The organism is Pseudomonas putida S13.1.2 (assembly GCF_000498395.2).
Classification (GTDB): Bacteria; Pseudomonadota; Gammaproteobacteria; order Pseudomonadales; family Pseudomonadaceae; genus Aquipseudomonas; species Aquipseudomonas putida_Q.
The window spans coordinates 6032120-6261458 of record NZ_CP010979.1; the positions used below are offsets into that span (position 1 = coordinate 6032120).

General features: G+C 62.1%; 207 protein-coding genes, 1 tRNA gene, 1 other RNA gene and 3 pseudogenes (2 of these 212 cut by a window edge). 110 read left to right on the top strand and 102 right to left on the bottom strand.

What is annotated here, in order from left to right; translation table 11 throughout:
* Positions 1-1116, top strand: the 3' portion of a protein-coding gene (locus tag N805_RS26665) for an efflux transporter outer membrane subunit (protein WP_019473272.1). 336 nt of this gene lie to the left of the window's left edge; 1116 of the gene's 1452 nt are visible here — the last part of the coding sequence; its start codon lies off the left edge, out of view; the stop codon is at positions 1114-1116.
* Between the two features lie 130 nt (positions 1117-1246).
* Here the strand turns inward: N805_RS26665 and N805_RS26670 are convergent, their stop codons facing one another.
* The 15 genes from N805_RS26670 to yaaA form a co-directional block, all read right to left on the bottom strand.
* On the bottom strand, positions 1247-2059 hold the full coding sequence (locus N805_RS26670) for an SDR family oxidoreductase (protein WP_019470589.1): 813 nt from the start codon (positions 2057-2059) through the stop codon (positions 1247-1249).
* A 149-nt stretch (positions 2060-2208) separates the two neighbouring features.
* Positions 2209-2673 carry a hypothetical protein gene (locus N805_RS26675; RefSeq protein ID WP_019470590.1) on the bottom strand — a complete coding sequence of 155 codons (465 nt, stop codon included), beginning with the start codon at positions 2671-2673 and terminating at the stop codon, positions 2209-2211.
* Positions 2674-2815: 142 nt separating this feature from the next.
* The gene (locus tag N805_RS26680) at positions 2816-4270 is read right to left on the bottom strand and encodes a mannose-1-phosphate guanylyltransferase/mannose-6-phosphate isomerase (protein WP_026034365.1); all 1455 of its coding nucleotides are present in this window, start codon (positions 4268-4270) and stop codon (positions 2816-2818) included.
* Positions 4271-4303: 33 nt separating this feature from the next.
* The gene (locus N805_RS26685) at positions 4304-4951 is read right to left on the bottom strand and encodes an alginate O-acetyltransferase AlgF (protein WP_016489019.1); all 648 of its coding nucleotides are present in this window, start codon (positions 4949-4951) and stop codon (positions 4304-4306) included.
* 20 nt (positions 4952-4971) lie between these two features.
* On the bottom strand, positions 4972-6129 hold the full coding sequence (locus N805_RS26690; protein ID WP_019470592.1) for an alginate O-acetyltransferase: 1158 nt from the start codon (positions 6127-6129) through the stop codon (positions 4972-4974).
* Between the two features lie 10 nt (positions 6130-6139).
* Positions 6140-7597, bottom strand: a complete 1458-nt coding sequence (locus tag N805_RS26695; RefSeq protein WP_019470593.1) for an MBOAT family O-acyltransferase — start codon at positions 7595-7597, stop codon at positions 6140-6142.
* Positions 7598-7778: 181 nt separating this feature from the next.
* Positions 7779-8882: a mannuronate-specific alginate lyase gene (locus N805_RS26700; RefSeq protein WP_019470594.1), complete on the bottom strand. Its 1104-nt coding sequence runs from the start codon at positions 8880-8882 to the stop codon at positions 7779-7781.
* A gap of 8 nt (positions 8883-8890) precedes the next feature.
* On the bottom strand, positions 8891-10330 hold the full coding sequence (locus N805_RS26705; protein WP_019470595.1) for an alginate O-acetyltransferase: 1440 nt from the start codon (positions 10328-10330) through the stop codon (positions 8891-8893).
* A gap of 13 nt (positions 10331-10343) precedes the next feature.
* Positions 10344-11903 carry a mannuronan 5-epimerase AlgG gene (gene algG / locus N805_RS26710; RefSeq protein ID WP_019470596.1) on the bottom strand — a complete coding sequence of 520 codons (1560 nt, stop codon included), beginning with the start codon at positions 11901-11903 and terminating at the stop codon, positions 10344-10346.
* Positions 11904-11925: 22 nt separating this feature from the next.
* Entirely contained in the window at positions 11926-13404 is a 1479-nt protein-coding gene (locus N805_RS26715) for an alginate export family protein (RefSeq protein ID WP_019470597.1), read from the bottom strand.
* On the bottom strand, positions 13401-14828 hold the full coding sequence (gene algK / locus N805_RS26720; protein WP_026034366.1) for an alginate biosynthesis TPR repeat lipoprotein AlgK: 1428 nt from the start codon (positions 14826-14828) through the stop codon (positions 13401-13403). Before algK ends, N805_RS26715 begins: the two co-directional genes overlap by 4 nt.
* A 12-nt stretch (positions 14829-14840) precedes the next feature.
* On the bottom strand, positions 14841-16007 hold the full coding sequence (locus N805_RS26725; RefSeq protein WP_019470598.1) for an alginate biosynthesis protein Alg44: 1167 nt from the start codon (positions 16005-16007) through the stop codon (positions 14841-14843).
* Between the two features lie 37 nt (positions 16008-16044).
* Positions 16045-17526, bottom strand: a complete 1482-nt coding sequence (locus N805_RS26730) for a glycosyltransferase family 2 protein (RefSeq protein ID WP_033691995.1) — start codon at positions 17524-17526, stop codon at positions 16045-16047.
* Between the two features lie 70 nt (positions 17527-17596).
* Entirely contained in the window at positions 17597-18913 is a 1317-nt protein-coding gene (locus N805_RS26735) for a nucleotide sugar dehydrogenase (RefSeq protein WP_019470600.1), read from the bottom strand.
* Between the two features lie 863 nt (positions 18914-19776).
* The gene (gene yaaA, locus N805_RS26740; RefSeq protein WP_019470601.1) at positions 19777-20556 is read right to left on the bottom strand and encodes a peroxide stress protein YaaA; all 780 of its coding nucleotides are present in this window, start codon (positions 20554-20556) and stop codon (positions 19777-19779) included.
* A 137-nt stretch (positions 20557-20693) separates the two neighbouring features.
* Here yaaA and N805_RS26745 point away from each other — a divergent pair, with 137 nt between their 5' ends.
* Complete coding sequence (locus N805_RS26745; RefSeq protein WP_019470602.1) at positions 20694-21830, top strand: polysaccharide deacetylase family protein; 1137 nt, start codon at positions 20694-20696, stop codon at positions 21828-21830.
* Positions 21831-22102: 272 nt separating this feature from the next.
* A complete protein-coding gene (locus N805_RS26750) occupies positions 22103-23497 on the top strand; it encodes a PhoH family protein (RefSeq protein WP_019470603.1) in 1395 nt (464 codons plus the stop codon).
* A 45-nt stretch (positions 23498-23542) separates the two neighbouring features.
* On the opposite strand, the gene N805_RS30320 is transcribed toward N805_RS26750, so the two are convergent.
* Genes N805_RS30320 through N805_RS26765 form a run of 4 tightly spaced genes read right to left on the bottom strand, consistent with a single transcriptional unit; the run spans position 23543 to position 29109 of the window.
* Positions 23543-24748 (bottom strand): MFS transporter, encoded by a 1206-nt coding sequence (locus N805_RS30320; protein WP_080956840.1) that lies wholly within the window; start codon positions 24746-24748, stop codon positions 23543-23545.
* A 5-nt stretch (positions 24749-24753) separates the two neighbouring features.
* On the bottom strand, positions 24754-26301 hold the full coding sequence (locus tag N805_RS26755) for a carbamoyltransferase C-terminal domain-containing protein (RefSeq protein ID WP_033691997.1): 1548 nt from the start codon (positions 26299-26301) through the stop codon (positions 24754-24756).
* Complete coding sequence (locus N805_RS30325; protein ID WP_080956841.1) at positions 26282-28009, bottom strand: methyltransferase domain-containing protein; 1728 nt, start codon at positions 28007-28009, stop codon at positions 26282-26284. Before N805_RS30325 ends, N805_RS26755 begins: the two co-directional genes overlap by 20 nt.
* A 14-nt stretch (positions 28010-28023) precedes the next feature.
* The gene (locus tag N805_RS26765) at positions 28024-29109 is read right to left on the bottom strand and encodes a SagB/ThcOx family dehydrogenase (RefSeq protein ID WP_019470606.1); all 1086 of its coding nucleotides are present in this window, start codon (positions 29107-29109) and stop codon (positions 28024-28026) included.
* Positions 29110-29566: 457 nt separating this feature from the next.
* On the opposite strand from N805_RS26765, the gene moaC reads away from it, so the two are divergent.
* From moaC to moaE, 3 genes are read left to right on the top strand one after another with little or no spacing between them, the layout of a single operon-like run.
* Positions 29567-30037 carry a cyclic pyranopterin monophosphate synthase MoaC gene (gene moaC, locus N805_RS26770; protein WP_019470608.1) on the top strand — a complete coding sequence of 157 codons (471 nt, stop codon included), beginning with the start codon at positions 29567-29569 and terminating at the stop codon, positions 30035-30037.
* Positions 30037-30282, top strand: coding sequence for a MoaD/ThiS family protein (locus N805_RS26775; protein WP_019470609.1), 246 nt, complete (start codon positions 30037-30039; stop codon positions 30280-30282). The genes moaC and N805_RS26775 overlap by 1 nt, the downstream gene beginning before the upstream one ends.
* Before the next feature lie 2 nt (positions 30283-30284).
* Positions 30285-30731, top strand: coding sequence for a molybdopterin synthase catalytic subunit MoaE (gene moaE / locus N805_RS26780; RefSeq protein WP_019470610.1), 447 nt, complete (start codon positions 30285-30287; stop codon positions 30729-30731).
* A 137-nt stretch (positions 30732-30868) separates the two neighbouring features.
* Here the strand turns inward: moaE and rhlB are convergent, their stop codons facing one another.
* On the bottom strand, positions 30869-32332 hold the full coding sequence (gene rhlB / locus N805_RS26785) for an ATP-dependent RNA helicase RhlB (RefSeq protein ID WP_019470611.1): 1464 nt from the start codon (positions 32330-32332) through the stop codon (positions 30869-30871).
* Positions 32333-32432: 100 nt separating this feature from the next.
* Positions 32433-33089, bottom strand: a complete 657-nt coding sequence (locus N805_RS26790; RefSeq protein WP_019470612.1) for an alpha/beta hydrolase — start codon at positions 33087-33089, stop codon at positions 32433-32435.
* Between the two features lie 332 nt (positions 33090-33421).
* Between N805_RS26790 and N805_RS26795 the strand changes: the two genes are divergently transcribed.
* From N805_RS26795 to N805_RS26810, 4 genes are all read left to right on the top strand, one after another.
* Positions 33422-34450 (top strand): amino acid ABC transporter substrate-binding protein, encoded by a 1029-nt coding sequence (locus N805_RS26795; protein WP_019470613.1) that lies wholly within the window; start codon positions 33422-33424, stop codon positions 34448-34450.
* A gap of 67 nt (positions 34451-34517) precedes the next feature.
* The gene (locus tag N805_RS26800) at positions 34518-35696 is read left to right on the top strand and encodes an amino acid ABC transporter permease (RefSeq protein ID WP_019470614.1); all 1179 of its coding nucleotides are present in this window, start codon (positions 34518-34520) and stop codon (positions 35694-35696) included.
* A 10-nt stretch (positions 35697-35706) separates the two neighbouring features.
* Positions 35707-36804: an amino acid ABC transporter permease gene (locus tag N805_RS26805; RefSeq protein WP_019470615.1), complete on the top strand. Its 1098-nt coding sequence runs from the start codon at positions 35707-35709 to the stop codon at positions 36802-36804.
* A 10-nt stretch (positions 36805-36814) separates the two neighbouring features.
* Positions 36815-37579 (top strand): amino acid ABC transporter ATP-binding protein, encoded by a 765-nt coding sequence (locus N805_RS26810; protein ID WP_016498022.1) that lies wholly within the window; start codon positions 36815-36817, stop codon positions 37577-37579.
* A gap of 176 nt (positions 37580-37755) precedes the next feature.
* Here N805_RS26810 and algW read toward each other — a convergent pair whose 3' ends face one another.
* Positions 37756-38916, bottom strand: a complete 1161-nt coding sequence (gene algW, locus N805_RS26815) for a Do family serine endopeptidase AlgW (protein ID WP_019470616.1) — start codon at positions 38914-38916, stop codon at positions 37756-37758.
* Between the two features lie 168 nt (positions 38917-39084).
* Here algW and N805_RS26820 point away from each other — a divergent pair, with 168 nt between their 5' ends.
* The 3 genes from N805_RS26820 to cysN all read left to right on the top strand — a co-directional run bounded on the left by N805_RS26820 (position 39085) and on the right by cysN (position 42922).
* The gene (locus tag N805_RS26820; protein WP_016488994.1) at positions 39085-39843 is read left to right on the top strand and encodes a Nif3-like dinuclear metal center hexameric protein; all 759 of its coding nucleotides are present in this window, start codon (positions 39085-39087) and stop codon (positions 39841-39843) included.
* Positions 39844-40087: 244 nt separating this feature from the next.
* A complete protein-coding gene (cysD, locus tag N805_RS26825; RefSeq protein ID WP_003251799.1) occupies positions 40088-41005 on the top strand; it encodes a sulfate adenylyltransferase subunit CysD in 918 nt (305 codons plus the stop codon).
* Between the two features lie 15 nt (positions 41006-41020).
* Positions 41021-42922, top strand: a complete 1902-nt coding sequence (gene cysN, locus N805_RS26830; protein WP_019470617.1) for a sulfate adenylyltransferase subunit CysN — start codon at positions 41021-41023, stop codon at positions 42920-42922.
* 182 nt (positions 42923-43104) lie between these two features.
* Here the strand turns inward: cysN and N805_RS26835 are convergent, their stop codons facing one another.
* From N805_RS26835 to N805_RS26855, 5 genes are all read right to left on the bottom strand, one after another.
* Positions 43105-43374, bottom strand: coding sequence for a bacteriocin immunity protein (locus N805_RS26835; RefSeq protein ID WP_019470618.1), 270 nt, complete (start codon positions 43372-43374; stop codon positions 43105-43107).
* Positions 43368-43688 carry a hypothetical protein gene (locus tag N805_RS26840; RefSeq protein ID WP_019470619.1) on the bottom strand — a complete coding sequence of 107 codons (321 nt, stop codon included), beginning with the start codon at positions 43686-43688 and terminating at the stop codon, positions 43368-43370. Before N805_RS26840 ends, N805_RS26835 begins: the two co-directional genes overlap by 7 nt.
* 267 nt (positions 43689-43955) lie before the next feature.
* A complete protein-coding gene (locus tag N805_RS26845; RefSeq protein WP_080956842.1) occupies positions 43956-44213 on the bottom strand; it encodes a bacteriocin immunity protein in 258 nt (85 codons plus the stop codon).
* Complete coding sequence (locus N805_RS26850; RefSeq protein ID WP_019470621.1) at positions 44197-46518, bottom strand: S-type pyocin domain-containing protein; 2322 nt, start codon at positions 46516-46518, stop codon at positions 44197-44199. The genes N805_RS26845 and N805_RS26850 overlap by 17 nt, the downstream gene beginning before the upstream one ends.
* Positions 46519-46630: 112 nt before the next feature.
* A complete protein-coding gene (locus tag N805_RS26855) occupies positions 46631-47110 on the bottom strand; it encodes an Lrp/AsnC family transcriptional regulator (protein ID WP_012274083.1) in 480 nt (159 codons plus the stop codon).
* 127 nt (positions 47111-47237) lie between these two features.
* Between N805_RS26855 and N805_RS26860 the strand changes: the two genes are divergently transcribed.
* The gene (locus tag N805_RS26860) at positions 47238-48434 is read left to right on the top strand and encodes a methionine gamma-lyase (protein WP_019470622.1); all 1197 of its coding nucleotides are present in this window, start codon (positions 47238-47240) and stop codon (positions 48432-48434) included.
* Between the two features lie 162 nt (positions 48435-48596).
* On the opposite strand, the gene N805_RS26865 is transcribed toward N805_RS26860, so the two are convergent.
* The gene (locus N805_RS26865) at positions 48597-49034 is read right to left on the bottom strand and encodes a YhcB family protein (protein WP_012274081.1); all 438 of its coding nucleotides are present in this window, start codon (positions 49032-49034) and stop codon (positions 48597-48599) included.
* 135 nt (positions 49035-49169) lie between these two features.
* Between N805_RS26865 and N805_RS26870 the strand changes: the two genes are divergently transcribed.
* The 3 genes from N805_RS26870 (at position 49170) to zapE (ending at position 52383) form a co-directional block, all read left to right on the top strand.
* Positions 49170-49805, top strand: a complete 636-nt coding sequence (locus tag N805_RS26870; protein ID WP_019473789.1) for an alpha/beta hydrolase — start codon at positions 49170-49172, stop codon at positions 49803-49805.
* Between the two features lie 25 nt (positions 49806-49830).
* Positions 49831-51180: a tryptophan--tRNA ligase gene (locus N805_RS26875; protein ID WP_019473788.1), complete on the top strand. Its 1350-nt coding sequence runs from the start codon at positions 49831-49833 to the stop codon at positions 51178-51180.
* A gap of 108 nt (positions 51181-51288) precedes the next feature.
* The gene (gene zapE / locus N805_RS26880; RefSeq protein WP_019474019.1) at positions 51289-52383 is read left to right on the top strand and encodes a cell division protein ZapE; all 1095 of its coding nucleotides are present in this window, start codon (positions 51289-51291) and stop codon (positions 52381-52383) included.
* Positions 52384-52517: 134 nt separating this feature from the next.
* Here the strand turns inward: zapE and N805_RS26885 are convergent, their stop codons facing one another.
* Entirely contained in the window at positions 52518-53438 is a 921-nt protein-coding gene (locus N805_RS26885; RefSeq protein WP_177313756.1) for a GlxA family transcriptional regulator, read from the bottom strand.
* 189 nt (positions 53439-53627) lie between these two features.
* Positions 53628-54668 (bottom strand): NADP(H)-dependent aldo-keto reductase, encoded by a 1041-nt coding sequence (locus N805_RS26890; protein ID WP_019471502.1) that lies wholly within the window; start codon positions 54666-54668, stop codon positions 53628-53630.
* A gap of 258 nt (positions 54669-54926) precedes the next feature.
* Between N805_RS26890 and rplM the strand changes: the two genes are divergently transcribed.
* From rplM to N805_RS26925, 7 genes are all read left to right on the top strand, one after another.
* A complete protein-coding gene (gene rplM / locus N805_RS26895) occupies positions 54927-55355 on the top strand; it encodes a 50S ribosomal protein L13 (RefSeq protein ID WP_003260798.1) in 429 nt (142 codons plus the stop codon).
* Positions 55356-55369: 14 nt separating this feature from the next.
* Positions 55370-55762 (top strand): 30S ribosomal protein S9, encoded by a 393-nt coding sequence (gene rpsI / locus N805_RS26900; RefSeq protein ID WP_003260797.1) that lies wholly within the window; start codon positions 55370-55372, stop codon positions 55760-55762.
* 262 nt (positions 55763-56024) lie between these two features.
* A complete protein-coding gene (gene petA / locus N805_RS26905) occupies positions 56025-56618 on the top strand; it encodes a ubiquinol-cytochrome c reductase iron-sulfur subunit (RefSeq protein ID WP_026034460.1) in 594 nt (197 codons plus the stop codon).
* Entirely contained in the window at positions 56618-57829 is a 1212-nt protein-coding gene (locus N805_RS26910) for a cytochrome b (protein WP_010952438.1), read from the top strand. Before petA ends, N805_RS26910 begins: the two co-directional genes overlap by 1 nt.
* A complete protein-coding gene (locus N805_RS26915) occupies positions 57829-58608 on the top strand; it encodes a cytochrome c1 (protein ID WP_012274075.1) in 780 nt (259 codons plus the stop codon). The genes N805_RS26910 and N805_RS26915 overlap by 1 nt, the downstream gene beginning before the upstream one ends.
* A 117-nt stretch (positions 58609-58725) precedes the next feature.
* Positions 58726-59349 carry a glutathione S-transferase N-terminal domain-containing protein gene (locus tag N805_RS26920; protein ID WP_016498035.1) on the top strand — a complete coding sequence of 208 codons (624 nt, stop codon included), beginning with the start codon at positions 58726-58728 and terminating at the stop codon, positions 59347-59349.
* 10 nt (positions 59350-59359) lie between these two features.
* On the top strand, positions 59360-59788 hold the full coding sequence (locus N805_RS26925; RefSeq protein WP_019471504.1) for a ClpXP protease specificity-enhancing factor: 429 nt from the start codon (positions 59360-59362) through the stop codon (positions 59786-59788).
* Between the two features lie 51 nt (positions 59789-59839).
* On the opposite strand, the gene N805_RS26930 is transcribed toward N805_RS26925, so the two are convergent.
* The 5 genes from N805_RS26930 to N805_RS26950 all read right to left on the bottom strand — a co-directional run bounded on the left by N805_RS26930 (position 59840) and on the right by N805_RS26950 (position 63663).
* Positions 59840-60058: a YgdI/YgdR family lipoprotein gene (locus tag N805_RS26930; RefSeq protein ID WP_019471505.1), complete on the bottom strand. Its 219-nt coding sequence runs from the start codon at positions 60056-60058 to the stop codon at positions 59840-59842.
* A gap of 161 nt (positions 60059-60219) precedes the next feature.
* Positions 60220-60798 (bottom strand): BON domain-containing protein, encoded by a 579-nt coding sequence (locus N805_RS26935; RefSeq protein WP_016488975.1) that lies wholly within the window; start codon positions 60796-60798, stop codon positions 60220-60222.
* Positions 60795-61388, bottom strand: a complete 594-nt coding sequence (locus N805_RS26940) for a phosphoheptose isomerase (protein ID WP_012274070.1) — start codon at positions 61386-61388, stop codon at positions 60795-60797. Before N805_RS26940 ends, N805_RS26935 begins: the two co-directional genes overlap by 4 nt.
* An 86-nt stretch (positions 61389-61474) precedes the next feature.
* Positions 61475-61846, bottom strand: coding sequence for a YraN family protein (locus N805_RS30335; protein ID WP_019471506.1), 372 nt, complete (start codon positions 61844-61846; stop codon positions 61475-61477).
* On the bottom strand, positions 61846-63663 hold the full coding sequence (locus N805_RS26950) for a penicillin-binding protein activator (RefSeq protein ID WP_019471507.1): 1818 nt from the start codon (positions 63661-63663) through the stop codon (positions 61846-61848). Before N805_RS26950 ends, N805_RS30335 begins: the two co-directional genes overlap by 1 nt.
* Before the next feature lie 267 nt (positions 63664-63930).
* Here N805_RS26950 and rsmI point away from each other — a divergent pair, with 267 nt between their 5' ends.
* From rsmI to lpxC, 18 genes are all read left to right on the top strand, one after another.
* Positions 63931-64725 carry a 16S rRNA (cytidine(1402)-2'-O)-methyltransferase gene (rsmI, locus tag N805_RS26955; RefSeq protein ID WP_229608674.1) on the top strand — a complete coding sequence of 265 codons (795 nt, stop codon included), beginning with the start codon at positions 63931-63933 and terminating at the stop codon, positions 64723-64725.
* Between the two features lie 67 nt (positions 64726-64792).
* Positions 64793-65168, top strand: an RNA gene (rnpB, locus tag N805_RS29445) — RNase P RNA component class A.
* 309 nt (positions 65169-65477) lie between these two features.
* Entirely contained in the window at positions 65478-65933 is a 456-nt protein-coding gene (mraZ, locus tag N805_RS26960) for a division/cell wall cluster transcriptional repressor MraZ (RefSeq protein WP_019439042.1), read from the top strand.
* Positions 65930-66877: a 16S rRNA (cytosine(1402)-N(4))-methyltransferase RsmH gene (gene rsmH, locus N805_RS26965; protein WP_019471508.1), complete on the top strand. Its 948-nt coding sequence runs from the start codon at positions 65930-65932 to the stop codon at positions 66875-66877. Before mraZ ends, rsmH begins: the two co-directional genes overlap by 4 nt.
* On the top strand, positions 66874-67167 hold the full coding sequence (gene ftsL / locus N805_RS26970; protein WP_019471509.1) for a cell division protein FtsL: 294 nt from the start codon (positions 66874-66876) through the stop codon (positions 67165-67167). The genes rsmH and ftsL overlap by 4 nt, the downstream gene beginning before the upstream one ends.
* Entirely contained in the window at positions 67167-68906 is a 1740-nt protein-coding gene (locus tag N805_RS26975; RefSeq protein ID WP_177313758.1) for a peptidoglycan D,D-transpeptidase FtsI family protein, read from the top strand. Before ftsL ends, N805_RS26975 begins: the two co-directional genes overlap by 1 nt.
* On the top strand, positions 68903-70393 hold the full coding sequence (locus tag N805_RS26980) for a UDP-N-acetylmuramoyl-L-alanyl-D-glutamate--2,6-diaminopimelate ligase (RefSeq protein ID WP_019471511.1): 1491 nt from the start codon (positions 68903-68905) through the stop codon (positions 70391-70393). Before N805_RS26975 ends, N805_RS26980 begins: the two co-directional genes overlap by 4 nt.
* On the top strand, positions 70386-71753 hold the full coding sequence (locus tag N805_RS26985; protein WP_019471512.1) for a UDP-N-acetylmuramoyl-tripeptide--D-alanyl-D-alanine ligase: 1368 nt from the start codon (positions 70386-70388) through the stop codon (positions 71751-71753). The genes N805_RS26980 and N805_RS26985 overlap by 8 nt, the downstream gene beginning before the upstream one ends.
* A complete protein-coding gene (gene mraY / locus N805_RS26990) occupies positions 71753-72835 on the top strand; it encodes a phospho-N-acetylmuramoyl-pentapeptide-transferase (RefSeq protein WP_019471513.1) in 1083 nt (360 codons plus the stop codon). The genes N805_RS26985 and mraY overlap by 1 nt, the downstream gene beginning before the upstream one ends.
* 6 nt (positions 72836-72841) lie before the next feature.
* Complete coding sequence (murD, locus tag N805_RS26995; RefSeq protein ID WP_033692225.1) at positions 72842-74188, top strand: UDP-N-acetylmuramoyl-L-alanine--D-glutamate ligase; 1347 nt, start codon at positions 72842-72844, stop codon at positions 74186-74188.
* The gene (gene ftsW, locus N805_RS27000) at positions 74185-75399 is read left to right on the top strand and encodes a putative lipid II flippase FtsW (RefSeq protein WP_016488963.1); all 1215 of its coding nucleotides are present in this window, start codon (positions 74185-74187) and stop codon (positions 75397-75399) included. The genes murD and ftsW overlap by 4 nt, the downstream gene beginning before the upstream one ends.
* The gene (murG, locus tag N805_RS27005) at positions 75389-76468 is read left to right on the top strand and encodes an undecaprenyldiphospho-muramoylpentapeptide beta-N-acetylglucosaminyltransferase (RefSeq protein ID WP_019471515.1); all 1080 of its coding nucleotides are present in this window, start codon (positions 75389-75391) and stop codon (positions 76466-76468) included. Before ftsW ends, murG begins: the two co-directional genes overlap by 11 nt.
* The gene (gene murC / locus N805_RS27010) at positions 76461-77909 is read left to right on the top strand and encodes a UDP-N-acetylmuramate--L-alanine ligase (RefSeq protein ID WP_019471516.1); all 1449 of its coding nucleotides are present in this window, start codon (positions 76461-76463) and stop codon (positions 77907-77909) included. The genes murG and murC overlap by 8 nt, the downstream gene beginning before the upstream one ends.
* Positions 77906-78862 (top strand): D-alanine--D-alanine ligase, encoded by a 957-nt coding sequence (locus N805_RS27015; RefSeq protein ID WP_019471517.1) that lies wholly within the window; start codon positions 77906-77908, stop codon positions 78860-78862. The genes murC and N805_RS27015 overlap by 4 nt, the downstream gene beginning before the upstream one ends.
* 5 nt (positions 78863-78867) lie before the next feature.
* Entirely contained in the window at positions 78868-79737 is an 870-nt protein-coding gene (locus N805_RS27020; protein WP_003251865.1) for a cell division protein FtsQ/DivIB, read from the top strand.
* A gap of 14 nt (positions 79738-79751) precedes the next feature.
* Entirely contained in the window at positions 79752-81014 is a 1263-nt protein-coding gene (gene ftsA, locus N805_RS27025) for a cell division protein FtsA (protein WP_016488959.1), read from the top strand.
* A 55-nt stretch (positions 81015-81069) separates the two neighbouring features.
* Positions 81070-82266, top strand: a complete 1197-nt coding sequence (ftsZ, locus tag N805_RS27030) for a cell division protein FtsZ (RefSeq protein ID WP_016488958.1) — start codon at positions 81070-81072, stop codon at positions 82264-82266.
* Between the two features lie 112 nt (positions 82267-82378).
* Positions 82379-83290: a UDP-3-O-acyl-N-acetylglucosamine deacetylase gene (gene lpxC, locus N805_RS27035; protein ID WP_016498054.1), complete on the top strand. Its 912-nt coding sequence runs from the start codon at positions 82379-82381 to the stop codon at positions 83288-83290.
* A gap of 151 nt (positions 83291-83441) precedes the next feature.
* Here the strand turns inward: lpxC and N805_RS27040 are convergent, their stop codons facing one another.
* Positions 83442-84344: a hypothetical protein gene (locus N805_RS27040; protein ID WP_019471518.1), complete on the bottom strand. Its 903-nt coding sequence runs from the start codon at positions 84342-84344 to the stop codon at positions 83442-83444.
* A 110-nt stretch (positions 84345-84454) separates the two neighbouring features.
* Positions 84455-84907: a DUF721 domain-containing protein gene (locus N805_RS27045; protein WP_019471519.1), complete on the bottom strand. Its 453-nt coding sequence runs from the start codon at positions 84905-84907 to the stop codon at positions 84455-84457.
* A gap of 305 nt (positions 84908-85212) precedes the next feature.
* On the opposite strand from N805_RS27045, the gene secA reads away from it, so the two are divergent.
* The 4 genes from secA to N805_RS27065 all read left to right on the top strand — a co-directional run bounded on the left by secA (position 85213) and on the right by N805_RS27065 (position 91077).
* The gene (gene secA / locus N805_RS27050) at positions 85213-87948 is read left to right on the top strand and encodes a preprotein translocase subunit SecA (RefSeq protein WP_019471520.1); all 2736 of its coding nucleotides are present in this window, start codon (positions 85213-85215) and stop codon (positions 87946-87948) included.
* 182 nt (positions 87949-88130) lie between these two features.
* The gene (gene argJ / locus N805_RS27055; RefSeq protein ID WP_019471521.1) at positions 88131-89348 is read left to right on the top strand and encodes a bifunctional glutamate N-acetyltransferase/amino-acid acetyltransferase ArgJ; all 1218 of its coding nucleotides are present in this window, start codon (positions 88131-88133) and stop codon (positions 89346-89348) included.
* 155 nt (positions 89349-89503) lie between these two features.
* A complete protein-coding gene (locus N805_RS27060) occupies positions 89504-90136 on the top strand; it encodes a glutathione S-transferase family protein (RefSeq protein ID WP_019471522.1) in 633 nt (210 codons plus the stop codon).
* Positions 90133-91077 carry a Nudix family hydrolase gene (locus N805_RS27065; RefSeq protein ID WP_019471523.1) on the top strand — a complete coding sequence of 315 codons (945 nt, stop codon included), beginning with the start codon at positions 90133-90135 and terminating at the stop codon, positions 91075-91077. The genes N805_RS27060 and N805_RS27065 overlap by 4 nt, the downstream gene beginning before the upstream one ends.
* Positions 91078-91206: 129 nt before the next feature.
* Here the strand turns inward: N805_RS27065 and N805_RS27070 are convergent, their stop codons facing one another.
* The 3 genes from N805_RS27070 to N805_RS27080 are packed head-to-tail and all read right to left on the bottom strand — an operon-like array spanning position 91207 to position 94755.
* Positions 91207-91773: a cob(I)yrinic acid a,c-diamide adenosyltransferase gene (locus N805_RS27070; RefSeq protein ID WP_019471524.1), complete on the bottom strand. Its 567-nt coding sequence runs from the start codon at positions 91771-91773 to the stop codon at positions 91207-91209.
* A 1-nt stretch (position 91774) separates the two neighbouring features.
* Positions 91775-93799 (bottom strand): sensor histidine kinase, encoded by a 2025-nt coding sequence (locus N805_RS27075; protein WP_019471525.1) that lies wholly within the window; start codon positions 93797-93799, stop codon positions 91775-91777.
* Positions 93800-93837: 38 nt separating this feature from the next.
* A complete protein-coding gene (locus tag N805_RS27080) occupies positions 93838-94755 on the bottom strand; it encodes a putative 2-dehydropantoate 2-reductase (protein WP_019471526.1) in 918 nt (305 codons plus the stop codon).
* 100 nt (positions 94756-94855) lie between these two features.
* Between N805_RS27080 and N805_RS27085 the strand changes: the two genes are divergently transcribed.
* The 3 genes from N805_RS27085 (at position 94856) to N805_RS27095 (ending at position 97742) form a co-directional block, all read left to right on the top strand.
* Complete coding sequence (locus tag N805_RS27085) at positions 94856-95341, top strand: YajQ family cyclic di-GMP-binding protein (protein ID WP_019471527.1); 486 nt, start codon at positions 94856-94858, stop codon at positions 95339-95341.
* 114 nt (positions 95342-95455) lie between these two features.
* Positions 95456-96298, top strand: a complete 843-nt coding sequence (locus N805_RS27090) for a mechanosensitive ion channel family protein (protein ID WP_019471528.1) — start codon at positions 95456-95458, stop codon at positions 96296-96298.
* Positions 96299-96497: 199 nt separating this feature from the next.
* Positions 96498-97742 (top strand): MFS transporter, encoded by a 1245-nt coding sequence (locus tag N805_RS27095; protein WP_028614122.1) that lies wholly within the window; start codon positions 96498-96500, stop codon positions 97740-97742.
* A gap of 132 nt (positions 97743-97874) precedes the next feature.
* Here the strand turns inward: N805_RS27095 and N805_RS27100 are convergent, their stop codons facing one another.
* Both N805_RS27100 and N805_RS27105 read right to left on the bottom strand, forming a co-directional pair.
* Positions 97875-99422 (bottom strand): AmpG family muropeptide MFS transporter, encoded by a 1548-nt coding sequence (locus tag N805_RS27100; RefSeq protein ID WP_028614123.1) that lies wholly within the window; start codon positions 99420-99422, stop codon positions 97875-97877.
* A gap of 43 nt (positions 99423-99465) precedes the next feature.
* Complete coding sequence (locus N805_RS27105) at positions 99466-99819, bottom strand: MGMT family protein (protein ID WP_019472985.1); 354 nt, start codon at positions 99817-99819, stop codon at positions 99466-99468.
* A gap of 151 nt (positions 99820-99970) precedes the next feature.
* Here N805_RS27105 and N805_RS27110 point away from each other — a divergent pair, with 151 nt between their 5' ends.
* The 5 genes from N805_RS27110 (at position 99971) to groL (ending at position 104659) form a co-directional block, all read left to right on the top strand.
* Positions 99971-100981, top strand: a complete 1011-nt coding sequence (locus N805_RS27110) for a DUF481 domain-containing protein (protein ID WP_019472984.1) — start codon at positions 99971-99973, stop codon at positions 100979-100981.
* A gap of 189 nt (positions 100982-101170) precedes the next feature.
* Positions 101171-101902 (top strand): HugZ family protein, encoded by a 732-nt coding sequence (locus tag N805_RS27115; protein ID WP_019473888.1) that lies wholly within the window; start codon positions 101171-101173, stop codon positions 101900-101902.
* A 65-nt stretch (positions 101903-101967) separates the two neighbouring features.
* Positions 101968-102429, top strand: coding sequence for an FxsA family protein (locus tag N805_RS27120; protein ID WP_019473889.1), 462 nt, complete (start codon positions 101968-101970; stop codon positions 102427-102429).
* Positions 102430-102673: 244 nt separating this feature from the next.
* Positions 102674-102967, top strand: coding sequence for a co-chaperone GroES (locus N805_RS27125; RefSeq protein ID WP_016488938.1), 294 nt, complete (start codon positions 102674-102676; stop codon positions 102965-102967).
* A gap of 48 nt (positions 102968-103015) precedes the next feature.
* Positions 103016-104659 carry a chaperonin GroEL gene (gene groL, locus N805_RS27130; RefSeq protein WP_019473890.1) on the top strand — a complete coding sequence of 548 codons (1644 nt, stop codon included), beginning with the start codon at positions 103016-103018 and terminating at the stop codon, positions 104657-104659.
* A 204-nt stretch (positions 104660-104863) separates the two neighbouring features.
* Here groL and N805_RS27135 read toward each other — a convergent pair whose 3' ends face one another.
* On the bottom strand, positions 104864-105592 hold the full coding sequence (locus tag N805_RS27135) for a phosphatase PAP2 family protein (RefSeq protein WP_019473781.1): 729 nt from the start codon (positions 105590-105592) through the stop codon (positions 104864-104866).
* A 183-nt stretch (positions 105593-105775) separates the two neighbouring features.
* Here N805_RS27135 and colR point away from each other — a divergent pair, with 183 nt between their 5' ends.
* The 5 genes from colR to N805_RS27160 all read left to right on the top strand — a co-directional run bounded on the left by colR (position 105776) and on the right by N805_RS27160 (position 109486).
* A complete protein-coding gene (colR, locus tag N805_RS27140; RefSeq protein ID WP_003255215.1) occupies positions 105776-106459 on the top strand; it encodes a two-component system response regulator ColR in 684 nt (227 codons plus the stop codon).
* Complete coding sequence (locus N805_RS27145; protein ID WP_019473782.1) at positions 106449-107759, top strand: sensor histidine kinase; 1311 nt, start codon at positions 106449-106451, stop codon at positions 107757-107759. The genes colR and N805_RS27145 overlap by 11 nt, the downstream gene beginning before the upstream one ends.
* A gap of 108 nt (positions 107760-107867) precedes the next feature.
* Positions 107868-108548 (top strand): class I SAM-dependent methyltransferase, encoded by a 681-nt coding sequence (locus N805_RS27150; protein ID WP_019473783.1) that lies wholly within the window; start codon positions 107868-107870, stop codon positions 108546-108548.
* A gap of 6 nt (positions 108549-108554) precedes the next feature.
* A complete protein-coding gene (locus tag N805_RS27155) occupies positions 108555-109253 on the top strand; it encodes a lipopolysaccharide kinase InaA family protein (RefSeq protein ID WP_019473784.1) in 699 nt (232 codons plus the stop codon).
* Positions 109253-109486: a hypothetical protein gene (locus tag N805_RS27160; protein ID WP_019473785.1), complete on the top strand. Its 234-nt coding sequence runs from the start codon at positions 109253-109255 to the stop codon at positions 109484-109486. The genes N805_RS27155 and N805_RS27160 overlap by 1 nt, the downstream gene beginning before the upstream one ends.
* 169 nt (positions 109487-109655) lie before the next feature.
* Here N805_RS27160 and N805_RS27165 read toward each other — a convergent pair whose 3' ends face one another.
* From N805_RS27165 to N805_RS27205, 9 genes are all read right to left on the bottom strand, one after another.
* Positions 109656-112700, bottom strand: a complete 3045-nt coding sequence (locus tag N805_RS27165; protein WP_028614124.1) for a multidrug efflux RND transporter permease subunit — start codon at positions 112698-112700, stop codon at positions 109656-109658.
* A gap of 12 nt (positions 112701-112712) precedes the next feature.
* Positions 112713-113861: an efflux RND transporter periplasmic adaptor subunit gene (locus N805_RS27170; RefSeq protein WP_028614125.1), complete on the bottom strand. Its 1149-nt coding sequence runs from the start codon at positions 113859-113861 to the stop codon at positions 112713-112715.
* A 218-nt stretch (positions 113862-114079) separates the two neighbouring features.
* Entirely contained in the window at positions 114080-115177 is a 1098-nt protein-coding gene (locus tag N805_RS27175) for a DUF1513 domain-containing protein (RefSeq protein WP_019473876.1), read from the bottom strand.
* 2 nt (positions 115178-115179) lie between these two features.
* On the bottom strand, positions 115180-116244 hold the full coding sequence (locus N805_RS27180; RefSeq protein WP_019473877.1) for an imelysin family protein: 1065 nt from the start codon (positions 116242-116244) through the stop codon (positions 115180-115182).
* Between the two features lie 20 nt (positions 116245-116264).
* A complete protein-coding gene (locus N805_RS27185) occupies positions 116265-117692 on the bottom strand; it encodes a di-heme oxidoredictase family protein (protein ID WP_019473878.1) in 1428 nt (475 codons plus the stop codon).
* A 276-nt stretch (positions 117693-117968) separates the two neighbouring features.
* Positions 117969-119306 (bottom strand): imelysin family protein, encoded by a 1338-nt coding sequence (locus tag N805_RS27190; protein WP_019473879.1) that lies wholly within the window; start codon positions 119304-119306, stop codon positions 117969-117971.
* A gap of 158 nt (positions 119307-119464) precedes the next feature.
* Positions 119465-121519 (bottom strand): putative bifunctional diguanylate cyclase/phosphodiesterase, encoded by a 2055-nt coding sequence (locus N805_RS27195; protein WP_019473880.1) that lies wholly within the window; start codon positions 121517-121519, stop codon positions 119465-119467.
* Positions 121520-121847: 328 nt separating this feature from the next.
* Complete coding sequence (locus N805_RS27200; RefSeq protein WP_019473881.1) at positions 121848-122444, bottom strand: superoxide dismutase; 597 nt, start codon at positions 122442-122444, stop codon at positions 121848-121850.
* A 238-nt stretch (positions 122445-122682) separates the two neighbouring features.
* Positions 122683-123282 carry a LysE/ArgO family amino acid transporter gene (locus N805_RS27205; RefSeq protein WP_019473882.1) on the bottom strand — a complete coding sequence of 200 codons (600 nt, stop codon included), beginning with the start codon at positions 123280-123282 and terminating at the stop codon, positions 122683-122685.
* A 100-nt stretch (positions 123283-123382) separates the two neighbouring features.
* On the opposite strand from N805_RS27205, the gene N805_RS27210 reads away from it, so the two are divergent.
* From N805_RS27210 to N805_RS27220, 3 genes are all read left to right on the top strand, one after another.
* Positions 123383-124273, top strand: coding sequence for a LysR family transcriptional regulator ArgP (locus N805_RS27210; RefSeq protein ID WP_019473883.1), 891 nt, complete (start codon positions 123383-123385; stop codon positions 124271-124273).
* Positions 124274-124322: 49 nt separating this feature from the next.
* Positions 124323-125318: an NAD-dependent epimerase/dehydratase family protein gene (locus N805_RS27215; protein WP_019473884.1), complete on the top strand. Its 996-nt coding sequence runs from the start codon at positions 124323-124325 to the stop codon at positions 125316-125318.
* Positions 125319-125405: 87 nt separating this feature from the next.
* Positions 125406-126275, top strand: coding sequence for a hypothetical protein (locus N805_RS27220; protein WP_019473885.1), 870 nt, complete (start codon positions 125406-125408; stop codon positions 126273-126275).
* Positions 126276-126405: 130 nt separating this feature from the next.
* Here N805_RS27220 and N805_RS27225 read toward each other — a convergent pair whose 3' ends face one another.
* On the bottom strand, positions 126406-127455 hold the full coding sequence (locus N805_RS27225) for an alkene reductase (RefSeq protein ID WP_019473886.1): 1050 nt from the start codon (positions 127453-127455) through the stop codon (positions 126406-126408).
* Between the two features lie 17 nt (positions 127456-127472).
* Positions 127473-127775: an ArsR/SmtB family transcription factor gene (locus N805_RS27230; RefSeq protein ID WP_016488913.1), complete on the bottom strand. Its 303-nt coding sequence runs from the start codon at positions 127773-127775 to the stop codon at positions 127473-127475.
* A 150-nt stretch (positions 127776-127925) separates the two neighbouring features.
* Between N805_RS27230 and N805_RS27235 the strand changes: the two genes are divergently transcribed.
* Positions 127926-128510: an ACP phosphodiesterase gene (locus N805_RS27235; protein WP_019473887.1), complete on the top strand. Its 585-nt coding sequence runs from the start codon at positions 127926-127928 to the stop codon at positions 128508-128510.
* Between the two features lie 122 nt (positions 128511-128632).
* Here N805_RS27235 and N805_RS27240 read toward each other — a convergent pair whose 3' ends face one another.
* Together N805_RS27240 and olsB are read right to left on the bottom strand one after the other, a co-directional pair.
* A complete protein-coding gene (locus N805_RS27240) occupies positions 128633-129421 on the bottom strand; it encodes a 1-acyl-sn-glycerol-3-phosphate acyltransferase (RefSeq protein ID WP_028614126.1) in 789 nt (262 codons plus the stop codon).
* Complete coding sequence (gene olsB, locus N805_RS27245) at positions 129421-130176, bottom strand: L-ornithine N(alpha)-acyltransferase (protein ID WP_028614127.1); 756 nt, start codon at positions 130174-130176, stop codon at positions 129421-129423. Before olsB ends, N805_RS27240 begins: the two co-directional genes overlap by 1 nt.
* Positions 130177-130336: 160 nt before the next feature.
* On the opposite strand from olsB, the gene N805_RS27250 reads away from it, so the two are divergent.
* From N805_RS27250 to N805_RS27275, 6 genes are all read left to right on the top strand, one after another.
* Positions 130337-131224: an acyl-CoA dehydrogenase gene (locus N805_RS27250; protein WP_028614128.1), complete on the top strand. Its 888-nt coding sequence runs from the start codon at positions 130337-130339 to the stop codon at positions 131222-131224.
* 173 nt (positions 131225-131397) lie between these two features.
* Positions 131398-132480, top strand: a complete 1083-nt coding sequence (locus N805_RS27255) for a serine hydrolase domain-containing protein (RefSeq protein ID WP_019471186.1) — start codon at positions 131398-131400, stop codon at positions 132478-132480.
* Complete coding sequence (locus tag N805_RS27260) at positions 132477-132773, top strand: hypothetical protein (protein ID WP_019471185.1); 297 nt, start codon at positions 132477-132479, stop codon at positions 132771-132773. Before N805_RS27255 ends, N805_RS27260 begins: the two co-directional genes overlap by 4 nt.
* A 44-nt stretch (positions 132774-132817) precedes the next feature.
* The gene (locus N805_RS27265; protein ID WP_019471184.1) at positions 132818-133399 is read left to right on the top strand and encodes a YceI family protein; all 582 of its coding nucleotides are present in this window, start codon (positions 132818-132820) and stop codon (positions 133397-133399) included.
* Between the two features lies 1 nt (position 133400).
* The gene (locus tag N805_RS27270) at positions 133401-134558 is read left to right on the top strand and encodes a phospholipase D-like domain-containing protein (protein WP_019471183.1); all 1158 of its coding nucleotides are present in this window, start codon (positions 133401-133403) and stop codon (positions 134556-134558) included.
* A 44-nt stretch (positions 134559-134602) separates the two neighbouring features.
* Positions 134603-135181: a DJ-1/PfpI family protein gene (locus N805_RS27275; RefSeq protein ID WP_019471182.1), complete on the top strand. Its 579-nt coding sequence runs from the start codon at positions 134603-134605 to the stop codon at positions 135179-135181.
* A gap of 124 nt (positions 135182-135305) precedes the next feature.
* Here the strand turns inward: N805_RS27275 and N805_RS27280 are convergent, their stop codons facing one another.
* On the bottom strand, positions 135306-135704 hold the full coding sequence (locus tag N805_RS27280; protein WP_019471181.1) for a nuclear transport factor 2 family protein: 399 nt from the start codon (positions 135702-135704) through the stop codon (positions 135306-135308).
* A gap of 115 nt (positions 135705-135819) precedes the next feature.
* Between N805_RS27280 and N805_RS27285 the strand changes: the two genes are divergently transcribed.
* Both N805_RS27285 and N805_RS27290 read left to right on the top strand, forming a co-directional pair.
* The gene (locus N805_RS27285) at positions 135820-136410 is read left to right on the top strand and encodes a GNAT family N-acetyltransferase (protein WP_019471180.1); all 591 of its coding nucleotides are present in this window, start codon (positions 135820-135822) and stop codon (positions 136408-136410) included.
* Entirely contained in the window at positions 136407-137279 is an 873-nt protein-coding gene (locus N805_RS27290) for a carbon-nitrogen hydrolase family protein (protein WP_019471179.1), read from the top strand. Before N805_RS27285 ends, N805_RS27290 begins: the two co-directional genes overlap by 4 nt.
* A gap of 43 nt (positions 137280-137322) precedes the next feature.
* Here N805_RS27290 and N805_RS27295 read toward each other — a convergent pair whose 3' ends face one another.
* Positions 137323-138846, bottom strand: coding sequence for a fumarate hydratase (locus N805_RS27295; RefSeq protein WP_016498103.1), 1524 nt, complete (start codon positions 138844-138846; stop codon positions 137323-137325).
* 275 nt (positions 138847-139121) lie between these two features.
* Between N805_RS27295 and N805_RS27300 the strand changes: the two genes are divergently transcribed.
* The gene (locus N805_RS27300; protein WP_019471178.1) at positions 139122-140042 is read left to right on the top strand and encodes an iron-sulfur-binding ferredoxin reductase; all 921 of its coding nucleotides are present in this window, start codon (positions 139122-139124) and stop codon (positions 140040-140042) included.
* A gap of 35 nt (positions 140043-140077) precedes the next feature.
* Here N805_RS27300 and pyk read toward each other — a convergent pair whose 3' ends face one another.
* Positions 140078-141532, bottom strand: coding sequence for a pyruvate kinase (gene pyk, locus N805_RS27305; RefSeq protein WP_019471177.1), 1455 nt, complete (start codon positions 141530-141532; stop codon positions 140078-140080).
* Positions 141533-141711: 179 nt separating this feature from the next.
* Between pyk and N805_RS27310 the strand changes: the two genes are divergently transcribed.
* From N805_RS27310 to sbcB, 3 genes are all read left to right on the top strand, one after another.
* A complete protein-coding gene (locus N805_RS27310) occupies positions 141712-142098 on the top strand; it encodes a tetratricopeptide repeat protein (protein ID WP_019471176.1) in 387 nt (128 codons plus the stop codon).
* A gap of 123 nt (positions 142099-142221) precedes the next feature.
* A complete protein-coding gene (locus N805_RS27315) occupies positions 142222-142581 on the top strand; it encodes a PilZ domain-containing protein (protein ID WP_016498107.1) in 360 nt (119 codons plus the stop codon).
* 42 nt (positions 142582-142623) lie between these two features.
* Positions 142624-144057: an exodeoxyribonuclease I gene (sbcB, locus tag N805_RS27320; RefSeq protein ID WP_019471175.1), complete on the top strand. Its 1434-nt coding sequence runs from the start codon at positions 142624-142626 to the stop codon at positions 144055-144057.
* A gap of 73 nt (positions 144058-144130) precedes the next feature.
* Here sbcB and mvaT read toward each other — a convergent pair whose 3' ends face one another.
* On the bottom strand, positions 144131-144508 hold the full coding sequence (gene mvaT / locus N805_RS27325) for a histone-like nucleoid-structuring protein MvaT (RefSeq protein ID WP_012273998.1): 378 nt from the start codon (positions 144506-144508) through the stop codon (positions 144131-144133).
* Positions 144509-144792: 284 nt separating this feature from the next.
* Between mvaT and purU the strand changes: the two genes are divergently transcribed.
* Positions 144793-145644, top strand: a complete 852-nt coding sequence (gene purU / locus N805_RS27330) for a formyltetrahydrofolate deformylase (RefSeq protein ID WP_016488894.1) — start codon at positions 144793-144795, stop codon at positions 145642-145644.
* A 287-nt stretch (positions 145645-145931) separates the two neighbouring features.
* On the opposite strand, the gene N805_RS27335 is transcribed toward purU, so the two are convergent.
* The 5 genes and pseudogenes from N805_RS27335 to N805_RS31380 form a co-directional block, all read right to left on the bottom strand.
* Positions 145932-146924, bottom strand: a complete 993-nt coding sequence (locus N805_RS27335; RefSeq protein WP_019471173.1) for a lysylphosphatidylglycerol synthase transmembrane domain-containing protein — start codon at positions 146922-146924, stop codon at positions 145932-145934.
* The gene (locus N805_RS27340) at positions 146921-147685 is read right to left on the bottom strand and encodes a DUF2334 domain-containing protein (protein WP_019471172.1); all 765 of its coding nucleotides are present in this window, start codon (positions 147683-147685) and stop codon (positions 146921-146923) included. The genes N805_RS27335 and N805_RS27340 overlap by 4 nt, the downstream gene beginning before the upstream one ends.
* Complete coding sequence (locus tag N805_RS27345; RefSeq protein ID WP_019471171.1) at positions 147678-148799, bottom strand: glycosyltransferase family 4 protein; 1122 nt, start codon at positions 148797-148799, stop codon at positions 147678-147680. The genes N805_RS27340 and N805_RS27345 overlap by 8 nt, the downstream gene beginning before the upstream one ends.
* Before the next feature lie 225 nt (positions 148800-149024).
* The gene (locus N805_RS31375) at positions 149025-149789 is read right to left on the bottom strand and encodes a methyl-accepting chemotaxis protein (protein WP_371262295.1); all 765 of its coding nucleotides are present in this window, start codon (positions 149787-149789) and stop codon (positions 149025-149027) included.
* A gap of 141 nt (positions 149790-149930) precedes the next feature.
* Positions 149931-150899: pseudogene (locus N805_RS31380) on the bottom strand (cache domain-containing protein); the annotation flags it as partial.
* 170 nt (positions 150900-151069) lie between these two features.
* On the opposite strand from N805_RS31380, the gene N805_RS27355 reads away from it, so the two are divergent.
* Positions 151070-152545, top strand: coding sequence for a helicase HerA-like domain-containing protein (locus tag N805_RS27355; protein ID WP_019471169.1), 1476 nt, complete (start codon positions 151070-151072; stop codon positions 152543-152545).
* 168 nt (positions 152546-152713) lie between these two features.
* Here N805_RS27355 and N805_RS27360 read toward each other — a convergent pair whose 3' ends face one another.
* Complete coding sequence (locus N805_RS27360) at positions 152714-154186, bottom strand: inorganic phosphate transporter (RefSeq protein WP_026034661.1); 1473 nt, start codon at positions 154184-154186, stop codon at positions 152714-152716.
* Positions 154187-154497: 311 nt separating this feature from the next.
* Positions 154498-154698, bottom strand: a complete 201-nt coding sequence (locus N805_RS27365) for a hypothetical protein (protein ID WP_016488886.1) — start codon at positions 154696-154698, stop codon at positions 154498-154500.
* A 542-nt stretch (positions 154699-155240) separates the two neighbouring features.
* On the opposite strand from N805_RS27365, the gene pcaR reads away from it, so the two are divergent.
* The 7 genes from pcaR to pcaC all read left to right on the top strand — a co-directional run bounded on the left by pcaR (position 155241) and on the right by pcaC (position 163334).
* Positions 155241-156050, top strand: a complete 810-nt coding sequence (gene pcaR / locus N805_RS27370) for a pca regulon transcriptional regulator PcaR (protein WP_033732052.1) — start codon at positions 155241-155243, stop codon at positions 156048-156050.
* A gap of 424 nt (positions 156051-156474) precedes the next feature.
* The gene (locus N805_RS27375; protein ID WP_016498119.1) at positions 156475-157821 is read left to right on the top strand and encodes an MFS transporter; all 1347 of its coding nucleotides are present in this window, start codon (positions 156475-156477) and stop codon (positions 157819-157821) included.
* A gap of 264 nt (positions 157822-158085) precedes the next feature.
* Entirely contained in the window at positions 158086-159288 is a 1203-nt protein-coding gene (pcaF, locus tag N805_RS27380; protein WP_019473392.1) for a 3-oxoadipyl-CoA thiolase, read from the top strand.
* 185 nt (positions 159289-159473) lie between these two features.
* Complete coding sequence (locus N805_RS27385; RefSeq protein WP_016488882.1) at positions 159474-160763, top strand: MFS family transporter; 1290 nt, start codon at positions 159474-159476, stop codon at positions 160761-160763.
* A gap of 9 nt (positions 160764-160772) precedes the next feature.
* A complete protein-coding gene (locus N805_RS27390; RefSeq protein ID WP_019473384.1) occupies positions 160773-162125 on the top strand; it encodes a 3-carboxy-cis,cis-muconate cycloisomerase in 1353 nt (450 codons plus the stop codon).
* A gap of 11 nt (positions 162126-162136) precedes the next feature.
* Positions 162137-162928, top strand: a complete 792-nt coding sequence (pcaD, locus tag N805_RS27395; RefSeq protein ID WP_019473385.1) for a 3-oxoadipate enol-lactonase — start codon at positions 162137-162139, stop codon at positions 162926-162928.
* Between the two features lie 10 nt (positions 162929-162938).
* A complete protein-coding gene (pcaC, locus tag N805_RS27400) occupies positions 162939-163334 on the top strand; it encodes a 4-carboxymuconolactone decarboxylase (RefSeq protein WP_019473386.1) in 396 nt (131 codons plus the stop codon).
* Positions 163335-163447: 113 nt separating this feature from the next.
* On the opposite strand, the gene N805_RS27405 is transcribed toward pcaC, so the two are convergent.
* From N805_RS27405 to ttgA, 6 genes are all read right to left on the bottom strand, one after another.
* Positions 163448-163972 carry a DUF962 domain-containing protein gene (locus tag N805_RS27405; protein ID WP_019473387.1) on the bottom strand — a complete coding sequence of 175 codons (525 nt, stop codon included), beginning with the start codon at positions 163970-163972 and terminating at the stop codon, positions 163448-163450.
* A gap of 176 nt (positions 163973-164148) precedes the next feature.
* On the bottom strand, positions 164149-165072 hold the full coding sequence (locus N805_RS27410) for a LysR family transcriptional regulator (protein ID WP_019472693.1): 924 nt from the start codon (positions 165070-165072) through the stop codon (positions 164149-164151).
* Positions 165073-165274: 202 nt separating this feature from the next.
* Positions 165275-166531 (bottom strand): OprD family porin, encoded by a 1257-nt coding sequence (locus tag N805_RS27415; RefSeq protein WP_019472694.1) that lies wholly within the window; start codon positions 166529-166531, stop codon positions 165275-165277.
* Between the two features lie 318 nt (positions 166532-166849).
* Positions 166850-168304 carry an AdeC/AdeK/OprM family multidrug efflux complex outer membrane factor gene (locus N805_RS27420; RefSeq protein ID WP_016498128.1) on the bottom strand — a complete coding sequence of 485 codons (1455 nt, stop codon included), beginning with the start codon at positions 168302-168304 and terminating at the stop codon, positions 166850-166852.
* Complete coding sequence (gene ttgB / locus N805_RS27425; protein ID WP_016498129.1) at positions 168301-171453, bottom strand: multidrug efflux RND transporter permease subunit TtgB; 3153 nt, start codon at positions 171451-171453, stop codon at positions 168301-168303. The genes N805_RS27420 and ttgB overlap by 4 nt, the downstream gene beginning before the upstream one ends.
* Before the next feature lie 3 nt (positions 171454-171456).
* Positions 171457-172611 carry a toluene efflux RND transporter periplasmic adaptor subunit TtgA gene (ttgA, locus tag N805_RS27430; RefSeq protein ID WP_019472695.1) on the bottom strand — a complete coding sequence of 385 codons (1155 nt, stop codon included), beginning with the start codon at positions 172609-172611 and terminating at the stop codon, positions 171457-171459.
* A 258-nt stretch (positions 172612-172869) separates the two neighbouring features.
* Here ttgA and ttgR point away from each other — a divergent pair, with 258 nt between their 5' ends.
* Complete coding sequence (ttgR, locus tag N805_RS27435; protein WP_016488872.1) at positions 172870-173502, top strand: efflux transport transcriptional regulator TtgR; 633 nt, start codon at positions 172870-172872, stop codon at positions 173500-173502.
* A 346-nt stretch (positions 173503-173848) separates the two neighbouring features.
* On the opposite strand, the pseudogene N805_RS27440 reads toward ttgR, so the two are convergent.
* Positions 173849-174984, bottom strand: a pseudogene (locus tag N805_RS27440) (MDR family MFS transporter); the annotation flags it as partial.
* A gap of 489 nt (positions 174985-175473) precedes the next feature.
* Between N805_RS27440 and N805_RS27445 the strand changes: the two are divergent.
* Positions 175474-176343 carry an isocitrate lyase/PEP mutase family protein gene (locus N805_RS27445; protein WP_019472697.1) on the top strand — a complete coding sequence of 290 codons (870 nt, stop codon included), beginning with the start codon at positions 175474-175476 and terminating at the stop codon, positions 176341-176343.
* 252 nt (positions 176344-176595) lie between these two features.
* Here N805_RS27445 and N805_RS27450 read toward each other — a convergent pair whose 3' ends face one another.
* On the bottom strand, positions 176596-177501 hold the full coding sequence (locus N805_RS27450; protein WP_019472698.1) for a LysR family transcriptional regulator: 906 nt from the start codon (positions 177499-177501) through the stop codon (positions 176596-176598).
* 102 nt (positions 177502-177603) lie between these two features.
* Here N805_RS27450 and N805_RS27455 point away from each other — a divergent pair, with 102 nt between their 5' ends.
* Both N805_RS27455 and N805_RS27460 read left to right on the top strand, forming a co-directional pair.
* Positions 177604-178479, top strand: a complete 876-nt coding sequence (locus N805_RS27455) for an MBL fold metallo-hydrolase (RefSeq protein WP_026034603.1) — start codon at positions 177604-177606, stop codon at positions 178477-178479.
* Between the two features lie 28 nt (positions 178480-178507).
* Positions 178508-179122, top strand: a complete 615-nt coding sequence (locus N805_RS27460; protein WP_019472700.1) for an NAD(P)-dependent oxidoreductase — start codon at positions 178508-178510, stop codon at positions 179120-179122.
* 98 nt (positions 179123-179220) lie between these two features.
* Here the strand turns inward: N805_RS27460 and N805_RS27465 are convergent, their stop codons facing one another.
* Positions 179221-180096: a LysR substrate-binding domain-containing protein gene (locus tag N805_RS27465; RefSeq protein WP_019472701.1), complete on the bottom strand. Its 876-nt coding sequence runs from the start codon at positions 180094-180096 to the stop codon at positions 179221-179223.
* A gap of 114 nt (positions 180097-180210) precedes the next feature.
* Between N805_RS27465 and N805_RS27470 the strand changes: the two genes are divergently transcribed.
* Positions 180211-181848, top strand: a complete 1638-nt coding sequence (locus N805_RS27470) for a 5-guanidino-2-oxopentanoate decarboxylase (RefSeq protein ID WP_019472702.1) — start codon at positions 180211-180213, stop codon at positions 181846-181848.
* A 134-nt stretch (positions 181849-181982) separates the two neighbouring features.
* Here N805_RS27470 and N805_RS27475 read toward each other — a convergent pair whose 3' ends face one another.
* A complete protein-coding gene (locus N805_RS27475; RefSeq protein WP_019472703.1) occupies positions 181983-182903 on the bottom strand; it encodes an AraC family transcriptional regulator in 921 nt (306 codons plus the stop codon).
* Between the two features lie 202 nt (positions 182904-183105).
* Between N805_RS27475 and N805_RS27480 the strand changes: the two genes are divergently transcribed.
* Positions 183106-183399, top strand: coding sequence for a putative quinol monooxygenase (locus tag N805_RS27480; RefSeq protein WP_003251976.1), 294 nt, complete (start codon positions 183106-183108; stop codon positions 183397-183399).
* A 16-nt stretch (positions 183400-183415) separates the two neighbouring features.
* Complete coding sequence (locus N805_RS27485; RefSeq protein ID WP_019472704.1) at positions 183416-183679, top strand: hypothetical protein; 264 nt, start codon at positions 183416-183418, stop codon at positions 183677-183679.
* On the opposite strand, the gene N805_RS27490 is transcribed toward N805_RS27485, so the two are convergent.
* The gene (locus N805_RS27490; protein WP_019472705.1) at positions 183680-184285 is read right to left on the bottom strand and encodes a flavin reductase family protein; all 606 of its coding nucleotides are present in this window, start codon (positions 184283-184285) and stop codon (positions 183680-183682) included.
* 118 nt (positions 184286-184403) lie between these two features.
* Complete coding sequence (locus N805_RS27495; protein ID WP_019472706.1) at positions 184404-184691, bottom strand: hypothetical protein; 288 nt, start codon at positions 184689-184691, stop codon at positions 184404-184406.
* A 252-nt stretch (positions 184692-184943) separates the two neighbouring features.
* Between N805_RS27495 and N805_RS30640 the strand changes: the two are divergent.
* A pseudogene (locus N805_RS30640) lies at positions 184944-185093 on the top strand (hypothetical protein); the annotation flags it as partial.
* A 162-nt stretch (positions 185094-185255) separates the two neighbouring features.
* Here N805_RS30640 and N805_RS27500 read toward each other — a convergent pair.
* The 4 genes from N805_RS27500 to bglX form a co-directional block, all read right to left on the bottom strand.
* The gene (locus N805_RS27500; protein ID WP_024717451.1) at positions 185256-186575 is read right to left on the bottom strand and encodes an MFS transporter; all 1320 of its coding nucleotides are present in this window, start codon (positions 186573-186575) and stop codon (positions 185256-185258) included.
* A 229-nt stretch (positions 186576-186804) separates the two neighbouring features.
* Complete coding sequence (locus tag N805_RS27505) at positions 186805-188139, bottom strand: sigma-54-dependent transcriptional regulator (protein WP_019471784.1); 1335 nt, start codon at positions 188137-188139, stop codon at positions 186805-186807.
* Complete coding sequence (locus N805_RS27510; protein ID WP_019471783.1) at positions 188133-189890, bottom strand: sensor histidine kinase; 1758 nt, start codon at positions 189888-189890, stop codon at positions 188133-188135. Before N805_RS27510 ends, N805_RS27505 begins: the two co-directional genes overlap by 7 nt.
* 147 nt (positions 189891-190037) lie before the next feature.
* Positions 190038-192329 carry a beta-glucosidase BglX gene (gene bglX, locus N805_RS27515; protein ID WP_019471782.1) on the bottom strand — a complete coding sequence of 764 codons (2292 nt, stop codon included), beginning with the start codon at positions 192327-192329 and terminating at the stop codon, positions 190038-190040.
* 186 nt (positions 192330-192515) lie between these two features.
* Between bglX and N805_RS27520 the strand changes: the two genes are divergently transcribed.
* Positions 192516-193133, top strand: a complete 618-nt coding sequence (locus N805_RS27520; protein WP_019471781.1) for a TPM domain-containing protein — start codon at positions 192516-192518, stop codon at positions 193131-193133.
* 144 nt (positions 193134-193277) lie between these two features.
* The gene (locus tag N805_RS27525; protein ID WP_019471780.1) at positions 193278-194492 is read left to right on the top strand and encodes a class I SAM-dependent methyltransferase; all 1215 of its coding nucleotides are present in this window, start codon (positions 193278-193280) and stop codon (positions 194490-194492) included.
* A gap of 46 nt (positions 194493-194538) precedes the next feature.
* Here N805_RS27525 and N805_RS27530 read toward each other — a convergent pair whose 3' ends face one another.
* The 8 genes from N805_RS27530 to N805_RS27565 all read right to left on the bottom strand — a co-directional run bounded on the left by N805_RS27530 (position 194539) and on the right by N805_RS27565 (position 202150).
* Entirely contained in the window at positions 194539-195549 is a 1011-nt protein-coding gene (locus tag N805_RS27530) for a DUF4917 family protein (RefSeq protein ID WP_019471779.1), read from the bottom strand.
* A 151-nt stretch (positions 195550-195700) separates the two neighbouring features.
* On the bottom strand, positions 195701-195988 hold the full coding sequence (gene nadS / locus N805_RS27535; protein ID WP_019471778.1) for a NadS family protein: 288 nt from the start codon (positions 195986-195988) through the stop codon (positions 195701-195703).
* A 335-nt stretch (positions 195989-196323) separates the two neighbouring features.
* Complete coding sequence (locus N805_RS27540; protein ID WP_019471777.1) at positions 196324-198030, bottom strand: SulP family inorganic anion transporter; 1707 nt, start codon at positions 198028-198030, stop codon at positions 196324-196326.
* A 211-nt stretch (positions 198031-198241) separates the two neighbouring features.
* A tRNA-Gly gene (locus N805_RS27545) sits at positions 198242-198315 on the bottom strand.
* Between the two features lie 111 nt (positions 198316-198426).
* Positions 198427-199314, bottom strand: a complete 888-nt coding sequence (phaG, locus tag N805_RS27550) for a (R)-3-hydroxydecanoyl-ACP:CoA transacylase (protein WP_019471776.1) — start codon at positions 199312-199314, stop codon at positions 198427-198429.
* A gap of 447 nt (positions 199315-199761) precedes the next feature.
* A complete protein-coding gene (locus N805_RS27555) occupies positions 199762-200454 on the bottom strand; it encodes a pseudouridine synthase (RefSeq protein ID WP_019473059.1) in 693 nt (230 codons plus the stop codon).
* Between the two features lie 9 nt (positions 200455-200463).
* A complete protein-coding gene (locus N805_RS27560; RefSeq protein WP_019473058.1) occupies positions 200464-200676 on the bottom strand; it encodes a cysteine-rich CWC family protein in 213 nt (70 codons plus the stop codon).
* Positions 200669-202150, bottom strand: a complete 1482-nt coding sequence (locus N805_RS27565; protein WP_019473057.1) for a sensor domain-containing diguanylate cyclase — start codon at positions 202148-202150, stop codon at positions 200669-200671. Before N805_RS27565 ends, N805_RS27560 begins: the two co-directional genes overlap by 8 nt.
* 212 nt (positions 202151-202362) lie before the next feature.
* Here N805_RS27565 and N805_RS27570 point away from each other — a divergent pair, with 212 nt between their 5' ends.
* On the top strand, positions 202363-202812 hold the full coding sequence (locus N805_RS27570; RefSeq protein ID WP_019473056.1) for a hypothetical protein: 450 nt from the start codon (positions 202363-202365) through the stop codon (positions 202810-202812).
* 107 nt (positions 202813-202919) lie between these two features.
* Here N805_RS27570 and N805_RS27575 read toward each other — a convergent pair whose 3' ends face one another.
* A complete protein-coding gene (locus N805_RS27575) occupies positions 202920-204026 on the bottom strand; it encodes an enoyl-CoA hydratase/isomerase family protein (RefSeq protein ID WP_019473055.1) in 1107 nt (368 codons plus the stop codon).
* Positions 204027-204151: 125 nt separating this feature from the next.
* Between N805_RS27575 and ung the strand changes: the two genes are divergently transcribed.
* On the top strand, positions 204152-204844 hold the full coding sequence (ung, locus tag N805_RS27580; RefSeq protein ID WP_019473054.1) for a uracil-DNA glycosylase: 693 nt from the start codon (positions 204152-204154) through the stop codon (positions 204842-204844).
* Between the two features lie 32 nt (positions 204845-204876).
* On the opposite strand, the gene N805_RS27585 is transcribed toward ung, so the two are convergent.
* The 5 genes from N805_RS27585 to N805_RS27605 all read right to left on the bottom strand — a co-directional run bounded on the left by N805_RS27585 (position 204877) and on the right by N805_RS27605 (position 210382).
* A complete protein-coding gene (locus N805_RS27585) occupies positions 204877-205908 on the bottom strand; it encodes an AbrB family transcriptional regulator (protein WP_019473053.1) in 1032 nt (343 codons plus the stop codon).
* Positions 205901-207415 (bottom strand): tripartite tricarboxylate transporter permease, encoded by a 1515-nt coding sequence (locus N805_RS27590; protein WP_019473052.1) that lies wholly within the window; start codon positions 207413-207415, stop codon positions 205901-205903. The genes N805_RS27585 and N805_RS27590 overlap by 8 nt, the downstream gene beginning before the upstream one ends.
* 3 nt (positions 207416-207418) lie before the next feature.
* On the bottom strand, positions 207419-207877 hold the full coding sequence (locus N805_RS27595) for a tripartite tricarboxylate transporter TctB family protein (protein WP_019473051.1): 459 nt from the start codon (positions 207875-207877) through the stop codon (positions 207419-207421).
* A 188-nt stretch (positions 207878-208065) separates the two neighbouring features.
* Complete coding sequence (locus N805_RS27600; protein WP_019473050.1) at positions 208066-209046, bottom strand: Bug family tripartite tricarboxylate transporter substrate binding protein; 981 nt, start codon at positions 209044-209046, stop codon at positions 208066-208068.
* A 46-nt stretch (positions 209047-209092) separates the two neighbouring features.
* Positions 209093-210382 (bottom strand): OprD family porin, encoded by a 1290-nt coding sequence (locus N805_RS27605; protein ID WP_019473049.1) that lies wholly within the window; start codon positions 210380-210382, stop codon positions 209093-209095.
* A gap of 200 nt (positions 210383-210582) precedes the next feature.
* Here N805_RS27605 and N805_RS27610 point away from each other — a divergent pair, with 200 nt between their 5' ends.
* Both N805_RS27610 and N805_RS27615 read left to right on the top strand, forming a co-directional pair.
* On the top strand, positions 210583-211254 hold the full coding sequence (locus N805_RS27610) for a response regulator (RefSeq protein ID WP_019473048.1): 672 nt from the start codon (positions 210583-210585) through the stop codon (positions 211252-211254).
* Positions 211247-212626: a sensor histidine kinase gene (locus N805_RS27615; RefSeq protein WP_019473047.1), complete on the top strand. Its 1380-nt coding sequence runs from the start codon at positions 211247-211249 to the stop codon at positions 212624-212626. Before N805_RS27610 ends, N805_RS27615 begins: the two co-directional genes overlap by 8 nt.
* A gap of 109 nt (positions 212627-212735) precedes the next feature.
* Here the strand turns inward: N805_RS27615 and N805_RS27620 are convergent, their stop codons facing one another.
* Both N805_RS27620 and N805_RS27625 read right to left on the bottom strand, forming a co-directional pair.
* Positions 212736-213542 (bottom strand): HDOD domain-containing protein, encoded by an 807-nt coding sequence (locus N805_RS27620; RefSeq protein WP_019473046.1) that lies wholly within the window; start codon positions 213540-213542, stop codon positions 212736-212738.
* Between the two features lie 55 nt (positions 213543-213597).
* Positions 213598-214539: a YgfZ/GcvT domain-containing protein gene (locus N805_RS27625; protein ID WP_019473045.1), complete on the bottom strand. Its 942-nt coding sequence runs from the start codon at positions 214537-214539 to the stop codon at positions 213598-213600.
* Between the two features lie 133 nt (positions 214540-214672).
* Between N805_RS27625 and N805_RS27630 the strand changes: the two genes are divergently transcribed.
* Together N805_RS27630 and N805_RS27635 are read left to right on the top strand one after the other, a co-directional pair.
* Entirely contained in the window at positions 214673-214927 is a 255-nt protein-coding gene (locus N805_RS27630; RefSeq protein ID WP_019473044.1) for a succinate dehydrogenase assembly factor 2, read from the top strand.
* Entirely contained in the window at positions 214911-215369 is a 459-nt protein-coding gene (locus N805_RS27635; RefSeq protein ID WP_026034627.1) for a protein YgfX, read from the top strand. Before N805_RS27630 ends, N805_RS27635 begins: the two co-directional genes overlap by 17 nt.
* A 118-nt stretch (positions 215370-215487) precedes the next feature.
* Here the strand turns inward: N805_RS27635 and nadB are convergent, their stop codons facing one another.
* Complete coding sequence (gene nadB, locus N805_RS27640; RefSeq protein ID WP_019471432.1) at positions 215488-217092, bottom strand: L-aspartate oxidase; 1605 nt, start codon at positions 217090-217092, stop codon at positions 215488-215490.
* A gap of 445 nt (positions 217093-217537) precedes the next feature.
* Here nadB and rpoE point away from each other — a divergent pair, with 445 nt between their 5' ends.
* The 10 genes from rpoE (at position 217538) to pdxJ (ending at position 227553) form a co-directional block, all read left to right on the top strand.
* Positions 217538-218119 carry an RNA polymerase sigma factor RpoE gene (rpoE, locus tag N805_RS27645; protein ID WP_003252049.1) on the top strand — a complete coding sequence of 194 codons (582 nt, stop codon included), beginning with the start codon at positions 217538-217540 and terminating at the stop codon, positions 218117-218119.
* 31 nt (positions 218120-218150) lie between these two features.
* A complete protein-coding gene (locus N805_RS27650) occupies positions 218151-218747 on the top strand; it encodes a sigma-E factor negative regulatory protein (RefSeq protein ID WP_019471433.1) in 597 nt (198 codons plus the stop codon).
* Positions 218748-218755: 8 nt separating this feature from the next.
* Entirely contained in the window at positions 218756-219721 is a 966-nt protein-coding gene (locus N805_RS27655) for a MucB/RseB C-terminal domain-containing protein (RefSeq protein WP_019471434.1), read from the top strand.
* Between the two features lie 209 nt (positions 219722-219930).
* Complete coding sequence (locus N805_RS27660; protein WP_371113219.1) at positions 219931-221331, top strand: DegQ family serine endoprotease; 1401 nt, start codon at positions 219931-219933, stop codon at positions 221329-221331.
* 182 nt (positions 221332-221513) lie between these two features.
* Complete coding sequence (lepA, locus tag N805_RS27665; RefSeq protein ID WP_016498174.1) at positions 221514-223313, top strand: translation elongation factor 4; 1800 nt, start codon at positions 221514-221516, stop codon at positions 223311-223313.
* 5 nt (positions 223314-223318) lie between these two features.
* Complete coding sequence (gene lepB / locus N805_RS27670) at positions 223319-224173, top strand: signal peptidase I (RefSeq protein ID WP_019471437.1); 855 nt, start codon at positions 223319-223321, stop codon at positions 224171-224173.
* 161 nt (positions 224174-224334) lie between these two features.
* Complete coding sequence (gene rnc, locus N805_RS27675; RefSeq protein ID WP_016488825.1) at positions 224335-225024, top strand: ribonuclease III; 690 nt, start codon at positions 224335-224337, stop codon at positions 225022-225024.
* Positions 225017-225919, top strand: coding sequence for a GTPase Era (gene era, locus N805_RS27680; RefSeq protein ID WP_016498176.1), 903 nt, complete (start codon positions 225017-225019; stop codon positions 225917-225919). The genes rnc and era overlap by 8 nt, the downstream gene beginning before the upstream one ends.
* Positions 225920-226085: 166 nt before the next feature.
* Positions 226086-226769: a DNA repair protein RecO gene (gene recO / locus N805_RS27685; RefSeq protein WP_019471438.1), complete on the top strand. Its 684-nt coding sequence runs from the start codon at positions 226086-226088 to the stop codon at positions 226767-226769.
* Positions 226770-226830: 61 nt separating this feature from the next.
* Positions 226831-227553: a pyridoxine 5'-phosphate synthase gene (gene pdxJ, locus N805_RS27690; RefSeq protein ID WP_371113220.1), complete on the top strand. Its 723-nt coding sequence runs from the start codon at positions 226831-226833 to the stop codon at positions 227551-227553.
* A 129-nt stretch (positions 227554-227682) separates the two neighbouring features.
* Here pdxJ and N805_RS27695 read toward each other — a convergent pair whose 3' ends face one another.
* Positions 227683-229065 carry a heavy metal sensor histidine kinase gene (locus N805_RS27695; RefSeq protein ID WP_019471440.1) on the bottom strand — a complete coding sequence of 461 codons (1383 nt, stop codon included), beginning with the start codon at positions 229063-229065 and terminating at the stop codon, positions 227683-227685.
* On the bottom strand, positions 229062-229339 hold the final stretch of the coding sequence (locus N805_RS27700) for a heavy metal response regulator transcription factor (protein WP_019471441.1). It continues 397 nt past the right edge of the window; the window shows 278 of its 675 coding nt (coding positions 398-675); its start codon lies beyond the right edge, outside the window; it ends in the stop codon at positions 229062-229064. The genes N805_RS27695 and N805_RS27700 overlap by 4 nt, the downstream gene beginning before the upstream one ends.

The window sequence follows — 229339 nt, forward strand, 5'->3', positions numbered from 1 at the left end:
CGTGCCCGCAACAGCGCCGAAGGCCTGAGCGATCCGTCTGGCAAGGCGGGCAAAGAGGCGTACAACCTTTGGCAAGGCGACCTGGTGGCCGGTTGGGAACTGGACTTGTGGGGCCGCGTGCGGCGCCAGGTCGAGGCTGCCGATGCCACCGTCGAAGTGGCGGAGAACGACCGCCGCGGGGTGCTGCTGGCCTTGCTCTCGGAAACCGCCGGCAATTACATCCAGCTGCGCGCGGTGCAGCACACGATTGATGTGACGCAGGACAACCTGAAGGTCGCCCGGCACAGCCTGAAGCTGTCTGAAAATCGCCAGGCCGAAGGCGTCGCCACACGCCTGGACGTGGCCCAGGCCAGCGCCCAGGTCGCGTCGATCGAGGCCCGCTTGCCAAGCCTGGAAGCCCGGCGCGACGACCTGATCAACGCCCTCAGCTTACTCGCCGCCGAGCCGCCGCGCAGCCTGCAGGCCCAATTGCTGCAGGGCGGCGAGCTGCCTGCGCCGCAGCAGCAGTTTGCCATCGGCTTGCCGTCCGAGCTGGCCGAGCGCCGCCCTGACATCCGCCAGGCCGAAGCCCGCCTGCATGCCGCCACCGCCAGCATTGGCGTGGCCAAGGCGGATTTCTACCCCAGCATCCGGCTGTCGGGCAGCGTCGGCTTCCAGGCCATGCAGCTGTCTGATTTCGGTGGCTGGGATTCGCGCCGTTTTGCCTTCGGGCCGCAGTTGTCGTTGCCGATTTTCGAGGGCGGCCGGCTCAAGGGCACCCTGGAGTTGCGCGAGGCGCAGCAGCAGGAAGCGGCGCTGAACTACCGCAAGGTGGTGCTGGGGGCCTGGCATGAGATTGACGATGTGCTGCGCCTGTACAACGCCAGCCAATTGCGCCGTGACCACCTGGCCGAAGCGGTGCGACAGAACCGCATCGCCCTGGAAACTGCCCAGCGCCAGTATGTGGAAGGGGCGGTGGACTTTCTCAATGTGCTGACGGTGCAGGGTGCATTGCTGGCCAGCGAGGAGCAGTGGATCGACAGCTCGGCGGCGGTGTCGCAGGCGTTGGTGGGGCTGTACAAAGCCTTGGGGGGCGGCTGGCAGGCGTTTGATGAGCAGCCTGCGAAGAACGCCTAAAGGCAGGGGCCGCTTTGCGGCCCATCGCCGGCAAGCCAGCTCCCACAGGTGCAGTGCAGACCTCAGGCACAGCGCTATACCTGTGGGAGCTGGCTTGCCGGCGATAGGGCCGGTACAGGTTGCCGAGATCTCAGAGCGGGCGCAGCAGGCCAAAGCGCTTGCGCAGTGCCCAATCCAGCAACCGCCGAGGCAGTAGCCGCGCCATCAGCGGCAACGCCGTACTGCCATTCCCCAACCGCACCACCCCCGGTACCGGCGACTTGCCGACTGCCGCCAACACACCCTGGGCAAACACCGCCGCCGAAGTCGGCCTGTCCTGCGAAGCCCGCGCCCGCGCCTGGACATGCTCACGCAACGGCCACCATGGCGAGTCCGCCGCCAGTACCTGCTCGGCCTGGCGCTGGGCATTATTGGCGAACTGCGTGTCAATCGCCCCCGGCTGCACTTCCATCACCCGCACACCGAACGGCGCCAGTTCCAGACGCAAGGCATCGCTCAGCGCATGCACGGCCGCTTTCGAGGCGCAGTAGGCGCCGGCGAATGGCGTGACCAGCACGCCGGAGACGCTGCCGATGTTCACCACTGTTCCCCGTGAGCGGCGCAGCAGCGGGAACAGCGCGCGGGTCACGCCGACCACGGCGAACACGTTGGTTTCGAACTGCTGGCGCAGGGCATCCACACCACCGTCCAGCAACGGCCCCATGGCGCCGTAGCCGGCGTTGTTGATCAGGATATCCAGGGTTTCGAGTTCTTCGGCCAGGCGGGCGAGGGCCTCGCTGTCGTTCACATCCAGTTGCCGGGCGGTGTAGCCGGCGGCGTTCAGCACTTCAACATCCTCTGCCTTGCGAGCAGTGGCCCAGACGTGGTGGCCGGCATCGCGAAAGGCGTCGGCGAGTGCGCGGCCGATGCCGCTGGAACAACCGGTGATCAGGACGGTGGGCATGGTTGGGGCCTGTTGTGAGGAAGATTGGTTTTCCTGTGCCGGCCTCTTCGCGGGTGAACCCGCTCCCAGAGATTCTGCACAGCTATCGAATGCTGTGGCGTACCTGTGGGAGCGGGCATGCCCGCGAAGAGGCCGGTAAAGGCAAAACATCAATTGGCAAATGTACCTTGCAGGTGCTCGGCACGAAATTCCAGGGTCTGCGGCCGGTACCCGGACCGCAGCGGTGGCAACGGCAGGCAATCCTTCCATTCGGCTCCCGGCTGCAAGTCACCCGGCCCCCGGTAGCGCGGGGCGTTGTAGGTGCTTTCGGCCAAATTCACAGTGTCACCCGGCGCATACGCCGCCACCCGCCAGCGCAGTTCGGTCAGCGGGGCCTTGTTGCCGTTTTTCATGTGTACCTGCAACGCACGGTCGGGCGGGCATTGTTCGGGGGCATAGGCAAGGCGCAGGTCCAGGCGGGCCAGTTGCGAGGTTTCGCGGTTGTCTTGCCAGGCGACGAACAGGGCTACAAGGCCCAGGCCACATGCGGCGGCCAAGGAGATCGGCAGGGCCTTGGCCGGGTAGCGCAACAGCAGTACCAGCCAGGTAAGGATGAGGAAGGCGCCGATGATCATGGGGCTTGCAGACCTTGAATGCGCGGGGTCTGACCATCGTAGCCTGAAATGGGGGAGGGCTCAAAAGCGCGAAGCCCGCTCCCAGCCCTTGTGGGAGCGGGCTTGTCCCGCGAAAGGGCCGCAAAGCGGCCCCAAGGTTCACTTATTGCGCGATGGTCTTGACCGATACCCCACGCTCGACCGGCGTGGAGGTGCGCCCGTACACATCTTCGAAGCGCTCGATGTCATCCTCGCCCAGGTAGCTGCCGGACTGCACTTCGATGATCTCCAGCGGGATCTTGCCCGGGTTGCGCAGGCGGTGCACCGAAGCGATCGGGATGTAGGTCGACTGGTTCTCGGTCAGCAGGAACACGTTCTCGTCACAGGTGACCTCGGCAGTGCCGGACACCACGATCCAGTGTTCAGCGCGGTGGTGGTGCATCTGCAGCGACAGGCTGGCACCCGGCTTGACGGTGATGTGCTTGACCTGAAAGCGGCCGCCCATGTCCACCGAGTCGTACGAGCCCCACGGGCGATACACTTCCAGGTGGTTCTGGGTTTCAGAACGGCCCTGCTCGTCGAGGGTCTTGACCATCTGCTTGACGCCCTGGACCTTGTCCTTGTGGGCAATCATCATGGCGTCCTTGGTCTCGACCACTACGATGTTTTCAAGGCCGATCACCGACACCAGCTTGCCATTGCCGTGGATCATGCAGTTGCGGCTGTCCTGCACCACCACGTCGCCCTTGGTGACGTTGCCGTTGTCGTCCTTCTCGTGCACATCCCACAGCGACGACCAGCAGCCCACATCGCTCCAGCCGGCTGACATCGGCACCACGCAGGCGCGCTGGGTCTTTTCCATCACCGCGTAATCGATGGAGTTGTCCGGGCAGCAGGCGAAGGTGGCTTCATCGATGCTCAGCACATCGCCCTCTTCCTCGCTGCGCTCCAGGGCCAGCACGCAGGTGTCGTAGATATCGCCGTCGTGCTTTTTCAGCTCTTCGAGGAAGCGGCTGGCGCGGAACAGGAACATGCCGCTGTTCCAGAAGTAGCCACCGGCCTGGACGAATTCGGCGGCGCGCTTCTCATCGGGTTTTTCAACAAACTGCGCCACGCGTGCCACGCCCTCGGGCAGCAGGGCGTCCTGGCTGGAGCGGATGTAGCCGTAGCCGGTTTCCGGCTTGGTCGCCGGCACGCCGAACAGCACCATTTCGCCACGCTCGGCGGCGATGGTGGCCAGGGCCAGGGCGCGCTGCAGGGCCTTCTGGTCGTCGATCACGTGGTCGGCGGGCAGCACCAGCATCAGCTCGTCGCGGCCTTCGTTGATCAGTTTCATGGCGGCCATGGCCACGGCCGGCGCGGTGTTACGGCCGAACGGCTCCATCAGGATGCCTTGGGTTTCCAGCTTCAGCGCAGCCAGCTGTTCCTGGACGATGAACTTGTGGTCCTTGTTGCAAACCACGATCGGTGTGTCCATGCCTTCGAACGCCAGGCGCTCGATGGTTTGCTGGAACAGGGTGTGTTCGCCGGTCAGGGCCAGGAACTGCTTGGGGAACTGCTTGCGCGACAGAGGCCACAGACGCGAACCGCTACCACCAGAAAGAATTACCGGGATCATCATGTTTCTCCAATAGTCGTTAAAGGCAGGGGATCAGTTGCTAGCCACGGGGCGAGTTACCCACACCGGCGACAAGGCGTTGCCGGAACCGGTTACGTACAGCACGGCGGCTTCGCCGCGCTCCAGGGCGACGGGTTTCACGTCGCCCACTTTCTTGTCACCTTGGTACAGCGCCAGGTTGACCTTGACCGGGTTGATTTCGCGTTCGCCACGGCCGTTGGCGGCCACCGGCTTGACCACTTCGGTCTTGCCGTCGGCGGTTTTCAGGGTCAGCTGCTGGTCGCTCAGGTTCTGCACGCGCACCAGGGCTTTCTGCTTGTTCTTGAACGGTGGTTCTTCGATCAGCTGCGGGTTGCCGGTGCCGCTGTTGACCAGGGTGTAGTACTTGTCCGAGGCCAGCTTCACCGGCACGCTCTTGCCGCCGACCTGGGCGGTGTAGTCACCGCCTGGCAGGAAGCTGAAGTCGCTGCTGGCCTGGGCGCCAACCTGCTTGATCTGGGTGTTGCCGACCGACGCGGCAGCCGGTGCGCTGGCTGCGTTGTACAGGCGCACGAAGGTCGAGCCTTTCGGTGCGCTAGGGCCGTACAGGGCGGCGTCGGCACCGGCGAAGGCCTGCATCGAAGCAAGGGAAAGGCCGGCCGCGAGGGTGAGGGCTTTGGCAATGGAAGTCTTGGTAGTCATGTGCATTTCCTCTCTATCGTTCAGTGGTTCGTCCGGGTGGACGACAAGGCCAGGTTTTCTTCGGATTTACGGGCGTTTTTCAGCTGGGCGATCCACTGCGGATCGAAGCTGCTGAGGTCGTTTTTCATGGGCAGATAACGTTCGGGGAATTCCCACACCACCACTTGCGGTGCGGCGTTCTTGAAGGCATCGCTTTGCAGGTACTTGAGCATCGGCAGCAATGGGCCGTGGCCGTCTTCGGCGTAGTTGGCGACGTCGCTGCGCAGGGCCTGCTGCAGCGCGCCAAGGAAGTTCCAGTGCGGGTTGGCGCTGTAGCTGGTGCCCACCAGTGCGACCGGGATCTCGTTGTTGGCGAACAGTGCATCGTCGCCTTCACCCTCGGCTTGCGCCGGTCGGGTACTGCGTTGTTGCAGGTTGTCCGGGGGCGGCAGCAGGTTGCTGAACAGCGGGTCCAGTGGCAGGAAGTTGGTCAGGTCGCCTTTGTAGGGCGCGGTGCTGCCGGCTTCGGTGACGAAGGATTGCGGGTCACCGTTGAGCAGGTTCTGCCGGCTTACCGCCTCGGCCAGGGCCTGGGCGGCGACTTCGGCGCCCATCGGTGTCCAGTGGGTGTCGGTGCGCAGGAATACCTGGCCACGCGCCTTGGCTTGTTCCATGGCCGCTTGCAGGTCCGGGGCGAACACGTTGGCCTGGCGCACTTGGGCATGGAACTGGTTGTACAGGTCATCGTGCAGGCTGGCCGGCTGCTCCTTGCCCAGGTATTCCGAATAGAGGCGCGCCTTGGCCGGGATGATCGCCAGCACCAGCTGGCTACCGTGCTGCTGCAAGGTGTCGCGCACGCCACGAATCAGTGCCAGGTTTTCCTGCATCAGTTGTTCGGCGCCAGCCGTGGGCTTGAACTCTTCGTCGCTGAACAGCCATTGGTCGCGGCCCAGCACCACACCGGGGCGGCCCTCGTTGAACAACTTGAAGTCCATGGCCGCCCAAAGGTTGGTGCCCAGGCGCTTGATCGGGAATTCGGCGTCGTAGTGGGTCTCGGCGGCCTTGGCCAGCTTGCCGTTGAGCAGGGTCATCTGCTCGGTGCGCTGAAAGCTTTGCAGGCCACCGGTGGACCACACGCCCATGCCCACCAGCAAGCCGAGGAACGACAGGGAGTAAGTGATGCGTAATGTACGGTTCATGTCATCGGCCTCAGAACTGGAAGTACAGGAACGGCGAGTAGCTCTGCGCCGAAAGCTTGAGGATCGAGGCCACGAACAGCAGCAGCACCAGGGCGCGGGTCATCACCCGGGTCCAGTCCAGGCCAATCGAACCGTCGTTGTTGACCTGCACCGGGGTGGCCTGGGGCGTTGGCTTGGCATTGCGGTAGAAATCACGCAGGCCGAAGAACGCCAGGGAGAGGTAGGCGACGATCAGGGTGGCCACTTGCAGGCCGGTAAGCTGGGCGCTGTTGAGTTCCGACAGCTGCCAGTCGCCAAAGCTGAACATGGCGCCGTACATGCGGCCGGCCACATGCAGGTTCTCGGCGCGGAAGATCACCCAGCCAACCACCACCAGCAGGAAGGTGAAGGCCCATTTGACCGGGTTGAAGCGCTGCGGGTTGGTGTCGAGGCCCAGCGCACGCTCGATGGCCAGCCACATGCCGTGCCAGGCGCCCCAGATGATGTAGGTGAAGTTTGCGCCGTGCCACAGGCCGCCCAGCAGCATGGTCAGGAACAGGTTGCGGTAGGTGTTGAAGGTGCCTTTGCGGTTACCGCCCAAGGTGATGTACAGGTAGTCGCGCAGCCAGGTCGACAGGCTGATGTGCCAGCGCCGCCAGAACTCGGTGATCGACTGGCTGATATACGGCTGCTTGAAGTTCTCCATGAAGCGGAAGCCCATCATCAGGCCCAGGCCGATGGCCATGTCGCTGTAGCCGCTGAAGTCGAAGTACAGCTGCGCGGTGTAGGCCAGCGCCCCTAGCCAGGCATCACCGGTGGTCGGGTTTTGCAGGGCGAAGCAGTGGTCGGCGACCACGGCCAGGGTATCGGCGATGAACACTTTCTTGATGAAGCCCTGCATGAAGCGGGTGCAGCCTTCGGAGAACTTGTCCAGGGTGTGGGTGCGGTTGTTGAACTGGTCGACCAGGTCCTTGAAGCGCAACACGGGGCCGGCGATCAGGTGCGGGAAGATCGCCACGAATGCTGCGAAGTCGATCAGGTTGCGGGTAGCCGGGGTGTCGCCGCGGTACACGTCGATGATGTAGCTGATCGACTCGAAGATATAGAACGAGATACCGATCGGCAGCAGCACGTGGGTGAGGATGAACGGCTCCAGGCCGAACGAGGTCATGATCGCGTTCAGGCTGTCGACGCCAAAGTTGGCGTACTTGAAGTAGCCGAGAATGGCCAGGTCGACGCCCACGCCGAGCAGCAGCCAGCGCTGGGCCGGTTTGGTACGTACGCCGGCGGCACCCACTTTGAGGCCTATCCAGTAGTTCCACAGGGTGACCCCGGCAAACAGGGCCAGGAAGTCCACCCGCCACCAGGCATAGAAGATGTAGCTGGCGACCAGCAGCAGCAGGTTGCGATAGCGTTGCCCGCTCAAGTAGTACAGGCCGAGGAAGATCGGCAAGAACAGGAACAGGAACACGTTGGACGAGAAGACCATCCCGGTTCTCCTAATTTGTTCACAGCATCCAGGGCAAAGCGCCCCCCAAACCCCCCACGAAATGGTGGGAGATACCTAGTCCCCTGTAGGAGCGGGTTCACCCGCGAAGAGGCCGGCACAGGGCACCGCAGATGGCAGGCCTGGCCCTTTCGCGGGTAAACCCGCTCCTACAGGGATGGTGTTACTTTTTACGTTCTGCACTCGGGTCGTAGACCCGGGTCACATCGCCCCCCAGCCGGAAGCTGTTGAACGGCTGCATGTGCTGCTTGCGGTCAAGCGTGTCGCCGACACAGTGATAAAGCGCACACCAGGGCTCGAGCCAGGCGTACTTGCCGTCGACCTTGAGGTCGGTCATGTCCTGTTTCTCACCCGCGCGCGCCTTGAAGTGGCTGGGGTCGCGTGCACCGGCCAGTACACCTTCGCCGAGGCGCTGCAGGGCAAAGTTGTTCTCGCTGCGCAGGTCGACGTTGTTGGCCTGGGCGAAGCTGGCAATCATCGCCAGCGGCGGCAGGGCGTAGTTGTGGTAGGCCAGCGCACGCTGCTTGCGCTTGATTTCGTTGGGCAGGAAGCCCTGGTCATCGATCTGGTTGGCGCCCACCTTGTATTCCTTCACGGCCCAGTCGAACAGGTCGCGACGGTCGGTGGCCACGGCGGTTGCCATGACCGACCAGGCCGCCCAGTAGCTGTGGTTGTTGATCTTCTCCAGCGGCAGGTCGCTCCAGTCGCGCACGGTCTGCTCGGCCAGGCGGGCGAACCATTTTTCGATCAGCTCGGCCTCGGCGCGGTGCGCGGCCAGCGGCTGCGAGTTGGAAAACTTCAGGCGCAGCCAAGAACCGCTCATGCTGCCCAGCGCCCATTTGCGCATCGACTTGCCGGTGTGGTTGTAGTCGGTGGACAGCAACGCATCGGCGCGCGCCCAGGTGCCCAGCCACGCCAGGGTGCAGTCCAGCTGCGCCGGGCGGCCGTCGCGCATGTACTGGCCAACCATCTTGCTCACGCCTTTCTCAAGGGTGGTGATGTCTTCGGTCGACTTGCGAAAGGCCTTTTCCGAGGCCGCGTTGAGCGTCGCCCGTGCCTTGTCCGACCCTTCGTACTTGCTGCGAAACTGCAGCGCACCGGTGTAGGGCTTGGGCGCTGCTTCACAGCGGAAGTTGCCATCGCTGGTCTTGAGTTTTTCGATCCCCTCGTAGTAACCCTGGGGTGGTACCAGCGCGGCGTGCGCGGCACCGCCAAACAGGGCCAAGGCGAGCAGGGCGGGGCTTGAGATTCGCTTGAACATGGTCATGGGTCGCCTCACTGGCCGGCCTGCGCGGTCTGCGCAGGCACGGCGAAGTTGTTGCGTTTGCAGAGCTTGGCCTCGACCTTCTGGGTGCCGCTTTCCGGCCCCTGTACCTCGAACGCCAGCAGGCTCTGGCTGGCCCAGTCCTCGTCTTCGCGCATCTGGAAGACAAAGCGGCCATCAGTGTCGGAGGTTTCCGGTTTTTCCAGCTTGATGTCCTCGTGGCGGCCGTTGAGGTACCAGAGCGTGGCCTGCAGCACCTTCACCGACGGGTCTTCGAACTTGACGTCCATCTGCAGGTTGCGGTTGATCAGGTCTTTGATCACGCCGCCCTTGCCGTTGACCATCAGCTCGTTCTTGCCGGGCTTGAGGGTGGTGCTGGCGCTCATCAGGGCCGGGCGGTCGTCGCAGCCGTCATCGAGCAGGCCAAGGATTTGCCGCCAGATGGTTTCCTGGTCCAGGCGGTACAGCGGGGAGAATTCCCACACCAGGATCTTCGGCGGGTTCTTCTGGAATTCCTCGCTGCCCAGGTACTGGATCATCGAGCCTTCCAGGCCACCGCCAGGGAAGGCGACGTTGAGCACGTCGGCGCCGATGTATTGCTCGAGGAAGCCCGAGAAGTTGTAGTTCTTGCCACTGTGGCTGGTGCCGACCAGGGTGATCTGCGCATTGCCGCCGTCACCGAACAGGTCATCGCCGCCGCTCGAGCCTTTCGGTTCGGTGGCGAACTGGTCCATGTACTGCACGGCGTAGCTGGTGCCGCACAGTTGGCCGGCAACGTTGTGCAGGGTGCCGGTCTTGCCCATGCGCCCGGACTTCTTCGTCTCGAATTCCTTGCGCGGGATGCCTTCGAAGGCCGGCATCTTGTGCACGGTGTCGGCCACGATCTTTGCTGCGCGCTCGGCGCCATACGGCGTCCAGTGCTGGTCGCCACGGAAGTAGAAGTCCTTGCCCTGGTCGGCGGCGGCCAGTTGCTCGTTGGTCAGCGGCGACAGGTCGGGCACGTTGTAGCCCATGCTGGCGAAGCGCTTGAGCATGGCCTGGTAGTTGCCCAGGGCCTTCTGGTAGTCGAAGGCGGCTTTCTCGGCCGGGTTGAGCATGTTGCGGTTCACCAGGCCACGGGTCGGCTGGTACACCACCACCAGCTCCACGCCGCGCTTCTTGAACGCGTCGTGCACTTGCTGCAGGCGCTTGTAGCCCGCGGGGGTGGTGTTGAACTCGGTGCGCAGGTCTTCGCGGGTACGGAACAGCCAGTCGCCCTTGGCCTGCACCAGCGTGGTGAAGTTCTGCTGGTAGCGAGTGGTGTAGCGGCTGGCGTCGTGCGCTTCGGGGCACAGCTGGCAGCAAGGTTCGGCGCTGAAGGTGGGGGCCTTCACTTCGTCGGCGCGCACGCCTTGGCTGATCGCCAGAAGGGCGGCGGACAGGCCCAGCAGTTTCATCAGGTGTGGGGTCATGGTCTGGGCTTCCTTAATCGATCATTTCGGTCTGGCGTTCGACCGGGTCGATCAGCACAGCTTTTTGCTGGCGCACCAGCAGGTCGAGGATTTCGTCCTGGCGCTCGCCCAGCACACCATTGAGGCTGATGCCGCTGGCCTTGCGTGGGGCGAGCATGGACACCTTGTACAGCTCGACCGACAGCGGCGAGTCGATCGACAGCGGGCCGGAGCCGTTGGCCGCCAGCTCGCCACCCACTACGATCAGCGACACCTTGGTGTCGAACGGGTCGAGGGCGATGTCGCGGTCGGTGTCGGACAGGTCCTTGATGTGGCCGTATACGCCGACCAGGCCGTTGGCCATGGCGACGTTTTCGTACAGGCGAATGTTCACGCTGTTACGCACGCGGATGCCGTGGCGGCGGTTGTTGATCAGCTTGTTGCCCCAGATCAGGTTGTCGCCGCTTTCGTACAGGGTGATGCCGTCGGTGTGGTTGCGGTAGATCTCGTTGTAGGCCACCAGGTTGTTGACGCTGTTACGGTCGATCACCACGCCCGAGAGCTTGTTGTCGTAGCTCTTGTTGTTGATGATCCAGCTGTCGTTCACCTCACGCGAAACGATGATGCCGTGCTTCTTCTTGGTGCCGTATACCGTGTTGCCGGCGATGATGAGGCGGTGCGAACGGTCGTGCGGGTCGATGCCGTAGACGATGTTGTCGCGGTAGGTACTGTCCTTGACCACGAAGTCCTGGGTCTCGTAGCAGTAGAAGCCGTACCACATGTCGCTGAACTCCGAGCCGATGATCCAGCCGGTGGGTTCCGGGCGGCCCATGCGCTTGGCCATGTTGGGCGTGTACTGCGAAATGCTCACGCCATACGACTTGGACTTGGCATAGCCGAAGCTGGCCATCTTGGTATTGACGATGTAAGTCTCGGTACCGCCCCACGACAGCAGGAACGGGCGGAATTCCTTGGGCGAGCGGAAGGTGGCCGGGCCGTTGTCCTTTTCGCGCCAGCCGGTCACCTGGGTATCGGTGACGAACAGCTTGCCGTCATTGACCAGGAACGAACCGCCTTCCTGGGACAGGCGCAGCTGTTTGACCTTGCCGTCGATCTCGAGGATGCCCTTTTGCCCGACCACGATTGGCAGGCGTGCCAGGTAAACCCCTGGCTCGACCTCGCTGAGGTATTGCCTGGGTACCTTCTTGCTCAGCTCGACCAGGTCGATATGGCCGTCATCGACGAAGATTGCCTGCGGGATGCCGTGCTGGCGCTGCACCCACTCGGCTGCCTTGTTGTCGCCGCCGACGAACTCCTTGAGGGTGTCTTCCTGGAACATGCGGCGCAGGCTGACCTTGCCTTTGTGGCGGCGGTCGATCTTCTTCTGCACCGCTTCGGCGGTGAAGCCAGTCAGGTCGGGCAGCTTTGGCGGGTCCATCTGCAGCGGCTCGATCGGTGCGCTGGCCACGGTGTAGGTCTTGGCCTGCTGCAGCTCCTTGGCGATCACCTGGGGCTCTGCGGCAGCGACCAGGCCGCTGGCCAGCAGCAAGGCGCTGGCCAAGAGGCTGTGTCGTAAGTGCGGGTGAAGGTTCATAACGGTCAGTCCCCTACCGGCCTCAGAAGCGCCAGATCACATCGACGAAGGCGCGGTGCATGTACGAGTCCGCTTCCTTGCCGTAGGCATCGCCCGGCTTGAACACACCGGCACGCAAGCGCACCAGGGCGGACGGTTCGTCGATGGCCTGGCTCATCGAAGCCGGCAGCAGGCCCTGCTTGAAGTACTTGGTCACGACCACGTCCATTTCCTGGCCAAGGTCTTTTTCGCCGTCGACCAGCTGGCGGCTGATGCCGTTGTCGTTGACGGCTGCGTTGATGCCGCTGGAGCCGATGTTCTGGTTACCGTCGACGCGCCAGAACTTGTGGTAGATCAGGCTGGCGTCGTAGTCGTCGCGCAGTTGCCAGGAGGCGAAGAGCGTGGCGGCCTGCAGGTTGCCCAGCTCGCCGCGGAAGGCTTCGCCAAAGCGGTGCACGCGCGAACGGGTGCCGGTGAAGTTGGAGCGGTTGCTCTCAAGGCCGGTCTGCTCGAAGTTGTTCGAGCCGTCGTCGCCACCACCGCCGCTGCCACGGGCGTAAGCCGCACCGACCTGCCATTGCGGGTCCAGGCGCAGGCGGATGCCGAGGTCAGTGGCCCAGGCATTGACGTCGCCGCTCTGTTTGCCGGTGGCAACCTGGTCGTCGCCTACGGCCTGGCTGCTGAGCTTGTCGCGGTCACCGGTCAGCCAGGTGACGCTGCCCCAGTAGTTGACGGTGTGGTCGTTGCGCCAGTTGTAGGCGTCGCTGTTGGCTTCAAGGCCCAGCCAGGTCAGGTCGCCGGTGCGGGTCTTGTCCAGCGCATCGACGGTTTCGCCCGGGTTCTTCAGGCTGCCGCTGTCATGGGTGTGGTGGGCCCGTACGCCCACCCAGTGGCCAGGGGTCCACTGCGTGGCGACGTTGCCGTAGATGTGCGTGCGGTCCTTGTCTTCCGGGGCCAGCTCGGTGAGGTCGGTGCGGTACTCGCTGAAGCGCTGGGCAACGCCCAGGTCGGCCTTGAGCAGGGTGGTGTCGAAGGTCCAGTTCAGCGCTTCGATGTTGGTGTCGCGCCACATGCCATCGTCGCTGCGCAGGCGCTGGCGACCGAAGCGCAGTTGCTCGCCCGGGTAGGCGGTGAGGCCGCTGTAGCCAACCCAGAACTCACGCATGGCCAGGTAGCTTTTGTCTGGCTGGCGGCTGTCTTCGCCGGTGTCGGTGGTGCTGCCGTCGTCGTTCTGGCGCAAGGTGTCGGTTTCGATCGTGTCGGTGGCTGCGACCGCCTGGCCCATGGCATAGGCGCTCCAGTTGCCGCGCTCGCCGTACACCCATGGGCGCAGGTCCAGGCCCAGGCCATTGACGTCGCCGCCAGGGCGGGTGCCCAGGTCACGGTCGTCTTCCGACTGGCCGGTGATTTTCACGTCCAGGCCGAAGTTTTTATCGGCGGTCATTTCCGCCAGGGTCGGGCAGGACCACAGCAGGGCGAAGCTCAGGCCGATGCCGGCTTTCACGAAGGGATTGAGCGTCATAGCGAGTCCTCACCGTCTACTTCTTCTTCGTCGTCCTGCAGGGCTTCGAGGGCCAGGGTGCTATTTGCGCCCTGCGCCATGCTGCCGCGTGCACGCTTCTCCTGGTCCAGCAGTTGCTGGGCCTGGCTGCGCTGGTCAGGGGTCAGTTGCTGGTCGAGCTGCTGGAGCATTTCTGTCGATTGCGGCGTCGGGTTGGCCTGGGACAACTGCGCGAACACCCAGGCATTGCCCGGTTGCGGGCGGATGCCGTGGCCTTCGCTGAACAGCTGGGCCAGCGCATAGTCGGCGCTGTTCTGCCCGCCACGGGCGGCGGCCAGCAGGTTGTCTACGGCCTTCTGCGGCTCGACATTGCCCAGGTAGCCGCGGCGGTACAGCTGGCCCAGGTAGTAATGGGCGCTGATTTCACCGGCGTCGGCGGCGGCTTGCAGGTGTTGCTCGGCTTTTTTGGCGTCGGCTGGCAGGGTTTTGCCTTCGTAGTACAGGCGGCCCAGCAACAGTTCGGCGCGTGGCTGTTCGGCTTCGCGGCCCTTGTCGATGTAGGCCAGCAACTGGTCGGTGCCGCCCAGCTCGGGGAAGTCGTACACCAGTTGCGCCAGGCTGACCCAGGATGCCGGGTTGCTTGGGGCCACCTGCTCAAGCAGGTCCTTGGCGGTTTTTTCATCGGTCTGGCCGAGGCTGCGATCGGCCAGTACCCGGGCAACGCTGTCGACCCGGGTGGCCGGCACTGCGCCACGGGCGTAGGCAGATTTCAGCTGGGTGAGCAGGGCGGCTTGCTGGTCGGCCTGCGCACGCTTCTGGTACACGGTGGCCAGTTCGACGTAGCAGATGTCGGTGGTGTTCAGTGCGGCCTTGCAGATTTTCTCCACGTCGCCCAGGTGCTGGTCGTAGGTGCCCTGGGTGCGGTACAGCAGCACCTGGGCCAGGCCCGCTTCCGGGTTGCCGGCGGCGCGCCACTGGTCGATCTGCTGCTGCGCGTTGACCTTGGGGAAGCTCTGCGGGTAGCTGAGGTAAAGCATGGCCAGCGGGATCAGGGTATTGCTTTCGCCCTGTTTCGCGGCCTGCTTGAGCAGGGTTTCGGCTTCCTCGCGTTCGGCCTGGGTGCTGTCGGGCTTGGCCACCAGCAGGCGGCCAAGGCGCGCCTGGGCACGGGGCGAGGTAGCGGCCGCGGCGCGGTAGGTGGCCTCGGCTTCCTTGATTTGCGACGGGTCGCGGGTGGCTACCTTGATGTCCGCCAGGCCCACTTGCGCTTCGCTGTAGCCCAGGTCGGCCAGGGCCTTGTAGTTGCGCTCGGCCAATGCCGTGTCGCCGCGCTTCATGGCTTCGTTGGCCAGGCGCTGGTCGGGCAGGCCTGCACAGCCGGCCAGGGTGATGGCAGCAGCCAGGGCACACAGGCCCAGGCTTGCGCGCTTGTTGTAGGGAATCATGCGGTGATCCTCTTACAGGCCACGGGCCACGGCTTTGTCGATCAGCCAGTTCATTGACGGGCCACGGTCGCTGTTGACCGCTGCCGGGCGGCCGGCGAGTTCGGCGGGCATGCCGCTGTCGGGCTTGATCTGCACGCGGATGTCGGAGGACAGGTCTTCGCTGTTGAGGCTGGTGCTGCTGACGATCTGGCCGGTGCGCACTTCGTCTTCGCCGGCGACCTGGAAGTTGACCCGGGTACCTGGCTTGACCTCGTCGAACTGGCGGTAGCTGAAGCGCGCCTCGACCATTGGCGTGGTGGTGCGCGGGATCAGCTGGAAGATCGCCTGGCCCTTGGCTGCGTACTGGCCATCGTCCACCAGCTGGCGGGCGACCACGCAATCGCAGGGGCTGGTGAGGGTGCCAGACAGCTGCTTGCCGAACAGTTCCTCGATCTTCGCCGGTTCCAGCTGCGCGTCGTCCAGGTTGCCCTTGAGCATGTCCAGCATGCTGGTGGTGAAGCTGGCCAGTGGTGCGCCCTTGGCGATCTGCCCACCGCTTTCGATGAGGCTGCTCACGGTGCCGTCGCGCGGCATGGTGACAGTGGTGGTCGGTACCGCGACGACACCGGCTTCGGCATGGCTGACGAAGTACATGCCGTACAGCGACTTGGCGACGAAGCCGAAAGCAGCGACGCCGACCACGAATACGCCGAGGGTAACGGTGACCGCCTTGAGTCGGCCGAAGGCGCTCAGGCCCGAACCACCGTCCTTCTGCTTGCGTGCCTTGGTGAAGTTGTCGCGCTGCAGGGTGCTGAGCACATCACCGATGCTGATCAGCTCACCCGACAGGTGGCTGGTGATGATGTGCCGCAGCGTGGCGATGTCGCGTGGTTCAAGGTTCTGGAACTGCGCACCGGTACGGCCGTTGCTCGGGTTGTACGAGCGCACCTGGAACTCGATGTCGATCGACAGGCCCAGGTTGTCGACCACGAACTGCAGCCGACCGCGCAGTACGTCACCCACCGACAGTTGCTGCTTGGTGTGAAAGCTCAGGCCACCTGCGGAAAGGTCGTCGACCTTCACTTCGTGGGTTTGGCGCTGGGCGTCCAGGAAACGCAGCTTGGCGGGAATGCGCACCCGGGCATGTTGGCGCTGGGCTTCGGACTCATGCACGACATTGACGTTCACGGCGGTATTCATGGTGGTTTGTTCCTGTTAGATCCGATCCGGGTTGGGCTCACACGACCATGAACAGCACAGCAACGAAGATGCTGGCAGCCGAGAAGGTCATGGTCCGCGAGGACCAGGTGTTGAACCATTGTTGAAAGCTGGCGAGGTCACGCTTGAGGGCAGTGGGCTGACGCGTCCACGACTGCTTGTCGAGGCGGAAGAACACGTAGATCTTCATCAGCGCGCCGATGATCTGGTTGTAATAGAGAATCAGCGGGTAGGCCGGGCCCACGTTGTGGCCGGAGCACAGCAGCATGATGGTGAGGATCAGGCGGGTGATGCCGATCCACAGCAGGTACACCAGCAGGAAGGCCATGCCGAACTTGAGGCTGGCGATCACCGCCACAGTCAACCCCAGCAGGCTGGTCCACATCGACACGCGCTGGTCGAACAGCACGATGCTGGTGAACAGCCCCAGACGGCCCAGGCCCAGGCCCAGCGCACGGGAGTTCTGCCGCAGGTTGTTGCCGTACCAGCGGTACATCAGCTTGCGGCTGGCCTTGAAGAAGCTCTTTTCGGGCGGGTGCTCGACCGTGTTGATGGCGGCGTCCGGCACGTAGAAGGTGTCGTAGCCCAGGCGCATCAGGCTGAACCAGCTGGACTTGTCGTCACCGGTAAGGAACTTGAAGCGGCCCAGGCGCCAGTGCATCAGCGAGTCGCTTTCGACGTCGGCGATGAACTCGGGGTTGGTCACCACGCTTGCGCGGAACATCGACATGCGCCCGGTCATGGTCAGCACGCGCTTGGACAGGGCCATCGAGCACATGTTGATGTGGCGCTGGGCGAAGCGCAGCTTGTGCCACTCGCTCATGATGTAGCCGCCACGTACTTCGCAGAACTCGTTGGTGGTCAGGCCGCCGACGTTGGGGAACAGCTTGAACCACGGCACGGTCTTGCGTACCACGCCATCGGCCAGCACGGTGTCGCCGTCGATCACGGCCACCACGGCGTTTTCGTCCGGCAGCATGCGCGAGATGGCGCGGAAACCATAGGCCAGGCCATCGCGTTTGCCGGTACCGGCAATGCGCACGATGTCCAGCTTCACATGGGCCGGCGGGTTGTACTTGGCCCACAGGCTCTTCACCAGCAGTTCATCGGACATCTCCACCAGCGAGCAGACCACGGTGGTGGGGAAGCCGCAGTTGATCGCTTCGCGGATCACCGAGCTGTACACCTGGGCAGTGGTCAGCGCCTCGATACGGAAGCTGGTCACCATCAGGTAGACATGCGACGGGTCGGTGGCATCGCCCATTTTCTGCACCTTGCGGCGCAGGTACGGGTACACGCCGTAGAGGAAGATCATGCCGCGGATGAAATGGGTGGCGCCCATGGAATAGCGCCAGATGCCGACTGCGCCGACCAGGAAGATGAAGTGCTTCGATTGCGAGTCGAAGATATCGGCTGGCAGGGCCAGGGCGATCAGCATGAGCAGGCTCATGTAGAGCAGCCACCCGGCGCACTGCAACAGCACGGTCTGGAGCCTTTGCATGTTCAGCATCCGTCGAGAATTCGGGAAAGGGTGGGCGGCGCAGGCTCGCCTGCGTCGCCCGGCCGAGGGCTTACCAGCAGATGCCTTCGGTACGGCTGGTGGTGCAGGACGGGTTGCTCATGAAGCCAACCAGGTCGATCACCTGCTTGCCGGCCGGCGCTTGCTGGGCCAGCGCGCGGAACTGCTCGTCACGGTTGCCGAGGACGATGATGTCGGCGTTGTCGATCACCTGCTGGAAGTCGGCATTGAGCAGCGACGACACGTGCGGGATTTTCGACTCGATGTAGTCCTTGTTGGCGCCGTGTACACGGGCGTACTGAACGTTCTCGTCGTAGATGTCCAGTTGGTAGCCCTTGCCGATCAGGCGCTCGGCCAGTTCCACCAGCGGGCTTTCGCGCAGGTCGTCAGTACCGGCCTTGAAGCTCAGGCCAAGCAGGGCGACCTTGCGTTTGTCGTGGGCTTCGATCAGCTCGAAGGCGTTCTGCACCTGCGATTCGTTGCTGCGCATCAGCGAGTCCAGCAGCGGTGCGCGCACGTCGAGGCTGGCGGCACGGTAGGTGAGGGCGCGCACGTCCTTGGGCAGGCAAGAACCGCCGAAGGCGAAGCCGGGGCGCATGTAGTACTGGGACAGGTTCAGCACCGTGTCCTGGCAGACCACGTCCATCACCTCACGGCCATCGACGCCTACCGCCTTGGCGATGTTGCCGATTTCGTTGGCGAAGGTGACCTTGGTGGCGTGCCACACGTTGCAGGTGTACTTGATCATCTCGGCCACTTCGATCGGCTTGCGAATGACCGGGGCGTCGAGTTCTTCGTACAGGGCTTGCAGGATGTCGCCGCTGGCGGTGTCCAGTTCGCCGATGACGGTCATCGGTGGCTGGTCGTAGTCCTTGATCGCGGTGCTTTCACGCAGGAATTCCGGGTTGACCGCGACACCGAAGTCGACGCCGGCTTTTTTGCCCGAGCAGTCTTCGAGGATCGGGATGACCACGTTCTTGACGGTACCCGGCAGTACGGTGCTGCGCACCACGATGGTGTGGCGGCGGGTGGTGTCGCGCAGTACGTAGCCGATTTCACGGCACACCGACTCGATGTATTCCAGGCCCAGGTCGCCGTTTTTCTTGCTGGGGGTACCCACGCAGATCATCGACACGTCACTGGCGCGGATGGCTTCGGCGAAGTCGGTAGTGCCGCGCAGGCGGCCATTGGCGATGCCCTGTTGCAGCAGTGCTTCCAGGCCAGGTTCGACGATGGGCGACTTGCCCTGGTTGATCAGGTCGATCTTGGTGCTGGACACGTCCACACCGATCACTTCATGGCCACGCGCCGTCAGGCAGCCTGCACAGACTGCACCTACATAACCCAAACCAAAGATGCTGATACGCATCACTATCACCTCATGTGTTTATCACGCCGACGCCTCCGCAGAGAGCCGGGCTGGGTTGATTAACAACAGTTTTCGGGCGCACGGATCCATGGCGAATGCACACTTCGCCGCGCGCAGGCAAAATAAATCCGGAGCGCAAAAAGTTATGCACTCAAAGTTGGCAGTAAAAAGCCATTCATTAAAAAACGTGCCCTGAAATGCAGCCGTCTTTATTGCAATGCGCTACTTGGCGCGTTGCTGTGCTTGTTTTTTCAAGTGGATAAATCCTTTGAAATCAACCACTAGGACGATGTGTAAGGGACGCTTCTCTCCTGCGTGGACACGGTTTTCGGGGGTTCCCGTTATACCTGTCGAATTTATCAGGGCGGGCAGTGGATACCTGCCGCTGTCATCTGTAAGTCATCTCTCACAGCCCGTAGGCAGGAAATTCGTTACGGCACTATGAGCGATTGGCCGTAGGAGAAGTTCCTGAGTGAGTTTCGCCCGGATGAAAGATTTCTAAATATTTATTCAGTTGTGGACAGTTTCAATTTGATAGCACGCGGGTGTTTCACCCCCGTGTATCAAGGGTGTAACTGTTACGAGATATTTTTATGCCAGCATCTGAAAATTTTTTTCAGAATTCGTCAAAAAAGGTATGAACGGTCTTATGGCGTTTGGCGATAAAGGTATGGGTGGTGGTTTTTTGGCGCCGAAATCGTGACATGGTGGCGATTTGCAGCGAGCCCCATTGCAGGGCGGAGGGGTGTTTCAGGGCAGCAGGCACTTCGCGCCTAAAGCCGCTTCCACTGATGGAGCGCTGGCCGGGAGCTCAGCGCGTGTCATGTGGGAGCGGCTTTAGCCGCGAAGAGGGCGCCACAGGATCACTCCGAGGGATGATCCCGCAAAAACACCAGATGGTCCGGCTTTGACTGCTCGGCACTGTAGTAGTACCCCTGCACGTCGAACTGCTTGAGCTGTTCCGGGTCGCTGATGCGTTGCTGGATGACGAAGCGGCTCATCATGCCGCGGGCTTTCTTGGCGTAGAAGCTGATGATCTTGTACTGGCCGTTCTTCAGGTCCTTGAAGTCGACATTGATCACCCGGGCCTTCAGCGCGCTGCGTTTCACTGCACTGAAGTACTCGTTGCTGGCCAGGTTCAGCAGCACGTCATCCCCCTGTTCGGCCAGGGCCTGGTTCAGCCATTCGCTGATGCGTGTGCCCCAGAAGGCATACAGGTCCTTGCCGCGGGCGTTGGCCAGTTTGGTGCCCATTTCGAGGCGATAGGGTTGCATCAGGTCCAGCGGACGCAGCAGGCCGTACAGGCCCGAGAGCATGCGCAGGTGGTCTTGCGCGTAGCTGAAGTCTTCCTCACCCAGGCTCTCGGCGTCGAGGCCGGTGTACACATCACCCTTGAACGCCAGCAGGGCCTGCTTGGCATTGGCCGGGGTGAAGTCCGGGGTCCAGCTGCCGAAGCGGGCGGCGTTAAGGCCGGCGAGCTTGTCGGACAGGTGCATCAGCTCGCTGATCTGCGCCGGCGACAGTTCGCGCAGCTGCTGGATCAGTGCCTGGGAGTCGTCCAGGTACTGGGGCAGGGTGAAACGCTCGGTCACAGGCGGGGTGTCGTAGTCGAGGGTCTTGGCGGGGGAAATCACCGTCAGCATCGGGTCGGCTCCTGGCATCATTGGCCGAGGATTCTACGGGCTGGGCGGTGCAAGTCCAAACTATGCCGACGATAGTCACAGACCATGGCGGGTGCAGGCGCTATAGTTCGCGTTTTGCCGTTGCGGAGCCTTCCACCGTGCGCATTGCCTTTGCCTTGCTGGCTGCTCTGCTGAGCCTGGCCGTGCAAGCCGCCCCATTACCCCAGGTAAGCCTGGACCGCAGCCTGTGGCCCGAGCAACTGAACAGCCCGGCGTTGTTCGATGTGGCCTCGCGGGCCGAGATTCTCTCGTTTGCTCAGGTGCTGCATGAAAGCGAATTGCTGGACGACGCGGCGTTGGCCGCGCGGCTGGGGTTGCGGCAGGTCAACCTGCAGAAGGTGCGACTGGTGCGCGCGCGCATGTGGCAGAGGCTGTGGCAGGGGTATGAGCAGGCGCAGCGCAGCTGCGAGCAGGATGCCTCATTCTGCTACCCAATAACATCAATGGCGGATTTGCGCACGCAAGCGGCAACTTTCGCTGCCGATGTCGGCACGTTCTATACAAACTGGATCGAGCCAAGCCACCAGTTCCATGTGCGTTACCTGGACGAGCAACTGCGCAAGGCGGCGTTGCTGCCGCAGACCAGCAGCGAGGTGGAGCGGCTGTCTGCCCGGGAGCGCAATGGCGATGAACTGAACGACCGTATGTTCCTGCTGACCTTCGTCGGCGGCCCGGGGCCAGAGGGTGGCAACACCGATCTGCTTGCCGACTACCTGCGCCGGCAGAAGCTTGAAGGCACATTCTTCGTGTTGGGGAACCGCTTGCAGCAGCGCCGTGACGCCGGGGCGGCAAATGCCTTGCGCCAGCTCTACCGCGGCCAGTGTGTGGGCATTCAGGGTTGGGAATACCGTTCCCATGCCCAGTGGACGGAGTGGCAGGACTCGTTGCGGCGCAGCCAGGCACGGGTGCAGGCCGACTTGCCGGCAGCGTATGTGCCGTTGTTCCGGCCACCCTACGGGCAGCGTCGGGCCGATGGCGAGGCGTTCATGGCCAGCCAGCAGCTGCGGGTGTCGTTGTGGGATATCGATGCACTAGACGATGGCGCATTGAGCGCAGAGGCATCGGCACAGCGGGTGCTGACCCTGATGCTGCTGTGGCGCAAGGGCGTGATCCAGCTCCATGACAGCCTGCCCAAGGCCCAGCCAGCGGTGGAATGGTTGCTGCGCAACACTGCCCAGAGCGGCATTGGCTGGGCGGATTGCCGGGAATATGCTTATCGCGAAGAGGGGGTATGACTTCTGAGCGTAGCCCCGTCTGGCTTCGCCGCCAAGGCTTGTTCATCAATCAGAAAAATAAACTTCAAAACACATAAAAATACTTTTTTCGTTCATCGTTTTTGCGGTATGAAGAAACCAGACAGCCGATTCCTGCAGCACAGGTGGCGTCATCCAGGCCCACCTAGCCAGGTTCGCTTCCCGGCCGTAACAACGCGGATTCGGGGAGAACGGTAGTCACTCTGCGGCGCAACAGACCGCGCCGTGTGGCTTCGACATAAGGTGACCCGAGTATGGATGACCAAGGACGCAACCCTTCCTCCAGCAAGCCAATCCTGTATGTGCTCGATACCAACGTCCTGATTCACGACCCCAATGCGTTACTGAACTTCGAGGAGCACCATGTCGCCATCCCGATGACGGTGCTGGAGGAACTCGACAAGCTCAAGACCGGCAAACAGACCATCGCCGCCGAATGCCGCCAGGCCATCCGCCTGATCGACCAGACCCTGGGCGACGCTTCGCCCAGCGATGTTGAGCAGGGCGTGCCGATCCAGCGCAACAAGAGCGGGCCCAAGGGCTTCCTGTCCATCCTGATGACCCCGCGCAACGAGCCTAACAAGCTGCTGCCGGAAAACCTCAACGACAACATCATCATCAACCAGCTGCTCGAAGTACGGGCGCGGCGCAGCGACCTGGACGTGGTGCTGGTCACCAAAGACATCAACATGCGCCTGAAGGCGCGCGCCTGTGGCATAGCGGCCGAGGACTACAGCACTGACCAGCTGGTGGATGACGTGTCCTTGCTGTCCAAGGGCTACCATTCGGTCACCGGCTCGTTCTGGGACCGCGTCAGCAAGGTCGATACCCGTCAGGAGCGCGGCCGCACCTGGCATCGGGTGCAGATGATCGACAACCTGCCTGCGGTGCACATCAACGAGTTCATCATCGATGAGCAGGGCTTTGTCGGCTGGATCAAGGGCATCCGCAACGATGAGCTGTTGTTGCTCGACCTGCACCAGGAGCCACTGCTGCACCAGGAAGCCTGGGGGCTGAAACCTCGCGACATCCACCAGAGCCTGGCGCTGTTCGCGTTGCTCGACCCGGATATCCACCTGGTCAACCTGACCGGCGCGGCCGGGTCCGGCAAGACCATCCTGGCCCTGGCCGCGGCCATCGAGCAGACCATGGTCAGCAAGCGCTACCGGCGCATCATCGCCACCCGCAGCGTGCAGGGGCTGGACCAGGAAATCGGCTTCCTGCCGGGCACCGAGGCCGAGAAAATGGAGCCTTGGCTGGGCGCCATCACCGACAACCTCGAAGCCTTGCACATGGATGACGAAAGCACCCATGGCAGCGTCGAGTACATCCTCGAGCGCGTGCCGTTGCAGTTCAAGTCGCTGAACTACATCCGAGGCCGTAGCTTCCAGCAGAGCCTGATCCTGATCGACGAGTGCCAGAACCTGACGCCGCACCAGATGAAAACCATCATCACCCGTGCCGGCTCCGGGTCCAAGGTGGTCTGCCTGGGCAACCTGGCGCAGATCGACACCCCCTACCTGTCCGCGACGAGCTCGGGCCTGACCTACCTGACCGAGCGCTTCAAGGACTTCCCCCATGGCGTGCACATTACCCTGCAGGGCGTGCCACGCTCGGTGCTGGCCGAGTACGCGGAGTCGCATCTGTAAATTGGTAACCAAAGTTGCAAGCCTGTTTTTACAGGCTTGCAACCGTTACGAGACATCCGATGCTTCACGTGTCAGGTAATAGATGTGCAAAATGCCAGCGCTGATGAGCGTCAACAATCCAGCTGTCATGATGACGCTGGCTGTACTGGTGATTCCTGCCAACCATGCGCCTGCAGCTGGCAGGACAATAAACAGGGAGATTGCACAGCTTCTCGCAGTAGAAAATGCTGTGCCCAGTATTCTGCTGGGACATGTAAGTTGAAGAGTCGATGTAAAGCCTTGAGAGGTGAGTCCATATGCAAATCCTGCAATTAGGAAAAGGATCGGAAATGAATAAGGTGTAATTATTTCAGGAATTAAACCTACCGTGGCTACAACGCATAAGCAAACGCCAAATATAGAGGAGGCGACAGTAGCGCATAGTAGAAAGTGCCGTCTATAAATCTGCGGGAAAGCAAGCCCGGCTATAATTCCACCAATTGCCGTTGCGCTGACTACCTGGCCGAACGAAGCAGAGCTTAAGCTCAGTTCTTTCATGAAAAGACTTAGCAAAGAGTCATAAATTCCCAGCGCTGCTGATTGAACTAGCATACATAAAAGAAATGCTTGAGCAGTTGTGTTAGATGCAAAGAACTTTAATACCTCGTTCAGGTTAGGTTTATGTTTGGTTTCGCCAAACTTTTCGGCATGTATTTTTTGTGAGCTCAATAGCCATACAAAGATCAGTCCATTGAGGCTGATGCCTGCAGAAATTAGAAAACCGTAAGTGCTATTGCTCCAAGTGATAGATAATCCAGCAGCAAGGGGTGCTATTATTTTAATGGTCTGATCGGTGATGCTGACTAATGATGTGTTTTTTATTATGCTTGTGGGGGGTAAGAGTCGAGCTGTTAATACGATTTCAGCTGGAGTTGATCCAAGGTTTGAGAGTCCTTTAAGGCTTATAAAGAGCAAAAAAAGTTCAAGGTTAGAAGCAAGTAGAAGACAGGTTGCAGTAATGGCTCTAACGCAAAAGCTAACTGCTATAATTGCACGTGGTGAGTAGCGATCAGGTAATGATCCAATATAGGGGCCGAATATTAGCGAAGGCACACCATAAAGTGCTGCTGCAAGCGCTAGGGTATGGGCTTCTGCGTCAAATATGAAAGTCAGCGTCGAAAATATTAGTATAAAGTCAAGCCAAACTGTTGCAGAGCTGCATAACCGTATTCCGTACAGATAGCAATACTGTCTGGTTGCCAAGGTTTGCATTCCCGTCACTCCACTTTCGTATACATGATGTCATCAATTACAAATGTAGAGATGCTGTTATGAGTACAGAATTTTTCCAAGTCAGATCTATTGTTAATGAACCCCGCACCACTGAAATTGAGTGATGTATTGCATAAAACTCCAGTGCCGCTGAGTTTTTTGAAGGCTTTTAATAGGTTGTAAAGCGCGGGGTTGTCCTCAGAGGTGATAGTCTGAACGCGAGCGGTGCCGTCGGCATGAGTGATGGCTTGAAGTCTTGGGTTTATCACTTTGTAGAACGACAGCATATATTTGCTGGATTTGCAGTTCTCAAAGTGTAAGGGAGCATCTGTCTCCAGGCATATTGGGGCTATAGGTCGGTAGTTTTCTCTCTGTTTTAGTTTGTTCAATTTTTGCGTGGTTGTTTTAGAGAACGGGGATGCCAAGATCGAACGATTACCTAATGCTCTTGGGCCGATTTCACAACGCCCCTGTATCCAACAGATTATTTCCCCTTCAAGAATTTTTTTGCAGATTGTGTGAGGCTGGAGTGGGGAAGGACTATAGGATGACCTTGTAGTGGAGTTTTGCTCGAGTATGAAGGGTTGACCTGAATAAACACTCCATTCCAAGCCACACCGTCCAGTCATTAGTTTCTGCGCCAGCGCAGCTGCCCCGATAGCCACACCAGTGTCATTGGTGCATGGGGGGACGAATACATCCGAAAACAAGCCGCTCTCTTCCCACTTTCTATTCCAGTCGCAGTTTAAACCGCATCCGCCGGAAATTAATAATGGGATTTTCTTTTTTATGTGTGGAAGTGTTTTGGATCTTATATGTTCGAATAGTGCATTAGATATTTTCTTTGCAAGATCGCAGAATGGTTGACTGTGCGGCCCGATATTATAGTATTTGGAGTCTACAAAATCAGATTTTGAAAAAGTATCTATCGGAGAAGAGCTGGCAATTAGGTAGTCGAGCATGTCTCGTTCGTCTCTGCTCGTTCGGGAGTTGTAGCCAAGGCCAGCGAGCGCCATCATTTTTCCCGCGTCGCCCAAGCGGCAATAACCTTTGGGCAGGTTGAAATGTGGGTCAGCTATCCCAAATGCAAAGGAGTATCTGAGGCCAGGGCTTTGAATGATATTTTCAAGGCATTTTACTTGTAGGCCTTTGTTGATGTAGTAGAGGCTACCAATAAATCCTTCCAGTAGAAGAACATAGCAGTCGGAGATGTCTGCATGCTTTGATAATGCATATGAACATATGATGTGCGAAAGTTCGTGGCTGCAGTAGACCCATGTCATGTTTTTGTTGAGTTTAGTACTGTAACCCAAGCCAAGATATCCCCCATCGATCGGATCATTTCGGGGGTCATGCCCTTTTGCCCAGCCACTTATGGCTATTGCATCATATTCATTGTTGATCGATGTGAGAAGGTTTAAAAGGTCGCTGGGGGAGTTAGCTGAATACCTGGGGTTGTTGTCCTTTTCTGCTTCGTAACTGAACACCAGCTTGTTGTTTTCGACTAGGCAAATGTGACCGTCGTGACCGATGTTATAGCTTACGATTCTCATGAGTATTCCTTGGCTTGATCCAGAACAGGTACATGTCTGAAAAAAATGAGGGGTTCACCGACTCAAATATGTGCCACTTGTGGAGTAAGTCTCTCAGGTCTTCTCCACTATTAAATTTTGTAAAGCAGGGTGCGTGGAGTTGATAAGTTTCGAAGCCGCAAAAATCTAGATTGTATGTCCGGAGAAGGTCGTAAATTCTTTTTGGGGTATAGTTATCTTCATAGGGGTTGAATAAGAGATCCATGCACCCTTGGTGAGAGAAAAAATCTCTCGACCAGATGATGCTCTTCATTTTGTCAGGATATTGAGTTGCGGCAAGCTTCCTTATTGCTATGAGGTTTTCTGGGGAATACGTTATTTTGTGTTTGCTGCATTTCTCCTTTAGGGTTTCAATAGATGTTCTAGCTGTTTTGCTATAGAGGCCGAGCTTTATAGTCCCGTCTCTGCGCAGCGCCATCAATAAAGCCTTGATACATCTGGAAGGTTGTTTGAGGTGGTGTAAAACTCCAATGCATTCAATTATGTGGAACTTTGTTTTAAGATTTGATATGTCGAAGATGCTGCAGTGGATGAAGCTGACATTTTCAATGTTGTGCTTCTGTTTCATTGCGTTGGCGAATTGCAGGCTTGATAAACTTATGTCTATTCCAAATATTTGAGCGTCTGGATAGTTGAGAGCCATCTGAATTGCATGGCGGCCTGTCCCGCAACCTGCAATAAGTATTTTGGCTTTTAGCGAAAGCTTATTCGTGTTAATTAATCCGGTGGTAGAGAAGTAATCGTAAATTGTGCTGGGTGTATGATGGGGTAAATATGTCCATTTTGGATAAGGGTTTGACTCGTAAAATGATCGAAGAGGATCTCCTGTAGTATCGTGAACAAGCCTATTGAGAGACTGGTTCTGCCCCCTCGGTTTTCGGATATGTAATTTTGAAGTATTTGAAGTGATCTGGCATAATTTATGCCTGTCAGTGTTGAAAGCGTGTTGGGATAAGTGGTGTTGAGCGTCAATGACTTCGGATAATAAGGATTGGCTCTTTTGATCGAGATCGGATAAGTATTCTTTTGAGCGTTCAAGTAGATCCTCAAGTATAGGGTTAGTAATGATCTGAGTCGTTAGAATTTGAAAAGAAAATTTATAGTTGAACAAGTGTGCTGCGAGTTTCGATGGCCACTTGGCTTGTGACGGGTCTATAGTTGATCTTGGTAACAGGTTCTTATAGTAAATATGTGACAGTAATTCAAAGTCAATTTTTTCAACGTTGGAAATTTTTTCTAGTGTTATTAATGTTTGCTTGTTGCTGCTGGATACAGTGGCGCTGGACAGCAGGTCGAGATAATTCACTGCGATCTCATAACTGGTGATGTCTTCTGAGTCTATAGCTTTTTCGTACGCCCAGAGACCCAAGTTGATTTTTTTGATTGAGTGGCAGGCACGTGCCAAGTTTCTGTAGTAAATGTGAGCATTTTTTGTTTTGTTGTTTAATTGCGAGCAGGCCTTTCTGTATAGTTCGATAGATCTTTCTGTGTCTCCGAGTTTTTCGTAAAGTGCGCCGAAGTTGTTGAGTGTCTTTATATTGTTTTTGTCAAGGATAAGACTTCTTTCGTATGCGGCTGCTGCACGAGGAAGTTGTTGGTGGCTGAAAAGCTCATCGCCTACTCTTCGTTCGATTTCGGAGGCTTCGTGACGCAGTTGTGTATCGTCCATATGATAACTAGCTCCTAAATTAGTTTCTGCATATTAGGAGATATAGGGTCTGAATAACCAGGGCCGCTAGCTATTACGAAGAGGGAGTGTTCGTTGATGCCGTCTACTTCCAATAACTTGTTGAGCATGTCGTCGATGAAGTACCCGCTGATCCAAGTATTCAACTTGTAGGCTGTTGCGGATAAATTAAAAGTCTGAGAAAGATGCCCAACCTCCATTAGAGCTGACCGGTATGCTCTTGAGTGAGGATATTTCCACCAGAGCTTGTCAAACCTAGACGTCATGACGATAAGGAAGGATGCATCTGTGGCAAATGTCTGATGACATAATGTTTTACTCAGATCGACAATGTCATTTTTGATGAGTGATAATGCATGATCTTGTGGTCTATAATGATAAACACCTTTTTTAAGCCCTTGGACGTTTAGTGCAATGAGATAAGCTTCTGTAGCTTGTAGGCACCCAGCGCTTGGTGATGAGCGTCTATAGCCAATGGTTTTTATTCCGCGCGCGGCTAATGCCTCTTCATGCGTGTTCCCATGAAACTTGCCAAAGGTGGTGAACAATAAGTCCGAAACAATTTTCACATCGGTGTCTAAGCATTTGAAATGACGGCTCGTTTTTCTGTTTTTTAGTGTGCTCAGTAATGAAGACTCTAGCTCTATTAAGCATGGTCTAGGTAAGCTTGTTACAGCTCCAGTCCGCTCTATGTGAATCGGAGGTATGCTGGCGGCAATACTCTCGCAAAAGTCGACGTAAGCAGCCTCTGGATTCTCTGAGTCATTAGACAAGTCGCACGGGAAATTGTGTTTTGTACCCAAATGGAAGATTTTTGCGATATCGTCCCATCCCCATTGTTGGCGTGGACTTTCACTCGCCTTGTCAAACGTTGTCAGCTCTAGTATGCCAGCGTCGATAAGTTCTTCGTCGATGTTGTCAGTGGCGGACCGGTATTCTGATAAAGTTGTTAGTTCGTAAATTCTATCCAAATACTTTTGGTCGTAAATCTGGTATTGCTCGCCATTCTTCAAATTCCATAGGGCGAACATGCCTTTTTTGGCAGTGAAGACGATGTCTTCGTTGAGCTGGTATGTTTTCATTTTGTTCTCGTTTTTATTTTTTATAGTCCTGGGCAGGCGCGCACTGCCCAGGATTGCGGATTAATCCACCAGTGCTTTCACATGATCAAATCGCGCTACAACGATGTGATAGGCGTTGTTGGACAGCGCGCTAAGGTGACTCTGCAATGTGACCTTTTTCATGGTTAGTTCCTCATATTTTTGTTGTTGAAGTCGGCGTGACTTCGCAAGTAAGAATAATTTCCATGTTGTGAAAGTCAACCGCATATGAAGGTAGGAAAGTTCTGAGTGGAGGGTAGGAATTTTCCGTGGTATTAAAAACATTGATTTTCAGGAGTTTGGATGTTTTCCGCGCATTAATGCACATAAAAATGACTGATTTTTTTTGGGGTGCGCCAGGTTCTCAGGGGAGCAATTTTTCCTGCAAAAAACTGACCCACAGGTTTAAACTTTGGGTTCCCTTCACAGGAGCAGAGCAGTGCTGACACATCTTGATTCCCAGGGGCGGGCCAACATGGTCGACGTCACTGAAAAGGCCGTGACCGAGCGTGAGGCCACCGCCGAGGCGCGGGTGCGTATGTTGCCGCAGACCTTGCAGATGATCGTCGACGGCGAACATCCCAAGGGCGACGTGTTCGCCGTGGCACGCATTGCCGGGATCCAGGCGGCGAAGAAGACCAGCGACCTGATCCCGCTGTGCCACCCGCTGATGCTGACCAGCGTCAAGGTCGAGCTCAGCGCCGAGGGCGAGGACGCCGTGCATATTGTCGCCCGTTGCAAGCTGGCCGGGCAGACCGGTGTGGAGATGGAGGCGCTGACGGCTGCCAGCGTTGCCGCGCTGACGATCTATGACATGTGCAAGGCTGTGGACAAGGGCATGGTCATCGAACAGGTGCGCCTGCTGGAAAAGCTCGGCGGCAAGAGTGGCCACTACAAGGTGCAGGCATGATGAAGGTCAAGGTGATGTACTTCGCCCGCTACCGCGAACTGCTTGGTGTGGATGGCGAGCGTGTAGAAGGCGCGTTCAAGGTGCTGGACGATGTGCGCCAGGCCCTGGTGGCCAAGGGTGGGCACTATGCGGTGCTGGCTGAGCAGAACCTGATGTGCGCGCGCAACGAAGAGCTGTGCAAGCTTGATGAGCCACTGGAAGAGGGTGATGAAGTGGCGTTCTTCCCGCCGGTGACCGGAGGCTGAACATGGCAGTGCGAGTGCAACAAGGCGCGTTCGACCCGGGCGCCGAGGTGAATGCCATGCATGCGGCCAATGTTGGCGTGGGCGCGGTAGTCAGTTTTGTTGGTTATGTGCGGGATTTCAACGACGGCCGCGAAGTGGCGGGGATGTTCCTTGAACACTACCCGGGCATGACCGAAAAGGCGCTGGCCAAGATCGTGGTCGAGGCCGAGCAGCGCTGGCCGTTGCTCAAGGTGGAGGTGTTGCACCGCATCGGGGCGCTGGAGCCGGGCGAGCCGATCGTGTTTGTCGGTGTGGCCAGTGCCCATCGGCAGGCGGCGTTCGATGCCTGCAACTTCATCATGGACTACCTGAAGACCCGGGCGCCGTTCTGGAAGAAGGAGAATACCCAGGAAGGGCCGCGGTGGGTTGAAGGCAAGCAGAGTGACCAGGATGCGGCGGGGCGCTGGTAGACAAGGGTTTTATGGCCGGGGCATCGCCCCGGTTCGCGGGTGAACCCGCTCCCACAGGTAATCCGCAGCTGCTGAAGCCTGTGCAGTACCTGTGGGAGCCGGCTTGCCGGCGATTGGGCTGCAAAGCAGCCCCAGCATCAGTGGTGTTTGCGCGGCACCGGCTTTAGCAGCTCATCGGGCGGCATTTCGCACTTGATCTTGCGCCCCAGCAGCTCTTCGATCGCCGGCAGCTGATACGAGTCATCCTCCCCGGCAAAACTGATCGACACGCCGCTGGCCCCTGCGCGGCCGGTACGGCCAATGCGGTGCACGTAGTCGTCCGGGTCTTCCGGCAGGGTGAAGTTGATCACGTGGCTGATGCCATCGATATGGATGCCACGCCCGGCCACGTCGGTGGCCACCAGCACGGTGATGCGCCCTTCGCGGAAGTTTTCCAGGGTGCGGATGCGCTTGTGCTGCGGCACGTCGCCCGACAGCTGGGCGGCATTGATGCCGTCGCGCACCAGTTTTTCCTCGATGCGCCGCACTTCGTCCTTGCGGTTGGCAAACACCATCACCCGTTCCCAGTTGTTCTGGGTTACCAGGTTGTACAGCAGCTTGTACTTGTCGCTGCCAGCCACCGCGTACACGTGCTGCTCGACCGTTTCGCTGGCCACGTTTTCCGGCTCGATTTCGACGATGGCCGGGTTGGTGGTCCACTGCTTCGCCAGGTTCATCACGTCGTCGGTGAAGGTGGCGGAGAACAGCAGGGTCTGGCGCTCGCTTTTCGGTGGTGTCTGGCGAATGATCTGGCGCACCTGAGGGATGAAACCCATGTCGAGCATGCGGTCTGCTTCGTCCAGCACCATCACCTCGACCATGTCCAGGTGCACTTCGCCGCGCTGGTTGAAGTCCAGCAGGCGGCCAGGAGTGGCCACCAGGATGTCGCAGTGGCGTGCTTCAAGCGCTTTCAGCTGCTTGTCGAAGTCCATGCCGCCGACAAAGCTCATGACGTTCAGGCCGGTGTACTTGGTCAGCGCAGCGGCGTCCTTGGCAATCTGCACCACCAGCTCGCGGGTAGGCGCGATGATCAGCGCACGCGGCTCGCCCATGTAGCGTTCCTTGGGCGGTGGCGTCTGCTGCAGCTGGGAAATGATCGAGATCAAAAACGCTGCAGTCTTGCCGGTACCGGTCTGGGCCCGGCCGATGGCGTCCTGGCCGCGCAGGGTATACCCCAGCACCTGCGCCTGGATCGGCGTGCAGTACGGGAAGCCCAGGTCGTGGATGGCGTGCATCAGCTCGTTGGACAGCTTGAAGTCGTGGAAGCGGGTCTTGCCTTCCTGTGGCTCGACCACGAAGTCTTCCGGCTTCCACAGGCTGGCCTGCGGTTTGGGCTTGCGCTCGCGACGCGGTTTGTCCTTGGCCGCTTTGTCGGCAGGTGGCGTAGCAGCAGCGGGTTGTTCAGCCTTTGGGGCGGGGTTGGCAGGCGCTACGGCCGGTTTTGTTGCGGACCGGGCCTCGCTGGCGGGTGCGGGCGCAGGCGGCGTCACGCTGGCAACAGGAGCGACGGCTTGTGGCGCGGCGTCTCCCTTGCCGAATATTTTCTTGAGTGCTTTGAGCACGATCGTCTCATCAACTGATTAAGGAATGTACGCCGGGCAGTGTAATGCAAGATCCGGGCGCGGCGTAGTGGAATACTCCCACAACTACAAGAGAACCAGCCTATTGCAGCTGCTCGCTGAGCCAGTTGTGGATGTCGTTCAGTTCTTCGACCACCACTTCGTGTTCCATCGGGTACTCGTACCAGCGGGCGGCGACGCCCCAGGTGTTCAGGTACTCGAATGCGGTGCGGCCCATGGACGGGATCACCACCGGGTCATGCACGCCATGCAGGCACAGGGCCGGGGTGCGCTGCTGGCAGGCACTCAACTGGTGCTGGTCGTTGAAGGTGGGGGCATAGGTGGACAGGGCAATCACCCCACCCAGTGCTTCTTGCCACTTTATATAGGCAGTGTGCAGCACCACCGCGCCACCCTGGGAGAAACCGGCCAGGAAGATACGCGACAGGTTGATGCCTTTGGCCTGCTCGGCCTTGATCAGGGCAACCACTTGCTCGGCCGACGCTTCCAGCTGCGCTTCGTCAATGGCGCGGGCCGGGGTCATGGCCTTGATGTCATACCAGCTGGGCATGGCATAACCGCCATTTATGGTGACTGCTCGGGTCGGGGCCTGGGGCATGATGAACCGGGTGCTGAGCAGGCGCTCCTGCATGAATTCGGCTACCGGTAGGAAGTCGTAACGGTCGGCCCCCAAACCGTGCAACCAGATCACACAGGCATCAGCGGTTTTCTGTGGTTCGAGAATCAGCGGGTTGGTCATGACTGCTCCGAAAGTGTGCGGGTCTTGTTATGGCGTGCGTGAAAAGAAGGCGCTGGAAATGATTGTCGGAAAAAGAATGTCGCAACGATACAACTTTCCCTACTTGACGAGCGCTTAAACGCTACAGCCACAGAATCTGGTACGCGCTTTGCAATCCAATCTGTGATGCAAAGGGCGGGCCTAGACGGTAACACCCTTAGCACGCGAAGGCTGTCACAGAACAGTCCATTGCGCCAATTGACCCAATAACAAGCCAATACGGGTCGGATACGCCTCAAAAGGGTGCGGTGCAATTCCGGCTCGACACAACAAGAGCGATTTGGAGGTTGTGAATGAAGATGTTGAAAACCACCCTGGCAGTCCTGACCGCTGCCGCCGCACTGGGCGCCGTGAGCAATGCCCAGGCCGGCGCCACCCTTGATGCGGTAAAGAAGAAGGGCTTCGTCCAGTGTGGCGTGAGCGACGGTCTTCCGGGCTTCTCGGTACCTGATGCGCAGGGCAAGATCGTCGGTATCGACGCCGATGTCTGCCGCGCCGTGGCCGCCGCCGTGTTCGGCGACGCGACCAAGGTCAAGTTCAGCCAGCTCAACGCCAAGGAACGCTTCACCGCCCTGCAGTCGGGCGAGGTCGACGTGCTATCGCGCAACACCACCTGGACCAGCTCGCGCGATGCCGGCATGGGCCTGGTGTTTGCCGGTGTCACCTACTACGACGGGGTTGGCTTCCTGGTCAACAAGAAGCTGGGTGTCTCCAGTGCCAAGGAGCTTGATGGCGCAACCATCTGTATCCAGGCCGGTACCACCACCGAGCTGAACGTGTCGGACTTCTTCCGCGCCAATAACCTGAAGTACACCCCGATCACCTTCGACACCTCGGACGAAAGCGCCAAGTCGCTGGAGTCGGGCCGTTGCGACGTGCTGACCTCGGACAAGTCGCAGCTGTTTGCCCAGCGTTCCAAGCTGGCCGCGCCGACCGACTACGTGGTACTGCCGGAAACCATCTCCAAGGAGCCGCTGGGCCCGGTGGTGCGTAAAGGCGACGAGGAGTGGTTCAGCATCGTCAAGTGGACCCTGTTCGCCATGCTCAACGCCGAAGAGGCGGGCGTCACCTCGAAGAATGTCGAGGCCGAAGCCAAAGGCACCAAGAACCCGGACGTGGCCCGCCTGCTGGGTGCCGATGGTGAGTACGGCAAGGACCTCAAGCTGCCCAAAGACTGGGTAGTACAGATCGTCAAGCAAGTCGGCAACTACGGCGAAGTGTTCGAGAAGAACCTGGGCCAGAGCACCGACCTGAAGATCGACCGTGGCATGAACGCCCTGTGGAACAACGGCGGCATCCAGTACGCGCCACCTGTGCGCTGATGGTTGCACCCTGCGGCGGCATCCCGCCGCCGCAGGCTGTTCGAATCCCTACTGTCCGGGGCACTTCATGCAAAATCAAATCGGCGCACCCAAGGGCTTGTCCCTTAATGATCCGCGTGTGCGCGCGTGGCTGTTCCAGATCCTCACGATCGTCTTCGTGGTCGGCCTGGGCTGGTACCTGTTCCACAACACGCAAACCAACCTGCAACACCGGGGTATCACCTCGGGCTTCGACTTCCTCGACCGCAGTGCCGGCTTCGGCATCGCCCAGCACCTGATCCCCTATGTGGAGTCGGACAGTTATGCGCGGGTGTTCGTCATCGGCCTGCTCAATACCCTGCTGGTCACCTTCATCGGCGTCATCCTGGCGACGATTCTGGGCTTCATCATTGGTGTGGCTCGCCTGTCACCGAACTGGATGATCAACAAACTGGCGACGGTGTATGTGGAAACCTTCCGCAACATTCCGCCGTTGCTGCAGATCCTGTTCTGGTACTTCGCGGTGTTCCTGACCCTGCCGGGACCGCGGGGCAGCATCAACATCGACGATATGTTCTTCATCAGCAACCGCGGCCTGAACATGCCTGGCGCGTCCATGGCCGATGGCTTCTGGCCGTTCGTCGTGGCCCTGTTGGTGGCAATTGCCGCCGTTGTCGTGATGGTGCGCCTGGCCAACAAGCGTTTCGACGAGACCGGCGTGCCGTTCCACAAGTTCTGGGTGGGGCTGGCCCTGCTGCTGGTCATCCCGGGCCTGAGCGTGCTGTTGTTCGGCAACCCGGTCAGCTGGGAAGTGCCCCAGCTCAAGGGCTTCAACTTTGTCGGTGGCTGGGTGCTGATCCCCGAGCTGCTGGCGCTGACCTTGGCGCTGACTATCTATACGGCAGCCTTCATTGCTGAAATCGTGCGTTCCGGCATCCGTTCGGTCAGCCATGGCCAGACCGAAGCCGCGCGCTCGCTGGGCCTGCGCGAGGGCCCGACCCTGCGCAAGGTGATCATTCCCCAGGCACTGCGGGTGATTATTCCGCCGCTGACCAGCCAGTACCTGAACCTGGCGAAGAACTCGTCGCTGGCGGCCGGTATCGGCTACCCGGAGATGGTCTCGCTGTTCGCCGGCACCGTGCTCAATCAGACCGGCCAGGCCATCGAGGTGATCGCCATCACCATGAGTGTCTATCTCGCCATCAGCATCAGCATTTCGCTGCTGATGAACTGGTACAACAAGCGCATTGCGCTGATCGAGCGGTGAGGATACGCCCGTGAATGCCCATGTTTTCAAACCCGATATGCCGCCACCGGTGAAAACCGTCGGCGTGCTCGCATGGATGCGTGCCAACCTGTTCTCCAGCTGGCTCAACACGCTGTTGACCCTGCTCGCCATCTACCTGGTATGGCTGATTGTGCCACCGCTGCTGCAGTGGGCGTTGATTGACGCCAACTGGGTCGGCACCACCCGCGCCGACTGCACCAAGGAGGGCGCCTGCTGGGTGTTCGTGCAGCAGCGCTTTGGCCAGTTCATGTACGGCTACTACCCGGCCGAGCTGCGCTGGCGGGTGGACCTGACAGTGTGGCTTGCCGTCATCGGCGCTGCGCCGCTGTTCATCAAGCGCTTCCCGCGCAAGGCCTTCTACGGCCTGGGCTTCCTGGTGCTGTACCCGGTACTGGCCTACACCCTGCTGCACGGGGGGTACCTGGGCCTGGAAAGTGTACCGACCAGCCAGTGGGGCGGGCTGATGCTGACCCTGGTGATCGCTACCGTGGGTATCGTCGGCGCCTTGCCGCTGGGCATCCTGCTGGCCCTGGGCCGGCGTTCGAGGATGCCGGCCGTGAAGGTGGTGTGCGTGACCTTCATCGAGTTCTGGCGCGGCGTGCCGTTGATTACCGTGCTGTTCATGTCGTCGGTGATGCTGCCGTTGTTCCTGCCCGAAGGCATGAGCTTCGACAAGCTGCTGCGGGCGATGATCGGCGTGATCCTGTTCCAGTCGGCGTACATCGCCGAGGTGGTGCGCGGCGGCCTGCAGGCCATCCCCAAGGGCCAGTACGAAGCCGCCGCAGCCATGGGCCTGGGCTACTGGCGCTCGATGGGCCTGGTGATTCTGCCGCAGGCGCTCAAGTTGGTGATCCCCGGCATCGTCAACACCTTCATTGCCCTGTTCAAGGACACCAGCCTGGTGATCATCATCGGCCTGTTCGACCTGCTGAACAGCGTCAAGCAAGCTGCCGCCGACCCGGCCTGGCTGGGCATGGCTACCGAGGGCTATGTGTTCGCCGCCCTGGTGTTCTGGATTTTCTGTTTCGGTATGTCCCGCTACTCCATGCACCTGGAGCGCAAGCTGGACACTGGCCACAAGCGTTAGGAGTTTCGAAATGAGTGAAGCGATCAAGCAGCCTGCCGGCCCCGAAGGCATCATCCAGATGCAGGGTGTGAACAAGTGGTACGGCCAGTTCCATGTGCTAAAGGACATCAACCTGAACGTGCGCCAGGGCGAACGCATCGTGTTGTGCGGGCCGTCCGGCTCGGGCAAGTCCACCACCATCCGTTGCCTCAACCGCCTGGAAGAACACCAGCAGGGGCGCATCGTGGTTGATGGCGTGGAGCTGACCAACGACCTGAAGCAGATCGAGGCCATCCGCCGTGAAGTGGGCATGGTGTTCCAGCACTTCAACCTGTTCCCGCACCTGAGCATTCTGGAAAACTGCACCTTGGCGCCGATGTGGGTGCGCAAGATGCCGCGGCGCAAGGCCGAGGAAATTGCCATGCACTACCTGGAGCGCGTGCGTATTCCCGAGCAGGCGCACAAGTACCCGGGGCAGCTGTCGGGTGGCCAACAGCAGCGTGTGGCGATTGCCCGTGCGCTGTGCATGAAGCCGAAGATCATGCTGTTCGACGAGCCGACCTCGGCGCTTGACCCGGAAATGGTCAAGGAAGTGCTCGATACCATGGTCGGCCTGGCCGAGGATGGCATGACCATGCTCTGCGTGACCCACGAGATGGGCTTTGCCCGCACCGTGGCGAACCGGGTGATCTTCATGGACAAGGGGGAGATCGTGGAGCAGGCGGCGCCGGATGACTTCTTCGACCGGCCGCGCAGCGACCGGACCAGGTTGTTCCTGAGCCAGATTCTGCACTGATGTAAGCAAGGGTCGCCCATCGGGGCGGCTGACGCGGTCCCTGTAGGAGCGGCCTTGTGTCGCGATGGGGCGCGTAGCGGCCCCGGGATTTCAGCTCCGCCGCTGTTATTGCCGGGGCCGCGCTGCGGCCCGATCGCGACACAAGGCCGCTCCTACACGAGTTACCCCGTACAGATTTATTTCTCTTCTGGATTGGCAGCCGGCGCCGGCGGCGGCCGCAGCCCCACCTCGGCAATCAGCTTCAACTGCTGCCCATTGCGCATCACCTCGATGGTGATCTTCTCGTTGGGCTTGATCCGCGCCACCTGGTTCATCGACTTGCGCCCGTCACCGGCCGGTTCGCCGTTGATGCTCAGGATCACGTCACCCAGTTGCAACCCAGCCTTGGCCGCCGGCCCTTCGCGGAAGATACCTGCCACCACGATACCTGGGCGGTCCTTCATGCCGAACGATTCAGCCAGCTCCTGGCTCAACGGTTGCACCTCGATGCCCAGCCAGCCACGGATCACCTGGCCGTGCTCGACGATCGACTTCATCACCTCCAGTGCCAGTTTCACCGGGATGGCGAAGCCGATGCCCTGCGAACCACCGGACTTGGAGAAGATGGCGGTGTTGATGCCGACCAGGTTGCCACTGGCATCGACCAGCGCGCCACCCGAGTTGCCGGGGTTGATCGCTGCGTCGGTCTGGATGAAGTCTTCGTAGTTGTTCAGGCCCAGCTGGTTACGGCCGGTAGCGCTGATGATACCCATGGTCACGGTCTGGCCGACACCGAACGGGTTGCCGATGGCCAGTGACACGTCGCCAATGTGAATGGTGTCGGAACGGCCGATGGTGATCGCCGGCAGGTTCTTCAAGTCGATCTTCAGCACCGCCAGGTCGGTTTCCGGGTCGCTGCCGATCACGCGGGCCAGGGTTTCGCGGCCATCTTTCAAGGCCACGACGATCTGGTCGGCGCCGCTGGTGACATGGTTGTTGGTCAGCAGGTAGCCCTCGGGGCTCATGATCACCGCCGAGCCCAGGCTCGACTCCCAGCGGCGCTGCTTGGGCAGGTTGTCGCCGAAGAAACGGCGGAACTGCGGGTCTTCGAACAGTGGATGAGCGCTCTTGTTCACCACCTTGGTGGTGTACAGGTTGACCACTGCAGGGGCAGCCAGCGTCACGGCGTCGGCGTACGACACCGGGCCTTGCATGATCCGCGTGGTCTGCGGTGCCTGTTGCAGGTTGACGTCCTGGCTGGGCAGGCCTACCCACTCCGGGAAGCGCTGGATGATCAGCATGGCGATCAGTACGCCGGTAAGCAGGGGCCAGCCAAAGTAACGCAAAGCCTTGAACATGAACGAATCCTGGAAAGAGCGAGGGCCAGTGGCCGCGCAGTGGGGCATGAGCGCGCGCGATCATACACCGGTTCCCCCAGTGCCGGCGACGGCCCATAATGGCCGGCATTATACGGGCGTTCCATTGGCGTTGCGCCCGAGAAAAGCGCAGTTTTCGAGGAGATTTTCATGGCCGTCGCTCTAAACACCCTGGTCGAGGAAGCCGAGCGTTACCTGGGCAGCGCGAAGATTCAGGATTATTGCCCCAATGGCCTGCAAGTGGAGGGCCGGCCGCAGGTCAGCCGGATCGTCAGCGGCGTTACCGCCAGCCAGGCGTTGCTGGATGCTGCGGTCGAGGCCCAGGCCGACCTGGTGCTGGTGCACCATGGTTATTTCTGGAAGGGGGAGAATCCGTGCATTACCGGTATCCGCCAGCGTCGGCTGAAAACCTTGCTGAACAACGACATCAGCCTGCTGGCGTTTCACCTGCCGCTGGATGTGCACCCGGAGGTGGGCAACAACGTGCAGCTGGCGCGGCAACTGGACATCACCGTCGAAGGGCCGCTGGACCCGGAGAACCCCAAGGTGGTCGGGTTGGTCGGCTCATTGGCTGAACCTGTGACTGCGCGCGATTTTGCCCGGCGGGTTCAGGAAGTGCTGGGGCGTGAGCCGTTGCTGGTGGAGGGGGAGCAGATGATCCGCCGGGTCGGCTGGTGCACCGGTGGCGGGCAGGGTTACATCGACACGGCGATTGCGGCCGGGGTGGACCTGTACCTGACCGGCGAGGCGTCGGAGCAGACCTACCACAGTGCGCGCGAGAATGGCGTCAGCTTCATTGCTGCCGGGCACCATGCCACCGAGCGTTACGGGGTGCAGGCGCTGGGTGATTACCTGGCGCGGCGGTTTGCCGTGGAGCACCTGTTCATCGATTGCCCCAATCCCATCTGATATCAGCATTGCCTGCTTCGCGGGCTCGCCCGCTCCCACAGGGATCGCACCAAGCCTGGGGGGCAATACCTGTGGGAGCGGGCGAGCCCGCGAAAGGGCCGGGCCTGGCAGCCCAAACCCGCAGTCATATCGTTAGACCTTTTCGATCTAGCCCGCCTCCTAAATAGAAGCAGCCGCTGTGATAAAGTGGCTCGCTCGAACACGGCCCGCAGGCCGTCCATAAGATCGTTTTTCGTGAGTAGCCATGGTCGACAAACTGACGCACTTGAAACAGCTGGAGGCGGAAAGCATCCACATTATCCGCGAGGTGGCCGCCGAGTTCGACAACCCGGTGATGCTGTACTCGATCGGCAAGGATTCCGCCGTGATGCTGCACCTGGCGCGCAAGGCCTTCTTCCCGGGCAAGCTGCCGTTCCCGGTGATGCACGTCGACACCCAGTGGAAATTCCAGGAGATGTACAGCTTCCGCGACAAGATGGTCGAGGAAATGGGCCTGGAACTGATCACCCACGTCAACCCTGAGGGTGTGGCGCAGGGCATCAACCCGTTCACCCATGGCAGCTCCAAGCACACCGACATCATGAAGACCCAGGGCCTGAAGCAGGCACTGGACAAGCATGGTTTCGACGCCGCCTTCGGTGGCGCGCGCCGCGACGAAGAGAAGTCGCGGGCCAAAGAACGTGTGTATTCGTTCCGCGACAGCAAGCACCGCTGGGACCCGAAGAACCAGCGCCCCGAGCTGTGGAACGTGTACAACGGCAAGGTCAACAAAGGCGAGTCGATCCGCGTCTTCCCGCTGTCGAACTGGACCGAGCTGGACATCTGGCAGTACATCTACCTTGAAGGCATCCCGATCGTGCCGCTGTACTTCGCCGCCGAGCGTGAAGTCATCGAGAAGAACGGCACCCTGATCATGATCGACGACGAGCGCATCCTCGAACACCTCTCCGAGGAAGAGAAAGCCCGTATCGTCAAGAAGAAGGTGCGTTTCCGTACCCTTGGCTGCTACCCACTGACGGGCGCTGTCGAGTCGGAAGCCGAGACCCTGACGGACATCATTCAGGAAATGCTCCTGACCCGAACGTCCGAACGCCAGGGCCGTGTCATCGACCACGATGGCGCCGGTTCCATGGAAGACAAGAAACGCCAAGGCTACTTCTAATTTCAGGGTTACTCCATGTCGCACCAATCTGATCTGATCAGCGAGGACATCCTCGCCTACCTGGCCCAGCACGAGCGCAAGGAACTGCTGCGCTTCCTGACCTGCGGCAACGTTGACGATGGCAAGAGCACCCTGATCGGGCGCCTGCTGCACGACTCGAAGATGATCTACGAGGACCACCTCGAAGCCATCACCCGTGATTCGAAGAAGTCCGGCACCACCGGCGAAGAAGTCGACCTGGCACTGCTGGTCGACGGCCTGCAGGCCGAGCGCGAGCAGGGCATCACCATTGATGTCGCCTACCGCTACTTCTCCACCGCCAAGCGCAAGTTCATCATTGCCGACACCCCGGGCCACGAGCAGTACACCCGCAACATGGCCACCGGTGCATCCACCTGTGACCTGGCGATCATCCTGGTGGATGCCCGCTATGGCGTGCAAACCCAGACCCGTCGCCACAGCTACATTGCCTCGCTGCTGGGCATCAAGCACATCGTGGTCGCGGTCAACAAGATGGACCTCAAGGGCTTTGATGAGGGCGTCTTTGAGTCGATCAAGGCCGACTACCTGCAGTTTGCCGAGGCCATCAACCTGACCCCGAGCAGCCTGCAGTTCGTGCCAATGTCGGCGCTCAAGGGCGACAACGTGGTCAACCACAGCGAACAATCGCCGTGGTACACCGGCCCGACGCTGATGGAAATCCTCGAAACCGTCGAGGTTGCGGCCGACCGCAACTTCACCGACTTGCGCTTCCCGGTGCAGTACGTGAACCGCCCGAATCTGAACTTCCGCGGCTTCGCCGGCACCATTGCCAGTGGCGTAGTGCACAAGGGTGACGAAATCGTCGTGCTGCCGTCGGGCAAGAGCAGCCGCGTCAAGTCCATCGTCACCTACGAAGGTGAACTGGAAAACGCCGGCCCAGGCCAGGCCGTGACCCTGACCATGGAAGACGAGATCGACATCTCCCGTGGCGACCTGCTGGTACATGCCGACAACGTACCGCCGGTGACCGACCAGTTCGACGCCATGCTGGTGTGGATGGCCGAAGAGCCGATGCTCCCAGGCAAGAAATACGACATCAAGCGCGCCACCAGCTATGTGCCGGGCTCGATCGCAAGCATTACCCACAAGGTCGATGTGAACACGCTCGAGAAGGACGCAGCCAGCGCGCTGCAACTGAACGAGATCGGGCGTGTCAAGGTGTCGCTGGACAGCGCCATCGCCCTGGACGGCTACGACAGCAACCGCACCACCGGTGCGTTCATCGTCATCGACCGCCTGACCAACGGCACCGTTGGCGCTGGCATGATCATCGCTCCGCCTGTTCTGCCACACGGCAGCACCGGCCAGCATGGCAAGCAGGCCCACGTGTCTACCGAAGAGCGCGCCCTGCGCTTCGGCCAGCAGCCTGCCACCGTGCTGTTCAGCGGCCTGTCCGGCGCTGGCAAGAGCACCCTGGCCTATGCCGTGGAGCGCAAGCTGTTCGACATGGGCCGTGCGGTATACGTGCTCGACGGCCAGAACCTGCGCCACGACCTGAACAAGGGCTTGCCGCAAGACCGCGCCGGTCGCACCGAAAACTGGCGCCGCGCCGCCCATGTGGCCCGCCAGTTCAACGAGGCCGGCCTGCTGACCCTGGCTGCGTTCGTGGCCCCGGATGCCGAAGGCCGCGAACAGGCCAAGGCCCTGATCGGCAAAGAGCGCCTGGTGACCGTTTACGTCCAGGCCTCGCCGCTGGCTTGCCGTGAGCGCGACCCGCAAGGCCTGTACGCTGCCGGTGGCGAAAACATCCCGGGCGAAAGCTTCCCGTTCGATGTGCCGCTGGATGCCGACCTGGTGATCGACACCCAGTCCACCAGCGTGGACGAAGGTGTGAAACAGGTGCTGGACGTGCTGCGTCAGCGCGGCGCTATCTAAGCGCTGGCCTGCAAGAAAAAACCCGCTTCGGCGGGTTTTTTTATGCGCGTAATCCTTGGGTTGTGCGGAGCCTTTAAGGCCAACCGCTTTGTTGAGAATCTGAAAGTTTGCGCGATCACTGTAGGAGCGGCTTTAGCCGCGAACACCGGCAGAGCCGGTGCCATGTACCGCCGCTGGGCAGGCTAGTTAATTTTAATTCTGAACACTGCAAGACGCTTTGACGCTCTCCATTCCAAGATGCGCGCCATGACCTGCTCGGAGCATCTTCCCCGTTCTTCCTCGGGGTAATAGATAAGGTCAGCGCCATCAGGATGTTCAACCACTTCGATAAAGTGTTCCAGCAATCGATCCTGCCAAGCACGCGAGCCTGTCGCCTGAATCAACGCCTCAACAAGCGAGCGGAACTCATCGTATGAATAGTCGGCCAGGCAGTGTTTCAGACGGATCACCATGGCGTCTCCGATGAAAGCGCGTATTGCATGGCGCTCATGATCCGCAGGTTTTCAGCGTCGTACATCAACCCACCCCACTCGGGCGGGTTCAAGTGGCATATCTGATAAGAGCGTAGACGCTTTACCGTCTCATGGAATGGCGCCCGAGGGGGCCAGCCTTTCTTGAGACGGTTGAGTTGGGCGGGGATGAATTGCTGGCTGTAGATTGGGTCTTCTGCAATTGCCAGCCAGAAGGATTGGCAGAAATGGTCGAAGCTGTGGAATGTACGACTTTCGAGTTTACGGATGATGAATTCTGGAAGAAGGCTGGCCATAGAGTCGTCCCTGAGTGAAAGGCAGGGAAAGTGTGCCCGAGGGCGAATTTGATTTATGTCAGAGGTAGGCTGTATGTCAGTAGGAACGTTCCCGATGATTGGAAGGAGTTTTCTTAAGTATGCTTTTCCTACACGGGAATTTGCCTTTTTCCTTTGCCGTTTCGTAGGGCAAGCTCCTGGTTGGATTCAACAAATTGTTTTAGGCGTTTCTCCAGAATATCCGGTCCGAATAGATTGAGACCCTGGGTTATCAGGGTCTCAATCTATTTAGTTGGCTTTGAAACCTACTTTGCCATTGGCCAGGCGCCAGGTTTCGACGATTTCAAGTACTTGTTCAGGCTCGCCCCGGTTGCTGCCTTGCGGTCTAAAAAACAGGTCACTCCCAGACGGATGCTCGGTAATTTTCTCAAAAAGCTCGATCAAAGGTACTAGTACGTTGTCTGGCTCATCCTCGATAGCTGTATTAATCATTTGGAGGAAAACAAGGAACTCTTGCTTTGTGTAATCTTCAAATTTGTTTTTCAAGATTGCTTTTTCCATAGTGAATATGATTGTGAGCTTTGGGTGTCAAAATTATTAAATTGTCCATATCATATACGCCTCCCTGCTTGCTGATTGGTACAACGTGGTGAATTTCGTGAGAGCGTTTGCTCATGTACTCATCATCTCTGTCGACCCAGGGCGAATATCCGTGTTTTTTCATTCGACGGATGTCTTGGGGGCTAAACTGCTTGGACAGCTCGGGGTCATTAGCCACCGCCTTCCAAAACTGCCGTCGGAACGCGTCAAAACTCCCGTATTCATTCCCTCTGAGAAGATCAGCAATCTGAGCAGGAATTGGAGCCCCTTCGAGGCTGGCTGCAGATTTACGCCACGTATCTGATACCTGTGTACCATTTCCGGTCGATGTACCTGCCTCGTACCGCGGGCTTTTGAACACCACCAGAATAGGCGGTAATCCCGAGTCCATGGGGAAGGTGATGATCAGCCGCTCCTGATCCAGCAAATCCAGCGCCGGGTAACCCTCTGTTTCGGTTCTCACGGGGTTCAGGGTACTGCCGGTGTAAACGACGGTACCGGGTGGCGCTGGCGGCAAGCTGGTAGAGCTTCCATCTTCACCGCCCGGCGCGCTTGCAGGTGTCCAGGTCAAAATCCGCTGCGGGTTATCCAGTGCCAGGCTGTAGACCTGCCGCTCACTGTCGAATGTCGCAGCGCGTACCGGTACCGGTTTGCCCCCAGGCACGACATACAGGTCCATGCCATTTTCGTGCTCGGATCCAGCCAGCAGATACGGCAGGTCGATGCTGGTTGCTGACGCTGCCAAAGTTGCTAGGTCAGGCTCCCCGGGCGGCGTAAGGCTGGCTAGCGGGGTGCTGATCAGATAACGGCGCTCACTGTTACCCAGCGTTGACGGCCAGGCCATCGCAAGGGTGCCTACTGCAAGCGAAGGGATTGTCGTCGCAACAAGGCGGGCAATCGCGGCTGCGATTGCTTCACCCAAAGCCGAGTAAGCCGCTTCGGCTACTGCAAAAGAGGTAGCACCAATGGGGATGATGGCCGGCGTCAGTCCCGCCAAGCGCGCTTCATTGATATAGGAAATGCTCCGCCGCAGAGCCTCCTGCCTTTGCCGCTCGGCTTCTGCAGCCAAGCGCTCGGCTTCTGCAGCCAAGCGCTCGGCTTCTGCAGCCAAGCGCTCAGCTTCGGCCTGCTGGCGTGCAGCTTCTTCCTGTGCAGCGAGTTGGCCTTGAAGGTTTTCCACCTCCGCAGCGCGCTGCATCAGGTTTTGCGTCGCACCTGCATATACGCCCAGGAATCTGATCGATTCGGTTAGCGCCAGTGCGAGATGGTATTCCTGCCAGCGCGGGCCAGCCCGGCGTAATCGTTGTTCATCTACAAGATGCAAAAGCCCTTCAAGTTGAGGCTTCGACAGGGGGGCGTTGATGCGGGGATTTTGATCATGGTACAGCGGTATTTGTGATTGCTTGGTCTGCACCAAGGCAGCAGCGGTTGCAAGGTAGGCACTGAAGGTTTGAACGAGCGTGAGCGTGTCGGAAATGACGGTTTGCCCCAACTCATGCTGAAGAACGTTGGGTAAACAATCGAAATGTATTTGCCGCTCTGCGTGAATCTGAGCTGTTTGACGCGCGATCATCTCCAGAAGATTCAGAGGCTGATGGTTAAGCTCCTCCTGATCCACTTGCCTTGCGAGGCCCTCAAGTTCGTCTGCGAGCGCTTGGTGTTTTTGAGCTTCGATGTGTAAACGGTATGTGCCTTCCCACGACCTCTGCAGTCTTGTGGCCCATTCCACACCTAGCTCCTGGCCTGTTGTTGCTGCGAAGAACCCCGGGTCCAGAAACCGGCTCATCATTGAGTCGCCGCGTTTGTAGAATGCGGGTACGCCAAAGTAATTATTGGCATCAGGTAGAATCTGCAAATAACCGTCACGAATCTGACTGATTCGTAATGACAGGATTTGTTGTTCTGTTGAAAGGGTGGATGTTGCGCCGTTTGTACTGTTCGCCTCGGCTCTGATCTGGGCCTTCAGTGCAGTAATGGTTTCAGGGATCTGGTTTACTTCGTGAGCATATTTGTCCGAATAGTCCTTCTCGATAATCTGAAATTCTTCTGTCAGCACTCTGCGAGTGGAAATGACCCGTGCGATGTCATTTTTGGTTGGGCTGGTGCCTCGTGGATAACCATCGCTTAGCCCCCAGCCACCTGCGCCCGGTCCACCACCACCGCCACCAATCAAACTTAGTTCGGCACCTGTTGGTGCTTGCGCACTGATAAACAGCGCTTCATCGAGATAATACGTGTTGTCCCGTGCCATGTAGGTTCTCCTGGTCACTACACGGCATAGCTTTAAACGTATTGAATTCGCGGTATGTCAGCTGCGGCCTGTCAATCGGTAGGAAGCTTCCTGGTGCTCGGAAAGGTCTGTCTTAGATGTGTTTTTCCGACACAGGTATTACCCTTTTCTCCTTCACCGCCTTGTAGGAAAAACTCGAATAGATCTCCTTCACCCCCGGCAGCCGCTGCAGCACTTCCCGGGTGAATTCCCCGAACGACTCCAGGTCCCGCGCCAGGATCTCCAGCAAAAAGTCATAGCGCCCGGAGATGTTGTGGCAGGCGACGATTTCGGGAATCTCCATCAGCCGCTGCTCGAACGCCAGCGCCATGTCCTTGGTGTGCGAGTCCATCATGATGCTGACGAACGCGGTCACGCCAAACCCCAGCGACTTGGGCGAGAGGATCGCCTGGTAGCCGGTGATGTAGCCGTTGTCTTCCAGCAGTTTGACCCGACGCCAGCAGGGCGAAGTGGTCAACGCCACCTGGTCGGCAAGTTCGGCAATGGTCAGGCGGGCATTGTCCTGCAAGGCGGCAAGCAGGGCGCGGTCGGTGCGGTCGAGGCTTGAAGGCATATTTTGCCCTCCTGGTCCGTTAATTGTTGTTTTTGTTCCAGCAAGCACGCAGATGCGTGGGCTATTTTGGAAAAAATCGGGCAGCTCGGTGGCATAAGCTTATAACAAACCACAAGAGGCTGTTGCCATGCGCGGCTCCCATAACAACACCGGTTTTTCCACACGGGCCATTCACCATGGCTACGACCCGCTTTCCCACGGTGGTGCCCTGGTGCCACCGGTGTACCAGACCGCTACCTATGCCTTTCCCACCGTTGAATACGGCGCTGCCTGCTTCGCCGGGGAAGAGGCTGGGCACTTCTACAGCCGCATCTCCAACCCCACCTTGGCCTTGCTTGAGCAACGCATGGCCTCGCTGGAGGGCGGTGAGGCGGGATTGGCGCTGGCGTCGGGGATGGGCGCGATTACATCGACCCTCTGGACCTTGCTGCGGCCCGGTGATGAACTGATCGTCGGGCGTACGTTGTATGGCTGTACCTTCGCGTTCCTGCACCATGGCATTGGCGAGTTCGGGGTCAAGATTCAGCATGTCGACCTCAACGACGCCAAGGCCCTTAAAGCGGCGATCAACAGTAAAACGCGGATGATCTACTTCGAAACCCCGGCCAACCCCAACATGCAACTGGTGGATATAGCGGCGGTCGTCGAGGCAGTGCGAGGGCAAGATGTGCTTGTGGTGATCGACAACACCTACTGCACGCCGTACTTGCAGCGGCCACTGGAGCTGGGGGCCGACCTGGTGGTGCATTCGGCGACCAAATACCTCAGTGGCCATGGTGATATCACTGCGGGCCTGGTGGTGGGGCGCAAGGCTTTGGTCGACCGCATTCGGCTGGAAGGGCTTAAAGACATGACCGGGGCAGCCTTGTCACCGCATGACGCTGCGTTGTTGATGCGTGGTATCAAGACCTTGGCGTTGCGCATGGACCGGCATTGCGCCAACGCCCTGGAGGTCGCGCAGTTCCTGGCCGGGCAGCCCCAGGTGGAGCTGATCCACTACCCGGGCTTGCCGTCGTTTGCCCAGTACGAACTGGCACAGCGGCAGATGCGTTTGCCGGGCGGGATGATTGCCTTTGAGCTCAAGGGCGGTATCGAGGCCGGGCGGCGCTTCATGAATGCCCTGCAGCTTTTTGCCCGGGCGGTGAGCCTGGGGGATGCCGAGTCGCTGGCACAGCACCCGGCGAGCATGACGCACTCCAGTTACACGCCGCAGGAGCGGGCCCATCACGGGATATCGGAAGGGTTGGTGCGGTTGTCGGTGGGGCTGGAGGATGTGGAAGACCTGCTGGCGGACATCGAGCAGGCGTTGCTGGCTTGCAGGTAGTTTGCCTGTACCGGCCTCTTCGCGGGCACGCCCGCTCCCACAGGTATTTCACAGCATCCGAAATCTGTGAAATACCTGTGGGAGCGGGCGTGCCCGCGAAGAGGCCGGTAAACCCAGCCCACAAAAAAGGCCTCTCGCGAGGCCTTTGGCATGTTCAGCAGATCAACGCTTGAGCCCGTAGCTCTCGTCGAGCATGCCCGGCGAGTTCGGCGCTTTTGGCGCATAGTCGCGCGGCACTTCGGCGGTGTCCTTCGGCGGGGTCAGGCGGTCACGTGGGCCTTGCGGCGCTTCGGAATGCAGGGCAGCCAGCAGGCGCTGGCGAGTGACATCATCCAGGGCCAGGCTGTTCGCGCCTTCGGCCAGGTGATCCTGTACGTCCTGGTAGCTCTGGGTCAGTTTCTTGACCAGCATGGCAGTGCTGTTGAAGTGGGTGACCACTTCGTTCTGGTAGCTGTCGAAGCGCTTCTGGATATCATCCAGTTGGCGCTGGGTGTTGCTGGGCGCTGCGTTGGGCAGCAGGCGGGCAACAATGAAACCGACCGCCACGCCGATGACCAGGGCCAGGGTTGGCAACAACCAAACAAGGAGCGAGAGTTCCACGAGTCCTTCCTCTATAAACGGCTTTGCTTTACGTTAACGGCTCAGACCTGCGCTGTATACCGCGAGCGATCGCAAATCAGAACAGAATTCCTCACCTAGACGAATCGACCCTTCCCGAGGTCACGGAGTAGTGCCTTGCTTGTCCGCGAAACCCCCTTGTTCATCGATGGCCCCGCCGGCCAGCTGGAAGCCTTGTACCTGGACGTGGCTGAGGCCCGTGGCGCGGTGCTTATCTGCCACCCCAACCCGGTCCAGGGCGGCACCATGCTCAACAAGGTGGTCTCGACCCTGCAACGCACCGCCCGCGATGCCGGCTACGTGACCCTGCGTTTCAACTACCGTGGCGTCGGCCAGAGCGCCGGCAGCCATGACATGGGGGCCGGCGAAGTGGCCGATGCCGAGGCCGCCGCCGCCTGGCTGCGCGCCAGGCACCCCGACCTGCCACTGGTGCTGATGGGCTTCTCGTTCGGCGGTTTCGTTGCCACCAGCCTGGCCGGCCGCCTGGAAGCCGCCGGGGTAACGCTGCAACACTTGTTCATGATTGCCCCGGCAGTGATGCGCCTGACGGCCGAATTCCCGCTGCCACAGCACTGCCCGATCACTGTGGTGCAGCCAGATGCCGACGAAGTGGTCGCGCCGCAGCTGGTTTACGAATGGTCCGACAGCCTGTCGCGCCCCCATGAGCTGCTGAAAGTGGCAGAATGCGGACACTTCTTCCATGGCAAGCTGACCGATCTGAAGGATCTGCTGCTGCCGCGCCTTTCGAACTGAGCCAAGCCTGAATAAGCGAACACCCATGACCACGCGCATTCTTACCGGTATCACCACCACCGGCACTCCGCACCTGGGCAACTACGCCGGCGCCATTCGCCCTGCGATCCGTGCCAGCGAGCAGCCCGGTGCCGACTCGTTCTACTTCCTGGCCGACTACCACGCCCTGATCAAGTGCGACGACCCGCTGCGTATCCAGCGTTCGCGCCTGGAAATCGCCGCCACCTGGCTGGCCGGTGGCCTGGACCCGGACAAGGTGACCTTCTACCGCCAGTCCGACATCCCGGAAATCCCCGAGCTGACCTGGCTGCTGACCTGCGTGGCCGCCAAGGGCCTGCTGAACCGCGCGCATGCCTACAAGGCCTCGGTGGACAAGAACGTCGAGAACGGCGAAGACCCGGACGCCGGCGTGACCATGGGCCTGTTCAGCTACCCGGTGCTGATGGCCGCGGACATCCTGATGTTCAACGCCCACAAGGTGCCGGTCGGCCGTGACCAGATCCAGCACGTGGAAATGGCCCGCGACATCGGCCAGCGCTTCAACCACCTGTTCGGCCAGGGCCAGGACTTCTTCGCCCTGCCAGAGGCGGTGATCGAGGAAAGCGTGGCCACGCTGCCAGGCCTGGACGGGCGCAAGATGTCCAAGAGCTATGACAACACCATCCCGTTGTTCACCAGCGCCAAGGACATGAAAGACGCCATCTCGCGCATCGTTACCGACTCGCGCGCGCCGGGTGAAGCGAAAGACCCGGACAACTCGCACCTGTTCACCCTGTACCAGGCCTTCTCGACGCCGGAGCAATGCGCCGGGTTCCGCGAAGAGCTGTTGCAGGGCCTGGGCTGGGGCGATGCCAAGCAGCGCCTGTTCCAGTTGCTGGATGGCCAGCTGGCTGAAAAACGCGAGTACTACCACCAGCTGATCGCCCGCCCGGCGGACCTGGAAGACATCCTGCTGGCCGGCGCCGCCAAGGCCCGCAAGATTGCCACGCCATTCCTTGAGCAGCTGCGCGAGGCCGTGGGCCTGCGGTCGTTCCGCAGCAGCGTGCAGGCCAGCACCGAAGTGAAGAAGAAGGCTGCCAAGAGCGCACGGTTCGTCAGCTTCCGTGACGAAGACGGCAGCTTCCGCTTCCGCCTGCTGGCCGCTGACGGTGAGCAACTGTTGCTGTCGCGCAGCTTCGCTGACGGCAAGAATGCCGGCGCCGTGAGCAAGCAGCTGCAGCAGGGTGGCGAGGCCGATGTGCGGGTCGAAGGCCTGAGCTTCGGCCTGTGGCTCAACGGCGAGCAGGTTGCCGACGGGCCGCAGTTCGACAGCGCCGAAGCTCGTGATGCGGCTATTCAAAGCCTGCGTGACACCTTGGCCCCCCAGCAGGACTGAGGCTGTCGAACTGTGGGAGCGGGCGCGCCCGCTCCCACAGACTGATTGCCATTAAGCGGGCCTGTCGCTACAGTGACGGCCCGTTTTTTGTTGCCTCGCTAACGAATTATGACTCCCTTAGAACGCTATCAAGCAGATCTGAAACGTCCCGACTTCTTCCATGACGCGGCGCAGGAAACTGCGGTGCGTCACCTGCAGCGCCTGTACGACGACCTGGTACAAGCGCAGAACAACAAGCCTGGTGTGTTCGGCAAGCTGTTCGGCAAGAAGGAGCAGACCCCGGTCAAGGGCCTGTACTTCTGGGGTGGGGTAGGGCGAGGCAAGACCTACCTGGTCGACACTTTCTACGAAGCGCTGCCGTTCAAGCAGAAGATGCGTACGCACTTCCACCGCTTCATGAAGCGCGTGCACGAGGAAATGAAAACCCTCAAGGGCGAGAAGAACCCGCTGACCATCATCGCCAAGCGTTTCAGCGACGAAGCCAGGGTGATCTGTTTCGACGAGTTCTTCGTGTCGGACATTACCGACGCCATGATCCTCGGCACCCTGATGGAAGAGCTGTTCAAGAACGGCGTGTCGCTGGTGGCCACCTCCAACATCGTGCCGGATGGCCTGTACAAGGACGGCCTGCAACGCGCACGCTTCCTGCCAGCCATTGCCATGATCAAGCAGTTTACCGACGTGGTGAACGTTGACAGTGGGGTCGACTACCGTCTGCGTCACCTGGAGCAGGCCGAACTGTTCCACTACCCGCTCAACGATGCGGCGTACCAGAGCATGCGTGCCAGCTTCAAGGCGCTGACGCCTGAGTGCACCCAGGCGGTCGAGAACGATGTGCTGATGATCGAGAACCGTCCGATCAATGCCCTGCGCACCTGCGACGATGTCGCCTGGTTCGACTTCCGCGCCCTCTGCGATGGGCCGCGCAGCCAGAACGACTATATCGAACTGGGCAAGATCTTCCACGCCGTGCTGCTGAGCAATGTGGAGCAGATGGGGGTCGCCACCGACGACATCGCCCGCCGCTTCATCAACATGGTGGACGAGTTCTACGACCGCAACGTCAAGCTGATCATCTCGGCCGAAGTGGAGCTCAAAGACCTGTACACCGGCGGGCGCCTGAGCTTCGAGTTCCAGCGCACCCTGAGCCGGTTGCTGGAGATGCAGTCGCACGAATTCCTGTCGCGCGCGCACAAGCCCTAAGCCCTTGGGGCCGCTTTGCGGCCCATTCGCGGCACAAGGCCGCGCCTACAAGAGAGCGCGTACCCGCATGGAATCGCGTTCCCCTGTAGGATCGGCCTTGTGCCGCGATGGGCTGCAAAGCAGCCCCATGGCCCTCAAGCCTCTTGCATGAACTGCTGCCGATACTGGTTCGGCGACAGCTCGGTGTGCTGGCGGAACAGCCGCGCAAAGAAACTGGCATCGTCATAGCCAACTTCGTAGCTGATGGTCTTGATGCTCTTGCGCGTGCTCGACAACAACCCCTTGGCGGTCTCGATCCGCAGCCGTTGCAGGTAGTGCAGGGGCTTGTCACCCGTCGCGCCCTGGAAGCGGCGCATGAAGTTACGGATGCTCATGCCGTGGTTGCGGGCGACGTCCTCGAAGCGGAACTTGTCGGCGAAGTGTTCCTCCAGCCAGTGCTGGATCTGCAGGATGATCAGGTCCTGGTGCAGCTTCTGCCCGCCAAAGCCCATGCGCCCCGGGGTGTAGTTGCGCTGCACTTCGTAGAGGATATCGCGGGATACGGCGCGGGCCACGTTGGCGCCGCAGAAGCGCTCGATCAGGTAGATGTACAGGTCGCAGGCCGACGTGGCGCCGCCGGCGCAATAGATATTGTCGGCGTCGGTCAGGTGCTTGTCCTGGTTCAGCCGGATCTTCGGGAAGCGTTCGGCAAAGCTGGTGAAGAAGCGCCAGTAGGTCGTCGCTTCCTTGCCGTCGAGCAGGCCGGATTCGGCCAGCCAGAACACACCACTGGCCTCGGCGCACAGCACCGCACCGCGGGCATGCTGTTCACGCAGCCATGGCAGCACCTGTGGATAACGTTGCAGGAGGTTGTCGAAATCGTCCCAGTAGGCCGGGAGGATGATCACATCGGCGTCGTCCAGGCCACCGTCGACCGGTAGCTGCACATTGCTGAAGCTGTCCACGGGCTGGCCGTCGGGGCTCACCAGGCAGATCTCGAACATGGGCTGCAAGCCCAGGCCCAGCTGCTTGCTGTAGCGCAGGCTGGCGAGATGGAAGAAGTCCTTGGCCTGCATCAAGGTCGAAGCAAACACCTTGTCAATGGCCAGGATGCTGACGCGCCGCAGCGACGCGGAGGGTTGGGTAAACATCATTGTCATTGTTCTTATAGGGTAGAGTGGTCAATCACCGGCTGGATCGTCTTATTTTTTGGCGATTGTGTCTACCCCGTGTCGCCGCGGGGCTGCAAGGCAGCCCCTTGCAGCTCAAGGCGCCGGGTTCGGCTGCGCCTGGTGTATGGCTTCGATCGCCGCCAGCAACTCATCACTCAGGCTCAGCTCGAGGCTCGCCAGGTTGCTGTCCAGCTGTTGCAGGCTGGTCGCGCCAATGATGTTGCTGGTCACGAACGGCTGCCGGGTGACGAACGCCAGGGCCATCTGCGCCGGGTCCAGGCCGTGCTCGCGGGCCAGTTGCACGTAACGGCTGCAGGCTGACACGGTCTGCGGGTTGGAGTAGCGGGCAAAGCGGCTGAACAGGGTCAGGCGCGCGTTGTCCGGCCGTGCGCCGTTCTCGTACTTGCCCGAGAGCATGCCGAAGGCCAGCGGCGAATAGGCCAGCAGGCCGCACTGCTCACGGATGGCCACTTCAGCCAGGCCCACCTCGAAGCTGCGGTTGAGCAGGTTGTACGGGTTCTGGATCGACACCGCCCGCGGCCAGCCCCGGCTATCGGCCAGTTGCAGGAACTTCATGGTGCCCCACGGCGTTTCATTGGACAGGCCGATGTGGCGGATCTTGCCCGCACGTACCTGCTCGTCGAGCACCTCAAGGGTTTCTTCCAGCGGGGTGAAGTGGTCCTGGGGCAGGTGCTGGTAGCCCAGCTTGCCGAAGAAGTTGGTGCTGCGTTCCGGCCAGTGCAGCTGGTACAGGTCGATACGGTCGGTCTGCAGGCGCTTCAGGCTCTCCTCCAGCGCCGCGACGATGTGCTGGCGGTTGTGCTTGAGCTGGCCGTCGCGAATGTGGCTGATGCCGTTGCCTGGGCCTGCGACCTTGCTGGCCAGCACCCAGTCGTCGCGATCACCGTTGTCACGGAACCAGTTGCCGATGATGCGCTCGGTGGCCGCGTAGGTTTCCGGGCGCGGCGGCACCGGGTACATCTCGGCGGTGTCGATGAAGTTCACCCCGGCGGCCTTGGCCCGGGCAATCTGTTCGAAGGCTTCGGCCTGAACGTTCTGTTCGCCCCAGGTCATGGTGCCCAGGCACAGGGCGCTGACATTGAGGTCGGTACGGCCGAGCTGGCGGTATTCCATCGGTTAGACACTCCTTGGCAATAGATGCCCATCAAAGCAGGTTGAAATTTTTCTCGCAATCTGGATAATTCAGCCCCTCTCCGCGTGGCGGAAGTGATGCACCATCACGCAGGAAGAACCCCGTCGAACATTGGCGTGCCCGACCCGAGCCCCCAAAAGCGTCTGTGTTCGGCTGCGCGCTTGCCCTTGGCAAGCCGTGCACTATCCAGTAAGATTCGCCGTCTATTTTTCGCTGGGCGGCCTCTGAGGCTTTAGAGAATGAAAACTTTTACTGCTAAACCGGAAACAGTAAAGCGCGAGTGGTTCGTAGTCGACGCCGCTGGCCAGACCCTGGGTCGTCTGGCTACCGAAATCGCTAGCCGTCTGCGTGGCAAACACAAACCAGAATACACCCCTCACGTTGACACCGGCGACTACATCGTCGTTATCAACGCCGAGCAGGTTCGTGTGACTGGTGCCAAGTCTTCCGACAAAATGTACTACTCCCACTCCGGCTTCCCGGGCGGTATCAAGGAAATCAACTTCGAGAAGTTGATCGCCAAGGCCCCTGAGCGTGTTATCGAAACCGCGGTCAAAGGCATGCTGCCTAAGAACCCGCTGGGTCGCGACATGTACCGCAAGCTGAAAGTGTACGCGGGTGCTGCTCACCCACACACTGCTCAGCAGCCTCAAGAACTGAAGATCTAACGGGATAGTTCATTATGTCGGCGACTCAAAATTACGGCACTGGCCGTCGCAAGACCGCAACCGCTCGCGTATTCCTGCGTCCGGGTACTGGTAACATTTCCATCAACAACCGTTCTCTGGACGTGTTCTTCGGTCGCGAAACCGCTCGCATGGTTGTTCGCCAGCCACTCGAGCTGACCGAAACCGTTGAGAAGTTCGACATCTACGTCACCGTTTCCGGTGGTGGTGTCAGCGGTCAAGCCGGTGCGATCCGTCACGGTATCACCCGCGCTCTGATGGAATACGACGAAACCCTGCGTGGCGCTCTGCGTCGTGCTGGCTACGTCACCCGCGACGCTCGTGAAGTCGAGCGTAAGAAAGTGGGTCTGCGTAAAGCGCGTAAGCGTCCTCAGTACTCCAAGCGTTAATACCGCTTCGGCAGTCGAAAAAAGCCCGGTTCCTTGGAACCGGGCTTTTTTTTTGGCTTGAACTAACCTGTCAGCATGTCAGTGGCCGCTTGTCGCATAGACGCAGATCAAGCAAAGCGCGGGTTGTGGCCGTTGCTTGGGTAATCACCTTGTCAGTGTGTGGATTTGTTTCTTACCATGGCTGCCAAATTTTAGTGCCATTGACACAACCTAAGTACGAGCCTGGTTCAACAGGCCAAGCAAGCTGATGGGAGAGGACTGAATGAGCAATGACGGCGTCAACGCAGGCCGGCGCCGCTTCCTCGTAGCCGCGACATCCGTGGTCGGGGCAGCGGGAGCAGTGGGGGCTGCGGTACCGTTCGTGGGGTCATGGTTTCCCAGTGCCAAGGCGAAAGCCGCAGGTGCACCGGTGAAGGTCAATATCGCCAAGGTCGAGGCCGGGCAGCAGATGGTGGCCGAATGGCGTGGCCAGCCGGTATTCATCGTGCGGCGAACGCAGGAAATCCTCGGCAACCTGAAAAAAATCACGGGTGACTTGTCTGATCCCGAGTCCAAGGCCTCGGTGCAGCCAACCTACGTCGACCCTGAGGTTCGCTCGATCAAGCCGGAAATTCTCATTCTTGTCGGGCTGTGCACGCACCTGGGCTGCTCACCCACCTTCCGCCCGGAAGTTGCGCCTGCTGACCTTGGTCCGAAATGGGTGGGTGGCTACTTCTGCCCGTGCCACGGCTCCCACTACGACCTCGCCGGCCGTGTCTACAAGTCGCAGCCGGCACCTCTCAACCTGCCAGTGCCACCGCACTCTTACGAGTCGGACGATATCATCGTCATCGGCGTCGACCAGGAGAACGCATGATGAGCAAGTTCATGGACTGGATTGATGCTCGCTTCCCCGCCACGAAGATGTGGGAAGACCACCTGAGCAAGTATTACGCGCCCAAGAACTTCAACTTCCTGTACTTCTTCGGCTCCCTGGCATTGTTGGTACTGGTCAATCAGATCGTCACCGGTGTATGGCTGACCATGAGCTTTACGCCCTCGGCGGAAGAGGCGTTCGCTTCGGTCGAGTACATCATGCGTGACGTTGAGTACGGCTGGATCCTGCGCTACCTGCACTCCACCGGTGCGTCGGCGTTCTTCATCGTGGTCTACCTGCACATGTTCCGCGGCCTGCTCTACGGCTCCTACCAGAAGCCTCGCGAGCTGGTCTGGCTGTTCGGCATGCTGATCTACCTTGCGCTGATGGCCGAAGCCTTCATGGGCTACCTGCTGCCGTGGGGCCAGATGTCGTACTGGGGTGCCCAGGTGATCATCTCCCTGTTCGGTGCCATCCCGGTAATCGGTGACGACCTCACCCAGTGGATCCGTGGTGACTACCTGATTTCGGGCATCACCCTGAACCGCTTCTTTGCCCTGCATGTGGTCGCCCTGCCTATCGTGATTCTCGGCCTGGTTGTGCTGCACATTCTTGCGCTGCACGAAGTGGGTTCGAACAACCCCGATGGTGTCGACATCAAGAAGAAAAAGGACGAAAACGGTATTCCGCTGGACGGTATTCCGTTCCACCCGTACTACACCGTCAAGGATATCGTCGGGGTGGTGGTGTTCCTCTTCGTGTTCTGCGCCGTGGTGTTCTTCTTCCCGGAAATGGGCGGTTACTTCCTGGAGAAACCGAACTTCGAGCAGGCCAACGCCTTCAAGACACCTGAGCACATCGCGCCGGTGTGGTACTTCACACCGTTCTACGCAATCTTGCGGGCGGTGCCTGACAAGCTGATGGGCGTGATCGCCATGGGCGCGGCCATCGCCGTGCTGTTCGTACTGCCCTGGCTCGACCGCAGCCCGGTGCGTTCCATGCGTTACAAGGGCTGGATCAGCAAGGTTTTCCTGCTGGTGTTCTGCGTGTCCTTCGTCATCCTCGGCGTGCTGGGTGTTCTGGCGCCGACACCTGGGCGTACCTTGCTGTCGCAGGTGTGCACGGTGTTGTACTTCGCCTACTTCCTGCTGATGCCGTTCTACACAAGGCTCGAGAAGACCAAACCGGTTCCGGAAAGGGTGACTGGCTGATGAAAAAGTTGATTGCAGTATTTTTGCTGGCAGTGATGCCTGCGTTTTCCTTCGCTGCCGAACACGGCCTGGAGCTGGACAAGGCCGATATCGACCTGACCGACAAGGCGGCCATGCAGGATGGTGCGCGCACCTTTGCCAACTATTGCATGGGTTGCCACAGTGCCAAGTTTCAGCGTTACGAGCGGGTAGCCGACGACCTGGGCATCCCCCACGAGCTGATGCTCGAGAAGCTGGTATTCACCGGTGCCAAGATCGGTGACCACATGCAGATCGGCATGAAGCCCAGTGACGCCAAGACCTGGTTCGGTGCTGCGCCGCCCGACCTGACACTGGTCGCCCGTGTGCGGGGTACCGACTGGCTGTACACCTACCTGCGCAGCTTCTACGAGGACCCATCGCGGCCTTACGGGGTGAACAACAAGGTGTTCCCGAACGTCGGCATGCCTAACGTGCTGGTGGGCTTGCAGGGTAACCAGGTGATTGGCTGCAAGCAGGTGCAGACGGTAACCGATGGCAAGAAGCAATTCGACCCGTTGACCGGCAGCCCGATCACCCACGAAGCCTGTGACCAGCTGACCATCACGCCGAAATCCGGTACCCTGACCACCGAGCAGTTCGACGAGAAGGTCAAGAACCTGGTGACCTTCCTGGCCTATTCGGCCAACCCGGTCAAACTGGAAAGCCAGCGCATTGGTACCTACGTGTTGCTGTACCTGGCTTTCTTCTTCGTATTCGCCTATTTGCTCAAGCGTGAATACTGGAAGGACGTGCACTGATCACGCAGTAGTTTCTGGTTGTTGAACGCGCCTGGGGCGCCCTGGCAGTTTTGCCAGGGGGCCCCAGGCGCGTTTTCATTTACAGTTGCACAAGCATCCCGTGCGAGGAGCCGCTACATGGGCGCAACCAACAGGTTAGCCTGCTATTCCGATCCCGCTGATCACTATTCTCATCGGGTACGCCTTGTGCTGGCCGAGAAGGGTGTCAGCGTGCAGGTCATCGATGTCGACCCCAGTCGCCTGCCGGCCAAGCTGGCCGAGGTAAACCCTTACGGCAGTGTGCCGACCCTGGTCGACCGTGACCTGGCGTTGTATGAGTCGACCGTGGTGATGGAATACCTCGAGGAGCGTTACCCGCACCCGCCGCTGATGCCGGTGTACCCGGTTGCACGGGGTAACAGCCGTTTGCTGATGCACCGCATCCAGCGCGACTGGTGTGCCCTGGCCGACACCGTGCTGGACTCGCGCAGCACCGAGGCCGCCCGTGTCGAGGCACGCAAGGCCCTGCGCGAAAGCCTCACCGGCGTCTCGCCATTGTTCGGTGAGTACGCCTGTTTCATGAGTGAGGATCAAAGCCTGGTCGATTGTTGTCTATTGCCCATACTCTGGCGCTTGCCAGTGTTGGGTATCGAATTGCCGCGGCAAGCCAAGCCGCTGCTGGATTACATGGAGCGGCAGTTCGCTCGGGAGCCTTTCCTGGCGAGCCTGTCCTCCGTAGAACGTGAAATGCGCAAGCTTTAAGGAGCTGTTGATGAACTCCAGTCGCCCCTATCTGGTTCGAGCACTGTATGAGTGGATCGTCGACAACGATTGCACGCCCCATATGCTGGTCAATGCCGAATACCCGAAAGTCCAGGTGCCGGATGGTTTCGCCAGTGATGGCCAGATCGTCTTGAATATCTCGCCAAGTGCCGTGCGCAGCCTGCACATGGATAACGACGCGGTCAGCTTCGAGGGCCGCTTCAGTGGCGTGGCCCATTCGCTGTTCGTGCCGGTTGGCGCCATCCTGGGCATCTATGCCCGTGAAAATGGCCAAGGCATGGTCTTCGAGCTGGAGTCGCCGATGGATGGCGACGAGCTGGAAGAGGATGATGTGCAGCCGGACGATGATGGCCCGCCAGAAGGGGGTGGCCAGCCGCCGCGCCCAACTGGCCGACCAAGCCTGAAAGTGGTCAAGTAACGAAAAAGGCGATCCAACCGGATCGCCTTTTTCTTTGCCGCCAAGGGCGTGTTACAGGTCGCTGATGGTGCGCACCTGGTCCTTGTTGATGCGGGTGCGCTTGCCGTCGAGTTGCTGGAACTCGTAGAAGCCGGCATTACGGTCAAACTTGGGCGCGTCGACAGCCTGGATTTCACGGCCATCGTTGAGGGTGATCAGGCTTGGGGTGGAGCAGCCGGCCAGGGTGGCGAAGGTGCCGAGCAGCAGGGCAGGCAGCAGAAGCTTAGACATGCGGTGTTTCCTGGGTTTCTGAAAGGTGGGGCATTGTTGTTGCTTGTACTGGCCCTTTCGCGGGTAGACCCGCTCCCACAGGAATGCACAAGGCTTGAAAGCTGTGGGATCCCTGTGGGAGCGGGTTCACCCGCGAAGAGGCCGGTGCAGGCAGCAAAGAATCAGTCGATGTACTCGAACAGCTTGACGATCTTCTGCACGCCCGACACGCCCTGTACCACGGCGGTGGCCGAATTGGCCTCCTGTTGGGTTACCAGGCCGAGCAGGTAGACGATGCCGTTTTCGGTAATCACCTTGATGCGCGAGCTTGGCACGGCACTGTCACCCAGCATCTGGGTCTTGATCTTGGTGGTCAGCCAGGCGTCGTTGTTGCGTGCCAGGATGGAGGAGGGCTGCATCACCTGCAGCTCGTTGTGCACTTTCTTGACGCGCTGTACCTGGCTAGCGGTCTGCTCGGCAAGGCTCTTGAGGTCGGCGCGTGGGGTCTGGCCGGCCAGCAGGACGATGCCGTTGTAGCTGCTGACTACAATGTGCGAGCCCTTGTCCAGGTCAGGGCTGGCCTTGGAAATGTTCACCGAGGCCTTGGTTTCGATCAGCGAATCGTCGATCTTGCTGCCAATGGTGCGCGTACCGCGATCGTCTTCGATCGGCGAATTGCGGGTAGAGGTGAGTACCGAGCTGCAACCAGTGACGCTCAGGCACAGGGTCAGGGCCATCAGGCCGAGGCGCATAGGGGTCATTCTTCACTCCCGAACAGTTGGCTGTCGATCAGATCGCACAGGCAGTGGATCGCCAGCAGGTGGACTTCCTGGATGCGTGCGGTAACCGTCGAAGGGACGCGGATTTCCACGTCTTCGGGCAGCAGCAGCGAAGCCATGCCGCCGCCGTCGCGGCCAGTCAATGCTACGACAATCATTTCGCGGTCATGTGCGGCCTGGATCGCCTGGATCACGTTGGCCGAATTGCCGCTGGTGGAGATTGCCAGCAGAACGTCGCCGGGCTGGCCCAGGGCGCGAATCTGCTTGGAAAAGACTTCGTTGTAGCTGTAGTCGTTGGCGATCGAGGTCAGGGTCGAGCTGTCGGTGGTCAGCGCGATGGCTGGCAGGCTCGGGCGCTCACGCTCGAAACGGTTGAGCAGTTCCGACGAAAAGTGCTGGGCATCACCGGCCGAGCCGCCGTTGCCACAGGCGAGCATCTTGCCCTCGTTGAGCAGCGCATTGACCATGACCAGGCTGGCCTGCTCGATGTGCGGTGCCAGGATGTCCATTGCCTGTTGCTTGGTATCGATGCTGGCCTGGAACAGCCGGCGAATTCGGGATTGCATGTCCATCTGGTGACCTTAAGTGGGGCGGTGGCCTTTGCTGCGCGCATCAACGACCAGCCCGCGAAACATAGAGCAAAAAAAACGAAGTGGGTTCAGCATTCGAAGGCGTTTTTCAGCCATTGAAGCGGTCTGCCTGCATGGTGGCTGCCCTGCAGGGCGACTACGTCGAAGCGGCAGGGGTGGTTGCCCCAGTGGGGCGCCTTCTGCAGGTACAGGCTGGCGGCGAGCACCAGCCGTTTCTGCTTGCGCCCGTCGATGCTTTCGAGGGCGCCACCGAAGCACGCGTGCAACCGGTAGCGGACTTCGACGAATACTACTGTATCGGCGTCAAGCATGACCAGATCAAGCTCACCGCCTTTGCATCGCCAATTGCGCGCCAGTAGCTGCAGGCCCTGCCCTTGAAGGTACTCAAGGGCCTGGGTTTCTGCTGCTTGCCCGGCGCTGGTGGGCGACGCTGTCGGCATCAGCGCACGGTGTCAGGCAGGCGCTTGACCTGGCCGCCGGCAAACTCGGCCCATGGCAGCTGGCGTTCGATACGCTGGTTGGCGTTGATGCTCAGGCTGCCCGAAAGGCCCTGGACGCGGTTGTCCGGCAGCGCTTTCAGCTGGCCCAGGCGTGGTGCCAGGCTGTAGGCATCGACGCCCATGGCGTACAGGCGGCCAAGGCTGCCAGCGGCTTGCGGCCACTGCTGTACCACCTGCTGGCGCAGGCTGTTGCTGGTGTCGAGCAGCCACGGGGTTTCGCAGAAGCGGATGCCGTTCATGTCGTTGTACTGGTTGACGTCGCCGCTGGCGCTGTACAGGTTCGAGGTGGCATAGACCGGTACGTCACCGGCGTACTGGAAGTTCAGGGTCGGCTTGATCTGCTGGGCCTGTTGCGGGGTCGAGGCCAGGAAGATGAAATCGATATCCTGGCGACGCGACGGTTGTGCGGCGATGCTACCGCCTACCGTGCTTTGCAGGCTCTTGGCGCGGCCTTCGCTTTGGCGCAGCTGGAACAGGTCGGCGATTTGCTGGGCCAGGGCAACCGGCTGGGCGATGCGCTCGGCGGCGAGCAGGGTGCCGCCATTGCTTTCCCAGTCCTGGCGGAAGGCGGCCAACACGCGGTCACCCCATTCGCCACTCGGCACCAGGGCCACGGCGCGGACCATGCCATCGGCGCGGGCGCGGCGGGAGACTTCGCGCGCTTCGTCTTCGGCAGCCAGGCCGAACTGGAACAGCTGCGGCGGGGCCTTCTGACCGGCGTCGGCGTAGTTCAGGGCCAGCGTGGTGATTGGCAGTTGTGGTTTGGCGGCCAGTTGTTTGACCAGCGGCTTTTCAAGCGGGCCGATGACCAGTTGCACGCCGGCGGCCTGGGCCTGGCGATAGAAATCGTCGAGCGAGCCGATGCGCGAGCTGTCGAACACTTGCACCGCAGGCGCTGGCTGGCCAGCTTGCTGGGCCTGGAAGTGCGCGGCCATGAAACCGTCACGCAGGGCGCGGGCAACACCGGCCAGTGGGCCTTCCTGAGGCAGCAGCAGAGCGATCTTGGTCAGCGGCTGGCTGGCCAGCTCCTTGAGCTTGGTCAGTGCCTGCGGCAGTTGCTGGGCGGCAGGGTGGTCCGGGTGCTGTTTGACCCAGGTGTCGATGGCCGCTTGCTGCTGTTCCAGGGTGCCGGCGCTTTTCACGGCGAAGGCCAGGCTGGTCCAGCCGGCCAGGGTCTGGTCGTTGGCTGGCTGCTGCAGTTGTTCGGCCGGCAACGAGGCGACCAGGGCCCAGATGGCGTCACTGTTGGCGCTGGCAGCCTGGCCGCTGAGCAGCGGGGCCAGCAGCACGCGCTGTTGCGCGGCAGCCAGGGCCTGGCCGTCGGCTTCAAGGGCGGCGGCGTGCACGTTGTAGGTGCGCGCTTGCTGCTCTGCCGGCAGCTCGGCTACGCGTTGCAGGCTCGGGTGGGCCAGGGCGGTCAGTGCTGCCTTGGGCTGATTGCGGCTCATGGCCAGCTCGGCCGCGAGGGTGCTGGCGAACACTTGCTGGGCCGGCTTGAGCGTGTCCAGCGGGACTTGCTCAAGAATGCGTGCGGCGCGTGGGAAGTCCTTCTGCTTGTAGGCCAGGTCGGCCGCGCTCAGGCGCAGCAGGGCGGCATCTTCCGCTGACTTGCTGGAAGCGGCTTTTTCGAGCAGTTGCTCGATGCTGGCGTCCGGGGTGCGTGGCAGTTCGCCCAGGCTGGATGAGGGCGAGCTGGCGCAAGCTGCCAGCAGGGCAGCGAGGCAGAGGGCTGTGAGCAGCCGCAGGCAAGCGATCATGTAAAGGTCCTGTTACTCGATCAAGTTGGCCGGCAATTGTACCCAAGCACTGGCCGGGGCGCGATGTTGCTGTGCTGATCCTTCACTATAGGTGGCTTGCCGCTGATCGCTGGCGAAGTTCTTTGCGCCCTGTTGCAGGCGCTCGGGCTACAATGGCGCCTTTGATCCGAATGACAGGTGTGCGCAGTGACTGATGTGGCAGGGGCTTCGAAATCCACGGTGGGGACGCTGTATGTGGTGGCAACCCCCATCGGCAACCTCGACGACATGAGCGCCCGGGCGCTGAAGGTGCTGGCGGATGTGGCGCTGATCGCCGCCGAAGACACCCGTCATTCGATCCGCCTGCTGCAACACTTTGGCATCGACACACCGCTGGCGGCCTGTCATGAACACAACGAGCGTGATGAGGGCGGGCGTTTTCTCACCAAGCTGTTGGCCGGCGAGAATGTGGCGCTGGTTTCCGATGCCGGCACGCCGCTGATTTCCGACCCGGGCTACCACCTGGTGCGCCAGGCGCGGGCTGCGGGGGTGAGTGTGGTGCCGGTGCCGGGCGCCTGCGCCTTGATCGCCGCACTGTCGGCGGCCGGGTTGCCGTCGGACCGCTTCATTTTCGAAGGCTTCCTGCCGGCCAAGCAGGCAGGGCGCCGGGCGCGCCTCGAGCAGGTGAAGGAAGAGCCGCGCACGCTGATTTTCTATGAAGCCCCGCACCGCATCCTCGAATGCCTTGAAGACATGGAGCTGGTATTTGGTGGCGAACGCCCGGCACTGCTGGCACGTGAACTGACCAAGACCTTCGAGACCCTCAAGGGCCTGCCGCTGGCCGAGCTGCGGGCGTTCGTTGCCGGCGACAGCAACCAGCAGCGTGGTGAATGCGTGGTACTGGTGGGCGGCTGGAGCGCGCCGGAAGGCGAGCAGGCCATCAGTGCCGAGGCCCAGCGAGTGCTCGACCTGCTATTGGCCGAGTTGCCACTGAAGCGGGCGGCGGCGCTGGCGGCGGAAATTACCGGGGTGCGCAAGAACCTTTTGTATCAACTTGCCCTGGAAAAGCAGAAAGCCGAATAGTGGCAGTTTGATATAAATGCCGGTATTGCTTGTTCTTGTGCGCGCGTGCCGGTAACCTTGGCGGCGGAGAGTCGATCGGACAGTCGCTGCCTGTTTTTGTTCCGCAACTTTTTGTTGTGTGAACAGCAGGGGGAGGAAAGTCCGGGCTCCATAGGGCAGAGTGCCAGGTAACGCCTGGGAGGCGCGAGCCTACGGAAAGTGCCACAGAAAATAACCGCCTAAGCACTTCGGTGCCGGTAAGGGTGAAAAGGTGCGGTAAGAGCGCACCGCACGGCTGGCAACAGTTCGTGGCTAGGTAAACCCCACTCGGAGCAAGACCAAATAGGGTTCCATCAGGCGTGGCCCGCGTCGGAACCGGGTAGGTTGCTAGAGGCGTCCAGTGATGGCCGTCGTAGAGGAATGACTGTCCTCGACAAAACCCGGCTTACAGATCGACTCTCCACCTTTTCCTCCCCTGCTTGATTCGATAGCAGATCCTCTCTGGTAATACCGAAAAAATCTTAATCTTCATAAATCACTTTAACTTCGAACTCCATTTGCTTGCGTGGGTTTGATTTTTCTCGTGTTTTCTTCCCCTCGGTAATGCTTCCACATTCCCTTATCGCGCTAAATCTCGGTCCTGTAAGGCTTTTCCTTATGAACGTGCCTTGACGGTGCTGCGGGCGGATTCCTATAGTGTGCGCAAGTGGCAGAAAGTGGGATGAAGTGGGTTTTCTGGCACAAAAAAGCTAATATTGTGGGGAATCGCAGCCGTGTTCCGCGGAGCCAACGCCGTCAGCCTCGATGCCAAGGGACGTCTCGCCATGCCGAGCCGGTACCGTGACGAGCTGGATTCGCGTTGCAATGGCCAGCTGATCGTGACCATTGACGCCGTTGACCCCTGCTTGTGCGTATACCCCCTCGATGAGTGGGAACAGATAGAAGCCAAGTTGCGTGCCTTGCCATCGTTGCGTGAGGAAAACCGCCGTCTGCAGCGTTTGCTGATCGGTAATGCGGTTGACCTGGAGCTCGATGGCAGTGGGCGTTTCCTGGTGCCGCCCCGTCTGCGTGAGTACGCCAAGCTCGACAAGAAGGCGATGCTGGTGGGGCAACTGAACAAATTCCAGCTGTGGGATGAAGATGCCTGGAACACGGTTTCGGCAGCCGACCTCGCAGCTATTCAACAACCGGGCGCCATGCCCGACGAATTGCGTGACCTGATCCTGTGACCATAGATAGCGGCTTCAACCACATTACCGTCCTGCTCGACGAGGCTGTCGAGGCATTGGCCCTGCGCGCCGACGGTTGCTATCTGGACGGCACCTTCGGCCGTGGCGGACACAGCCGGCTGATTCTCAGCAAGCTCGGGCCGCAAGGGCGGCTGCTGGGCTTCGACAAAGATCCACAGGCGATTGCCACGGGGCAAGCGCTGGCGGCCGAAGACGGCCGCTTTGTCATTGTGCAGCGCAGCTTTGCCGAGCTGGGTGCGGAAGTGGCCGAGCGCGGCCTGCACGGAAAGGTCAGCGGTGTACTGCTGGACCTGGGCGTGTCCTCGCCGCAACTGGATGACCCCGAGCGTGGCTTCAGCTTCCTCAATGATGGCCCACTGGACATGCGCATGAACCCGGGCCAGGGCATCAGTGCCGCCGAGTTCATCGCCACGGCGCCTGTCGAAGAAATTGCCCGCGTCTTCAAGGAGTACGGTGAAGAGCGCTTCTCCGGCCGCATGGCCCGTGCCGTGGTCGAGCGCCGCGAAAAGGAGCCGTTCACCCGTACTGCCGACCTGGCGGAAGTGCTGAAGGTTGCCAACCCTGCCTGGGAAAAAGGCAAGAACCCGGCAACCCGTGCCTTCCAGGGCCTGCGGATCCATGTCAACAACGAGCTGGGTGACCTGGAGGCTGGCCTGGAGGCTGCACTGGATGCGCTTGAGGTCGGTGGCCGCCTGGCAGTGATCAGTTTCCACTCGCTTGAAGACCGCATCGTCAAGCTGTTCATGCGCAAGCTGGTCAAGGGCGAGGCCGACAACCTGCCACGCAACCTGCCGGTACAGCACAAGGCCTTCGAGCCGAAAATCAAGCTCATCGGCAAGGCCCAGTTCGCCTCCGAAGCCGAGCTCAAGGCCAACCCACGGTCGCGTAGCGCCGTGATGCGTGTGGCGGAGAAGCTGCGGTGAGCAGGCTACTTGCCAAGCCTTTGCCAGGCGGAAGCTTCCTGATGCTTCTGCTGTTTGTCGGCGTGCTGGTTTCGGCCGTCGCCGTGTCCTACAGCGCGCACTGGAACCGCCAGTTGCTCAACACCCTGTACGGCGAGTTGAACGAGCGTGACAAGGCCCAGGCGGAGTGGGGCCGGCTGATTCTCGAACAGAGCACCTGGACCGCCGCCAGCCGCATCGAAAACCTGGCTTCCGAGCAGTTGAAAATGCGCGTGCCTTCGGCTGACGAAGTGCGGATGGTGGCGCCATGATGAAGCTCGAAGGCGCACTGTACCCGTGGCGCTTCCGCGTGGTGATCGGCTTGCTGGCAATCATGGTCGGCGCCATCTGCTGGCGCATCATCGACCTGCAGGTAGTCGACCGTGACTTCCTCAAAGGGCAGGGCGATGCGCGCAGCTTGCGCCACATCCCTATCCCTGCGCACCGTGGCCTGATCACCGACCGCAACGGTGAGCCATTGGCCGTGAGTACCCCGGTCACCACCCTGTGGGCCAACCCCAAGGAAATGCAGGCGTCCAAAGACCGCTGGCCACAGCTGGCTGCGGCGCTTGGGCAAAACCAGCAGCAACTGGTGGAGCGCCTGACCCAGCAGGCCAGCAAAGAGTTCATCTACCTTGTCCGCGGCCTTACCCCGGAACAGGGCCAGCACGTGCTCGACCTGAAAGTGCCAGGTGTGTACGGCCTGGAAGAATTCCGCCGCTTCTATCCGGCCGGTGATGTCACCGCGCACATGGTCGGCTTCACCGACCTCGACGACCACGGTCGCGAAGGGGTGGAGCTGGCCTATGACGAATGGCTGGCCGGCGTGCCCGGCAAGCGCCAGGTGATCAAGGACCGGCGCGGCCGGCTGATCAAGGACATCCAGGTAACCAAGAACGCCAAGGCCGGCAAGACCTTGGCGTTGTCGATAGACCTGCGCCTGCAGTACCTGGCTACCCGCGAACTGCGCAACGCCATTGCCGAGCAGGACGCCAAGGCCGGCAGCCTGGTGATCATGGACGTCAAGACCGGTGAAGTTCTGGCCATGGTCAACCAGCCAACCTACAACCCGAACAACCGCCGCAGCATGTTCCCGGCAGCGATGCGCAACCGGGCGATCATCGATGTGTTCGAACCGGGTTCCACGGTCAAGCCGATTTCCATGAGTGCGGCATTGCAGAGCGGCCGTTGGAAGCCGACCGACAAGGTCGAGGTGTACCCGGGCAGCCTGCAGATCGGCCGCTACACCATCAAGGATGTGTCGCGCAGCGAGGGCCCGATCCTCGACCTGACCGGCATCCTGATCAACTCCAGTAACGTCGGCATGAGCAAGATCGCCTTCGACATCGGCGGCGAGGCCATCTACCGCGTCATGTCCCAGGTTGGCCTGGGCCAGTACACCGGCCTTGGCTTCCCGGGCGAGCGTGTCGGCAACCTGCCCAACCACCGCGAGTGGCGCAAGGCCGAAACCGCGACCCTTTCCTATGGCTATGGCTTGTCGGTGACCGCCCTGCAGCTGGTGCATGCCTACGCCGCGCTGGCCAACGACGGCAAGATGGTGCCGCTGTCGATCATCAAGGTCGACAAGGCGCCGGAAGCCGTGCAGGCCATTCCGAAAGAAACCGCCGAAACCGTCCAGGGCATGCTGCAGCAGGTGATTGAAGCGCCGCGCGGCGTGTTCCGTGCCCAGGTGCCGTTCTATCACGTGGCCGGCAAGTCCGGTACCGCGCGTAAAGCCACCGTGGGGTCCAAGGGTTACACCGAAAACGCCTACCGCTCGCTGTTCGCCGGCTTCGGGCCAATGAGCGACCCGCGCTACGCCATCGTCGTGGTCATCGACGAGCCGGGCAAGGGCGGTTACTTCGGTGGCCTGGTTTCGGCACCGGTATTCAGCAAGGTCATGTCCGGCACCCTGCGTTTGATGAACGTGCCGCCAGACAACCTGCCGCCACCGGCACCCGCCGCACAGTCGCAAGTCAATGCAGCAGCCGCCAAGGGAGGGCGTGGATGATGACAATGCCATTAAGCAAACTTTTCGCTCACGCCAGCCGCGACCCGCTGATCCGTGAACTGACCCTGGACAGCCGCAATGTACGCCCGGGCGATCTGTTCCTGGCCGTGCCGGGCGCCAAGGTCGATGGCCGCGAGCATATCGCCGATGCCTTGGCCCGGGGCGCTGCCGCCGTGGCCTATGAAGAGCAGGGCGCCAACGTGCTGCCGCTGACCGATGTGCCGCTGATTCCGGTAAAGGGCCTGATCGCCCAGCTGTCGGACATCGCCGGGCGCTTCTATGGCGAGCCCAGCCGCCAGCTGAATCTGGTGGGCGTGACCGGTACCAACGGCAAGACCAGCGTTACCCAATTGGTGGCCCAGGCGCTTGATGTGCTCGGCCAGCGGTGCGGCCTTATTGGCACTTTGGGTACCGGCTTTTACGGTGACCTGCAAAGTGGTCGGCTGACCACGCCAGACCCGATTGCCGTACAGTCGACCCTTTACGACCTGAAAAAGCAGGGCGCCAAGGCCGTGGCCATGGAGGTCTCCTCCCATGCCCTGGAGCAAGGGCGTGTCGCCGCGTTGGCGTTCGACATCGCGGTCATGACCAACCTGTCCCGTGATCACCTGGATTACCACGGCAGCATGCAGGCCTATGAGGCGGCCAAGGCCAAGCTGTTCGCCTGGCCGAACCTGCGTTGCCAGGTGGTCAACCTGGATGACGACTTTGGTCGTCGCCTGGCCGAAGACTTTGCTCGCCGCCCGAGTGTCGACCTTGTCGAGACCCGGCTGCTCAGCTACAGCCTGGAAAACCCCGATGCATCGCTGTTCTGCCGCGAAGCCGTGTTCAGTGACGATGGCGTGCGCGCCACGCTGGTCACCGCCCAGGGTGAGCGCACCCTGCGCAGCCAGCTGCTGGGCCGCTTCAACCTGAGCAACATGCTGGCGGCGGTGGCAACCCTGCTGGCGCTGGATTACGCGCTGGACGAAATCCTGGAGGTCACCCCGCGCCTGCAAGGGCCGGTAGGCCGCATGCAGCGCCTGGGTGGCGGCCACAAGCCGCTGGTGGTGGTCGACTACGCGCACACCCCGGACGCCCTGGAAAAAGTGCTTGAAGCCCTGCGCCCACATGCCCACGGCAACCTGTTGTGCCTGTTCGGCTGCGGCGGCGACCGTGACCGCGGCAAGCGCCCTTTGATGGCCGAAGTGGCCGAGCGCCTGGCTGACCGCGTGTTGGTCACCGACGACAACCCGCGCACGGAAGACCCGCTGCGCATCTTCGACGACATCCGCCCCGGTTTCACCAGGCCTGGCGACGTCGAGTTCGTCGCCGGCCGTGGCGAAGCCATTGCGCACCTGATCGCCTCAGCCGCTGCCAACGACGTGATCGTGCTGGCCGGCAAGGGGCATGAGGATTACCAGGAGATCAATGGCGAGCGCCATGACTTCTCCGACCTGATCGAAGCCGAGAAGGCCCTTGCAGCCTGGGAGGCTCCACATGCTTAAGCCGATGACGCTCAGCCAGCTGACCACAGCACTGAGCGGTCAACAAGTCGGTGCCGACGCCACATTCACCGGTGTCAGCATCGACAGCCGCAGTGTCAGCGCCGGGGAACTGTTCGTCGCCTTGGCCGGCCCGCGTTTCGATGGCCATGACTACCTGGCTGATGTGAAAGCCAAAGGTGCAGTAGCCGCCCTGGTCGAGCGTGAAGTGGCCGGTGTCGACCTGCCGCAGCTGCTGGTCAAGGATTGCCGGATAGCACTGGGTCAACTCGGCGCCCTGAACCGCGCCGCTTTCGACAAGCCCGTTGTGGCCATTACCGGTTCCAGTGGCAAGACCACGGTCAAGGAGATGCTTGCCAGCATCCTGCGCACCCGGGGCCTGGTGCATGCCACTCGTGGCAACCTGAACAACGACCTCGGCGCGCCGCTGACCCTGCTGGAAATCGCCCCGGAGCACAGCGCCGCAGTGATCGAGCTGGGCGCTTCGCGTATTGGCGAGATCCGCTACACCGTAGGCCTGACCAAACCTCAGGTGGTCATCATCAATAACGCGGGTACCGCCCACGTTGGCGAATTCGGTGGCCCCGAAAAAATTGTCGAAGCCAAGGGCGAGATTCTCGAAGGCCTGGGCGAGGGCGGTGTCGCCATTCTCAACCTGGCCGACAAGGCGTTCGATATCTGGCGCAAGCGTGCCGGCAACCACCGCATCTTCACCTTTGCACTGGATAACCCGCAGGCTGATTTCCATGCCAGCGACATCGGTCGCGACGCACGGGGCTGCCCGTCGTTCACCCTGCACGGGCCTGATGGCAGCGTGCCGGTTCAGCTGAACCTTCTGGGTACCCATAACGTCAGCAACGCCCTGGCTGCCGCCGCCGCTGCCCATGCCGTTGGTCTGAGCCTGAGCGGCATTGCTGCTGGCCTGGCTGCGGTGCAGCCGGTCAAGGGCCGCACCGTGGCCCAGGTCGCGCCAAATGGTGTGCGGGTGATCGACGATAGTTACAACGCAAATCCCACCTCCATGTGCGCGGCCATTGATATACTCGCCGGCTTTTCCGGACGCACCGTCCTGGTGCTTGGGGATATCGGCGAATTGGGGCAATGGGCGCAAGAAGGCCACCGTCAGGTGGGTGACTACGCGCGTGGCAAGGTCGACGCCCTGTACGCAGTAGGTTCCAACATGACGTATGCGGTCAGGGCGTTCGGCGCCGATGGCCGTCATTTCGCTACTCAAGCTGAGCTGATCGACGCGGTTAGCGCCGAAAATGCCAGCGACACCACTATCTTGATCAAGGGCTCGCGCAGCGCTGCGATGGAAAACGTCGTGGCGGCTTTGTGCGGTGCCAGCGGGGAGAAACATTAATGCTGCTGCTGTTGGCCGAGTATCTGCAACAGTTCCACAAGGGCTTCGCGGTCTTCCAGTACCTGTCCCTGCGCGGGATTCTTGGTGTACTGACCGCGTTGTCGCTGGCGCTGTGGCTGGGGCCGTGGATGATCCGTACCCTGCAAATTCGCCAGATCGGCCAGGCCGTGCGTAACGACGGCCCGCAATCGCACCTGTCCAAGTCGGGCACCCCGACCATGGGTGGCGCACTGATCCTTTCGGCCATCGCCATCAGCACCCTGCTATGGGCTGATCTGTCCAACCGCTACGTGTGGGTGGTGCTGATCGTTACCCTGGCATTCGGCGCGATCGGCTGGGTTGACGACTACCGCAAGGTGATCGAAAAGAACTCACGTGGCCTGCCAAGCCGCTGGAAGTACTTCTGGCAGTCGGTGTTTGGCCTGGCTGCGGCCGTGTTCCTGTACAAGACCGCGCCGACCAGCGTCGAGACCACGCTGATCCTGCCGTTCATCAAGGATGTCACCATCCCGCTGGGCGTCGGCTTCGTCGTATTGACCTACTTCGTCATCGTCGGCTCCAGCAACGCGGTCAACCTTACCGATGGCCTCGACGGCCTGGCAATCATGCCGACGGTGATGGTCGGCGGCGCCCTGGGCATCTTCTGCTACCTGTCGGGTAACGTGAAGTTCGCCGAATACCTGCTGATCCCTTACGTACCTGGCTCGGGCGAGCTGATCGTGTTCTGCGGCGCGCTGATCGGTGCCGGCCTGGGCTTCCTGTGGTTCAACACCTACCCGGCACAAGTCTTCATGGGTGACGTCGGCGCGCTGGCACTGGGCGCCGCGCTGGGCACCATCGCCGTGATCGTCCGCCAGGAAATCGTGCTGTTCATCATGGGCGGCATCTTCGTGGTGGAAACCCTGTCGGTGGTGATCCAGGTCGCCTCCTTCAAGCTGACCGGCAAACGCGTGTTCCGCATGGCGCCGATCCACCACCACTTTGAACTCAAGGGCTGGCCAGAGCCACGGGTGATCGTCCGCTTCTGGATTATCACCGTGATTCTGGTGCTGATTGGCCTTGCATCCCTGAAACTGAGGTAGATGAGTGTGTCTTTGATCGCTTCCGACCAATTCCGCATCGTTGTCGGCCTCGGCAAGAGCGGCATGTCCCTGGTTCGCTTCCTGGCGAGCCGGGGCATTGCCTTTGCGGTCGCCGACACCCGCGAGCAACCGCCGGAACTGGACACCCTGCGCCGTGATTACCCGCAGGTGGAAGTGCGCTGTGGTGAACTGGACGTGGACTTCCTGTGCCGCGCCAACGAGCTGTACGTGAGCCCCGGTCTGGCCTTGGCCACCCCGGCCCTGCAGCAGGCAGCCGCGCGTGGCGTGAAACTGTCCGGCGATATCGAGCTGTTCGCCCACCACGCCAAGGCACCGATCATTGCCATCAGCGGCTCCAACGCCAAGAGCACCGTCACCACCCTGGTTGGCGAAATGGCCGCCAAGGCCGGCAAGCGCGTGGCCGTGGGCGGCAACCTCGGTACCCCGGCGCTGGACTTGCTGGCTGATGATGTCGAGCTTTACGTGCTTGAGCTGTCCAGTTTCCAGTTGGAAACCACCGACCAGCTGAACGCCGAAGTGGCCACCGTGCTTAACATCAGCGAAGACCACATGGACCGCTACAGCGGCCTGCCGGCCTATCACCTGGCCAAACACCGGATTTTCCGCGGTGCCCGCCAGGTGGTGGTCAACCGCCAGGACGCCCTGAGCCGGCCACTGCCGGTGGAAGGCCGTCCATGCTGGACCTTCGGCCTCAACCAACCCGACTTCAAGGCCTTTGGCCTGCGTGAAGTGGACGGTGAAAAGTACCTGGCGTTCGAGTTCCAGGCGCTGATGCCGGCGCGCGAGCTGAAGGTTCGCGGTGCCCACAACCAGAGCAACGCCCTGGCGGCGCTGGCCCTGGGGCATGCCGCCGGGCTGCCGTTCGAGCCCATGCTCGAAGCCCTGCGCGAGTTCGGTGGCCTGGCCCACCGTTGCCAGTGGGTACGCGAGCGTAATGGCGTGAACTGGTATGACGACTCCAAGGCCACCAACGTCGGTGCTGCCCTGGCTGCCATCGAAGGCCTGGGTGCCGATATCGAAGGCAAGTTGGTGCTGATCGCTGGGGGCGACGGCAAAGGTGCCGAATTCACTGCGCTGCGCGAGCCAGTCAAGCGGTTCTGCCGCGCCGTGGTATTGCTTGGCCGTGATGCCGAGCGCCTGGCCGAAGCGTTGGGTGATGACGTGCCGCTGGTACGGGTCAAGACACTCGACGACGCCGTGCAGCAGTGTGCCGAACTGGCCCAGGCCGGCGATGCGGTGCTGCTGTCGCCGGCGTGCGCCAGCCTCGACATGTTCAAGAACTTTGAAGAGCGCGGGCGCCTGTTTGCCCAGGCAGCGGGAGGTCTTGCATGATCTTCGGCATCTTCAAGCCCTACCCGTCGCCGCTGATCAGCGGTCGTGGCATCGACCTGGACTTCCCGATGCTCGCCGGCTGCCTGGCCTTGCTTGGCCTGGGCCTGGTGATGATCACCTCGGCGTCCTCGGAAGTGGCCGCGGTGCAGTCGGGCAACCCGCTTTACCACATGTTCCGCCACCTGGTTTACGTGTTCCTTGGCCTGGTTGCCTGCGGCGCGACCATGCTGGTGCCGATCGCCACCTGGCAGCGCATGGGCTTCATGATGCTGCTGGGTGCCTTCGGCCTGCTGGTGCTGGTGCTGGTGCCGGGTATCGGCCGCGAAGTGAACGGCTCCATGCGCTGGATCGGCTTCAGCTTCTTCAACGTCCAGCCTTCGGAAATCGCCAAGGTGTTCGTGGTCGTCTACCTGGCGGGTTACCTGGTACGCCGGCAGACCGAAGTGCGCGAAACCTGGATGGGCTTCTTCAAGCCGTTCATCGTGCTGCTGCCCATGGCCGCCCTGCTGCTGATGGAGCCGGACTTCGGCGCCACCGTTGTGATGATGGGCGCGGCGGCGGCCATGCTGTTCCTCGGCGGGGTGGGGCTGTTCCGCTTCAGCCTCATGGTGGTGTTGGCGGTACTGGCGGTGTTTGTGCTGGTACAGGCGCAGCCCTACCGGATGGCGCGGCTTATCACCTTCACCGACCCGTGGTCGGACCAGTTCGGCTCTGGCTACCAGCTGACCCAGGCATTGATCGCCTTCGGCCGTGGCGAGTGGCTGGGTGTTGGCCTGGGCAACAGCGTGCAGAAGCAGTTCTACCTGCCCGAAGCGCACACTGACTTCGTGTTCTCGGTACTGGCCGAAGAACTGGGCGTGGTTGGCTCGCTGCTGACCATTGCACTGTTCGTGTTCGTGACTGTGCGTGCCCTGTACATCGGCCTGTGGGCCGAAAAAGCCAAGCAGTTCTTTGCCGCCTATGTGGCCTTCGGCCTGGCGTTCCTGTGGATCGGCCAGTTCCTGATCAACATCGGGGTGAACGTCGGCCTGCTGCCAACCAAGGGCCTGACCCTGCCGTTCCTTAGCTACGGGGGCAGTTCGCTGGTGATCTGCTGCGCCTGCGTGGGCCTGTTGCTGCGTATCGAGTGGGAGAGCCGCACGCATCTGGGTAGCGAGGAACATGAGTTCAGCGAAAGCGATTTTGCCGAGGAGACCAGTCATGGCCGCTGACGGCAAGAACATACTGATCATGGCGGGCGGCACCGGGGGCCACGTATTCCCGGCCCTGGCCTGCGCCCGTGAGTTCCAGGCGCGTGGTTTTACCGTGCACTGGCTGGGCACCCCGCGTGGCATCGAGAACGAGCTGGTGCCCCAGGCTGGCCTGCCACTGCACCTGATCCAGGTCAGCGGCCTGCGCGGCAAAGGCAAGCTGTCGCTGCTCAAGGCGCCGTTCACCCTGGTCAAGGCCGTGCTGCAGGCGCGACGCATCATTCGCCAGCTCAAACCGGTATGCGTACTGGGCTTTGGCGGCTACGTGACCGGCCCTGGCGGTGTGGCTGCGCGGCTGTGCGGCGTGCCGCTGGTGATCCATGAGCAGAACGCCCGTGCCGGTACCGCCAATCGGTTGCTGGTGCCACTGTCTGCGCGGGTCTGCGAAGCTTTCCCGAACACCTTCGAGGCGAGCGACAAGCGTCGTACCACCGGCAACCCCGTACGCCCGGAGCTGTTCATGGATGCACAACGCGCGCCCCTGGCCCAGCGCCGTGCGCGCCTGCTGGTGCTCGGTGGCAGCCTGGGTGCGGAACCATTGAACAAATTGTTGCCTAAGGCCCTGTCCGAAGTCCCTGCCGCGCTGCGGCCCGAGGTGTTCCACCAGGCCGGCAAGCAACACGCGCCAATCACCGCCGAGCGTTATCACGAGGTGGGCGTCGAGGCTCAGGTAGAGCCCTTCATCAAGGACATGGCCCAGGCCTATGGCTGGGCCGACATGGTGGTATGCCGGGCGGGTGCCCTGACCGTCAGCGAGCTGGCGGCAGCGGGCCTGCCTTCGCTGCTGGTGCCTTTGCCCCACGCCATCGACGACCACCAGACCCACAATGCCCAATATCTGGCCCGCGAAGGCGCTGCCTTCCTGATGCCACAAGCGACAACTGGCGCAGCGCAGCTCGCTGAACGCCTGAACGAGGTGCTGATGCAACCCGAGAAACTCAACGTCATGGCAGGCACCGCACGGCGCCTGGCCAAACCTGCTGCAACCAGCACCGTGGTCGATATCTGCCTGGAGGTGGCCCATGGTTGAGAGCCAGAAAGCCATGCCCCAGCCCAAGATGGGCCGTATCCGCCGTATTCACTTCGTCGGGATCGGCGGCGTGGGCATGTGCGGCATTGCCGAAGTGTTGCTGAACCTGGGCTATGAAGTGTCCGGTTCGGACCTGAAAGCCTCGCCGGTGACCGAGCGCCTGGAATCGTTCGGCGCCGAGATCTTCGTCGGCCACCGCGCCGAGAACGCCGCAACCGCTGACGTGCTGGTCGTGTCCAGTGCCATCAACCCGGCCAACCCGGAAGTGGCTACCGCCCTTGAGCGGCGGATTCCGGTGGTGCCGCGTGCCGAGATGCTCGCCGAGCTGATGCGCTACCGTCATGGCGTGGCCGTTGCCGGTACCCACGGCAAGACCACCACCACCAGCCTGCTGGCTTCGGTGTTTGCCGCCGGTGGCCTGGACCCGACCTTCGTCATCGGTGGCCGTCTGACTGCTGCCGGTACCAATGCCCAGCTGGGCACCAGCCGCTACCTGATCGCCGAAGCGGACGAGAGCGACGCCAGCTTCCTGCACCTGCAGCCAATGGTGGCCGTGGTCACCAATATCGACGCCGACCACATGGCGACCTACGAAGGTGACTTCAACAAGCTGAAGAAAACCTTCGTCGAGTTCCTGCACAACCTGCCGTTCTACGGCCTGGCCGTGATGTGCCTGGACGACCCGGTGGTGCGCGAGATCCTGCCGCAGGTGAAACGCCCGACCGTGACCTATGGCTTCAGCGAAGAGGCCGACATCCGCGCCATCAACGTGCGCCAGCAGGGCATGCAGACCCACTTCACCGTGCTGCGCCGTGACTGCGAGCCGCTGGAGGTGTCGGTGAACATGCCCGGTAACCACAACGTGCTCAACGCCCTGGCCACCATTGCCATCGCCACTGACGAAGGCATCACTGACGAGGCCATCGTCCAGGGCCTGTCGGGCTTCCAGGGTGTTGGCCGACGCTTCCAGGTGTACGGCGAACTGCCGGTCGAAGGCGGCAGCGTGATGCTGGTCGACGACTACGGCCACCACCCGACCGAAGTGGCTGCGGTGATCAAGGCCGTGCGCGGTGGCTGGCCTAGCCGTCGCCTGGTGATCGTCTACCAGCCGCACCGCTACAGCCGCACCCGCGACCTGTACGACGATTTTGTCCAGGTGCTGGGCGATGCCAACGTGCTGCTGCTGATGGAAGTCTACCCGGCTGGCGAAGAGCCGATCCCCGGTGCCGACAGCCGTCAGCTGTGCCACAGCATCCGCCAGCGCGGCAAACTGGACCCGATCTACATCGAGCGCGGCGCCGAGCTGGCGCCGCTGGTCAAGCCACTGCTGCGCGCTGGCGACATCCTGATCTGCCAGGGTGCCGGTGATGTCGGTGGCCTGGCCCCGCAGTTGATGAAAAGCCCGCTGTTCGCAGGCGCCAAGCAGGAGAAGTCGAAATGACCAGCGCCTACGAAAAGTTGCACTCGACCCTGGACGTCAAGGCGTTCGGCCGTGTCGCCGTGCTGTACGGTGGCAAGAGCGCCGAGCGTGAAGTGTCGCTGAAGTCCGGCGCTGCGGTGATCGACGCGCTGACCACTGCCGGCGTCGACGTAGTCGCTATCGACGTGGGAGATGACCTGCTCGAGCGCCTGCAAAGCGAGAAGATCGACCGTGCGTTCATCATCCTGCACGGCCGTGGCGGTGAAGATGGCAGCATGCAAGGCCTTCTGGAATGCCTGGGCATCCCCTACACCGGCAGTGGCATCCTTGCCTCGGCGCTGGCCATGGACAAGCTGCGTACCAAGCAGGTATGGCAGAGCCTGGGCATTCCGACCCCGCGCCACGCGGTATTGGCGAGCGAAAACGATTGTTTGTTGGCCAGTACGGAACTGGGCTTCCCGCTTATCGTCAAACCCGCCCATGAAGGCTCTAGCATCGGCATGGCCAAGGTGAACAGCGCCCAGGAACTGGTCGCCGCCTGGCAGGACGCCGCCAAATACGATTCCCAGGTACTGGTGGAGCAGTGGATCCACGGCCCGGAGTTCACCATCGCGGTCTTGCGCGGCCAGGTGCTGCCGCCGATCGCCCTGGGTACGCCGCACGTGTTCTACGACTACGACGCCAAGTACATCGCCAACGATACCCAGTACCGCATCCCGTGCGGCCTGGATAGCGTCAAGGAACAGGAACTGATCGACCTGACCGCACGCGCCTGTGATGCCATCGGCATCGAAGGCTGGGGGCGGCTGGACGTGATGCAGGACGAGCAGGGCCGGTTCTGGCTGCTCGAAGTCAACACCGCACCGGGCATGACTGATCATAGCCTGGTGCCAATGGCGGCCCGCGCGGCCGGCCTGGACTTCCAGCAACTGGTGCTGGCAATCCTGGCTGAAAGCGTGACGACCCGAGGTTAACAACCATGCAAGGCGCGATGATACGTCAGCAGCAACCCGTTACCGGCCGTAGCAAGCCGGTGCCGCGTGGTGCCAGCCGGCTGGTGGCCGACGAGCCCGTATCGGCGCGCCTGCCGCGGCCAAGCCTGGGAGGCCTCAAGCGCCTTCTGTGGCCGGTGCTGCTGGTGGCGGCCGGCTTTGGTGCCTACGAGGGCGCCATTCGCCTGATGCCCTATGCCGACCGGCCGATCACCAAGATCGACGTGCAGGGCGACCTCAGCTACATCAGCCAGCAGTCGGTACAGCAGCGCATCGCCCCCTACGTGGCGGCGAGTTTCTTCAGCGTCGACCTGCCGGCGATGCGCGCGGAGCTCGAGCAGATGCCATGGATTGCCCACGCCGAAGTGCGCCGGGTGTGGCCTGACGAGGTGGTGATCCGCCTGGAAGAACAGCTGCCGGTGGCACGCTGGGGTGACGCAGCCCTGCTCAACAACCAGGGCCAGGCCTTCACACCGCGCGAACTGGCCAACTATGAGCACCTGCCGCAGCTGGCGGGGCCGCAGCGTGCTCAGCAACAAGTCATGCAGCAGTATCAGGTATTGAGCCAGATGCTGCGCCCTCTGGGCTTTTCCATCGCTCGCCTGGAGCTGCGCGAGCGAGGCAGCTGGTTCCTGACTACCGGTGCGAGCAGCGCCGGGCCAGGTATCGAGCTGCTGTTGGGGCGCGACCATCTGGTGGAGAAGATGCGCCGTTTCATTGCCATTTACGACAAGACACTCAAAGACCAGATCACCACTATCGCCCGCATTGATCTGCGTTATTCCAACGGACTTGCCGTTGGTTGGCGGGAACCGATTGCACCGACGACGGCCCAACCCGCCGTTGCGAAGAATTAGAGAGAGGCAGGACCATGGCAAACGCGCATAGCGGCAAAATGATCGTCGGGCTGGACATTGGCACCTCCAAGGTGGTGGCGCTGGTGGGCGAAGTGGGCGAAGACGGCACCCTGGAAATCGTCGGGATCGGCACCCATCCGTCCCGCGGCCTGAAGAAAGGCGTGGTGGTGAACATCGAGTCCACCGTGCAGTCGATCCAGCGCGCCGTGGAAGAAGCGCAGCTGATGGCCGGCTGCCGTATCCACTCGGCCTTCGTCGGGGTAGCCGGCAACCACATCCGCAGCCTGAACTCCCACGGCATCGTCGCCATCCGCGACCGCGAGGTCAGCCTGGCCGACCTGGAACGGGTACTCGACGCCGCCCAGGCCGTGGCGATCCCGGCCGACCAGCGCGTGCTGCACACCCTGCCGCAGGACTACGTGATCGACAACCAGGAAGGCGTGCGCGAGCCACTGGGCATGTCCGGCGTGCGCCTGGAAGCCAAGGTCCATGTGGTCACTTGCGCAGTCAACGCGGCGCAGAACATCGAGAAATGCGTACGCCGCTGCGGCCTGGAAATCGACGACATCATCCTCGAGCAGCTGGCTTCGGCCTACTCGGTGCTGACCGACGATGAAAAAGAGCTGGGCGTGTGCCTGGTGGACATCGGTGGCGGCACTACCGACATCGCCATCTTCACTGAGGGCGCCATCCGTCACACCGCAGTCATCCCGATTGCCGGCGACCAGGTGACCAACGACATCGCCATGGCCCTGCGTACCCCTACCCAGTACGCCGAAGAAATCAAGATCCGCTACGCCTGCGCCCTGGCCAAACTGGCTGGCGCCGGGGAGACCATCAAGGTGCCGAGCGTGGGCGACCGCCCACCGCGCGAGCTGTCGCGCCAGGCCCTGGCCGAGGTGGTAGAGCCACGTTACGACGAGCTCTTCACCCTGATCCAGGCCGAGCTGCGCCGCAGCGGCTACGAGGACCTGGTGCCAGCGGGCATCGTCCTCACCGGCGGCACCGCGAAGATGGAAGGTGCCGTGGAGCTGGCCGAGGAAATCTTCCACATGCCGGTACGCCTGGGCGTCCCGCACAGCGTTCGGGGGCTGAGCGACGTGGTTCGCAACCCGATCTATTCCACCGGCGTGGGCTTGCTCACTTACGGTCTGCTGAAGCAGTCCGAGGACCTGATCCTGACCGGTAACACCAACAGCAGCAACAACAGCTATGGCGATGAACCGAAGGCCCCAGTGCTTGAGCGCTTCAAGAAGTGGGTCCAGGGCAACTTCTAAGTTTCAAAGCAGTAGTGGTAGGCGCAACAACTAGAGAACTGTAAGGAGAGGGAAAATGTTCGAGCTCGTAGACAACGTCCCGCAAAGTCCGGTCATCAAGGTGATCGGCGTTGGTGGTGGTGGCGGCAACGCCGTCAACCACATGGTCAAGAGCAGCATCGAAGGCGTGGAATTCATCTGCGCCAACACTGATGCCCAGGCGCTGAAAAGCATTGGCGCGCGCACCATCCTGCAATTGGGCACTGGCGTGACCAAGGGCCTGGGTGCCGGTGCCAATCCGGAAGTCGGCCGTCAGGCCGCGCTGGAAGACCGTGAGCGCATCGCTGAAGTGCTGCAGGGCACCAACATGGTGTTCATCACCACTGGCATGGGTGGCGGTACCGGTACCGGTGCAGCGCCGATCATTGCCGAAGTGGCCAAGGAAATGGGCATTCTCACCGTAGCCGTGGTGACCCGTCCGTTCCCGTTCGAAGGCCGCAAACGTATGCAGATCGCCGATGAAGGCATCCGCATGCTGGCTGAAAGCGTCGACTCGTTGATCACCATTCCCAACGAGAAACTGCTGACCATCCTGGGCAAGGATGCCAGCCTGCTGTCCGCCTTTGCCAAGGCCGACGATGTACTGGCCGGTGCCGTTCGCGGTATCTCCGACATCATCAAACGCCCTGGCATGATCAACGTCGACTTCGCCGACGTGCGTACCGTGATGGGTGAAATGGGCATGGCGATGATGGGTACTGGCTGTGCCAGCGGCCCGAACCGTGCGCGTGAAGCCACCGAGGCGGCGATCCGCAACCCGCTGCTGGAAGACGTCAACCTGCAGGGCGCCCGTGGCATTCTGGTGAACATCACCGCAGGCCCGGACCTGTCGCTGGGTGAATACTCCGATGTGGGTAGCATCATCGAAGCCTTCGCCTCTGACCACGCCATGGTCAAGGTCGGCACCGTGATCGACCCGGACATGCGCGACGAACTGCACGTGACCGTTGTGGCCACTGGCCTGGGCGCGCGTATCGAGAAGCCGGTCAAAGTGGTCGACAACACCCTGCAGACCGCCCAGCAGGCGTACGAAGCGTCCAACCCTGCACCGGTTCGCCAGGAGCAGCCAGCGGTCAACTACCGTGACCTGGAGCGCCCGACTGTCATGCGCAACCAGGCCCATGCAGGTGCTGCCGCAGCCGCTAAACTGAACCCTCAGGATGACCTGGACTACCTTGATATCCCGGCTTTCCTGCGTCGTCAGGCTGATTAATGGAATTTATCAGGGGTATAAAGGTGATTGGTATTCATCAAAGGTTGGGTCTGTTATCATCCCCAGCCTTTGTTGATACCTGTTCGCAATTTGCGCTGAAGCGGCCAATGCCATGATTAAACAACGCACCCTGAAGAATACCATCCGTGCCACAGGTATCGGTCTGCACTCTGGGGAGAAGGTTTACCTGACCCTCAAGCCTGCACCTGTGGACACCGGCATCGTCTTCCGCCGCGCCGATCTCGACCCTGTGGTCGAAATCCCTGCGCGTGCGGCCAACGTCGGCGAGACAACCATGTCGACGACGCTGGTCAACGGTGACGTCAAGGTCGATACGGTCGAGCACCTGCTTTCCGCCATGGCGGGCCTGGGCATCGATAACGCCTACGTCGAGCTCTCCGCCTCGGAAGTGCCGATCATGGATGGCAGCGCCGGACCCTTTGTATTCCTGATTCAGTCTGCCGGCCTGGAAGAGCAGGACGCAGCCAAGAAGTTCATCCGCATCCTGCGTGAGGTAACCGTGGAAGAGGGCGACAAGCGCGCCACGTTCCTGCCTTTCGAAGGGTTCAAGGTGAGCTTCGAGATCGACTTCGATCACCCGGTCCTTAAGGGCCAGACCCAAAGTGCGGTCGTCGACTTCTCCAGCACCTCGTTTGTGAAGGAAGTCAGCCGCGCGCGTACCTTCGGTTTCATGCGTGACATCGAGTACCTGCGCAAGCACAACCTTGCGCTGGGCGGCAGTGTCGAGAACGCCATCGTGGTCGACGAGACCGGTGTGCTTAACGCAGACGGCCTTCGTTCCGATGACGAATTCGTCAAGCACAAGATCCTCGACGCCATTGGCGACCTCTATCTGCTGGGCAACAGCCTGATCGGCGAGTTCAAGGGCTACAAGTCCGGCCACGCGCTGAACAACCAGCTGCTGCGCAAGCTGATTGCTGAAACCGATGCCTGGGAAGTGGTCACTTTCGAAGATGCCAGTACGGCACCGATCTCGTACATGCGCCCTGTTGCGGCCGTGTAAGTTCGAACACTCTCTCTAGTGATTAAGGCCACCTTCGGGTGGCCTTTTTTATGCCTGCATCGAGTGGAGAGAGGTGGGGTAATTATCCCGACGGATAGCACCCGGACGCCTGGCAGGGTTAGCCCCTGCTCAGGGTTTCGGGGTTGATTGCTCAGCAGTTTAACGCTTTTAGAGTCATGAAATCGATATAGCTGTGATCCTTGACATCAAACTGCAGTCTACTGATCGGTTTGGATTTTGGGGAGGTATAACTTACCTGGAAATCTCTACCTCCCGCTCCGCCTTCATGGCTTACTTTTTCAATAAGCTTTCCGTCCGGGGTGAAAAAGCTGACGGTTGCTTGAGAATGAAGTTGGGTCCAGAAGAATTCGATATTATGATATTCGCCGTATAAGTCGAGTTGGACTACTTGATTGGCCGTACTTTGATTGCGGGCCAAGATCAGTGCCTTGCCCACGGCCATGCCGGGCTTTGTTCTTTCGACATTTCGAATGCCGGTAATCTCTCCGTTACTGCTGGCATTGCGCAGGGTGAAATGCCGGAGCGGGCGTTCCTCATTCGGAGGTATGTCGACCGCCTCTTCATCCTCGAAATCGATGTTGAGAACGTGAGGGAATATGCGGATATCATCGAGGGCGAATTCCCCCTCAAGGTCGCTGCCGAGCGTCAGAATGTGGGTGGATTGTGTGGCTTTGAATGGGATGACGAAATGTTGCCACTCACCGTTTGCTTTAAAATTCGAGCGGTGCTTGATGGTGCTGTCGATATACCACGAGAGTTGTGGGGATTTAACCGTGTCGGACAAGCATTTTGCGCGTAAGGCAATAGTGTAGCATTCGCCTGCAATAAAACTGGTTACTTCTTTATGGATGAGCAGCATGCCTTCGTAGTGGTCGGGGAGTGGGAGCAGAGGTGGCGAAGTATTGACCCGGACGTAAGTGTTCTGCGCTTCATTGATGAATTTCAATGCGTGGCTGGGTTCGATAATTGTCCAGCCATTCCAGTTGTTGTTGGAAAAAGACGTGTGTTCGCTGTAGTTGGTCAGGTGGGGCATCTTGCTGTACTCCAATGAAAGAGAGTGCAGTAAGTCATCGCATGCGTGGAAGGGCAACTGGTAAAAATGATAGGTCAGTGCTGGGAACCACCAAGCGGATAATCAATTTTTTATTTGATAATTGCATGGTTGGCAAGTCGCTCCAAGGCAGCGCGCAGCTTGGGGTCGGCGATGCCTTCGGCGGTGTCACGCAGGCTCTCGGCGGCGCTGTTCGACAGTTCTGCCGCATGCCCGCCACGCTTGGCAGGCACCAGCGGTGGCTGCACCTTGTAGAGGATGCGCCTGAGGTTGCCGAAGGCTTCCATGGCCTGCAATGCCGCCAGCAGGCGCTTCTGCTGGTAGCGCAGGCGGGTTGCCCAATGGCCGTCGGTCACCACCAGCAACAACGTGCCATCGCGCCATGATGCGACATGGCAGTGCTCGCGGGCAGCCGGTTGCAGCTGGCTTTCCAGCAGGCGCTGCAGGTGCTCCAGGCGCTCGGCCTGGTTCAGCAGCAGGCGCAGCGGGCGGACCTGGCGCAGCAGTGCGGAGGGCGGCTGGGCGGGGGAAGGTTTGTAGGCCATTGGGTACGCATAAGGTTACAAGAGCAGCAGTTTAACACCTCTGTCGCCTGTACCGCCGGGAAGAGGCCAGTGCAGGCAAGATAAGACTAATTCTCGATAGCTTTCATGTTGCCAAGCCTTGAACTCAGGGAAAATGCCCCTATCTAAGACAGGCCCCCGCCAAAACGCTGTAATAGCATCGTGGAAATCCACCACTTTCCTCACCATCGTTTCCGGGTAGAATGCTCGTTCGCATGCGGCCTCAGGGCTGCACGGGCGACTCATGGGGCCGCCCTCCATCCCTACGTGTGGAAGATCCTGCCGATATGTTTGCGCCTTTGTTAAAAAAACTTTTTGGAAGCAAGAACGAGCGTGAAGTGAAACGCATGCTCAAGACGGTGAGTATCGTCAATGCCTTCGAAGAGAAAATGGTGGCCCTCTCCGACGAGCAACTGCGGGGCAAGACCGCAGAGTTCAAGGAGCGCCTGGCCAAAGGCGAGACACTGGACCAATTGCTGCCTGAAGCCTTCGCCGTGGCCCGAGAGGCCGGCAAGCGCGTGATGGGCATGCGCCACTTCGATGTACAGCTGATCGGTGGCATGACCCTGCACGAGGGCATGATCGCAGAAATGCGCACCGGTGAAGGCAAGACCTTGGTCGGTACCCTGGCCGTGTACCTGAACGCACTGTCCGGCAAGGGCGTGCACGTGGTCACCGTCAACGACTACCTGGCCCGCCGTGACGCCAACTGGATGCGCCCGCTGTACGAATTCCTCGGCCTGTCGGTCGGTATCGTTTCGGCCTTCCAGCCGCCGGAAGAAAAGCGCGCCGCCTATGCGTCCGACATTACCTACGGCACCAACAACGAATTCGGTTTCGACTACCTGCGCGACAACATGGCGTTCAGCCAGGAAGAGAAGTTCCAGCGTGAACTCAACTTCTCGGTAATCGACGAAGTCGACTCCATCCTCATCGATGAAGCGCGTACCCCGCTGATCATTTCCGGCCAGGCTGAAGACAGCTCCAAGCTGTACATCGAGATCAACCGCCTGATCCCGCGCCTGACCCAGCACATCGAAGAAGTCGAAGGCCAGGTTACCCAGGAAGGCCACTTCACCATCGACGAGAAGAGCCGCCAGGTCGAGCTCAACGAAGCCGGTCACCAGTTCATCGAAGAAATGCTTACCCAGGCCGGCCTGCTGGCCGAGGGCGAGAGCCTGTATTCCGCGCATAACCTGGGCCTGCTGACCCACGTTTACGCTGGCCTGCGCGCGCACAAGCTTTTCCACCGCAACGTCGAGTACATCGTCCAGGACGGCCAGGTTCTGCTGATCGACGAGCATACCGGTCGGACCATGCCGGGCCGTCGCCTGTCCGAGGGCCTGCACCAGGCCATCGAGGCAAAAGAAAACCTGAATATCCAGGCCGAGAGCCAGACCCTGGCTTCGACCACCTTCCAGAACTACTTCCGCCTGTACACCAAGTTGTCCGGCATGACCGGTACCGCCGACACCGAAGCGTTCGAGTTCCAGTCCATCTACGGCCTGAACGTGATGGTGATCCCGCCGAACAAGCCGCTGGCACGTAAAGACTTCAACGACCTGGTGTACCTGACCGCCGACGAGAAATACGCCGCGATCATCGCCGACATCAAGGAAAGCATGACCCATGGCCGTCCGGTGCTGGTGGGTACTGCCACCATCGAAACCTCCGAGCACATGTCGAACCTGCTGCTCAAGGAAGGTATCGAGCACAAGGTACTGAACGCCAAGTACCACGAGAAAGAAGCCGAGATCATCGCACAGGCCGGTGCCCCGGGCGCACTGACCATCGCCACCAACATGGCCGGCCGTGGTACCGACATCCTGTTGGGCGGTAACTGGGAAGCCGAAGTGGCCACCCTGGAAAACCCCACCGCCGAACAGATCGCCCAGATCAAGTCCGACTGGCAGAAGCGTCACCAGCAAGTGATCGAGTCGGGCGGCTTGCACGTGATCGCTTCCGAGCGCCACGAGTCGCGCCGTATCGACAACCAGCTGCGTGGCCGTTCGGGCCGTCAGGGTGACCCGGGCTCCAGCCGCTTCTACCTGTCGCTGGAAGACAGCCTGATGCGCATCTTCGCCTCTGACCGGGTGAAGAACTTCATGAAGGCACTGGGCATGCAGTCCGGCGAGGCCATCGAGCACCGCATGGTCACCAACGCCATCGAGAAGGCCCAGCGCAAGGTCGAAGGCCGCAACTTCGATATCCGCAAGCAATTGCTCGAATACGACGACGTGGCCAACGAACAGCGCAAGGTGATCTACCACATGCGCAACAGCCTGCTGGCCGCCGAGAATATCGGCGACACCATCGTCGAATTCCGCAAGGAAGTACTGGACGCTACCATCAGCCAGCACATCCCGCCGCAGTCGCTGCCCGAGCAGTGGGACGTGGTCGGCCTTGAAGCTGCATTGGCCAGCGATTTCGCCATGAAATTGCCGATCCAGCAGTGGCTCGACGAGGACGATCACCTCTACGAGGAGACCCTGCGCGAGAAGCTGCTGAACGAGATCACCACCGCCTACACCGAGAAGGAAGACCAGGCCGGTATCGACGCCCTGCGCACCTTCGAGAAGCAGATCCTGCTGCGCGTACTGGACGACCTGTGGAAAGACCACCTGTCGACCATGGACCACCTGCGCCACGGTATTCACCTGCGTGGCTATGCGCAGAAGAACCCGAAGCAGGAGTACAAGCGCGAGTCGTTCAGCCTGTTCCAGGAGCTGCTCGAGTCGATCAAGCGCGACACCATCCGCGTGCTGTCGCACGTTCAGGTTCGCCGCGAAGATCCGATCGAAGAGGAAGCACGCCTGCGCCGCGAGGCCGAGGAACTGGCCAGCCGCATGCAGTTCCAGCATGCCCCTGCCCCGGGCCTGGAAAGCGAGCAACTGAGCGAGGAGGGCGCTGAAGTGGCGGTCGCCGCAGCGCCGGTGCGCAACGACCAGAAGCTGGGCCGCAACGAACCGTGCTGGTGTGGTTCGGGCAAGAAGTTCAAGCATTGCCACGGGCAGATCGAGTGATCTGACCTGACATTTGTAAAAAGCCTGGGGCCGCTTTGCGGCCCTTTCGCGACACAAGGCCGCTCCTACAGGTACCGCGCTCGTCCATGGATGGGCGTGGTCCTTGTGGGAGCGGCCTTGTGTCGCGATGGGGCGCGAAGCGGCCCCTTTTCGAAATCAATCGTTTTTCTAGGAGCGCTCTAATGGCTGTTGGTCTTGGTCCTTTGCCTACCCTGCACCCGGTTCCGGGTTTTGAACTCGGCATCGCTTCTGCCGGCATCAAGCGCCCGGGGCGCAAGGATGTGGTGGTCATGCGCTGTGCCGAAGGCTCCAGCGTGGCTGGCGTGTTCACCCTCAACGCCTTCTGCGCAGCGCCGGTGATCCTGTCCAAGCAGCGTGTACAGGGCACCGTGCGCTACCTGCTGACCAACACCGGTAACGCCAACGCAGGCACCGGCGCGCCAGGCCTGGCCGCAGCCGAACGTACCTGCGCCAAGCTGGCCGAGCTGGCTGGCGTGCCGGCCGAGTCTGTACTGCCGTTCTCCACCGGCGTGATCGGCGAGCCACTGCCGGTCGAGAAGATCGAAGGGGCACTGCAGGCCGCGCTCGACAATTTGTCGGAACACCACTGGGCTGAAGCCGCCACCGGCATCATGACCACCGACACCCTGCCCAAGGGGGCCAGCCGTCAGTTCCAGCATGATGGCGTGACTGTTACCGTCACTGGCATCAGCAAGGGTGCAGGGATGATCCGCCCGAACATGGCCACCATGCTCGGCTACATCGCTACCGACGCCAAGGTTGCCCCAGCGGTGCTCAAGGACCTGATGCTGGACGGCGCCAACAAGTCGTTCAACCGCATCACCATTGATGGCGACACCTCGACCAACGACTGCTGCATGTTGATTGCCACCGGCAAGGCCAACCTGCCAGAAGTCACCGAAGCCAGCGGCGCGCTGTTCGAAGCGCTGAAAAAGGCTGTGTTCGAAGTGTGCATGGAAGTGGCCCAGGCCATCGTCCGTGATGGCGAAGGCGCGACCAAGTTCGTGACCGTGCAGGTCAACGGTGGTGGCAACCACCAGGAATGCCTGGACGTCGGCTATGCCGTGGCCCACTCGCCACTGATCAAGACCGCACTGTTCGCCTCCGACCCGAACTGGGGCCGTATTCTGGCCGCCGTTGGCCGTGCTGGTGTGCCAGAGCTGGATGTGAGCCTGATCGACGTGTACCTGGACAGCGTGTGCATCGCCAGCAAAGGCGGCCGCAACCCGAGCTACACCGAAGCACAGGGTTCGGCAGTGATGGCCCAGGAAGAGATCACCATCCGTATCGAACTGGGCCGTGGCCAGTGCAGCGAAACCATCTGGACCACCGACCTGTCCCACGAGTACGTGAAGATCAACGCCGAGTACCGTACCTGATCTACTGATCCGAAGGCCTCTTCGCGGGCACGCCCGCTCCCACAGGTGTTGCAATGCCTGCAGGAGCGGTGCGGTCCCTGTAGGAGCGGGCTTGCCCGCGAAAGGCCGCGCAGCGGCCTGCGGGTTTTGCAATACAAACCTGATGGAGCCGAACCATGAGCTATCACCTGATCATCGGCGACAAGCTGTATTCCTCCTGGTCGCTGCGTGGCGCCCTGGCCCTCGAGCTGGCTGGCGTGCCCTACGAAGAAACCCTGATCAAGCTGAACCAGCCTGATACCCGCCAGCGCATCCTCGCTTTTTCCTCCACCGGCAAGGTGCCGCTGCTCAAGAGCGAGCACGGTGTGATCGCCGATTCCCTGGCCATCGCCGAATACCTCAACGAACAGCACCCCGAGGCCCAGCTGTGGCCTGTCGACGCAGCCGCCCGCGCCCAGGCCCGTTCGGCTTGCGCGCAGATGCACAGCGGTTTCTTCGCCCTGCGCGGTGCCATGCCGTTCGACCTGTCGCGTGACCAGGCCCTGGACAATGTGCCGCTGGACGTGCAGGTCGACATCGACCGTATCGTCGCGCTGTGGTCCGAATGCCGCGTGGTGGCCAAGGACAGCGGCCCGTTCCTGTTCGGCAAGCCGAGCCTGGCCGATGCCTTCTTCGCCCCGGTGGCCGTGCGCCTGCGCACCTACCGCGTGGAAGTGCCGGCAGAGGCGGCAGCCTACATCGAAACCATTTATCAGTGGCCAGCCTTCCAGGCGTGGCAGCAGGCCGGCCTGGCGGAGCGTGAAGGGTGAAACGGATACATGTTGTAGCGGCGGTCATTCGCGGTACTGATGGCCGCATTCTTATTGCACGCAGGGCCGATACCCAGCACCAGGGCGGCCTGTGGGAGTTTCCCGGCGGCAAGGTGGAAGAGGGCGAAGGCGTTGAAGCGGCGCTGGCCCGTGAGTTGCGCGAGGAGCTGGGTATCGAGGTGACCCGCTCGCGTGCACTGATCAAGGTCAGCCATGACTACCCGGACAAACAGGTGCTGCTGGACGTGCGCGAAGTCGAAGCGTTCACGGGCGAGCCTCATGGCGCAGAAGGGCAACCGCTGGAATGGGTGGCCCCGCGCGATCTGTCGCACTACGAATTTCCTGAAGCCAACAAACCCATCGTTGCTGCGGCGCGGCTGCCGGACCAATACCTGATTACCCCCGATGGTCTGGAAGTGCCACAGATGCTCAAGGGCATCCAGAAGGCGGTAGCCACTGGTACTCGCCTGATCCAGTTGCGGGCGCCGGACATGTACGACCCCAAGTACCGTGATGTGGCGGTGGATGCCGTGGGGCTGTGTGGGGGCAAGGCGCAACTGATGCTCAAGGGGCCGCTGGAATGGCTGGGTGATTTCCCGTCCGCCGGCTGGCACCTGACGGCCGCGCAACTGCGCAAGTACGCGGCCAAGGGCCGGCCGTTTCCCAAGGAGCGCTGGCTGGCGGCGTCCTGCCACAGCGCCGAGGAGCTGGCGCTTGCTGAGCAGATGGATGTCGACTTTGTCACCTTGTCACCGGTGCAGGCTACCCAGACCCACCCCGAGGCGGTGCCGCTGGGGTGGGATGAGGCGCAGCGGTTGATTGCCGGGTTCAACAAGCCGGCCTATCTGCTGGGTGGGGTAGGGCCTGATCAGCGCGAGCAATCCTGGGAAGCCGGGGCACAGGGTGTTGCCGGGATCCGGGCGTTCTGGCCCGAGGCCTGAGTAAGGGGGCCGCTTTGCGGCCCATCGCCGGCAAGCCAGCTCCCACAGGTTTAGCATTGCCTTCGGGTTGATGATGAACCTGTGGGAGCTGGCTTGCCGGCGATGGGCTGCTAAGCAGCCCCGGTAATATCAGCCCTCAGGCTTTGGCGCAGGCTGCCACAACACCTCAGCCACCCCCTGGCGCCGCCCGATGATCCGCGCCGCCACGAACAATAGATCGGAAAGCCGGTTGATATACGCCAACCCAACGCCTTCCAATGGCTCCACGGCATTCAACTGCTGGCACCGCCGCTCCGCACTGCGCGCCAGGCTGCGGCACACATGCGCCTGCGCCACCAGCGCCGAACCACTGGGCAAGATGAAGTTCTTCAACGGCCCCAGCTCTTCGTTCCACACATCGATGGCCGCCTCCAGGCGCTCCACCTCTGCCAGGGTCAACGCCTGGTAGCTCGGCATCGCCAGCTCACCGCCCAGGTCGAACAAACGGTGCTGACACGGCACCAGCACGGCGCTCACCTCGCCCAGACCTTGCTCGTCCAGCCCCGCCAGCAGCAGGCCCAACTGGCTGTTCAGGCTGTCCACCTCGCCAATCGCCTCGATCCGTGGGTGGTCCTTGGGCACCCGGCGTCCGTCGCCCAGGCCGGTTTCGCCCTTGTCGCCGGTGCGTGTGTAGATCTTCGACAGGCGGTAGCCCATGTCACTTCTCCGTGTTGGCCGGCGTCGCCGGCTGGCCGAGGGGCAGGCGCAAGGTAAAGCAGGTGCCCTGGCCGGGCGTGGACTGCACTTCCATCTGCCCCTTGTGGTTGTTGGTGATGATGAAATACGAAACCGACAGGCCCAGGCCGGTGCCCTGGCCGATCTCCTTGGTGGTGAAGAACGGCTCGAAGGTGCGTTTGCGCACCGCCTCGGGCATACCAACGCCATTGTCCTCGACCTGGATTTCTGCCCATGGCGGGTTCAGCCGGGTGCGCAGGGTAATGCGCCCGGGCTCACTGGGCTGTGGCCGCACGTGGATGGCCTGAGCCGCGTTTTTAAGCAGGTTGAGCAGTACCTGTTCCAGTTCGTTGGCGGTGCAGGGTACCGGGCCCAGTTCAGGGTCGAACTGGCGCACGATGGCCTGGCCCTTGAAGTCGAAGCCGATGGCCAGGTCAAAGTCATTGCCGGCAATTTCCACCGCCTGGTCGATCAGCGCCGGCAGGTCGCAGGGTGCCAACTGGCGGTTGCTGCGGCGGCTGAAGCTGAGCATGTGAGTGACGATCTTCGCTGCCCTGGCACCCGCCTGCTGAATGCCATCAAGCAACTGTGGCACCTCGCGGCTGTCCAGGTAGCGGTTGACCGTGGCCAGGTCGATGCCCAGCTCTTCGGCCTGCTCCTGGTTGCGCGGTAGCTCGGGCGACAGGCGTCGGCGGATGTTCTGCACGTTGTGCAAGATGGCGCCCAGCGGGTTGTTGATCTCGTGGGCCATGCCCGCCGCCAGGCCACCGACCGAGAGCATCTTCTCGGATTGCACCATCATCTCTTCCAGCGACAGGCGCTGGGTTATGTCGTCGATGCGGATGACCACGCCACGCCCACCGCCGCCGGTCAGCGGGTAGAAGGTCAGGGCGTAGTGGCGCAGGTCATCGCCCTTGGCCCACGTGACCCGCTCGATCTTCGCTACCCGGTGCTTTTCCACGGTTTCCTTCAGCTGCGGCAAGAACGGCTTGAGCGGCTCGAAGGCGATGAACACCGGCTGATTCAGCGCTTCATCCAGTGGCGTACCGGAAAGCACCGTGGCTTCGTGGTTCCACTGGGTCACGTAAAGCTGTTCGTCGAGGGCGATCAGCGCCGAGGGCATCGAGTCGATGATGCTGTTGAGGTAGTTCTGGAAGCCTGTGAGTTTTTTCTCGATCTTGCTGCGCACCTGCACTTCCAGCTCAAGCTTGCGGTTGGTATGGCGGGTTTCCTCGGCCAGGCCCTGGGCCTGGTCGTAGGCGCTCTGGAATTCGTCCCGCGCGCGTTTCAGCTGCTGCTCGCGGCCTTCGATACGCGAGAGCATGGTGTTGAAGGCTTCGGCCAGGCTGCCGATTTCGTCGTCATTGCCGCGCTTGGCGCGCAAGGCATAGCTCTCTTCACGGGTAACCTGGCGGCTGAGCTCTTCGAGTTGGTTGATCGGCTGGGTGATCAGGCGCTTTATTTGCCGGGCGACCACAATCCACAGCAGGATGCTGAACACCAGGATGCCCATGCTGGCGCTCAGGGTGCCGGTGTAGAACGCCGTGGGCAGCTCGCTGCTGGCCACCAGCAGCAGGTGCGCCGGCGGGTTGGCGTCGCGCGGTATGCGGATCAGCTGGGTGCTGCGAAACTCCATCAGGCGCCAGCCGTCGATGTTGCGAAAACGCTTGGGCAGGGCCAGCGGCTCGCCATGCTGCAACTGCGCCAGCATCCGCCCATCGCCGCCGTAGACGGCGGCGGCGCGAAGCGGCGTGTAGCTGTCCAGTTCCTTGAGCAGGGCGCTGGCGGTTTCAGGGGTGTCACCGGCGCGGGCCGCAAGCTGCGGGTTGGCCACCAGCCGGCCGATGGTCTGCAGTGCCTGCGGCGCCATGCTTTCCTGGGTGATCCAGTAGGCGGCGCTGATGAAGGTGAGGTTGGCCACCAGCAGGATGGTCACCAGCAATACCAGCAGGGCTGCCAGCAGCTTCTGCCCGACCGGGAGGTTTTCCAGGCGTTGGCGCAAGGTCATGGGCTAGGCAATGTCCGTATCCGGTTGAAAGGGCCGCGTCAGTCGCAGGGCAAGCCACGCATGCGCAAGTTATCGACCAGGCGCTGCAGCAAGTGTTCCAGCTGTGGCAGTTGCAGGCCGTGGCGCCCTGCCGCCCGGCAGGCATGGCCGAGCAGGTAGTGCACCTCGGTGCGTCGGCCCGCGCGCACGTCCTGGTACATGGAAGAGTAGTTGGCTGCGGTGGCAAGGATCACCCGCTGCACTTCTTCGCTCAGCTCATCTGCCGCTTCCGGCTGGCCGCAGCGCCGCAGCAACTGGACCAGTTCGGCGCACAGCGCATCGACTTCACCCAGGTGCCCAAGCAACCCGCCGTTCTGGCATTCGTGCAGAACGGTCAGCGGGTTGATGGCGCAGTTGAGCGCCAGCTTGCGCCATAGGCGGGTGAGGATATCGACCGTCCATTCGGCAGGGATGCCGGCTTCGTGCAGGTCATCGAACCAGGCGGGGATTGTCGGGTTGCGTGGGTCGCCCAGCCAGTTGAATCCGTGGCCGGCAAACTGCACCTGCCAGTCCCCCTCGCGAAAGGCCCCTTCGGTGCTGGAGGCGAAGATGCAGCGTGCGTGGGGCACCAGGTCGGCCACTTCGTCCTGGCTGCCCAGGCCGTTCTGCAGCAACAGTACCTCGGCACCCTCGGCCAGCCGCGGCGCCACGCTGGCAATGGCCGGGGCGGCATCGTACGCCTTGCACGCCACCAGCAGGCGGTGGATGGGGCCCTGCGCCTGTGCGGTTTCGGCCGGGATGGCGTAGTGGCGGGGCTGGTCTTGCTCGACCAGGGTCAGGCCGCCGGCCTGCTGATAAGCCTGCAGCCGTTGCCCGTCACGCAGGATCAGGCGCACCGCCTTGCCTGCGCGCGCCAGGCGGCAAGCCCACAGGCTGCCGAGGCTGCCGGCGCCGAGAATATGCCAGGTGCTGCTCATATGCGTTTCGCAACCCGTTATAATGAGTCCGCATTTTAACCGTCTAACTCAGCGTGCTCCATCTTCAGACCGAGCGCGCTTTATTTTTTGGAGAACAACCATGCCTTCGTTCGACGTGGTATCGGAACTGGACAAGCACGAAGTGCAGAACGCCGTTGATAACGCCATCAAGGAACTTGATCGCCGTTATGACCTGAAAGGCAAGGGCACCTTCGAGTTCAAGGACAAGGATCAGACCGTTCTGCTGACCGCCGAGGAAGAGTTCCAGCTCGAAGCGATGCTGGAAATCCTGCGCCTTGCACTGGTCAAGCGCAAGATCGACGTGAAATGCCTGGAAACCAAGGACCCGTACCCCTCCGGCAAGGAAAAGAAGCAGGAAGCCAAGTTCCGCGAAGGCATCGACAAGGACCTGGCGAAGAAGATCGTTGCCGCCATCAAGGATGGCAAGCTGAAAGTACAGGCCGCCATCCAGGGCGAGCAGGTGCGGGTAACCGGCAAGAAGCGTGACGACCTGCAGGAAGCCATTGCCCTGCTGCGCACCAAGGAATTCGACATGCCGCTGCAGTTCAACAACTTCCGCGACTGATGCAGTTGCGGCCCGGAACCCCGATGGCCCAATGATGTCCATGGGGGCCGGGGCTGTGCGAATGGGCACAGCCTGTTCTACCGTGTACTTGCCGCTCGGCATCAGGAGATGAATATGGATTTGAACGCTGAAGTCGATCAGCTCGTCCGCCAATCCCAGACCTGGGTCCCTTTGATCATGGAGTACGGCAGCCGCGTGCTGCTGGCACTGCTGACCCTGGCGGTCGGCTGGTGGATCATCAACAAGGTCAGCGCCCGCCTCGGCAAGCTGGTTGGCCTGCGCAACGCCGACCTTGCGCTGCAGGGTTTTATCAGCACCCTGGCGAACATCGTGCTGAAGGTGCTGCTGATGGTCAGCGTGGCCTCGATGATCGGCATCGAGACCACCTCGTTCGTTGCCGCCATCGGTGCCGCAGGCCTGGCAATCGGCCTGGCCTTGCAGGGCAGCCTGGCGAATTTCGCCGGCGGTGTGCTGATCTTGATGTTCCGCCCGTTCCGTATCGGTGACTGGATCGAGGCGCAGGGCGTTGCCGGCACCGTCGACAGCATCCAGATCTTCCACACCGTGCTGCGCACCGGTGACAACAAGACTGTGATCATGCCTAACGGCAGCCTGTCCAACGGCATCATCACCAACACCAACCGCCAGCCGACGCGCAAGGTGGTGTTCGATGTGGGGGTGGACTACGAGGCCGACCTGCAGAAGGCCCGCAACGTGCTGCTGGAGCTGGCCAAGGACCCGCGTGTTCTGCCAGACCCGGCACCGCAGGCGGTAGTGGCGACGCTGGGCGACAGCTCGATTACCGTATCGCTGCGCTTGTGGACCAAGACGTCCGATTACTGGGACGTGATGTTCATGCTCAACGAGCATGCGCGTGACCGGTTGAAGGCCGAAGGGATCGACATTCCGTTTCCGCAGCGGGTGATCCGTGTGGTGCAGGAGACTGCCGCGCAGTAACGCCGCGCTGGCATCGACCGGGGCCGCTTCGCGCCCCTTCGCGGGCATGCCCGCTCCCACAGGGATTGATTGAGCTCTGTGGGAGCGGGCATGCCCGCGAAGGGGCGCGAAGCGGACCCGGTTTTACACTTGTTCACAGCAATTACTCGGTTTTTCTGGCATATACCCTGGCCCCACCTGTCACACCCGATATGCCATCATGAAACCACTGCTGTACATCACCCCCCTGCGCGCCTTGCTGTTCGGCCTGACCCTGGCCCTGTTCGAGCTGCTGACCTACCTGGCCAGCGACGCCGTCATGCCGGCAATGCCGGTGGTGGTGGGCGACCTCAACGCCAGCCCCGAATACATCCCCCATGCCCTCAACCTGTATCTGTTGGGGGGCGTGGTGCTGCAATGGCTGATCGGCCCACTGGCCGACCGCTATGGCCGGCGTCCGCTGCTGCTGGTTGGCTGCGCGTTCTTCGGCCTGGCCTGCCTGGCCACCTTCTGGGTTCACGACATTGGCATGTTCAACTTGCTGCGCCTGTTGCAGGGTATCGGCCTGGGTTTTGTCGTCACCGTCAGCTACCCAGCCCTGAACGAAGCCTTCAGCGAGGCTGACGCCGTGCGCATGATGGCCTTGCTGGCCAACATCGCCTTGCTGTCACCCCTGCTCGGGCCGTTGGTGGGCACCTTGTTGCTGCAGTGGCTGGACTGGCGCTGGCTGTTCGTGGCCTTTGCCATTGGCGCGGTGCTCGTGTGGGGACTGTTGTACCGCCTGATGCCGGAAACCCTCGGTGTGGAACGCCGTGACGGCTCGCGCCTGGCGTTTACGCCGATTCACCTGCTGCCACTGCTGGCGGGCTACGGTCAGTTGCTGGCCAACCGCCGTTTCGTTGCTGGCAGCGCTGCCTTGGGCCTGGTCGGTTTGCCGCTGATTGGCTGGATCGGCCTGTCGCCGGTGCTGCTCATCCACGATGAGGGGCTGAGCACCATGGCGTACGCCTTGTGGCAGCTGCCGGTGTTTGGCGGGCTGATCCTCGGTAACCTGATCATCAACCGCATCGCCGACCGCTACCCGCTCCCGGCCCTGGTGCGGGGCGCGCTGTGGCCATACCTGGCTGGCCTGTGCCTGATGGTGCTGGCGACCTGGTACTGGCCGAGTGTTACCAGTGTGGTGGCCGGCATGTCGCTGTACGCGCTGGGGCTGGGTGTGGCCAACGCGGTGCTGTACCGCATGACGTTGTTTTCCAGCGAGCAAAGCAAAGGCCTGGTCTCAGCCATGCTGGGGATGATCACCATTGCCTTGCTGGGGTTGGGTGGTGCGGTGCTGGCGATGATCGGCGCCGGGGCCAGCTTGCTGCACTTTGCCTTGGCGGCGGGTGTGGCGGGGGCATTGGCGTTGTGGCCGTTGTGGTTTGTGGTAGGTGGGCGGCCTGATGAGGGGGCTGTCGCGCAGTAATGTTTGATTGCCTGTCCTGGCCTCTTCGCGGGTAAACCCGCTCCCACAGGTACTGCACAGCGCTCAAAGGCGGTGCCGTACCTGTGGGAGCGGGTTTACCCGCGAAGAGGCCGGTACAGGCGATAGGTTCTTTCAGGGCCGCTCGGCCGCTGAACTGTCCTCTGCCACCGGCGTACCCCGGCCGGCCTCCTGGCGCCACTGCAGGGCGATCAGGATCAGCGTAGGCACACCCAGCAATGCGGTGATCAGGAAGAAGTCGTGGTAGCCGAACTTCTCCACGATGACGCCTGAATACCCGCCGATCAGCCGTGGCAACAGCAGCATGATCGAGCTGAGCAGCGCGTACTGGGTCGCCGAAAATTTCAGGTTGGTCAGGCTCGACAGGTAGGCAACGAAGGCCGAGGTGGCCATGCCGGAGCTGAAGTTGTCCAGCGAGATGGTCACTACCAGCATTTCCAGGTTCGGCCCCATGTCGGCCAGCATCAGGAACAGGATGTTGGTGCCGGCCGAGGCTACACCGCCGATGAACAGGATCGGCATGATGCCGAAGCGCACGATCAGCAGGCCGCCAACCCCGGCGCCGACCAGGGTCATGATCAGGCCGAAGATCTTGCTGACACTGGCGATCTGGTCCTTGGTAAAGCCCATGTCGATATAGAACACATTGGCCATCACGCCCATCACGGTGTCCGACATGCGATAGGTAGCGATCAGGCCAAGCAGCAGCAGGGCCTGCCAGCGGTAGCGGGTGATGAAGTCGTTGACCGGGGTCAGCACCGGAGCCAGGCCGCGGCGACCCAGGCTGGACAGGCACGCCCAGCTCAGCAGCACGTAGAGGATCAGGCGCAGGAAGGCGCGGTCTTCCAGCAGCAGGTCGAGCGGCGTGGCATCGCCGGAAATGACGCTGGACCAGCCGGTATTGAACATCTGGGTAAAGCTGGCCGGTACCGACACCAGCAGGATGATCAGTACGAACACCGACGCCAGCTGGTGCACCAGCCCATAGCGCGCTGCCGACAACTGGGTACGCATGGGCACTGGCGGCTCGCGCATGACCAGCGTGGTAAACAGGGCGGGCAGCATCATCACCCCGAACATGACATAGGTGCCGGCCCAGGCCTTGTGCAAATAGCTGAAACCTGTGGAGCCGAACCACTCGGCGAAGAACAGTGCGCCCGCCGTGGCGAGCAATGCAGCCACCCGGTAACCGGCCATGTAGCTGGCAGCGAGTGCGGCCTGGCGTTGGTCGTCGGCGATTTCCAGGCGATAGGCGTCGACGGCGATATCCTGCGTGGCAGAGGCGAACGCCACCAGCACCGCCATGGCAATCAACCACGACAAGTGCTGTTGCGGGTCGCACAGGCTCATACCTACCAGCCCGACCACCACCAGCGCTTGCGACAAAAGCAACCATGAACGCCGGCGCCCCAGCCCGCCGAGTAGCGGCAGGCGCCATTGGTCGAGCAGCGGCGACCACACCCACTTGAAGGCGTAGGCCAGGCCGATCAGGCTGGCGTAACCAATGGTTTCGCGGGCAACGCCGGCTTCGCGCAACCACACGGACAGGGTCGAGAACACCAGCATGTAGGGCAGGCCAGCGGCGAAACCGAGCAGCAAAAGTACCAAGGTTGACGGGCTGGCATAGGCAGCAAGCGCAGCGCGCCAGGTTTTACGGGGCATGGGCCAACATCTGCCTCAAGTTTGCGAAAACAAAGCGCGCACTCTAACCGCTGTGCTCCATTGGGCGCCAGCCATGGCGCGTCATATCCACACGATTGTTGGCTACATTCACACCCTCCGCGCGTAATCGCGCCCGTTGCTCATCGCCTGAGGGCGTACCCAATGCCAGGCTCAGCCGGCCACCTGCGCCGAGCACCCGGTGCCAGGGCAGGCGGGTGTCTGCTGGCAACTGCCCAAGTGTGCGTCCAACCCAGCGTGCCGCGCGGCCAAGCCCCGCCAGCTCGGCGAGTTGGCCGTAGCTCACCACCTTGCCGGGCGGCACTTGGCCGAGTACCGAATACAGCACCGTTCGTCGGCCCTCGGCGTTATCCAGGGCGTGCTCATAACCATCAGACATCACGCCCCCCTTGGGCTGCAGATGAAACTGGACCGGTGGTCGGGCAAATGAGCGTTGAACTCACCGGCAGGTGCTCGGTCTGTCCTTGCTCTGGCCGTCGGTATCTGGATAATGCCCGGCTTTTTTGTCAAACCGAACCCATAGCCCGCTTATGTATTCTAGATCCTTGTTGTGCCTGCTAGCTGCTTCCTTGTGCGCCTCTCCGGTGTTGGCCGACACCGTGTGGATGAAGAACGGCGACCGGCTCAGTGGCAAGATCAAAGTTTTCGACGGGGGCAAGCTGCTGCTGGAGACCCCCTATGGTGGGTCCATCGCGCTGGACTGGAAACAGGTCCAGACCTTGGAAAGCGATCAGGAAATGCTGGTCAAGCAAGACGCTTATAGCGGTGAAAAAGCCAAGTCGCTGAAAGCCGCCGAGCCTGGCAAGGTAACCTTGGCCAATGGCGAGGCGCCGAAAACTGTAGACCTGGCCAGCATCGAACAGATCATGAAGCCCAAACCGCTGGTCGAGGACTTCGTCTGGAAAGGCAACGTCGATGTGGCCCTGGACTACAAGCGTGCCGAGAACGACACCGACGATTACGACGTAGGCTTCAAGACCACCGCTCGCCATGGCCGCTGGCGGCACAATGCCGAAGGCGAATACAACCGGGAGACCAAGGACGACGTCACCACCACCGACAACTGGAGCGCCGAGTACGCGTTGGACCGCTTCATCACCGAGAAGTGGTTCTGGCAGGGGCGTGCAGAATACAAGCGTGACCGCATCGAAGACCTGGCCCGCCAACGCACCGTCGGTACCGGCCCGGGTTACCAGTTCTGGGACGATGAACTGGGGGCGTTCTCGCTGGGTTCGCTGATCAACCGCACCGACTTCGAGTACCAGGACGGCGGCAAGGACAACTTCTATTCCGCAGCGGTCAAGTGGGACTACACGCGCTACCTGATAGGCAAGAACGTGCAGCTGTTCACCAACGGCGAGTTCGCCAAGCCGCTGGGTGGGGTGGCCGACTACTCGCTGGATGCCGAGGTTGGCCTGCGCTACAAGGTCACCGAATGGGCCTCGCTCAACCTCAAGGCGGAGAAGGACATCATCACCGGCACGCGTGAAAGTGACCTGGACAAGACCCGCTATACCGCAGGGTTCGGCGTTACCTGGTAAACCGCCGGGGGCGCCTTGCGCCCCTATCGCCGGCAAGCCAGCTCCCACAGGTACCGCAAAGGCCTGGGCACTTCGCGGTCATTGTGGGAGCTGGCTTGCCGGCGATAGGGCTGCGCAGCAGCCCCATTGGCACTGGCAGTGATAATGCTTATCTTGTTCCCCATCCAGTCCGCCAGGAGCCGCCCTCAAGTGAGTACCAACGCCATCCGCCCAGCCCGGGAACTGCTGCTCAAGGAATACCGCGGCGTGCTCTCGACCCATTCCAAATCGATGCCCGGCTACCCGTTCGGCTCGGTCGTGCCGTATTGTCTCGATGCCAACGGTAACCCGCTGATCCTCATCAGCCGCATCGCCCAGCACACCCACAACCTGCAGAAAGACCCCAAGTGCTCGCTGCTGGTGGGTGAGCGCGAGGCCGAGGATGTGCAGGCCGTCGGGCGCCTGACGGTGATGGCCGAGGCGCATAAACTGGTCGACGAGGCCGCTGTCGAGGCGGCTGCCGAGCGCTACTACCGCTATTTCCCGGACGCCGCCAACTACCACAAGGCCCACGACTTCGACTTCTGGGTGCTGCAGCCAGTGCGTCACCGCTACATTGGCGGCTTTGGCGCGATCCACTGGCTCGACCAGGTGACCTTGGCCAACCCGTTCGCCGGCAAGGCCGAGGCGAGCATGGTCGAGCATATGAACAGCGATCACGCCAACGCTATTGCTCACTACGTCGAACTGACCGACCTGCCACGGCATGCACCGGCCCAGATGGCTGGGGTAGACAGCGAAGGCATGCACCTTCGCATCGGTCAGGCCGTGCACTGGTTGCCTTTTCCGGCTACTTGCAACACGCCGACACAAGTCCGGGAAGCCTTGGTTTTGCTGGCTCGGGCCGACCAATGGCCGGTTGCGACGCAAGTCGAGGGTTGAAATCCGGAGCGCTGGCATCCACTTGAGGTCTTATTGGAAGGTTATCTTCCGTCGAGGAACCCTTGATGCGTGCTTTTCTACTGCTGTTTCTGATTTTTCCTGTGCTGGAGCTTTTCGTCTTCGTTAAGGTCAGCGCGGCAATCGGCTTCTTCCCGGCGCTGCTGCTGATCATCGCTGGCTCCGCCCTGGGCGTGCTGGTGATGCGGGTGGCCGGGCTGGCCACCGCATTGCGTGCCCGTGAGAGCCTGCAGCGCGGTGAACTGCCCGCCGAGGATATGTTCCAGGGCATGATGCTGGCCGTTGGTGGCGGCCTGCTGCTGCTGCCAGGCTTCATCAGCGACGTGCTGGGCCTGCTGTGCCTGCTGCCGTTCACCCGTCGCCTGGCTGCGCGCAAGATGCGCGAGCGTGCCGAGGCCCAGGCCATGCGCCAGCGTGCGTTCCAGGACGACCCGTTCCAGGCGCAGCCGCGTGATGGTGGCCATCGCCCGAACGTGATCGAAGGCGAGTACGAGCGCCGCGACAAGTAGAACGCACCGGGGCCGCAAAAGCGGCCCCGGTCTTTTTCGGCCTGATGAAAAATTTTGTATACCTAGCCTTGTAATTGAATATGGCGGCCTCATGTATGTGGTCACCGCAAGGTTTCTGGTGGCAACGCCAGACATTACACAAGTGGTTCGCCCATCGCGGGCCACTTCCCGGCAACGCCGGACAGCATCAACCCGCCGGTGTCGATACCGGCCGATGAAAACCACAATTTGGGAGAGATCGACAATGAAGCTTCGTCCTCTGCATGACCGCGTAGTCATCCGTCGCAGCGAAGAAGAATCGAAAACCGCTGGCGGTATCGTCCTGCCGGGTTCGGCCGCTGAAAAACCAAACCGCGGCGAAGTTGTTGCCGTCGGCACCGGTCGCATCCTGGACAACGGCGAAGTTCGCGCGCTGGCCGTGAAAGTGGGTGACAAAGTGGTATTCGGCCCTTACTCGGGCAGCAACACCGTGAAAGTCGATGGCGAAGACCTGCTGGTCATGGCCGAGAACGAAATCCTCGCCGTTGTCGAAGGCTGATTTCCCCGACTTCCCGTTACTCCAAAGAATTCCAAGGATTAAACGATCATGGCTGCTAAAGACGTAAAGTTTGGCGATTCCGCTCGTAAGAAAATGCTGGTTGGTGTCAACGTACTGGCTGACGCGGTAAAAGCGACCCTGGGCCCGAAAGGCCGTAACGTGGTGCTGGCGAAGAGCTTCGGCGCGCCAACCATCACCAAGGACGGCGTTTCCGTCGCCAAAGAAATCGAGCTGAAAGACGCCTTCGAAAACATGGGCGCCCAGCTGGTCAAGGAAGTTGCTTCCAAGGCCAACGACGCTGCCGGTGACGGCACCACCACCGCTACCGTCCTGGCTCAGGCCATCGTCAACGAAGGCCTGAAAGCCGTCGCTGCCGGCATGAACCCGATGGACCTGAAGCGCGGCATCGACAAGGCTACCTCCGCCGTTGTTGCCGAGCTGAAAAACCTGTCCAAGCCTTGCGCCGACTCCAAGGCCATCGCCCAGGTAGGCACCATCTCCGCCAACTCTGACGACTCCATCGGCAACATCATTGCCGAAGCCATGGAAAAAGTCGGTAAAGAAGGCGTGATCACCGTTGAAGAAGGCTCGGGCCTGGATAACGAACTGTCTGTAGTAGAAGGCATGCAGTTCGACCGTGGCTACCTGTCGCCGTACTTCGTCAACAAGCCGGACACCATGGTTGCCGAGCTGGAAGGCCCGCTGCTGCTGCTGGTCGACAAGAAGATCTCCAACATCCGTGAGCTGCTGCCAGTACTGGAAGCCGTTGCCAAGGCCGGCCGCCCACTGCTGATCGTTGCCGAAGACGTTGAAGGTGAAGCGCTGGCTACCCTGGTAGTCAACAACATGCGCGGCATCGTCAAGGTTGCAGCGGTCAAGGCCCCAGGCTTCGGCGACCGTCGCAAGGCCATGCTGCAGGACATCGCAGTCCTGACCGGCGGCCAGGTCATCTCCGAAGAAATCGGTCTGTCCCTGGAAACCGCTACCCTGGAGCACCTGGGTAACGCCAAGCGCGTCATCCTGTCCAAGGAAAACACCACCATCATCGACGGCGCTGGCGTTGAAGATGACATCCAGGCACGCGTCAAGCAGATCCGTGCCCAGATCGAAGAGACTTCCTCGGACTACGACCGTGAGAAGCTGCAAGAGCGTCTGGCCAAGCTGGCTGGCGGTGTTGCCGTGATCAAGGTCGGTGCCGGCACCGAAGTTGAAATGAAAGAAAAGAAAGCCCGCGTTGAAGACGCCCTGCACGCTACCCGTGCAGCCGTTGAAGAAGGCGTGGTGCCTGGCGGTGGTGTTGCCCTGGTTCGCGCCCTGAACGCGATCGTTGACCTGAAAGGCGACAACGAAGACCAGAACGTCGGTATTGCCCTGCTGCGTCGCGCTGTTGAAGCGCCGCTGCGCCAGATCACTGCCAACGCCGGCGACGAGCCAAGCGTTGTCGCTGACAAGGTCAAGCAAGGTTCGGGCAACTACGGCTACAACGCTGCTACCGGCGAATACGGCGACATGATCGAGATGGGTATCCTGGACCCAGCCAAGGTCACCCGTTCGGCCCTGCAAGCTGCTGCTTCGATCGGCGGTCTGATGATCACCACCGAAGCCATGATTGCTGACGCTCCGAGCGAAGCCCCAGCTGGCGGCGGCATGCCAGACATGGGCGGCATGGGTGGCATGGGCGGCATGATGTAAGCCAGCCTTACCCCTGCACCATAAAAAAGCCCCGGTTCGCGAGAACCGGGGCTTTTTTGTGTGCGCTGTGAGGGCCAGTGGGGCTGCTGCGCAGCCCTTTCGCGACACAAGGCCGCTCCTACAGGGGGGTGTAAGTTCCGGACTGTCCGCGATTCCTGTAGGAGCGGCCTTGTGTCGCGAAAGGGCCGCAAAGCGGCCCCTCGTTCAGACGACGCCGCGTTCAGCGACTGGCACCTCAGCCAGCCCTCGGCGATACAGAACCAGGTAATACGACCCCAACCCGATCAACCAGCAGAACACCGCTGTCCACACGTTGTGCGACAAAAAGTGCGCCCCCTGCATCATCCGCCCCACACCCAGCACCGATCCGGCTACCAGCGCCAATGCGAAGGCCGCACGGGCCAACCGCGGCTTGCGATCACGCAGCATGAAGAACAGGCCAAACAGGCAAAACCCGGTCGCTGCATGCCCACCCGGCCAGCACAGCCCTGGCTTGTCGGTGGCCGGCCGTGGCTCCAGCAACTTGCTGTAGGTTTCCGTGCCGCCAAACTGGGTCAGGCTCCACGGGCATTGCACCTGGGTCACCTTTTTTAACGGCGTGACAAACGCCGTGGACAGGCCCAGTGCCAGCACCAGGCAGCCCAGCTCGCGGCGCCAGCCGAACAGGCGCTGCCAGAAAAAACTGGCGGCAAACGTCAGCAGCGACAACACGCCCAGCAAGATCACCCCTTGCTTGACCCGGTCGTGCAGGATGTTTTCCAGCAGATAACTGTGGCGGCCAATGAACTGCCCGGCAGCGGGGTCGAAGAACAGGTTGGCCACATCCATGTCGACCGAAGTCAGCTCCAGCAGGATCAAGGCCAGCGCGGTCGCCAAGGGTATTCCCAGGTACAGCCAGTAGTTTATCGGGCGGGGACGGGTTCGTTGCTGCATGGCGGCTCCAGGACACGGAAAAGATCGGGCATTGTCAGCCGCCCGCTATCCTGTGTCCGTGAAGGATCAGTGAAAAAACCGTCAAGTGAGGTGAATTTTTCTGGGGGCTGGCACCCTGCCGGCGTAGGCCTTAAGCTGCGCCTGCCGCGCACCACAGCGAGAAGCGCCGCACAGGAGAAACCGATGCGCATCCTTTTGGTTGAAGACAACCGCGATATCCTGGCCAACCTGGCCGATTACCTGGGCATGAAGGGCTATACCGTTGACTGCGCCCAGGACGGCCTGTCCGGCCTGCACCTGGCGGCCACCGAGCACTACGACCTGATCGTGCTGGACATCATGCTGCCCGGCATCGATGGCTACACCCTGTGCAAGCGCCTGCGTGAAGACGCCCGCCGCGACACGCCAGTCATCATGCTTACCGCCCGCGACCAGCTGGACGACCGCCTGCAAGGCTTCCGCTCCGGGGCCGACGACTACCTGCTCAAGCCGTTCGCCTTGTCGGAGCTGGCGGCACGCATCGAAGCGGTGCTGCGCCGTGCCCAGGGCGGTGGGCGCCGTACCCTGCAAGTAGCTGATCTGAGCTACGACCTCGACACCCTCGAGGTTACCCGTCAGGGGCGCTTGCTCAAGCTCAACCCGGTCGGCCTCAAGCTGTTGGCTGTGCTGATGCAGAAAAGCCCGCACGTCCTGCGCCGCGAGGTGCTGGAGGAGGCTTTGTGGGGCGACGACTGCCCTGACAGCGACAGCCTGCGCAGCCATGTGCACCAACTGCGCCAGGTGATCGACAAACCGTTTGAAAAACCGTTGCTGCATACCGTCCATGGCGTCGGCTATCGCCTCGCCGAGGGCCGCGATGGAGTTTAAGCAAAGCCTTGCCCAGCGCATCATCATCGCTTTTGCCTTGATGAGCGCGCTGGTCGCCGGAGCGTTCGCCTTCGGCATCGTTGCCACTGTGCACCTGGTCGAAGAGCGGCTGATTTCCTCGGTATTGGGCGGTGACCTGCAGCGCCTGCTGCGCATGGACAGCGTCGGTGACTGGAGCCACCGGCCACGCCCCGATCAGCTGTTCTACTTCAGCGGCGGGCGTGACGACTTCGAGCTGCCCAAAGACCTGCGCCACCTCGACCGTGGCTTCCATGAGGTGTTTCGCGACCAGCTGTCGTACCACGCCATGGTCGAGATCGTCGATGGCCGCCGTTATGTGCTGTTGCAGGACCAGAGCGACTTCGAAGAACGCGAGCGCGTGCTGTTCGCGGTGGTGGTGGTGGGCTTCGTCCTCAGCCTGGTGTTGGCCGTCATCCTCGGCTGGCTGGTGGCGCGTCGGGTGATGGCACCGGTGATTCGCCTGGCCCGCCAGGTGCGCCACCGCGACCAGCTGCTGGGCCTGGCGCCGCCGCTGGCACCGGACTATGCCGCAGACGAAGTCGGCCAGCTGGCAGTGGCCTTCGACGACACCCTGGGCCGCCTGCGCGACGCGCTGACCCGCGAACGGCTGTTCACCAGTGACGTCAGCCACGAGTTGCGTACGCCATTGATGGTGTTGGCAACGTCCTGCGAGCTGTTGATGGAGAACCCCAACCTCGACGCCCGCGCGCGTAGCCAGGTGGAGCGCGTGGCGCGGGCCACGGAAGAAATGCGCGAACTGGTCAAGACATTCCTGATGCTGGCGCGGGCACAGCGTGACGAGGGGGCGGTGGCTTCGCAGGCGACCCTTCGCGAAGTGGCCGACGAACTGATCGGCGTGTGGCGCGACACCATCGAGCAGAAAGGCCTTACCCTGTACTTCGATGGCCGCGTCAGCGCCAGCCCGGTGCTGTACAACGCCACTTTCCTGCAGTCGGTGATGGGCAACCTGCTGCGCAATGCTGCGCACTACACCGACAGCGGCTATATCCGCCTGAGCCTGGAAGCCAACGGCTTCAGTGTGGAGGACAGCGGTGTGGGCATCCCCGAAGAGCAGCGCGAGGCCATGTTCAAGCCGTTTGTACGTGGCGATGAGCGGCGCGGCGAGGGCCTGGGGCTGGGGCTTTCGCTGGTGCAGCGAATCTGTGACGACCAGGGCTGGCGCGTTACCCTGACATCCACCTTGCCGCATGGTTGCCGCTTCCAGGTAGACCTGAGCAATACCACGGGCAAAGGCGACCTGGAAGCCATTGCCGAGTAATGGTTTGTAACAGGTCAAAGGGTGCGCAACATTTTTTTCACATTGGCATGACCTGATTCCAACGCTTGCTTACCTAAGGTGAGCGGCACTGGAGTCAGGAGATGCCCAATGCGTAGCCCCATCAAGCTTGAATTTTCCGAGAAGTACGACAAAGACCATGCGCGTGAGTACTTTCTCAAGCACCAGGACGGCCTGGCGCGACGTCTTTCCCACAAGCGAGATGAGCAACTGGCGCGTCGCGCCTTGGCATTGGCCGGTGAGCCTGGCCTGGTGTTGGACCTGCCGTGCGGGGCGGGCCGCTTCTGGCCGCTGTTGGCAGAAAAGCCCAACCGGGTAATCATCGGCGCCGACAACTCCGAAGCGATGATTGAGACAGCGTGCGCCGCGCAACCGCCAGAAGTGGTGGCGCGGGTACGTCCTTTGCAAACTTCTGCGTTTGCCATTGACCTGCCGGATAACGCGGTGGACAGCATTTTCTGCATGCGCCTGTTCCACCACATTGGCGAATCCGCCCATAGAAAGACCATTCTTTCGGAATTTCAACGAGTTAGCCGTGATAGTGTGATCCTGTCACTCTGGGTGGATGGCAATTTCAAGGCCTGGCGCCGGAAAAAACTGGAACAACGCCGCAGTGCCGAGGCCGAGCAGGACAATTACCAGAACCGTTTTGTGTTACCGGCCGAAACGGTCGAAGAAGAATTCAGGGCTGCCGGCTTCAGAATCCAGGAACGCCTCGACTTCCTGCCGTTCTATGCCATGTGGCGGGTCTACGTATTGCGTAAGGGGTAGTGTTTGATGGCTGTAGCCCAGAAAGGCGAGTCGAGGTTCGATTTTTACTGGCGCCAGCAAGGCGAGTGGGTAGAGGAGCCTAACCAACGCCGTGGTGGCGAGAGTGGCGTGCAACGCCTCAACGATGCCAGCGGCAAACTGTTGTATGCCAAGCGCCAGGTCGGGCATATCTACCGCAGCGTGCTGCACCCTTTCGGCCGACCGACCGTATTGCGTGAACTCGATGCGTTGAACAGCTTCGAGCAACTGGGCGTGCGCGTACCCCGCATCGTCTTCTGTGGTGCCGAACGCGATGCCGACCACCAGTGGCGTGCGCTGCTGGTAAGCGAAGCGCTTGACGGGTTTGTCGAACTGGACACCTGGCATGCCGAAGGTGCCCGCGAGCGTTACCCGCAGGTGGTGCATGAGCGCATGCTCAAGGACCTGGCGGATAACCTGGCGCGCATGCACCTGGGGCACTGGCAGCACGGCTGCCTGTATGGCAAGCACGTATTCATCAAGGTGATTGGCGAGGGCGACCAGGCCCGCGTCGAAGTGGCGCTGCTGGACCTTGAGAAGTGCCGGCGGCGTATCAGCTGTCAGCGTGCGGCAGGTAACGACCTGCGCCAACTGCGCCGCCATTCGTCGCTCAATGACGCGGAGTGGCAGTCGTTGCTCTACTTTTACCAGATGGCGTTTGGCAGCGCTGTCAAAGGGTTAGCGTAATGAAACTAGAAATAGCTCGAGCTTTGTTCCTGATAGCTGGCCTGGCGGTGACCACCGTTGCGGTCGCTGCCTGGGAAGAGCCGAGGCCTACCGTGTTCAGCAAGGCGGAGATGGCCGACCAGTGCGCGTTGCCGCGGGAAGCGAAACCGCAGCAGCAGGCACACGTTGCGCCGGACCAGGACCTTTTGCTGTTCCTGTTTGGCCTGCGTCAGGGGTTGCGGCCTTTCGGTTGAACCCTGCGGTAGCTAGAAATGCCAGAGGCCTCGCGGTTGCGGGGCCTCTGGCTTTTTTGTGTCTGCCTCACCGGCCTCTTCGCGGGCTTGCCCGCTCCCACAGGTACTGCACCCATGTCGGGCCTGGTGCCCTATCTGTGGGAGCGGGCAAGCCCGCGAAGAGGCCGGGTCAGGCTGTTACAGGTTCCTTGGCTTTCGTCTTGTGCGCCAACAAGGTGTAGATACAAGGCAGCACAAACAAGGTAAACAGCGTGCCAATCGACATCCCCGTGGCAATCACCGTGCCGATGTCAAACCGGCTGACGGCCCCCGCCCCGGTCGCCAGAATCAGCGGCACCATGCCGAACACCATCGCCGCCGTTGTCATCAGCACCGGCCGCAGGCGAATGGCTGCCGCTTCCTCGATCGCCTCGCGCACACTCAGCCCGCGTTCCTCACGCAACTGGTTGGCGAACTCGACGATGAGGATGCCGTGCTTGCTGATCAGCCCGATCAGGGTCACCAGCCCGACCTGGGTGTAGATGTTCATGCTCGATATCCCCAGGAACAGCGGCAGCAGCGCGCCGCAGATCGACAACGGTACCGTCACCAGGATTACCAGTGGGTCGCGGAAGCTTTCGAATTGCGCTGCCAGTACCAGGAAGATGATCGCCAGTGCCAGGCCGAAGGTAACCCACAGCGCGCTGCCTTCCTGCACGTACTGGCGGGCCACGCCGGCGTAGTCGAAGGCGAAGCCTTCCGGGGCCTCTTCGCGGGCGATGTCCTGCACCGTCTTCAGCGCTTCACCCAGGCTGACCATGGGCACGCCCTGGATGATCGCCGAGTTCAGCTGCTGGAACTGGTTGAGCTGGCGCGGGCGGGCGCGGTCGGTGAGGGTGATCAGGGTCGACAGCGGCAGCAGTTGGCCCTGGTCGTTCTTCACGTAATAGTTGTTCAGCCAGCCGGGGTTGTCGCGGTACGGCCGCTCGACCTGGGCAATCACCTTGTAGCTGCGTCCTTCCAGTGTGAACCGGTTGATTTCCGCCTCGCCAAGCAAAGTGGCCAGCGTGCCGCCCAAAGTGTCCATGGACACCCCCATCTGGGCCGCCTTGGCCCGGTCGATATCGACCACCACTTCGGGCTTGTCGAAGGCCAGGTCGATATCGAGGAAGGCGAACTTGCCAGAGGCCTGGGCGCGCGTCTTTATGCGCTGAGCCACCTCCAGCAGTGCCGGGTAGTCGCCAGCGGTATTGATCACGAACTGGAACGGCAGGCCCTCGCCAGTGCCGGGCAACGACGGCAGGTTGAAGCCGAAGATCTGCAGGCCGCCGATTTCCTCAAGTTTGGCCTGCACCAGTGGCAACAGCTCCATCTGTGTGCGCTCGCGCTCGTTCCAAGGCTTGAGCAAAAAGCCACCAATGCCGGTCTGCACACCATTGAAACCATTGATCTGGAACGACGAGTAGTACTCGGGGAAGGCCTTGAACAGTGGCGTGAACTGGTCGGTGTAGGCGTTGAGGTAATCGAGGTTGGCCGGCTGCGTCGAGCTGCTCATCATGAAGATCACCCCTTGGTCCTCGTTGGGCGCCAGTTCGTTCTGGGTGAACTTGAGCAGCACCGGGATCAGGCACAGCACGATCACGGCAAACACCAGGACCACCGGCCGGCTGTCGAGGGTGGCGTGCAGCAGGCGCTGGTAGCGCACCTTCAGGCGTTCGAACAGCTGGTCAAGGCGATGGGCCAGGCCGCTGGGGTTCTGCTCCTGACGCAGCAGCAGGGCGCACATCATGGGTGAAAGGGTGAGGGCGACGATGCCGGAAATGATCACCGCCCCGGCCAGGGTCAGGGCGAACTCCTTGAACAAGGCCCCGGTAAGCCCGGTAAGGAAGCCGATCGGCGCATAGACGGCGGCCAGGGTGATGGTCATCGACACCACCGGCATGGCGATTTCGCGGGCGCCTTCAAGGGCCGCATCGAATGGCGACTTGCCTTCCTCCATGTGCCGGTGGATGTTCTCCACCACGACAATGGCATCGTCCACCACCAGGCCGATGGCCAGCACCATGGCCAGCAAGGTCAGCAGGTTGAGCGAGTAGCCCATCATCTGCATGAAGAACAACACGCCGATCATCGACAGGGGAATGGTCACCACCGGGATCAGCACCGAGCGCAGGGCGCCGAGGAACAGAAACACCACCACGATGACGATCAGCACCGCTTCACCAAGGGTCTTGATCACTTCGTCGATGGAGGCCTGGATGAACAGCGTGGCGTCGTAGGCGATCGACACCTTGAGCGCCGAGGGCAGCTGGCTTTCCAGCTCGGGCATGATGCGCCGCACTTCCTTGATCACTTCCAGCGGGTTGGCGGCCGGCGTGGCCTTGATGCCGATATACACCGACGGGGTGCCGTCGAACGAGCTGACCGTGTCGTAGTTTTCTGCGCCCATCTCGACCCGCGCCACATCGCCCAGCAGCACGCGGCTGTCACCGCTGGTCTTGACCGGCAAGGCAGCGAATGCCTCGGCCGATTTCAGCTCGGTGCTGGCGTTGATACTGGTCACCACGTACTCGCCCTTCACCTCACCGGCAGCAGAGAGGAAGTTGTAGCGGCGCACCGCATTGGTCACGTCAGTGGCCGACAGGCCGAAGCCGGCCAGCTTCACCGGGTCGATCCAGATACGCATGGCAAACACCTGGTTGCCGAGAATCTCCGCCTCGGCCATGCCGGGCAACGTGGCCAGCTTGGGCTGGATGACCCGTGACAGGTAGTCGGTAATCTGCGGGTTGCTCATTTCCGTGCTGTAGAAGCTGACGTACATCAGCGCCGAGGCATCGGCGGCCTCCTTGCTCAGCACCGGGTCTTCGGAGTCCTGAGGGAGTTTGTTGCGCACTTCGTTGGCCTTGGCCAGCAGCTCGGTGAACAGCCGGTCGCTGTCGGCGCCGATGCGCGCGTAGATGGAGATGATCGAGAAGTTCTGCCGGCTCACCGAGGTCATGTAGTCGATGCCTTCGGCGCTGGCCAGGCTTTGTTGCAGCGGCTGGGTGATGTAGCCCTGGATGGTCTCGGCGTTGGCCCCGGGGTAGGCGGTGGTCACCGTGATCAGGGCGTTTTCCATTTGTGGGTACTGGCGGATCTGCAGCTTGTTCCAGGCCTGGAAGCCCAGCAAAAGGATCAGCAGGCTGACCACGCTGGCCAGTACCGGGCGACGGATGAACGGATCGGTAAACGCCATGCCAGCCTCCTGTCAGTCCTTGCCCGGCGCGCCCTGTTCGGGCGTGAGGGCTTTGTCCTGGCCGATGCGGATCGCGGCGCCTGGGGTGAGCTTCAGTTGCCCGGCGGTGACCACCTGTTCGCCGGCCTGCAGGCCTTTGCTGATCACCACCACGCCGTCGCGGCGCTCACCGGTTTGTACCGTGCGTTGTTCGGCGACCAGCTGGGGTTGGCCCTTGTCGTCGGTTTCGGGCTTGCCGTCCTGGTCCTTCTTCGGCGCGGCGATGTACACCGAATTGCCATACAGAGTGTAAGTAATGGCGCTTTCCGGCACCACCACTTGTGGTTGAGGGTTGGGCAGAAGGATCAGCAGGTTGGCGAACATGCCTGGCAGCAGCGTGCCGTCGGGGTTGGCCAAGGTGGCACGTACCAGCAGGTTGCGGGTGGTTTCTTCGACCTTGGGGTTGATGGCGCTGAGGCTGGCGGGGAACGTCCGGCCCGGGTAGGCGGCCACCTGTAACAGCACCTGCTGGCCCAGGCTCAACTTCGGCAGGGCCTGTTCCGGTACGTTGAAATCTACGTACAGGCTGGATGTGTCCTGCAGGGTGGCGATCATCGTGCCGGCGGCGAGGTACTGGCCGATGTCTACCTGACGGATGCCAATGGTACCGCTGAACGGGGCATTGATACTCTTCTTGATCTTCTGCGCCTTGAGCTGCTCGACCACTGCCTGGTTGCGGCGGTATTGGGAGCTAAGGCGATCAAACTCGCCGCGGGAGATGGCCGAGTCGCCGACCAGTTGGCTGCCACGGCCAAAATCGACCTTGGCCAGGCCCAGGTCGGCCTGGGCGGTGCCGAGCAGGGCAGTTTCCTGCTCGTCGTTGAGTTGCAGCAGCAGTTGCCCGGCCTTGACCTGCTGGCCCGAGTCGAAGTGCAAGGATTTGACGATACCTTCCACCTCCAGGCTCAGCTCCACGCCCTGCAGTGCCTTGAGGCTGCCGACGGCGGGCAGGCGCTCCTGCCACTGGCGCTGTTCGGCCAAGGCTGCCGCTACGGTGATGGGCGGCTTGGGGGCAGTGAACATCTGGATCTGCTGGTAGATCGAGAAAGCCTTGTAGCCCCCCAGGGCCAGCACGATCAGCAGAACCACGGCCAACATGATCAGCATGCGGCGGCGCAGCATAGGTCCGGTTCCTTGGATACGGTTGTTATTCGCTTGGACACGACAACAGGCGATCCTGCCCACGTGTGGATGGGGGAAGTATTGACTGTTTTTCGGGAGGAGGGAGGTGAAATGCCTGTGCCGGCCCTTTCGCGGCTAAAGCCGCTCCCACAGGGACTGTGTAGAACCCTGTGGGAGCGGCTTTAGCCGCGAAAGGGCCAGTGCATGCAGTCGAAAAATCAGACGAGATGCAGGTGGTTGTCCCAGAACCCGGACGGCAGGTTCATCGGCTGCCCGACCAGTTCGGCCTTGCGGCAATCGTAGAATCGGCAACGGCCCTGCCCGGAGGTGACGACAAAGCCGTCTTTCACCGTGCCAACCCCCGCGCAATCAGGCATGGGCGCATCCAGGCGAACCGCGCCGCTGTCCAGGTCCCAGACAAACAGGCGGTTGGCCCGCGGCGCAGTCAGCGCCACCAGCCGCAGTTCGCTGTGGATGGCGACGCTGGCGGTGTACTGGGCCATGGCCTGCAGCTGCCGCTCTGGCACCGGGAAGGCCTTGAACGGCTCGCCCGGGCGCTTGATCGCCAACAGCTCGGCAGTTTCGTCGGCATCGCCCATGAACTGCTGGCAGGCGGCAATGGTGCCATCGCTGCCCACCGCCAGGTGGCGCACGCTGTTCATCTGCTGGGCCAAGGTTTCCTTGCTCAGCAGGGTGCCGTCGCGCTGCATCAACACCAGGCTCGGCTGCATGGCGTTGAGGTTCATCTCCACGCGGCTTTCGGCTTCGGTACGGATACCGCCGTTGGCCACGATCAGCGTTTCACCATCGGGCAGCCAGGCGACCTCGTGCGGGCCGATGCCGTGAGTCGGGATCTCGCCGGTGTGCACCAGGCGCTCGCCCTCGAAACGGTATACGCCAAGCACGCCGCGCCCCGGGTCGGTGGTGTCGTTCTCGGTGGCATACAGCCATTCGCCGCCTTTGTGCACCACGGCGTGGCCGTAGAAGTGCCGGTTCGGCTGCGAGACCACCGTTTGCAGCAGGCGCCCGTCGCGCAAGTCGACCAGGTAGCTTTCGGTACCGGGGCGGCGGGCGACGAACAGGGCGATCGGCTGCTCGGGGTGGTGGATGATGGCATGGCAACGCTGGGCGACCTGGGTGCTGAACACCTGGGTGCCGTCCAGGCGGAAACCGACGGCATAGTGCTTGCCGTCGCCGTCGTCACGCGCCGAGAGCAGCAAGGGTTCGCTGCCTTTGTTGCGGAACAGGCTCCAGCCGCCCAAGGTGAGGGCGCTGAGCAATACGCTACCGAGTTTGAGTGCCTGGCGTCGCAGCATGATCAGTCACCGTCGTTGGCATTGAAGCCCAGCTGGATGTTCAACGCCTTGGCCAGCTCGCCTTCGTGCAGGCGGTGGACGACGTTGAGGCTGTCGTAGATCTGGTTGAGGGTTTGCTGGCCAGCGTCGTCGGCCAGCAGCTCACCGAGGGTTTTCTGGTTGTCGGCCAGCAGTTTGAGCGAGGTAGCGTAGGCGGCGTCGATCTTGTCCGCCAGCGCTTTCTGATCGCTGGGCAACAGGCCACGCAGGCCCTGGTTGTCGACCCCGACCCAGACTGTTTCGGCGGCCTTGAGGCTGGCCTGCAGGCTGTTCATCGAGTTGTGGCTGCGCCAGGCCTCGGCTTGCAGAGGCTGCGCGATGCCCTTGCTCTGGCGGCCCATCGGTGCGCCTAGCTTTTTCTTCAGGGTGTCCAGGGCGGTAACCTGGGCGCGCAGGAGATCGGCGATGGCCTCGTGGGAATCGGCGTAGCGCTGGTTGGGGAACTTGGTCATCTGCGAGAGCATGCCGTCGGTGCTGTTCCAGCCTTTGAGTATCTCTTCGGCCAGGGCCTTCTGGTGTTCACCGATGGCCACCAGCAGCGGGCAGTAGCGGGCTTTCTGCTCGGCCGTGGCGATGTCCGGCTTGCTGTCGAACAGGATGTACTCGTAGGCCGACAGGCCACGAACCACCACGCTGGACTTGCCCAGGGTCGTGGCATCGACCGGCTTGTCGCCATTGACCAGCTGTTCGACCTGGCGGCCGACCAGGTTTTTCTTGTCGGGCCAGAACTGTACCTGCCAGGCGCGGTTGCCTTCGGCCAGCGGGCCGACCAGCAGCGGCTGCAACTCGGCCCAGGCCTTTTGCGCGTTGAGGAAGTCGGCGCGGGCCTTGTCCAGGTCTTCCTTGCCTTCGCAGTACGCCAGGGCGCTGGCGGCCAGCGTGCGATCGGCTTCGACCCAGCGGCTGTAGGTGGGCAGGATGACCTGCTTGGCGATGGCTGCGGAGGTCACTGCTTGCGGATCCTGCGGCGAGCAGGCACCCAGGGCGAGTGCGGCGAGGCTGGTGAACAGCAGTTTGGGTCGGAACATGCCCGGCTCCTTTGTACGTTTTAAAGTGAGTTCAGGAACGCCAACAACGCAGTACGTTGCTCGGCATCGAAAGTGAGGACGAAGTTGCGTGCCGCCTCGGCTTCGCCACCATGCCAGAGCACGGCTTCAAGCAGGTTGCGGGCGCGGCCGTCGTGCAGGAACTGGCTGTGGCCGCTGACCGTTTCGCTCAGGCCAACGCCCCACAGTGGCGGGGTACGCCAGTCCTGGCCGTTGGCGGCGAATTCGGTGCGTTCGTCGGCCAGGCCGGGGCCCATGTCATGCAGCAGCATGTCGCTGTAGGGGCGGATGACCTGATTGGCCAGCTCCGGCTCGGCGGCATCGGCAGCGGTGGTGAACTGCGGTGTGTGGCAACCCTGGCAGCCAGCCTGGTAGAACAGGTTCTTGCCCGCCAGCACCTGCGGCGCGCCCACATCGCGGCGGGCCGGTACGGCCAGGTTGCGGGTGTAGAAGGTCACCAGGCGCAGGATATTGTCACTGACTTCCTTCTCGCCATCGGCGCCGTCGCCGTTGGGGGCGGCCAGGCAGTCGGCCTGGGCCGGGGTGCAATCGTCGTTGGGCAGCAGGGTACTGGTCAGGCCCATGTCGCCAGCGAAGGCGTGGACGTTCTGCTGGTTGACATTGGGTTGCCCGGCCTTCCAGCCGAAGCGACCGATCACAGTCTTGCCCTGGGCATCGTCCCACACCCGGTTGGCCCGCCCGCGGATGCCGTCGCGGTTGCGGTCGTCCGGGTCTTCGTTGGCCAGCAGGTCGGCTTCGGAGATGGCTTCGAGCAGGCCCAGGCCGATCATCGGGGGAGCTACCCGCGCCGAAAAACGGGTGTCGGGGTGCATGACGCCGTAGCCGAGCTGGGTGATCTGCAGGGCAGGTTTGCGCAGTTCGACCTGGTGGCCGTCCTTGAACGACACGGTTTGCTGGGTGTAGCTCACCCGCACCTTGCCTTCTGGCGTCACGCCAGGGATGGCCATGTCCTGCAGCTGGGTGCCGTACGCCGGCTCTGGCACCACACCGAGGCGCTCGATCACCTTGGCCAGGTAGGGCTGGTCGGGGATCGACAGGCGTACCAGCATGCCCACCGCGTTGCTGTCACCCGGCGCTGGCGGGTGGCCACGGCCATCGCGCACATGGCAGTTTTGGCAGGCGTTGGTGTTGAACAGCGGGCCCAGGCCATCACGTGCGGTGGTGGTGGAGGGGGCGATCACCCAGGGGTTGCGGAAGAAGCTGTTGCCCACGGCGAAGTCCAGGCGCCGCTCGGGCGACAGGTTGGCCGAGGGCAGGGAATAGGCGTTGCGGTCGCTGCGCTGCACGGTCGCCTTGCCAGCCGACAACGCTTCGCCGGGTTCGGCCTGGGTGAAACGCGGAGCGTCGTCACAGGCGGCGAGGGCAAGGGTCAGCAGCAAAGGAGAGAGTCGGAACAGCGACGAGGACATCAAGGATCCTGGGCGTGAGCGAAAAACCGGCGTGCAAGCTTAGCAAAGTGGGGGTGTTTGAATAAGAGCAATTTGCAATTGCTGGATGAAATCGGTGTCAGTTGGCCAGTGTTTGTGATGGCCTGGTCGGGCCCTATCGCCGGCAAGCCAGCTCCCACAGGTACATCACCAGCCTCAAAACCGGTGGAGTACCTGTGGGAGCTGGCTTGCCGGCGATAGGGCCAGAAGCAAGAAAGGCGACCCGAAGGCCGCCTTTTCAGAACCGCTACAGCAGGATCAGAATTCGTGATCTGCAGTATCCGGGTTCAGGTTGGCAATGCCCAGCTTGCCTGCAGCCTGCTCGATCGAACCGGTCTGCTTGACCAGGGCGGCGATGGCGTCACGCACGATCTGGTTGCCGGCTGCGTTGTCGGCAGCGATCAGCTGGTCGTAGTGCTCGCCTTTGAGGGCGTGGTCGACGATCACCTGGATCTTGGCTTCGGTGGCTTCCAGGTCGGCCTTGAGGGTGGCGTCGGCGGCCGGGTCTGCCTTGGCTACCAGCGACGACAGGCTCGGCCCGCTTACCTTGGTGCCGTCCGGGCGGGTGTACTCGCCCAGGTAGACGTTGCGGATGCCCTTGGCGTCGTAGAAGTGCGAGTAGTGGGTGTTGTCGCTGAAGCAGTCCTGCTCGTCTTCCGGCGAGTTGGCTTCCAGCGAAACCTTCATGCGCTCACCCGCCAGTTCGCCCAGCGACAGGCTGCCCATGCCGAACAGCATCTTGCGCAGGCCGTCGTTGACAGGCTCGGCTTCCAGCTTGGCGCGGTAGTTGTCGGCGACGTTCGGCGCCCAGTTGCCGACCATCTCTTCGAGGTCGGTGACCAGCAGGTCGGTGACCGCTTTCAGGTAGGCACGGCGGCGGTCGTTGTGGCCGCCGGTGGCGCCTTGGCCCTCCAGGTAGTCGGATGCCGGGCGGTTGCCAGCGCCCGGGCCGGTGCCGTTCAGGTCCTGGCCCCAAAGCAGGAACTCGATGGCGTGATAGCCCGTGGCAACGTTGGCCTCGGAGCCCGCCAGTTCGTTCAGGCTGGCCAGTTTTTCAGGGGTGATGTCTTTGACGTCGACCTTTTCTTCGCCCACCTGGATCTCGGTGTTGGCGATGATGTTGGCACCAGCAGCCGGGTTACCCAAGGCGTGCTCGTAGCTCTTGTCGACGTAGTCGATCAGGCCCTCGTCCAGCGGCCAGGCGTTCACCTGGCCTTCCCAGTCGTCGATGATGGTGTTGCCGAAGCGGAAGGCCTCGGTCTGCAGGTACGGTACGCGCGCGGCGACCCAGGCTTGCTTGGCGGCTTTCAGGGTTTCGTCGTTGGGCTTGGCCAGGAACGCATCGACTGCGGTCTGCAGGGTCTTGGCGGTGCTCAGCGAGTCGCTGTACACGGCATGGACCATTTCGGCGTAGTGCTTGACCACGGCTTTGCCGGCGGCTTCGTCGACAGCCCCAGGCGCAGCAGCAGTGGTGCTGGCAGCAGCAGGTGCCTGGGCTTGCGGCGCGGCGGCTTTGTCGTCCTTGCCTTCACCGCAACCGGCGAGAGCGATGGCAATGGCCAGCAGACTGGCGGAGGCCAGAGGCATTCGAATCATTGTTGGTTTTCCTGCGTCGTGTGGTTGGACCAAGGGGTAGACCGTGCGCCGGGGCACGCGAAACCGCAACATCATGCGAAAGATTTGCATTTGCTGTAAAGGGGCGGGTGCGCAATTCATGTAAATGCCGGTCACAGCCTGTAACCGGGCCAATCGGCTCAGAGCATCGAAACCTGGTTACGCTGCGCCTGCTTGAGGAAACTGGTCAGCTCACGGGCCGACAGCGGCTTGCTGTAGTGATAGCCCTGGCCCTCGTGGCAGCCTTGGGCAACGATGTAGGTTTCCTGTTCGGCGGTTTCCACACCTTCGGCGATCACCTGCATGCCCAGGCTCTTGCCCAGCTGAATGATGGCGCGAACGATGGTGGCGTCGTCATCGTCGTCCAGCAGGTCCTGGACGAAGCTCTTGTCGATCTTGATTTTGTCCAGCGGCAGCGATTTCAGGTAGCTGAGAGACGAATAGCCAGTGCCGAAGTCGTCGATGGCAATCAGCGCCCCAGAGCGGCGCAGGCTCAGCAGGTGCTGAGCGGCAGTGCTGATGTCTTCCATCAGGCCGGTTTCGGTGACTTCCAGCTCCAGGCTGCGTGGCGGCAGGCGGTAGGCCTGCAGCAGGTTGTTGACCACCCGTGGCAGTTCACTGTGGTGCAGCTGCACGGTGGACAGGTTGACTGCCATGCGCAGCTCGCTGAAACCTTGGTCGTGCCATTCGCGCAGTTGCCGGCAAGCCTGGTCCAGTACCCATTCGCCGATGCTGATGATGCTGCCGTTCTGTTCGGCCAGCGGAATGAACTGGTCCGGCGGCACCATGCCCAGCTCTGGATGCTGCCAGCGCAGCAGCGCCTCGACGCCGACCACGCGGTGGTCGCGGTAGCTGATCTGTGGTTGGTACACCAGGTACAGCTGGTTGCGCGGCAGGGCTTCGCGCAGGTCCTTTTCCAGCTCGCGGCGGCGGCGCATCTCGCTGTCGACGCTGGCGATGTAGAACTGGTAGCGGTTGCGCGAACGGGCCTTGGCCAGGGTCATGGTCTGTTCGGCTTTCTGCAGCAGCTTCTCGGTGCTGTCGCCGTCTTCGGGGAACAGGGTAATGCCGATGGTAGCGCGCAGGCGGATCTGCTGGTGGTGGTCGAGGTCGAATGGCACTTCCAGGTCGTCGAGGATGCTCTGCGCCAGTTCTGCCGCTTCGTAGGGCTGCTCGATATTGGCCTGCACCAGGGCAAACTGGTCGCCGCCCAGCCGCGCCAGGGCGCCCAGGCGGCCGCTGTGGGCGCGCAGGCGGTCGGCCAGGGCCAGCAGCAGCTGGTCACCGACCTGGTAGCTGAACTGCTCGTTGATGCCCTTGAAGTCGTCCAGGCCCACGCACAGTACCGCCACACGGTGTTGCAGGCGACCGCCATCGACGAGGATCTTGTCCAGTTGCTGCTGCAGTTGCTGGCGGTTGGGCAGGCCGGTGAGGAAATCGTACTGGGCCATGCGCTGCAGGCTGTTTTCGGCTTCATGGCGCAGGTGGGTGTTGCGCTCGATCGACGCCAGCAGCTGGTTGGCAGTGTTGACCCACAGGCCCAGTTCGTTCTTCTCGTGGCCCTTGAGCAGCGGTATCTGGTGTTGGCTTGGGCGATCGGGGTTGATCTGGGTGAGGTGCTCGATGATCTTGGACAGCGGTTTGGTCAGCAGCCAGTGGTAGACCAGGTACAACACCAGGCCCATGGCCAAGGCGCGCAGTACGCCGGAAATGAAGATGATCACCGCATTGATCAGGAAGTCTTCGCCGTAGGACGAGGTATCGAGGGTAATGCTGAGGTCGCCGTAGTATTCGCTGTAGGGGCCGCGGCCGACCAGTTGCGTGGTGTAGGTGCGTTCCTGGCCCAGGATCGGGTCGGTCAGCCAGCGCATGGACATGTCCCGCAGCGGGCGGGACTTTTCGGCCAGCATGGTTTCGTTGGGGTGGCCGATGGACGCCATGCGCACTGATTCGTCCTGGAACAGGCCTTCCATCACCTGCATGCCCATTTCGCGGTCGAGGCTGTACACCGCCTGGGTGGAGGGGTCGCGGAACATGTCGAGGATGCGCTGCGCATCATTGTTCACGGCCTGGCGGGTCTTGTAGGTGTCGTAGACAATTTGCGCACAGCTGAGCACGACGCCAACCGCCAACGCCGACAGCAGCACGACCCTGAGCAACTTGACCGACAAGCTGTTCCGCAATTCCAGCTTCAATGGGGTTTCCTTAATCCATGCGCATGGCATCATTTTGCCATCAACGATGACGATACACTATCGGCCGATCATGAGCAGTGTATCGGTTGCCTGACCCCGCAACTTGAGTGCGCTGTATCAATCTTCCAGAGCTTTGATGTTAGCGCGCTATGCGGGCTGAGCAAGCAAAACCGTGCAGGCCTTTTCGCGGGCACGCCCGCTCCCACAGGGAGAGCATCAAGGTCACGGGTGGCGCCGTATCTGTGGGCGCGGGCATGCCCGCGAAAAGGTTTGCACAGGCACAAAAAAACCCGGCACATGGCCGGGTTTATGATCAAGGCTGGATGACTCAGGCCTTGAAGGTCTTGCCTTCGAACTGTTCGGCAACGAAGGCCCAGTTGACCAGGTTCCAGAACGCCTCGACGTACTTCGGACGCAGGTTGCGGTAGTCGATGTAGTAGGCGTGTTCCCAGACGTCGCAGGTCAGCAGCGGGGTGTCGCCGCTGGTCAGCGGGCAGCCGGCGCCGATGGTGCTGGCCAGTGCCAGGGAACCGTCAGCTTTCTTCACCAGCCAGCCCCAGCCGGAACCGAAGGTGCCAACCGAAGTCTTGGTGAACTCTTCCTTGAACTTGTCGAAGGAACCGAAAGCGGCGTTGATGGCCTCAGCCAGTGCACCGGTAGGCTGGCCGCCGCCGTTTGGCGACAGGCAGTTCCAGTAGAAGGTGTGGTTCCAGACCTGAGCGGCGTTGTTGAAGATGCCGCCCGAAGAGGTCTTGACGATCTCTTCCAGGGTCTTGCCTTCGAATTCGGTGCCTGGGACCAGGTTGTTCAGGTTCACGACATAGGTGTTGTGGTGCTTGTCGTGGTGAAACTCCAGGGTTTCCTTGGAGATGTGCGGCTGCAGGGCATCGTGGGCGTACGGCAGCGGCGGCAATTCAAAAGCCATGGTGGATCTCCTGATTCAGGTCTAGTTCGCGGTTTGCGCAGGGCCGATCACGGGCGGCCCTATGAGCGTCGGCGAGTTTGTACTCTTTGCGACGCAAGGGGTCGATCATAGCACCAGCCCCGGCGCATAACCACGCAACAAACATAGGGAATAGAGGTTCCGCAGCGGTTGGCGGGTACCGACCAGTGGTGGTCGCTTCCAGGCCAACCGATGTGTGCCGGGCCATGCAGGCCAGAGGTCAGTTGAAGATCAGCTGCGCCGCCACCGCGAACATCATCACCGCCACCATGAGGTCGAGCATGCGCCACGTCGCCGGCCGTGCCAGCCACGGTGCCAGCCAGGCCGCACCAATCGCCAGGGTCGAGAACCACAGCAGCGAGGCACTGGCCGCCCCGGCCACGTAGGCACCAGGTTCGGTCTGCTGGGCGCCCAGCGAGCCGATCAGCAACACTGTATCCAGGTAGACATGCGGGTTCAGCAGCGTCACCGCCAGGGCACTGAGCAGCACCGCACGCCGCGAGCGTACGCCCTGGCCCTGCTGGTGCTTCAGGCTCTGGCTGGAACAGGCGCTGCGCAGGGCCTTGGCGCCGTACCAGATGAGGAACACCGCGCCGCCCCAGCGCGCGACCGCCAGCAAGGTCGGGTTGTGCGCCAGTACCGTGGCCAGGCCGAACACCCCGGCAGCCACCAGCAGGGCATCACAGACGATGCACAGCGCTGCCACCGGCAAGTGATGCTCACGGCGCAGGCTCTGGGCGAGGACGAAGGCGTTCTGGGCGCCGATGGCCATGATCAGGCCGAAGGCCACCAGCATGCCGTTGAGATAGCTTTGCCACATGGCGTGCGCTCCATATATGAACCCGAAAGATGCTGGCCATTGTGGTTGTTCACGCTGTATAAGAAAAACAAATAAAGCTGATCCGTCATTAGGAAAATCGATGTTCGACTACAAGTTGCTGGCCGCCCTGGCGGCGGTGATCGAACAGGGTGGTTTCGAGCGAGCCGCGCAAGTGCTGGGCTTGTCGCAGTCGGCCATTTCCCAGCGCATCAAGCTGCTCGAAGCGCGGGTCGGGCAACCGGTGCTGGTGCGTGCCACGCCGCCCAGCCCGACCGAAGTCGGCCGCCAGTTGCTCAACCATGTGCAGCAGGTGCGCCTGCTTGAACGCGACTTGCAGCGCCAGGTGCCGGCGCTGGATGAGGAGGGCACGCCGGAACGCCTGCGCATCGCCCTTAACGCCGATAGCCTGGCCACTTGGTGGGCCGGTGCGGTAGGCAACTTCTGTGCGCAGCAGAACGTGCTTACCGACTTGGTTGTAGAAGACCAGGAAGTGGGCCTGAAACGCATGCGTGCCGGCGAAGTGGCGGCCTGCCTGTGTGGCAGTGAACGCCCGGTAGCCGGGGCCCGCAGCCTGCTCCTTGGGGCCATGCGCTACCGGGCGTTGGCCAGCCCAGGGTTCATGGCGCGGCATTTCCCCCAGGGCTTTGTCGCCAGTCGCCTGGCCCGCACCCCGGCGATCGTGTACGGCCCGGATGATTTCCTGCAGCACCGCTACCTGGCATCACTGGGCATCGAGGACGGCTTCCTGCACCACCTGTGCCCGTCGTCCGAAGGCTTCCTGCGCATGACCGAGGCAGGGCTGGGCTGGGGGCTGGTGCCCGAACTGCAGGCTCGGGAGCAGCTGGCCAGCGGGCAGTTGGTGGAAATCTGCAGCGATACCCCCATCGACGTGCCGCTGTACTGGCATCATTGGCGCAATGGCGGGCAATTGCTCGCGCAACTGACCGACCACCTGCGGCACACCGCACGTCAATGGCTGGTGCCCTTGTAGCCGCGGTTGGCGTCAGTTGCATCTGAAATCTGGCAAGACGGAGTCTTACATGCGAATTCTGGTCACCGGCGCGAGTGGCTTCATTGGCGGGCGCTTTGCGCGCTTCGCCCTGGAGCAGGGCCTGGACGTGCGGGTCAGCGGCCGCCGCGCCGAAGGGGTCGAGCACCTGGTCAAGCGCGGCGCCCAGTTCATTCCCGGCGACCTGGGCGATCCCGAGCTGGCCCGCCGCCTGTGCCAAGGCATGGAGGCTGTGGTGCACTGCGCCGGCGCAGTGGGCAACTGGGGGCGCTACCAGGACTTCTACCAAGGCAATGTGATCGTCACCGAAAACGTGGTCGAGGGCTGCCTGAAGGAACATGTGCGGCGCCTGGTGCACCTGTCGTCGCCGTCGATCTATTTCAACGGCCGTTCGCGCCTGGACATCCGTGAAGAGCAGGTGCCGCGCCGTTTTCACGACCACTATGGGCAGACCAAGCACCTGGCCGAGCAAAAAGTGTTCGGTGCCCAGGAGTTCGGCCTTGAAGTGCTGGCGTTGCGCCCGCGTTTTGTCACCGGTGCCGGCGATGCCAGCATTTTTCCGCGGCTGATGCAGATGCAGCGCAAAGGCCGCGTGGCGATCATCGGCAACGGCTTGAACAAAGTCGATTTCACCAGCGTGCACAACCTCAACGAAGCATTGCTTAGCGCGTTGTTCGCCGACGACCGTGCGCTGGGTCAGGCCTACAACATCAGCAACGGCCAGCCGCTGCCGCTGTGGGACGTGGTCAACTACGTGATGCGCCAGATGCAGCTGCCGCAGGTTACCCGCTACCGTTCCTACGGCCTGGCCTACAGCCTGGCCGCGTTGAACGAGGCGGCTTGCATGCTGTGGCCGGGGCGCCCGCAACCTACCTTGTCGCGCTTGGGGATGCAGGTGATGAGCCGTGATTTCACCCTGGATATCAGCCGCGCCCGACAGTACCTGGACTACCAGCCCAAGGTCAGCCTGTGGACGGCGCTGGATGAATTCTGCGGGTGGTGGAAGCATTTGCCGCCTGGGCAGTGAAGCCGCTGGAGTGACAATGGTCATCAACGCGCCGCGCTTGCGGTTTATACTCGTGCCTCTTTGCGACTACCGCGGTTGAATGTATCCATGCGTAACCATGCTCACGATGACTTCGATGACGTGCCCAGCTTGCGGGCGGGCACCGTTGATGATGACGAACTGATGCCGGCGCACGTGGTGCGCAGCCGCCAGAAAGCCGCCCGTGGTGCCAGCACGGCGCCGTTGTGGGCGCTGCTCGGCGCTTCGTTCATTGCGTTGGCGGGCCTGGGCTGGTGGAGCTTCCAGCAGATCTCGCTGATGGAGCAGCAACTGGTGGCGACCCAGGAGAGTTTTGCCCGCATCAGTGAAGAAGCAGCCGGGCGTTTGCAGGCGATCAGTGGCAAGGTGGAAGCCAGCGAGTCTGGTGTCACAACCAGCAGCGAGGCGCTGAAGCTGCAGTTGCGCCAGTTGCAGCAAGGCGTAGCCGGGCAGACCGGCGACCTGGGTAAGCGCCTGGAGCAGGTGCTGGCCGATACCCGTGAACAGCAGAAGGCTGTGACCGAGCTGCAAAGCCAGCTGCAGGCGCAGTTGAAGCTGGTGAATGGCGAGCTGGCCGCGTTGCGTTCAGGGCAGGTTGATGGCGGCAAGCTGGATGCCCAGTTGAAGGGCCTGAACGAGCAGGTTGCCGCGCTGAAGGCCGCTCAGGTGGATAGCGGCACGCTGGACGGGCAGCTCAAGAGCCTGGGCAGCGATGTGGCGGCGCTGAAGAAGCAGGGTAACCCCAGCGCTGCCATTCAGAGCCTGGAGCAGGACATGCTGGTGCTGAAGAGCCAGATCGACAACCGCCCGGCTGCTGCGGCGTCCGGTGGTGCGTCGGTGCAGGAGTTTGATGCGTTCCGGGCGCAGATGACCCGCAACCTGAATACCTTGCAGAGCCAGGTCCAGAATCTGCAACAGCAGATCAACGCTCGGCCGTGACGCCGCAGGGGAGGGCGTTGCCCCCCTATCGCGACACAAGGCCGCTCCCACAATGTACGGTGTACGCCGATCCATTGTAGGAGCGGCCTTGTGTCGCGATAGGGCCGCAAAGCGGCCCCGGCAATCTTGATTACAACCGCGGATAATCGATGTACCCCACCGGCCCCTTGCCATAGAAGGTCTCAGGCCGCGCCTCGTTCAACGGCGCATCCGCCGCCAGCCGCGCCGGCAGGTCGGGGTTGGCGATGAACGGCACGCCAAACGCCACCGCATCGGCCTTGCCACTGGCCAGGGCCGCATTGGCACTGGCTTTGTCAAACCGCTCGTTGACGATGTACGGGCCGCCGAACGCTTCCTTGATCAATGGGCCGATGCTGTCATCGGCTTCCCGCTCCCGCGAGCAGATAAAGGCAATGCCCCGCTTGCCCAGCTCGCGAGCCACGTAGCTGAAGGTTTTGGCGCGGTCATCATCACCCATGTCGTGAGCATCGGCACGCGGCGCCAGGTGCACCCCTACGCGGTTCGCGCCCCACACTTCGATGGCCGCATCGGTCACCTCCAGCAGCAGGCGCGCCCGGTTTTCCACCGACCCACCGTAGCGGTCGGTGCGCTGGTTGGTGCTGCTTTGCAGGAACTGATCGAGCAGATAGCCGTTGGCGCCGTGGATCTCTACACCATCGAAACCGGCAGCCTTGGCATTCTCGGCACCGCTGCGGTAGGCCTCGACGATATCGATGATCTCTTCGGTTTCCAGCGCGCGAGGGGTGGGGTAGTCACTCAGCGGGCGCACCAGGCTTACATGGCCCTTGGGCTGGATCGCGCTGGGGGCGACAGGCAGCTCGCCGTTGAGGTAGCTGGGGTGTGAGATGCGGCCAACGTGCCACAGTTGCAGGAAGATACGCCCGCCGGCGGCATGCACGGCCTTGGTGACGTTGTTCCAGCCGCGCACCTGCTCATCGTTCCAGATGCCGGGGGTATCCGGGTAGCCGACGCCCATGGCAGCGACCGAAGTCGCCTCGCTGAGGATCAGCCCGGCGCTGGCGCGCTGCACATAGTATTCGGCCATCAGCGCATTGGGCACGCGGCCTTCGTCGGCACGGCAGCGCGTGAGCGGGGCCATGATGATGCGGTTGGGCAGTTGCAGGTCGCCCAGTGTGATCGGATCGAAAAGCGTGGTCATAACGGTTACCTGCCTTGTCAAAGTGTTTGGCGCAGTTGTTCGAGGAACGCCTCGATGGTGGCTTCGTTGCGTTTGAAGAAGTGCCATTGGCCAATCTTCTGGCTGCTGATCAGCCCGGCGCGCTGCAAGGTGGCCAGGTGAGCGGAGACGGTCGACTGCGACAGGCCGCAGCGTTGGTCGATCTGCCCGGCACACACACCGTTTTCGGTGCTGTGGTACTGGTCGGGGAATTGCGTTGCCGGGTCTTTCAGCCAGCTGAGGATTTCTCGCCTGACCGGATGAGCCAGCGCTTTTATGATTTCGTCGAGATCGAGAGGCATGGATTGAGGCTCGTTGTAGCGGTATATCGCGATAGGACGAAATGTAAATCGCCCGTTCCCGATATACAAATACGAAGAGGTTCTGAGCTGAGTACCAATCGCTATATCGCGTTATAACGATATAAGGGTGGGCAGTGTTAGACTGTGCGCATGAACTACCTCGCACACCTGCACCTGGGCGGCCCGGCGCCGCAACAACTGCTTGGCAGCCTGTATGGCGATTTTGTCAAAGGCTCGCTGGAAGGGCGCTTTCCACCTGCACTGGAGGCGGCTATCCGGCTGCACCGGCATATCGACAGCTACACCGATCGGCACCCGTTGGTGCTGGCCGCACTGGCACGCTTTCCGCGTGAGCGGCGGCGCTTTGCCGGCATTGTCCTGGATGTATTCTTCGACCATTGCCTGGCGCGGCATTGGTGCAACTATGCCGAGCAGCCCCTGGAGCAGTTTACTGGCGCGTTTTATCGGGTGCTACTGGCGGAGCCGGAGCTGCCGGGGCGGTTGGCGCGGATTGCGCCGTTCATGGCAGCGGATGACTGGCTGGGGGCGTATGGCGATTTTGCCACGCTGGAGCAGGTATTCAACGGCATTGCCCGGCGCTTGTCGCGGCCTGAGGGCATGGCCGGGGTGATGGTGGAGCTGGAGCGGCTGTATGAGCCGCTGCTGGCGGATTTTCGCGAGTTCTACCCGCAGCTGCAGGCCTTTGCGGCGGCGCGGCGGATGTCTGGCAGTTAATTTTGCATTGGCCTCTTCGCGGGCTTGCCCGCTCCCACAGGTACGGCGCAGTGCTCAAGAAAGCGCACTACCTGTGGGAGCGGGCAAGCCCGCGAAGAGGCCGGCACTGGCTGTGCAAAACCTCAGGCAGCCCGCGCCTGCCGCCTTGGCACTGCTTCAACTTCTTCTACCCCGAACAACGCCAGGTGAATTGCCTGCTGCGCCTGCAATGCCAGCACCGCACGTTCCTTGCCCACGCTGCCGATGGGTGGCAGCAAGTGAATGCACACCTCGCCCCGCGGCTGGGCAAACAGGCGCATCAGGTGCGACACCAGATCATCATCACCAACGAACGGCGCAATCGGGTCGATCTGGCCATCACGCAGGTACTGGATAGCCACCGGCTGAACCGCCACGCCCCGGTCGATGGCACCTGCCAACAGGCGGCCATGGAAGGTGCGCACGTTGCGACCGCAGGTAGTGGTGCCTTCGGGGAAGATCAGCAGGGGGCGGGCCAGCCCCAGTTGCCCGGCGATCTGTTCGCGCAGGCCCTGGCTGTCGCCACCACCACGGCGAATGAACAGCGTGCCGGCCTTTTCCGCCAGCCAGCCCGCCACCGGCCAGTGACGCACCTCGGCCTTGGACAGGAACGACAGCGGCAGCAGCATGCCGAGCAGGGGGATATCGGTCCACGAAACGTGGTTGCTCACCCACAGCATTGGCCGTTGTGGCAACTCGCCCACCACCCGCACGTTGAAGGGCAGGGCGGCGACCAGGCGTTTCATGAACAGGCAGGACCAGCGCTGGCGGCGCTCGATAGGGGCCTTGAAGCCCAGGCGTTCGCCGAGGGCAATAACGCTGGCCATCAACATGCCCAGCAACAGCACCAGCAGCAGTCGGGTCAGGCGGGCGACTACCCGCAGCTTCGTCATCAGACCGCCGCCTTGAAGTGCCGGGCGTAGCGCGGGCACAGGTTATCGCGCTTGAGCAGGATGAACACGTCGGCCACCTGGAAGTCCTCGTCCCAGCACGGCTCGCCGCAAATCTTTGCGCCCAGGCGCATGTAGGCCTTGAGCAGCGGTGGCATTTCGGCGATGACGTTGCCCGGCAAAGCCAGGCTTGGCAGCGGGTTCTTCGGCTCGGCACGCAGGTGCTCGTTGCACAGGTAGCGGTCACGCAGGCGCTGCATCACGGCATGAGCCTGCACGCCGCCGTCCTGCATGGGGATGCTGGCACAGCCCATCAGGTAGCTGTAGCCGCCCTCGTTGAGTACTTCGGCCAGTTCACCCCAGAGCACGGCGATGGTGCCGCCATTGCGGTAGTCGGGGGCTACGCAGGTGCGGCCCAGTTCGAGGATGGGGCCCTGCAGCTGCAGCAGGCCGTGCAGGCGGAATTCTTCTTCGCTGTAGAAGCGGCCCAGGCTGCTAGCCGCCTGGTGGTCGAGCAGACGGGTGGTGGCCACCAGCTCGCCGGTGCTCAGGTCGCGGACACCAATGTGGCGGCAGTGCACGTCGTAGTCGTCCATGTCCAAGCCGTGCTCGGCACCCTTGAGCTTGGCCTTGAATTCTGCGCTGAACACTTTGAAACGCAGGGCCTGGGCCTCTTGCAGCGCCGCGGCGCCAACCAGGCGTTCGGCTTGCAGACGGCGTTCAGTGCTGTTGTCGCCAGAATGAGCGATCCGAGTCATTACGAGTCTCCATAAGCCAGCCATGAAGGGTTGCGGCCGGTCGGCTTTGTTGTGCAAAGTCAGCCTAGGTAGACGCGGTGTCACCCCTGTGAATCTTTGGTGATGCTTGCGTGACACCCCCCAAACCTTGACCAGAAAAGCCCCAGCAAGGAGCCGTCCCATGGCCTGGTTGCAACGATTGAACGACCCGCTTCGCCAAGGGCTGGCGGGCACCCTGGGTGAAACCTACGCCGCGCTGCTCGAGCGCCTCGGCCCGGTTGCCCCCTTCGAACTGGCGGCACTGGGCGGGCGCGCGATGGCTACGCCAGGCCTGGCTTTCCTGGTGGGTTACCAGGCCGCCTTGCGCGTGCTGTGGCCCAGTGCACCGCCCAGCCTCGGCGCCCTGTGCGCCACCGAGCGGCGCAGCGTGCGGCCGGCCGACATGCACACGCGCCTGGAGGGCTTGCGGCTGACCGGCAGCAAGGACTTCGTCACCGCCGGGCTGGAAGCGGAGTGGCTGCTGGTGGCGGCGCGCAGTGAAACGGCTGGCGCGGCACCGCAGTTGAACCTGGCAGTGGTCTACCCCGGGGAGCCTGGCGTGACCCTGGAGCCATTGCCGACCCTGCCGTTGATGCCGGAGGTGGGCCATGGGCGCTTGCTGCTGGAACAGGCGGCGTGCGAATTGCTGGCCGGTGACGGCTGGGATGCCTATGTGAAACCGTTTCGCTCGCTGGAGGACTTGTATGTGCTCACGGCGCTGACGGCCTGGTTGTATGGCGTGGGGCAGGAAAGCGCCTGGCCACAGGATTTACGCCTGCAACTGCTTGGGCTGCTGGCTGGGTGTGCCGAGGGCAGCCGGCAGTGTGCCGACAGCACCGGTGGCCATTTGCTGTTGGGTGGTTTGTTTGCGCAGTTCCAAGCGTTGCGGGGGGCGATCGATGCGGCCTTGGCGGCAGGGCCGGTGCATTGGGCGCAAATCTGGCAGCGTGACCAAGGGGTGATGGCGTTGGCTGCAGCGGCACGCGAGAAGCGCCTGAACAAGGCTTGGGCTGCTGCGGGATTGTCATGAAGGCCTGATAGGTTGTTGTGAACCGATGATCCCGGGGGCCGCCTTGCGGCCCATCGCCGGCAAGCCAGCTCCCACATGGATCGCACAATGCCCAGGTGTGTGCAGTACCTGTGGGAGCTGGCTTGCCGGCGATGGGCTGCGCAGCAGCCCCAAAATTGCGAGCCTGAAAAGCGATGCTGAAAGGTCTGCTATTGGTTCTTTGCCTGGCCTTGGCAACCGCCCAAGCCGAGGACTGGCCTGATCCTGCCTGGCAGAACGACCCTGCCACGTTCGACTGGCAAGCCGTCGACGCCTACGCCTTCCCCCCTCGCACCGCCCCCGACCGCAGCGGCATCCGCACCGACGCGCTGCTGATCATCCGCGACGGCCGTATCCTCCACGAGCGCTACACCGCCCCCACCACTGCCGCCACCGCGCACCTGACCTGGTCGGTAAGCAAGAGCGTACTTGCCACGCTGCTGGGCGTGGCCCAGGGTGAAGGGCGCTTCCAGCTACAAGATCCGGTCACCCGTTTCTACCCCGGCATGCGCGCTCATCCCGGTGTACGCATGGCCGATCTGCTGCACTGGGGCAGTGGCCTGGACTGGCAGGAAGACTACGAATACGCCCCGCTCAAATCGTCGGTGGTGGCCATGCTGTATACCCGTGGCCGCGGGGACATGGCGGCCTATACGGCGGCGCGGGGTTCGTCGGCCAGCCCCGGCGAGCGGTTTGTCTATTCCAGCGGTGACAGCAACCTGCTGGCCGCTGCACTGCGCGGCATGCTCGAGGCCGGGCAGTACCCCGATTACCCCTGGCACGCGCTGTTCACCCCGTTGGGTATCGACAGCGCGGTGTGGGAGCGTGACCGGGCGGGTACCTACGTGGGCTCTTCCTATCTGTACCTTAGCGCCCGGGACCTGGCGCGAATCGGCTTGCTGATGCAGCGCGACGGGCGCTGGCAAGGCCGGCAACTGCTGCCCAAGGCCTGGGTGGCCTTCAACCGCACAGCGTTTGCCCATGCCGAACCTGTGCCTGGTGAGGCCAACCCCGGCGGCCACTGGTGGCTCAACCGGCCGCTGGCCGGCCGCCAGCGGCCTTGGCCGAGTGCGCCCGAAGACACCTACGCCGCCCTTGGCCACTGGGGCCAGGCGCTGTACGTACTGCCCGCGCAAAAGCTGGTGATTGTGCGCTATGCCGATGACCGCGACGGCAGCTACCAGCATGAAGAACTGCTCAAGCGGGTACTGGCGGTATTGCCCGGGGAGGGCACATGAAGCGGGCCTTGTTGCTGGTGCTGCTCGGTCTTTTGTTCTGGGCTTGGCAGGAGCGTCAGGCGCTGGCGGATTTTCCCGGCATCCTCTCGGCCTACTCGGCCAAGGAATACTGCTCGTGCCGCTTCGTCATGGGCTTCGAGCAGGCCTACTGCCAAGGCTATGTAAAGCAATGGCTGCCGTTGAGCCTGCTGGAGGAAAACGGCCAGCAACGGCTAATCACCGCCGAGGGGCTTGGGCGGCGCAACCAGGCTGCCTGGCAAGGCCGGCGCGAGGGCTGCCGCTTGCTGCCATGAAGGCGTGCGGGTAAGGTTGGCGGCTTGGTTTCACGAGATCTGTCATGTTCAAACTGTCCCGTCTACTGCCCGCCTTGTTGCTGGCTTTGTGCCTGCCCGCCCACGCCAACTGGCACCTCGATGGCGAATCGTCGCGCCTGTCGTTCATTACCGGCAAGAACGGTGACACCGCCGAAGTGCACCGCTTTCTGGTGCTGCATGGTACGGTCGACCGCAAAGGCGTAGCGGGGCTGAGCATCGAGATGGACTCTGTCAGCAGCGGCATCCCGCTGCGTGATGAGCAAATGCGCGACAACCTGTTCGAGGTCGGGCGCTTCGCCGAGGCCACCGTAAAGGCGCAGATCGATTTGCGGCCGATCAATGACCTGGCCGATGGTGCGCAGATCGAGTTGCGCCTGCCGCTGACGGTCACGTTGCATGGCCAGTCGCACAGCTACAACGCCCTGCTGCTGGCCACTCGCCTGGATGCGCGGCGCTTCCAGGTTGTGACCCTGGAACCGCTGCTGCTGCGCGCCGAGGATTTCGGTTTGCTGCCGGGGCTGGAAAGCCTGCGCAAGTTCGCCGGGCTCAAGTCCATCAACCCGTCGGTGCCGGTTAGCGCGGTGCTGATTTTCACCGCCCGCTGACATGCCGGGGCCGGTCTTCCCCTGGCGGGATGGCAACCAGTTCGAACTGCTGATCGACGGCCCCGAATTCTTTCCGCGCATGCTGGCGGCAATCGTGGGTGCCGAGTTTCAGGTCGACCTGGAGCTGTACCTGGTCGAGGCCGGCGCCTGTGCCGAGGCGGTGGTCGAAGCGCTGGAGCAGGCCGCCCGCCGTGGCGTGCGGGTGCGTTGCCTGTTCGATGATTATGGCTCGCTGGCCTTCAACAGCGCCCTGCGCCAGCGCCTGCTGGAAGCCGGTGTGTACCTGCGCTGGTACAACCGCCTGCGCTGGAAGCGTGGCCTGCGCAACCTGTACCGTGACCACCGCAAGCTGCTGCTGGTGGACGAACGCTGGGCGGTGGTGGGCGGCACGGGCGTTACCGACGAGTTCTGGAAGCCGGGCGACGCGACCAGCGAGTGGCATGAGGTGATGGTGCAGATCCAGGGGCCGGTGGTGACCGACTGGCAACTGCTGTTCGACCGCCAGTGGTCCGCCAACAACCGCCGCACCGCCTGGCGCCCTGCCGAAGGCTTCGGCCTGCCGCGCCTGCCCAAGGCCCCTGCCCATGGGCAGGGCATGGGCCGGGTGGCCTATGCCGACGCCCGCCAGCACCAGGACATCCTGCATTCGCTGGTGCGTGCGCTGAACAGTGGCAAGCAACGGGTATGGCTGGCCACGCCGTACTTTCTGCCAACCTGGAGCGTGCGCCGTTCGTTGCGCCGCGCCGCCAGCAAGGGGCTTGATGTGCGGCTGTTGCTGACCGGCCCACGCACAGACCACCCGTCGGTCCGCTACGCCGGGCACCGCTACTACCCACGCCTGCTGCGCGCCGGGGTGCGGATTTTCGAATACCAACCGTGCTTCCTGCACCTGAAAATGGCTGTGGTAGACGACTGGGTCAGCGTAGGTTCGTGCAACTTCGATCACTGGAACCTGCGCTTCAACCTTGAAGCCAACATCGAGGCGCTGGACCCGCCGTTGACGGCGGCGGTGGTGGCCAGCTTCGAGCGCGACTTTGCCTTGAGCGAGGAAGTCGACCTCGACCACTGGCATGCCCGCCCCCTGTGGCGCCGGGTGAAGCAACGGATATGGGGCTGGATCGACCGACTGGTCGTCAACGTGCTCGACCGCCGTGACTGACAGCAGCTATCGTGCATTGACGGTTAACCGAAGGAGTGGGTGCGATGACGGCGAAGAAGATTCTTATGCTGGTGGGCGACTACGTCGAGGATTACGAGGCGATGGTGCCGTTCCAGGCCTTGAGCATGGTGGGCCACACGGTGCATGCGGTGTGCCCGGAGAAACTGGCGGGGCAGACCGTGCGCACTGCCATCCATGATTTTGAGGGTGAGCAGACCTACAGCGAAAAGCCGGGGCACAATTTTGCCCTGAATTATGACTTTGTGCGGGTACGGGCCGAGAGTTACGACGCGCTGCTGATCCCGGGCGGCCGTGCGCCGGAGTACCTGCGCCTGGATGATAAAGTGCTGGCGCTGGTGCGGGCATTTGACCAGGCTGGCAAGCCGATTGCGGCGGTGTGCCATGGTGCCCAGCTGCTGGCCGCGGGGGGTGTGCTGGAGGGGCGCGAATGCAGCGCATACCCGGCGTGTGCGCCGGAGGTGCGTCTGGCGGGCGGCACGTTCATCGACATCGCGGTGGACCAGGCGCATGTGGATGGCAACCTGGTGACCGCACCGGCATGGCCAGCGCACCCGGCGTGGCTGGCGGCATTTTTGAAGGTGCTGGGTACTCGTATCGCCTGACAGGGCCCCTTCGCGGGTAAACCCGCTCCCACAGGTTCATCACACCTCTCAGGTTCAGTGAATCCCTGTGGGAGCGGGTTTACCCGCGAAGAGGACGGTGCAGCCAAAACGGCTCAAACAGGCTTCAGGCAACCTGCTCGACCCAGTCATTGAGGTTGTAGTAGTTGGTCACCCGGGCAATCTTGCCGCAGTGGATATAGAAAAACGCCCCCGCTGGCAGCACATAGGTCTGCCCGTTTGCTGCCGGCAACCCTTCGTCATCGCCCAGGTATTCGCCGTGCACGGTGAACTCCGCCGCCGCGCGACTGCCCTCGGCGTTCTGCATCACCACGATATCGGCCAGGCGTTCGCGGTAGCAGCGGTTCATCTTGTCCATGAACGTGGCAAACCGGGCCTTGCCCATCTGCCGCTCGCCCTGGTTGATGTCGTGGATCACGTCCTCGCTGAGCAGGGCGAGAAAGCCCGGCATGTCACCGGCGTTGAACGCGGCGTAGTAAGCATTTACCAGTTCGGTAGCGGTCATGGAACAATACCTGTCGTGTAGGGAGAAGGCGGGTCGCTGCCTCGGATGATAGGGTTTCCCCTCAAGCCCGGCTTAGCCGAGCGCGTCATCCACATCGACAAAACGACCGCCAAGCATGGAAATACGCCTGTTGCACGGCGCCGCTATCGCGCCATACATCGATGACCTCGCTCGCCTGCGCCTTAGCGTGTTTCGCGAGTTTCCCTACCTTTACGACGGTACCCCGGAGTACGAGGCTGACTACCTGGCCGGCTATGCCCGCTCCGGGCGTAGCCTGGTGGTGCTGGCGCTGGACGACGGCAAGGTGGTTGGCGCGTCCACTGGCCTGCCGCTGGTGGATGTCGCCCCCGAGTTCCAGCAACCGTTTCTGGCCCAGGGGCGCGACCCGGCCAGCGTGTATTACTTTGGCGAGTCGCTGGTGTTGCCGGAGTACCGCGGCCAGGGCCTGGGCGTGCGCTTTTTCATCGAACGCGAATCCTACGCGCACAAACTGGCCGAGTTCGATTATTGCGCGTTCTGCGCGGTGGAGCGGCCAGGCGTGCACCCGCGAAGGCCAGCGGACTACAAGCCATTGCACGGCTTCTGGCGCAACCGCGGCTTCCTGCATGACCCGTCATTGCGCACCACCTACGCCTGGCGCGACCTGGATGAACAGGAAAGCTCCGACAAGCTGATGTCGTTCTGGCTGAAGGAACTGCCGATATGATCCGCCTGGCGTCCTGCCAGTACGCCATCGAACTGCATGAAACCTGGGACGCCTACGCCGACCACCTGCAGGGCCTGTGCGCCGAGGCCGTGGAGGCGGGCGCACGCTTGCTGCTGCTGCCCGAATACGCCGGTCTGGTGTTGAGCGGCCAGCTGAGTGCCGAGCAACGGGGTGACCTGAAGGCTTCGATTGCCGGCATCCAGCCGTTGATCGAGCCATGGAGGGCGCTGTGCGAAAGCCTTGCCCGGCGCTGGGGAATCTACCTGCAACCGGGCAGCGTGCCGGTCCTGGACAGCGATGGGCGGTACCGTAACCGAGCCTGGTTGTTCGGCCCCAAGGGTGTGCTTGGCTATCAGGACAAGCTGATGATGACCCGGTTCGAACGCGAACAGTGGGGCATCGCTGCGGGCCAGGGCCTGCAGGTATTCGACACCGAGTTGGGGCGCCTGGGCTTCCTGATCTGTTATGACAATGAATTCCCCATGCTGGCCAGGCACCTGGCCGAGGCGGGTGCCGACCTGATCCTGGCCCCCAGCTGTACCGATACCGAGGCGGGTTACCACCGGGTACGCATCGGCGCCCAGGCGCGGGCTTTGGAGAACCAGATTGCGGTGTTGCAGAGCCCTACGGTGGGGCATGCGCCGTGGTCGCCGGCGCTGGACGAGAATATCGGGCGAGCAGGGTTGTTCGTTCCACCGGATCACGGGATGCCGGGGGATGGGGTGGTAGCGTTGAGCGAGGCACTGAGCCCGGCGTGCAGCCAGTGGCTGGTGTGTGAGGTGGACCTGGAGGAAGTGCGGCGGGTGAGGCGGGAAGGGCAGGTGTTTACCCGCAGGGACTGGCCGGAGCAGTTTGACAGAATCTTGTGAAGACAGCGGCGCCCGCACAGCAGGCGCCGCTGTTACATCAGGCTTACTTCACTTCGACGGCCAGGCTCTCGGCAATCTTGCTCTGCCACAGGGCAGGGCCAGTGATGTGTACCGACTCACCGTTGCTGTCTACGGCAACGGTAACCGGCATGTCCTTGACGTCGAACTCGTAGATCGCTTCCATGCCCAGCTCGGCGAAGGCCAGGACCTTCGACTTGCGGATGGCCTGGGCCACCAGGTAGGCAGCGCCGCCAACGGCCATCAGGTACACGGCCTTGTTGTCCTTGATCGCTTCGATGGCGGTCGGGCCACGCTCGGACTTGCCGATCATGCCCAGCAGGCCGGTCTGCTCGAGGATCTGGCGGGTGAACTTGTCCATGCGGGTAGCGGTGGTCGGGCCAGCTGGGCCTACCACTTCGTCACCGACCGGGTCGACCGGGCCTACGTAGTAGATGAAGCGGCCTTTCAGGTCCACCGGCAATTCTTCGCCCCGGTTGAGCATTTCGACCATGCGCTTGTGGGCGGCGTCGCGGCCGGTCAGCATCTTGCCGTTGAGCAAAATGGTTTCGCCCGGTTTCCAGCTGGCAACTTCTTCCGGGGTGATGTCGTCGAGGTTGACGCGGCGGGCACTTGGGCCGGCTTCCCAGACGATTTCCGGGTAGGCGTCCAGCGACGGCGCTTCCAGTTCGGCCGGGCCGGAGCCATCAAGCACGAAGTGGGCGTGTCGGGTGGCGGCGCAGTTGGGGATCATGCACACCGGCAGCGACGCGGCGTGGGTCGGGTAGTCCATGATCTTGACGTCGAGCACGGTGGTCAGGCCACCCAGGCCCTGGGCGCCGATGCCCAGCTGGTTGACCTTCTCGAACAGCTCCAGACGAATTTCTTCCAGGCGGTTCTGCGGGCCACGGGCTTTCAGTTCGTGGATGTCGATGGATTCCATCAACACTTCCTTGGCCATGACGGCGGCTTTTTCGGCGGTACCGCCGATGCCGATGCCCAGCATGCCAGGCGGGCACCAGCCAGCGCCCATGGTCGGGACGGTCTTCAGTACCCAGTCGACGATCGAGTCGGACGGGTTGAGCATGGCCATCTTCGACTTGTTCTCCGAGCCGCCGCCTTTGGCTGCGACATCGACCTCGACCTTGTCGCCGGGGACGATGGAGTAGTGGATCACTGCCGGGGTGTTGTCCTTGGTGTTCTTGCGCGCACCGGCCGGGTCGGCCAGGATCGAAGCACGCAGCACGTTTTCAGGCAGGTTGTAGGCGCGACGCACACCTTCGTTGATCATGTCGTCGACGCTCAGGGTGGCGCCGTCCCAGCGTACGTCCATGCCCACGCGCACGAACACGGTGACGATACCGGTGTCCTGGCAGATCGGGCGGTGGCCGGTGGCGCACATGCGCGAGTTGATCAGGATCTGGGCGATGGAATCGCGCGCAGCAGGCGACTCTTCACGCAGATAGGCCTCGTGCATGGCCTGGATGAAATCGACGGGGTGGTAGTACGAGATGAATTGCAGGGCGTCGGCGACGCTCTGAATCAGGTCGTCTTGCTTGATCACGGTCATGCAGCGCGCTCCTCTTAAAGACGGGAACATTCATAAAGACGCTCGACGGTGCCGACCAGCATGTCGAAACGCCTTGCAAGGCGCCGGCAGGTCAGGCCGACGGAAAAAGGCGCGGCAGTATAGCGCGCATCTGTGCCGGGCACACCTTTGGCCGGTGTGGACGATGGTCGGCAGTGGGCAGGCATCCTTTTTGCTGCCGGGTTGCGCGGCTGGCCGTAGAATCGATGGGGTGCAAAGCGCCCCCAACAATCTGAAGCGGGAAGAGATACCTGAACATGCCCGAAATTTGCGTGGGCGAGCGCCGCTGGGCGGTGCCGACTGGCAGCAACCTGCTCGATGCCCTGAACGAGGCTGGGTTGAATGTGCCCTACAGCTGCCGCGCCGGCAGTTGCCATGCCTGCCTGGTGCATTGCCTGGACGGGCTGCCAGCGGACGCCTTGCCCGAGGCATTGGCGCTGGATAAACACGCCCAGGGCTGGCGACTGGCTTGCCAGTGCCGGGTAGTGGGTGACCTGCGCGTGGCGGTGTTCGACCCGCAGCAGGATGGTATCCCCGCACAGGTTTGCGCACTGGACTGGTTCGGTGACGTGTTACGCCTGCGCCTGCGCCCGGTGCGAGCGCTGCGATACCAGGCGGGCCAGCATGTGGTGTTGTGGAGCGGGGCGGTAGCGCGGCCCTATTCGTTGGCAAGCCTGCCGGGGGAAGACGACTTCCTTGAATTTCATATCGACTGCCAGCGGCCAGGTGCTTTTTGCGACAAGGCCCGAGGGTTGAAGGTTGGCGACGCGATGCGCCTGGGGGAGCTCAGGGGCGGAGCGTTGCATTATGACCCGGACTGGCAAGGGCGACCGCTCTGGTTGCTGGCGGCGGGTACCGGGCTTGCGCCCTTGTGGGGCATTTTGCGCGAGGCGATGCGCCAGGGGCATCGGGGGGAGATCAGGGTGATGCATGTGGCGCATGGCCACGTTCAACATTACCTGGCTGAGCCGTTGCAGGCGATGGAGGGTGTGAGTGTCGAGTTGGTGCAAGCAGAGCAGTTTGATCAAGCGCTCGCGGCATTACGGCCGTCATCACGGCAGACGGTTGCACTGGTGTGTGGCTCGCCGACAAGTGTGGAGCGGTTTGCGCGGCGTCTATTTATTGCAGGTGTGCCAAGGAACCAGGTGTTTGCCGATGTGTTTGTCGAGCATGCCTGAATGAGAAGGGGCCGCAACGCGGCCCCCGGGGTAGATCAGCCGACCAGCGGATCACCGACATGCAGGATTTTCATGCCGTTGGTGCCACCGATGGTGTGGTAGCTGTCACCTTTGGTCAGGATTACCCAGTCACCCTGTTCCACCAGGCCGCGCTTGAGCAGTTCGTCGACTGCCGCCTGGCTTACCTTGTCGGCCGGCAGCGAGGCCGGGTCGAAGGCGATCGGGTAGACCCCGCGGAACATCGAGACGCGAGCCTGGGTAGCGCGGTGCGGCGACAGGGCGAAGATCGGCACGTGCGAACGCAGGCGCGACATGATCAGCGGGGTGTAGCCGCTTTCGGTCAGGGCGATGATCGCCTTCACGCCCGGGAAGTGGTTGGCGGTGTACATGGCCGCCAGGGCGATGCTTTCGTCGCAGCGCTCGAAGGTGGTGTGCAGGCGGTGGCTGGACTTCTGGTTGGTCGGGTGCTTTTCGGCACCTTGGCAAATCCGCGCCATGGCCTGTACGGCTTCGATCGGGTAGGAACCGGCAGCACTTTCGGCCGACAGCATCACCGCATCGGTGTTGTCCAGCACGGCGTTGGCCACGTCGGACACTTCAGCGCGGGTCGGCATCGGGTTCTGGATCATCGACTCCATCATCTGGGTCGCCACGATCACCGCCTTGTTGTTGCGGCGGGCGTGCTGAATGATCTTTTTCTGAATGCCGATCAGCTCGGCGTCGCCGATTTCCACACCCAGGTCGCCACGGGCAACCATCACCGCGTCGGAGGCGGCGATCAGCTTGTCGAGGGTTTCGTCGTCGGCAACCGCTTCGGCGCGTTCGATCTTGGCCACCAGCCAGGCGCTGCCGCCGGCCTCGTCACGCAGCTTGCGTGCGTATTCCATGTCGCTGGCGTCACGCGGGAAGGAAACGGCCAGGTAGTCCAGGTCCATTTCCGCGGCAAGCTTGATGTCGGCCTTGTCTTTTTCGGTCAGGGCCGGCGCGGTCAGGCCGCCACCTTTACGGTTGATGCCTTTGTGGTCCGACAGCGGGCCACCGATGATCACCACACAGTGCAGGGCATCTGCAGTGGCGGTTTCGACGCGCATGACCACACGGCCATCGTCGAGCAGCAGTTCGTCACCGACGCCGCAGTCCTTGACCAGGTCGGGGTAGTCGATACCGACGATGTCCTGGTTGCCTTCGGTCAGCGGGTGGGCGGTGGAGAAGGTGAACGTGTCACCGATCTTCAATTCGATGCGCTTGTTGGCGAACTTGGCGATGCGGATCTTCGGACCCTGCAGGTCGCCCAGCAGCGCGACATGGCGGCCGTTCTTGGCGGCGATGTCACGGATCAGGCGAGCGCGGGCCTTGTGCTCGTCCGGGGTGCCGTGGGAGAAGTTCAGGCGTGCCACGTCCAGGCCGGCAAGGATCAGTTGCTCGATCACTTCCGGCGAGTTGCTGGCGGGGCCAAGGGTGGCGACGATTTTGGTACGGCGGATGGTCATGCACAGACTCCTATAGTGAAGCGCAGCGAAAGGCTACTCCTGAATCTCGCTGTAGTCATTGTTCCGTTGCACTACCTGCGACCAAGGCAGGGTGGCATTTGAACGGTCGGGGTATGCTTGCAAAAGCCTGTGAAGATTTGTGGGCGTTGGCCGATACACAGGCATCAAAGGAGATACCCATGCGAGCCCTGATCGTTTTAGCCCTGGCGGCCAGCGCCGTCGGCTGCACCCGCTGGTCCATGGACCACCACCTGAACAATGCCTACCGCGCCTACGACCGTGGCGACTGCGCACGGGTCATGCTGGAGCTGTCGCAGGTCGACCGCACCAGCCGTTCGCGGCCGTTCATCCATCCGGAGGTGTCGCTGCTGCGTGGCCAGTGCCTGGAGCGCCAGGCGCTTTACGTGGACGCCGCGCAGACTTACCAGTACCTGATCCAGAAGTACCCGGGCAACGAGTACGCCTATCGTGCCCGGGCGCGCCTGCAGACTCTTGAAAAACTTGGCCATGGCCGTAGCGGCGAAGCGGCTGTGGCCAACCCGGTGACGACCACACCTTGGCGATAACACCAAGGTGTGATTTATTTCACGAGATTTGCGGCGCGCCCTGCGCTAATCTGTAACTCAGCTGTTACAACAACCGCCAGTACCTTGTATTCCTGGCATCAGGTACGGAATACACTCGCGATCATGTTCAACAAGCGCCACATCGAACGCCATCAACTGCCTTGCGTCCTCAAGGTATTCAACCGTTTTACCGGTCAAGAAATCGGCCAGCTGGGTAATGCCTCCGAGGATGGCCTGATGGTAATCAGCCAGCTGCCTGTGCTGGTAGGGCCCGATTACGAACTGCAATTGCGCTTGCCGCTGGTCGGCGGCGGGCATCAGTTCGTCAACCTGACCGCCAGTTGCCTGTGGTGCCGCGAAGACCAGACGCCCGGGCACTACGATTCGGGCTTCATGCTGTTGCAGGCCCCCCGCGAATTTGACGAGTTCGTGCGCTCACTGCGCGATTATTTCAGTTTCCTTCCTGCCAACGCTTCTGTCTGAGGCTGCGCTAGAATCGGGTCGACCTTGATACAGGACGACCCCGTGACCTCAAGCATTTTCTGGCACGACTACGAAACCACCGGCATCAACCCGCGTTGCGACCGGCCGTTGCAGGTGGCCGGCGTGCGCACCGATTTCGACCTTAACGAAATCGACGAGCCGATCAGCCTTTATTGCCGGCCTTCCGACGACATCCTGCCACACCCGGCGGCTTGCCTGGTGACTGGCATCACCCCGCAATTGCTGGCCGAACAAGGCCTGTGCGAGGCCGAGTTCATGACCCGGGTGCATGCGCAACTGGCGCAGCCGGGTACCTGTGGCGCTGGCTACAACACCCTGCGCTTCGACGATGAAGTGACCCGCTACAGTTTGTACCGTAATTTTTTCGACCCGTACGCACGGGAGTGGCAGGGCGGCAACAGCCGCTGGGACCTGATCGACATCGTGCGAACCGCCTACGCCTTGCGCCCTGACGGTATTCAATGGCCGCAACAGGATGGGCGCACCAGCTTGCGCCTTGAACTGCTGAGCAAGGCCAATGGCATTGACCATGGGCATGCCCACGAGGCGCTTTCCGACGTGCGGGCAACCATTGCCCTGGCCCGTCTGATTCGGCAAAAACAGCCCAAGTTGTATGACTGGCTCTTCCAGTTGCGCAGCAAGCATAAAGTGATGGAGCAGATCCGTTTGTTGCAGCCACTGGTGCATATATCCGGGCGCTTTTCGGCGGCGCGTAATTACCTGGGTGTCGTATTGCCATTAGCCTGGCACCCGCGTAATCGCAATGCGCTGATCGTCTGCGACTTGCATCAGGAATCCCTACCGTTACTACGGGAAAGTGCTGAGGATCTACGCCAGCGCTTGTATACCCGTCACGAAGCGCTGGCCGAGGGTGAATTACCGGTGCCGCTCAAACTGGTGCAGATCAATCGCTGCCCGGTACTGGCGCCACTGTCGGTATTGCGCCCGGCCGATCAACAACGATTGGGCCTGGACTTGACGTTGTTACAATTGCGCGGCGAAGAGTTGGCTAATCAACAGGCGCAATGGCAAGACAAGCTGGCGCACATCTACGGCAAGGATGACTTCGCCCCAAGTGAAGACCCGGAACAACAGTTGTATGACGGTTTTGTGGGGGACCGCGACCGCCGTTTATGCGAGCAAGTGCGTACGCTGGAACCCGCGCAGTTGGGCCATGGGCAGTGGATGTTCGATGACCCGCGTTTACCGGAATTGCTGTTCCGCTATCGGGCGCGTAACTTCCCAGAAACCTTGACCCGCGAAGAACGCCAGCGCTGGTATGGCTTCTGTCAGCAGCGCCTGAGTGACCCGCAGTGGGGAGCACCCAATACGCTGGGCGACTTCGAGAAGGCGCGTCAGCAAGCCTGGGAGGGCGCTGACGAGGCGGGCCGGCGTGTGCTGGAAGCTTGGCAAATGCATGCCCGGCAATTGCAGGAACAATTTGCAATTGGCTGACAGCAGGGCAAACAAAAACGCCGGCAATAGGCCGGCGTTTTTGTTGCGTTAAGCAAAAGGCGAATGCGGACAATCAGTCCAGCAGGGTTGCCCAGCTCTCGACCACATCACCACCCCAAGTGGCTTTCCACTCTTTCAGGGTCTTGTGGTTGCCGCCTTTGGTTTCGATCACTTCACCGTTGTGCGGGTTTTTGTATTGCTTGACCTTGCGCGCGCGTTTGGTAGCAGTGGTCTTGACTGCGCCGCGAGGTGCCTTGCTCAGTTTCGACTCTGGGTCGAGCAGGGCAATCACGTCGCGCAGCGACTTGGAGTACTCGCCCATCAGCGTGCGTAGTTTGCCTTCGAACTCCAGTTCTTTCTTCAGCTTGTCATCCTGCGACAGGTTGGCCAGGCGGGCCTGAAGTTCCTTGATGGCTTCTTCGGTAGCGCGGTACTCGTTGATCAGGGACATGGAGAGTTCCTTAATGCGTGTTCAGAAATGTGTGGGGCAATAATAGACAGGCGATACCCGCAAGTAAACATGATATTGGGCAATTAACTGTTAATTAAGCTGTGACAACATTTCTCTGCGTGAACAAAAATTTACTTAAAACCCCTGTATTTCGTCATGTCTGTCAGACAATGCCTGCGCCGCGTATGGCGACCGGCATACGTCATCGCGCCTGCGATCAATACTGCGTTTTTTCGGGCGGGCCGCTAGAATAGGCGTCTTTGCGAAGTTCTGGAGTCTCATTCATGCGCACCTATCGTCTGGTGATCGCCTGCCCCGACCGTGTAGGCATCGTGGCGAAAGTCAGTAATTTCCTGGCCTTGTACAATGGCTGGATCAACGAAGCCAGCCACCATTCTGATGAGCAGAGCGGCTGGTTCTTCATGCGCCATGAGATCCGCGCCGAATCGCTGCCGTTCGGTATCGAAGCCTTCCGCGAAGCGTTTGCGCCCATCGCCGAAGAGTTCTCCATGACTTGGCGTATTACCGACTCGGCGCAGAAAAAGCGCGTGGTACTGATGGCCAGCCGCGAGTCGCACTGCCTGGCCGACCTGCTGCACCGCTGGCACACCGATGAGCTGGATTGCGAGATCCCATGCGTGATTTCCAACCACGACGACCTGCGCAGTATGGTCGAGTGGCACGGCATTCCGTTCTTCCACGTGCCGGTCGACCCCAAGGACAAGGCACCGGCCTTTGCCGAAGTGTCGCGCCTGGTCCAGGAGCACGCCGCCGATGTGGTGGTGCTGGCCCGTTACATGCAGATCCTGCCGCCGCAACTGTGCCGGGACTTTGCTGAAAAGGTGATTAACATTCACCACAGCTTCCTGCCGTCGTTCGTCGGTGCCAAGCCCTACCACCAGGCCGCCCTGCGTGGCGTGAAACTGATCGGCGCGACTTGCCACTACGTTACCGAAGAGCTGGACGCCGGCCCGATCATCGAGCAGGACGTGGTGCGTGTCAGCCATGCCGATAGCATCGAGGACATGGTCCGCTTTGGCCGTGATGTGGAAAAGATGGTGCTGGCCCGTGGCCTGCGTTATCACCTGGAAGACCGGGTCCTGGTACATGGCAACAAGACTGTCGTTTTCGATTGATGATGCAGGGGCTGCTTTGCAGCCCATCGCCGGCAAGCCAGCTCCCACTTGAAGCGCATAGACTTCAAGTCATGTGCAGTCCCTGTGGGAGCTGGCTTGCCGGCGAAAGGGGCGCAAAGCGCCCCCGGCAATCTTGAAAGGAACACTGATGGCCAAACAACGCAACACCCCCACCGCCTCACCACCTCCCACCCTTGGCGAAGGTTGCCTGGCCCGCTACGACCCCGATGCCCTGGAGGATGCTGACGGCACCGACTTCCCCGGCGCTGCCGAACTCTGGCAACAGCTCAACCCGCCTGACGCCGCCAGCGCTCCAGCAACGGACGCGCCAGCAGGCACACAAACACCGGCCCACCCGCCAGCAGATAAAAGTAGTAAGTAACTGCCCGCCATATCAGGATCGCCGCCGCTGCGGTCGAACTGCCCACCCATGGCGTCAGCAGGCTGGCCGAAGTCAGCTCGGCGGCACCGGCGCCGCCTGGCAGCAGGCTGAACTGGCCGGCACTGAGCGACAGCATCTGCACCAGAAAACTGGGGATCCAGGCCAGGTCCACCCCCAACCCCCTCAAGACCAGATACAACACGCTGTAACGCAGGCCCCAGTGGGCGCAGGTCAGGGTGAACACAAGGGTGAGCGTGCGCTTGGGCAGTTGCCAGGTCTGCGCCAGGGCGTGGATGAAGTGCAACAGTTTGCGTGCCCAGTGGCGTTTGCGCTGCTGGCTCATGCCCAGGCGCCGCAGTAGCCTGCCGTTCAAGCGCATTACCTGACGGCGGTAGCGCAGCAGCCCCGCCAGCCCGGCCAGTGCAGTGCACAGTAACAGCGCACTGCCCAGCAACATGCTTTCCTGGCTGCGCCCCAGGCTGTGGAACAGCGCGTAGCCGGCTATCGCCAGCATGGCGCAGAAGAAGAACACCAGGTCGTTCAACTGGTCCATGGCGAATACAGCGCCGCTGCGTGCCGGGCTGATGCGGTCACGCGCCAGCAGGGCCATGAGGGTCAAGGGCCCGCCGCTGCCGCCGGGGGTGGTGCAGATGGCAAATTCGGTGGCCATTACCACGCCCAAGCTACGCAGGGGCCCAAGCCTGGCACCTTGCTGGCCGAGCAACAGGCGCAAGCGGATGGCGTTGATGGCCCAGCACAGCAGGATCATGCCCAGCAGGGTGAGCATCAGCACAGGGTCGAAGCGTTGTAGCCTCGGCAGCAGCTCGCTGCCACCGAGCAGGATCGGCACCAGCATGGCAGCGAGCAGCGCCAGGCCAAGCCAGGCCAGGCGGTTCATGCGTTGGCCTTGCGGTCCAGCCAGGCCGACTTGGTCAGTGGCTCGCGGCCTTGAGCCAGCAAGCTGCGCAAGGTGTTCAGCCAATAGTCACGCGATGTACGGTGGCGCATGTCCACCGGGTGCAGGCCCAGACGCAGGGTCTCGGCGTTGCGCCAACGGTGGCATTGCCAGTCGCACAGTACCCTGGAAAGCCCACGGCGCCAGGCGCTGCGGGCACTCCACACCAGCCCCGGGGCTTCGATCGCGGTGAAGTCCGGCAAGCGGTACAGGTGCTGCGGTGTGCTGGTGTAACGCAGGGGCAGGCGGCGCAGGGCCTGGCGGGTGCCTTCGCTCATCAGCCAGGCTGGCGCGACAAAGCCGGCTACAGGCCAACCGTGCTGGTGGAACAGTGCCAGGCCGCGTTCCAGCCGTTGCAGGGCCTGCTGCTGGTCAAGGCCGTAGAACTCACCTTCGTGGGTGTAGATACGGCGCATGAAGTAATCGCCGGGCGTGCGTGGCGGCGGGCCGTTGTCAGCATGGTAATAACCGTGCAAGGCCAGTTCGTCGCCTTGGGCCAGGCGCCGGTCAAGCAGACGACAGAAGGTGGGTGAACGCAGCAGCAGGTTGCGCTGGTGAAAGTCCGGCACCACCAGCCAAGTCATGGGGATGCCACCGAGGGTGTCAACGGCCTCGACGAAGGGTTGGTAGTCTGGCCAGGTCTCGGGCGCAACATCATGCAGCACCAGCATCAGGCTGCGTGATGCCGGCCGTACCTCAGCCATGGGCACGCACCTGCAGGGGATGGCCGAGCACCGCGTGGTAGTGCTGCAGCAGGCCGCAGACTACGTTGTCCCATGAATAATGCTGCTCCACGTGGTGGCGGGCCTGCGCCCCGAGTTTGCGTACGCCGGCTTCGAACGCCTCGCGCACGGCCGCCGCCATGGCCTGGCCATCGTTGGGACGGCACAGGCGCCCACACTGTTCGTTGACGATTTCGCCGAAGGCACCGGCGCGCACGGCGACCACGGGGGTGGCGCTGGCCATCGCTTCAAGAATGACCAGGCCAAAGGTTTCCTGGTCCCCGGCGTGTACAAGCAAGTCGGCACTGGCCAGCAGTCGGGCAACTTCCGGCGCAGGGCAGAAGTGGTTGATCACGCTGACGTTGCGCGGCACGTTGGCCGGCATGTTCGAGCCCACCAGCAACAGGTGGTAGGCGCCACCCAGCTGTTGCATGCAGTCGAGCAGCACTGGCAGGTTCTTTTCCCGCGAGCCGCGGCCTGCATAGATCAGCAGGCGGGTGGTGTCGGCTATGCCCAGCTCCGCGCGCAGGTGCGGGTCGCGCTGGTCAGGGTTGAAGGTGGCCAGGTCCACGCCCAGGCGCTGCACATGCACATCGCGCACACCCAGGCGGCGCAGTTTGTCGGCCATGACCTGGCTGGGTGCCAGTACCCGGTCGAAATTGCCGTACAGCTTGCTGACATAGGCCTCGACATTGGGCGTGAACCAGTTGCCCATGCGGTTGCTGACCAACAACGGCAGGTCGGAATGGTAGAAGCCGATTACCGGCACATCGAGTTGACGGCGTGCCTCCAGGGCTGCCCAGGCGGTCAGGTAGGGGTCGCCGACTTCGATCAGGTCGGGCCTGAGCCGGCGCAGTTCACTGCACCAGGGGGCCAGGCGCACCGGGAAGCGGTAACCCTTGCCGAATGGCAGCGGCGGGGCGGGTACCTGATAGATGCCATCGGCGTGCTGTGCACTGGCACCGGGGATCAGCAGGCTGTGGCGTACTCCGTGAATGGCGTCGAGGCGGCGGTGTTTGGCATCAAGATAGGTACGTACGCCGCCGCTGGCCGGGGCGTAGAACATGGTGATGTCGGCGATGTGCACGATCAGCATCCCTCCAGGATCATCTTCGGTCTGTCATCCGGCGATGACGCGCCTACAGGTTGACCTGTGTGAAGGATAGTTTGTTCGATCGGGGTTTGACGGCCCAAGGCTGGGGAGTGGTGTGGGTTTGTTCGCGGGCACGCCCGCTGCCAAAAAGGCTGCACAGACCTTGAGGTATGTACGAGCCTCTGTGGGAGCGGGGCGTGCCCGCGAAACAGGCGACGCGGTCTGCCCTTAGATGCGGAAACTGCCCACCAGGTGCTTCAGGCGGCCGGCCTGCTGCTCAAGGTCCGAGCAGGCGCGCAGGGTGGCTTGCAGGTTCTCCACGCCTTCCTGGTTGAGCATGTTGATCTCGTTGATGTCCATGTTGATCGCTTCGACCACGGCGGTCTGCTCTTCGGTGGCGGTGGCCACCGACTGGTTCATGCCGTCGATCTCGCTGATGCGCACGGTGACGCTGTCCAGTCGCTCACCGGCCTGGTTGGCGATCTGCACGCTGTCCTGGCTGTGGCGCTGGCTCTGGTCCATGGTCTCGACCGACGCGCGGGCACCAACCTGCAGCTCTTCGATCATGGTCTGCACTTGCTGCGCCGATTCCTGGGTGCGGTGCGCCAGGTTGCGCACCTCATCGGCCACCACGGCAAAACCACGGCCTGCTTCACCGGCACGGGCTGCTTCGATGGCGGCGTTCAGCGCCAGCAGGTTGGTTTGCTGGGAAATACTGGTGATCACTTCGAGGATCTGGCCGATGTTGACGGTCTTGTTGTTCAGCGTCTCGATGTGCCCGCTGGAGCTGACGATCAGGTCGGACAGGCGGTTCATTGCCGCAATGTTGCGCTCGACCACTTGTTGCCCCTCTTCGGCCAGCAGGCGAGCCGAACTGGCATGCTGCGACGCCTGAGCGGCGTTGCCGGCGATTTCCTGAGCGGCGGCGCCGAGTTCGTTGATGGCGGCGGCCACGCTGTTGGTACGGTTGGACTGTTCGTCAGAGTTGGTCATCGACGAGTTGGAGGCGCTGATGACACGCAGGGCCACTTCGTTGACCTGTTCGGTGGCCGAGGACACCTCGCTGATCGAGCTGTGGATGCGCTCGACGAAACGGTTGAAGGCGGTGCCCAGGATGCCGAACTCGTCGTGGTTGTGAATGCGCAGGCGTTTGGTCAGGTCGCCTTCACCCTCGGCGATGTCTTCCATGGCGCGGGTCATGGTGTGCAGCGGCTGCATCAGCACGCTGATCAGCAGGCCGAGCAGGCCGATGATGATCACCACTGCCACCACCGTGGCGATCACCGCCGAGGTGCGGAAGGTGCTGAGCATCGAGAAGGCCTTGTCCTTGTCCACCGACAGGCCGATGTACCAGTTGGCCGAAGGCAGGCCGGTGATCGGGGTGAAGGTCAGCAGGCGGGCCTGGCCTTCGCTTTGCACTTCGGTCAACTCACCGGTCAGTTTTGGCGTGTGCTGCGGGAACAGGTCCGACAGCGACTTCATCACCATGTCTTTGTCAGGGTGCACCAGGATTTTGCCCTGGTCGTTGACCAGGAACGCGTAGCCCATGCCGCCGAAGTTCAGCGAGTTGATGATCTGCACCAGGCCGTCCAGGGCCAGGTCGCCACCGACCACGCCGACACTGCTGGAGACCTTGCTGAGGATGCCAATGACCATCTTGTTGGTGGTCATGTCGATGTACGGTTCGGTCAGCGTCGCGCCGGCGGCGTTCATGCCGTCCTTATACCAGGGGCGGGTGCGCGGATCGTAGCCCTCGGGCATTTTTGCGTCCGGGCGCACGCTGAAGCCGCCGTCCACCTTGCCCAGGTAAACGGTAAGGAAGCTGGAAACCAGCGCATTCTGGCCCATCAGGGTTTCAGCGTTGGTTGGGTCCTGGGCTATGTTCTGTGCCAGGTTTTCCACCAGCTTGATACGGCCGTCGAACAGGTTGCGGATGTTGGTCGAAGTGGAGGCGCCCATTTCAGCCAGATAGTTTTCCAGGTCCTCGCGGATCGCATTACGCTGGAGGTAATCGTTGTAGAGCGTGAACAGGCTGAAGGCGAGTATCACGATCAATGATGCTGCCAAAAGAATCTTGTGGCTGAAACGAAGGCTTTTGTTCATGGCGTAATCGGTTCCGCTAAGGTGTTATATCAGGCGTTCGCACGGGTGGAGCCGCAAAGCAGTGCAACATCCCGAAAAGTCCCTTTTCGGTTGTTCCTCTCTAATTAAGGCGAATATCACCCCAAGGTATCGGCCGAATTAAGGCAAAGCTTGAGCAGAGGATTACAGAGATGTCGGAAACTTTGACCATAGTTGTGGGGGCTGGCCCAGATGGCCAGCCAGTCGGGCAGGCGATGCGGCTGGCCAACCGCCATGGCCTGGTGGCGGGCGCGACGGGCACCGGCAAGACCGTGACCTTGCAACACCTGGCAGAAACGTTCAGCGACGCAGGCGTGGCCGTATTCGCAGCCGATGTCAAAGGTGATTTGTGCGGGCTGGGGGCTGCCGGGGCGCCGCAGGGCAAGGTGGCCGAGCGAATCGCCGGCATGCCCTGGCTGGGGCACACGCCCCAGGCCTACCCGGTAAGCCTCTGGGACATCGCCGGGCAGTCCGGCCACCCGCTGCGCACTACCCTCAGTGAAATGGGGCCGTTGCTGCTGGGTAACCTGCTGGAACTGACCGACAGCCAGCAGGCGGCGCTGTATGCGGCATTCAAGGTGGCCGACCGTGAGGGCCTGTTGCTGCTGGACCTCAAGGACCTCAAGGCGCTGCTCGCGCACCTGAAGGACAACCCACAATTGCTGGGTGAAGACAGTGCGCTGATGACAACGGCCTCCACCCAGGCGTTGTTGCGGCGGCTGGCGACCCTGGAACAGCAGGGCGCCGAGGCGCTGTTCGGCGAGCCGGCGTTGCAGCTTGAAGACCTGCTGCGGCCGGACTCCGATGGCCGTGGGCGCATCCACCTGCTCGACGCCAGCCGGCTGGTGCATGAAGCGCCCAAGGTTTACGCGACCTTCCTGTTGTGGCTGCTGGCCGAACTGTTCGAGCAGTTGCCCGAGCGAGGTGATGCCGACAAGCCGGTACTGGCGTTGTTCTTCGATGAAGCGCACTTGCTGTTCAACGGTACACCCAAAGCCCTGCAGGACCGCCTGGAGCAGGTGGTGCGGCTGATCCGCTCCAAGGGCGTTGGGGTATTTTTCGTCACCCAGTCACCGGGTGACTTGCCGGATGCAGTACTGGCCCAGTTGGGTTTGCGCATTCAGCATGGCTTGCGGGCGTTTACCGCCAAGGAGCAGAAGTCGCTGAGGGCGGTGGCCGATGGCTTTCGCCCGAACCCGGCGTTCGACACCCTGGCGGTGCTGACCGAACTGGGGATTGGCGAGGCGTTGGTGGGGACGCTGGAGGAAAAGGGCACGCCCGCCATGGTGCAGCGGGTGCTGGTTGCTCCGCCGCAATCGCGTATCGGGCCGTTGAGTGCCGCCGAGCGCGCTGCGCTGATTGCTGCTTCGCCGCTGACGGGGCGCTATGACAGGCCGGTGGACCGTGAGTCGGCCTATGAAATGCTCACCCAGCGCAAGGGCGAGGCGGTGGAGCCGGCGCCGCAACCCAAGGCGGATGAAGAGAGCTTTGCCGACAAGGCCGGCGACTTCTTGCAGGGGGCGGCGGGGCAGGCGATCAAGTCGGCCGTGCGCCAAGCAGCCAACCAGTTGGGGCGGCAACTGGTGCGCGGGTTGATGGGATCTTTGCTGGGGGGCAAGAAAAGGTAGTTTTCCTGTACCGGCCCTATCGCCGGCAAGCCAGCTCCCACAGGTACTGCACAGGCCTGGTGGGCGGTGCGGTACCTGTGGGAGCTGGCTTGCCGGCGATAGGGCCGGTACAGGAATGCCCCCTATGAAAAAGGCGCCATGAGGCGCCTTTTTCTATTGCGGTATCACTCAGCCAATGGCTTTGGACGCCAGCCAGAACAGGCCGGCCGCCAGGCCCATCGAGGCCGGCAGGGTCAGGACCCAGGCCAGCAGGATGGTCTTCACCGTGCCGCCTTGCAGGCCGCTCTTGTTGGCGACCATGGTGCCGGCCACACCGGACGACAGCACGTGGGTGGTCGATACCGGCAAGGCGAACACGTTGGCCATGCCGATGGCGCAGGCCGCCGTGATCTGTGCCGACATGCCCTGGGCATAGGTCATGCCCTGTTTGCCGATCTTCTCACCAACGGTCAGTACCACACGCTTCCAGCCAACCATGGTGCCCAGGCCCAGGGCCAGTGCAACGGCCACGATCACCCAGAACGGCGCGTACTCAGTGGTGGCGGTAAGGTCTTTGCGCAGTTTTTCCAGGTCGGCCTTTTCACGGGCGTCGAGGCCTGGCAGCTTGCCAACCTTTTTCGCGGTGTCATCCAGGCACAGCAGGTAGCGGCGCACTTCAACGCGTTTGTCGGCATCCAGGCTGTGGTAGTCGGTCACGCCCTGAAGCGAGGACTGCAGCGCGGCGATGGTCGGCTCGGTCTGCTGCGGGTTGCAGCTGAACTTCTCCGGCAGGTCGCTGGACTTGGCCTTGCCCAGTGCCAGGAAGTCGCCCAGGGTGGCGGCGTTGCGCTGGTAGAACTGGCTCATGTGCAGGGTCGCGTCGCGGGTACGCTCGATCTGGTAGGTGGTGCTGTTCAGGTCGAGTACGAACTTGGCCGGGACAATACCGATCAGCACCAGCATGATCAGGCCGATGCCTTTCTGGCCGTCGTTGGAGCCGTGCACGAAGCTCACGCCCATGGCCGAAACCACCAGGACCATGCGGTTCCAGAATGGCGGGTGCTTCTTGTCGTCGAGCTTGCGGCGCTGGTCGGGGGTCTTGTGCATCTTCGACAGCGGGCGCCACCACTTCAGGCCGATCAGCACCAGGGCTGCAACGGCAAAGCCGGCCATTGGCGAAACCACCAGCGACATGGCGATGTCGATTGCCTTCTGCCAGTTGACGCCATCACCCAGCGGGATGTCGTTGATCAGGGCGTTGGCCAGGCCGACACCGAGAATGGAGCCGATCAGCGTGTGCGAGCTGGAGGCGGGGATGCCGAAGTACCAGGTACCCAGGTTCCAGGTGATGGCCGCAGCCAGCAGCGAGAAGACCATGGCCAGGCCGTGTCCGGTGTTCACATTGATCAGCAGCTCTACTGGCAGCAGGTGCACGATGGCATAGGCCACCCCCACACCGCCGAGCAGAACGCCAAGGAAGTTGAACACGCCGGAGAAGAACACGGCGAGGTGCGGCGGCATGGCTTTGGTATAGATGACTGTAGCTACCGCGTTGGCGGTGTCATGAAAGCCATTGATGAACTCGAAGGCGAGTACGAAGGTCAAGGCGAGCAGCAGGCTCACCAACACCCAGGCATCCAGTCCGCTGAATAAATCGATCATGAAGGTTGTCTGGCGGGTATAGGGGGGCGGGATTATGCCAGAAAACCTTGGCAATCGATGCACCTGCTACAGACCGAAGGCAATCTTCATGGCGTGAGCACCCGGTGTGAGCAGGGGTATTCAGGCTAGGAAATGTCAGCTAAAAAGCGCAAAGCGTGGCTAAAACAGCCTAAAAATCAAAGAAATGGCCGTGCCGTCAGTATTCAAACGATCGTATGAAATTTGTGTAATTCCATTTCATCATCGGTCAGGCGGTAAAGATCGACCGCGCCCGGGCTGGCCGGGCGGCGACGCGCTGGCGTGGTCCCAGGTCAGGGATTGTCGCTGCGCAGTTCCTTTTCGATGCGTTCCAGTTCCTGGTTGAACGCCTGGTCGCGCACGCTGGCACGCTTGCGCCAAGGTTTGCGTTCCGGGTCCGGTTGTGCGGCGTAAGTGGTGACTTCGCCACCGTAAACATCCTTGTAACGTTCAGCCTGGCGCTCGAGTTCTGCGCGCAGTTCATCTTTCGTCACATGCAGTACCTGAATTAAGTGTGATGACTGTTGTTATGCGTCGTGCAACATGCACATGCCCTGCAGGCCGCAACGGCTACATAGCGGGAAGGTTCCATTACCCTGCCCGTGTCGGGGCCTGCGCCCTCGATTATAGCAACCGATAATTCGCCGAACATTGTTATTTACCCAACCCTGACAGCATCTGACGCAACTAGTGGCAGGTGCCGGGAACAGTTCGGACGCTTCGTACAAGTTTGAAAGGCATCGCGGATAAAAGTTCGCTGCAATGCCGGGGGCAACGCCCGAATGAAAAACGGCCTCGCCAAAAGGCGAGGCCGTTGCCTGGGGACTTCTACGGTGGGTACCTGACCAGTCTCTCCAAAGAAGCCACAAGTGGCATGAGAAAGGTATAAGCAAAAGTGTCAGCGGTCAATTGCGATTATCGGCCGTTTGTTCGATAATCGCACGAGTGGGCGTTTTTTTTGAGGTGTGCGATGAGTGACGAAACCCTGGTCAACGATTCGGTCAATGCAGAGCCGGCGCGACCCGCCTCGGCGGCCATGGCGCCGCCGATCGTGGCTTCCCCGGCCAAGCGCATCCAGGCATTTACCGGCGATCCAGACTTCATGACTTCCCTGGCGCGTGGCCTGGCCGTGATTCAGGCCTTTCAGGAGCGCAAGCGCCACCTGACCATCGCCCAGATCAGCCACCGCACCGAAATCCCCCGCGCAGCGGTGCGCCGATGCCTGCACACGCTGATCAAGCTGGGTTACGCCACCTCCGACGGGCGTACCTATTCGCTGCTGCCCAAGGTGCTGACGCTGGGGCACGCCTACCTGTCTTCGACGCCACTGGCGATCTCGGCCCAGCCTTATCTGGACCGCATCAGTGACCAATTGCACGAAGCCGCCAACATGGCCACTCTTGAAGGCGACGACATTCTTTATATAGCGCGTTCGGCCACGGTGGAGCGGCTGATATCGGTCGACCTGTCTGTGGGCGGGCGCCTGCCGGCCTACTGCACATCGATGGGGCGCATCCTGCTGGCGGCCATGGACGACACCAGCCTGCGTGAATACCTGGAGCGTGCCGACCTGAAGGCACGCACCAGCCGTACCCTGCATGACCCCGAGTCACTGTTCGCCTGTATCCAGCAGGTGCGCGCCCAAGGCTGGTGCGTGGTGGACCAGGAGCTGGAGCAAGGGCTGCGGTCGATTGCAGTGCCGATCTATGACGCTTCGGGGCAGGTGTTGGCGGCATTGAACGTGAGCACCCATGTGGGGCGGGTGACACGCAGTGAGCTGGAACAGCGCTTCCTGCCGATCCTGCTGGCGGCCAGCCGGGACCTTTGCCATCAGTTGTTTGGCTGAGATTGCAGGGGGCCGCAAAGCGGCCCAATCGTCGGCAAGCCGAACTCCCACGGAAACTGTGAAAGCCGCGAATGCGCAATACCTGTGGGAGCTGGCTTGCCGGCGAATGGGGCGCGGAGCGCCCCCTTTCACATTTAGAACAGGCAAAACGGTTTCTTGTGCGATAAACGCACAGTGTTGCTCCGGGCGAATTGCGCCACCGCCGCCCGCTGATTAATGTCTCTCGCAACGGTCGGCCAAGCCGACCGAACAAAAAATACAAGAGGCACTTACCATGAATACTGTCCACTTGCTGCTGCGGCCGCACCCGCACGCAGCACCGTTATATCCAGGCTGACGCAGGCCATATTTCCCAATCATCGTCCTCTGTGCCGGTTGCCCGTGTGCAGTGGTCTGGCTGTGCCCTACATTCTGGATAACAACAATGAACCAAGCGCAAAACAGCGTCGGCAAAAGCCTCGACGTCCAGTCGTTCATCAATCAGCAGCCGCTGTCCCGCTACCAGTGGCGGGTCGTGTTGCTGTGCTTCCTGATCGTCTTCCTCGATGGCCTGGACACTGCCGCCATGGGCTTCATCGCCCCGGCGCTGTCGCAGGAGTGGGGTATCGACCGGGCCAGCCTGGGCCCGGTGATGAGCGCCGCATTGATCGGCATGGTGTTCGGTGCCTTGGGCTCCGGGCCGTTGGCTGACCGCTTCGGCCGCAAAGGCGTGCTGGTGGGCGCGGTGCTGGTGTTTGGCGGTTTCAGCCTGGCCTCGGCCTATGCCACCAACGTCGACCAGTTGCTGGTGCTGCGCTTCCTGACCGGCCTGGGCCTGGGTGCCGGCATGCCCAATGCCACCACGCTGCTGTCCGAATATACCCCTGAACGCCTCAAGTCGCTGCTGGTGACCAGCATGTTCTGCGGCTTCAACCTGGGCATGGCCGGTGGTGGCTTCATTTCCGCCAAGATGATCCCGGCCTATGGCTGGCACAGCCTGCTGGTAATCGGCGGCGTGCTGCCACTGCTGCTGGCGCTGGTGTTGATGGTGTGGTTGCCGGAGTCGGCGCGGTTCCTGGTGGTGCGCAACCGTGGTACCGACAAGATCCGCAAGACCCTTTCGCCCATTGCGCCGCAGGTGGTGGCCGAGGCGGGTAGCTTCAGCGTGCCAGAGCAAAAGGCCGTGGCCGCGCGCAGCGTATTCGCGGTGATCTTCTCCGGCACTTATGGCCTGGGCACCATGCTGCTGTGGCTGACCTACTTCATGGGCCTGGTAATCGTCTACCTCCTGACCAGCTGGCTGCCAACCTTGATGCGTGACAGCGGTGCGAGCATGGAGCAGGCCGCGTTCATCGGTGCGCTGTTCCAGTTCGGCGGCGTGTTGAGTGCCGTGGGTGTGGGTTGGGCCATGGACCGCTACAACCCGCACAAGGTAATCGGCATTTTCTACCTGCTGGCCGGGGTGTTCGCCTACGCCGTAGGGCAGAGCCTGGGCAACATCACCGTGTTGGCCACCCTGGTGCTGATTGCGGGTATGTGCGTGAACGGTGCGCAGTCGGCGATGCCGTCGCTGGCAGCACGCTTCTACCCGACCCAAGGCCGTGCCACGGGTGTATCGTGGATGCTGGGTATCGGCCGCTTCGGTGCGATTCTCGGGGCCTGGAGCGGCGCGACGCTGCTGGGCCTGGGCTGGAACTTCGAGCAGGTGCTTACGGCGTTGCTGGTGCCAGCGGCACTGGCGACCGTAGGGGTGATTGTGAAAGGGCTGGTGAGCCACGCCGACGCGACCTGAGGAGCGGGGCGGGTCGCTTTGTTGGCCATTCGCAGCACAAGGCTGTTCCTGCATGGAGCGGCCTTGTGTCGCGATAGGGCTGCGCAATAGCCCCGGCATGCAGATAAGTAGCAGTGCAACAAATGGTTCGATAATCGCACGAATAGTCGATTATCGGATTGTAAGCCTACCGCCACTCTCCTTAATCTGAGCCCATCGAAGCACCCTGACCAGTAGCCTCCAAACGTACCGCCGCGGCCCATGGCCAGTGGCAGGAGAAGCCTAATGCGCGACGTATTTATCTGTGACGCCATCCGCACCCCGATCGGCCGCTTCGGCGGCGCCCTGGCGGGTGTGCGTGCCGACGACCTGGCTGCCGTGCCACTCAAAGCGCTGATCGAGCGCAATCCTGCTGTGCAGTGGGACCAGGTTGATGAAGTGTTCTTCGGCTGCGCCAACCAGGCCGGTGAAGACAACCGCAACGTGGCGCGCATGGCGCTGCTGCTGGCCGGCCTGCCGGAAAGCATCCCGGGCGTCACCCTGAACCGCCTGTGCGCGTCGGGCATGGATGCCATCGGCACCGCCTTCCGTGCCATCGCCAGCGGCGAAATGGAGCTGGTGATTGCCGGCGGCGTCGAGTCGATGTCGCGCGCACCGTTCGTCATGGGCAAGGCTGAAAGCGGTTATTCGCGCAACATGAAGCTTGAAGACACCACCATCGGCTGGCGCTTCATCAACCCGCTGATGAAGAGCCAGTACGGTGTGGACTCCATGCCGGAAACCGCCGACAACGTGGCCGACGACTATCAGGTTTCGCGCGCTGACCAGGACGCTTTCGCCCTGCGCAGCCAACAAAAAGCTGCCGCCGCCCAGGCTGCTGGCTTCTTCGCCGAAGAGATCGTGCCGGTGCGCATTGCCCACAAGAAGGGTGAAACCATCGTCGAGCGTGACGAGCACCTGCGTCCGGAAACCACGCTGGAGGCGCTGACCAAGCTCAAGCCGGTCAACGGCCCGGACAAGACTGTCACCGCCGGCAACGCGTCGGGCGTGAACGACGGTGCTGCGGCGCTGATCCTGGCGTCGGCAGAGGCGGTGAAGAAGCACGGCCTGACCCCGCGTGCCCGGGTACTGGGCATGGCCAGCGGCGGTGTTGCACCACGGGTGATGGGCATTGGCCCGGTGCCGGCGGTGCGCAAGTTGACCGAGCGCCTGGGTGTGGCGGTGAGTGATTTCGACGTTATCGAGCTTAACGAAGCCTTTGCCAGCCAAGGCCTGGCGGTGCTGCGTGAGCTGGGTGTGGCCGACGATGCGCCGCAGGTGAACCCTAATGGCGGCGCAATCGCCCTGGGGCACCCGCTGGGCATGAGCGGTGCACGCCTGGTGCTGACTGCGCTGCATCAGCTGGAGAAAAGCGGCGGGCGCAAGGGCCTGGCGACCATGTGTGTGGGTGTCGGCCAAGGTCTGGCGCTGGCCATCGAGCGGGTGTGACCTTACCGGCCTCTTCGCGGGTGAACCCGCTCCCACAGGGATCCACGCAACCCCTGTGGGAGCGGGTTTACCCGCGAAGAGGCCGGACCTGTCAGACGTAGGGCCAATTGCCAGCCAGATAGCGGAACGAGTGTGTTACCAGGTATGTCTAGACTTACCTAGGACCCTCCAGGAGTAAAACCGTCATGACCTCAACCTATTACACCGGCGAAGAACGCAGCAAGCGCATCTTCGCTATCGTCGGTGCCTCATCTGGCAACCTGGTGGAATGGTTCGACTTCTACGTCTACGCCTTCTGCGCTATCTACTTCGCCCCGGCCTTCTTCCCCTCCGACGACCCTACCGTGCAGCTGTTGAACACGGCCGGTGTGTTCGCCGCAGGCTTTTTGATGCGCCCCATCGGTGGCTGGATCTTCGGCCGCCTCGCTGACCGCCATGGTCGCAAGAATTCCCTGATGATCTCGGTGCTGATGATGTGCTTCGGCTCCCTGATGATCGCCTGCCTGCCCACTTACGGCAGCATCGGCACCTGGGCCCCGGCGCTGCTGTTGCTGGCCCGCCTGATCCAGGGCCTGTCGGTGGGTGGCGAATACGGCACCACCGCCACCTACATGAGTGAAGTGGCCCTGCGTGGGCAGCGTGGCTTCTTTGCCTCGTTCCAGTACGTCACCCTGATTGGCGGCCAGTTGCTGGCCGTGCTGGTGGTGGTGATCCTGCAGCAGCTGCTGACTGAAGATGAACTGCGGGCCTGGGGCTGGCGCATTCCATTCGTGGTAGGGGCCATTGCCGCCCTGATCTCGTTGATGTTGCGCCGCTCGCTGCACGAGACCAGCAGCGCCGAAACCCGCAATGACAAGGATGCAGGTTCGATTGGTGGCCTGTTCCGCAACCATGCGGCTGCCTTCATTACCGTGCTGGGCTACACCGCTGGCGGCTCGCTGATCTTCTACACCTTCACCACCTACATGCAGAAGTACCTGGTCAACACCGCCGGCATGACGGCGAAAAACGCCAGTTACGTGATGACCGGCGCGCTGTTCCTGTTCATGGTGCTGCAGCCGTTCTTCGGCATGCTGTCCGACCGCATCGGCCGGCGCAATTCCATGCTGCTGTTTGGCGCGCTCGGTACCCTGTGCACTGTGCCGCTGCTGATGGCGCTGAAAACAGTCACCAGTCCGTTCATGGCCTTCGTGCTGATCAGCCTGGCGTTGTGTATTGTCAGTTTCTACACCTCGATCAGCGGCCTGGTGAAGGCCGAGATGTTCCCGCCACAGGTGCGTGCGCTGGGTGTGGGGCTGGCCTATGCAGTGGCCAACGCGGCCTTTGGCGGCTCCGCCGAGTACGTGGCCCTGGGCCTGAAGACCCTGGGCATGGAAAACACTTTCTACTGGTACGTGACGGCCATGATGGCGATTGCCTTCCTGTTCAGCCTGCGCCTGCCGAAGCAGGCCGCGTACCTGCACCACGATGACTAAGGACGTGGCATGACCAACCAATTGTTCGACGCCTACTTCACCGCGCCGGCCATGCGCGAGATTTTCTCCGACCGTGGCCGCTTGCAGGGCATGCTCGATTTCGAAGCCGCGCTGGCCCGTGCCGAAGCCGCTGCCGGGCTGGTCCCGCACAGCGCCGTGGCCGCCATCGAGGCGGCATGCCAGGCCGAGCGCTATGACGTGGGGGCGCTGGCCAATGCCATCGCCACCGCTGGCAACTCGGCAATCCCGCTGGTGAAGGCGTTGGGCAAGGTGATTGCCAGTGGCGTGCCCGAGGCCGAGCGCTATGTGCACCTGGGCGCCACCAGCCAGGACGCGATGGACACCGGTCTGGTGTTGCAGTTGCGCGATGCCCTCCACCTGATCGAAGCAGACTTGGGCAAACTGGCCGATACCCTGGCCCAGCAGGCCTTGAAGCACGCCGATACGCCAATGGTGGGCCGCACCTGGCTGCAACACGCTACCCCGGTGACCCTGGGCATGAAACTGGCTGGCGTGCTGGGGGCATTGACCCGCCATCGTCAGCGCCTGCAAGAGCTGCGCCCGCGCCTGTTGGTGCTGCAGTTCGGCGGCGCCTCGGGCAGCCTGGCCGCTCTGGGCAGCAAGGCGATGCCGGTGGCCGAGGCCCTGGCCGAGCAACTGAAGCTGACCCTGCCCGAGCAACCCTGGCACACCCAGCGTGATCGCCTGGTGGAGTTTGCCTCGGTGCTGGGCCTGGTGGCCGGCAGCCTGGGCAAGTTCGGCCGCGATGTCAGCCTGCTGATGCAAACCGAGGCGGGGGAGGTGTTTGAGCCTTCCGCACCGGGCAAGGGCGGCTCTTCGACCATGCCCCACAAGCGCAACCCGGTGGGCGCTGCGGTGCTGATCGGTGCCGCGACCCGCGTGCCGGGGCTGGTATCGACGCTGTTTGCCGCCATGCCCCAGGAGCATGAGCGCAGTCTGGGCCTGTGGCATGCCGAATGGGAAACCCTCCCGGACATCTGCTGCCTGGTCTCCGGCGCGCTGCGCCAGGCCCAGGTGATTGCCGAGGGCATGGAAGTGGAGGCAGCGCGCATGCGCCGTAACCTCGACCTGACCCAGGGGCTGGTGCTGGCAGAAGCGGTGAGTATCGTCCTCGCCCAGCGCCTGGGCCGCGACCGTGCTCACCACTTGCTGGAACAATGCTGCCAGCGCGCCGTCGCCGAGCAGCGCCACCTGCGTGCAGTACTGGGTGATGAACCGCAGGTCAGTGCCGAGCTGTCTGCCGAAGAACTCGATCGCCTGCTCGACCCTGCCCATTACCTGGGCCAAGCCCGCGTCTGGGTGGCGCGCGCTGTATCCGAACATCAACATTTCACTGCCTGAAGGAGACTGCTGTGGCGCATTTGCAACTGGCCGATGGCGTTTTGAACTACCAGATCGATGGCCCGGAAAACGCCCCGGTGCTGGTCCTGTCCAACTCGCTGGGTACCGACCTGGGCATGTGGGACACCCAGATTCCGCTGTGGAGCCAGCACTTTCGCGTGCTGCGCTACGACACCCGTGGCCATGGCGCATCGTTGGTCACCGAAGGCCCATACACCATCGAACAGCTGGGCGGTGACGTGCTGGCCCTGCTCGATGGCCTGGACATCCAGAAAGCGCATTTCGTCGGCCTGTCGATGGGTGGCCTGATCGGCCAGTGGCTGGGTATCAACGCCGGCCAGCGCCTGCACAGCCTGACCCTGTGCAACACCGCCGCCAAGATCGCCAGTGACGAGGTGTGGAACCCCCGTATCGACACCGTGCTCAAGGGTGGCCAGCAGGCCATGGTCGACCTGCGCGATGGCTCCATCGCCCGCTGGTTCACCCCAGGCTTTGTCCAGGCCCAGCCTGAGCAAGCCCAGCGCATTTGCCAGATGCTGGCGCAAACCAGCCCGCAAGGTTATGCCGCCAACTGCGCAGCGGTGCGTGATGCCGATTACCGTGAGCAACTGGGCCGCATCCAGGTGCCCGCGCTGATCGTTGCTGGCACCGAAGACGTGGTCACCACCCCTGAACATGGCCGCTTCATGCAGGCCGGTATCAAAGGTGCCGAGTACGTCGACTTCCCGGCAGCGCACCTGTCCAACGTCGAAATCGGTGAGGCGTTCAGCCGCCGCGTGCTCGACTTCCTGCTGGCTCACTGAGGACAACGCCATGGATGAGAAACAACGTTACGACGCCGGCATGCAAGTGCGCCGTGCGGTGCTTGGCGATGCCCACGTGGACCGCAGCCTGGAAAAGCTCAATGACTTCAACGGCGAGTTCCAGGAGATGATCACCCGCCACGCCTGGGGTGATATCTGGACCCGCCCGGGCCTGCCGCGTCACACCCGCAGCCTGATCACCATCGCCATGCTGATCGGCATGAACCGCAACGAGGAACTGAAACTGCACCTGCGCGCCGCAGCCAACAATGGCGTGACCCGTGAAGAGATCAAGGAAGTGCTGATGCAGAGCGCGATCTATTGCGGCATCCCGGCGGCCAATGCCACGTTCCACTTGGCTGAGTCGGTGTGGGATGAACTGGGTGTAGAGTCTCGACAGCAGTAATGCCTGCACTGGCCCTCTCGCCGGCAAGCCAGCTCCCACAGGGATTGCATCAGGCCTGAGGGCAGTGCAATCCCTGTGGGAGCTGGCTTGCCGGCGATAGGGCCATGGAATGTTTACATGACCGTGTTCTTCTGACGCATGGCTACCGGGCCTGCGTTGTTTTCTACGGCCTGTTTCAGGGCCGGGCACAGGCCCAGCATGAACGCTGCTTCCGCCACCACGAACAGCGGCCCGATGATCAGGCCGCTGACATCGTCGACAAATGCAGGTTTGCGGCCTTCGTAGTAATGGCCGACGAACTGGATGATCCAGCCCACCAAGAATGCCCCCAGCCCGGTGCTGAGCCACAGCGTTGTTGTCTGTACGGCCAGCACTTGGCCGACCCACAGGCACAAGCCCAGCAACAACCCCATCACCAGGCCGAAGCGCAGGTCCAGGCGCAGGTAGAACCACACCGAGGCCGCCGCTGCCAGCAGGGCAGGGGACAGCCACATGCCAGCTATTTCCCAACCTGGGCGTGACAGCAGGATGGTGACTGCCAGCACGATCAAGGGGATGCCGACGAAGTGGGTGGCGATGTTGCGCGGATCGCGGTGGTAGCTGGCGTATTGGCTCAGGTGGTCGACGAGGGTTTTCATTGTTGTGCCTCCCTGGTGTGCCTGATCTAGGTGTATTGCCTGTACCGGCCCTTTCGCGGGTGAACCCGCTCCCACAGGGATCCACGAAACCCTGTGGGAGCGGGTTCACCCGCGAAAGGGCCGGCACTGGCAACCCATATAGCTCAGGATAGCCCGCAGCCACCACTATCATCAGCTCAGCGAATGGCAGCAGCCCGCACTGGCGTATCCAGCCCCACCAGCGTCTCGATCATCGCCCGCGCCGCCGGCGACAATCGGTAGCCGCTACGGCTGACCACCCCGCAACGCACGCTCAACACCTCCAGCGCCGGCGGCAGGTTGCGCCAGTGCAGGCGCACCAGTGTGCCCGCGGCCAGGTCCTCGGCCACGGCCTCCTCGCTGGCCGTGCCGATGGCGTCGCTGGCCCGCACCACGCTGCGCAGTATGGCCAGGTGCTCGGTCTGCAGGTGCGGGATGAAGTCGCTGCGCCCGCTCAGGTTGGCCAGGCGCTTGCGCACGCCGGGGGCGAGCAGGGCGCTGGCCAGTGGGTAGCTGAACAGGTCGTTGGTCGACAGGCTGTCCTTGGCCAGCAATGGGTGGCCCGGGCGGCAGAAAAACAGGCCGGGGCGTGGCGACAGAGGCTCGGTGTGGAAGTTGGGGTCGGCTTCGAACGGGCGGATATCGTCGACAAAAAACTCGATCTGTTCACGGCGCAGGGCCTGGCCGAGGCGTTCGGCATTGTCCACCAGCAACGAGGTGCGGATGCCGGGGTGGTGCTCGATGAAGTGGCGCAAGGCGTCGGGGACCAGGCGCACCGCCAGCGCCGGGCCGCTGCCGAAATGCAGCTCGCCGGCGTCGAGCTTGGTCATTTGCAGCACCTCGTTGCTCAGTTGCGCAGCGCCCTGCACCAGGCGGCGTGCGTGTTGCAGAACCACCAGGCCCTCGGGGGTTGGCTGCAGGGCCTTGCTGGCGCGGTCTACCAGCGGGCAGCCGAATGTGTGTTCCAGGCCCTGGATGGCGCGGCTGAAGGCGGGTTGGGTGATGCCCATGGCCTCGGCGGCACGGACGAAACTGCGGTATTCGGTGAGGGCGATGAAGTAACGCAGCTGGCGGAGGTCCATGTCACGGCTCTGGGGCGGGAATCAGGGCCCTATTCAAGCTGTTACAGCTTATGTCGTCAAAGAAGGTTTATGGATTTGGTTATTTCTTTTGGTTATTTGCAAGGGCTTCTGGCCTCTTCGCGGGCATGCCCGCTCCCACAGGTAGGGCGCAGAATTCAAGGCTGGTGCAATCCCTGTGGGAGCGGGCGTGCCCGCGAAGCATTCAAAGGAGATTCAGCGGGTAACTCACGATCAGCCGGTTCTCGTCAAAGGCGTTGGTGCTGAAGTCCCGGCGCATGGTGGAGTTGCGCCATTTCACCGACAGGTCCTTCAAGCTCCCCGACTGCACCACATAGGCCAGTTCGGTCTCGCGAGCCCATTCCTTGCCATCATCCACGCTGCCCACGGTGACGTTTTCACCCTTGATGTAGCGGTTCATCAGGGTCAGCCCTGGCACGCCAACGGTAGCGAAGTTGAAGTCATGGCGCAGCTGCCAGGAACGCTCCTTGGCATTGTCGAAGCTGGAGTTGTAGCTGTCGTTGGCCAGGGTGCCGCCACTGGTACCGTTGACCCGCATCCAGGCATCGTCGCCGCTGACCTTCTGCAGGCCCACGTAGAAGGTGTGGCCCTGATAGCGCGCCGAAAGCATGGCCGAGGCGGTGCGGTTGTCCAGCTCGCCGGCGCGCTCTGCGCCGTCTTCTTTGCCGATGAAGTAGCCCAGGTTGGCGCCCAGGGTCCACTCGCCCAGCGGCTGGCTGTGCGTCAGGTTGAGGTATTGCTGGTGGTAGATGTCTTTGAGCTGGGCATCCCACAGGCCGATCATGGTGCGCTTGTCGTTGAAGGTGTACTCGCCGCCGCCGAAGTTGAAACGATCGGAGGTGAACGCCCCTTTGCCGTTCATCGACATGTCTTCCATGCTGGCGTCGTTGCGCGGGCTGTTACCGCGGAACTGGCCGGCGTACAGCGTCAGGCCGGCAATTTCTTTGGAGGTCAGCTGGCCACCGCGGAAGGTTTGCGGCAGCGAGCGGCCATCGTCCGAGCGCAGGATGGGCAGTACCGGCATCCATTCACCCACTTTCAGCTCGGTTTCCGACAGCTTGGCTTTCAGCGCCACACCCAGGCGGCCAAAATCATCGGCCGGGCGGCCGTCGTCATGCACGGGCAGCAGGTGTGTGTTGGTGGTGCCTTTGCCGCCGTCGAGCTTGACCGAGTACAGGCCCAGCACGTCCACCCCGAAACCGACGGTGCCTTGGGTGAAGCCGGAGCGGGCGTCAAGAATGAAGCTTTGGGTCCATTCTTCGGCCTTGCCCTGCGCGTTGGCCGGGTCGACGAAATTGCGGTTGATGTAGAAATTGCGCAGGTTGAGGGTGGCCTTGGCGTCCTCCATGAAACCACCTTCGTTGGCGGCGAACACGGGGAGGGCGCAGGACATGGCCAACAGGCCGGGCAGCAGCTGGCGTGCGGGTTGCAAAGTGCTCATCTGTCGTGGATCTCTTGTTTTTATGGGGCGAGCCGGTGCACTGCTGGATCGAGCCTGCAGGTGCGGGTCTTTTTTTTGATGAACTTGGGCAACGTTGCGTAAGCGGATGTTGCGGGGTAGTGCGGGGGTGAGGCAATTCGCCGCAAACGGAACGGGGCGATAATCGAACGGAATGTTCCAGGTGGTTAATTATTTTGCTTTGACAGGCTCTTCGCAGCACTAGGCTGCTCCCGCAGGTCGAGCGTCCGAAGCAACAACAGCCCTCGGCAAAACAAAAAGCCCACCGTAAAGGTGGGCTCGAGGCTGCTACAAACTCAATCAGCCTTTCGGTGCTTGCACCGATGCCTGCTGGTTGGCCTGCCCGGTCTGCTCATACCAGCCACCGCCGAGCGCCTTGTACAGGTTGACCTCGCTGGTCAGCTGCGAAAGGCGGTCGGTAATCAGCGACTGTTGGGCGCTGAACAGGTTGCGCTGGGCATCGAGGAAGGTCAGGTTGCTGTCGATCCCGATGCGGTAACGGCGTTCAGCCAGGCGGTAGTAATCCTGGTTCGCCTGCACCAGGTCCCGCTGGGCCTGCAGCTGCTCTTCGAAGGTCTTGCGCGCCGCCAGGCCATCGGAGACTTCCTGGAAGGCGGTCTGGATGGTTTTTTCGTACTTGGCGACGTTGATGTCCTTCTGGATTTTCGAGTAGTCCAGGCTGGCCTTCAGGCTGCCGGCGTTGAAGATCGGCAGGTTGATCTGCGGCTGGAACAGCCAGGTGCCCTGGCCACCGGCGAACAGGTGACCCATGTCGGGGCTCAGGCTGCCAGCGTTGGCGGTCAGGCTGATGCTCGGGAAGAACGCTGCGCGGGCCGCGCCAATGTTGGCGTTGGCGGCCTTGAGCAGGTGCTCGGCTTCCTGGATGTCCGGGCGACGCTGGAGGATGTCCGACGGCAGGCCGGCCGGCACTTCGGCCAGCTGGTCGGCGTTTAGCTCCAGTGGCTTGGCCAGGTTGGCAGGAACGCCGGTACCCAGCAGCACGGTCAGGCTGTTGACGTCCTGGGCGACCAGGCGCTGGTACTGCGAGTACTTGACCCGGGCGCCTTCCACGGCGGTGCGCGCCTGGCTGACGTCGAGGGCCGAAGCCACGCCGACTTCATTGCTGCGACGGGTGAGGTTGTAGCTTTGCTCGTAGGTCTTCAGCGTTTCTTCGGTCAGCTTGAACAGGGCCTGGTCGGCCTGCCAGGTGTAGTAGGCGTTGGCCACGCTGGCGACCAGTGCGATTTGCGTGGAGCGACGCGCCTGCTCGCTGGACAGGTAGGTTTCCAGCGCCTGCTCGGTCAGGCTGCGCACACGGCCGAACAGGTCCAGCTCATAGGCGCTGACGCCCAAGGTGGCCGAGTACTGGCTGGTGATGCCAGATTCGCCGGTTTGCGACATGTTCGCCGGTACGCGCTGGCGGCTGCCGCTGCCGGTGGCCGAAACTGCCGGGAACAGGTCGGCACGCTGAATGCGGTACTGCGCGCGGTAGGCGTCGAGGTTCAGCGCCGCGACGCGCAGGTCGCGGTTGTTGACCAGCGAAGTCTGGATCAGCTGTTGCAGCGCCGGGTCGTGGAAGAACTGGCGCCAGCCCTGTTCGGCGGCAGCAACGTCTGCCGATTGCGTCGGCGAGTACGCAGGGCCTTGCGGCCACTGCGCTGCCACCGGCGCTTCCGGGGTCTGGTAGTCAGGGATCAGCGAGCAGCCGCCAAGAATGAAAGCGGTTACTGCCAGGGACAACAAAGACTTGGTCATTGCCCAGCCTCATAACGTGGAGTTTCAGGGGTGGCGTCTTTTTCCGGCTCTTTGCTGCCGAACAACGACGACACTGCGACGAAGAACAGTGGTACCCAGAAGATAGCCAGCACGGTCGCACTGATCATGCCGCCGATCACGCCAGTACCAATGGCGTGCTGGCTGCCGGCGCCGGCGCCGCTGGCGATGGTCAACGGTACCACGCCGAGGATGAACGCCAGCGAGGTCATGATGATCGGGCGCAGACGCATGCGGCACGCCTCGATGGCTGCGTCGTACAGGCTGCGGCCTTGTTCGTGCAGTTCCTTGGCGAACTCGACGATCAGAATGGCGTTTTTCGCCGCCAGACCAATGGTGGTCAACAGGCCGACCAGGAAGTACGTGTCGTTGGACAGCCCGCGCAGGCTGGTGGCGATCAGTGCACCGATAATCCCCAGCGGTACTACCAGCACGACGGCGATCGGGATCGACCAGCTTTCATACAGTGCAGCCAGGCACAGGAACACGAACAGCACAGAGAGGGCGAACAGTGCCGGCATCTGCGAGCCGGAGAGTTTTTCCTCGTAAGACATGCCGGTCCAGGAGAAGCCGATACCGTCCGGCAACTCGCCCGCGATGCGTTCCACCTCGGCCATGGCATCACCGGTGCTGTAGCCCGGGGCCGGAGCACCCAGGATTTCCATCGCCTCGACGCCGTTGTAACGGGACAGCTTGGGCGAACCGTAGGTCCACTCGCCTTTGGCGAACGACGAGAACGGGACCATTTCGCCTGCACCGTTGCGCACGTACCACTTCTGCAGGTCTTCCGGGCTCATCCGCGCGTTTGGTTCGCCCTGGATGTACACCTTCTTGACTCGGCCACGGTCGATGAAGTCGTTGACATAGCTGGCACCCAGTGCAATCGACAGGGTGTTGTTGATGTCGGCAATGGTCACGCCCAGGGCGCTTGCACGTTCGTCATCGATAGTCAGCTGGTACTGCGGCTCATCGTTCAGGCCGTTCGGGCGCACGGCGCTGAGTACCTTGCTTTGTGCGGCCTTTGCCAGGAACTGGTTGCGCGCTTCCATGAGTTTGGCATGGCCGACACCGCCGCGGTCCTGCAGGAACACGTCGAAGCCGGTAGCGTTACCCAGTTCGAGTACCGCAGGCGGCGCGAAGGCGAACACCATCGCGTCGCGGAAGGTGAAGAAGTGCTGCTGGGCGCGCTCGGCCAGGGCGAACACACTGTTTTCCTTGGAGCGCTCGCCCCACGGCTTGAGCATGATGAACGCCATACCCGAGCTCTGGCCGCGGCCGGCGAAGTTGAAGCCGTTGACGGTGAACACCGATGCCACGGTGTCGGCCTCTTCCTTCAACAGGTACTCACGCATCTGGTCAACCACAACCTGCGTACGTTCGGCACTGGAGCCGGCCGGGGTCTGTACCTGGGCAAACAGTACGCCCTGGTCTTCTTCCGGGAGGAAGGCAGTAGGGATGCGGGCGAACAGCCAGATCATGCCGACCACGATCAACGCGTAGCCGAGCAGGAACGGTACCTTGTTGCGCAGGATAGTGCCCACGCTGCGCTCGTAGCCGTTTACGCTGCGGTCGAAGTTGCGGTTGAACCAGCCAAAGAACCCGCCTTTGGCGGTGTGGTGCTCACCTTTCTTCAGCGGCTTGAGCATGGTGGCGCACAGTGCCGGGGTGAAGATAAGCGCTACCAGCACCGAGAGGCCCATGGCCGACACGATGGTGATGGAGAACTGCCGGTAGATCACACCTGTGGAACCACCGAAGAACGCCATGGGCAGCAGTACCGCCGACAGTACCAGGGCAATACCCACCAGGGCGCCCTGGATCTGTTCCATCGAACGTTTGGTCGCCTCCTTGGGCGGTAACCCTTCTTCGGACATGACCCGTTCGACGTTCTCCACCACGACGATGGCGTCGTCCACCAGCAATCCGATGGCCAGGACCATGGCGAACATGGTCAGGGTGTTGATACTGAAGCCTGCGGCCGCAAGGATGCCGAATGTACCCAGCAACACCACCGGTACGGTCATGGTGGTGATGATGGTGGCGCGGAAGTTCTGCAGGAACAGGTACATCACCAGGAACACCAGGACCACGGCCTCGATCAGGGTGTGGATCACACCGCTGATCGATTCGGTGACCACCGGGGTGGTGTCATACGGGAATACCGCTTTCACGCCAGGCGGGAAGAACGGTTCCAGGCTTTTGATGGTCTCGCGCAGTGCCTTGGCGGTGTCCAGGGCGTTGGCGCCGGTAGCCAGTTTTACGGCCAGGCCGGAAGCCGGCTTGCCGTTGAACTGGGCGCTGACGGCGTAGTTTTCACCGCCCAGGCCCACCTGGGCGACGTCACCCAGACGCACCTGGGAGCCATCCTTGTTGACCTTGAGCAGGATCTTCTCGAACTGCTCGGCGGTTTGCAGGCGGGTCTTGCCGATGATGGTGGCGTTCAGCTGGGTGCCAGGCAGCGCTGGCAGGCCGCCGAGCTGGCCGGACGACACCTGCACGTTCTGCGCGGCCACGGCGGTCTTGACGTCGACCGGGGTCAGCTGGAACTTGTTCAGCTTGGCCGGATCGAGCCAGATACGCATGGCGTACTGCGCACCGAACACCTGGAAGTCACCCACACCCGCAGTACGCGAGATCGGGTCCTGCATGTTGGAGACGATGTAGTTGGCCAAGTCGTCCTTGGTCATGCTGCCGTCTTCGGACACCAGGCCGATCACCAGCAGGAAGTTCTTCACTGCCTTGGTAACGCGGATACCTTGCTGCTGCACTTCCTGCGGCAGCAATGGGGTGGCCAGGTTCAGCTTGTTCTGAACCTGGACCTGGGCGGTGTCGGGGTTGGTGCCCTGTTCGAAGGTGGCAGTAATGGTCATGCTGCCGTCGGAGTTGCTTTCCGACGACACATAACGCAGGTTGTCGATACCGTTGAGCTGCTGCTCGATCACCTGTACCACGGTGTCCTGCACGGTCTGCGCCGAAGCACCCGGGTAGGTCACGGCGATGGCGATGGCCGGCGGCGCGATGCTTGGGTACTGGTTGATCGGCAGCTTCAGGATCGACAAGGCGCCGACCAGCATGATCACCAAGGCGATCACCCAGGCGAAGATCGGGCGATCGATAAAGAACTTCGACATGGTTTACTCCGCTTTGGCGTCTGCTTTGGCCGCGTTGGCCTGATCAGGGCCGCCTGGCTTCTTCACGTTGGTGGCATCGCTGACCTTGACTTCGACGCCCGGGCGCACGTACTGCAGCCCTTCGGTGATCAGGCGGTCGCCTGGGTTGAGGCCTTCCTCGATCAGCCAGTCGCTGCCCAGGGTACGGCTGGCCTTGAGCTGGCGCAGTTCGACCTTGTTCTCCTGGTTGACCACCAGCGCGGTCGGTGCACCCTTGAGGTCACGGGTGACGCCTTGCTGCGGTGCCAGGATGGCTTGGCTGTTGACCCCGGCCTTGAGCCGCGCATGCACGAACATGCCTGGCAGCAGGGTGTGGTCCGGGTTGGGGAAGATGGCGCGCAGGGTCACCGAGCCGGTGGTCTCGTCGACCGCGACTTCGGAAAACTCAAGGCGACCTTCCTGCTTGAACAGGCTGCCGTCTTCCAGCACCAGCTGAACCGATGCGGTGTTGGCGCCAGACTTCTGCAGTTGGCCGCTTTCCAGTTCACGGCGCAGCTTCAGCAGCTCGGCGGTGGACTGGGTGACGTCGACGTAGATCGGGTCGAGCTGCTGGATGGTGGCCATGGCGTTGGTCTGGCCATTGCTCACCAGCGCGCCTTCGGTAAACGACGAGCGGCCGATGCGACCACTGATGGGCGCCAGCACCTTGGTGTAGCGCAGGTCGATCTGGGCGCTTTTCAGCGAAGCATCGGCCTGCAATCGTTTGGCATTGGCGTCGTCGTATTCCTGCTTGGACACCGCCTGTTCGTCGATCAGCTGCTTGTAGCGCTCGGCCAGGGAGCGAGTAGCTTGCAAGTTGGCCTGGGCGTTGGCCAGGTTGGCTTCGTACACGGCAGGGTCGATCTGGTACAGCTGCTGGCCTTCCTTCACCTCACTGCCTTCCTTGAACAGGCGCTTGAGGATGATGCCGTTGACCTGCGGGCGCACTTCGGCGACGCGGTAGGCACTGGTACGCCCCGGCAATTCCGAGGTCAGGGTGAAGGCTTGCGGCTGGATGGTCACGACGCCGACCTGAGGAGCCTGCGCCGCTGGCGCTGCTTCTTCTTTCTTACAGCCACTGAGCAGGGTTGCCAGGGCGACGGCGGAAACCAGAGCGGTAACGGCTGGCTTGAGTTGCATGAGGATCCTCGGGTCGCTGGAGCAGGGAGACGCTCAAGAGTAATGGAAGAGATCTTGATCTGGAAAAATTGCTATCCGGTGGATAAATAGCTTGCTAAGGAATATACTTACATTCATGGTTGTTTGTAAATACCGCTGGGTTGTACTCAGGTACTGCCACAGCTCTTGATTAGCTCATCCGCGAGGCTCCCTCCAGAGGTGCCCCCGGAGCGTCCCCCGCACGCGCCGCGCGTTCGGGCCAGATGAGGTTGTACTGCCATGGTCCGTCGAACCAAAGAAGAAGCCCAGGAAACCCGCGCACAGATCATCGAGGCCGCGGAAAAGGCCTTCTACAAGCGCGGGGTTGCGCGAACCACCCTGGCCGACATCGCCGAACTGGCGGGTGTGACGCGGGGGGCGATCTACTGGCACTTCAACAACAAGGCAGAGCTGGTGCAGGCGTTGCTCGACAGCCTGCACGAAACCCATGACCACTTGGCGCGGGCGAGTGAAAGCGAGGACGAAGTCGACCCGCTTGGCTGCATGCGCAAGCTGCTGTTGCAAGTGTTCAACGAGCTCGTGCTCGATGCCCGAACCCGGCGTATCAATGAAATCCTGCATCACAAGTGCGAGTTCACCGATGACATGTGTGAAATTCGCCAGCAGCGCCAGGGCGCAGTGCTGGATTGCCACAAGGGCATTGCCCTGGCGTTGGCCAATGCCGTGCGCCGGGGCCAGTTGCCTGGCGAGCTGGATGTGGAGCGCGCGGCGGTGGCCATGTTTGCCTATGTCGATGGCCTGATCGGGCGCTGGTTGTTGCTGCCGGACAGTGTCGATCTGTTGGGTGATGTCGAAAAATGGGTCGACACCGGGCTGGATATGCTGCGCTTGAGCCCGGCCCTTCGCAAATGACACTTTGTTAAGGATTGTGAGGGAGTGTTTCCCTTGTGTATTAACAGAGTATTAAGCGCTTTGTATGGGAGCGCTTGAGCCGCTAGCGTCCGCGTAGTTGCCGATCCGGCAATGCCACTGCGGCAACCAGCCCGAGCAGTGCAACCAGCCCGCTTCCCATCAACAGCTGCCGGAACGTCTCCGTCAACCGCCCCTGCGTGACCAGGTCCACCTCGCCTGCCTTCAGGCTCCCCAGCAATGGATTCCCCAGCATTTCGAAACCGCCCTGGTGCAAAAGCCCCAGTAACAGGCTGGACATGCAGGCCACGCCCATGGCCCCGCCCAGCGAACGGAACAGGTTGGTGGTGCTGGTGGCCACACCGATATCCTTGCTGTCCACCGCGCTTTGCGTGCCCACCAGCGATGTCGGGAACTGCAACCCGCAGGCAATGCCGGTCAGCAGCATGAACAATGCACTGAGCCACCCCGACTGCGGCGGGGTCAGCGCCATGGCAAAAATGGCCACTGGCATCAGCACTGCACCGGCCAGAATCTGCGGCTTGTAGCGCCCGGTGCGGCTGGTCATGCGCCCGCCGGTAAAGGCACCCAGGGGCAGCCCCATCGCCAGTGGCAGCAGGTGCAGGGCGGCGCTGTCGGCACCGGCGCCCGTGATGCCCTGGTAGCGCAACGGCATGAGCATGGTCAGGGAAATCGACTGGAAACTGGCGAAAAAGATCACGCCCCAGCACAACACCGCTACCCGGTTGCCGAACAGGCCCAGGGGCAGCAGCGGCTCGGGGCAGCTGCGCTCATGAACGATGAACAGCGCCAGGCCCAGCACGGCGCAGGCGAACAGGGCCAGTACGGCCGTGTCGACCCAGGCGTGGCCCTGGCCGACCAGAGTGATGCCCAGTAACAGGCTGCCCAGGCCGAGGATCAGCAGCACGGCGCCGAGGTAGTCCACCTGTGCCTCGCGGCGCTGCGCCGGCATGCCGGCCAAGGCCCGGTGGATCGCCCACAAGGCAACCAGCCCAAGCGGCAGGTTGATCCAGAATACCCAGCGCCAGGACAGGTACTCGGTCAACCATCCACCCAGCACTGGCCCGGCGACACTCGCCACTGCATACATGCTGCTGAAATAGCCCTGATAGCGGCCGCGTTCGCGGGGGGTACGAAGTCGCCGATGATTGCCTGGCTGACCGACACCATGCCACCCGCGCCAATGCCCTGCAGTACCCGGGCCAGCACCAGTTGCTGCATGTCCTGGGCCATGGCACAGGCGATCGAGGCCAGGGTGAACAGGCTGATGCCGGTCAGGATCATCCGCCGCCGCCCGTACAGGTCACCCAGCTTGCCGTAGATCGGCACGGCCACCGTCATGGCCACCATGTAGCCGGAGATGACCCACGCCAGCAGGCCGACATCGTTGAACTGAGCCGAGATCGCGGGCAGCGAGACGGCGACGATGGTCTGGTCCAGTGCGCCGAGGAAGATCGCCAGCATCAGGGCGGTCAGCACGTTGCGCAGTGTGGTGGGGGGCAGGGCGGCGGTCACGGGAATACCTTGTTTGTCTGTGGCGGCCTCTTCGCGGGCAAGCCCGCTCCCACAGGTGCAGCACAACTTCGGGCCATGTGTTGTACCTGTGGGAGCGGGCCTGCCCGCGAAGAGGCCTCCGAATTGTAACCTGAGTTAGGTAGCTTCCTATGTACTATCTGCATCCCCTATGCCGAATCGGCATTGGCGCATTCATCCAGTGCAGCATGGCTGCGTGATATCGTTGGTATGCCACAGGGGCTGAAATCCGGGGCTTGCACCAGCTTGGTGCAACAATATGCCGCAGGTTTTTCAGCCCACTGTCTCCCACACCTTTTATTCCTCTGCCTGCATGTCGAGCATGACCGCCCAGATGGCGACGGTTGGAACAGGTCAGGTAGACCCGATTACAGGGGTCGGTAGTTACCGTTCAAATTTCAACTTATTTGCGGAGTGATCATGCCCAAGGCTTCCCATCAAGATCTGCGTTTTGCCTTCCGCGAACTGCTCGCTTCAGGTTCCTGTTACCACACGGCATCGGTGTTCGACCCGATGTCGGCACGCATTGCCGCAGACCTGGGCTTCGAGGTCGGCATCCTGGGTGGTTCTGTCGCTTCGTTGCAGGTACTGGCCGCGCCGGACTTCGCCCTGATTACCCTCAGCGAGTTCGTCGAGCAGGCCACCCGTATTGGCCGGGTAGCGCAATTGCCCGTGCTGGCTGATGCCGACCACGGCTACGGCAACGCGCTGAACGTGATGCGCACGGTGATCGAACTGGAGCGCGCCGGTGTGGCCGGGCTGACCATCGAGGACACCCTGCTGCCCGCCCAATTCGGGCGCAAGTCCACCGACCTGATCCCGGTCGAGGAAGGCGTTGGCAAGATTCGTGCGGCGCTGGAGGCACGGGTCGATTCGTCGTTGTCGATCATCGCCCGCACCAACGCTGGCGTGCTCACCACCGAAGAAATCATCGTGCGCACCCAGAGCTACCAGAAGGCCGGTGCCGATGGCATCTGCATGGTGGGCGTGAAGGACTTCGAGCAGCTCGAGCAGATTGCCGAGCACCTGACGGTGCCACTGATGCTGGTCACCTATGGCAACCCCAACCTGCATGACGATGAACGCCTGGCGAGCCTGGGCGTGCGTATCGCAGTCGATGGCCATGGCGCCTACTTTGCTGCGATCAAGGCCACTTACGATTGCTTGCGCTTGCAGCGTGGCCAGCAGAACAAGTCGCAGAACCTGAGCGCCACCGAACTCTCGCACACCTACACCCAGCCCGAGGATTACATCCGCTGGGCCAAGGAATACATGAGCGTCGAAGAGTGACCGGCAGGGCGCCGTCAACTCAACGGACGGCGCTCAAGGTTGCAGTGTGAGGCACGCAATGTGCCTGCTCGCAGCTGGCTGCGGCGCTGGGCTGACTGCGTAGCAGCTCGGCGCGCCAGCACGCTGAACCATACAGCCCTGCGACCGCAGTCAGGGCCATGACAAGGGCGACTCTTCTGGATTTGATGCCCATGGTGCTCACCTCCTGTTACAGCAATAGGTGATACCTTCCAGCGTAGGCCAATTTCAGCGTTACAGATCCCGATCCCACTCCGGCTCGTCCTTGAACCGCTGCACCAGGAAATCCAACATGCTGCGCAAGGTCGCCGGCATGTGCTTGCGTGACGTGTACACCGCATTCAGGTTCAGTTCACGTGGCTGCGCTTCGGGCAGCAGGCGTACCAGTTCGCCCCTGCGCAGGGCGTCGGCGGCCTGGTAGGTTGGCAGCATGGCGATTCCTGCGCTGGCCAGGGCTGCCTTTTGCAATGTCATGGCTTCGTTGGCGCTGATGTTTCCCGCCACCGGTACGGCGACCTGCTGGCCGGCTACCTCGAAATGCCACAGGCTGTGGCCGAAATAGGCATGGGTCAGGCAGTTGTGCCGGCTCAGGTCCTCGACCCGTTGCGGTACGCCGTGCTCGCTCAGGTAGGCCGGGGCCGCGCACACCACCGAGCGGCACACGCTCAGGCGCCGGGCGATCAGGTTGGGGTCCAGCTCGTTGCTGGTGCGGATGGCCAGGTCGATGCGCTCATCCACCAGGTTGACGGTGCGATCGAGCATTTGCAGTTCCACCTTCACCCCAGGATAGCGCCGCACATAGGCAGTTACCGCGTCCACCAGCTGCGCCTGGCCGAAAGAGGTGCTGACGCTGATGCGCAGCGCGCCTTTTGGCGCGTCATCAGGCTGCTGCACTGCGGCCTGCAGGTCGCCGGCCAGTTCCAGCAGTTGCCGGCAGCGGGGCAGGGTTTCCTGGCCGGCCGCGGTGAGGCTGAGCTTGCGAGTGGTGCGCTGCATTAGCCTCGCGCCAACCCAGTCCTCCAGCTCTGCCAGGTAACGCGACACCACGGGGCGAGAAAGCTGCAGGTGGTCTGCCGCTGCCGACTGGCTGCCCAGGTCGACGACGGTAACGAAAACGCGCATGGCGTTGAGACGGTCCATGATTTGCCCGGTTTTAGAAACAAACTATGTTCAAGCATGGCATTTTTTGTCACGGATCGGGCAACTAAGCTGTTGGGCATCGTTCAACTGAAGGCCTTGCCCATGTCCCTGTTCACCCCCCTTCGAGGCCTGCTGCTGGCCTGCGTGACCCTGGCCGGCCCGGTGCTGGCCGCCGAACCATTGCAACTGGAGGTCTACAACCCCGGGCACGCGGCCATTTTTCCGGTCAGTTCGGTGATTGTCAGTGGCGAGCACGATGCCGTGCTGGTCGATGCCCAGTTCGGCAAGGCCCAGGCCCGGCAACTGGTGCAGCGCCTGCAGGCTGGCGGTAAACGCTTGACTACCATCTACATCAGCCACGGTGACCCTGACTATTACTTTGGCCTGGACACCCTGACCCAGGCCTTCCCCGACGCCAAGGTGCTGGCCTCTGCCGCCACGGTTGCACATATCCGCCAGACCATGGACGCCAAGCTGGCGTACTGGGGGCCGCAGATGGGGGCAGACAAACCGGCGCGACTGGTGTTGCCGCAGGTGCTCGAAGGCCAGCGCCTGACACTGGAAGGGCAGGCCCTGGACGTGGTTGGCCTGGACGGCCCGCAGCCAGACCGCAGCTTCGTGTGGATCCCGTCAATCAAGGCGGTGGTGGGTGGCGTGGTGGTGTCCGAGAACATTCATGTGTGGATGGCCGATACTCAATCGGCCAAGTCCCACGCCGACTGGCTTGGCACCTTGGCGCACATCGAAGCGCTGGGGCCACGCACGGTCATCCCGGGGCACTTCCTGGGAGACAGCAGCCGTTCACTGCAGGCTGTGCGTTTCACCGCAGACTACATTCGTGGTTTCGATGCCGAAACCGCCAAGGCGAAAGACGCCAACGCGCTGATCGAGGCCATGAAGCAGCGTTACCCGGGCCTGGCCGATGAAAGCTCGCTGGAGCTCGGGGCCAAGGTCGCCAAGGGCGAGATGAAGTGGTAATTCCGTTCAATTGATGGAGAGTGTTCCCATGAGCAAGATCGCAATCATCGGCGCCACTGGCCGCGCTGGTAGCCAGTTGCTGGAAGAAGCCCTGCGCCGTGGCCACAGTGTGCTGGCCATCGCCCGCGACCCTTCGCCACTGCAGGGGCGTGAAGGGGTGACCGTCAAGGCGCTGGATGCCAGGGACAGTGCGGCCCTGCAAGCGGCGGTAACGGGGGTGGACGCGGTGTTGAGCGCGGCGCATTTCTCGACCATCGAGCCGCATGCCATCATCGAGCCGGTCAAGCGGGCCGGGGTAAAGCGCCTGCTGGTGGTGGGTGGTGCCGGCAGCTTGTTGCTGCCGTCGGGGCATCGGGTGATCGACAGCCCGGACTTCCCGGAGGCCTACAAGGCCGAGGCCACGGCCGGTGTGCGTTTTCTGGAAGCGTTGCAGCGCGACCCGAACCTGGACTGGACCTTCCTCTCACCGTCGGCGGAGTTTGTTGAAGGTGAGCGCAGCGGGCGCTACAAAGTGGGCAAGGATCATTTGCTGATCGGTGCGGATGGCAAGAGCTGGATCACCTTTGCCGACTATGCGATTGCCATGCTCGACGAGCTGGAAAGGCCGGCGCATTCGCGGCAGCGGTTTACCGTCGGGTATTGAGTCGCCTGCTTCGCGGGCATGCCCGCTCCCACAGGTACAGCACAGACTCCGAGGCCCACACTGTACCTGTGGGAGCGGGCGCGCCCGCGAAGAGGCCCTTATTGGCTAGCCTGGCTCTCCAGCCAGTCCAGTAACTCCATCAACCCTGGCGGCAAGCTTCTGGCCTGGCTCACCAGGTAATACCCTTTACCGGTCACCACCTTCAGCGCAAACGGCATGCACAGCCGCCCCCCGCGCAAGTCATCGCCAATCAGCGACCAGTCGCCGATGGCCACACCCGTCCCCTGCGAGGCCATGGCCATCGCCATGTCCAGTGTCTCGAAATGCTGCTTCGGCCCATGAGTGGCCAACGTCACCCCAGCGGCCTGTAGCCACAACTGCCAGTCATGTTCATCCCGCGAGGGGTGCAGCAGCATGTGTCGCGCCAGGTCTTCCACCTGCTGCAACGGTATCGGCCCCTCACGCAGCGAGGGGGCGCACACTGGCGTAAGTTGTTCATCGAACAGCTTGCGCACATGCAGCCCGTGATTTGGCGCATCGCCATAGACCACCGCCGCATCGAAGCCCTCGCGACGAAAATCCACCCCATGTTGCACCGTGGTGGTCAGCTCCACCGGTACGTCCGGGCGCAAGGCCTGCCATTCCATCAGGCGCGGCAATAGCCAGCGCATTACGCAGGTGGGGGCCTTGAGCTGCAAGGTGGTGTTGCGCCCACCCACTTCACGCACGCCTTGCTCAATCAGCGCGAACACCTGCTGTACCCGAGGCAGCCAGTCCTGGCCTTCACGGGTCAGGCTAAGCCCGCGGGCCTGGCGCTGGAAAAGCGCATAACCCAGGTGCTCTTCGAGGGCGGCGATCTGGCGGCTGACGGCGCCTTGGGTGATGTGCAGCTGTTGCCCGGCACGGGTGAAATTGCAGTGCTGGGCGGTGACCAGAAAGGTATGCAGGGCGGGCAGGGGCGGGAGGCGTTTCATTGCGCTGAGCCATGATTGCAGGACATGGCTAGTATGTGTTTTTTTGCATTGTGGCGATAGCCGTCGCTTGGGTCCAATAAGGGCATAATCCAACAAGATTCAGGGTGAAAAGCGATGGCAACCTGCGGCGAAGTACTGGTCAATCTCCTTGAAGGCTATGGTGTGGACCATGTCTTCGGCATTCCCGGTGTACATACCGTGGAGCTGTATCGCGGCCTTGCCGGCTCGTCCATCCGCCACATCACCCCGCGCCACGAGCAGGGTGCCGGGTTCATGGCTGATGGCTATGCGCGTACCCGGGGCAAACCTGGGGTGTGCTTCATCATTACCGGCCCTGGCATGACCAACATCACCACAGCCATGGGCCAGGCGTATGCCGACTCGATCCCGATGCTGGTGATTTCCAGCGTGCAGTCCCGGGACCAGCTGGGCGGTGGCCGCGGCAAGCTGCACGAGCTGCCCAACCAGGCGGCGCTGGTGTCGGGAGTGGCCGCGTTTTCTCACACCTTGATGAGTGCTGCAGACCTGCCGCAGGTGCTGGCGCGGGCATTTGCCGTGTTCGAGAGCGCCCGGCCACGCCCGGTGCATATCGAAATCCCGCTCGACGTGCTGGTGGAACCGGCGGACTTCCTGCTGCCGGGCCGTCCGGTGCGTGGCAGCCGGGCAGGGGCAGCGCCGCAGGCCGTGGCACAGATGGCCGAGCGCCTGGCAGGTGCCAAGCGGCCCTTGATCCTGGCGGGCGGTGGCGCGTTGGCCGCAGGTGCTGCGCTGGCGCGCCTGGCCGAACACCTTCAGGCGCCAGTGGCGCTGACCATCAATGCCAAGGGTTTGCTGCCGGCCAGTCACCCGCTGCAGATCGGTTCGACCCAGTCGCTGCCGGCTACACGGGCGCTGGTGGCTGAGGCCGACGTGGTGCTGGCGATCGGTACCGAATTGGCCGAAACCGATTATGACGTGACCTTCAAGGGTGGGTTCGAGATCCCGGGCAGCCTGCTGCGCATCGACATCGACCCGGACCAGACCGTGCGCAACTACTTGCCCGAGCTTGCGCTGGTGGCCGATGCCGAACTGGCTGCCGAAGCATTGCTGGGTGCCTTGCAGGCTCAGCCGCTACCCGTGCGTGAAAGCACTTGGGGTGTGGCTCGCGTAGCTTGCCTGCGCCAGGAACTGGCGGCAGGTTGGGACCAGCCAACCCTGAGCCAGACGCGTCTGCTGAACGCGATTCTCGAGCGACTGCCCAATGCCGTGCTGGTAGGCGATTCGACGCAGCCGGTTTACACCGGCAACCTGACCCTGGACATGCACCAGCCACGTCGCTGGTTCAATGCCTCCACCGGTTACGGCACCCTGGGTTACGCGCTGCCTGCGGCCATGGGCGCCTGGCTGGGGAGTGCGGAGGATATCGGCCAGCGCGCGCCTGCGGTGTGCCTGATTGGTGACGGTGGTTTGCAGTTCACCCTGCCGGAGCTGGCCAGCGCGGTGGAGGCGCAGGTGCCGTTGATCGTGCTGCTGTGGAATAACCAAGGGTACGAGGAGATCAAGAAGTACATGGTCAACCGGGCGATCGAGCCGGTCGGGGTAGATATCCATACCCCGGACTTCCTCGGCGTGGCGCGGGCGTTGGGGGCTGCGGCGGAGCATGTGACCGACGTGAAGCAGCTGCAGGCGGCGCTGGGGCAGGCGGTGGAGCGCAAGGGGCCGACCTTGATTCAGGTTGACCAGAATCAGTGGCAGGAAACCGTGGCGGGTTGAATCAAGGTTATTACCTGTGCGGGCCTCTTCGCGGGTGAACCCGCTCCCACAGGATCACCACAGCTTTCGAATACTGTGGCGATCCTGTGGGAGCGGGTTTACCCGCGAAGAGGCCAGTACAGGAAAAACAGGACTCAGCCAGCAGTAGCCCGCAACCGGGCCACATCCCGAATCGGCGGCGCGCCATACAGCCGGCTGTATTCACGGCTGAATTGCGACGGGCTTTCATACCCCACCCGATAGGCCGCCACCGCCGCCTCTAGCCCATCGTTGAGCATCAACCGCCGCGCCTCCTGCAGGCGCAGCTGCTTCTGGTACTGCAACGGGCTCATTGACGTCACGGCCTTGAAGCGGTGGTGCAAGGTCGACGTGCTGAGGTTGACCTCCCGGGCCAGGTCCTCGATGCGCAAGGGCAACTGGTAGTTATTGTTCAGCCAGGTAATGGCCTGGCAAACCCGGTGAGTCTGGCTGTTGGCCAAGGCAATCTCATATAGCCGGCAACCCTGCGGCCCACGCAGCAGGCGATAGAGAATCTCGCGGCGGAACAGCGGCGCGAGCATGGCGATGTCGCGTGGGGTGTCCAGCAGGCGCAGCAGCCGCAGCAAGGCGTCGAGCAATGCGGCATCGGTCCTTTCCACATACAGACCACGGCCCGAGGGCCGGTTGGGTACCAGCATCGGCCCGCTTTCGGCGATCAGCTGGCTGATCTCGGCCGGGTCCAGGTCCATGCGCAGGCCCAGGCTTGGGTTCTCCGGGCTGGCGTCGAGCCTCACCCCGCTCAGCGGCAAGGTCACCGAGACCACCATGTAGTGCAGGGGGTCGTAGGCATACTGCTCGTCCCCCAGGAACAGGCTTTTGCTGCCCTGGGCAAGGATGCACAGCGCGGGTTGGGCCAAGGTCGGCACCGAGCGCACGTTCTCGGTGTAGCGCACCAGGTACAAGTCATCGATGGCCGATGCCGGGCCATGGGGGTCGCCGGCATGGCGGCGGATCAGCTCGGCCAGTTCCTGGCGCTGCAATTCCAGGGGCGGGTCGATGGACGTGGCGGTGGTCATGATGGCGTTCCTCTACTGACCGACGCAGCATAGGTTTGGGCAAAGACGGGCGCTAGTCGAAAGCTGCACGTCGCTTGCCTGATCCTGCCGTGCTGCAGGATCAGGCAAGCGGCAAGCAGTAATGGCCTAACGCGCCGCGTGTGTGAGCCCCTAACCTTGGCAGCCTGGCTTTTCCGTCCGCCTGCTTCAAGGAGATTGTGCAATGACCCTAAAACAACCGGTCACCCATCTTGCTTTCATCCGTGCCAGCAGCGGGCGCTCGGCAGAACTGGGCGCGCGCCTGCGCGACCTGCTCGAGCCCTCGCTGCGTGCGCCGGGTTGCCTGAGTTTCACGGTGCAGCGCTCCCAGGCCGATGCCGACCTGTGGTTGCTCAGTGGCAGCTGGCAGGATCAGCAGGCGATGAGTGGCTACTTTGCTTCGCCGACCCTTGAAGTGTTCGGCGAGCTGGTGCAGGCGCAGGTGGTCAGCAGCCTGGACTTGCATACCTTCGATTGAGGGTGGATGAGGTAAAGTGACGCCCTTGTTCAACCAAGCGGATAGCATCATGGCACGTAGGGAATTCACTCATTTCGAAGCGGTATCGGCGATGGTGCCGGTGGACGGTGGCTACAACGCGGCCATTGCGGTCAAGGCCCTGGCCATGGGCGGCGCGCCGCGCTTTCACAAGGTCCTCGACGGGCAGGTGTTCAAGGGCGCCGTGGCCGCCGACGAAGCGGCCACGGCCGAGCTGCAGCGCCTGCAAGGCGTCAGCGAAGAGGGTGAACTGATCTGGTGATCAGGCCGGCGGGCGGCCCATCTTGAACAGGTTGCCCAGCTCGAAATAGTCCGCCGGGCCACCGCCACGCAGGATCGGTTCGGCGGCCGCGGTATCGTAGATCCCGTTTTTCAGCAGGTGCTCGGCAATGTGCACCGCCACCACCTCACCGAGGATCAGCCAGCTGGGCACCAGTGCCTGGTCGGCCCGCTTGAGCTGGACGATCTGGCTGACCTTGCACTCGAACGCCACCGGAGCTTCGCCTACGCGGGGCACGCTGACGATGCTCGACGGCGTGGCGGTAAGGCCGCTCAATTCAAACTCGCTCACTTCGGCAGCAACCGGCGCGCAGCTCTGGTTCATCTGCTCGGCCAGTGGGCGGGTGGCCAGGTTCCAGACGAATTCGCCGGTCTGCTCGATGTTGTTCAGGCTGTCTTTGCGCCCGACACTGCAGAAACCGATGATCGGCGGGATGTAATTGAAGGCGTTGAAGAAGCTGTAGGGCGCCAGGTTCAGGCGGCCTTCGCGGTCATGCGAGGAAATCCAGCCGATAGGGCGGGGGCCGACGATGGCGTTGAACGGGTCGTGGGGCAGGCCGTGGCCTTTGGCAGGTTCGTAGTAATACATCTGTGCTGGGCTTGGTGGCCCTACCTCCTGGTGGACAAGGTGCCTAGTGTGCCAAGCCTGTGCTCGCCTGCAAATGATCAAGCCCGGCCGAAGCCGGGCTGGGTGCTCGCATCAGGTATCAGCTGATGCGGTGGGCGTTGGTGCGGTCGAAGCCGTCTTCGGCGAAGCGTTGGCCACCGGTACGGTCGAAGCCATCTTCAGCAAAACGCTGGCCGCCAGTGCGGTCGAAACCGTCTTCAGCGAAACGTTGGCCTCCGGTGCGGTCAAAGCCGTCTTCAGCGTAGCTGGCGGACTGAGTTTGAGCCGCGGCAAAGGTGTGAGCGCTGGTACGGTCGAAGCCATCTTCGGCGAAGGCGCCAGTTGCGAAAACCGAGAGGGCCAGGGTGAGGATCAGTTTGTTTTTCATGGTCGTTGCTCCGGGGTTCGAGAAGTTGTTTGTTTCTATGGGTTTAATCCTACGCCGATTAATTTGATTAAAAAGCGCAAAAAATAGCGTTTAAAAATCGAATAAATCGATGTATTTGGGCAGGCTTCGCGTGGGTCAGGCAGCGGTGTCATTCAGTTTCCGCAAGCCCTCGCGTTGTCGTTTCGTCAGCCATCGCAGCTTGAAGGTCGGGAATTAAAGGGGTGTTAACAGCGAAGTATCTTGTTTCAAAGCGACTTCCTCACCAAACCCCATGAAAAGGGCGGCCTGGACTTCGGCACAATCGGTTCGTCGGCCGTGCTGGGCGGGGTGCTGCTGGTGCTCGTGCTGATGGCCACCTGGTACCAGCGTCGGGAACCGCGCCAGGTGTTGGAGATGTCCTGAACAGGCTTTGAGGCACGAGTGAGCCGATTAAACATCCTATTCGGCTCACAGGATGAGCCGAATAGGATGTTTAATCGGCTCACAGCGAGATGATTGTTGATCGAACAAATGAAAAGGGCGCACCTGGAACGGTGCGCCCTTTTCATTTCAGCAGCTTCACATTCACTCGGTAGTAATCCGCGAGTGCTGCTTGGTGTCCTTCATGGTCGCGTAAACCAGCAGCGAGCAGGCAATACAGGCGGTGACGTACCAGTAGAAGCCGCTTTCCATGCCTGCGCTCTTGAACCACAAGGCCACGTACTCGGCGGTGCCGCCGAAGATCGACACGGTCAGGGCGTAGGGCAGGCCCACGCCCAGGGCGCGAATTTCCGTTGGGAACAGCTCTGCCTTGACCACGGCATTGATTGAGGTGTAGCCGCTGACGATGATCAGCGCCGCCATGATCAGGAAGAATGCGCCCCACCAGGTCTGGATGGTGTGCAGGGTGCTGAGGATCGGTACGGTGAACAGGGTGCCGAGCACACCGAAGGCGATCAGGATCGGACGTCGGCCGATCTTGTCCGACAAGCCACCGATCACCGGCTGCAGGCACATGAACAGGAACAGGGTGGCGGCCGAGATGGTGGTCGAGTCGCTGATGCTCATGCCCACGGTGTTGACCAAGTACTTCTGCATGTAGGTGGTGTAGGTGTAGAAGGCCAGGGTGCCGCCCATGGTCAGGCCGACCACGGTCATCAGCTCCTTGGGGTGGCGCAGCAGGGTGCGCATCAGGCTTTCCTTGGCCTTTTCCTTCTTGGTGAACGAGGCGGTTTCTTCCATGCCGCGACGCAGGTACAGGGCCACCACGGCGCACAGTGCACCGATCACGAACGGCACGCGCCAGCCCCAGGCATACAGTTGCTCTGTGGTCAGGGTCTGTTGCAGCACAATCAGTACCGCAAGGGCGATGAGCTGGCCGGAGATCAGGGTCACGTACTGGAAACTGGAGAAGAAGCCACGGCGCTCCTTGCTGGCCATTTCGCTGAGGTAGGTGGCCGAGGTGCCGTACTCGCCACCCACCGACAAGCCTTGCAGCAGGCGTGCGATGACCAGCAGGATCGGTGCGGCGACGCCGATGGTTTCGTAGCCCGGGGTCAGGGCGATGACCAGCGAGCCCGCGCACATCAGCAGTACCGAGGCCATCAGCGCGGCCTTGCGGCCTTTGCGGTCGGCGTACAGGCCCATCAGCCAGCCACCGATCGGGCGCATGAGGAAGCCCACGGCGAAGATCGCGGCGGTATTGAGCAATTGTGCGGTGGAGTCACCGGCCGGGAAAAAGGCCTTGGCGAAGTACAGCGAGAATGCGGCGTAGACGTACCAGTCGTACCATTCGACCATGTTGCCGATGGACCCGCTGAAGATCGACTTCAGGCGGCTGGCGGTGGTTTTTTCTGCGGCGGGCGCAGTGGCCGCCCCAGCGGGCAGGGAGGTGGCGTTATCCATCAGGGATACCTTCTCGTTGTTTTTGTGGAGCGCGCCGTAGCGCAGCTTGCCAAGGCAAATGCAGAAGGTGTGCCAAATGGGTGCGCCCTGATTCATTTGAGGGCACAACCGCGTGATAGCTGGCCTGTAGGAGCGGCCTTGCGTCGCGATGGGCTGCAAAGCAGCCCCAGATCGTTCAGAAATAAGCGGATTCTTGCCGATCAACGATTGCAGGTAAGCGGAAATCCGCTCATTCGCGCCCGACAAAGTCCTCGCGCATCAGCCCATGCCGCTGCATCTTTTCGTTAAGCGTACGCCGCGGCAGCTGCAACGCCTCCATCACCGACTTGATTTCGCCCCCATGCTGGCGCAAGGCTGCGCGCAGGCATTGCGCCTCGAACGCTTCCATCTGTTCGCCCAGCGACTGCCCGGCAGGTGTCACTTCGATGTTTGGCGAACTCAGCCCCAATGCATGGCGCTCCGCCGCATTGGCCAGCTCCCGTACGTTGCCCGGCCAGTCATGGGACAGCAGCTGTGCCAGTTGTACACCTGACAGCAGCGGGGCGGCACGGCCCAGCTTTTCGCCTGCGGCGCGGGCAAAGTGCTCAAACAGCAGAGGAATGTCCTCACGCCGCTCACGCAGCGGCGCCAGGCGCAATTCGGCCACATTCAGGCGATAGGCAAGGTCTTCGCGAAAGCGGCCGGCGCGGGCCTCTTCGAGCAGGTCGGGCTTGGTCGCTGCAATGACACGCAGGTCGACGCTGATGCTCTGGTTGGCACCCAGGCGCTCCAGCTTCTGCTCCTGGATCACGCGTAACAGCTTGGCCTGCTGTGCCAGCGGCATGCTCTCGATTTCATCGAGAAACACCGTGCCACCGTTGGCGTACTCCAGCTTGCCGATGCGCTTGCCCTGGGCGCCGGTGAAGGCGCCGCTTTCATGGCCGAACAGCTCGGCCTCGAACAGCGACTCGGGAATGGCCGCGCAGTTGAGTGCGACGAAGGGTTTACCGGCGCGAGGGCCAAAATCGTGCAGGCAGCGGGCCACGCGCTCCTTGCCACTGCCGGTTTCGCCACGGATCAGCACATTGACGGGCAGGCTGGCCAGCTCCAGTACTTGTCGGCGCAGCTGTTGCAGGCCCTGTGACATGCCCAGCAGCGTGCCTTCCAGGCGTGACTTGAGGTCTGCCTGTTCGTGCAGCCGGCGGTTTTCCAGCACCAGCTGGCGCTTTTCCAGGGCCCGGCGCAGGCTGCCCAGCAGGTGCTGCGGGGTGAAGGGCTTTTCGAGGAAGTCGTAGGCACCGCTGCGCATGGCTTCCACGGCCATCGGCACGTCGCCGTGGCCCGTCAGCAAGATGACGGGCAAGTCGGGGTCGTCCGCCTGCAGGCGTTCGAGCAATTGCAAGCCATCCATGCCCGGCATGCGCACATCGCTGATGATGACACCGGGAAAGTGCCGCGGCAGGTGGGCCAGGCACTCTTCGGCGCGTGCGAACAGTTGCACGCTGAAGCCGGACAGGCTCAGCCATTGCTCGACCGCAGTGCGGATACTGGCTTCATCATCGACGACGATCACTGAATTCAACATACAGGCTCCAGGTCACGGGGCAGGGTAAGGCTCAGGCGTGCACCACCTGGCAGGTTTTCGGCCTGCAGCTGGCCACCGGCCTCGTGGACGATACCGTAGGAAATGGCCAGGCCCAGGCCCAGGCCTTCGCCCACCGGCTTGGTGGTGAAGAACGGGTCGAAGACCTTGGCCAGGTCGGCCTCGGCAATGCCGCCCCCCGAATCCAGCACACTCAGGCGCCACCGCTCGCCCTCGGGTTCGATGCGCACCTCCAGGCGTTTGTAGCGCTTGTCGGCCATGGCGTCGAGGGCATTGCGCAACAGGTTGATCAGCACTTGCTCCAGGCGAATGGCATCGCCGCGTACCCAGGCCGGGCGCGCCAGGTACAGGGCAACCTCTACTTCTTCGCTGCGAATGCGGGTTTCCAGCAGGTGCAGGGCCTGGTCGACAACGGTGGCCAGGTCAAGGCGCTCGCGCAGGCCCACCGGGCTGTTGCGGGCAAAGGTTTTCAGGTGGCTGGTGAGCGCGGCCATGCGCGTCAGCATCTGCTCCAGTGGCTCCAGGGCCTGGCGCGCCTCGTCATGGCGGCCATGGTCGAGCAGCAGGCGCAGGGTTTCCAGTTGCATGCGTTGGGTGGTCAGCGGCTGGTTGATTTCGTGGGCCATGGCGGCCGACATCTGCCCCAGCGCCGCCAGTTTGGCTGATTGCACCAGGCCCTCTTGAGCCGTGCGCAGTTCGCGGGTGCGCTCCTCGACCTGGCGCTTGAGCTCTTCGCGGCTGCGCTGGCGCAGACGGGCCAGGCGCAGGCGCTGGCTGACGAACAGGGCGGCAAACACCAGGCTCAGCCAAACGGCGGCGGCGCCCAAGGCGGCATTGCGGCCGTCGGCAGTGACCTGCGGTTTGCGCAGCAGGTGCAAAGTCCAGTTTTCGCCTTCCAGTGGCAGGCTTTCCCACAAGTACTCAGCGCTGCCCTCGGGGCCTTGCACGCGGCTCAGGGTGCTGTTGGCGGCAAAGCGCGTCAGCACTTGATGCTGCAACGGCACCAGGGGTTGCTTGTCGTACTGGCGGGTTTCGGCCAGCTCGGCACGGTCGGCGCCACTGAGCGGCTGCAGCTCGCGGTAGCGCCAGCCGTCCTGGTTGGCGATAAAGGTGATACCGCGGGCGTCGCTCACCAGCAGGATGTCACTGCCTTGGCGCCACTCACGTTCCAGTTCCGGGAACTCCAGCTTCACCACCATGGCACCGAGGAAGCGACCATGCTCGTCGTTCACCGCGCTGGCGAGGAAGTACCCCGGCACGCCACTGGTCACGCCCACGGCGTAGAAGCGGCCACTGCCCTGGCTGCGGGTTTGCTTGAAGTAGGGCCTGAAGCCGTAGTTGGAACCGACGTAACTGCTGGGCAGCCGCCAGTTGCTGGCGGCGATGGCCAGGCCGGTGCGGTCGAGCAGTTCGAGGGTGGAGGAGTTTGCGGCGCCGTTGATGCGTTCAAGCTTACGGTTCAGGGCGTCCTGCACCTGTTCGCTGACCGGGTCGCGCAGGGCGGCGATCAGCTCCGGGTCCAGCGCCAGCACGGCGGGCAGGGCGCGGTAGCGGTCGATCAGGGTATGCAGGGTATTGGCGTACAGGCCCAACTGCTGGCTGGCACGCTGGGCGTCGTCTTCCATGGCCTGGCGCTTGGCCTGGTGCATGGCCCAACCGGCACTGAGGGCGGTGCCCAGCACGATCAGCAGGGTGATCAGCCCCAGACGCAGGGCGCGAAAGGAAAAGGGCATCGGGGCGGATCCGGATGATTGTGATATCGGGCCCGGCCGCTTCGCGGGCTTGCCCGCTCCCACAGGATACTCACAGCCCGATGGACCTGTGCAGTTTCTGTGGGAGCGGGCAAGCCCGCGAAAGGGCCGGTACAGGCGACCTTTCAGTTACAGCAGTTCGAAGCTCTGCTGCTGCACCGCCTGGGAATCCAGCCCGACCTGGATATTGAATTCACCTGGCTCGGCAACCCGCTGCAGCTGGCCATTGTAGAACTTCAGGTCTTCCTCGCTGACGCGGAAGGCCAAGGTGCGCGACTCGCCCGGCTTGAGCATCAGCTTCTGGAAGTTCTTGAGTTCCTTGACCGGGCGGCTCATCGACGCCGACACATCCTGCAGGTACAGCTGCACCACGGTCTCGCCTGCCACCTTGCCGGTGTTCGTCACCGTCACCTTGGCCTCCAGTGTGTCGCCGCGCTTGAGGTCCTTGTTCGAAAGCTTCAGGCCCGACAGCTCGAAGCTGCTGTAGCTCAGGCCATAGCCAAACGGGTACAGCGGGCCGTTGGGTTCTTCAAAGTACTGCGAGGTGTAGTTGCCCGGCTTGCCAGGGGTGAAGGGCCGGCCGATGCGGGTGTGGTTGTAGTACATCGGGATCTGCCCGACCGAGCGCGGGAAGGTGATGGCCAGCTTGCCGGACGGATTGTAGTCACCAAACAGCACGTCGGCGATGGCATTACCGCCTTCGGTGCCGGCGAACCAGGTTTCGAGGATGGCGTCGGCCTGCTCGCGCTCCCAGCTGATCGACAGCGGCCGGCCGTTCATCAGCACCAGTACCAGCGGCTTGCCTGTGGCCTTCAGGGCTTTGATCAGTTCGCGCTGGCTGGCCGGGATTTCCAGGGTGGTACGGCTCGACGACTCGTGGGACATGCCGCGGGACTCGCCGACCACTGCCACCACCACATCGGCTTGCCTGGCCGCCTTGAGCGCTTCATCGATCAGCACCGCAGGCGGGCGCGGGTCGTCGACGATTTCCGGGGCATCGAAGTTGAGGAAGTTCAGGTAATCGAGGATGGCCTTGTCGCCCGTGACGTTGGAGCCTTTGGCGTAGACCAGCTTGGCCTTGCCTTCCACGGCGCGGCGCAGGCCTTCGCGCACGGTCACCGAGTGCACCGGTTTACCGTCGGCGGCCCAACTGCCCATCATGTCAATCGGGGCATCGGCCAGTGGGCCGACCAAGGCAATGGTGCCAGCCTTTTTCAGCGGCAGGGTCTGGTTGCGGTTTTCCAGCAGCACCAGGCTGCGGCGTGCCACGTCACGCGCAGCTTCGCGGTGCAGGCGGTCGTTGCCGTAATAGTCCTTCAGGTCGGTTTCGGCTTTGCCGATGCGCACGTACGGGTCCTTGAAAAGGCCCATGTCGTACTTGGCGCCAAGCACTTCGCGTACCGCCTGGTCCAGTTCGCGCTGGGTCACTTCGCCGGACTTCAGCAGGCCTGGCAGCTCTTCGCCGTACAGGGTGTCGTTCATGCTCATGTCGATGCCGGCCTTGATCGCCAGCTTGGCCGCTTCACGGCCGTCGCGGGCGACGCCATGACGGATCAGCTCCTGGATGGCGCCGTGGTCACTGATGGTCACGCCTTTGAAGCCCCACTCCTTGCGCAGCAGGTCGTTCATCAACCAGGTGTTGGAGGTGGCCGGCACACCGTTGATCGAGTTCAGTGCCACCATCACCCCGCCAGCACCGGCGTCGAGCGCGGCGCGGTAGGGCGGCAGGTAGTCGTTGTACATTTTCGGCAGGCTCATATCGACCGTGTTGTAGTCGCGCCCGCCTTCCACTGCACCGTACAGGGCGAAGTGCTTGACGATGGCCATGATGCTGTCGGGGTTGGCCGGGCTGCTGCCCTGGAACGAACGCACCATCACCTGGCCGATTTTCGAGGTCAGGTAGGTGTCCTCGCCGAAGCCTTCGCTGGTACGGCCCCAGCGCGGGTCGCGGGCGATATCGACCATGGGTGCGAAGGTCATGTCCAGGGCGTCGGCGGAGGCTTCGATGGCTGCAGTGCGGCCCACCTTGGCGACGGCGTCCATGTCCCAGGTGGCGGCCATGCCCAGGCCGATCGGGAAGATGGTGCGTTCGCCGTGAATGGTGTCGTAGGCGAAGAACATGGGGATCTTCAGGCGGCTGCGCATGGCCGCGTCCTGCATCGGGCGGTTTTCGGGCGCGGTGCGCGAGTTGAAGGTGCCACCGATGCGGCCGGCGGCAATTTCTTCGCGGATCTTTTCGTGGGGCATTTCCGGGCCGATGCTGATCAGGCGCAGCTGGCCGATTTTCTCGGCTTCGGTCATCTGGCTGATCAGGTGCTCGATGAACGCCTGCTTGTCCTGCAGGGGCGGGGCATAGGGGGCGGCAAGGGCCGCCTGACTGGCAAGGCCCATGGCCAGGCCCAGCAAAGACAGTTTCATCATCAATTCCGTTGTGGGGCCTCTGCCGTATCCAGGGTGATACGCGCGCGGCCGAAGTTTTCAGGCGGCTATTGTTGTACGATTCGCAGGCTTACTTTCCAGCAGCGGATTATGCCTGAATATGTCGCCTGCGGATGAAGCCCCGAGTGCCGGGACAACAACTATAAGAACGCTCAAGAGACCGACGGCATGACCCCCTTCGACGAGTACCATCAACGGCAGATTGCCGAAGCCATTGCGCGTGCCGAACGGCGCACCGATGCCGAACTGGTGACGGTGCTGGCCCGCCGTGCCGACGATTACGCCTATTGGCCGCTGTTGTGGGCCGCCGTGCTGGCGTTGGCGGTGCCGGGCCTGTTGCACTGGCTGCTGGGCTGGCCCGGCGTGCGAGGCTTGCTGGTGGCCAACGTGCTGCTGTTCGTCGGCTTGTGCCTGCTGCTGCGCAACCCGCGTCTGGCCAGCTGGCTGATCCCCCGTGCCCTGCGTCGCTGGCGTGCTTCACGGCTGGCCCGCCAGCAGTTTCGCGAGCAGAACCTGCAGCGCACCGCAGGCGCCACGGGTGTGCTGATTTTCGTCAGCGAGGCGGAGCGGCATGTGGAAATCCTGGTCGATCGGGGTATCGAACACTGCCTGGATGCCGAAGCCCGGGCAGCGATCGGAGCGCGCTTTGCCGAGCAGGTGCGCCAGGGCCGGACGTTGCAGGGCTTTGTCGAATGCATCGAGGCGTGTGGCGAGCTGCTTAGCCAGCACGTGCCGCCAACCCATGCCCGCAACGAGTTGCCCAACCGGCTGGTAATTCTCGATTGATTCGGATCCGCCTGGCTTGACGCCTTCCCTGTGGGAGCGGGTTCACCCGCGAATGCTGCCTAGAGGCCACCGACGCATTCGCGGGTAAACCCGCTCCCACAGGGTGTAGAATGCGCTTCCCGCTATTCGAGGCACCGTTTCTCCATGTCCGCCAGTACTTCCGCCCCCTCCGCGCCGGATGCGCGCGCTCAGTTTCTCGACCTGCTGAACGCCGCCCTGCACGGCGATACCCTGGTCAAACTGGTGCTGGCGCGCCATGTCGGTGCCGACCAGACCTTGCAACGGATCATTGCCAAGCCGCTGCAGGTCAAGGGCCAGCCGTGCCTGTCGCTGGTCTACCGCCACCAGACCCGCGACATCACCCGCAACCTGCCGCTGGACCAGGCCCAGGCGCTGGTCGCCGAGCTGCTGCCAGACAGCTTCCGCAACGCCCACCTGTTCGATGCTGACGGCGAAGTGCAGCTGACCTTCAGCAAGAAGGGCAAGCCGATGCTGCAGCGTCACGGGGCGCAGGCACCGCGTGAGGTGACTGCCGGCAGCGGCCATGACCGCGAGAAGAAGCGTTACCTGGAGTTGTCGCGCCCGTTTTTGCGCGACCTGGGCGTAACCGATGCACAAGGCGCGTTGATTCCGTCGATGTCGCGCAAGTGGAAGCAGATCAACAAGTTCATCGAGGTCTTCGACCACGCCCTGGCCAGCGCCCCGGTGCCGGCAGAACAGGCACTTCGTGTGGCCGACTTTGGCTCGGGCAAGGGCTACCTGACCTTCGCCATGCACGATTACCTGCGCAACAGCCTGGGCCGCGTTGCACAGGTCACTGGCGTAGAGTTGCGCCAGGACATGGTCGACCTGTGCAACACCGCTGCCGCACGCCTGGAGCACCCGGGCCTGGAGTTCCAGTGCGGTGACGTGCGCAGCGTGGTGCCGGAGGCCATCGAGGTGATGATTGCCTTGCACGCCTGTGACATCGCCACCGACTACGCCATCCATACCGGCATCCGCTGCAACGCCGCGATCATCATGTGCTCGCCGTGCTGCCACAAACAGATCCGCCCGCAACTGCACAGCCCGGGGTTGCTGCAACCCATGCTGCAGTACGGCCTGCACCTGGGCCAGCAGGCCGAAATGCTGACCGACAGCCTGCGCGCGCTGTATCTGGAAGCCTGCGGTTACGAAACCAAGGTGTTCGAGTTCATCTCGCTGGAGCACACCAACAAGAACAAGATGATTCTTGCGGTGAAGCGGCAGAAGGCGGGGGGTAACGGGGCGTTGCTGGAGAAGATTGGCCAGCTCAAGGCCTTCTATGGGGTACAGGAGCATTGCCTGGAGACGTTGCTGCGGGCGGATGGGTTGCTGTGACGGCAACCCCCAGCAAGCCTGCGGGTGCGCTCCTGCTGGGAGCGTGCTAGCGTCGAGCGGCTGGTAGCTCGATCGCCAAATCTGCAAGCCCCAACGGATGCGTACTAGCATCAAAGAAATGCACCTTCGTCCCCGCCAGATCCCCGAACCGATCAATATAGTGTTGCTTCTGGTTGATCACCGAAGCCTCGCTCAATGGCCTTATGGCAACCGACAGATGCTGTGGCCGCGCCTGTCGGATAGCTTCGAGCAGGTGCTGGTCACTGCTGTCCAGATGCTGCCCGAACAGGCATAGCCCCTGGCTCTCCTGTGCCAACTGCCCCAGGCACCAGCCCAGGTAGTCCGAGTTGCGAATGGCGCGCAGTTTTTCGTCGCTGCGGTCTTCGTTGACGAACAGCGGCACCTCGCCAGGGATGTTTACCGCAAAGCCATCGAGCAGCTCGGCGTTGTCGGCGCTGCGTTGGCGGGTGGTGCCGTCGGGCAGCTTGAGCAGGTGCAGGCCGCCATGCAGGTGCAGCACGCGGGTGCCTTCGCTGCGGGTGCGGCGCACATCGAAAAAGCCTTGCTCGTCGAACAGCTCGGCAAAGCCCTGCGGAGCGTGTTGTACAGCCCAGGGCAGCAGCAGGTCGTAGTTGCTGGTGTAGACGCTGCGGTAGCCACGCAAGGCCTGGTTGAAGGCCGCCAGCGTGGTGGCCGGCATCAGCGACCACGGCAGGTGCACCGTGCGCACGGCGTGAATCAACGCTTCCTTGATCGAGTAGTAGCGGTTCAGCGGCGCGGTGGAGTTGATGGCCAATGCGGCGTTGGCGCGCACGGTGGTGTTCAGGGTGCTGAGCACGGGTTCGAACAGCTCCGTGGCCAAGGATTTGAACAGCGCCTGGTCACTGACCGCCAGGCCTTTCTTGCGGCCGGCGCGTTGCGCTTCCTCGAACAGCGAGAAGTAGCCGAACGGCTTCCACACTGCGCGGCTGGCACCGTTGCCCAGCAGCAGGGCGTCGCAGGGGTGGCGGGCAGCGAGTTCTGGCCAGGGAGTGAGGGTGGCGTCAAGTGCGGGCATGCTGGGGTCCGTTGGGTGGAGCGGAGAACGGGGGCGACTTTAGCATGTCATGCAGCGTGAGGGAGGGTTGGTGTCCTGCCAACAGCCTTGTGTTACCTGGACTGGCCCGTTCGCAGGAAATCTTTGGGCTATCAAACTCTACCGGCCTTTATCAGTGAGCAAGGGCCTTCAGTACATGATCAGGGTCATTACGTATTGCACGCAGTAATGCCTTGGCAGGGCCGGTGGGTTCTCGCCGTCCTTGTTCCCAATTTCTCAATGTTGCTACTTGAACATCGATTATCTCGGCAAAGCGTGCCTGCGTGAGCCCTGTCGCTTTACGGATGTTACGGACCTGCAGTGCATCGATCTCGAATTGCCGAGAGGGTGCGCGTTTACCTTGGACGATGTCGTCCATCTGTTGAACGCTTTCCATCAGTTCGTCAAAAAAGCGGTTCATGCAGACCTCCAGTGTTCGATGATCGACCGCAGTGCCTTGCGTTGTTCACTGGACAGGTCGGGCTGATCATTTTTGCTGTAGATATAAAGCATGGCTATTTGTGATTTGAGGAGTGCTTTGACTCGCTTGGTAAACAAGCCTGTTTCGGTGAAAAGCATAGCAGATTGGTACGCCAATGGCGTAGCTGCCGGTTGACAGGAAAAATGGACTGCCTGGCTTTACTTCAGGCGGGATAGCGAGGCTAGCGAATCTGGTCGCAACTAGCCGATCATCCCTTTCTGTGTACCAGGTAGTCCTTTTCGCTACAGAAGCTGAGCGGGTAGCCAGAGCGCGCCTCAGCCCTCGTCGGCCACCGGCACACTGCGGTTCCGGTTACGCCACATCCGGTACGCCCGGATCCCGGCCCGCACCGAACCAAACAGCAGCTTGTCTTCCATTTCCCGCGCCATCCCCGAGCGCACCAGCATGCGCAGGAACGTACCCCGGGCGCGTGCGATGGCAAAGAAGATGCCTTGCGCTGCCAGAGTGTCGCGTACTTCACGCAGGGCAGCGATGCCGCTGACGTCGATGTTGGTGACCGCTTCGGCATCGAACAGCACGGCCTTGGGCTGGTGCTGGCTCTGCACGGCTTCGAGCAGACGCATCTTGAAGTAGTCGGCGTTGAAGAACAGGATCGCGTCGTCGAAGCGGTACACCACCAGGCCGGGTACGGTGCGCGCGTCCTTGAATTTGCGGATGTCGACCTGGCCTTCGGTACCCGGCAGCCAGCCCAACACGGCATCGGTGGGCTGGTAGATGCTGTACAGCAGGCGCAGGATCGCCAGGGTCACGGCAAACACGATACCGGGCAGCACGCCCAGGCCCAACACGCCCGCCGTGGTCAGCAGGCACAGCCAGAACTCGAAGCGGCTGAGACGCCGGATGCTACCCAGCGACTTGATGTCGATCAGCCCCCAACCGGCCATCAGCAGCACGGCGCCCAGTGCAGCCTGCGGGATCCACGCCATGGGCGCGGTGAAGAACAGCAGGATCAGCGCGATGACCAGGGCCGCGATGATGCCCACCAGCTGGCTTTTGCCACCGACCATGTCATTGACCGCCGTACGCGAGTCGGCGCCACTGATGGCAAAGCCCTGGGAAACCCCGGCCGCCAGGTTGCTGACGCCCAGGGCGACAAATTCGTGGTTGGCGTTTATCGCATAGCCATGCCGGGCGGCAAAGCTGCGCGCAGTCAGCATGGCACTGCAGAAGCTGACGGTGGCGATACCCAGGGCGTCGCGCAACAGGCTTTTCATTTCCTCCAGGTTGCTGTGCGGCCAGGCCAGCTGCGGGATGCCGGCAGGTACCGGGCCGAGGACGGCAACGCCGAAGCGGTCAAGGCCGAACAGCCCGGCCAGCAGCATGAACAGCGCCACGACCGTGAGGGCTGCAGGCAGGCGCGGGTAGCGCCGCGGCAGCCAGATCAGCAGGCCCAGGGCGGCCAGGCCGATGAGCAACGTCACCCAGTGAATCTCGCCCAGGCGCTGGAAGAAGTTGATCAGGCTGAGGATGAAACCGTCGCCTTCGATCTTGAAGCCCACCACCTTGGACAGCTGCCCGGCGATCAGGCTCAGGCCGATGCCGTTGAGGTAGCCGATCAGGATTGGCCGCGAGAAGAAGCTGGCAATGAAGCCGGCACGGGCCAGGCCGGCGGCAATCAGCATTACGCCAACCAGCACGGTGACGATCACCGACAGTTCGACGATGCGTTGCGGGTCGCCCATGGCCAGCGGTGCCACAGCACCGGCGATCATCGCGCAGGTGGCGGCGTCGGGGCCGACCATCAGTTGGCGCGAGCTGCCGATCAGGGCATAGACCATCATGGGCAGAACGCAGGCGTACAGGCCGTATTGTGGTGGCAGGCCGACGATTTGCGCGTAGGCGATGGCGATGGGGATCTGGATCGCTGCGACCGAAAGCCCGGCCTGCACGTCGGCATGCAGCCACTCACGGCGGTAATGCAGCAGGTTGGCAAGGCCCGGTAGCCAGCGGGAAAGAAACATACGTCATCCTTTCGAAATGCTTCACGAATCCATTGAGCATATTCGTCACAAGCCGTTTCGCTTGCGCGCGAATGCACCCGCAGCGCATTGAAGCGGATCGGCAGGCAAATGGCCATGGGCCAAGTCAACGTGGGGGGCAGAAACGAAAAAAGGAGCCAAGGCTCCTTTTGACTGCGATGACGTTGCTGGAACGTCATGCTGGAATGCGATGTGGAGCGGGTAGAGGGAATCGAACCCTCAACTAAAGCTTGGGAAGCTTTCGTTTTGCCACTAAACTATACCCGCGTCTGCGCAGCACTTTTTACCAGAACCCTTCACGAATTAGAAGCCCAAGTTATAAAAAAGCTTGTCGGCACCCCATAGCCTGCGGATATCAGCTACAGAGTGCCGAGGCGCTCAGATGGCCAGTGCATGCTGCCCCTGTTGAACGTGCTGGTAGCGTTGACGAGGTTCACGCACGGTCGGCTTGAGGAAACCAAGCAAGACGCTGCGGGTGTTTTCGCAGGCGGTCTTGTTTTCCATATCGAGGAAATGCCCCGCCTCGCGGATCACGCTGAACTGGCTTCTGCCCACATGCTTGCCGAACTGCCGGGCATCTTCGACCGTGGTGTACTCGTCGCGGGCGCCGTTGACGAACAACACCGGGATGTCGATGTTGCGCGCCCCCTCCAGCGCTCGCTCCAGGTCGTGTTGCAGCACCTGGTTGATGTGGAAGTGCATCTGCGCGTACTCATGGCTGTCCAGGCTGCTGACGTGCCGGTAGTTGAAGCGCTTGAACAGTGACGGCAGGTGCTTGCCGATGGTGTCGTTGACCAGGTTGCCGACCTGATACCGGTCGCAGGCGGCCAGGTACTGGCAGCCACGGTCCAGGTAGTCGCGCATCGGCTCGTTGATCACTGGCGAGAACGAACTCACCACAGCCTTCTTCACGTTCCGCGGCTGGTGCGCCAGCGCCAGCAGCGTGCTTGCGCCACCCCACGAGAACGACATCACGTGGTCTGCCTGGAAGTGCTCGATCAGCTCAAGGAGGATATGCGCCTCGGTTTCCTTGCTGATCAGACGTTCCTGACGGTTGTGCGGCTTTGACTTGCCGGCATACGGCTGGTCGAACAGCACGATGTTGAACTGCGGGTGCAGGTTACGTACCGTCTGGGCGAACGAGGCGGTGGTGGCCAGCGAACCATTGATCAGGATGATCGTATTCTCGGCCGCATCCGCGCGATAGAACTCCGTGTAAACCCGGTACTGACCTTGGATATCAAGTACAGCGATTTCTGGCCTCATGTCATCGACTCCTGGCGCAAAAAGGGTATTCGCGTCACCTAGGGTGCACGTTCTTTATGACAGGTAGGCATTTGCCTGAAGAGAAACCGGGGGGCCCTGTGTCGATCCTTGGCACTTGCGTCGACGGTATTGTTTTTGGCGGGCAATTCGCCGTGCCCCAAGGCATCGAGGCCTTGGGTAGCCGGCAAAAAGTGTCTTCGACTGCGGGCGTGACTTGCTAGTCACATGCAGACTGACGATTTGGATTCAAGCAGTGGCTCGCGGATCGCGCAAGTGCCGTTCGGGGAGAAATGTGACTTTTGTCGCTGAGCGGTCGTACGGCGACCCTGTAATGTCTGCCCAGGCCCTTTCGCGGACGCGCCCGCTCCCACAGGAAACACACAAGCCCTGAGCATTGTGGGGATGTGTGGGAGCGGGCATGCCCGCGAAGAGGCCCGGGCAGGCGGCCTAGACAGTGGCTATCTCGCCCGCCGTCAGCTCTCGGAACTCACCCGGCGCCAACCCCCTGTCCAGCCGGATCGCTCCCATGCTCTCCCGATGCAACCCCACCACCTTGTTGTCGAAGAACCCGAACATGCGTTTTACCTGGTGATAGCGCCCTTCGACGATCGCCAATCGAGCGCGTCGCGGCCCGAGGATGTCCAGCTGGGCAGGTTGGGTGGTGAGGTCTTCGAAGGCGAAGTAGAAGCCCTCGCGGAACCTGGCCACATAGTGCTCGCCAATTTCGTCCTCGGTGTCCACCAGATAATGCTTTGGCAGCTTGGTGGCAGGCTGGGTCAGGCGCCGTGACCACTGGCCATCGTTGGTCAGGATCATCAGCCCGGTGGTGTTGAAGTCCAGGCGCCCGGCAATGTGCAGGTCATCGCGGAGCGTTGTGGGCAGCAGGTCGAGCACGGTGGGGTGTTGCGGGTCCTGGGTGGCGCTGACACAACCCTGTGGCTTGTGCAGCATCAGGTAACGCGCGGGGCGGCCCGCCTGGAGCAACTGGTCGTCCAGCTCGACACGGCTGAATTCACGCACCTCGGTCAGCGGGTCGCTGACTACCTGGCCATCCACGCGCACACGACGTTGCGCCAGCATCAGGCGAACTTGCTGGCGGTTGTAGTTGGGAAAGTTGGTGAGGAAACGGTCGAGGCGCATTGGAACAGGTCAGTGGGGAGTGGTTGATCGGAGTTGCTCTTCAACGGCAGCGCAACGCGGGCACAGGCAGGCTTTGTCCCGCAACTCGGCGGGCAGGGCCTGCAGCACGGCCGGGTCGATGGTCACACCGTAGCACCAGCAGGCCTGGGTAGCGCGGCGCGGGTCGGCCAGGCTGCATTGGTTGAGGGCACCGCAAGCGGGGCAGTGTTGGCTGTCATTCATGGCGGGTTTCACTGCAGACGCGGTTGCGGCCGGCCTGCTTGGCACGATAAAGCGCACGGTCGGCGCGGGTCAGCAGGGCGTGCAGGGTATCCCCGGGCTGCAGGCTGCTCAGGCCGATGCTGGTGGTCAGGCGCAGCGGCTGTTCTTCGTAGCTGAAGGTCAGTTGTTCAGTGCGGCGACGGATTTTTTCCGCCACCTCGATGGCCTGCCGGCCTTCGGCTTCACGCAGCAGCACGATGAATTCCTCACCGCCCCAGCGGCACAGTATATCCGACTGGCGCAGGCTGCCCTGCAGCACATTGGCGAATTGGCGCAGCACTTCGTCGCCTGCCAGGTGGCCGTGGGTGTCGTTCAGTGCCTTGAAGTGGTCCAGGTCGATCAGCAATGCCACCAGCGGCCCACTGTCGCGCTGGGCTTCGTGCAAGGCCTGGGCGGCGAGCAGGTCGAAGCTGCGTCGGTTGGGCAGGCCGGTGAGGCTATCGAGGGTGGCCAGGGCCTCGGTGCTGGCCTGGTGACGGCGGACCATGGCATGCACCAGCGCCAGCACCACCAGGGTGATCATCGCGCAGATGGCCAGGTTCAGGTACAGGGAGTGGCGGATGCGGTCGAGGGCGCCGGTTTCGCGCTTTTCCACCAACAGGTACCAGTCCAGTTCGGGCAGGTGGCGCACGTTGAGGAAGTGGCTGTGGTTGTCGCTGTCGCGGTATTCGTGGCTGCCTTCACCGGGCACCAACTGCTCGGCCAGTACGTCGTTCAGTTCGGGGTTGTCGCTGAGCGGCTGGCCGACCCGCAAACCATGCGGGCCACCTTCCGAGCCGGTCATCAGCACCTTGCCCTTGGCGTCGGTGAACAGCACCGAACGCTGGTAGCGGCGCTGATACTGGTCGATCAGCTTGACCACCGACGATACGCTCAGCCCGACACCGGCGGCACCGATGAAGCGGTGCTGGTAGTCATGTACCTGATAGTTGATGAACACGGTCAGGCTGTCCTGGTTGGCCATGTCCAGATCGACGTTGATCTCATAGGGGGCTTTGAGGTCGCGCAGGCGGAAATACCAGGCATCGCGCCAGGTGCCTGGTTCGACCTGTTTGAGCACGCCTTTGGCCTGGTAATAGGTGAGGGTGCGGTCCGACACGAAAAATGACGTGAAGGTGTCCTGCTTGCCCATGACCTCGCCAAGGTAGCGTGTCATGCGCTCGGTATCCTGCTCGCCGGACAACACCCAGTCGCGCAGGAAGGTGTCCTGGGCCATCATCGAGGCGATCAGCACCGGGCGGATCAGGTCTTTCTGGATCTCCGAGTAGACCGTATCGGACGTCAGCGGCAGTTCGGTATTGATGATGCCGTCGCGGATGGCGCTGCGCGAGGCGAAGTAGCTGAGCAGTGAAGTGGCGAGGAAGCCGCAAGCCAGGAGCACCAGGAGGGTAAAGATCAGCGAGCGCTGCGAGAACAGAGCGGAACGTAACGGCATGATCTTCCCGTGATGTGTGCCAGGGTGCCCATTCTAGTGAGATGACCGGCAAATGACTGCAAGTTTTTCAGGGTTATCGCACCTGTATCAAATTATTGCAGAAATGGCACTGCACCTCGGCTTCACGGTCTTATTCAGTGTCGATGAACGCATTCCGCATCGATGCTCGGCAGCGCCGCTGTTCGGGCACGCCAGCGGTCCAGGAGGCCGCCATGTCCTATCGAATCCTGTTGATCGCCCTGCTGGGGCTGATGACTTCTGCCTGCGCCCCGTATTACGACCGCGGGGGCTATTACCGCTCGGATTACTACTCCAGCGACCGCTACGTGTCGCCCGGGTATTACCGCTATGACCGCTACTACGTAACGCCGCAACCGCGCTATTACTACCAGCCGGCACCGCGTTATTACCATCGGTCGGCGCCCGCACCGCAATACCGGCCATATCCGCAGCCTGGCATGAAACAGTGGCACGGCAACCCGCGCAATGACTACGGCAACCGCCAGCGCCAGGACTACAGGCAGGATCGGGACCGGCATGATTATCGTAGTGGCAGCCAGCGTTATCAGCGGGGCGACTGGCACTCCAATGGGCAACGCAATGACGGCGGGCGCTGGGATGGCCGTCGTGGGCAAGGGCGCGGCGGCAACTGGCAGCGGTAGCTGAATGAAGGTTGGTGTGTTCCCACAGGTACTGCAAACCAGCGCGGTACCTGTAGGAGCGGCCTTGTGTCGCGATAGGGCTGCAAAGCAGCCCCAGGTTCTGTAAGTCAACCCAGATCCGCCAATGGATGCCGCCCCTCCCACGCCTTGGAAAAATGCGCCTCGACCACCGCCGCCGGCACCTGAGTCACATCCGGCCAGTGCCAGCGGGGGTGGTTGTCCTTGTCCAGCAAGCGGGCTCGCACGCCTTCGCTGAACTCCGGGTGGCGGCAGCAATTCAGGCTCATGCAGTATTCCATCTGGAACACCTGCGCCAACGACAGGTGCCGCGCCCGGCGAATCTGTTCCCACACCAGGTGCGCGGTCAGCGGGCAGCCCTCGTGCAGCCGCTGGCCTGCTTCGGCAAGCAGTGGGTCGTCATGGTGCTTGAGCCCCTCCAGCGCACGCCAGGCCGCTGCAGCATCGGCCACATCCAGCAAGGCATCGATCACCTGCCGCCGCGGCAGCCACTGGGCTTCGGGCAACTCGACGCAGGCGCGGTGCTGTTCGGCCTTGAGCAGGCTGTTCAATTGCAGGGTGGTCTGCTCCTGCCAGTTCAGTTGCAGCAGTTCTTCGATCAGCGCCTCTTGCTGGTGCTCGCCCAAAAACCGGTCGGCCAGGCCCAGATCAAGGGCGTCGCGTGCGTTGATCGGCGCGCCCGTCAGCCCCAGGAACAACCCCAGTTTGCCCGGCAGCCGGGCCAGGAACCAGCTGGCCCCCACGTCGGGGTACAGGCCGATACTGATTTCCGGCATGGCCAATCGGCTGCTGGTTGTGACGATGCGTACATTGGCGCCCTGCAGCAGCCCCATGCCGCCGCCCAGCACGTGCCCGTGGCCCCAGCACAGCAGCGGCTTGGGGTAGGTGTGCAGGGCATGGTCCAGGCGGTACTCGGCAGCGAAGAAGGTGGCGGCCAGGGGCGGTACGCTGCCGGGGTGGTCACGGCACGCCTGCACCAGTGCCCGCACATCGCCACCGGCGCAGAAGGCTTTGCTGCCGTTGCCGCGCAGCAGTACGCACACGACCCCAGGGTCGCGAGCCCAGTCGTGCAGTTGTTCGCCCAGCACCTCGATCATCGGCAAGTTCAGGGCATTGAGCGCCTTGGGCGCGTCCAGGGTTGCGATGCCGATGCGGGCGCCGTCGGCGCCGGTGAGTACCTCACAATGAATGGCCATGGACTACCTCGCTCAGTCATCGCACAAGTATGGCCTGCCTGACCGAACATGCCGGTCGTCGGTCGGATCGTTTGACAAGCGGGAAGGGCTTACCTAGTGTCGCGCCATTGATTACGGATGGCCCCATGACTGACGACGATCGCATCAAACTCGAACCCAGCTGGAAAGCCGCATTGCGCGCTGAATTCGACCAGCCCTACATGCATCAGCTGCGCGAGTTCCTGCGCAGCGAGCGTGCCGCTGGCAAAGAAATCTACCCGCCGGGGCCGCTGATCTTCAATGCGCTCAACTCGACACCGCTGGACCAGGTGAAGGTGGTCATACTCGGCCAGGACCCGTACCACGGGCCAGGCCAGGCGCACGGCCTGTGCTTCTCGGTACAGCCGGGCGTGCCCACGCCGCCGTCGCTGGTCAATATCTACAAGGAAATGCAGCGCGACCTGAACATTCCGATCGCCAGCCACGGCTACCTGCAGAGCTGGGCCGAGCAGGGCGTCCTGCTGCTCAACACCACCATGACCGTGGAGCGTGCCAATGCGGCATCGCATGCCAAGAAGGGTTGGGAGGCCTTTACCGATCGGGTGATCCAAGTGGTCAGCGAGCAGTGCCCGAACGTGGTGTTCCTGTTGTGGGGGGCGCATGCGCAAAGCAAGCAGAAGCTGATCGACGGGACCAAGCATCTGGTGCTGAAGTCGGTGCATCCGTCGCCGTTGTCGGCTTACCGCGGGTTCCTGGGGTGCGGGCATTTCAGCCGGACCAACAGCTTCCTCGAGCAACGCGGGCTGGCGCCGATCAACTGGGCATTGCCACCGCTCTGATCACCTGAAATACCGCGAAGAAGGCAACGCGATTATTCCTGGTTTGCGTTCCACAGCCGGAACAACGGCTCCGCCAGAAACAGCACGAACAGCAAGCGCATCACCTGAAGCGCCGTCACCAAAGGCACGGACAGTTGCAGGGTCTCTGCGGTCAGGCTCATTTCGGCAATGCCCCCCGGCATCATGCCCAACGTCAGCGAGCGCAAATCCAGCGCTGTCATCACGCTCAACACCCACGCGGCACTGCCGGCAATGGCCATGCACAGCGCCGTGGCCAGCAGCGTACGCGCCAGGAACGACGGGGCCCGGCGGAAGAAGGCGCGGTTGAAGTGGCAGGCCAGGCCGCTGCCGATCAGCCACTGGCCGATCTGGCTGGCGCCATTGGGCAGAGCGATCTGCAGGTTACCGGCCAGGCTGACGCTGGCAGCCACCAGCAATGGCCCGAACAGCCAGGGGTTGGGTTGGCGCAACCGTTGCCAGAGCAACGCCACGGCAACGCCGAGCGGGGCGATCAGGCCCAGCCAGCCCCAGCTGACGCTACCGGCGTGATTCAGCGGCACCCCGTCACCCAGCAGAAACTTGAACAGCGCGGGCACGCACAGCACCACCGTCAGCACCCGCAGGCTCTGCGCCGCCGCCACCTGGCTGAGCACTGCACCGTTACGGGCGCCAAGGTTGACCATCTCCCCCGAGCCCCCCGGCATGCTGGCGAAGAATGCCGTGGCACGGTCTTCACCGGTGCGCCGTAGCAGCCACACGCTGATCACGCTGGATACGGTAGTGAACAGGGCGCCAAAAAAAATCAGCGCGAAATGGCTGCCCACCTGCTCGATCACCGCTGGCGTAAAGTGCAAGCCAATGCCGATGCCGATGATGCACTGCCCACATTTGCGGCCGTTGGGAATCTCCGACAGCTGCCATGGCGTCAGGCAGCGCACCAGTATGATCGCCAGCAGCGAACCTACCATCCATGGCAAGGGCCAGCCGACCTGGCTGGCGAGGTAACCGCCAGCAAGGCCGACCAGCCCGGTTGCGATAAACAGCGGCAACGGTCGATCAGGCATCGGCCAGGGCCCGACGCTGCAGGCTGCGTTTGCGCCAGATGCGCAGCAGCGGCAGGGTAAGCATCAACGCCACCAGCGCCCAGACGCCCATGCTGATCGGGCTCGACCAGAGGATGCCCAGTTCACCGTTGGAGATCGACAGTGCGCGGCGCAGGTTCTGCTCCATCAGCCCGCCCAGGATGAAACCGAGCAGGATTGGCGACAGCGGGAAGTCCAGCTTGCGCAGGATGTAACCCATGATGCCGATGCCGACCATCAGGAACAGGTCGAAGGTGGTGGCATGCACGGCGTATACGCCGATGGCGGTGATGATGGCGATCACCGGCACCAGCGCCCAGTTCGGCACGGCCAAGATGCGGGTGAATATGCGGATCATCGGGATGTTGAGGATCACCAGCATGATGTTGGCGATGAACAGCGAAGCGATCAGGCCCCAGACGATGTCCGGCTGCTGTTCGAACAGCATTGGGCCGGGCGTGATGTTGTACAGGGTGAGGGCGCCGATCATCACCGCGGTGGTGCCAGAGCCGGGTACCCCCAGCGTCAGCATCGGGACCAGGGCGCCGCAGCAGGACGCGCCGATGGCGGTTTCTGGCGCCGCCAGGCCACGGGCGTCGCCCTTGCCGAACTTGCCGCTTTCCCCGGCCAGGCGTTTTTCGGTCATGTAGGCCACGGCACTGGCCAGCGTTGCGCCGGCGCCGGGCAGAACGCCCATGATGAAACCGAGCAGGCCGCAGCGGATGTTGACCACGAACACCGAAGCCGCTTCCTTGAAGTTGAACAGCATGCGCCCGGTGGCTTTTACCGCCTGGTGACCATGGTGGGTCTTTTCCAGCAGCAGCAGGATTTCACTGATGGAGAACAGGCCCAGCACCAGCACCACGAACTGGATGCCGTCGGCCAGGTGCACGCTGTCGCCGGTGAAGCGGTACACGCCGCTGTTGGCATCGATGCCGACCGCCGACAGGAACAGGCCGATCAGTGCGGCAATGAAGGTTTTCAGCGGTTTGTCACCTGCCATGCCGCCCAGGGCGACGATGGCGAACACCATCAGTACGAAGTATTCCGCCGGGCCGAAGGCGATGGCCCATTTCGCCAGTAGCGGGGCGAACAGCACCATGCCGCAGGTGGCGATGAAGGCGCCGATGAACGAGCTCCAGGCCGACAGCGACAGGGCGACCCCCGCCAGGCCCTGGCGAGCCATCGGGTAGCCGTCCAGGGTGGTCATCACGGTCGAGGCTTCGCCCGGGATGTTCAGCAGGATAGAGCTGATACGCCCGCCGTACTCGCAGCCCAGGTACACCGCGGCCAGCAGGATCAGCGCCGACTCTGGCGGCAGGCCCAGGGCGAAGGCGATGGGGATCAGCAGGGCCACGCCGTTGATCGGGCCCAGGCCTGGCAGCAGGCCGACCACCGTGCCGATGAGGGTGCCGGAGAGGGCGGTGACCAGGTTGTAAGGGGACAGGGCAACGCCGAAGCCCTGGCCCAGGTAGCTCAAGGTATCCATGTGTCAGTTCTCCAGTACGCTCAGCAGGCCAAGGGGCAGGGGCACGTCCATCACGCGGTCGAACAGCCAATAGAGGAGCAGGCTCATGCCGACCACCACCAGGGCGCTGTGCAGCCAGCGCCCGCCATACAGACGGGCCATGGGCAGGCCGACCAGGATGGCGCTGAGGATGAAGCCCAGGGCTTCGAAGGTGGCCGCGAAGACGATCAGCAGGCCGACGCAGGCGGTGATCTTGGTCAGGGTTTCGCGGTCCAGTTCCGGTTCGTCGTCCTTGCGCACGATGGGCGTGGGGCGGAACACCAGGTACAACAGGCCCAGGCTCATCAGGCCAAGCATCAGCAGCGGGTAGGCGCGCGGGCCCACCGGTTCATAGGAAAACGCCGCCTGGTAGGGCCAGGCCATCACGGCCAGGACGGCGCATACCGCCAGCAGGGCCAGGGCGAAGATGCGTTGCAGGATCATTGGGGAATCCTCGTTGGGATTGCTCAAGTGAGATGCAAATCCTGTGGGAGCGGCCTTGCGTCGCGATCGGGCGCGAAACCTGCCGATGCGATCTGTCCTAAGCATCGTATCGGCTGTGCCAGGGGCCGCTGTGCGGCCCATCGCGACACAAGGCCGCTCCTACAGGGAGTGTGGTGAATCCGACAGGCTTACTGGATCAGGCCAAATTCCTTGGCCAGTGCCTTGTAGTCGGCCACTTGCTTCTTCACATAGCCGTCCAGCTCTTCGCCGGTCATGGCGAACGGGAACAACTCGCGCTGGTCACGCAGCTTGGCGAAATCTTCCGAAGCCAGCATCTTGTCGAACGAAGCCTTCCACCACGCATAGTCCTCGTCGCTCACCTTTGGCCCCAGGTAGAAGCCGCGCACTACCGGCCAGACGATGTCGTAGCCTTGCTCCCTGGCGGTGGGGATGTCTTTCATCTCGGGCTCGTCCAGGCGGTCTTTCGAGAACACCGCCAGGATGCGCATGTTGCCGCTCTGGATGTGCGGCATGGAGTCGGAGATGTCGGTAGAGCCGACCTGGATGTGACCGCCCAACAGCGCCGTGGCAATTTCGCCGCCGCCTTCCAGGGCCACGTAGCGCAGGTCACGCGGGTTGATGCCTGCAGCCTTGGCGATCAGGGCAGTCTGCATCCAGTCCTGGCTGCCGACGGTGCCGCCTGAGCCGATCACCACCTTGCTCGGGTCTTTCTTCAACGCCGCGACCAGGTCGTCGAGGGTCTTGTAGGGCGAGTCGCTTTTCACCGCGATCGCCCCGTAGCTGGTGCCGACAGCAGCCAGCCACTTCACGGCGTTTTCGTCGAAGCGGCCGAACTTGCCCTGGGCCAGGTTCAGCAACGAGCCGCTGGACCAGGCCACCAGGGTGCCGGCATCGGCCGGGCGTTGAGCGACCACAGCGTTGTAGGCCACCGCGCCAACACCGCCGGGCATGTAGGTGACGCGCATGGGCTTGCTGAGGATCTTTTCCTGCACCAGGGCGCTTTGCACCAGTTTGCAGGTCAGGTCGAAGCCACCGCCCGGCGAGGCGGGGGCGATGCATTCAGGGCGTTTCGGTTCGGCGGCCAAAGCGTTGCCGGCCAACAGCAGGCAGCCGGTAGCGAGGACGAGGCGGCGCAGTGAAAAGGTCATCGTCAATCTCCGTGAGCGTTGTTGTTATTGGATTACCGCTATGGGGTTACCACAGCGCCACGCTGTAGCTGACCAACAGCCTGACCTCGTCCGCGTCGCGGGCGAAGTTGGAGCGGAAGGTGGCGTTGCGCAGGCGCACGGCGACGTTCTTCAACGGGCCGCTTTGTACCACGTACTTCAATTCGGTGTTGCGTTCCCACTCCTTGCCTTCACCACCGGCCGCGCGGCTGACGTTGTCACCACTGATGTAGCGGGTCATGAAGGTCAGGCCGGGTACGCCGAGCGCGGCAAAGTTGTAGTCGTAACGCGCCTGCCAGGAACGCTCGTCGGCACCGGCGAAGTCGTTGATCTGGACGAAGTTGACCAGGTACGGGTCGGCGCCATCGACATACGGGAAGGCGCTGTCGCCGGACAGTTGCTGCCAGGCGGCGCTGACCTTGTGCCCGCCCAGGGCGTAGCTGAGCATGCCGTTGACGGTGGTGTTGTCGATGTTGCCGGCTTTGGCAGCACCAGCATCGTCACTCACGGCCAGGCGCAGGTCGGCGCCCAAGGTGCCCGGCCCCCAGGGTTGGGTGGCGACCATGCCGATGAAGTGCTGGCGGTAGATATCGTCGAGCTGGGCGAAGTGGTAGCTGCCGGTGATGCGGTCGGTGAACTGGTAGTCCAGGCCGGCCAGTGCCAGGTTGTCGGCGCTGAAGGTGCCACCGAAGCGGCCGTTCTTGTTGTTCAGCGCCAGGTCTTCCCAGTTGGTGTCGTTGCGGTCCTTGGCCTTGTCCAGGCGCCCGCCGGTGAAGGTCAGGCCCTTGATCTCTTTCGAAGTGAGCAGGCCGCCTTCGAAGGTTTGCGGCAGGATGCGCCCGTCGTTGGGTTGCAGTGTCGGCAGCTCGGGGATCAGGGTGCCAATCTTCAGCTCGGTCTGGGAGAGCTTTACTTTGCCGGTCAGGCCCAGCTTGGAGTATTCGTCAGCGGCCTTGCCGTCGTCGTGGGTCGGCAGCAGGCCGGTATCGGTGCGGTCGGGGCTGGAATCGAGCTTGATGCCGAGCATGCCCAGTGCGTCCAGGCCAAAGCCTACGGTGCCATCGGTGTAGCCGGACTCGAAGTTGAGGATGAAACCCTGGGCCCACTCGTCGCGCTTGGATTGTTGCGCGCTGGTGCCGTCGCGAAAGTCGCGGTTGAAGTACATGTTGCGGGTTTCGAAGGTGGCTGTGCTGTCTTCGAAGAAGGCGGCCTGGCTCATCGGGGCGACACCGGCAAGCGCGAGGGCGCTGGCGATGGCTGAGGGGCGTGCGGGAAAGGAACGGGGAGGCGCGAACGCCTGCGGCTGCGATGACAGCATCGTCGATGACTCCGTTTATTGTTCTTATTCGTTGCACCTTGCTGGTGCTTTATTCGGCGCGAAGAGCGACCGTGGTGCGATGCTAGGCAACCAACCTTTCGCTAACCTTTCAGTGAGAAAGGTTTGTGACAAGGGGCTTCACAGGCTTGAGGACAGCGGTACACTCCGCGCCACCGCCCCACCCGAGCAGGGAGAAACCGATGCGTGTGCTGCTGGTCGAAGACCACCTGCAACTGGCCGAAAGCGTGGCCCAGGCCTTGAAAAGCCAAGGCCTGACCGTAGATGTGCTGCATGACGGCGTGGCCGCCGACCTGGCCCTGGCCAGCGAGGAGTACGCCGTGGTCGTGCTGGATGTCGGCTTGCCGCGCATGGACGGCTTCGAGGTACTGGCGCGCCTGCGCGGCCGTGGCAAGACCGTGCCGGTGCTGATGCTGACGGCCCGCAGTGACGTCAAGGACCGGGTCCATGGCCTGAACCTGGGCGCCGACGACTACCTGGCCAAACCGTTCGAGCTGACCGAGCTGGAAGCACGGGTCAAGGCCCTGCTGCGCCGCAGTGTGCTCGGTGGCGAGCGCCAGCAACGCTGCGGGCCGCTGGTTTACGACCTGGATACCCGGCGCTTCGCCCTCGGCGACGACAACCTGACCCTGACCTCGCGCGAGCAAAGCGTGCTGGAAGCGCTGATCGCCCGCCCGGGCCGGGTGATGAGCAAGGAGCAGTTGGCTGCCCAGGTGTTTGGCCTGGACGAGGAAGCCAGCCCCGACGCCATCGAAATCTACATCCACCGCCTGCGCAAGAAGCTCGACGGCCACCCGGTGGCCATCGTCACCTTCCGCGGCCTGGGCTACCTGCTAGAGCACCGCGATGCGTGACAACGGCAGCCTGCGCGGGCGCTTGCTGGGTAACCTGGCGTTGTTGCTGGTAGTGCTGATGCTGGCCAGCGGCCTGAGTGCCTACTGGAACGGCCGTGAAGCCGCTGACACGGCCTACGACCGCACGCTGCTGGCTTCGGCGCGGACCATCGCCGCCGGCCTTTCGCAACGCGATGGTTCACTGAGCGCAGATGTGCCCTACGTGGCGCTGGACACCTTCGCCTACGACAGCGCCGGGCGTATCTACTACCAGGTGCTGGACATCAAGCAGCGGCTGATTTCGGGCTATGAGAACCTGCCGCCGCCGCCGCTGGGGACGCCGCGCACCGACGACTACCCGGCGTTGGCGCGGTTCTACAACGCAACTTATCTGGGCCAGGACGTGCGCGTTGTCAGCTTGCTCAAGCCGGTAAGCGAGCCGAACATGAACGGCATGGCGGAAATCCGCGTGGCCGAGACCGAGGAAGCGCGGGTGCGCATGGCCCGTGGGTTGATGGCCGACACCCTCCTGCGCCTGGGCATGCTGGCACTGGGCGCGCTGATGATGGTGTGGTTTGCCGTGAGCGCGGCGTTGCGGCCGCTGGAGCGCCTGCGCACGGCGGTGGAGGAGCGCCAACCAGATGATTTGCGGGCATTGCCGGTGGTGCAGGTGCAGCGCGAGCTGAGCCCGCTGGTGCGGGCGTTGAACCACTTTACCGAGCGCTTGCGCGGTCAGTTCGAGCGCCAGGCGCAGTTCATCGCCGATGCCGCCCATGAACTGCGTACGCCGCTGGCGGCCTTGAAGGCTCGGGTCGAGCTGGGGTTGCGCTCTTGCGAGCCGCAGGAGTGGCGACAGACCTTGGAAGCTGCGGCCCAGGGCACCGACAAGCTGACCCACCTGGCCAACCAGCTGTTGTCGTTGGCACGGGTCGAAAACGGTGCGCGGGCGATTGCCGAAGGCGGTGCGCAGCGCCTGGACCTGAGCCAGCTGGCCCGTGAGCTGGGCATGGCCATGGCGCCCTTGGCGCACAAGCGCGGGGTGGCACTGGCCCTGGAGGCAGAGGCCCCTGTTTGGCTCAAGGGTGAACCGACGCTACTCAACGAGCTTTTGAGCAACCTGGTGGACAATGCCCTGGCGCATACGCCGGCTGGCGGCAACGTGATTTTGCGGGTGGTGGCGCCAGCGGTGCTGGAGGTGGAAGACGACGGGCCGGGCATTCCCGAGGCTGAGCGCGAGCGGGTGTTCGAGCGGTTCTACCGTCGCAGTGCGCAGGGTAGCGGGCTGGGCCTGGCGATTGTCGGCGAGATCTGCCGGGCGCACCTGGCGCAGGTTAGCCTGCATGATGGCGAGAAGGGCGGGTTGCGGGTGCGTGTAAGTTTTATTGCCGATTGATGTGTTGCCTGTACCTGCCTCTTCGCGGGTAAACCCGCTCCCACAGGTATTGTACATTCCTGTAGGAGCAGCCTTGTGCTGCGAAAGGGCCGGCACAGGCTGAGGCAAGTCAGCTCAACATGCCCCGCGCCTCGAGCAGTTCATCCACTTCCAGCTCGGTGCCGAAAGGCAGCCCCAGGTGACGGTACGCCGGCAGTGCCGCCAGCGGCCGGTGGCGGCCGCGCTGGCTGATGCAGCGGGCGATCTGCACGATGTCGATGTAGTCGACCTTGTCGGTCTGCCGGTCCAGGTCCTGAACCTGGCTCGGCAAGTTGATCAACTGCTCCGGAAACTCCCAGGCCTTGAGGATCTTGTCCCCCAGCGCTGGCTGGATCTGCTCGATCACGTAATGCAGGCAAACCGGGTCGGACAACAGCTCGTTGTGCTCTTCGGCATAGATCAGCACCGGCAGCGCGCCGATCTGGTTGACCAACCCGCCCAAAGTGGCCTGTTCAGGCTTGAGCTGGGTATAGCGGCGGCAGATTTCGTAGCTGATGCCTGCCACTTCCAGGCTGTTGGTCCAGATATCGCGAAGCTTCTGTTCAACCGCCGGTGAGCGGGCATGGAAAATCTGCTCGATTACCAGGCCAATGGCCAGGTTGCAGCTGTAGTTGATACCCAGTCGTGTGATGGCGGTGTGCAGGTCGGTGACCTCGACCGCCGCACGCAGCAGCGGGCTGTTGACTACCTTGATCAGGCGCGCAGAAAGGGCCGCATCGCGACCGATCACCTTGCTCAGGGCCGCTACGCTGATCTCGCTGTCTTCCGCCGCCTCGCGGATGCTCAAGGCAACCTCGGGCAGGGTCGGCAGGACCAGGTCATCCTTTTCGATGGCATCGAGCAACTGTGCTTGAACCATCTCGGCCAGCTTGTTCATGGGCGTTTCTACCGCAGTGGTGGTGCGGCCCCGCCACCGGGGCGGGGCAGGCTGGTCAGCGCTGGATTTCCCGGTCGCGGTCCAGTTCGTAAGGCAGGGTCAGCACTTTCAGGCGCGGGCCTTCCAGGCTGCCCAGATGCAGGTTGTCGTCTTCCACCGCGTCGGCGCTCAGCACCGCCAGCAGTTCGCAGCCTGCACCGTTGCCGGCAGCAATCACCACTTCACCCACCGACGAACCGTGGGTGGGCGAGAAGATCTGGGCACCTGGGGCCGGAATGGCCTGCTGGTCCAGTGCCAGGCGGTACTGGCGGCGTTTGAGCTTGCCCAGGTACTGCATGCGGGCGACGATTTCCTGGCCGGTGTAGCAGCCTTTCTTGAAGCTGACGCCGTCGACCGCTTGCAGGTTGATCATTTGCGGGATGAACAGCTCACGGGTCGGCCCCATGACCTGGCCGATACCGGCACGCACCTGGCCAAGCAGCCATTCGTTGAGGCTGCCTTCAGGCAGGGCGGCGGCGAGGGCCTGGCGCACAGTGGCGGCATTCTCCGCCGGCACCCACAGCTCCACACGTCCTGCGGACACGGCAATGGCGATCAGGCCTTCATGGCGCCCGGTACTGCCGGCGTCTGCGGGCACGTCTAGCCCCAGCGCCTGCAGCGCAGCGTCGCCGCCTTGCAGCCCGAAGCGTGCCCAGGCGGCGCTTTCATCGGTCAGCGTGGCCTTGGAGAACACAGCGTACTTCTTCAGGTCGGCCAGTTGCGCTTCAAGCAGTTCGCTGGCCATGGCCAGCAGGTAGCCGTTGCCTTCGGGCAAGATGCGGAAGCTCGACTGCATGCGCCCTTTGACCATGCAGCGGGCGCCGAGGCTGGCGTATTCCTGGCTGAGGTAGTTGATGTTGCAGGTCAGCTGGCCTTGCAGGAACTTGCCTGCATCGGAGCCGCGGACGGCGAGGATGCCCTCGTGGGACAGGGGGCAGAAGAAAGCGGAATCGGCCATGGGTCATCGCGGTGGCTAAAGACTGGCGGCCATCATAGAACGCCGGTAACAAAATAGGTAGGTGACTAGACCAACGCCCGGTGTCGCTATGCTCGCCGGGCTGTATACTGGCGGGCCATTCGAGGAGGGCCCCATGGTCGAACAAACTGAACTCAACCGGCTTTTCTGGCACAGCCGCCGCGGCATGCTGGAACTGGACGTACTGCTGGTGCCTTTCACCCAGGAAGTCTACTCCACCCTCAACGAGACCGATCGCGAACTCTATGTGCGTCTGTTGAGCTGCGAGGATCAGGACATGTTCGGCTGGTTCATGGAGCGCACCGAGTCCGATGACCCAGAGCTGCAGCGCATGGTCCGCATCATTCTGGACCGTGTCCAGCCCAAGTGAGTGTTTCGAGTGCCGCTGGCAAGGCTCGCGCCTGCTGCTAGCGGCCTATCTGGTTTGCCAGTCACTGGCGTGGCTTGCCGTGTGGGCGAGCCCGTTGCCAGGGTGGTTGGCCCTTTGCATTTTCGCCACCTGTATTGCCCACGCTCGCTGGGCCATTGCGCGACGAATCCTGTTGACCCATGAGCATGCCGTTGTCGGCCTGCGCCGTGATGTGCGCGGCTGGCAGGTGTTCAGCCGTGCCCGTGGCTGGCAACCGGTGCGGTTGTGCCGGGACAGCGTGGCGTTGCCGCGGCTGGTGGTGTTGCGTTTTGAGCGAGCGGGGCAATGGGTGGGGCAGAGCCAGTGCATACCGCAGGATGCGCTAGGCGCGGATGAGCATCGGCGCTTGCGGGTGCGGTTGAAGTTCAGCCGGCGGCGCTGGGCCGCGGTGAGCGGGGCATAGATCAAGATCGGGCTAGCTTCTTCGCGGGCTCGCCCGCTCCCACAGGTACTGCGTAAAGCTGCAAGGCAGTGGAATTCCTGTGGGAGCGGGCGAGCCCGCGAAGGCCCCGCCACCGTTTTCAAAGCGGACTGAGGATGGTGTCCTTGGCCTCGTCCAGCATCCCCGGGTAATCCAGTGTGTAATGCAACCCACGGCTTTCCTTGCGCTGCATGGCTGACAGGATCATCAGTTCGGCCACCTGCGCCAGGTTGCGCAGTTCGATCAGGTCGCGGCTGACCTTGTAGTTGCTGTAGAACTCGTCGATTTCATCCAGCAACAGGCGAATGCGGTGCTGGGCCCGCTGCAGGCGCTTGCTGGTGCGCACGATGCCCACGTAGTCCCACATGAACCGCCGCAGCTCGTCCCAGTTGTGCGCGATGATCACGTCCTCGTCCGAGTCGGTGACCTGGCTGGCATCCCACCCAGGCAGTGCCTTGGGCATGGCCACGCGTTCCAGGTGCGCCTGGATGTCGGCAGCGGCGGCGCGGCCATAGACAAAGCATTCCAGCAGCGAGTTGCTGGCCATCCGGTTGGCGCCGTGCAGGCCGGTGAAGCTGGTTTCGCCGATGGCGTACAAGCCTGGCACGTCGGTGTGGCCGCGGTCGTCGACCATCACCCCGCCGCAGGTGTAGTGCGCCGCCGGCACGACCGGGATCGGCTGGCGGGTGATATCGATGCCAAAGGCCAGGCAGCGCTCGTACACGGTGGGGAAGTGGCCCATGATGAAGTCGGCCGGTTTGTGGGTGATGTCCAGGTACACGCAGTCCACGCCCAGGCGCTTCATCTCGTGGTCGATGGCGCGGGCCACGATGTCGCGCGGGGCCAGCTCTTCGCGCGGGTCGAAGCGTGGCATGAAGCGCTCGCCATTGGGCAGGCGCAGCAGCGCACCTTCACCGCGCAGGGCTTCGGTGATCAGGAAACTCTTGGCCTGTGGGTGGTACAGGCAGGTCGGATGGAACTGGTTGAATTCCAGGTTCGCCACCCGGCAGCCCGCTCGCCAGGCCATGGCGATGCCATCACCGCAGGCGCCATCGGGGTTGCTGGTGTAAAGGTAGACCTTGGCTGCACCGCCGGTGGCCAGCACGGTGAAGCGCGCGCCGAAGGTGTCCACCTCACCGGTGTTGCGGTCGAGCACGTAGGCGCCCAGGCAGCGCTCGCCAGGCAGGCCAAGGCGACGTTCGGTGATCAGGTCGACCGCCACGCGTTGCTCCAGCAACTGGATGTTCGGGCGCCTGCGGGCCTGTTCCAGCAGCGTGGTGAAAATGGCTGCGCCAGTGGCGTCGGCGGCGTGGATGATGCGCCGATGGCTATGGCCGCCCTCACGGGTGAGGTGGAATTCGAAGCCTCCATCGTCAACGCTGGAGTGCTCGTCGCGGGTAAAGGGCACGCCTTGCTCGATCAGCCACTGGATGGCTTCGCGACTGTGTTCGACGGTGAAACGCACCGCCTCTTCATGGCACAGACCGCCGCCGGCATTGAGGGTGTCCTCGACATGCGACTGCACGGTATCGGTGTTGTCCAGCACCGCCGCGACCCCGCCTTGGGCCCAGAAGGTCGAGCCGTTGGCCAGGTCGCCCTTGCTGAGCACGGCAACACGCAGGTGGCTGGGGAGGTTCAGTGCCAGGCTGAGACCGGCGGCACCGCTGCCGATCACCAGGACATCATGTTGGAATTGTTGGCTCATGTCGGGACACTAGTAATCTTGAGAGGGGGCGCGGCACAATAGTCACGCGCAGATGGCATTGTGAAACTATCGTTAAACTTGGCCAGGTTGCCTTTATAGCAGCCCGCGGTGGCCAATTTCCATGCCACTTGGCCACTTACCGAGGCGCGCGCCAACCTTTGTGGGAACTTTCCGACATGGCCGGAAATCCTATGAAGGTTGCCCGCACGTCACAATTTGCCGCGGCGACGCAGGGCGGCAAGGCCTGTTCGGGCTGTCCCTGCGTATTCGAAACCTGATTATCGACGTAGCCGGCCGTGCCCGCGCCGCGTCTTCCGTGCAAGCCGACCAAGGGCTGCAGGAAACTTGCTTGGAGGGGAGAACTTTTGCGAAAAGCCCGAGTCTATGGTTGCAAGCCTGATCGATGGCTGTTGCAACGCTCCTTCGAGTTCACTGAGGAGTGTTCATGCTAACCCAGGAAGAGGATCAGCAGCTTGTCGAGCGCGTTCAGCGCGGTGACAGGCGAGCGTTCGATCTGTTGGTGCTGAAGTATCAGCACAAGATTCTCGGGTTGATCGTGCGGTTCGTTCACGATACCCACGAGGCCCAAGATGTAGCACAGGAAGCCTTTATCAAGGCCTATCGTGCGCTTGGCAATTTCCGCGGTGACAGTGCGTTTTATACCTGGCTGTACCGCATCGCCATCAACACGGCGAAGAACTACCTGGTGTCCCGTGGAAGACGGCCACCAGACAGTGATGTGAGCTCCGAGGATGCGGAGTTTTACGACGGCGATCATGGCCTCAAGGATCTCGAGTCCCCAGAGCGCTCGTTGTTGCGGGATGAAATCGAAGGCACTGTCCATCGCACCATCCAGCAACTGCCCGAAGACCTGCGTACGGCGTTGACCCTGCGCGAGTTTGACGGGCTGAGTTACGAAGACATTGCCAGTGTCATGCAATGTCCGGTGGGTACCGTGCGCTCTCGAATCTTCCGCGCTCGGGAGGCCATAGACAAAGCCCTGCAGCCGTTGTTGCAGGAAACCTGAGACAGCGGCGACAGCCAAGAGAGGAACCGCCATGAGTCGTGAAGCTTTGCAGGAATCGCTGTCCGCGGTGATGGATAACGAAGCGGACGAGCTGGAACTGCGTCGGGTGCTGAGCGCCGTAGACGACGCCGAAACCCGTGCCACCTGGTCGCGTTACCAGGTAGCCCGTGCAGCCATGCACAAGGAACTGCTGCTGCCTAACCTCGATATCGCCTCGGCGGTGTCTGCGGCGTTGGCTGATGAAGCCGTGCCGGCCAAGGTCAACAAGGGCCCGTGGCGCAGCGTCGCTCGCCTGGCGGTTGCCGCCTCGGTCACCGTTGCGGTGCTGGCAGGCGTGCGGATGTACAACCAGGACGAAATCACCGGCGCCGAACTGGCTGCCCAGCAGCCTGTACAACAAGGCCTGAGCATGCCACAAACTCAAGGCCCGGCTGTTTTGGCAGGCTATAGTGAAAGCAGTGAGCAACCGACCGGGCCGATGGCCAACGGCGTGCTGCAAAACCAGGCCGGCTGGGACCAGCGTCTGCCGGGGTACCTGCGCCAGCATGCTCAGGAGTCCGCGCTCAAGGGCACTGAGACTGCCCTGCCGTATGCCCGTGCCGCCAGCATGGGAAACCCCGCTAAGTAAGGAGGATCATGCGCGCGCTACCTCTTCTGTCGCTGCTGATTGGCAGCTGCATGACGGTGCCGGCATTGGCGGCCAACTCCTCGCCCCAGGCGAGCGAGTGGCTGAGCAAGCTGGCACAAGCCGAGCAAAAGCAGAGTTATCAGGGTTCGTTCGTCTACGAACGCAACGGTAGCTTCTCTTCCCACGATATCTGGCACAGGGTCGAGGACGGCAAGGTCAGCGAGCGGCTGCTGCAGCTCGATGGCGCCGCCCAGGAAATCCTGCGCGTGGATGGCAAGGTGGAGTGTGTCAGTGGGGCCTTGGTCAGCGGTGTGACTACCCCTACGGACTCTGCACAGCGTGTGCTTGATCCGCTGAAACTGATGGGCTGGTACGATTTGAGCGTGGCAGGCGAGTCACGGGTCGCCGGGCGCGATGCCGTGATCTTGACGCTCACTCCCCGCGACCAGCACCGCTATGCCTTCGAATTGCACCTGGACCGCAACACCGGCCTGCCACTGCGCTCGTTGATGCTCAACGACAAAGGGCAGCTGCTGGAACGCTTCCAGATGACGCGCCTCGATACCGACAAGCCGCCTGGCGACAATGACCTGCGCCCCAGTGCTGCATGCAAGCCGGTGCAGCGTGTCGCCTCAGTCAGCAATGACAGCGTCGCTGGCTGGCGCTCGGACTGGCTCCCGCCGGGGTTCGAGCTGGTCAACAGCTCGGTACGGCGTGATCCCAAACATGACAGCACGGTCAGTAGCCTGATGTACGACGATGGGCTTGCACGCTTCTCGGTGTTCCTTGAACTTGTGAAGGACGATGCCGGGACCGATGTGCGTACCCAGCTTGGCCCGACCTCGGCGGTTTCGCGACGCCTTAATACGCCCAAGGGCAAGGTGATGGTCACCGTGGTTGGCGAAATTCCGCTCGGTACGGCAGAACGCGTCGCGTTGTCGATGCGGCCTCAGGATGCCCAGGCGCGCCAGTAGTGGCGCGCTTTTGCGGGCCATGGCAAGGCGAACGGATATGCGCCTGAAATGAAATTAAAGCATTGTCATTTGCAATCCACTGGCAAATTTTCTATAGGTCAGGCTTCTTGGAGCCTGGCCTTTCCTGCTTTGTGCAGGGGCCTTTCTAAACTACCGCTCGTTGTGACGGGAGCCGTATGTCTACACCACGCTTGAAATCCTACCTATCGATGTTCGCCGCTGTGCTCATGCTCGGCCAGGTGCTCACCGCCCAGGCCGAGGAAGCCCTGCCGGACTTCACCACGCTGGTCGAGCAGGCCTCGCCGGCCGTGGTCAACATCAGTACCAAGCAGAAGCTGCCAGACCGTCGCATCGCTGCGGGGCAGATGCCGGACCTGGAAGGCCTGCCGCCGATGTTCCGCGAGTTCTTCGAGCGCAACATGCCGCAGCAGCCGCGTTCGCCGCGTGGCGACCGCCAGCGCGAGGCGCAATCGCTGGGGTCGGGCTTCATCATTTCCAGCGATGGTTATGTGCTGACCAACAACCACGTCGTAGCCGACGCCGACGAAATCATCGTCCGCCTGTCGGACCGCAGCGAGCTGCAGGCCAAGCTGGTGGGCACCGACCCGCGCACCGACGTGGCCCTGCTCAAGGTCGAAGGCAAGAACCTGCCGATCGTGAAGCTGGGTGATTCCGAGAAGCTCAAGGTGGGCGAGTGGGTGCTGGCCATCGGTTCGCCATTTGGCTTCGACCATTCGGTGACCAAAGGCATCGTCAGTGCCAAGGGCCGTACGCTGCCTAACGAGACCTACGTTCCGTTCATTCAGACCGACGTGGCCATCAACCCGGGTAACTCGGGCGGCCCGCTGTTCAACATGAAGGGCGAAGTGGTGGGTATCAACTCGCAGATCTTCACCCGTTCTGGCGGCTTCATGGGCCTGTCGTTCGCCATCCCGATCGATGTGGCGATCGACGTGTCCAACCAGCTGAAGAAAGATGGCAAGGTTAGCCGCGGCTGGCTGGGCGTGGTGATCCAGGAGGTCAACAAGGACCTGGCTGAATCCTTCGGCCTGGACAAGCCCGCGGGTGCGCTGGTGGCCCAGGTGCTGGAAAACGGCCCGGCCGCCAAAGGTGGCCTGCAGGTGGGTGACGTGATCTTGAGCATGAACGGCCAGCCGATCGTCATGTCGGCCGACTTGCCGCACCTGGTCGGTAGCCTCAAGGACGGCGAAAAGGCCAAGCTGGAGATCATCCGCAATGGCAAGCGCCAGACCCTGGATGTTGGGGTCGGGGCAATGCCGGATGACGATGCCGACATCGGTACCGGTGCCGAAGGCAGCGCCGAGCGCAGCAGCAACCGCCTGGGCGTGTCGGTGACCGACCTGACCGCCGAGCAGAAAAAGTCCCTCGAACTCAAGGGCGGCGTGGTTATCAAGGAAGTGCAGGATGGCCCGGCAGCGATGATCGGCCTGCGTCCGGGTGACGTCATCAGCCACCTGAACAACCAGGCCATCGGTTCGGCCAAGGAATTCACCGAAATCGCCAAGGAACTGCCGAAGAATCGCTCGGTGTCCATGCGCGTGCTGCGTCAGGGGCGTGCCAGCTTTATCACCTTCAAGCTCGCTGAATAAGCGGATTTGCAGGCAGGAAAGGGCAGCTACGGCTGCCCTTTTTCATGAAAATTCACAATTGCAGGCGGCAAAGCGCTGTACCGCCCGATAGAGGAATCTCCCATATCCCTGCTGCTTGAGGTACAATTCCCGGCTATTTTTCGGCGGGCGTCCCGGCTCGCAGCCTTTTCGAGTGTTGACCCGTGAGTGATTTGAGTCATATCCGCAATTTCTCCATCATCGCCCACATCGACCATGGCAAGTCGACGCTGGCCGACCGTTTCATCCAGATGTGCGGTGGCCTGTCGGCACGCGAAATGGAAGCCCAGGTGCTTGATTCGATGGACCTGGAGCGCGAACGCGGGATTACCATCAAAGCCCACAGCGTCACGCTTCACTACAAGGCGCAAGACGGCAAGACCTACCAGCTGAACTTCATCGACACCCCCGGCCACGTCGACTTCACCTACGAAGTCTCGCGCTCGCTGGCGGCCTGTGAAGGCGCACTGCTGGTGGTTGACGCCGGCCAGGGTGTTGAAGCCCAGTCCGTGGCCAACTGCTACACCGCCATCGAGCAGGGCCTGGAAGTCATGCCAGTCCTTAACAAGATGGACCTGCCCCAGGCCGACCCGGACCGCGTCAAGGACGAGATCGAGAAGATCATCGGCATCGACGCTACCGACGCCGTGGCCTGCAGCGCCAAGAGCGGCATGGGCGTGGACGAGGTGCTCGAGCGCCTGGTGCACACCATCCCCGCGCCTGTAGGCGAAATCGACGCGCCCCTGCAGGCGCTGATCATCGACTCCTGGTTCGACAACTACCTGGGCGTGGTCTCGCTGGTGCGTGTGCGCCAGGGCCGCGTCAAGAAGGGCGACAAGATTCTGGTCAAGTCCACCGGCAAGGTGCACCTGGTCGACAGCGTGGGGGTGTTCACCCCGAAACACACCCAGACCGCTGATCTGAAAGCCGGCGAAGTAGGCTTCATCATCGCCAGCATCAAGGACATTCACGGTGCGCCGGTGGGTGACACCCTGACCTTGTCCTCGACCCCCGAGGTCGAAGTGCTGGCAGGCTTCAAGAAAATCCAGCCGCAGGTCTACGCCGGCCTGTTCCCGGTCAGCTCCGACGACTTCGAGGACTTCCGCGACGCATTGCAGAAGCTCACCCTCAACGACTCGTCGCTGCAGTACATGCCGGAAAGCTCCGACGCCCTGGGCTTCGGCTTCCGTTGCGGTTTCCTCGGCATGCTGCACATGGAAATCATCCAGGAGCGCCTGGAGCGCGAATACGACCTGGACCTGATCACTACCGCACCAAGCGTGATCTACGAGCTCGAACTCAAGACCGGCGAAACCATCATCGTCGACAACCCGTCAAAGCTGCCGGACGTCTCGGCTGTGACCGACTTCCGCGAGCCGATCGTCACCGCGACTATCCTGGTGCCGCAGGAGCACCTGGGTAACGTCATCACCCTGTGCATCGAGAAGCGTGGCGTGCAGCGCGACATGCAGTTCCTCGGCAGCCAGGTGCAGGTGCGTTACGACATGCCGATGAACGAAGTGGTCCTGGACTTCTTCGACCGTCTCAAGTCCACCAGCCGCGGCTATGCTTCGCTGGATTATCATTTTGATCGCTACCAGTCGGCCAACCTGGTCAAACTGGACGTACTGATCAACGGCGACAAGGTCGATGCCCTGGCATTGATCGTGCACCGCGACAACGCGGCCTACAAAGGCCGTGCGTTGACCGAGAAGATGAAGGAACTGATCCCTCGGCAGATGTTCGACGTGGCGATCCAGGCAGCCATTGGCGGCCAGATCATTGCGCGGACAACCGTCAAGGCGCTCAGAAAGAACGTACTGGCCAAGTGCTACGGTGGTGACGTCAGCCGTAAGAAGAAACTGCTGGAGAAGCAGAAGGCCGGTAAGAAACGCATGAAACAGGTCGGCAACGTGGAAATTCCACAGGAAGCCTTCCTCGCCGTGCTCAGGTTGGATAGCTAGGTCCTATGTCGCTAAATTTCCCGCTGTTGCTAGTCATCGCCGTCTTTGTCTGCGGTCTGCTGGGCTTGATCGACCTGCTGTTCCTGGCCCCGCGCCGGCGTGCAGCCATCGCCAACTATCAGGGCAGCGTCAGCCAGCCCGAGATGGCCGTTGTCGAGCGCCTGAACAAGGAACCGTTGCTGGTCGAGTACGGCAAATCGTTCTTTCCGGTGCTGTTCATCGTGCTGGTGCTGCGTTCATTCCTGGTCGAGCCGTTCCAGATCCCTTCGGGGTCGATGAAACCGACCCTGGAAGTGGGCGACTTCATCCTGGTGAACAAGTTCTCGTACGGCATTCGCCTGCCGGTGATCGACAAGAAGGTCATCGAGGTGGGTGACCCGCAACGCGGTGATGTAATGGTGTTCCGCTACCCGAGCGACCCGAACGTCAATTACATCAAGCGAGTGGTCGGCCTGCCGGGCGACCAGGTCCGCTACACCAACGACAAGCGGTTGTTCGTCAACGGCCAGCCGATTGCCGAACAACTGGTGGGCACCGAGCCGGGCACCTTGGGCAGCGCCGAGCTGTACAAGGAAAAGCTCGGCGAGGCCGAACACCTGATCCGCAAGGAAATGAGCCGTTATCGCATGCCGCCGGACCAGCAGTGGACCGTGCCGGCAGGCCATTACTTCATGATGGGCGACAACCGCGACAACTCCAACGACAGCCGTTACTGGGATGACCCGAACATCCCCAAGGAACTGCACGGCATGGTTCCGGACCGGAACATCGTCGGCAAGGCCTTTGCGGTGTGGATGAGCTGGCCAGAGCCCAAGCTCAGCCACCTGCCCAACCTGTCGCGGGTCGGCCTGATCCATTGATACCCATCGGCGCTGTCCAGCAGACAGCGCCGAATGCATTTCTGACATAGGCTGTGTTCTCAGGGATCGGGAGATTCGTCGCATACGGCGGCGGGCCACAGCCAAACAGTCTTTCAGGATGTTGATTTGAACAACGCGTTGAACAACAAACGGGTGGTTGCATGAGTGCTTCCCTTGCCCATCTGGAGCGAAAGCTCGGTTATACCTTCAAGAATCAGGACCAGATGCTTCTGGCACTGACCCATCGCAGCTATGCCGGGCGCAATAACGAGCGCCTGGAGTTTCTCGGTGACGCCATTCTCAACTTCGTCGCCGGCGAGGCGCTGTTCGAGCGCTTCCCGCAGGCCCGCGAAGGCCAGCTGTCGCGCTTGCGCGCGCGCTTGGTCAAGGGCGAGACCCTGGCCCGCCTGGCGCGTGGTTTCGACCTGGGCGAATACCTGCGCCTGGGTTCGGGTGAGCTCAAGAGTGGCGGGTTCCGTCGCGAATCGATCCTGGCCGACGCCCTGGAGGCGCTCATTGGTGCCATCTACCTGGACGCCGACATGGACACGGCCCGGGAACGCGTGCTGGCCTGGCTGGCCGACGAGTTCGAGGGCCTGACCCTGGTCGACACCAACAAGGACCCGAAAACCCGCCTGCAAGAATTCCTGCAATCGCGCAGCTGTGAGCTGCCGCGTTACGAAGTAGTGGATATCCAGGGTGAACCGCACTGCCGTACGTTCTTCGTCGAATGCGAAGTCGTGCTGCTGAACAACAAGAGCCGTGGTCAGGGCGTTAGCCGGCGTATTGCCGAGCAAGTCGCTGCCGCGTCTGCACTGATCGCCCTGGGCGTGGAGAATGGCAATGACTGATAACAACCCGACTCGCTGCGGCTACGTGGCCATTGTCGGCCGCCCCAACGTGGGCAAGTCGACCTTGCTCAACCACATCCTGGGCCAGAAGCTGGCGATCACTTCGCGCAAGCCGCAGACCACCCGCCACAACATGCTCGGTATCAAGACCGAAGGTGATGTGCAGGCGATTTACGTCGATACCCCCGGTATGCACAAGGCCAACGACAAAGCCTTGAACCGCTACATGAACCGCAACGCCTCGGCGGCCCTCAAGGACGTCGACGTGGTGATCTTCGTGGTCGACCGCACCAAGTGGACCGACGAGGACCAACTGGTGCTGGAGCGCGTGCAGTACGTGACCGGCCCGTTGATCATCGCGGTCAACAAGACCGACCGCATGGAAGAGAAGGCCGAGTTGATCCCGCACCTGCAGTGGCTGCAGGAGCAACTGCCAAACGCCGAAGTCATGCCGATTTCTGCGCAGCAGGGGCACAACCTCGAAGCGCTGGAAGCACAGATCGCCAAGCACCTGCCCGAGAACGATCACTTCTTCCCGGAAGACCAGATCACCGACCGCAGCAGCCGCTTCCTGGCCGCCGAACTGGTGCGCGAGAAGATCATGCGCCAGCTGGGTGCGGAGTTGCCGTACCAGATCACCGTGGAGATCGAGGAATTCAAGCAGCAGGGCCATGTGTTGCACATTCACGCGTTGATCCTGGTTGAACGCGACGGCCAGAAGAAAATCATCATTGGCGACAAGGGCGAGCGTATCAAGCGTATCGGCTCCGAGGCGCGCAAGGACATGGAAGTGCTGTTCGACTCCAAGGTCATGCTCAACCTGTGGGTCAAGGTGAAAGGCGGCTGGTCGGATGACGAGCGCGCCCTGCGCTCGCTGGGCTACGGCGACCTGTAACGCCCGCACGGTCCCTGTAGGAGCGGCCTTGTGTCGCGATAGGGCCGCACAGCGGCCCCAGATTTTCAGCTTCGCAGCATAAATCGCCGGGGCTGCTGTGCAGCCCAATCGCGACACAAGGCCGCTCCTACAAGGGCCAGTGCAACCCCTGGGGCAAGTGACTTCCATGGAACAACCTGTCGGCCAGCCAGCCTACGTGCTGCACAGTCGTGCCTACAAGGAAACCAGCGCGCTGGTGGACTTGTTCACGCCGCAGGGCCGCGTGCGCGCCGTACTGCGGCGTGCGCGTGGCAAGGGCGGCAGCCTGGTGCGTCCATTCGTACCCCTTGAGGTGGAGCTGCGTGGGCGTGGCGAGCTGAAGAATGTCGGGCGGATGGACAGCGCCGGCATTGCCGCCTGGCTGCACGGCGATGCCCTGTTCAGCGGGTTGTACCTCAATGAACTGCTCATGCGCCTGCTGCCTGCCGAAGCGCCGTTCCCGGCCCTGTTCGAGCACTACGCCCTGACCTTGCAGGCTTTGGCCGCCGGGCGCCCGCTGGAGCCGCTGCTGCGCTCGTTCGAATGGCGGCTGCTGGACGAACTGGGTTATGCGTTCTCGCTGAACCATGACGTCAACGACCAACCCATCGCGGTCGACGGCTTGTACCGCTTGCGCGTGGATGCCGGCCTGGAACGGGTCGAACTCCTGCAGCCCGGCCTGTTTCGCGGCATCGAGCTGTTGGCCCTGGCCGACGCCGACTGGGATACCCCAGGCGCTTTGCTCGCAGCCAAGCGCCTGATGCGCCAGGCATTGGCGGTGCATCTGGGCGCAAAGCCGTTGGTCAGCCGGGAACTGTTTCGCAAGCGCTGATCACGACGTATGCTGTGGGGCTCAACCTTCAGGAGAGCCTTTCGTGACTCACAGCAACCGCATGCTTCTCGGCGTAAACATCGACCACGTGGCGACCCTGCGCCAAGCCCGGGGCACGCGTTACCCTGATCCGGTCAAGGCTGCCCTGGACGCCGAGGAAGCGGGCGCCGATGGCATCACCGTGCACCTGCGCGAGGACCGTCGGCACATCCAGGAACGCGACGTGGTGCTGCTCAAGGACGTGCTGCAGACGCGCATGAACTTCGAAATGGGCGTCACCGAAGAGATGATGGCCTTCGCTGAGAAAATTCGCCCGGCGCACATCTGCCTGGTGCCTGAAACCCGTCAGGAACTGACTACCGAAGGTGGCCTGGACGTGGCCGGGCAGGAGGCACGGATCAAGGCAGCAGTGGAGCGCCTTGCCCGCACCGGTGCCGAAGTGTCGTTGTTCATCGATGCTGACGAGCGCCAGATCGAGGCCTCACGGCGGGTGGGTGCGCCGGCCATCGAGCTGCATACCGGGCGTTACGCCGATGCCCAAACCCCGACCGAAGTGGCCGAGGAGCTCAAGCGTATCGTCGATGGCGTGGCGTTTGGCGTGGGGCAGGGGCTGATCGTCAATGCTGGCCACGGGCTGCATTACCACAACGTCGAGGCGGTGGCGGCGATCAAAGGTATCAATGAACTGAACATTGGCCATGCCTTGGTGGCGCATGCCTTGTTTGTAGGCTTCAAGGCCGCAGTGGCCGAGATGAAGGCATTGATCGTGGCGGCTTCGCGCTGACTGATTGGGTTGCCTGTACTGGCCTCTTCGCGGGTAAACCCGCTCCCACAGGGATTGCACAAGCCTTAAGGCCTGCGGAGTACTTGTGGGAGCGGGTTTACCCGCGAAGAGGCCGCTACAGGCAGCCGATTACTCGGCAGGAAACACCAGGGTGAAGCGGGTAGGCCCCAAGGGGCTGCTGTTCACTTCGACCCGCCCGCCATGCAACTGCATGATCGACCGCACGATCGCTAACCCCAGCCCGGTCCCGCCCTCCATTCGCGAGCGCCCTGAGCCCACCCGGTAAAACCGCTCGAACAAGCGCGACTGGTGCTGCGCAGCAATGCCATTGCCTTTGTTCTCCACCGATAACCGTACTTCGCTGCCCGAGCGTTCGATGCGCAATTCGACGCGCTCACCCTCAGGGCTGTGGCGGATGGCATTGCTCAACAGGTTCGACAACGCCCGCTGAAACATCAGCCGATCCCCCAGTGCCGTTCCCCAACCCTGCACACGCAGCTCAACTGCTTTCCCCTCGGCACTGAAGGCAAACAGCTCGACAACCCGCGCTGCCTCGTCAGCCAGCGCCAAGGGTTTCAATGCAACCTGCGTTTGCGGCTGGCTCACCTGGGCGAGAAACAGCATGTCATTGATGATGCGGTTGAGTCGGGTCAGTTCCTCGATACTGTCTTCCAGCACTTCCCGGTAGTTGGCGTTGTCCCGCTCACGGGCCAGGGTCACCTGCGCCTTACCCATCAGGTTGCTCAACGGGGTGCGCAGCTCATGGGCCAGATCGTCGGAAAACTGCGACAACTGGCTCACGCCCTGATCGAGGCGGTCGAGCATCACGTTGATGCTGCTGGCCAGTTCCGCCAGTTCTTGCGGCAGGCCGGTAGCCGGCAGGCGATGCTGCAGGTCCTGGGCCGACACTTGCCCGGCAATGCGCCGGAAGCGCCGCAGCGGTTTCAGGCCGCGCTGCATCAGCCACCAGGCACCCGCGCCAATCAATACCAGCAGCAGTGGCAAAGCGAGCAAGGTCGAATGCAGGTAGGCCTGCAACAGGGCGTTGTCGTCGGCGCGGTTGAGCGACATCATCACCTTGACCGGTGTGTTGTCGCGCAGGCGCATCAGCCGGGTCACGGTAAGGATCTGGTTGCCGCTGCTGTCGCGCCATGCGTGAAAGGCCAGGCGGGTACCGGTGTGCAACTCGCTTACCCGCGACTCCAGGGCCGGCCCGAGGCTGAGCAGGTGCGGGTGGCGGCCTTCCAGGGCCATTACGCTGAGGCTGAGGTTGTCATGCCCCATGACCAGGTCGAGCAGTGGATGCGCGCGACTGCCCAGGTCCTCGCTGCGCAGGTCGACGCGCAAATTGTGCTCGACCTGCAGCATCTTGCGCGCCAGGTCCTTGCGTGCGCGGCTGTCCAGTTCGTGGTCCAGGGCGAACACGGCCAGGCAGGCCAGCAGCAGTACCAGGGCGGCGCCCATCAGTGTCACGCTCAGGCCCAGGCGCAGCGACAGGCTGGCGTTTTTCAAACCCGGGCCTCAAGGACATAGCCTACGCCGCGCAGGGTATGGATCAGCTTGTTGTCGAACGGGTCGTCGATCTTCGCCCGCAGGCGGCGGATCGAAACCTCGACCACGTTGGTGTCGCAGTCGAAATTCATGTCCCATACCAACGAGATGATCTGGGTGCGCGAAAGCACTTCACCACTCTGGCGCATCAGCAGGTGCAGCAGGGCGAACTCCTTGGCGGTCAGGTCAATACGCTGCCCGGCGCGGTAGGCGCGGTGGCGACCAGGGTCCAGCT

Coding starts and splice junctions, on each gene's coding strand:
- N805_RS26670 (WP_019470589.1), bottom strand. CDS start 2,059: ATGCCCACCGTCCTGATCACCGGTTGTTCCAGCGGCATCGGCCGCGCA.
- N805_RS26675 (WP_019470590.1), bottom strand. CDS start 2,673: ATGATCATCGGCGCCTTCCTCATCCTTACCTGGCTGGTACTGCTGTTG.
- N805_RS26680 (WP_026034365.1), bottom strand. CDS start 4,270: ATGATCCCGGTAATTCTTTCTGGTGGTAGCGGTTCGCGTCTGTGGCCT.
- N805_RS26685 (WP_016489019.1), bottom strand. CDS start 4,951: ATGACTACCAAGACTTCCATTGCCAAAGCCCTCACCCTCGCGGCCGGC.
- N805_RS26690 (WP_019470592.1), bottom strand. CDS start 6,129: ATGAACCGTACATTACGCATCACTTACTCCCTGTCGTTCCTCGGCTTG.
- N805_RS26695 (WP_019470593.1), bottom strand. CDS start 7,597: ATGGTCTTCTCGTCCAACGTGTTCCTGTTCCTGTTCTTGCCGATCTTC.
- N805_RS26700 (WP_019470594.1), bottom strand. CDS start 8,882: ATGACCATGTTCAAGCGAATCTCAAGCCCCGCCCTGCTCGCCTTGGCC.
- N805_RS26705 (WP_019470595.1), bottom strand. CDS start 10,330: ATGACCCCACACCTGATGAAACTGCTGGGCCTGTCCGCCGCCCTTCTG.
- algG (WP_019470596.1), bottom strand. CDS start 11,903: ATGAACCTTCACCCGCACTTACGACACAGCCTCTTGGCCAGCGCCTTG.
- N805_RS26715 (WP_019470597.1), bottom strand. CDS start 13,404: ATGACGCTCAATCCCTTCGTGAAAGCCGGCATCGGCCTGAGCTTCGCC.
- algK (WP_026034366.1), bottom strand. CDS start 14,828: ATGATTCCCTACAACAAGCGCGCAAGCCTGGGCCTGTGTGCCCTGGCT.
- N805_RS26725 (WP_019470598.1), bottom strand. CDS start 16,007: ATGAATACCGCCGTGAACGTCAATGTCGTGCATGAGTCCGAAGCCCAG.
- N805_RS26730 (WP_033691995.1), bottom strand. CDS start 17,526: ATGCAAAGGCTCCAGACCGTGCTGTTGCAGTGCGCCGGGTGGCTGCTC.
- N805_RS26735 (WP_019470600.1), bottom strand. CDS start 18,913: ATGCGTATCAGCATCTTTGGTTTGGGTTATGTAGGTGCAGTCTGTGCA.
- yaaA (WP_019470601.1), bottom strand. CDS start 20,556: ATGCTGACGGTGATTTCCCCCGCCAAGACCCTCGACTACGACACCCCG.
- N805_RS26750 (WP_019470603.1), top strand. CDS start 22,103: ATGGATGACCAAGGACGCAACCCTTCCTCCAGCAAGCCAATCCTGTAT.
- N805_RS30320 (WP_080956840.1), bottom strand. CDS start 24,748: ATGCAAACCTTGGCAACCAGACAGTATTGCTATCTGTACGGAATACGG.
- N805_RS26755 (WP_033691997.1), bottom strand. CDS start 26,301: ATGAGAATCGTAAGCTATAACATCGGTCACGACGGTCACATTTGCCTA.
- N805_RS30325 (WP_080956841.1), bottom strand. CDS start 28,009: ATGGACGATACACAACTGCGTCACGAAGCCTCCGAAATCGAACGAAGA.
- N805_RS26765 (WP_019470606.1), bottom strand. CDS start 29,109: ATGAAAACATACCAGCTCAACGAAGACATCGTCTTCACTGCCAAAAAA.
- N805_RS26775 (WP_019470609.1), top strand. CDS start 30,037: ATGAAGGTCAAGGTGATGTACTTCGCCCGCTACCGCGAACTGCTTGGT.
- moaE (WP_019470610.1), top strand. CDS start 30,285: ATGGCAGTGCGAGTGCAACAAGGCGCGTTCGACCCGGGCGCCGAGGTG.
- N805_RS26790 (WP_019470612.1), bottom strand. CDS start 33,089: ATGACCAACCCGCTGATTCTCGAACCACAGAAAACCGCTGATGCCTGT.
- N805_RS26795 (WP_019470613.1), top strand. CDS start 33,422: ATGAAGATGTTGAAAACCACCCTGGCAGTCCTGACCGCTGCCGCCGCA.
- N805_RS26800 (WP_019470614.1), top strand. CDS start 34,518: ATGCAAAATCAAATCGGCGCACCCAAGGGCTTGTCCCTTAATGATCCG.
- N805_RS26810 (WP_016498022.1), top strand. CDS start 36,815: ATGAGTGAAGCGATCAAGCAGCCTGCCGGCCCCGAAGGCATCATCCAG.
- algW (WP_019470616.1), bottom strand. CDS start 38,916: ATGTTCAAGGCTTTGCGTTACTTTGGCTGGCCCCTGCTTACCGGCGTA.
- N805_RS26820 (WP_016488994.1), top strand. CDS start 39,085: ATGGCCGTCGCTCTAAACACCCTGGTCGAGGAAGCCGAGCGTTACCTG.
- cysD (WP_003251799.1), top strand. CDS start 40,088: ATGGTCGACAAACTGACGCACTTGAAACAGCTGGAGGCGGAAAGCATC.
- cysN (WP_019470617.1), top strand. CDS start 41,021: ATGTCGCACCAATCTGATCTGATCAGCGAGGACATCCTCGCCTACCTG.
- N805_RS26835 (WP_019470618.1), bottom strand. CDS start 43,374: ATGGTGATCCGTCTGAAACACTGCCTGGCCGACTATTCATACGATGAG.
- N805_RS26840 (WP_019470619.1), bottom strand. CDS start 43,688: ATGGCCAGCCTTCTTCCAGAATTCATCATCCGTAAACTCGAAAGTCGT.
- N805_RS26850 (WP_019470621.1), bottom strand. CDS start 46,518: ATGGCACGGGACAACACGTATTATCTCGATGAAGCGCTGTTTATCAGT.
- N805_RS26855 (WP_012274083.1), bottom strand. CDS start 47,110: ATGCCTTCAAGCCTCGACCGCACCGACCGCGCCCTGCTTGCCGCCTTG.
- N805_RS26860 (WP_019470622.1), top strand. CDS start 47,238: ATGCGCGGCTCCCATAACAACACCGGTTTTTCCACACGGGCCATTCAC.
- N805_RS26875 (WP_019473788.1), top strand. CDS start 49,831: ATGACCACGCGCATTCTTACCGGTATCACCACCACCGGCACTCCGCAC.
- zapE (WP_019474019.1), top strand. CDS start 51,289: ATGACTCCCTTAGAACGCTATCAAGCAGATCTGAAACGTCCCGACTTC.
- N805_RS26885 (WP_177313756.1), bottom strand. CDS start 53,438: ATGCAGGCCAAGGACTTCTTCCATCTCGCCAGCCTGCGCTACAGCAAG.
- N805_RS26890 (WP_019471502.1), bottom strand. CDS start 54,668: ATGGAATACCGCCAGCTCGGCCGTACCGACCTCAATGTCAGCGCCCTG.
- rplM (WP_003260798.1), top strand. CDS start 54,927: ATGAAAACTTTTACTGCTAAACCGGAAACAGTAAAGCGCGAGTGGTTC.
- rpsI (WP_003260797.1), top strand. CDS start 55,370: ATGTCGGCGACTCAAAATTACGGCACTGGCCGTCGCAAGACCGCAACC.
- petA (WP_026034460.1), top strand. CDS start 56,025: ATGAGCAATGACGGCGTCAACGCAGGCCGGCGCCGCTTCCTCGTAGCC.
- N805_RS26910 (WP_010952438.1), top strand. CDS start 56,618: ATGAGCAAGTTCATGGACTGGATTGATGCTCGCTTCCCCGCCACGAAG.
- N805_RS26915 (WP_012274075.1), top strand. CDS start 57,829: ATGAAAAAGTTGATTGCAGTATTTTTGCTGGCAGTGATGCCTGCGTTT.
- N805_RS26920 (WP_016498035.1), top strand. CDS start 58,726: ATGGGCGCAACCAACAGGTTAGCCTGCTATTCCGATCCCGCTGATCAC.
- N805_RS26925 (WP_019471504.1), top strand. CDS start 59,360: ATGAACTCCAGTCGCCCCTATCTGGTTCGAGCACTGTATGAGTGGATC.
- N805_RS26930 (WP_019471505.1), bottom strand. CDS start 60,058: ATGTCTAAGCTTCTGCTGCCTGCCCTGCTGCTCGGCACCTTCGCCACC.
- N805_RS26935 (WP_016488975.1), bottom strand. CDS start 60,798: ATGACCCCTATGCGCCTCGGCCTGATGGCCCTGACCCTGTGCCTGAGC.
- N805_RS26940 (WP_012274070.1), bottom strand. CDS start 61,388: ATGGACATGCAATCCCGAATTCGCCGGCTGTTCCAGGCCAGCATCGAT.
- N805_RS30335 (WP_019471506.1), bottom strand. CDS start 61,846: ATGCCGACAGCGTCGCCCACCAGCGCCGGGCAAGCAGCAGAAACCCAG.
- N805_RS26950 (WP_019471507.1), bottom strand. CDS start 63,663: ATGATCGCTTGCCTGCGGCTGCTCACAGCCCTCTGCCTCGCTGCCCTG.
- rsmI (WP_229608674.1), top strand. CDS start 63,931: ATGAGCGCCCGGGCGCTGAAGGTGCTGGCGGATGTGGCGCTGATCGCC.
- N805_RS26975 (WP_177313758.1), top strand. CDS start 67,167: ATGAAGCTCGAAGGCGCACTGTACCCGTGGCGCTTCCGCGTGGTGATC.
- N805_RS26980 (WP_019471511.1), top strand. CDS start 68,903: ATGATGACAATGCCATTAAGCAAACTTTTCGCTCACGCCAGCCGCGAC.
- N805_RS26985 (WP_019471512.1), top strand. CDS start 70,386: ATGCTTAAGCCGATGACGCTCAGCCAGCTGACCACAGCACTGAGCGGT.
- mraY (WP_019471513.1), top strand. CDS start 71,753: ATGCTGCTGCTGTTGGCCGAGTATCTGCAACAGTTCCACAAGGGCTTC.
- ftsW (WP_016488963.1), top strand. CDS start 74,185: ATGATCTTCGGCATCTTCAAGCCCTACCCGTCGCCGCTGATCAGCGGT.
- murG (WP_019471515.1), top strand. CDS start 75,389: ATGGCCGCTGACGGCAAGAACATACTGATCATGGCGGGCGGCACCGGG.
- murC (WP_019471516.1), top strand. CDS start 76,461: ATGGTTGAGAGCCAGAAAGCCATGCCCCAGCCCAAGATGGGCCGTATC.
- N805_RS27015 (WP_019471517.1), top strand. CDS start 77,906: ATGACCAGCGCCTACGAAAAGTTGCACTCGACCCTGGACGTCAAGGCG.
- N805_RS27020 (WP_003251865.1), top strand. CDS start 78,868: ATGCAAGGCGCGATGATACGTCAGCAGCAACCCGTTACCGGCCGTAGC.
- ftsA (WP_016488959.1), top strand. CDS start 79,752: ATGGCAAACGCGCATAGCGGCAAAATGATCGTCGGGCTGGACATTGGC.
- ftsZ (WP_016488958.1), top strand. CDS start 81,070: ATGTTCGAGCTCGTAGACAACGTCCCGCAAAGTCCGGTCATCAAGGTG.
- lpxC (WP_016498054.1), top strand. CDS start 82,379: ATGATTAAACAACGCACCCTGAAGAATACCATCCGTGCCACAGGTATC.
- N805_RS27040 (WP_019471518.1), bottom strand. CDS start 84,344: ATGCCCCACCTGACCAACTACAGCGAACACACGTCTTTTTCCAACAAC.
- N805_RS27045 (WP_019471519.1), bottom strand. CDS start 84,907: ATGGCCTACAAACCTTCCCCCGCCCAGCCGCCCTCCGCACTGCTGCGC.
- secA (WP_019471520.1), top strand. CDS start 85,213: ATGTTTGCGCCTTTGTTAAAAAAACTTTTTGGAAGCAAGAACGAGCGT.
- argJ (WP_019471521.1), top strand. CDS start 88,131: ATGGCTGTTGGTCTTGGTCCTTTGCCTACCCTGCACCCGGTTCCGGGT.
- N805_RS27060 (WP_019471522.1), top strand. CDS start 89,504: ATGAGCTATCACCTGATCATCGGCGACAAGCTGTATTCCTCCTGGTCG.
- N805_RS27070 (WP_019471524.1), bottom strand. CDS start 91,773: ATGGGCTACCGCCTGTCGAAGATCTACACACGCACCGGCGACAAGGGC.
- N805_RS27075 (WP_019471525.1), bottom strand. CDS start 93,799: ATGACCTTGCGCCAACGCCTGGAAAACCTCCCGGTCGGGCAGAAGCTG.
- N805_RS27080 (WP_019471526.1), bottom strand. CDS start 94,755: ATGAGCAGCACCTGGCATATTCTCGGCGCCGGCAGCCTCGGCAGCCTG.
- N805_RS27085 (WP_019471527.1), top strand. CDS start 94,856: ATGCCTTCGTTCGACGTGGTATCGGAACTGGACAAGCACGAAGTGCAG.
- N805_RS27090 (WP_019471528.1), top strand. CDS start 95,456: ATGGATTTGAACGCTGAAGTCGATCAGCTCGTCCGCCAATCCCAGACC.
- N805_RS27095 (WP_028614122.1), top strand. CDS start 96,498: ATGAAACCACTGCTGTACATCACCCCCCTGCGCGCCTTGCTGTTCGGC.
- N805_RS27100 (WP_028614123.1), bottom strand. CDS start 99,422: ATGCCCCGTAAAACCTGGCGCGCTGCGCTTGCTGCCTATGCCAGCCCG.
- N805_RS27105 (WP_019472985.1), bottom strand. CDS start 99,819: ATGTCTGATGGTTATGAGCACGCCCTGGATAACGCCGAGGGCCGACGA.
- N805_RS27110 (WP_019472984.1), top strand. CDS start 99,971: ATGTATTCTAGATCCTTGTTGTGCCTGCTAGCTGCTTCCTTGTGCGCC.
- N805_RS27120 (WP_019473889.1), top strand. CDS start 101,968: ATGCGTGCTTTTCTACTGCTGTTTCTGATTTTTCCTGTGCTGGAGCTT.
- N805_RS27125 (WP_016488938.1), top strand. CDS start 102,674: ATGAAGCTTCGTCCTCTGCATGACCGCGTAGTCATCCGTCGCAGCGAA.
- groL (WP_019473890.1), top strand. CDS start 103,016: ATGGCTGCTAAAGACGTAAAGTTTGGCGATTCCGCTCGTAAGAAAATG.
- N805_RS27135 (WP_019473781.1), bottom strand. CDS start 105,592: ATGCAGCAACGAACCCGTCCCCGCCCGATAAACTACTGGCTGTACCTG.
- colR (WP_003255215.1), top strand. CDS start 105,776: ATGCGCATCCTTTTGGTTGAAGACAACCGCGATATCCTGGCCAACCTG.
- N805_RS27145 (WP_019473782.1), top strand. CDS start 106,449: ATGGAGTTTAAGCAAAGCCTTGCCCAGCGCATCATCATCGCTTTTGCC.
- N805_RS27150 (WP_019473783.1), top strand. CDS start 107,868: ATGCGTAGCCCCATCAAGCTTGAATTTTCCGAGAAGTACGACAAAGAC.
- N805_RS27155 (WP_019473784.1), top strand. CDS start 108,555: ATGGCTGTAGCCCAGAAAGGCGAGTCGAGGTTCGATTTTTACTGGCGC.
- N805_RS27160 (WP_019473785.1), top strand. CDS start 109,253: ATGAAACTAGAAATAGCTCGAGCTTTGTTCCTGATAGCTGGCCTGGCG.
- N805_RS27165 (WP_028614124.1), bottom strand. CDS start 112,700: ATGGCGTTTACCGATCCGTTCATCCGTCGCCCGGTACTGGCCAGCGTG.
- N805_RS27170 (WP_028614125.1), bottom strand. CDS start 113,861: ATGCTGCGCCGCCGCATGCTGATCATGTTGGCCGTGGTTCTGCTGATC.
- N805_RS27175 (WP_019473876.1), bottom strand. CDS start 115,177: ATGCTGCGACGCCAGGCACTCAAACTCGGTAGCGTATTGCTCAGCGCC.
- N805_RS27180 (WP_019473877.1), bottom strand. CDS start 116,244: ATGTTCCGACCCAAACTGCTGTTCACCAGCCTCGCCGCACTCGCCCTG.
- N805_RS27185 (WP_019473878.1), bottom strand. CDS start 117,692: ATGTCCTCGTCGCTGTTCCGACTCTCTCCTTTGCTGCTGACCCTTGCC.
- N805_RS27190 (WP_019473879.1), bottom strand. CDS start 119,306: ATGATTCGAATGCCTCTGGCCTCCGCCAGTCTGCTGGCCATTGCCATC.
- N805_RS27200 (WP_019473881.1), bottom strand. CDS start 122,444: ATGGCTTTTGAATTGCCGCCGCTGCCGTACGCCCACGATGCCCTGCAG.
- N805_RS27205 (WP_019473882.1), bottom strand. CDS start 123,282: ATGTGGCAAAGCTATCTCAACGGCATGCTGGTGGCCTTCGGCCTGATC.
- N805_RS27210 (WP_019473883.1), top strand. CDS start 123,383: ATGTTCGACTACAAGTTGCTGGCCGCCCTGGCGGCGGTGATCGAACAG.
- N805_RS27215 (WP_019473884.1), top strand. CDS start 124,323: ATGCGAATTCTGGTCACCGGCGCGAGTGGCTTCATTGGCGGGCGCTTT.
- N805_RS27220 (WP_019473885.1), top strand. CDS start 125,406: ATGCGTAACCATGCTCACGATGACTTCGATGACGTGCCCAGCTTGCGG.
- N805_RS27225 (WP_019473886.1), bottom strand. CDS start 127,455: ATGACCACGCTTTTCGATCCGATCACACTGGGCGACCTGCAACTGCCC.
- N805_RS27230 (WP_016488913.1), bottom strand. CDS start 127,775: ATGCCTCTCGATCTCGACGAAATCATAAAAGCGCTGGCTCATCCGGTC.
- N805_RS27235 (WP_019473887.1), top strand. CDS start 127,926: ATGAACTACCTCGCACACCTGCACCTGGGCGGCCCGGCGCCGCAACAA.
- N805_RS27240 (WP_028614126.1), bottom strand. CDS start 129,421: ATGACGAAGCTGCGGGTAGTCGCCCGCCTGACCCGACTGCTGCTGGTG.
- olsB (WP_028614127.1), bottom strand. CDS start 130,176: ATGACTCGGATCGCTCATTCTGGCGACAACAGCACTGAACGCCGTCTG.
- N805_RS27250 (WP_028614128.1), top strand. CDS start 130,337: ATGGCCTGGTTGCAACGATTGAACGACCCGCTTCGCCAAGGGCTGGCG.
- N805_RS27255 (WP_019471186.1), top strand. CDS start 131,398: ATGCTGAAAGGTCTGCTATTGGTTCTTTGCCTGGCCTTGGCAACCGCC.
- N805_RS27260 (WP_019471185.1), top strand. CDS start 132,477: ATGAAGCGGGCCTTGTTGCTGGTGCTGCTCGGTCTTTTGTTCTGGGCT.
- N805_RS27265 (WP_019471184.1), top strand. CDS start 132,818: ATGTTCAAACTGTCCCGTCTACTGCCCGCCTTGTTGCTGGCTTTGTGC.
- N805_RS27270 (WP_019471183.1), top strand. CDS start 133,401: ATGCCGGGGCCGGTCTTCCCCTGGCGGGATGGCAACCAGTTCGAACTG.
- N805_RS27275 (WP_019471182.1), top strand. CDS start 134,603: ATGACGGCGAAGAAGATTCTTATGCTGGTGGGCGACTACGTCGAGGAT.
- N805_RS27280 (WP_019471181.1), bottom strand. CDS start 135,704: ATGACCGCTACCGAACTGGTAAATGCTTACTACGCCGCGTTCAACGCC.
- N805_RS27285 (WP_019471180.1), top strand. CDS start 135,820: ATGGAAATACGCCTGTTGCACGGCGCCGCTATCGCGCCATACATCGAT.
- N805_RS27290 (WP_019471179.1), top strand. CDS start 136,407: ATGATCCGCCTGGCGTCCTGCCAGTACGCCATCGAACTGCATGAAACC.
- N805_RS27295 (WP_016498103.1), bottom strand. CDS start 138,846: ATGACCGTGATCAAGCAAGACGACCTGATTCAGAGCGTCGCCGACGCC.
- N805_RS27300 (WP_019471178.1), top strand. CDS start 139,122: ATGCCCGAAATTTGCGTGGGCGAGCGCCGCTGGGCGGTGCCGACTGGC.
- pyk (WP_019471177.1), bottom strand. CDS start 141,532: ATGACCATCCGCCGTACCAAAATCGTCGCCACCCTTGGCCCCGCCAGC.
- N805_RS27310 (WP_019471176.1), top strand. CDS start 141,712: ATGCGAGCCCTGATCGTTTTAGCCCTGGCGGCCAGCGCCGTCGGCTGC.
- N805_RS27315 (WP_016498107.1), top strand. CDS start 142,222: ATGTTCAACAAGCGCCACATCGAACGCCATCAACTGCCTTGCGTCCTC.
- mvaT (WP_012273998.1), bottom strand. CDS start 144,508: ATGTCCCTGATCAACGAGTACCGCGCTACCGAAGAAGCCATCAAGGAA.
- purU (WP_016488894.1), top strand. CDS start 144,793: ATGCGCACCTATCGTCTGGTGATCGCCTGCCCCGACCGTGTAGGCATC.
- N805_RS27335 (WP_019471173.1), bottom strand. CDS start 146,924: ATGAACCGCCTGGCCTGGCTTGGCCTGGCGCTGCTCGCTGCCATGCTG.
- N805_RS27340 (WP_019471172.1), bottom strand. CDS start 147,685: ATGGCTGAGGTACGGCCGGCATCACGCAGCCTGATGCTGGTGCTGCAT.
- N805_RS27345 (WP_019471171.1), bottom strand. CDS start 148,799: ATGCTGATCGTGCACATCGCCGACATCACCATGTTCTACGCCCCGGCC.
- N805_RS31375 (WP_371262295.1), bottom strand. CDS start 149,789: ATGACCAACTCTGACGAACAGTCCAACCGTACCAACAGCGTGGCCGCC.
- N805_RS27355 (WP_019471169.1), top strand. CDS start 151,070: ATGTCGGAAACTTTGACCATAGTTGTGGGGGCTGGCCCAGATGGCCAG.
- N805_RS27360 (WP_026034661.1), bottom strand. CDS start 154,186: ATGATCGATTTATTCAGCGGACTGGATGCCTGGGTGTTGGTGAGCCTG.
- pcaR (WP_033732052.1), top strand. CDS start 155,241: ATGGCGCCGCCGATCGTGGCTTCCCCGGCCAAGCGCATCCAGGCATTT.
- N805_RS27375 (WP_016498119.1), top strand. CDS start 156,475: ATGAACCAAGCGCAAAACAGCGTCGGCAAAAGCCTCGACGTCCAGTCG.
- pcaF (WP_019473392.1), top strand. CDS start 158,086: ATGCGCGACGTATTTATCTGTGACGCCATCCGCACCCCGATCGGCCGC.
- N805_RS27385 (WP_016488882.1), top strand. CDS start 159,474: ATGACCTCAACCTATTACACCGGCGAAGAACGCAGCAAGCGCATCTTC.
- N805_RS27390 (WP_019473384.1), top strand. CDS start 160,773: ATGACCAACCAATTGTTCGACGCCTACTTCACCGCGCCGGCCATGCGC.
- pcaC (WP_019473386.1), top strand. CDS start 162,939: ATGGATGAGAAACAACGTTACGACGCCGGCATGCAAGTGCGCCGTGCG.
- N805_RS27405 (WP_019473387.1), bottom strand. CDS start 163,972: ATGAAAACCCTCGTCGACCACCTGAGCCAATACGCCAGCTACCACCGC.
- N805_RS27410 (WP_019472693.1), bottom strand. CDS start 165,072: ATGGACCTCCGCCAGCTGCGTTACTTCATCGCCCTCACCGAATACCGC.
- N805_RS27415 (WP_019472694.1), bottom strand. CDS start 166,531: ATGAGCACTTTGCAACCCGCACGCCAGCTGCTGCCCGGCCTGTTGGCC.
- N805_RS27420 (WP_016498128.1), bottom strand. CDS start 168,304: ATGACCAAGTCTTTGTTGTCCCTGGCAGTAACCGCTTTCATTCTTGGC.
- ttgB (WP_016498129.1), bottom strand. CDS start 171,453: ATGTCGAAGTTCTTTATCGATCGCCCGATCTTCGCCTGGGTGATCGCC.
- ttgA (WP_019472695.1), bottom strand. CDS start 172,611: ATGCAACTCAAGCCAGCCGTTACCGCTCTGGTTTCCGCCGTCGCCCTG.
- ttgR (WP_016488872.1), top strand. CDS start 172,870: ATGGTCCGTCGAACCAAAGAAGAAGCCCAGGAAACCCGCGCACAGATC.
- N805_RS27445 (WP_019472697.1), top strand. CDS start 175,474: ATGCCCAAGGCTTCCCATCAAGATCTGCGTTTTGCCTTCCGCGAACTG.
- N805_RS27450 (WP_019472698.1), bottom strand. CDS start 177,501: ATGGACCGTCTCAACGCCATGCGCGTTTTCGTTACCGTCGTCGACCTG.
- N805_RS27455 (WP_026034603.1), top strand. CDS start 177,604: ATGTCCCTGTTCACCCCCCTTCGAGGCCTGCTGCTGGCCTGCGTGACC.
- N805_RS27460 (WP_019472700.1), top strand. CDS start 178,508: ATGAGCAAGATCGCAATCATCGGCGCCACTGGCCGCGCTGGTAGCCAG.
- N805_RS27465 (WP_019472701.1), bottom strand. CDS start 180,096: ATGAAACGCCTCCCGCCCCTGCCCGCCCTGCATACCTTTCTGGTCACC.
- N805_RS27470 (WP_019472702.1), top strand. CDS start 180,211: ATGGCAACCTGCGGCGAAGTACTGGTCAATCTCCTTGAAGGCTATGGT.
- N805_RS27475 (WP_019472703.1), bottom strand. CDS start 182,903: ATGACCACCGCCACGTCCATCGACCCGCCCCTGGAATTGCAGCGCCAG.
- N805_RS27480 (WP_003251976.1), top strand. CDS start 183,106: ATGACCCTAAAACAACCGGTCACCCATCTTGCTTTCATCCGTGCCAGC.
- N805_RS27490 (WP_019472705.1), bottom strand. CDS start 184,285: ATGTATTACTACGAACCTGCCAAAGGCCACGGCCTGCCCCACGACCCG.
- N805_RS27495 (WP_019472706.1), bottom strand. CDS start 184,691: ATGAAAAACAAACTGATCCTCACCCTGGCCCTCTCGGTTTTCGCAACT.
- N805_RS27500 (WP_024717451.1), bottom strand. CDS start 186,575: ATGGATAACGCCACCTCCCTGCCCGCTGGGGCGGCCACTGCGCCCGCC.
- N805_RS27505 (WP_019471784.1), bottom strand. CDS start 188,139: ATGTTGAATTCAGTGATCGTCGTCGATGATGAAGCCAGTATCCGCACT.
- N805_RS27510 (WP_019471783.1), bottom strand. CDS start 189,890: ATGCCCTTTTCCTTTCGCGCCCTGCGTCTGGGGCTGATCACCCTGCTG.
- bglX (WP_019471782.1), bottom strand. CDS start 192,329: ATGATGAAACTGTCTTTGCTGGGCCTGGCCATGGGCCTTGCCAGTCAG.
- N805_RS27520 (WP_019471781.1), top strand. CDS start 192,516: ATGACCCCCTTCGACGAGTACCATCAACGGCAGATTGCCGAAGCCATT.
- N805_RS27525 (WP_019471780.1), top strand. CDS start 193,278: ATGTCCGCCAGTACTTCCGCCCCCTCCGCGCCGGATGCGCGCGCTCAG.
- N805_RS27530 (WP_019471779.1), bottom strand. CDS start 195,549: ATGCCCGCACTTGACGCCACCCTCACTCCCTGGCCAGAACTCGCTGCC.
- nadS (WP_019471778.1), bottom strand. CDS start 195,988: ATGAACCGCTTTTTTGACGAACTGATGGAAAGCGTTCAACAGATGGAC.
- N805_RS27540 (WP_019471777.1), bottom strand. CDS start 198,030: ATGTTTCTTTCCCGCTGGCTACCGGGCCTTGCCAACCTGCTGCATTAC.
- phaG (WP_019471776.1), bottom strand. CDS start 199,314: ATGAGGCCAGAAATCGCTGTACTTGATATCCAAGGTCAGTACCGGGTT.
- N805_RS27555 (WP_019473059.1), bottom strand. CDS start 200,454: ATGCGCCTCGACCGTTTCCTCACCAACTTTCCCAACTACAACCGCCAG.
- N805_RS27560 (WP_019473058.1), bottom strand. CDS start 200,676: ATGAATGACAGCCAACACTGCCCCGCTTGCGGTGCCCTCAACCAATGC.
- N805_RS27565 (WP_019473057.1), bottom strand. CDS start 202,150: ATGCCGTTACGTTCCGCTCTGTTCTCGCAGCGCTCGCTGATCTTTACC.
- N805_RS27570 (WP_019473056.1), top strand. CDS start 202,363: ATGTCCTATCGAATCCTGTTGATCGCCCTGCTGGGGCTGATGACTTCT.
- N805_RS27575 (WP_019473055.1), bottom strand. CDS start 204,026: ATGGCCATTCATTGTGAGGTACTCACCGGCGCCGACGGCGCCCGCATC.
- ung (WP_019473054.1), top strand. CDS start 204,152: ATGACTGACGACGATCGCATCAAACTCGAACCCAGCTGGAAAGCCGCA.
- N805_RS27585 (WP_019473053.1), bottom strand. CDS start 205,908: ATGCCTGATCGACCGTTGCCGCTGTTTATCGCAACCGGGCTGGTCGGC.
- N805_RS27590 (WP_019473052.1), bottom strand. CDS start 207,415: ATGGATACCTTGAGCTACCTGGGCCAGGGCTTCGGCGTTGCCCTGTCC.
- N805_RS27595 (WP_019473051.1), bottom strand. CDS start 207,877: ATGATCCTGCAACGCATCTTCGCCCTGGCCCTGCTGGCGGTATGCGCC.
- N805_RS27600 (WP_019473050.1), bottom strand. CDS start 209,046: ATGACCTTTTCACTGCGCCGCCTCGTCCTCGCTACCGGCTGCCTGCTG.
- N805_RS27605 (WP_019473049.1), bottom strand. CDS start 210,382: ATGCTGTCATCGCAGCCGCAGGCGTTCGCGCCTCCCCGTTCCTTTCCC.
- N805_RS27610 (WP_019473048.1), top strand. CDS start 210,583: ATGCGTGTGCTGCTGGTCGAAGACCACCTGCAACTGGCCGAAAGCGTG.
- N805_RS27615 (WP_019473047.1), top strand. CDS start 211,247: ATGCGTGACAACGGCAGCCTGCGCGGGCGCTTGCTGGGTAACCTGGCG.
- N805_RS27620 (WP_019473046.1), bottom strand. CDS start 213,542: ATGAACAAGCTGGCCGAGATGGTTCAAGCACAGTTGCTCGATGCCATC.
- N805_RS27625 (WP_019473045.1), bottom strand. CDS start 214,539: ATGGCCGATTCCGCTTTCTTCTGCCCCCTGTCCCACGAGGGCATCCTC.
- N805_RS27630 (WP_019473044.1), top strand. CDS start 214,673: ATGGTCGAACAAACTGAACTCAACCGGCTTTTCTGGCACAGCCGCCGC.
- nadB (WP_019471432.1), bottom strand. CDS start 217,092: ATGAGCCAACAATTCCAACATGATGTCCTGGTGATCGGCAGCGGTGCC.
- rpoE (WP_003252049.1), top strand. CDS start 217,538: ATGCTAACCCAGGAAGAGGATCAGCAGCTTGTCGAGCGCGTTCAGCGC.
- N805_RS27650 (WP_019471433.1), top strand. CDS start 218,151: ATGAGTCGTGAAGCTTTGCAGGAATCGCTGTCCGCGGTGATGGATAAC.
- N805_RS27655 (WP_019471434.1), top strand. CDS start 218,756: ATGCGCGCGCTACCTCTTCTGTCGCTGCTGATTGGCAGCTGCATGACG.
- N805_RS27660 (WP_371113219.1), top strand. CDS start 219,931: ATGTTCGCCGCTGTGCTCATGCTCGGCCAGGTGCTCACCGCCCAGGCC.
- lepB (WP_019471437.1), top strand. CDS start 223,319: ATGTCGCTAAATTTCCCGCTGTTGCTAGTCATCGCCGTCTTTGTCTGC.
- rnc (WP_016488825.1), top strand. CDS start 224,335: ATGAGTGCTTCCCTTGCCCATCTGGAGCGAAAGCTCGGTTATACCTTC.
- era (WP_016498176.1), top strand. CDS start 225,017: ATGACTGATAACAACCCGACTCGCTGCGGCTACGTGGCCATTGTCGGC.
- recO (WP_019471438.1), top strand. CDS start 226,086: ATGGAACAACCTGTCGGCCAGCCAGCCTACGTGCTGCACAGTCGTGCC.
- pdxJ (WP_371113220.1), top strand. CDS start 226,831: ATGCTTCTCGGCGTAAACATCGACCACGTGGCGACCCTGCGCCAAGCC.